Origin of the sequence: Paenibacillus albicereus (assembly GCF_012676905.1) — a bacterium.
GTDB classification, from domain to species: Bacteria; Bacillota; Bacilli; order Paenibacillales; family Paenibacillaceae; genus Paenibacillus_O; species Paenibacillus_O albicereus.
On sequence record NZ_CP051428.1, the window covers coordinates 460,171 to 655,000 of the forward strand.

147 protein-coding genes, 3 pseudogenes and 4 riboswitches (2 of these 154 running past the window's edge) are annotated in these 194,830 nt (G+C 65.4%); of the genes and pseudogenes, 74 read left to right on the top strand and 76 right to left on the bottom strand.

Annotated elements, in window-relative coordinates; all coding sequences use genetic code 11:
- Window positions 1-826, bottom strand: partial view of a family 43 glycosylhydrolase gene (locus HGI30_RS02055; protein ID WP_168906169.1) — the start only. Its footprint begins 1,652 nt before the window's first position; only the first 826 of its 2,478 coding nucleotides appear in the window; it begins with the start codon at window positions 824-826; the stop codon falls past the left edge of the window.
- Between the two features lie 470 nt (window positions 827-1,296).
- Between HGI30_RS02055 and HGI30_RS02060 the strand changes: the two genes are divergently transcribed.
- The 4 genes from HGI30_RS02060 (at window position 1,297) to HGI30_RS02075 (ending at window position 5,886) form a co-directional block, all read left to right on the top strand.
- Window positions 1,297-3,057 carry a glycoside hydrolase family 2 protein gene (locus HGI30_RS02060; protein ID WP_206110002.1) on the top strand — a complete coding sequence of 587 codons (1,761 nt, stop codon included), beginning with the start codon at window positions 1,297-1,299 and terminating at the stop codon, window positions 3,055-3,057.
- A 274-nt stretch (window positions 3,058-3,331) separates the two neighbouring features.
- Window positions 3,332-4,291, top strand: coding sequence for an ABC transporter ATP-binding protein (locus HGI30_RS02065; protein ID WP_235680288.1), 960 nt, complete (start codon window positions 3,332-3,334; stop codon window positions 4,289-4,291).
- A complete protein-coding gene (locus tag HGI30_RS02070; protein WP_168906170.1) occupies window positions 4,291-5,007 on the top strand; it encodes an ABC transporter permease in 717 nt (238 codons plus the stop codon). Before HGI30_RS02065 ends, HGI30_RS02070 begins: the two co-directional genes overlap by 1 nt.
- 150 nt (window positions 5,008-5,157) lie before the next feature.
- Window positions 5,158-5,886 carry an ABC transporter permease gene (locus tag HGI30_RS02075; protein WP_168906171.1) on the top strand — a complete coding sequence of 243 codons (729 nt, stop codon included), beginning with the start codon at window positions 5,158-5,160 and terminating at the stop codon, window positions 5,884-5,886.
- A gap of 233 nt (window positions 5,887-6,119) precedes the next feature.
- Here the strand turns inward: HGI30_RS02075 and HGI30_RS02080 are convergent, their stop codons facing one another.
- Complete coding sequence (locus HGI30_RS02080; protein ID WP_168906172.1) at window positions 6,120-6,863, bottom strand: class I SAM-dependent methyltransferase; 744 nt, start codon at window positions 6,861-6,863, stop codon at window positions 6,120-6,122.
- 461 nt (window positions 6,864-7,324) lie between these two features.
- A complete protein-coding gene (locus tag HGI30_RS02085) occupies window positions 7,325-8,692 on the bottom strand; it encodes a carbohydrate-binding protein (protein WP_168906173.1) in 1,368 nt (455 codons plus the stop codon).
- A gap of 184 nt (window positions 8,693-8,876) precedes the next feature.
- Between HGI30_RS02085 and HGI30_RS02090 the strand changes: the two genes are divergently transcribed.
- Window positions 8,877-9,806 carry an aromatic acid exporter family protein gene (locus tag HGI30_RS02090; protein ID WP_168906174.1) on the top strand — a complete coding sequence of 310 codons (930 nt, stop codon included), beginning with the start codon at window positions 8,877-8,879 and terminating at the stop codon, window positions 9,804-9,806.
- 131 nt (window positions 9,807-9,937) lie between these two features.
- On the top strand, window positions 9,938-12,967 hold the full coding sequence (locus HGI30_RS02095; RefSeq protein ID WP_168906175.1) for an S-layer homology domain-containing protein: 3,030 nt from the start codon (window positions 9,938-9,940) through the stop codon (window positions 12,965-12,967).
- Between the two features lie 592 nt (window positions 12,968-13,559).
- Here the strand turns inward: HGI30_RS02095 and HGI30_RS02100 are convergent.
- Window positions 13,560-14,474, bottom strand: coding sequence for a LysR family transcriptional regulator (locus HGI30_RS02100; protein WP_168906176.1), 915 nt, complete (start codon window positions 14,472-14,474; stop codon window positions 13,560-13,562).
- A 191-nt stretch (window positions 14,475-14,665) separates the two neighbouring features.
- Between HGI30_RS02100 and HGI30_RS02105 the strand changes: the two genes are divergently transcribed.
- The 5 genes and pseudogenes from HGI30_RS02105 to HGI30_RS23430 all read left to right on the top strand — a co-directional run bounded on the left by HGI30_RS02105 (window position 14,666) and on the right by HGI30_RS23430 (window position 24,592).
- Window positions 14,666-15,739: a branched-chain amino acid aminotransferase gene (locus tag HGI30_RS02105; RefSeq protein WP_168906177.1), complete on the top strand. Its 1,074-nt coding sequence runs from the start codon at window positions 14,666-14,668 to the stop codon at window positions 15,737-15,739.
- Window positions 15,740-16,641: 902 nt separating this feature from the next.
- A complete protein-coding gene (locus HGI30_RS02110) occupies window positions 16,642-21,825 on the top strand; it encodes a carbohydrate binding domain-containing protein (protein ID WP_168906178.1) in 5,184 nt (1,727 codons plus the stop codon).
- Between the two features lie 144 nt (window positions 21,826-21,969).
- A pseudogene (locus HGI30_RS23100) lies at window positions 21,970-22,515 on the top strand (cupin domain-containing protein); the annotation flags it as partial.
- Between the two features lie 857 nt (window positions 22,516-23,372).
- Window positions 23,373-23,849: a GNAT family N-acetyltransferase gene (locus HGI30_RS02120; protein ID WP_168906180.1), complete on the top strand. Its 477-nt coding sequence runs from the start codon at window positions 23,373-23,375 to the stop codon at window positions 23,847-23,849.
- A 611-nt stretch (window positions 23,850-24,460) separates the two neighbouring features.
- Window positions 24,461-24,592: a hypothetical protein gene (locus HGI30_RS23430; protein WP_268957824.1), complete on the top strand. Its 132-nt coding sequence runs from the start codon at window positions 24,461-24,463 to the stop codon at window positions 24,590-24,592.
- Window positions 24,593-24,789: 197 nt separating this feature from the next.
- Here the strand turns inward: HGI30_RS23430 and HGI30_RS02125 are convergent, their stop codons facing one another.
- Complete coding sequence (locus HGI30_RS02125) at window positions 24,790-28,764, bottom strand: glycosyl hydrolase 53 family protein (protein WP_168906181.1); 3,975 nt, start codon at window positions 28,762-28,764, stop codon at window positions 24,790-24,792.
- A gap of 285 nt (window positions 28,765-29,049) precedes the next feature.
- Here HGI30_RS02125 and HGI30_RS23525 point away from each other — a divergent pair, with 285 nt between their 5' ends.
- Window positions 29,050-29,133: a putative holin-like toxin gene (locus HGI30_RS23525; protein WP_328805272.1), complete on the top strand. Its 84-nt coding sequence runs from the start codon at window positions 29,050-29,052 to the stop codon at window positions 29,131-29,133.
- 227 nt (window positions 29,134-29,360) lie between these two features.
- Here the strand turns inward: HGI30_RS23525 and HGI30_RS02130 are convergent, their stop codons facing one another.
- Complete coding sequence (locus tag HGI30_RS02130; protein WP_168906182.1) at window positions 29,361-31,007, bottom strand: DNA-binding protein; 1,647 nt, start codon at window positions 31,005-31,007, stop codon at window positions 29,361-29,363.
- A 173-nt stretch (window positions 31,008-31,180) separates the two neighbouring features.
- Between HGI30_RS02130 and HGI30_RS02135 the strand changes: the two genes are divergently transcribed.
- The 3 genes from HGI30_RS02135 to hflX all read left to right on the top strand — a co-directional run bounded on the left by HGI30_RS02135 (window position 31,181) and on the right by hflX (window position 34,840).
- Window positions 31,181-31,735, top strand: coding sequence for an RNA polymerase sigma factor (locus HGI30_RS02135; protein WP_168906183.1), 555 nt, complete (start codon window positions 31,181-31,183; stop codon window positions 31,733-31,735).
- Window positions 31,725-32,933: a DUF4871 domain-containing protein gene (locus tag HGI30_RS02140; RefSeq protein WP_168906184.1), complete on the top strand. Its 1,209-nt coding sequence runs from the start codon at window positions 31,725-31,727 to the stop codon at window positions 32,931-32,933. The genes HGI30_RS02135 and HGI30_RS02140 overlap by 11 nt, the downstream gene beginning before the upstream one ends.
- A 602-nt stretch (window positions 32,934-33,535) precedes the next feature.
- Complete coding sequence (gene hflX / locus HGI30_RS02145) at window positions 33,536-34,840, top strand: GTPase HflX (protein ID WP_168906185.1); 1,305 nt, start codon at window positions 33,536-33,538, stop codon at window positions 34,838-34,840.
- Window positions 34,841-35,158: 318 nt separating this feature from the next.
- On the opposite strand, the gene HGI30_RS02150 is transcribed toward hflX, so the two are convergent.
- The 4 genes from HGI30_RS02150 to HGI30_RS02165 form a co-directional block, all read right to left on the bottom strand.
- On the bottom strand, window positions 35,159-36,028 hold the full coding sequence (locus HGI30_RS02150; RefSeq protein WP_168906186.1) for an IS3 family transposase: 870 nt from the start codon (window positions 36,026-36,028) through the stop codon (window positions 35,159-35,161).
- Window positions 36,025-36,327, bottom strand: a complete 303-nt coding sequence (locus tag HGI30_RS02155; protein WP_168906187.1) for a transposase — start codon at window positions 36,325-36,327, stop codon at window positions 36,025-36,027. The genes HGI30_RS02150 and HGI30_RS02155 overlap by 4 nt, the downstream gene beginning before the upstream one ends.
- A 280-nt stretch (window positions 36,328-36,607) precedes the next feature.
- On the bottom strand, window positions 36,608-36,922 hold the full coding sequence (locus tag HGI30_RS02160) for a DMT family transporter (RefSeq protein ID WP_168906188.1): 315 nt from the start codon (window positions 36,920-36,922) through the stop codon (window positions 36,608-36,610).
- Window position 36,923: 1 nt separating this feature from the next.
- Window positions 36,924-37,274: a DMT family transporter gene (locus HGI30_RS02165; RefSeq protein WP_168906189.1), complete on the bottom strand. Its 351-nt coding sequence runs from the start codon at window positions 37,272-37,274 to the stop codon at window positions 36,924-36,926.
- A gap of 140 nt (window positions 37,275-37,414) precedes the next feature.
- Window positions 37,415-37,524, bottom strand: a riboswitch (guanidine-I (ykkC/yxkD leader).
- A gap of 119 nt (window positions 37,525-37,643) precedes the next feature.
- On the opposite strand from HGI30_RS02165, the gene HGI30_RS02170 reads away from it, so the two are divergent.
- Genes HGI30_RS02170 through HGI30_RS02180 form a run of 3 tightly spaced genes read left to right on the top strand, consistent with a single transcriptional unit; the run spans window position 37,644 to window position 39,027 of the window.
- The gene (locus tag HGI30_RS02170) at window positions 37,644-38,060 is read left to right on the top strand and encodes a hypothetical protein (RefSeq protein ID WP_168906190.1); all 417 of its coding nucleotides are present in this window, start codon (window positions 37,644-37,646) and stop codon (window positions 38,058-38,060) included.
- Window positions 38,057-38,611: a hypothetical protein gene (locus HGI30_RS02175; protein WP_168906191.1), complete on the top strand. Its 555-nt coding sequence runs from the start codon at window positions 38,057-38,059 to the stop codon at window positions 38,609-38,611. Before HGI30_RS02170 ends, HGI30_RS02175 begins: the two co-directional genes overlap by 4 nt.
- A gap of 44 nt (window positions 38,612-38,655) precedes the next feature.
- Window positions 38,656-39,027, top strand: coding sequence for a hypothetical protein (locus tag HGI30_RS02180; RefSeq protein ID WP_168906192.1), 372 nt, complete (start codon window positions 38,656-38,658; stop codon window positions 39,025-39,027).
- 100 nt (window positions 39,028-39,127) lie between these two features.
- Here the strand turns inward: HGI30_RS02180 and HGI30_RS02185 are convergent, their stop codons facing one another.
- Together HGI30_RS02185 and clpP are read right to left on the bottom strand one after the other, a co-directional pair.
- Window positions 39,128-39,331, bottom strand: coding sequence for a hypothetical protein (locus HGI30_RS02185; RefSeq protein WP_168906193.1), 204 nt, complete (start codon window positions 39,329-39,331; stop codon window positions 39,128-39,130).
- A gap of 324 nt (window positions 39,332-39,655) precedes the next feature.
- Entirely contained in the window at window positions 39,656-40,231 is a 576-nt protein-coding gene (clpP, locus tag HGI30_RS02190) for an ATP-dependent Clp endopeptidase proteolytic subunit ClpP (RefSeq protein WP_168906194.1), read from the bottom strand.
- A gap of 195 nt (window positions 40,232-40,426) precedes the next feature.
- On the opposite strand from clpP, the gene HGI30_RS02195 reads away from it, so the two are divergent.
- Complete coding sequence (locus tag HGI30_RS02195; protein WP_168906195.1) at window positions 40,427-41,299, top strand: RNA polymerase sigma factor; 873 nt, start codon at window positions 40,427-40,429, stop codon at window positions 41,297-41,299.
- A gap of 218 nt (window positions 41,300-41,517) precedes the next feature.
- Here HGI30_RS02195 and HGI30_RS02200 read toward each other — a convergent pair whose 3' ends face one another.
- Window positions 41,518-42,303, bottom strand: coding sequence for an SDR family oxidoreductase (locus HGI30_RS02200; protein WP_168906196.1), 786 nt, complete (start codon window positions 42,301-42,303; stop codon window positions 41,518-41,520).
- 138 nt (window positions 42,304-42,441) lie between these two features.
- Window positions 42,442-42,541, top strand: a riboswitch (glycine riboswitch).
- A gap of 264 nt (window positions 42,542-42,805) precedes the next feature.
- Here HGI30_RS02200 and sdaAB point away from each other — a divergent pair.
- The 5 genes from sdaAB to HGI30_RS02225 all read left to right on the top strand — a co-directional run bounded on the left by sdaAB (window position 42,806) and on the right by HGI30_RS02225 (window position 47,702).
- Window positions 42,806-43,525, top strand: a complete 720-nt coding sequence (gene sdaAB, locus HGI30_RS02205; RefSeq protein ID WP_168906197.1) for an L-serine ammonia-lyase, iron-sulfur-dependent subunit beta — start codon at window positions 42,806-42,808, stop codon at window positions 43,523-43,525.
- Window positions 43,494-44,378, top strand: coding sequence for an L-serine ammonia-lyase, iron-sulfur-dependent, subunit alpha (gene sdaAA, locus HGI30_RS02210; RefSeq protein ID WP_168906198.1), 885 nt, complete (start codon window positions 43,494-43,496; stop codon window positions 44,376-44,378). The genes sdaAB and sdaAA overlap by 32 nt, the downstream gene beginning before the upstream one ends.
- A gap of 240 nt (window positions 44,379-44,618) precedes the next feature.
- Window positions 44,619-45,875 carry an ABC transporter substrate-binding protein gene (locus tag HGI30_RS02215; RefSeq protein WP_168906199.1) on the top strand — a complete coding sequence of 419 codons (1,257 nt, stop codon included), beginning with the start codon at window positions 44,619-44,621 and terminating at the stop codon, window positions 45,873-45,875.
- A gap of 44 nt (window positions 45,876-45,919) precedes the next feature.
- Window positions 45,920-46,882 carry a carbohydrate ABC transporter permease gene (locus HGI30_RS02220; RefSeq protein ID WP_168906200.1) on the top strand — a complete coding sequence of 321 codons (963 nt, stop codon included), beginning with the start codon at window positions 45,920-45,922 and terminating at the stop codon, window positions 46,880-46,882.
- A 1-nt stretch (window position 46,883) separates the two neighbouring features.
- The gene (locus HGI30_RS02225) at window positions 46,884-47,702 is read left to right on the top strand and encodes a carbohydrate ABC transporter permease (RefSeq protein WP_168906201.1); all 819 of its coding nucleotides are present in this window, start codon (window positions 46,884-46,886) and stop codon (window positions 47,700-47,702) included.
- A gap of 46 nt (window positions 47,703-47,748) precedes the next feature.
- Here HGI30_RS02225 and HGI30_RS02230 read toward each other — a convergent pair whose 3' ends face one another.
- The 5 genes from HGI30_RS02230 to HGI30_RS02250 form a co-directional block, all read right to left on the bottom strand.
- Entirely contained in the window at window positions 47,749-48,624 is an 876-nt protein-coding gene (locus tag HGI30_RS02230; RefSeq protein WP_168906202.1) for an ATP-binding cassette domain-containing protein, read from the bottom strand.
- Window positions 48,605-51,055: a hypothetical protein gene (locus tag HGI30_RS02235; RefSeq protein WP_168906203.1), complete on the bottom strand. Its 2,451-nt coding sequence runs from the start codon at window positions 51,053-51,055 to the stop codon at window positions 48,605-48,607. The genes HGI30_RS02230 and HGI30_RS02235 overlap by 20 nt, the downstream gene beginning before the upstream one ends.
- A 1-nt stretch (window position 51,056) precedes the next feature.
- A complete protein-coding gene (locus tag HGI30_RS02240; protein WP_168906204.1) occupies window positions 51,057-52,283 on the bottom strand; it encodes a hypothetical protein in 1,227 nt (408 codons plus the stop codon).
- Between the two features lie 64 nt (window positions 52,284-52,347).
- Window positions 52,348-52,743, bottom strand: a complete 396-nt coding sequence (locus HGI30_RS02245) for a hypothetical protein (RefSeq protein ID WP_168906205.1) — start codon at window positions 52,741-52,743, stop codon at window positions 52,348-52,350.
- A gap of 134 nt (window positions 52,744-52,877) precedes the next feature.
- Window positions 52,878-53,144, bottom strand: coding sequence for a hypothetical protein (locus HGI30_RS02250; protein ID WP_168906206.1), 267 nt, complete (start codon window positions 53,142-53,144; stop codon window positions 52,878-52,880).
- A 62-nt stretch (window positions 53,145-53,206) separates the two neighbouring features.
- On the opposite strand from HGI30_RS02250, the gene HGI30_RS02255 reads away from it, so the two are divergent.
- Window positions 53,207-55,009 (top strand): ABC transporter ATP-binding protein, encoded by a 1,803-nt coding sequence (locus HGI30_RS02255; protein WP_235680289.1) that lies wholly within the window; start codon window positions 53,207-53,209, stop codon window positions 55,007-55,009.
- A 119-nt stretch (window positions 55,010-55,128) separates the two neighbouring features.
- Here the strand turns inward: HGI30_RS02255 and HGI30_RS02260 are convergent, their stop codons facing one another.
- Both HGI30_RS02260 and HGI30_RS02265 read right to left on the bottom strand, forming a co-directional pair.
- Window positions 55,129-55,347, bottom strand: a complete 219-nt coding sequence (locus HGI30_RS02260) for a hypothetical protein (RefSeq protein WP_168906207.1) — start codon at window positions 55,345-55,347, stop codon at window positions 55,129-55,131.
- A gap of 68 nt (window positions 55,348-55,415) precedes the next feature.
- Window positions 55,416-55,811, bottom strand: a complete 396-nt coding sequence (locus HGI30_RS02265) for a VOC family protein (protein ID WP_168906208.1) — start codon at window positions 55,809-55,811, stop codon at window positions 55,416-55,418.
- A 149-nt stretch (window positions 55,812-55,960) separates the two neighbouring features.
- Between HGI30_RS02265 and HGI30_RS02270 the strand changes: the two genes are divergently transcribed.
- Window positions 55,961-56,185, top strand: coding sequence for a hypothetical protein (locus HGI30_RS02270; protein ID WP_168906209.1), 225 nt, complete (start codon window positions 55,961-55,963; stop codon window positions 56,183-56,185).
- A 59-nt stretch (window positions 56,186-56,244) separates the two neighbouring features.
- On the opposite strand, the gene HGI30_RS02275 is transcribed toward HGI30_RS02270, so the two are convergent.
- The 9 genes from HGI30_RS02275 to HGI30_RS02315 all read right to left on the bottom strand — a co-directional run bounded on the left by HGI30_RS02275 (window position 56,245) and on the right by HGI30_RS02315 (window position 66,800).
- On the bottom strand, window positions 56,245-58,164 hold the full coding sequence (locus HGI30_RS02275; protein WP_168906210.1) for an S-layer homology domain-containing protein: 1,920 nt from the start codon (window positions 58,162-58,164) through the stop codon (window positions 56,245-56,247).
- Between the two features lie 136 nt (window positions 58,165-58,300).
- Window positions 58,301-59,410 carry a cation diffusion facilitator family transporter gene (locus HGI30_RS02280; protein ID WP_168906211.1) on the bottom strand — a complete coding sequence of 370 codons (1,110 nt, stop codon included), beginning with the start codon at window positions 59,408-59,410 and terminating at the stop codon, window positions 58,301-58,303.
- Between the two features lie 866 nt (window positions 59,411-60,276).
- Complete coding sequence (locus HGI30_RS02285) at window positions 60,277-61,320, bottom strand: 1,4-dihydroxy-6-naphtoate synthase (RefSeq protein WP_168909674.1); 1,044 nt, start codon at window positions 61,318-61,320, stop codon at window positions 60,277-60,279.
- Window positions 61,321-61,322: 2 nt separating this feature from the next.
- Window positions 61,323-62,042, bottom strand: a complete 720-nt coding sequence (locus HGI30_RS02290; RefSeq protein ID WP_206110079.1) for a futalosine hydrolase — start codon at window positions 62,040-62,042, stop codon at window positions 61,323-61,325.
- A 421-nt stretch (window positions 62,043-62,463) separates the two neighbouring features.
- Window positions 62,464-63,375, bottom strand: a complete 912-nt coding sequence (locus HGI30_RS02295; protein WP_168906213.1) for a DUF4097 family beta strand repeat-containing protein — start codon at window positions 63,373-63,375, stop codon at window positions 62,464-62,466.
- Window positions 63,372-63,932: an HAAS signaling domain-containing protein gene (locus HGI30_RS02300; protein WP_168906214.1), complete on the bottom strand. Its 561-nt coding sequence runs from the start codon at window positions 63,930-63,932 to the stop codon at window positions 63,372-63,374. Before HGI30_RS02300 ends, HGI30_RS02295 begins: the two co-directional genes overlap by 4 nt.
- Window positions 63,929-64,249 carry a PadR family transcriptional regulator gene (locus HGI30_RS02305; RefSeq protein WP_168906215.1) on the bottom strand — a complete coding sequence of 107 codons (321 nt, stop codon included), beginning with the start codon at window positions 64,247-64,249 and terminating at the stop codon, window positions 63,929-63,931. The genes HGI30_RS02300 and HGI30_RS02305 overlap by 4 nt, the downstream gene beginning before the upstream one ends.
- Before the next feature lie 258 nt (window positions 64,250-64,507).
- A complete protein-coding gene (locus tag HGI30_RS02310; RefSeq protein ID WP_168906216.1) occupies window positions 64,508-65,434 on the bottom strand; it encodes a helix-turn-helix transcriptional regulator in 927 nt (308 codons plus the stop codon).
- A 193-nt stretch (window positions 65,435-65,627) separates the two neighbouring features.
- Window positions 65,628-66,800, bottom strand: coding sequence for an epoxide hydrolase family protein (locus HGI30_RS02315; RefSeq protein WP_168906217.1), 1,173 nt, complete (start codon window positions 66,798-66,800; stop codon window positions 65,628-65,630).
- Window positions 66,801-66,994: 194 nt separating this feature from the next.
- On the opposite strand from HGI30_RS02315, the gene HGI30_RS02320 reads away from it, so the two are divergent.
- The 10 genes from HGI30_RS02320 (at window position 66,995) to HGI30_RS02365 (ending at window position 79,983) form a co-directional block, all read left to right on the top strand.
- A complete protein-coding gene (locus HGI30_RS02320) occupies window positions 66,995-68,371 on the top strand; it encodes a sugar ABC transporter substrate-binding protein (RefSeq protein ID WP_168906218.1) in 1,377 nt (458 codons plus the stop codon).
- Window positions 68,372-68,515: 144 nt separating this feature from the next.
- On the top strand, window positions 68,516-69,409 hold the full coding sequence (locus HGI30_RS02325) for a carbohydrate ABC transporter permease (protein ID WP_168906219.1): 894 nt from the start codon (window positions 68,516-68,518) through the stop codon (window positions 69,407-69,409).
- Window positions 69,410-69,425: 16 nt separating this feature from the next.
- Complete coding sequence (locus HGI30_RS02330; RefSeq protein WP_168906220.1) at window positions 69,426-70,250, top strand: carbohydrate ABC transporter permease; 825 nt, start codon at window positions 69,426-69,428, stop codon at window positions 70,248-70,250.
- 174 nt (window positions 70,251-70,424) lie between these two features.
- Window positions 70,425-72,365, top strand: coding sequence for a cache domain-containing sensor histidine kinase (locus HGI30_RS02335; RefSeq protein WP_168906221.1), 1,941 nt, complete (start codon window positions 70,425-70,427; stop codon window positions 72,363-72,365).
- Window positions 72,362-73,579, top strand: coding sequence for a response regulator (locus HGI30_RS02340; RefSeq protein WP_168906222.1), 1,218 nt, complete (start codon window positions 72,362-72,364; stop codon window positions 73,577-73,579). Before HGI30_RS02335 ends, HGI30_RS02340 begins: the two co-directional genes overlap by 4 nt.
- 582 nt (window positions 73,580-74,161) lie before the next feature.
- On the top strand, window positions 74,162-75,868 hold the full coding sequence (locus HGI30_RS02345; RefSeq protein ID WP_235680290.1) for a peptide ABC transporter substrate-binding protein: 1,707 nt from the start codon (window positions 74,162-74,164) through the stop codon (window positions 75,866-75,868).
- A gap of 138 nt (window positions 75,869-76,006) precedes the next feature.
- A complete protein-coding gene (locus HGI30_RS02350; RefSeq protein WP_168906223.1) occupies window positions 76,007-76,933 on the top strand; it encodes an ABC transporter permease in 927 nt (308 codons plus the stop codon).
- A 6-nt stretch (window positions 76,934-76,939) separates the two neighbouring features.
- Window positions 76,940-77,881 carry an ABC transporter permease gene (locus HGI30_RS02355; protein WP_168906224.1) on the top strand — a complete coding sequence of 314 codons (942 nt, stop codon included), beginning with the start codon at window positions 76,940-76,942 and terminating at the stop codon, window positions 77,879-77,881.
- 140 nt (window positions 77,882-78,021) lie between these two features.
- On the top strand, window positions 78,022-78,999 hold the full coding sequence (locus HGI30_RS02360) for an ABC transporter ATP-binding protein (RefSeq protein WP_168906225.1): 978 nt from the start codon (window positions 78,022-78,024) through the stop codon (window positions 78,997-78,999).
- Window positions 79,000-79,011: 12 nt separating this feature from the next.
- On the top strand, window positions 79,012-79,983 hold the full coding sequence (locus HGI30_RS02365; RefSeq protein ID WP_168906226.1) for an ABC transporter ATP-binding protein: 972 nt from the start codon (window positions 79,012-79,014) through the stop codon (window positions 79,981-79,983).
- 69 nt (window positions 79,984-80,052) lie between these two features.
- Here HGI30_RS02365 and HGI30_RS02370 read toward each other — a convergent pair whose 3' ends face one another.
- Complete coding sequence (locus HGI30_RS02370) at window positions 80,053-80,271, bottom strand: hypothetical protein (RefSeq protein ID WP_168906227.1); 219 nt, start codon at window positions 80,269-80,271, stop codon at window positions 80,053-80,055.
- A gap of 250 nt (window positions 80,272-80,521) precedes the next feature.
- Here HGI30_RS02370 and HGI30_RS02375 point away from each other — a divergent pair, with 250 nt between their 5' ends.
- On the top strand, window positions 80,522-81,547 hold the full coding sequence (locus HGI30_RS02375; protein WP_235680291.1) for an acetylxylan esterase: 1,026 nt from the start codon (window positions 80,522-80,524) through the stop codon (window positions 81,545-81,547).
- 135 nt (window positions 81,548-81,682) lie between these two features.
- Here HGI30_RS02375 and HGI30_RS02380 read toward each other — a convergent pair whose 3' ends face one another.
- The 4 genes from HGI30_RS02380 to HGI30_RS02395 all read right to left on the bottom strand — a co-directional run bounded on the left by HGI30_RS02380 (window position 81,683) and on the right by HGI30_RS02395 (window position 83,538).
- On the bottom strand, window positions 81,683-81,943 hold the full coding sequence (locus HGI30_RS02380; RefSeq protein ID WP_168906228.1) for a hypothetical protein: 261 nt from the start codon (window positions 81,941-81,943) through the stop codon (window positions 81,683-81,685).
- Window positions 81,944-81,963: 20 nt separating this feature from the next.
- Window positions 81,964-82,281, bottom strand: coding sequence for a DUF5316 family protein (locus HGI30_RS02385; RefSeq protein WP_168906229.1), 318 nt, complete (start codon window positions 82,279-82,281; stop codon window positions 81,964-81,966).
- Between the two features lie 238 nt (window positions 82,282-82,519).
- Complete coding sequence (locus HGI30_RS02390; RefSeq protein ID WP_168906230.1) at window positions 82,520-83,233, bottom strand: PspA/IM30 family protein; 714 nt, start codon at window positions 83,231-83,233, stop codon at window positions 82,520-82,522.
- A gap of 80 nt (window positions 83,234-83,313) precedes the next feature.
- Window positions 83,314-83,538, bottom strand: coding sequence for a PspC domain-containing protein (locus HGI30_RS02395; protein ID WP_168906231.1), 225 nt, complete (start codon window positions 83,536-83,538; stop codon window positions 83,314-83,316).
- A 323-nt stretch (window positions 83,539-83,861) separates the two neighbouring features.
- Between HGI30_RS02395 and HGI30_RS02400 the strand changes: the two genes are divergently transcribed.
- Window positions 83,862-84,011 (top strand): hypothetical protein, encoded by a 150-nt coding sequence (locus HGI30_RS02400; RefSeq protein ID WP_168906232.1) that lies wholly within the window; start codon window positions 83,862-83,864, stop codon window positions 84,009-84,011.
- Window positions 84,012-84,665: 654 nt separating this feature from the next.
- On the opposite strand, the gene HGI30_RS02405 is transcribed toward HGI30_RS02400, so the two are convergent.
- Window positions 84,666-87,233 (bottom strand): ATP-dependent helicase, encoded by a 2,568-nt coding sequence (locus tag HGI30_RS02405; RefSeq protein ID WP_168906233.1) that lies wholly within the window; start codon window positions 87,231-87,233, stop codon window positions 84,666-84,668.
- A 216-nt stretch (window positions 87,234-87,449) separates the two neighbouring features.
- Between HGI30_RS02405 and HGI30_RS02410 the strand changes: the two genes are divergently transcribed.
- From HGI30_RS02410 to HGI30_RS02420, 3 genes are all read left to right on the top strand, one after another.
- Complete coding sequence (locus HGI30_RS02410) at window positions 87,450-87,935, top strand: MarR family winged helix-turn-helix transcriptional regulator (protein ID WP_235680292.1); 486 nt, start codon at window positions 87,450-87,452, stop codon at window positions 87,933-87,935.
- A 163-nt stretch (window positions 87,936-88,098) separates the two neighbouring features.
- The gene (locus HGI30_RS02415) at window positions 88,099-88,746 is read left to right on the top strand and encodes a nitroreductase family protein (RefSeq protein ID WP_168906235.1); all 648 of its coding nucleotides are present in this window, start codon (window positions 88,099-88,101) and stop codon (window positions 88,744-88,746) included.
- A 268-nt stretch (window positions 88,747-89,014) separates the two neighbouring features.
- Entirely contained in the window at window positions 89,015-89,554 is a 540-nt protein-coding gene (locus HGI30_RS02420) for a translation initiation factor IF-3 (protein WP_168906236.1), read from the top strand.
- A 180-nt stretch (window positions 89,555-89,734) separates the two neighbouring features.
- Here the strand turns inward: HGI30_RS02420 and HGI30_RS02425 are convergent, their stop codons facing one another.
- Window positions 89,735-90,658 (bottom strand): helix-turn-helix domain-containing protein, encoded by a 924-nt coding sequence (locus HGI30_RS02425; protein ID WP_168906237.1) that lies wholly within the window; start codon window positions 90,656-90,658, stop codon window positions 89,735-89,737.
- A gap of 226 nt (window positions 90,659-90,884) precedes the next feature.
- On the opposite strand from HGI30_RS02425, the gene HGI30_RS02430 reads away from it, so the two are divergent.
- Window positions 90,885-92,252 (top strand): MATE family efflux transporter, encoded by a 1,368-nt coding sequence (locus HGI30_RS02430; protein WP_168906238.1) that lies wholly within the window; start codon window positions 90,885-90,887, stop codon window positions 92,250-92,252.
- 559 nt (window positions 92,253-92,811) lie between these two features.
- Here the strand turns inward: HGI30_RS02430 and HGI30_RS02435 are convergent.
- The 8 genes from HGI30_RS02435 to HGI30_RS02470 all read right to left on the bottom strand — a co-directional run bounded on the left by HGI30_RS02435 (window position 92,812) and on the right by HGI30_RS02470 (window position 106,830).
- Complete coding sequence (locus HGI30_RS02435; RefSeq protein WP_168906239.1) at window positions 92,812-95,553, bottom strand: alpha-mannosidase; 2,742 nt, start codon at window positions 95,551-95,553, stop codon at window positions 92,812-92,814.
- A gap of 229 nt (window positions 95,554-95,782) precedes the next feature.
- Complete coding sequence (locus HGI30_RS02440) at window positions 95,783-97,111, bottom strand: glycoside hydrolase family 125 protein (RefSeq protein WP_168906240.1); 1,329 nt, start codon at window positions 97,109-97,111, stop codon at window positions 95,783-95,785.
- Between the two features lie 148 nt (window positions 97,112-97,259).
- Window positions 97,260-98,192 carry a carbohydrate ABC transporter permease gene (locus HGI30_RS02445; RefSeq protein ID WP_168906241.1) on the bottom strand — a complete coding sequence of 311 codons (933 nt, stop codon included), beginning with the start codon at window positions 98,190-98,192 and terminating at the stop codon, window positions 97,260-97,262.
- Between the two features lie 1,217 nt (window positions 98,193-99,409).
- Window positions 99,410-100,348, bottom strand: coding sequence for an ABC transporter permease (locus tag HGI30_RS02450; RefSeq protein WP_168906242.1), 939 nt, complete (start codon window positions 100,346-100,348; stop codon window positions 99,410-99,412).
- Window positions 100,349-100,442: 94 nt separating this feature from the next.
- Window positions 100,443-101,912, bottom strand: coding sequence for an ABC transporter substrate-binding protein (locus HGI30_RS02455; protein WP_168906243.1), 1,470 nt, complete (start codon window positions 101,910-101,912; stop codon window positions 100,443-100,445).
- A gap of 138 nt (window positions 101,913-102,050) precedes the next feature.
- Window positions 102,051-103,883 (bottom strand): response regulator, encoded by a 1,833-nt coding sequence (locus tag HGI30_RS02460; protein ID WP_168906244.1) that lies wholly within the window; start codon window positions 103,881-103,883, stop codon window positions 102,051-102,053.
- Between the two features lie 819 nt (window positions 103,884-104,702).
- Window positions 104,703-104,978, bottom strand: a complete 276-nt coding sequence (locus HGI30_RS02465; RefSeq protein ID WP_168906245.1) for a hypothetical protein — start codon at window positions 104,976-104,978, stop codon at window positions 104,703-104,705.
- 4 nt (window positions 104,979-104,982) lie between these two features.
- Window positions 104,983-106,830, bottom strand: a complete 1,848-nt coding sequence (locus tag HGI30_RS02470) for a sensor histidine kinase (protein ID WP_168906246.1) — start codon at window positions 106,828-106,830, stop codon at window positions 104,983-104,985.
- A gap of 229 nt (window positions 106,831-107,059) precedes the next feature.
- Window positions 107,060-107,103: riboswitch (PreQ1 riboswitch) on the top strand.
- A 168-nt stretch (window positions 107,104-107,271) separates the two neighbouring features.
- On the opposite strand from HGI30_RS02470, the gene queC reads away from it, so the two are divergent.
- From queC to queE, 3 genes and pseudogenes are all read left to right on the top strand, one after another.
- The gene (gene queC, locus HGI30_RS02475) at window positions 107,272-107,979 is read left to right on the top strand and encodes a 7-cyano-7-deazaguanine synthase QueC (protein WP_168909677.1); all 708 of its coding nucleotides are present in this window, start codon (window positions 107,272-107,274) and stop codon (window positions 107,977-107,979) included.
- Entirely contained in the window at window positions 107,976-108,587 is a 612-nt protein-coding gene (locus HGI30_RS02480; protein ID WP_168906247.1) for a 6-carboxytetrahydropterin synthase, read from the top strand. The genes queC and HGI30_RS02480 overlap by 4 nt, the downstream gene beginning before the upstream one ends.
- Window positions 108,580-109,086: pseudogene (gene queE / locus HGI30_RS23620) on the top strand (7-carboxy-7-deazaguanine synthase QueE); the annotation flags it as partial. The gene HGI30_RS02480 and the pseudogene queE, both read left to right, overlap by 8 nt.
- A 605-nt stretch (window positions 109,087-109,691) precedes the next feature.
- Here the strand turns inward: queE and HGI30_RS02490 are convergent.
- Window positions 109,692-111,182 carry a hypothetical protein gene (locus HGI30_RS02490; protein ID WP_168906249.1) on the bottom strand — a complete coding sequence of 497 codons (1,491 nt, stop codon included), beginning with the start codon at window positions 111,180-111,182 and terminating at the stop codon, window positions 109,692-109,694.
- 164 nt (window positions 111,183-111,346) lie between these two features.
- Here HGI30_RS02490 and queF point away from each other — a divergent pair, with 164 nt between their 5' ends.
- Window positions 111,347-111,856: a preQ(1) synthase gene (gene queF / locus HGI30_RS02495; RefSeq protein ID WP_168906250.1), complete on the top strand. Its 510-nt coding sequence runs from the start codon at window positions 111,347-111,349 to the stop codon at window positions 111,854-111,856.
- A 300-nt stretch (window positions 111,857-112,156) separates the two neighbouring features.
- Here queF and HGI30_RS02500 read toward each other — a convergent pair whose 3' ends face one another.
- From HGI30_RS02500 to HGI30_RS02515, 4 genes are all read right to left on the bottom strand, one after another.
- Window positions 112,157-113,548: an amino acid permease gene (locus HGI30_RS02500; protein ID WP_168906251.1), complete on the bottom strand. Its 1,392-nt coding sequence runs from the start codon at window positions 113,546-113,548 to the stop codon at window positions 112,157-112,159.
- A gap of 439 nt (window positions 113,549-113,987) precedes the next feature.
- Window positions 113,988-118,289, bottom strand: coding sequence for a S8 family serine peptidase (locus HGI30_RS02505; protein ID WP_168906252.1), 4,302 nt, complete (start codon window positions 118,287-118,289; stop codon window positions 113,988-113,990).
- A gap of 245 nt (window positions 118,290-118,534) precedes the next feature.
- Window positions 118,535-122,665 carry a S8 family serine peptidase gene (locus tag HGI30_RS23535; RefSeq protein WP_328805225.1) on the bottom strand — a complete coding sequence of 1,377 codons (4,131 nt, stop codon included), beginning with the start codon at window positions 122,663-122,665 and terminating at the stop codon, window positions 118,535-118,537.
- A gap of 993 nt (window positions 122,666-123,658) precedes the next feature.
- Window positions 123,659-124,576 (bottom strand): AraC family transcriptional regulator, encoded by a 918-nt coding sequence (locus HGI30_RS02515; protein WP_168906253.1) that lies wholly within the window; start codon window positions 124,574-124,576, stop codon window positions 123,659-123,661.
- A gap of 161 nt (window positions 124,577-124,737) precedes the next feature.
- Here HGI30_RS02515 and HGI30_RS02520 point away from each other — a divergent pair, with 161 nt between their 5' ends.
- Together HGI30_RS02520 and HGI30_RS02525 are read left to right on the top strand one after the other, a co-directional pair.
- A complete protein-coding gene (locus tag HGI30_RS02520; RefSeq protein WP_168906254.1) occupies window positions 124,738-125,742 on the top strand; it encodes a helix-turn-helix transcriptional regulator in 1,005 nt (334 codons plus the stop codon).
- 59 nt (window positions 125,743-125,801) lie between these two features.
- The gene (locus tag HGI30_RS02525) at window positions 125,802-126,302 is read left to right on the top strand and encodes a DinB family protein (protein WP_168906255.1); all 501 of its coding nucleotides are present in this window, start codon (window positions 125,802-125,804) and stop codon (window positions 126,300-126,302) included.
- A gap of 160 nt (window positions 126,303-126,462) precedes the next feature.
- Here the strand turns inward: HGI30_RS02525 and HGI30_RS02530 are convergent, their stop codons facing one another.
- The 3 genes from HGI30_RS02530 to HGI30_RS02540 all read right to left on the bottom strand — a co-directional run bounded on the left by HGI30_RS02530 (window position 126,463) and on the right by HGI30_RS02540 (window position 129,685).
- Window positions 126,463-127,326 carry a sugar phosphate isomerase/epimerase family protein gene (locus HGI30_RS02530; protein WP_168909679.1) on the bottom strand — a complete coding sequence of 288 codons (864 nt, stop codon included), beginning with the start codon at window positions 127,324-127,326 and terminating at the stop codon, window positions 126,463-126,465.
- Between the two features lie 2 nt (window positions 127,327-127,328).
- Window positions 127,329-128,432: a Gfo/Idh/MocA family protein gene (locus HGI30_RS02535; RefSeq protein ID WP_168906256.1), complete on the bottom strand. Its 1,104-nt coding sequence runs from the start codon at window positions 128,430-128,432 to the stop codon at window positions 127,329-127,331.
- A 77-nt stretch (window positions 128,433-128,509) separates the two neighbouring features.
- The gene (locus HGI30_RS02540; RefSeq protein WP_168906257.1) at window positions 128,510-129,685 is read right to left on the bottom strand and encodes a Gfo/Idh/MocA family protein; all 1,176 of its coding nucleotides are present in this window, start codon (window positions 129,683-129,685) and stop codon (window positions 128,510-128,512) included.
- 232 nt (window positions 129,686-129,917) lie between these two features.
- Between HGI30_RS02540 and HGI30_RS02545 the strand changes: the two genes are divergently transcribed.
- Together HGI30_RS02545 and HGI30_RS02550 are read left to right on the top strand one after the other, a co-directional pair.
- Window positions 129,918-131,504 carry a histidine kinase N-terminal 7TM domain-containing diguanylate cyclase gene (locus tag HGI30_RS02545; protein ID WP_168906258.1) on the top strand — a complete coding sequence of 529 codons (1,587 nt, stop codon included), beginning with the start codon at window positions 129,918-129,920 and terminating at the stop codon, window positions 131,502-131,504.
- A 126-nt stretch (window positions 131,505-131,630) separates the two neighbouring features.
- Window positions 131,631-132,629 (top strand): oxidoreductase, encoded by a 999-nt coding sequence (locus HGI30_RS02550; protein WP_168906259.1) that lies wholly within the window; start codon window positions 131,631-131,633, stop codon window positions 132,627-132,629.
- 124 nt (window positions 132,630-132,753) lie between these two features.
- Here the strand turns inward: HGI30_RS02550 and HGI30_RS02555 are convergent, their stop codons facing one another.
- Window positions 132,754-133,266: a GNAT family N-acetyltransferase gene (locus tag HGI30_RS02555; protein ID WP_235680293.1), complete on the bottom strand. Its 513-nt coding sequence runs from the start codon at window positions 133,264-133,266 to the stop codon at window positions 132,754-132,756.
- Between the two features lie 164 nt (window positions 133,267-133,430).
- Here HGI30_RS02555 and HGI30_RS02560 point away from each other — a divergent pair, with 164 nt between their 5' ends.
- Complete coding sequence (locus HGI30_RS02560; RefSeq protein WP_168906260.1) at window positions 133,431-134,465, top strand: CdaR family transcriptional regulator; 1,035 nt, start codon at window positions 133,431-133,433, stop codon at window positions 134,463-134,465.
- Between the two features lie 92 nt (window positions 134,466-134,557).
- Here HGI30_RS02560 and HGI30_RS02565 read toward each other — a convergent pair whose 3' ends face one another.
- The 5 genes from HGI30_RS02565 to HGI30_RS02585 form a co-directional block, all read right to left on the bottom strand.
- Window positions 134,558-135,697: a glycerate kinase family protein gene (locus HGI30_RS02565; RefSeq protein ID WP_168906261.1), complete on the bottom strand. Its 1,140-nt coding sequence runs from the start codon at window positions 135,695-135,697 to the stop codon at window positions 134,558-134,560.
- A 28-nt stretch (window positions 135,698-135,725) separates the two neighbouring features.
- Window positions 135,726-137,024 carry a GntP family permease gene (locus HGI30_RS02570; protein ID WP_168906262.1) on the bottom strand — a complete coding sequence of 433 codons (1,299 nt, stop codon included), beginning with the start codon at window positions 137,022-137,024 and terminating at the stop codon, window positions 135,726-135,728.
- A gap of 208 nt (window positions 137,025-137,232) precedes the next feature.
- The gene (locus HGI30_RS23540; RefSeq protein WP_168906263.1) at window positions 137,233-137,400 is read right to left on the bottom strand and encodes a DUF6254 family protein; all 168 of its coding nucleotides are present in this window, start codon (window positions 137,398-137,400) and stop codon (window positions 137,233-137,235) included.
- Window positions 137,401-137,529: 129 nt separating this feature from the next.
- Window positions 137,530-139,164 (bottom strand): methyl-accepting chemotaxis protein, encoded by a 1,635-nt coding sequence (locus HGI30_RS02580; protein WP_168906264.1) that lies wholly within the window; start codon window positions 139,162-139,164, stop codon window positions 137,530-137,532.
- Window positions 139,165-139,310: 146 nt separating this feature from the next.
- Window positions 139,311-140,147: a PPK2 family polyphosphate kinase gene (locus HGI30_RS02585; RefSeq protein WP_168906265.1), complete on the bottom strand. Its 837-nt coding sequence runs from the start codon at window positions 140,145-140,147 to the stop codon at window positions 139,311-139,313.
- A gap of 148 nt (window positions 140,148-140,295) precedes the next feature.
- Here HGI30_RS02585 and HGI30_RS02590 point away from each other — a divergent pair, with 148 nt between their 5' ends.
- Complete coding sequence (locus HGI30_RS02590) at window positions 140,296-141,048, top strand: GTP pyrophosphokinase (protein ID WP_168906266.1); 753 nt, start codon at window positions 140,296-140,298, stop codon at window positions 141,046-141,048.
- A 19-nt stretch (window positions 141,049-141,067) separates the two neighbouring features.
- On the opposite strand, the gene HGI30_RS02595 is transcribed toward HGI30_RS02590, so the two are convergent.
- Both HGI30_RS02595 and HGI30_RS02600 read right to left on the bottom strand, forming a co-directional pair.
- A complete protein-coding gene (locus tag HGI30_RS02595) occupies window positions 141,068-141,943 on the bottom strand; it encodes a glycine-rich domain-containing protein (protein WP_168906267.1) in 876 nt (291 codons plus the stop codon).
- A gap of 273 nt (window positions 141,944-142,216) precedes the next feature.
- Complete coding sequence (locus HGI30_RS02600; RefSeq protein ID WP_235680294.1) at window positions 142,217-144,121, bottom strand: LTA synthase family protein; 1,905 nt, start codon at window positions 144,119-144,121, stop codon at window positions 142,217-142,219.
- Window positions 144,122-144,404: 283 nt separating this feature from the next.
- Between HGI30_RS02600 and HGI30_RS02605 the strand changes: the two genes are divergently transcribed.
- The 5 genes from HGI30_RS02605 (at window position 144,405) to HGI30_RS02625 (ending at window position 148,865) form a co-directional block, all read left to right on the top strand.
- On the top strand, window positions 144,405-145,013 hold the full coding sequence (locus HGI30_RS02605) for a sigma-70 family RNA polymerase sigma factor (RefSeq protein ID WP_168906268.1): 609 nt from the start codon (window positions 144,405-144,407) through the stop codon (window positions 145,011-145,013).
- A gap of 30 nt (window positions 145,014-145,043) precedes the next feature.
- On the top strand, window positions 145,044-146,258 hold the full coding sequence (locus tag HGI30_RS02610; protein ID WP_168906269.1) for a hypothetical protein: 1,215 nt from the start codon (window positions 145,044-145,046) through the stop codon (window positions 146,256-146,258).
- Window positions 146,255-147,205, top strand: coding sequence for an ABC transporter ATP-binding protein (locus HGI30_RS02615; protein ID WP_168906270.1), 951 nt, complete (start codon window positions 146,255-146,257; stop codon window positions 147,203-147,205). Before HGI30_RS02610 ends, HGI30_RS02615 begins: the two co-directional genes overlap by 4 nt.
- Window positions 147,202-148,107, top strand: a complete 906-nt coding sequence (locus HGI30_RS02620) for an ABC transporter permease (RefSeq protein ID WP_168906271.1) — start codon at window positions 147,202-147,204, stop codon at window positions 148,105-148,107. Before HGI30_RS02615 ends, HGI30_RS02620 begins: the two co-directional genes overlap by 4 nt.
- Window positions 148,108-148,283: 176 nt before the next feature.
- Window positions 148,284-148,865: a hypothetical protein gene (locus HGI30_RS02625; protein ID WP_168906272.1), complete on the top strand. Its 582-nt coding sequence runs from the start codon at window positions 148,284-148,286 to the stop codon at window positions 148,863-148,865.
- A gap of 183 nt (window positions 148,866-149,048) precedes the next feature.
- Here the strand turns inward: HGI30_RS02625 and HGI30_RS02630 are convergent, their stop codons facing one another.
- The 5 genes from HGI30_RS02630 to argS form a co-directional block, all read right to left on the bottom strand.
- Window positions 149,049-151,235, bottom strand: coding sequence for an LTA synthase family protein (locus tag HGI30_RS02630; RefSeq protein ID WP_168906273.1), 2,187 nt, complete (start codon window positions 151,233-151,235; stop codon window positions 149,049-149,051).
- 142 nt (window positions 151,236-151,377) lie between these two features.
- A complete protein-coding gene (locus HGI30_RS02635; RefSeq protein WP_168906274.1) occupies window positions 151,378-153,453 on the bottom strand; it encodes an S-layer homology domain-containing protein in 2,076 nt (691 codons plus the stop codon).
- A 284-nt stretch (window positions 153,454-153,737) separates the two neighbouring features.
- Window positions 153,738-153,935: riboswitch (cobalamin riboswitch) on the bottom strand.
- Window positions 153,936-153,942: 7 nt separating this feature from the next.
- Entirely contained in the window at window positions 153,943-154,392 is a 450-nt protein-coding gene (locus HGI30_RS02640; RefSeq protein WP_168906275.1) for a type II toxin-antitoxin system death-on-curing family toxin, read from the bottom strand.
- Window positions 154,389-154,559: a hypothetical protein gene (locus HGI30_RS02645; protein WP_168906276.1), complete on the bottom strand. Its 171-nt coding sequence runs from the start codon at window positions 154,557-154,559 to the stop codon at window positions 154,389-154,391. Before HGI30_RS02645 ends, HGI30_RS02640 begins: the two co-directional genes overlap by 4 nt.
- A gap of 65 nt (window positions 154,560-154,624) precedes the next feature.
- The gene (argS, locus tag HGI30_RS23125) at window positions 154,625-156,961 is read right to left on the bottom strand and encodes an arginine--tRNA ligase (protein ID WP_235680295.1); all 2,337 of its coding nucleotides are present in this window, start codon (window positions 156,959-156,961) and stop codon (window positions 154,625-154,627) included.
- A 508-nt stretch (window positions 156,962-157,469) separates the two neighbouring features.
- Here argS and HGI30_RS02665 point away from each other — a divergent pair.
- On the top strand, window positions 157,470-158,726 hold the full coding sequence (locus HGI30_RS02665) for an FAD-binding protein (protein ID WP_168906277.1): 1,257 nt from the start codon (window positions 157,470-157,472) through the stop codon (window positions 158,724-158,726).
- A 16-nt stretch (window positions 158,727-158,742) separates the two neighbouring features.
- Complete coding sequence (locus HGI30_RS02670; protein ID WP_168906278.1) at window positions 158,743-159,411, top strand: Type 1 glutamine amidotransferase-like domain-containing protein; 669 nt, start codon at window positions 158,743-158,745, stop codon at window positions 159,409-159,411.
- 698 nt (window positions 159,412-160,109) lie between these two features.
- On the opposite strand, the gene HGI30_RS02675 is transcribed toward HGI30_RS02670, so the two are convergent.
- A complete protein-coding gene (locus HGI30_RS02675; RefSeq protein WP_168906279.1) occupies window positions 160,110-161,591 on the bottom strand; it encodes a carboxylesterase/lipase family protein in 1,482 nt (493 codons plus the stop codon).
- A 124-nt stretch (window positions 161,592-161,715) separates the two neighbouring features.
- Here HGI30_RS02675 and HGI30_RS02680 point away from each other — a divergent pair, with 124 nt between their 5' ends.
- From HGI30_RS02680 to HGI30_RS02695, 4 genes are all read left to right on the top strand, one after another.
- Window positions 161,716-162,426 carry a response regulator transcription factor gene (locus HGI30_RS02680; RefSeq protein WP_168906280.1) on the top strand — a complete coding sequence of 237 codons (711 nt, stop codon included), beginning with the start codon at window positions 161,716-161,718 and terminating at the stop codon, window positions 162,424-162,426.
- A complete protein-coding gene (locus tag HGI30_RS02685; protein ID WP_235680296.1) occupies window positions 162,423-163,361 on the top strand; it encodes a sensor histidine kinase in 939 nt (312 codons plus the stop codon). Before HGI30_RS02680 ends, HGI30_RS02685 begins: the two co-directional genes overlap by 4 nt.
- Window positions 163,362-163,464: 103 nt before the next feature.
- A complete protein-coding gene (locus tag HGI30_RS02690) occupies window positions 163,465-164,388 on the top strand; it encodes an ATP-binding cassette domain-containing protein (RefSeq protein ID WP_168906281.1) in 924 nt (307 codons plus the stop codon).
- Window positions 164,381-165,064 (top strand): ABC transporter permease, encoded by a 684-nt coding sequence (locus HGI30_RS02695; RefSeq protein ID WP_168906282.1) that lies wholly within the window; start codon window positions 164,381-164,383, stop codon window positions 165,062-165,064. The genes HGI30_RS02690 and HGI30_RS02695 overlap by 8 nt, the downstream gene beginning before the upstream one ends.
- An 86-nt stretch (window positions 165,065-165,150) precedes the next feature.
- Here HGI30_RS02695 and HGI30_RS02700 read toward each other — a convergent pair whose 3' ends face one another.
- Both HGI30_RS02700 and HGI30_RS02705 read right to left on the bottom strand, forming a co-directional pair.
- Window positions 165,151-165,948: an OmpA/MotB family protein gene (locus HGI30_RS02700; protein ID WP_168906283.1), complete on the bottom strand. Its 798-nt coding sequence runs from the start codon at window positions 165,946-165,948 to the stop codon at window positions 165,151-165,153.
- Window positions 165,932-166,753 carry a flagellar motor protein gene (locus tag HGI30_RS02705; RefSeq protein WP_168906284.1) on the bottom strand — a complete coding sequence of 274 codons (822 nt, stop codon included), beginning with the start codon at window positions 166,751-166,753 and terminating at the stop codon, window positions 165,932-165,934. Before HGI30_RS02705 ends, HGI30_RS02700 begins: the two co-directional genes overlap by 17 nt.
- 398 nt (window positions 166,754-167,151) lie before the next feature.
- Between HGI30_RS02705 and uvrB the strand changes: the two genes are divergently transcribed.
- Both uvrB and uvrA read left to right on the top strand, forming a co-directional pair.
- Window positions 167,152-169,155: an excinuclease ABC subunit UvrB gene (gene uvrB, locus HGI30_RS02710; protein WP_168909684.1), complete on the top strand. Its 2,004-nt coding sequence runs from the start codon at window positions 167,152-167,154 to the stop codon at window positions 169,153-169,155.
- Window positions 169,156-169,219: 64 nt separating this feature from the next.
- Window positions 169,220-172,096 (top strand): annotated as a pseudogene (uvrA, locus tag HGI30_RS02715) (excinuclease ABC subunit UvrA); the annotation flags it as partial.
- A gap of 1,458 nt (window positions 172,097-173,554) precedes the next feature.
- Here the strand turns inward: uvrA and HGI30_RS02720 are convergent.
- Window positions 173,555-175,174, bottom strand: coding sequence for a nitrite/sulfite reductase (locus tag HGI30_RS02720; protein WP_168906286.1), 1,620 nt, complete (start codon window positions 175,172-175,174; stop codon window positions 173,555-173,557).
- Window positions 175,175-175,568: 394 nt separating this feature from the next.
- On the opposite strand from HGI30_RS02720, the gene HGI30_RS02725 reads away from it, so the two are divergent.
- Window positions 175,569-175,784 (top strand): hypothetical protein, encoded by a 216-nt coding sequence (locus HGI30_RS02725; protein ID WP_168906287.1) that lies wholly within the window; start codon window positions 175,569-175,571, stop codon window positions 175,782-175,784.
- Window positions 175,785-175,903: 119 nt separating this feature from the next.
- Here HGI30_RS02725 and HGI30_RS02730 read toward each other — a convergent pair whose 3' ends face one another.
- On the bottom strand, window positions 175,904-176,872 hold the full coding sequence (locus tag HGI30_RS02730) for a sugar phosphate isomerase/epimerase family protein (RefSeq protein WP_168906288.1): 969 nt from the start codon (window positions 176,870-176,872) through the stop codon (window positions 175,904-175,906).
- A 147-nt stretch (window positions 176,873-177,019) separates the two neighbouring features.
- Here HGI30_RS02730 and HGI30_RS02735 point away from each other — a divergent pair, with 147 nt between their 5' ends.
- A complete protein-coding gene (locus HGI30_RS02735; protein ID WP_168906289.1) occupies window positions 177,020-177,748 on the top strand; it encodes a PIG-L family deacetylase in 729 nt (242 codons plus the stop codon).
- Window positions 177,749-177,866: 118 nt separating this feature from the next.
- Here the strand turns inward: HGI30_RS02735 and HGI30_RS02740 are convergent, their stop codons facing one another.
- Window positions 177,867-178,400, bottom strand: a complete 534-nt coding sequence (locus HGI30_RS02740; RefSeq protein ID WP_168906290.1) for an accessory gene regulator B family protein — start codon at window positions 178,398-178,400, stop codon at window positions 177,867-177,869.
- The gene (locus tag HGI30_RS02745) at window positions 178,363-179,079 is read right to left on the bottom strand and encodes a hypothetical protein (RefSeq protein ID WP_168906291.1); all 717 of its coding nucleotides are present in this window, start codon (window positions 179,077-179,079) and stop codon (window positions 178,363-178,365) included. Before HGI30_RS02745 ends, HGI30_RS02740 begins: the two co-directional genes overlap by 38 nt.
- Window positions 179,080-179,662: 583 nt before the next feature.
- Between HGI30_RS02745 and serS the strand changes: the two genes are divergently transcribed.
- Window positions 179,663-180,952: a serine--tRNA ligase gene (gene serS / locus HGI30_RS02750; RefSeq protein WP_168906292.1), complete on the top strand. Its 1,290-nt coding sequence runs from the start codon at window positions 179,663-179,665 to the stop codon at window positions 180,950-180,952.
- Window positions 180,953-181,022: 70 nt separating this feature from the next.
- Here serS and HGI30_RS02755 read toward each other — a convergent pair whose 3' ends face one another.
- The 3 genes from HGI30_RS02755 to HGI30_RS02765 all read right to left on the bottom strand — a co-directional run bounded on the left by HGI30_RS02755 (window position 181,023) and on the right by HGI30_RS02765 (window position 183,893).
- Entirely contained in the window at window positions 181,023-181,886 is an 864-nt protein-coding gene (locus HGI30_RS02755; protein WP_168906293.1) for an SDR family oxidoreductase, read from the bottom strand.
- Window positions 181,883-183,094, bottom strand: a complete 1,212-nt coding sequence (uxuA, locus tag HGI30_RS02760; RefSeq protein WP_168906294.1) for a mannonate dehydratase — start codon at window positions 183,092-183,094, stop codon at window positions 181,883-181,885. Before uxuA ends, HGI30_RS02755 begins: the two co-directional genes overlap by 4 nt.
- Window positions 183,095-183,200: 106 nt before the next feature.
- Entirely contained in the window at window positions 183,201-183,893 is a 693-nt protein-coding gene (locus tag HGI30_RS02765) for a GntR family transcriptional regulator (RefSeq protein WP_168906295.1), read from the bottom strand.
- A 253-nt stretch (window positions 183,894-184,146) separates the two neighbouring features.
- On the opposite strand from HGI30_RS02765, the gene HGI30_RS02770 reads away from it, so the two are divergent.
- The 3 genes from HGI30_RS02770 to HGI30_RS02780 all read left to right on the top strand — a co-directional run bounded on the left by HGI30_RS02770 (window position 184,147) and on the right by HGI30_RS02780 (window position 189,149).
- Window positions 184,147-186,717, top strand: a complete 2,571-nt coding sequence (locus tag HGI30_RS02770) for a U32 family peptidase (protein ID WP_168906296.1) — start codon at window positions 184,147-184,149, stop codon at window positions 186,715-186,717.
- A 180-nt stretch (window positions 186,718-186,897) separates the two neighbouring features.
- Window positions 186,898-187,881 carry a nucleoside hydrolase gene (locus HGI30_RS02775; RefSeq protein ID WP_235680298.1) on the top strand — a complete coding sequence of 328 codons (984 nt, stop codon included), beginning with the start codon at window positions 186,898-186,900 and terminating at the stop codon, window positions 187,879-187,881.
- Window positions 187,882-187,973: 92 nt separating this feature from the next.
- On the top strand, window positions 187,974-189,149 hold the full coding sequence (locus HGI30_RS02780) for a stalk domain-containing protein (RefSeq protein ID WP_168906297.1): 1,176 nt from the start codon (window positions 187,974-187,976) through the stop codon (window positions 189,147-189,149).
- Window positions 189,150-189,252: 103 nt separating this feature from the next.
- On the opposite strand, the gene HGI30_RS02785 is transcribed toward HGI30_RS02780, so the two are convergent.
- Entirely contained in the window at window positions 189,253-189,894 is a 642-nt protein-coding gene (locus HGI30_RS02785; protein ID WP_168906298.1) for a hypothetical protein, read from the bottom strand.
- Window positions 189,895-190,097: 203 nt separating this feature from the next.
- Between HGI30_RS02785 and HGI30_RS02790 the strand changes: the two genes are divergently transcribed.
- The 3 genes from HGI30_RS02790 to ligA all read left to right on the top strand — a co-directional run.
- On the top strand, window positions 190,098-190,802 hold the full coding sequence (locus HGI30_RS02790; protein ID WP_168906299.1) for a geranylgeranylglyceryl/heptaprenylglyceryl phosphate synthase: 705 nt from the start codon (window positions 190,098-190,100) through the stop codon (window positions 190,800-190,802).
- Between the two features lie 71 nt (window positions 190,803-190,873).
- Entirely contained in the window at window positions 190,874-193,222 is a 2,349-nt protein-coding gene (gene pcrA, locus HGI30_RS02795) for a DNA helicase PcrA (RefSeq protein ID WP_168909686.1), read from the top strand.
- A 184-nt stretch (window positions 193,223-193,406) separates the two neighbouring features.
- A protein-coding gene (gene ligA / locus HGI30_RS02800; protein ID WP_407945005.1) for an NAD-dependent DNA ligase LigA crosses the window boundary here: on the top strand, window positions 193,407-194,830 show its 5' portion. 649 nt of this gene lie beyond the right edge of the window; 1,424 of the gene's 2,073 nt are visible here — the first part of the coding sequence; the start codon lies at window positions 193,407-193,409; the stop codon falls past the right edge of the window.

Here is a 194,830-nt window from a genome sequence, read left to right on the forward strand (position 1 = left end):
ACGTGACGTTGCCCTGCGAGGCGTGGCTGTGGTAGACCATGTAGTCGGAGTCGAGGTCGGGTCCTTTCACCATGGAGTTGTGGCCGAGGCCGACGTTGCTTCCTTCCGTGCGGATAAGCACGGGATTCTGGCCCGCGGCAGGGACGAAGCCGGTCGTCGGGCTCGACCCGGTCGCGTAGTCGACGCGGTAGGCGGTGCTCCAGACGTGGTTGCCGGTATAGGTCATGTAGTAGGTTCCGTTCCGCTTGAACGTCGTCGGGCCTTCCGTCCAGCCGGCCATGGAGAACCCGGCGGACACCGGCGCGCCGAAGGAGACCGGCGAGCTCATCGGCCGGACGTCGATCCGCTCGGCTCCCGTCGAATAGAAGTACCAGCGGGCGTCGTCGTCGATGAAGACATGGCCGTCGATGCCCATGCCGAGATTGCCGGTCTGCACCGTGAACGGCCCGAGCGGGCTCGGACTCGACAGCACGTAGTGGCCGTTGCCGGCCGGGGACGTGTACATGTAGAACTGGCCGTTCCAGTAGACGACTTCCGGCGCGTAGGCGCCCTTGGTGACCGGATCGGTCGCGCACAGGCCGCGGTAGGTCCAGTCGACCAGGTTGGTCGAGGACCATACCTTTACGCCGGTCTGGTCGTCGACCGTGCTGACGTAAAGGTAATACACGCCGTTGAACTTCAAGATGTACGGGTCGCCCTCGCCGTAGAAATCTCCGTTGGCCCAATGCCAGGAGGAGGGCAGGGAGGAGGGATTGCTGTAGGCTCCCGCGGCGGAAGGGAGCAGCGCGAGGGCAGCGGCGGCGAGCAGCAGAGGCTTCCATTTCACGAACGATCATCTCCTTCGGATGGATGAAAATCAAACCTGGCCTTCAGGACGCGTCAGGCCTGTCGCCCGGCATCCCCTCCTTTCTGCGGAGTCCTATGATACCGTTTTCAATTCCGGAGTATAGCAAATCGGCTGGAAAATCGAAAGAACTATTTTCGATTTTATAGAATAAATGGTGAAAGCGGCGGTTTATTCCCGACTTGCTGGAGGTTAAACCCTTGAAGCCGCTATTTATAAGGAATAATAGAGGACGGGCAAGAAGAGGGGACATGCGTCTTCTTCCGCCTCGCACTCGCATCAGATGCTTTTTTCAGGAGGGAATGATACGAATTTAGGAAAAGAAAGCGTTGACATCAAGGAGGAATAGGGGCTATAGTCTCAATGAAAACAAATAAAATGGAATAAAACATAATAATGGTTATATTCCTCGATCCCGGCCTCGGGAGAGCAAAGGAGCGCGTGAAGCGATCATGACGACCAAAAGCTACATCAAGGACTATCCCCGACCTCAGCTGGTCCGGGACAGCTGGATCAGCCTGAACGGAGAATGGCGGTTCGGCTTCGACGACGCGGACGAGGGGGAGCGGCTCGGGTGGCCGCAGCGGTTCGGAGGGCGTCTCGCCATCGAGGTGCCGTTCACGTACGAGACCAAGGCGAGCGGCATCGGCAGCGAGGAGCATCACGACCGAGTGTGGTACAGCCGCTCCGTGGACATTCCCGCCGATGGGGAGGGCAAGCGCGCGCTGCTGCATTTCCAGGCGGTGGACTATCGGGCCAAGCTGTGGGTCAACGGCGTCTATGTCGGCCAGCATGAAGGAGGCTACGCGGCGTTCAAGTTCGACATCACGCAATATCTGGCTTTCGGCGCGGAGAACACGCTGACCGTCAAGGTCGAGGACAGCCTCGACGCGACGCAGCCGCGCGGCAAGCAGCGCTGGGTGAAGGACAGCTTCGAATGCTTCTACGTGCAGACGACGGGCATCTGGCAGACGGTATGGATGGAGTTCGTCGAGCCGTCCCATCTGGCAGCCGTCAAGACGACGCCCGACCTCGACGCCCGCACGGTCCGCTTCGAGTACGAGGTGGCGGGGCTGCATCCGGACCGCGAGCTGCGGCTGGAGACGGTCGTGTCGTTGAAAGGGCAGCCGGTCAAGCAGGCGAGCCTCGTCCTCGACCGGCCTTGGCTGCAGCTGGAGCTCGATCTCGTCCACGAGGCGAACGGCCCGTGGAAGCATAGCCACTGGTCGCCGGCGCATCCGAATCTGTACGACGTCGAGTTCGTCCTGTACGAGGACGGCCGCGAGGCCGACCGCACGCGGTCTTATTTCGGCATGCGCAAGATCTCGATCGAGAAGGGTCAGATCCTGCTCAACAACGCGCCGCTCTATCAGCGGCTCATTCTCGATCAGGGCTACTGGCCGGACACGCATCTGACGCCGCCGTCGGAGGAGGCGATCCTGGCGGATATCGACCGGGTGCTGGAGATGGGCTACAACGGCGTGCGCAAGCACATGAAGGTGGAGGATGCGCGCTTCCTCTATTGGTGCGACGTCAAGGGCGTGCTCGTCTGGTCGGAGATGGCGGCGACGTTCGAGTTCAACGACCGGGCGGTGGAGCGGTTCACGCGGGAGTGGATGGAGGTCGTGCGTCAGCAGTACCACCACCCTTCGATCATCGCCTGGGTGCCGTTCAACGAGTCGTGGGGAGTCATGAACATCCTCAAGGACGTGCGCCAGCAGAAATTCACCGAGGCGGTCTACCACTTGACCAAGGCGTTCGATCCGCATCGGCCGGTCGTGTCGAACGACGGCTGGGAGCACACCGTATCGGATATCCTGACGCTGCACGACTACGTCGAGCGCGGGGAGGAATTTCTCCGCCGCTATGCGGCCAAGGACGATATCGTCGGCAACGGGATCAGCTTCAACCGGTGGAAATACGCCTTTGCGGACGGGTACGCCTACCAGGGGCAGCCGGTCATCGTCAGCGAGTTCGGAGGCATCGCCTTCCGCTCCGAGAAGGGCTGGGGCTACGGCAGCCAGGCCGGCAGCGAGGATAGCTTCCTGGAGCGCTTCCGCAGTATCCACGAGGCGATCCGCGCGACGGATTATATCGTCGGCTACTGCTACACGCAGATCACCGACGTGCAGCAGGAGGTCAACGGGCTGCTGACCGAGGACCGCCGGCCCAAGGTGCCGCTGGAGAAGATCCGCGAGATCAATCTCGGCTAGAAGCTCGGTCAGCCCGGATTTGGCGAGGCCGACAGTCGGAGCCGAATTTGGCGAGGATGGATGCGGCGAGGCCCGATTCGGCAAGGACGCAGCCGATGCCGAGCGCGTGCCCAGGCCAGCATTCCCCCGCGATGGACGAGGCCGCGATGGCGAGGCCAGCTTCACCCCGCCTTACAACGGACGCAAGCGCGTCCGTTTTTCGCGTTTTAACCGTTTTTTAACCGGCGTCCTCCCCGGGATTTAACCTCGGTCCGTTAGGATGAAGGCAGAGGTGATGGACATGAATCATGGCAACGGCATGCCGCTCGGGCAAGAGGGGCGGCAGCCTTGGCTGCTCGAGACGAGCGGCCTGACGAAGAAGCTCGGCGGCAAGGCCGTCGTGCGGGACGTGGAGCTCCGGATCGGCGAAGGAGACATATACGGCTTTCTCGGACCGAACGGCGCGGGCAAGACGACGACGATCCGCATGCTGCTCGGCCTCGCCAAGCCGACGCGCGGCAGGGTGACGGTCTTCGGCAAGGAGTTGGCGAAGAACCGGCTCGACATCCTGAGGCAGGTCGGGTCGCTTGTCGAGTACCCGTCGTACTACGGCCACCTGACGGGGCGGGAAAATCTGGAGGTCGTGCGCCGTCTGCTGGACGCGCCGCCGGAGCGGATCGCGGAGGCGCTCGGCATCGTGCGGCTGGAAAAGGACGCGAACCGCCCCGTGAAGGGCTACTCGCTCGGCATGAAGCAAAGGCTCGGCATCGCCGCCGCCCTGCTCGGGCATCCGCGGCTGCTCGTGCTGGACGAGCCGACGAACGGCCTCGATCCTGCCGGCATCCAGGAAGTCCGCGAGCTCATCAAAAGCTTGCCGGAGCAGCGCGGCGTCACGATCCTGCTGTCGAGCCATCTGCTCTCCGAGGTCGAGCAGATGGCGACTCGGGTCGGCATCATCACGAGCGGCAGCCTGGTGTATCAGGACCGCATCGAGCAGCTGAAGCGGCGCACCGCCGGCCGCATCCGCCTCGCCGTCAGCGAGCCCGAGGCCGCTTGGAAGCGGCTGCTCGAGCAGGGCCGGGAGGCGCAGCGCGACGAGCGCGGCTTGACCGTGCCGGGAGGCGACGACCGCGATATCGCGGCGATCGTGGCCGAGCTCGTACGGGAGCGGCATGCCGTGTACCGCGTCGAGGAGGAGCGCTCGTCGCTGGAGAGCGTGTTCCTGGAGATGACGGGCACGGGGGGGAGCCTCTGATGCTCGGACGGGCGATGTCGGCCGAATGGCTCAAGCTCAAGCGGAAATGGATCCTCGCGCTGGCGGTCATCGGCCCGCTCGGCGTCGTCCTGCTGCAGGCCGTCAACTACGGGCTCCGCTACGACTATTTGATGAAGCGCCACGCGGACGACCCGTGGGGCGGGCTGCTGCAGGGCACGACCGGCCTCATGCTGCCGGCGCTGTTCATCGGGCTGGCGCTCGTCGCCTCGCTGTCCGCGGGCGTCGAGCATGCGGCGGGCGGCTGGAAGCAGCTGCTGGCGCTGCCGCTGACGCGGATGCAGGTGTTCGCGGCCAAGACGATCGTGCTGCTGCTGCTCCTGCTGCTGTCGTGCACGCTGCTGCTCGCGTTTACGCTGGCGTTCGGCTTTGCGCTCGGCTTCGGCTTGGAAGGGCTGCCTTGGCTTGATCTGCTGCGGCAGTCTTATGCTCCTTATGCGGCGGCGATGCCGTTCGTCGCGCTGCAGATCGGGTTGTCCCTGGCGATGAGCAACCAGGCGGCGCCGATGACGATCGGCGTGCTCGGCATGGTCGTCAGCATGTTCGGGGTGCTGCTGCCGGACTGGGTTCCGTACAACTGGCCGTGGCTCGCGCTGGAGTCGGCGACCGCGCTGCGTGCGGCGGCCGCCGGGCTGACCGGAGGCTTGCTGCTGCTCGCGGCGGGCTGCATTCATTTTACGCGGAAGGACGTGAGCTGACATGGGGGGCTGCTGTCGGCGGAGTGGCAACGAGAGGAGCGAGAGCGGACATGAGGAGACTGCTGTCGGTAGAATGGGCTCGAGAGGAGCGAGAGCGGACATGAGGGAACTGCTGTCGGTGAAATGGGCACGAGGGGAGCGAGAGCGGACATGAGGAGACTGCTGTCGGCTGAATGGCTCAAGCTGCGCCGCTCCATCGTCTGGCTGCTGCTGCCGGTCAGCCCGCTGATCGCTTTCGCCATCGCGTGGAAGGCTCCGCTGGAGGCGATCGGCGGAGCGGGCTGGATGGAGGCGTACATCATCAGCGCCAACGTGCATGGCCTGCTGTTCCTGCCGCTGCTCGTCGGCATCTTCGGAGCGCTGCTATGCCGCTTCGAGCATGCCTCAGGCGGCTGGAAGCAGCTGCTCGCGCTGCCGGTCCGTCCAGGCGCGGTCTATCTATCCAAGCTGGCGGCGCTGCTCGGCCTCATCGCCTTGCTGCAGCTGCTGCTCGGAGCGGCGCTGCTCGCCGGCGGGCTGCTGCGCGGCATGGACGGCGGCGTGCCGTGGACAGAGCTCGGCCTGGCGCTGCTCGGCGGGTGGGTCGCCTGCCTGCCGCTGGCGGCGCTGCAGCTATGGGCCTCGTTCGCGTGGTCCAGCTTCGCGGCTCCGCTCGTGCTCGGAGCGGTGTTCACGCTGCCTAACGTGCTCGTCATCAACTCCGAGCGATTCGCGCCTTGGTATCCATGGGCGCAGCCGCTGCTCGCGATGATGCCGCGATCGGAGGACGGCTTCTCGAGCTTCAACGTCCCGCTCGAGTCGCTGACGTTCGTCATCGGCGGCAGCTTCATGCTGTTCCTGGCCGGAGGATGGCTGCATTTCCGCCGGCGGGCGGTGTAGCGACGGGGGCTTGCGGCTTGAGGCTCCGGCTGCGTCATCATGAAAGTAAAGCGTCCGAACCGCCTTGAAGGGGGTTCGGACGCTTTTCGGGTTTCCGGCAAAGCTTGGTTGATTGTATCGCAGCCACCGGAACAAAGACGCCGTACACGAGCCCCGGCGCCCGGTGTAGCCGTCTGCGCCTGACTGCACGGCCCTGCCCCGGCAACCCGACGGCCGCGGTCGTGGCCGGTCGGCTAGGCGAGCTCCGGCTTGTCGGCCGCGATCAGGAAGAACATCGGCCTTCGAACTTCCTCCGCCCAGGCGGGATTGCGCTTCAGCATCTCCGCCGTCGGAGCGAGCTCCGACAGCTGGCGGATCGCGAAGCCGGCCGCAAGCAGCGCGTTCAGATAGGTCGAGACGGTGCGGTGGTATTTGATGACGTCGCTGCCGAGGAACCGGGCGGAGCGCAGGCCTTGGTCGTGATAGCGGTCGACGGGCCAGTGCAGCTTTTCGCCGTTCCTCCCATACTGCCAATCCTGCGCCGGCAAGGCGGTGAAGATCGGGTGCTCGACCGAGAACACGAAGCTGCCGCCGTCCGCGAGCGCCTTGTGCACGTTCGCCGCCGCTGCGGAGAAGTCGTCGACATAGTGGAACGCGAGCGAGCTGAGCACGACGTCGAACTGTCCCGGGTCAAAGGCGATGTCCTCGATGGCGCCGCGCCGATAGTCGATGGCCGGATCGTCCGTCAGCTCGCGCGCCCGTTCCAGCATCTTTTCCGACAAGTCGATGCCGAGCACCGATGCCGCCCCTTGCTCCCGAGCGTACCGGGCATGCCAGCCGTACCCGCAGCCGAGGTCGAGCACGCGCTTGCCGGCCAGCGGAGGCAGCATGGCGCGCAGCGCCGGCCATTCGCCGGCGGCGTCCAGCCCGCCCTCCGAGCGCGGCATTTGGCTGTAGCGGTCAAAAAAGTCCGGATCGTCATACTTGTTTTCTTTCATCGTGCAAGCCCCCTTCTCTCTTATTCTACCTCACCGCTCCTCAGCGCAACCGGCCTAGAACGGCTTCAGCCGATTTTTACGAAAGGGGCTGAAGCGCCGGATAGGCGAGGCGCGGCTGCAAAAAAAAGCAAAGCCCGGCCTCGCAAGGAGGCCGGGCAGATGGCGATCGGCTCGGCGAAGCGGGGGAGCCGGCCGTGGAAGGCTGAAGCGGGTCGGGTACATGCAGGCAGGCATCCCGGCCAGGCGGGAAGGCATTTCTAGGTCAGGCCTCTCCGTCCCCCGGGCGGGAAGGCGGGAGCAACTGCTGCACGGCCGCCGAATTTCGTGCCGTCCGCGGACCCGCGGCTTTTGACGTCCGCGTCTCGGCAGCTCCAGCCGTCCGCAGACCCGCAGCTTCGGCTGGTCCAAGTACAGTTCAGCCGTCGATCCATCGGTTCGAGATCAATCCGCAGCAACCCGGCTTAGCCGAAGTAGCCCTTCATGGCGTTGGACCAGACGTAGTTCGTCGTTTTGTCCCAGTTGATGGACCAGGTCATGACGCCGCGGAAGCCGGAGTAGCCGCCCGGAGTCTGCAGCGTGTACTGGCCGCCGAACGACTGGCCTTTGGTGAGGTAGTTGAGCGCCTTGACGATGTCGGCCGGCTGCGTGTAGCCGCCGCCCGCTGCGGCAGGCGATGAAGGCAGGCCGATCGCGACCTGGTCGGCGCGCAGCGCCGGGAAGACGTTCGAGGCATTGCCGGCGACCGGGAAGCCTTTCAGCAGCACCTCGGCCATGGCGACCTGGAAGTCGGCCGTGCCTTGGGCGTAGGACTTGCCGTCAAGTCCTTGCATGGAACCGCTGTTGTAATGCTGGACGTGGATGTAGTCGAGCTGGTCGCGCACGGCATGGATGACTGGCAGATACGCGCCCCACGGCCCGCCGTAGGCGATCTGTCCGCCCTGCACGTAGGCCGTCTCCGGCGCCATCGTCAGGTCGAAGCCGGAGCCGTACGTCGCCATGATCTCCTTGATGGCGCTGATGAGGTTGACCACCTTCGGCGTCGTCGGGTTCTTGAAGTCGGTGTCGCCGCCGTTCAGCGACAGCGAGCTGCCTTCGAGGTCGATGTCGATGCCGTCGAAGCCGTAGGTGTTGATGATGGTCTTGAGCGAGTTGACGAAATTGGTCTTGGCCGCCGCCGTGTTCAGCTCGACGGTCGCGTTGGCGCCGCCGATGGAGATGTGCACGCGGCGTCCCTGGCTTTGCAGGTAGGCGATGTCGGCCTTGAACTGGGCCGGCGTCGTCTGGAACGGCTCGAACGTCAGCGTCGCTTGATCGCTCAGCGTCTCGGCAAAGCTGACATTGATGACGTTGAAGTTCGACGACACGTCGCGCAGCGGAATGACGCCGGAGCCGTTGTCGAAGTTATGCCAGTAGCCGACGACGACCTTGCCGGTCGAAGGCGTGGCGGAAGGCTTCGGCGTGGCGGTCGGCACGACCGTCGGCGTCGGAGTGGCCGTCGGAGTCGGCGTCTTCGTCGGAGTCGGCGTGATCGTCGCGGTCGGAGTCGGCGTCACGGTCGGCTTGGGCGTCGGGGTCGGTGTCGGAGTGGCCGTCGGAGTCGGCGTCGTGCCGCCCGTCGGCGTCCACAGCGCAGGCACGTTCGGCGGCTCCCAGCCGGTCAGAGCCGTATGGGCCTGCACGCAGCGGTAATCCTTGCCGGCGTACGTCACGATGTCATTCGCCTTGTAGGCCGTGCCGGGCGTCCAGGCCGCGGCGCCGAATACCGTCGCCGGCACGATCGCCACCAGCAGCATGAGAATCAAGGTAAGGGCAAGACTTTTGCGTTTCATCAATCCATCCCCTTTCGGAATTTCCTTGCGGAATCTTCCTCTCTATTGGACCACTGAAATAGATTTCAGATAAGGGAGAATATTCCGAGAATCAGGGGCAGATTTTTTGCGAGCGCCGATTCGTGTCGGGCGTTCGCGAGTGCTATAATCGAGGGGACATTTTCGACCAGACAAGGAGCCACACATGAGGATCGGATTCCGCACGCTCAAAACCGCCGTCGGCGTCAGCCTGTCCGTGCTGACGGCCCAGCAGCTCGGCCTGCTGAACTTCGCCTCCGCCGGCATCCTCACGCTGCTCTGCATCCAGAAGACGAGGCGGCAGTCGTTCAACGCGATCTGGGAGCGGCTGCTCGCCTGCGTCGTCGGGATCGCGGTCTCGGGACTGGCCTTCGAGCTGGCCGGGTACTACGCGCTGCTGTTCGTGCCGATCTATCTGGTGCTGATCCCGCTATGCGTCGGGCTGCGCTGCACCGGCGGCATCGCCAGCAGCTCCGTCATCATGATGCATGTGTACGTCCACGGCGACCTGACGCTCTCGTTCATCGGCAATGAGCTGGCGCTGATCGCGATCGGCCTCGGCCTGTCGCTCGTCGTCAACCTGTACATGCCGGGCATCGAGCGCCAGGTGATGAGCCTCCGGCGGCGCATCGAGGCCAACATCGAGCGCATCCTGCGCGAGCTGGCGATCTACCTCAAGGACGGCAGCAGCCTGTGGGACGGACGCGAGCTGCTGGAGCTCGACAAGCTGCTGGAGCAGGCGCGGGCGCTCGGCGTGCAGGCGACGGAGAACGACTTCAGCGGCCGGCGCAGCCTGTTCTACACCTACTATGAGAGACGAAGGCGGCAAGCCGACATCTTGAAGACGATGATGCCGCTCGTCTCCCAGGTCGATGCGAAGCTGGAGCAGGGACGCCGGATCGGCGAGTTCCTGGACGACCTGGCCGACCACTGGAACACGATTCCCGGCGGCCGCGACTACCACGAGCGGCTGCGCTCGATCCGCGACTACCATAAGGAGCTCCCGCTGCCTGAGACGCGCGAGGAGTTCGAGACGAGGGCCAGCCTGTACGGCATGGCCAACGAGCTGGAACGGTTCATCCTGACGCTGGCGTAAGCCGGACGGAGGAGGGCCGTTTTTTCATTTCTTTACAAGAACGAAAAGAAACGTTGATTTTCCCCTGAACCGCGCTCGATACGCTTGTCCGGATGAAAGCAACCTGGATGGATAGGGGCGGGAGTGGACTCATGAACAAGTGGCTACGGAAGGGCGTCGGCGTCATGCTGAGCGCCGCGCTGGCGGTCGGCATCGCGCTGCCGGCAGCGCAGCAAGCGGAGGCGGCGGAGGAGACGCCGCTGAAGCTGGTCGAAGGAAACGAGGCGTGGAAGGTGCTGGTGACGCCGAACGATCCGGGCAGCGTCTGGAGAGCGGTCTATGACGACGCGGCCTGGGACAGCGGCGCCGCGCCGCTCGGCTACCCGGTTCGGGCGGAGACGGCGACGTCGCGGTTCGGCGGCATCGCGACGACGATCGGATACGGCGGCAGCAGCAGCAACAAGTACCTGACCACGTATTTCCGCAAGACGGTGCAGCTGAGCGGGGCCGCGGACTACAAGCGCTTCGTCGGCAGCTTCGGCGTCGATGACGGCATGGTGCTGTACGTGAACGGAACGGAGATCGCCCGCTACAACATGCCGGAGGGCCCGATCAGCTACTCGACGCTGTCGGTGGAGGGCAAGTCGGCTCCGCTGTCGTTCTACGACGTCGACCTGACGGACAAGCTGGCCGGCGTCGTGAAGGAAGGCGCCAACGAGATCGCCGTCGAGGTGCATCAGCAAAGCAGGAGCAGCTCCGACCTGTACTTCGACATGGAGCTGCTGGCGTACAAGACGGCCGCGCAGCCGCCGGTCGATCCGCCGAGGTCGCCGCTGCCGCAGTCGGTGGCGCTGACGTTCCACGGAGACCCGCGCACGGAGCTGGGCGTCGCCTGGTACACCTACGAGGACTACCCGGGCACGAAGCTGCAGGTCGCCGAGAAGAAGGACGCTCCGGCGGGAGGCGGCTTCCCGGCGGACAAGGCGCTGACGTTCGACGGCTCGGCGGAGCGCGTCGAGACGTACCAGACCAAGGCCGACAAGGCCGCAGGCAAAAAGACGGCCTACCAGAGCCACAAGGCGAAGGCTTCCGGACTGAAGCCGGGCACGGACTACGTGTACCGCGTCGGCGACGGGGCAGAAGGCCATTGGAGCCCCGCCGGCTCGTTCCGGACCGAAGCGGCGCAGCCGGAGGCGTTCACGTTCCTCTATACGACGGACTCGCAAGGCACGACCGACGCGGACTTCGTCACCTGGGCGCATACGCTGCAGGAAGGGATCGGCCAGTTCCCGCAGTCGGCGTTCATCGCCAACACGGGCGACCTGGTGGACAACGGCGACCTGGAGGAGCAGTGGTCCTGGTTCTTCGACAAGCCCAAGGAGCTGCTCATGAGCCGGCCGCTCGTACCGCTCGTCGGCAACCACGAGTCCAAGAGCTACGGCAACTTCACGCAGCACTTCAACCTGCCGAACCTGTCGCAGACGGGCGCCAAGCCGGACGGCTCGGTGTACTCGTTCGACTACGGACCGGCGCACTTCATGGTCATCAACACGGAATACTCGCTGGCGTCGAGCACGCCGGAGTATCAGCAGATCTACCGCAACCAGGTGGAATGGCTGCGCGCCGAGGCGGCCCGCACGGACAAGAAATGGAAGATCGTGCTGCTGCACAAGTCGATGTACTCCGTGGCGAGCCATGTGTCGGACAGCGACGTCGTGAGCTTCCGCTCGGAGCTGACCAAGGTGTTCGACGAGATGGGCGTCGACCTCGTGCTCGGCGGCCACGACCATACGTATACCCGCAGCTTCCAGATGCTCGGGGGCGAGCCGCAGAAGGACAAGCTGCCGGACGCCGGCGGACAAGTCGTCGATCCGAAGGGCACGCTGTACCTCATCACCAACGCCGCCGGCGACAAGCGCTACACCGTCAAGCCCGGGATGGAATTCCAGTACGCGGCCAAGTACGAGCAGCCGGGCAAGGAGATGTTCACCGGCGTGCAGGTGAGCGACGATGCGGTCGGCTTCCAGGCGTACACGACGACGGAAACGGGTACGACCGACGCGTACGACGCGTACCGCATCAAGCGCACGGACGCCGCTCCGTCCGCCGTGCAGGATGCCCGCTGGTCGGTCGATGCGGGCGGCAGGCTGCAGGTGGAGTGGACGGCTCCGGCCGGAGCCGAACCTGCCGCGTACCGGATTTATGAGCAGAACGATGCGCTCGGCGCGAACTGGACCGTCACCGTGACGCATGAGGCGGGCAAGACGAAGTACGCCTACGTGCTTGCAGGCGCCGATTCGAAAGGCAAGTACGACATCGTCATCCGCGCCACGGCCGGACGGGGAAATTCCGTGCCGGCCGTCGTGAAGACGAACGCCGAGACGGCGACGCCGACGCCGAGCGCGAGCCCGACGCCGACGCCAAGCACGAGCCCGACGGCGACGCCGAGCGCGAGCCCGACGCCGACGCCGAGCGCGAGCCCGACGGCGACGCCAAGTGCGAGCCCGACGGCGACGCCGAGCGCGAGCCCGACGGCAACGCCGAGCGCGAGTCCGACGGCGACGCCGAGCGCGAGCCCGGCGGCGACGCCGAGCGCGAGCCCGACGGCGACGCCGAGCGCGAGCCCGACGGCGACGCCTGCGCCAATCAAGGACGTGCCGGCGACGCACTGGGCGTCCGCAAGCATCCGTCAGGCGATCCAGCTCGGCATCGCCCAAGGCTATGAGGACGGCAGCTTCCGTCCGGACCGCTCGGTCAGCCGCGCGGAGCTGGCGGTGCTGCTGGCGCGGGCGCTGCAGCTGCCGCAAGGCGCGGGACAGGCGGCGTTCAAGGACGCCGCGCAGATCCCGGCCTGGGCGCGCGGCTCCATCGCCGGCGCAGCCGAAGCCGGCCTGATCGGCGGGTACGAGGACGGCAGCTTCCGTCCGGACCGCCTCATCACCCGCGCGGAGCTGGCCGTGCTCGTCGCCAAGGCGGCGGGCCTCAGCCCGGCCGCAGGCGCCAAGCCGGACTACGCCGACCTGGCGGGCATCCCGGCGTGGGCGCGGCCTTCCGCGGCCGCCCTGCAGCAGGCCGGCCTCATGGGCGGCATCGGCGGCGATCGCTTCGCGCCGAACGCTCCGGTGACGCGCGCGCAAGCCGCCGCGCTGCTGGTGCGGCTGAGCGGAGCGCAGGCGGCGTAGGCTGGATTCGAGCCGCTACGCCAGTCACGCGTCGTCCAAGAAAGCCTCTTTTAACCAGGGCTCTGCAACTTGAGGTCGTACCAGATCTTGTCCTACGGCGATCGCTCTCCGGTTTTTCACCGGAGAGCGATCGCCGATTTTATTTATCTGAACGCGTCTCGAATGCGAAGCTGCCTCGGCGGAGTTCTGGCAAATAACGAAACTCACAAGCGCTATTCGTTCGCAATGGAGCGAGTTGAAATTGTAACGAAACTCACAGGCGCTATTCGGCGATAAATCGCTCTAACCAACGGTTCAACGGCTGCATAACGCTTGTCCGTTTCGTTATAATCAGAAAACGCCTGCTTTTCGTAAAATAGCGTCGCTGAGTTTCGTAAGGAGGGCCATCAGCGGTTCGCCGCGCACAGTCCCCCTGCAGCACCGCGACGAAGGGGAAGCCGACTAACCAATCAGCGGCACCTCAAGCGACCGAGTGATGAAAGACCTCTCTCCGGTGGAATACCGAAACGCAGCCGCACATAAGCAACCCTTTTTTAATCAGCTTGAAGCGGCTAAGACCGCTCCTGTGGTAGGAGCGGTCTTGTTTTTTCATTCACTCTTGCCATGGGATTTCTTCCTGCCCTGAAAGCAGCGTCGAGATGAACCGCTCCGCGCTCTTGGACAGGTAGCGGTCCTTGCGCCAGACGATGCCGACCTCGGAGTGGAAGCTGTCGCCGCCGAGCTCGCGCAGCTCGATGCCGGACATCTGGAACGAGGCGAGCACGGAGCGCGGCAGCACGGTCGCCCCGATGCCCTCGGAGACGAGCGCGAGGATGACGGCGACGCTGGAGCATTCGCACAGGATATGCGGCTCGCAGCCGGCCAGCCGGAACTGCTGGAGCAGCTTCTCGTGCATGGCGGTCGTGCGCTCGGTCTTGAGCGTGAGGAAGGGATGCTCCGCCAGCTCCGCGAGCGAGATCGGTCCGCGCCGCTGAGGCCCCCAGCCGGACGGGAGAATGGCCGCGAACGGGTCCGACGGCAGCGGCGCGATTTCATAAGCCGAAGGCTCCGAGTCGAATTCGAACGGCAGCCGCGTCACGATCAGCTCGACCTCGCCCGCGTCCATCTCCTGGCCGAGCGAAAAATGGTCGCCTTCATGCACTTTGAACGTCACGTCGGGGTATTGGCGGTGAAACTTGCGGATCGGATCCGGCAGCAGCGAGATGCACGAGACGACCGCTCCGACGGACAGCACGCCGCGGATGCCTTCGCCTTGCTCCCGCACCTCCAGCAGCGTATCGGAAAAGTCTCGCATGAGCCGCTCCGCCCGCTCGAGCAGCAGCTTGCCGGCCGCGGTCAGCCGCAGGCTGCGCCCCGTGCGGTCGAACAGCACGACGCCGAGCTCCTCCTCCATCTGCCGCAGCTGGCGGCTGAGCGGCGGCTGCTCCATGTGCAGCGCGCGCGCCGCGCGCGTGATCTGGCCTTCGCGGGCGATCGTCACGAAGTAATTCAGCTGGCGCATATCCATATCGGAAGCCTCCTTTTAGGCAACAATGGAAAAGCTGGCCGTAGCGGACGGATGTCCGGCGTGCCATACCCTGAAGGTATGGAGAACTGGATGAAACCGATCCTTTCACTATAGAGGATCAAGTGGTAGGATGACTAGTAGAAGAATGCTCGAACGCCGCACGAGGCGGACGACGGAAGGAAGGATCGCAGATGGCTTACGAGTTCAAGATCGAGCGCAGCGCCGCTCCAAAGGTCAAGGAGTCGCTTCGCGGCTCCGTGTTCGGCACCCGCTTCACGGATCATATGTTCATCCTGGATTACGACAAGGGGCAGGGCTGGCATGACGGCCGCATCGTGCCCTACCAGCCGATCACGCTCGATCCGGCAGCCAAGGTGTTCCACTACGGTCAGACGATCTTTGAGGGGCTCAAGGCGTATCTGACTCAGGACGGCCGCGTGCTGCTGTTCCGTCCGCGCAGCAACATCAAGCGCATGAACCTGTCCAACGCCCGCATGAGCATCCCGTCGATCGACGAGGAGCTGTTTCTCGAGGCGCTGCGCCAGCTGCTCGTCGTCGAGCGCGACTGGGTGCCGTCCGAGGAAGGAACGTCGCTGTACGTCCGTCCGTTCGTCATCGCGACGGAGGCGGTGCTGGGCGTGGCGCCTTCCCATCAGTACAAGTTCATGATCATCCTCTCCCCGGTCGGAGCCTACTACTCCGAGGGCGTCAACCCGGTCTCCATCTACGTGGAATCCGGCTACGTGCGCGCCGTTCCGGGCGGCGTCGGCGAGGCCAAGACGGCGGGCAACTACGCGGCCGGCCTGCAGGCGCAGGAGGAAGCGACGGCCAAGGGCTACTCGCAGGTGTTGTGGCTCGACGGCGTGCAGCGCAAGTACATCGAAGAGGTCGGCAGCATGAACGTGTTCTTCGTGCTCGGCGGCAAGGTCGTCACGCCGGCGCTCAACGGAAGCATCCTGCACGGCATCACGCGCGACTCGGTCATCTCGATGCTCCGCCACTGGGGCTACGAGGTGGAGGAGCGCCAGCTCTCCATGCAGGAGGTCGCCGACGCGCACCGGAACGGCACGCTCGTCGAAGCGTTCGGCACGGGCACGGCGGCGGTCATCTCGCCGATCGGCGAGCTGTACTGGCAGGGCGAGGCGATGAAGGTGAACGAAGGCCGCACCGGCGACCTGTCGCAGCGGCTGTACGACGAGCTCACCGGCCTGCAGCGCGGCGAGAAGGAAGACCCGTTCGGCTGGACGGTCGAGCTGAAGGACTGACCTGGGCATGAAAGAGGAGGCGGCTTCCCGCGTAGGGGAAGCCGTCTTTTTGTTGTGTCTGGCGCGTTGCCGGCATGCGCACGGATGTCGCGGCTGCAACGGCCCTTGCGCCGAGGAGGCGAGGGGCGGCTTTTCGATGGATGAGGAAGTGGCGACGCCGCTGGCTTTCGCTTGGAAGAGGCGTGGCTTCCCGATGGGAAGGCCGAATTTTGCTGACGCGCAGCTGCGGGCTTCTACCGGAAAGACGGCATGGCTTCCCGACGGGGAGGCCGGATTTTTGCTGACGCGCAGCTGCGGGCGTGCGTTCGGATGACGGAACGGCTTCCCGGCCGGGAGGCCATCATTGGACTTTCGCGATGCCGAGGCGTGAATTAATCCCAGTGTGGCTTCCCGCTCGGGAGGCCGAATTTTTGTTTCGCGATGCCGTCGGCTTTGCTGCTCGTTGCCTGGGAAGGCTTTGTGTCCAAGGGGGCGCATGGGCAGGTGCCCGAAACCCGCAAACCCGCAAAAGGCTAACGAAACTGGGTGACGCTATTTGCTCATTTCGAGACCTTTTTTCCGTCTAACGAAACGGAAAAGCCTTATTCGGGCATCGAGCTGCGGTTTTGCCTTGATTTTAGACCGATAGCGCATCTCCGTTTCGTTAGAATTTCCTGAAGCTGAATTTTGATGAAATAGCGTCTCTCTTTTTCGTTAGCGCGCCGACGGCTTGTGGCTGGAAGGCTTTTGTCTCGGGCCAGCCGTGTCACACGGAGCATGCCCACGGCTGCAGCGACCGGGACCATGCCGATCCGAATTCCCGTCACTCTACCTGAAATATGGGGATATAATCCAACATTGGATTCCTCTATAGTTAAGGGCAATCCATGATGAAAGCGTTAACAAGAAAAGGGGGCTTCGGAATGAGGAAAGGGAAAGCGGTTGCGGCGGCGCTGTGCGCGCTCATTGTGGCGGCAGGCGCGATGCCGGCTTATGGAGCGCCGGCAGCAGGCGGACAAGCCCGGCCGAGCAGCGGCAGCGGGAAGAATTCGGAAGCGATCGGGACGACGGCAAGAGCAGCCTTGTCAGCTGCAGGAGCGGCGGACGGAGCAAGCGTAGCGGCAACTGGAGCGGCTCGGGAAGCAGGCGCGGCCGTATCGGCCTCGCCATCGGCAAGCTCGGGCGCGGCCTCAGCGGCCGAGCCATCGGCAAGCTCGGACGCGGCCGTATCGGCCTCGTCATCGACAAGCTCGGGCGCGACCGCAGCGGCCTCGCCATCGGCAGGTTCTGCAGCGGGCGGCCGCTGGTCCGACGAGGTGATGACGAAATGGGCGCAGCTCGGTCTGGCGGCAGGCGATCCGGACGGCTCGGCGCGTCCGCAGGCGGCAGTGACGCGAGCGGAGCTTGCCCAGCTGATGGTCCGCCTGTTCGGCTTGCCGGCGCCCGAGCGGGCGTCGGCGGAATTCGCCGACGTGAAGCCGGACGCCTGGCACGCGGGAGCGATCGAGGCGCTGCGCGCCGCAGGACTCGCGACAGGCTATCCGGACGGCAGCTTCCGCCCTTCGATGGCGGTCACGCGGCAGGAAGCCGCCGTGCTGGCGTCCAAGCTGTTCCGGCTGGCGGATGCCGGCATGACGGCGGACAAGCTCGCCGCCTACTCCGACGGAGCCAAGGCGGCGGCCTATGCGCGGCCGGCGCTGGAGGCGCTGCTGGCCGGCGGCTACCTGTCGGGCTACGGCGACGGGAGCCTGAAGCCGGGCGCGCCGGTGACGAGAGAGGAAGAGGTCGCTCTCTTGGACCGGCTGGCGGGAGACATCGTGGCGGCACCGGGTACGCATGTCAAGGCGAAGGCCGGCAATCTCGTCGTCAAGTCCGGCGGCGTCGTCGTGCAGGGCACGGAGGTGGCGGGCGATCTGTACCTGGCGCCGGGCATCGGCGAGGGTGACGTGACGCTGAAGGGCGTCCGCGTCAAAGGACGCATCCTCGTGCAGGGCGGCGGCGCGAACAGCATTCATCTGGAGGACAGCACGGCCGGCGAGGTCGTCGTAGACAAGGCGTCCGGACCGGTCCGGGTCGTGCTGGAAGGCTCCAGCGAGATCGGCCGGCTGCAGGCGCAGAGCCGCTCGACGATCGAGATCGGACCGGAGTCCGAAGCGGGCGAGGTGGAGATCGGCGCCGGCGGCGCGGGCTCCGAGCTGACGATTCGAGGCTCCGCTGGCCGCGTCACGGCAAACGGAGCAGGCGTGACGCTGAACAACGAGCCGGTGCCGGCGGGCGAGAGCCGCGCGGTCGCCTCCGGCGCCGTAAGCGGCGGCCAGGCGAGTCCTTCGACAAGCCCAAGCCTGTCGCCGAGCCCTTCGCCGAGCGCCGCGCCTCCGGTCGTCGGACCGACATCGGCACCGACGGCCACGCCGACCGTCGCACCGACCGTCGCACCGACCGCGACCCCGAGCGCGGCGCCGACGGCCACGCCGACGTCGACGCCGACCGTCACCCCGACGGCCACGCCGACCGTCACCCCGACGGCCACGCCGACCGTCACCCCGACGCCGACACCGACCGCAACCTCGTCGGCGACGCCGACCCCGACGTCGACCGCTTCCCCGACGCCGTCTCCGACCTCCACGCCGATCGAAAGCGACTGGACGCTGACGTGGTCGGACGAGTTCGACGGCGATGCGGCGCAGCCGGATGCGAACGGCGTCGACCTCAGCAAGTGGGGCTACCAGCTCGGCAACGGCGCGGAGTACGGCGTCGACGGGTGGGGCAACAACGAGCAGCAGTTCTACCGCAAGGAGAACATCCAGGTCGAGGACGGCAAGCTCGTCATCGAGGCGCGCAAGGAAAGCCACGGCGGCAAGCCGTACACGTCCGGCCGGCTGTGGACGTCGCCGACGTTCAGCCAGACGTACGGCAAGTTCGAGGCGCGCATGAAGCTGCCGGCGGGCGAAGGGCTGTGGCCGGCGTTCTGGATGATGCCTCAGGACAGCGTCTACGGCGTCTGGGCGTCCTCCGGCGAGATCGACATCATGGAGGCTCGCGGCCGGCTGCTGAACGAAGTCGGCGGCACGCTCCACCACGGCAAGACATGGCCGGACAACCGCTACACCGGCAAGGAATACCGTTTCCCCGATGGCGAGGACATCACCGGATTCCACACGTACGGCGTGGAGTGGGAGCCGGGCGAGATCCGCTGGTACGTCGACGGCAAGCTGTACCAGACGCAGAACGAATGGTCCAGCCAAGGCGTCGGCCAGCCGGACAAATACGCGTTCCCGGCGCCGTTCGACCAGCCGTTCCACCTTATCGTCAACCTGGCGGTCGGCGGCAACTACGACGGCGGACGGACGCCGAAGGACTCCGACCTGCCGGGCCGCGTCGAGGTCGACTACGTCCGGGCGTACGAGCTGACCGGCCGCGACTACCGCGCGCCGCAGGAGCCGAGCGCGGTCAAGGAGCCGATCCCGGCGGACGCCAAGCTGCCGGTGGACGGCAGCTGGATCCATGACCGGGAATACGCTCGCGGCCTGACGGACATCGCGGCGCCGGGGACGGAGCTCGACCCGCTGAACTGGAATTTCCTGCATACGAACGAGTTCGGAGGAGCCGGCACGGCCAAGGTCGAGACGGTCGGCACCGTGCCGATGGCCCGCATCACGGCGACGGACGGCGGGCTGCAGAGCTATTCGCTGCAGCTCATCCAGCACGCGACGCTCGTCAAGGGCCGCAAGTACAAGCTGACCTTCGACGCCAAAGCCTCCGCAGAACGCGCGATCGCAGTCAAGCTCGGCGGCGACGCCGACAACGGCTGGGCGGCCTACACGGACCAGTTCGCGCCGCAGCTCGGCACGGAGGTCAAGCCGTTCGAGTACCGCTTCGCGATGGGCAACGCGACCGACGCGGCGGCGCGGCTGGAATTCAACGTCGGCCTGGCGGCCGGCGACGTCTGGATCGGCAACGTCCGCCTGGAGGAGGTCGAGCGGCTGCGCGACCCGCAGGCGGCCAAGGAGCCGCTGGAGAGCGGCAACCATGTCTACAACGGCGACTTCGATCTCGGCACGATGGACCGGCTGTCGTACTGGACGCTGGAGGCGGAGACAGCCGCCGGCGCGACCGCATCCGTCGATCCGTCGGCCCGCGAGGTCCGGCTGGCGACAGCGGCCGCAGGCGCTCCGCAGGACGCGGCGCTGCGCCAGGACGGCTTGCAGCTGCTGCAGAGCGACGACTATGAGCTGACGTTCCGCGCCCGGGCTTCCTCCGCAGGACGGACGATCGGCGTGGAGCTCGGCAGCCAGGACGGCAGCCGCATGTACGCCTCCCAGCAGGTGGCGCTGGGCACGGAGATGGCGGAGCATAAGCTCGCCTTCACGATGCCTGCGGGCGAAAGCGATCCGCTGGGCCGCCTGTCCATCCTGTTCGGCGGGGCGGCAGGCGAGGTTCATCTCGATGCCGTGCGCCTGATCCGCACGTCCGATCGCAACGTGGACTACTCCGGCGTGGACCTGTTCCCGCTGCAGAACGGCGATTTCAGCGGCGGCCTGGCTTCGTGGGAGCCGTTCATTCAAGGGGCCGGAGCGGCCTTCGCGACGGACGGCGGAGCGGCGCGCATCGATATCTCCAATGCCGGGACCGAAGGCTGGAACGTCATGCTGAACCAAGGCAACCTGAATGTGAAGAAAGGCTTCGTCTACAAGCTCGAGTTCGACGCCAAGTCAAGCGAGGCGCGGCCGCTGCAGGCGACGCTGGAGAACGCCTCCTACGCCCGTCGCTTCGACTCGGGGGAGAAGGCGCTGACCGGCGATTGGCAGCACTTCGCCTACACGTTCAAGCCGAACGCCGACGAGTCGCTCGCGCTCAAGTTCCTGCTCGGCAAGCTGCCCGGCACGCCGGCCGGCAGCCACCAGGTCTGGATCGACAACGTCGTGCTGGAGGTCGCCGGCGCTCCGGTCAAGCGGCCGGTGCGGCTGAACGCCGATACGGCCGGCAATACGGCCGGCTCGGAGCTGCAGCTGACGTTCGCCGATGATGCCGAGTGGCGGGCGGCGGTCCGCTCGGTGGCGGTGAACGGGCGCACGCTGCAGCCCGACGGCTACGCTCTGGAGCCGGGCGTGCTGCGCCTGCTGCCGGAGGCTGGTCTGGAAGCCGGCTCGGCGACGGTCGCGGTGCGGGCGGAAGGCTATGCCGACGCCTCCGTCCAGCAGCCGGTCGTCGCGGCGGACGGCAATCTGCTGGCGAACGGCTCGTTCGCGGCCGGCGAAGCGGGCTGGACGTATTGGAAAGGCGAGGGCGGAGACTCCGCCTTCGCCGTGGAGGACGGCGCCGCCCAAGCCGACATCTACTACCATGGCGGGATGCATCCGCAGTGGAACGTGCCGGTGAGCTGGTCAAGCCAGCTCATCCAGGGCGGCATCAAGCTCAAAGGCGGCAGCAGCTACGAGCTGACGTTCCGCGCTTGGAGCGACGCCGACCGTCCGATCGAGGTCGAATGGACGAACGCCGCCGGCGTCGGCAAGTCGGCGGTCCGCTTGACCGCGGACAGCTCGCGCGTGCACCGCGTCGTCGTGACGCCTTTGAGTGACAGCACGGTCGACCTGAAGTTCCTGCTCGGCAACGTGATCGACGGCTCGGCCACGACGCCGGAAGCTCCGCACACGATCCGCATCGACGACGTCGCCTTGCGCGAGCTGCTGCCTTCGGTCCTGCCGAACGTCGCCTTGCATGCGGCCGCGACGGCTTCATCCGCCTCGCAGCCGGCCATCGCGGCGGTCGACGGCGACGCCGGCACGCGCTGGGAGTCGGCGTTCGGCGATCCGCAGTGGATCGCGCTTGATCTGGGCGGCCTGCACCGGCTGGAGGAGATCGCGTTGCATTGGGAGGGCGCCTTCGCCTCGCGCTACCGCGTCCAGCTGTCGAGCGCCGAGGCTCCGGGCGAGGGCGACTGGAGCGACGCCGAAGTCGTAGCCGGCGGCAACGGCGGCGTCGACCGCATTATCCTGCCGTCCGGCACGACGGCGCGGCAGGTGCGCATCCTCGGCGAAGCGAGGGGAACGGCGTACGGCTATTCGCTGTGGGAGGTCGAGGTCAAGGGCGAGCCGAGCCGGCCGTAGCGGAACGGCGGCCTGGCCTCGCGGCTCGCGAACCGGACCGAGCCGGCCGCAGCCTGGAGCCAATTGACGGCATGCCGGAATGGGACGAATTCGCGGGCTCATATCCTTTTCTGTATGCATCACGCATGGGGAAGGATGGGGAGCATGACCGTTTCGTACATGGACTACACGAGTCCCGATCTCAAGTTCTCGTTCGACATGAAGAAGAGCACGGCGTTCAGGACGAACGCGAGCAACTACATCAACATTCTCGGCTACAAGCAGCTGCCGACGCTCGGCTCGGCCTCGCTGTTGGACATCTTCCTGAGCCGGGGCCACTATGTGGAGCCCCACTACCATCAGAACGCCTCGGAGCTCGTCTACCTGATCTCGGGCTCGGCGATCGTCAGCATGATCAATCCGTTCACGAATCAGCTGCTCAGCATCCCGATTACGCCGCAGGAGGTCGTCATCGTGCCCCAGGGCTGGTGGCATTACGAGGAGGCGACTTCCGACGGCACGCATATCCTGGCGATCTTCGACGCGCCGACGCCGCAGGTCATCCTCGGCTCCGACATCCTGCGCCTGACGCCGGCCAAGGTGTTCGCCCAGACCTACTGCCTCGACGAGGCGAAATGGAAGGAAGCGATCTCGCCGATCAAGCAGACGGTCGCGATCGGGCCGCTCGACAGCTGCAAGCAATCGCGCGACGGCGGGACGGAGGAGCAGGGGGCGGAGGAGCTGAAGGATGCGCCGAACGTCGGCGCGATCTCCGCGTACCGGACCGCTCCCTCCTGGGCCGGCACCGGCGTGTCGGGACAGCCGGCCTATGTGTACGGCCAGTCGCCGTTCCAGGCGCAGCCGCCGTACGGCCAAGGCCCGGCTTATGCGCAGGCGGGCGCGGCGCAGCCGGCCGCGCCTGCGGCCGCTCGGCCGTATGCGCCGCAAGCGGCGGCCTACTATGCCGGCTACGGGCAGCCGCAGGGCTGGGCGTATGCGCCGCAAGGCTACGGCGCGCCTGCCGCGTACGCGCCGCAGAGCTACGGCTCGCCGCAGGCGTATCCGCCGCAGGCGCCCGGCAGCGGCTGGCGCTGAGCGGAGCGGCCCGGCAGGGCGCGCTGGCCGCGCCAGTCGCCGCTGCGCCAATCACTGCAGGGCCAATCACCGCCGGGCCAATCACTGTCGCGCCGATCACCGCCGGGCCGATCACCGCCGGGCCAATCACCGCCGGGCCAATCACCGCCGGGCCAATCACTGTCGCGCCAGACGACACCGCGACTGTCGCCGCAGCATGGGCATAGCCCGCCGCAGCGGCGGGCGGAGAAGAGAAGCCTCGCTGCAGCGCGTTCCGCGCGCAACGGCCTTGCTGCCAAGCCGGTCCCTCAGGGGACCGGCTTTTTTTTGACGTACGGAGCCGGCAAGCGGTTCGTCCCGACAGTCTCCTGCCCGGAAATTCCGATCGGATAGCTCTAGGCACGGCCGGATTCCTCGATATACTGGAAGATATGGGAACGGGAACCGATCTGCAAGATCGGACGCCCGCGATCGAACCAGGAGGAGGAACGCGGATGATCGAGCAAGCCAGACAGGAGGACCTGCCGGAAATCCTCACGCTGCAGAGGCTCGCCTACTTGAGCGAGGCCGCTCTCTATGACGGCATGGCGATCCCACCGCTGACGCAGACGCTGGAGGAGCTGGAGCGGGATCATCAGGAGGGCATCGTGCTGATCGCGGTGGAAGACGGCGGCATCGTCGGCTCGGTCCGTGCCGAGCGGGACGGGGACTGCGTGCGCATCGGCAAGCTGATCGTGCATCCGTCGGCGCAGAACCGCGGGATCGGCACTCGGCTGATGGAGGCGGCGGAGCGGCTGTGGCCCGATGCGGCGCGCGCGGAGCTGTTCACCGGCCATCGCAGCGAGAAGAACCTGGCGTTCCACCGCAAGCTCGGCTACGTGACGTTCGACGAGCGGCGCGTCGACGAGCGGCTGACGCTCATTTACATGGAGAAGCGGCTGTCCCAAGGGGATCGGCAGGATGCGGAGTAACGAGACGAGGGCGGCAGCTAAAAAGCGGGACATGGCAAACAAGACCGTCAGCGGCCGATGCCGCTGACGGTCTTGTTGATGGAGCGGGCCGACAGCCTCCAGACTGCTTCCGGCACGAGGAGTCTGTGATCTAACGACTCCCCAGACGCTTAGACGCCGGTTTTTCCGCTCTCAGACTCGCTTACGACTCCTCAACTTGTTAGAAGCCGCAAACAGCGGGATTTATGCGAGTACGCTGCCTTTTTTCAACGCTAAGCTTCCCGCAAGTCGTTAGAATTCGGCGATGGCTCATTCTGGCCGTCTAAGGAGCTGATTCGTCGTTAGCCTTTGTAGAGCCGGCCACCCTGTGCCTCTTCCGGCACCTTTGCGTTAACCCTACACGCTCGACGGCTGCAGGCCCTCTCCCATCCTGTCGTGAGGTTGCGCGCAACCGAGCGTGCGTGTTGGATCGGGAAGAGGACGGGATATGAACGGCGCTTGAACCGAGAAGTCGCCTGGATGTGAGCGCCGCCGGAACGGGGAGCGGCATGGAGGCAAGTGATAGCGGAACTGAGAAGCAGCTCGGAAGCCGACGACGCCGGAACCGGGGAGCGGCATGGAGGCAAGTGATAGTGGAACTGAGAAGCAGCCGGGAGCGGACGACGCCGGAATCGGGGAGCGGCCCGGTGGCGAGTGTTAGTGGAACCGAGAAGCAGCCTGGAGCGGACGACGCCGGAACCGGGGAGCGGCCTGAAGGCAAGTGATAGTGGAACCGAGAAGCAGCCTGGAGCGGACGACGCCGGAACCGGAAAGCAGCCGGGAGGAGAGCGGACGATGCCGGAACCGAGAAACAGCTCAGGACCGCGCCAACGTCTGCAGCGCGGCCGGAGCTTGCCGCCAAGCTTGCGGGGGAGGCGGTTTCGCGCTTGCTAGGCTTGCGGGCGAGGCGGACTCGCGCTTGCTAGGCTTGCAGCCGCTTCAGCAGCCGCTGCACCGCGACAGCGGCTTCGGCGCGGGTAAGCTCCGCCTGGGGCCGGAACGTGCCGGCCGCATCGCCTTGCAGCAGGCCGGCTTCGTAAGCGGCGGCGACGGACGGCGCGGCCCAGGCCGCGATCGCGGCGGCATCGGCCGCAGCCGGCCGGCTCCCGGCAGCCGCCTCGAGCGGCTTGCCCGCCGCAGCGGCGGCGCGGACGAGCATGGCCGCCAGCTGCTCGCGGCTCAGCGGCGCTGTCGGCGCGGCGCTGCCGTCCGCCTGGCCGCGGAGGATGCCTGCGTCCTTGGCGGACGCTACGGCATCGGCGTACCAGGCGCCCGGGGCGACGTCGGCAAAGCCGGTCGCGGCGCTGCCGGAGGCGCCAAGGCCAAGCGCCCGGACGAGCATGGCCGCCAGCTCCGCGCGGTTGACGGACTGGCCGGGCAGGAAGCCAGCCTCGCCGGCGCCTTGCACGATGCCTTTGGCCGACAGGCTGGCGATGTCCGCCTGGGCCCAGTGGCCAGCCGGCACGTCGGCGTAAGCGACGCTCAGCTCCAGTACGGCGTAGCGTCCGGCCGAGAGCGCTTCGGCGCTCCATTCGCCGCCCGCAAGCCGGGAGCCGAGCTGGTAGATGGGCGCGCCTTCCTCGCTCAAGCGGAAGATGCCGGAGCGCTCCGCGTCGGAGCCGCTCGCCGCGCTCAGCTTGAGCCGGATGGCAGCCTCCTCGAGCGGCAGCTCCCGGCCGTCCGCGGCGACATAGCCGACGGCGAGCTCGATCGCGCCGCCTGCGGCGGCATACGCTCGGCGGCCCGGCTGCTGCAGCCGCTGCAGCTGCTTCTCCACGCCGCCCGCTGCGCTGAGGCGGATCGACAGCGGGCCGTCGCCGGCTTGCCGCCACAGCTTGCGCAGCTCATCGCCGGACAGCTCGGCGCTCAGGCCGGGCAGCTCGATGCGGAGTCCGGCGGACAGCCGCTCCTTCAGCTCGGCGCCGAGGCGGACGGTCGCCGCTCCGTCCAGCTTGAGGACGGCAGCCTCGCCGGCATCGCCGACCAGCTGGCCCGGCGCCACGGCGACGATGCCGCTGCTGGCGCCCGGCGTCGGCGTGGCGGAGGCGCTCGGAGCCGGTGTAGCGCTCGGAGCCGGAGTCTTCTCCGGCGCCGGCGTCGGCGTGCCCGGAGGCTCGCTCGTAGCCGGAGGCTCGCCCGTGCCCGGAGGCACGCCCGTGGCCGGAGGCTGCCCCGTAGCCGGAGGCTCGCCCGTAGCCGGAGGCTCGCCCGTAGCCGGAGGCTGCCCCGTAGCCGGAGGCTGCCCCGTAGCCGGAGGCTCGCCCGTAGCTGGGGGCTCGCCCGTGGCCGGAGGCTCGCCCGTAGCCGGGGGCGAGCCCGTAGCCGGAGGCTCGCCTGTAGCCGGAGGCTCGCCTGTAGCCGGAGGCTCGCCTGTAGCCGGAGGCTCGCCCGTAGCCGGAGGCTCGCCCGTAGCCGGAGGCACGCTCGTGCCCGGAGGCTCGCCCGTAGCCGGGGGCTCGCCCGTAGCCGGAGGCTCGCCCGTGGCCGGAGGCTCGCCCGTGGCCGGAGGCTCGCCCGTAGCCGGAGGCTCGCCCGTGGCCGGAGGCTCGCCCGTGGCCGGAGGCTCGCCCGTGGCTGGAGGCTCGCCCGTAGCCGGAGGCTCGCCCGTGCCCGGCAGGTCGCCGGTCCGCGTCAGCCGGATGTCGTCGAAGTAGCCCCAGGCCGCGCCGGGCGCCTCGACGTCGAAGCCGATCGTCACCTGGCCGTTCCCGACTTCGATGCCGCTGACGTTGTATTCCTTCCACACGTTCCACCCGGCATTGGCCATGTCCGTGCTCCAGCGCGAGCCGATGCCCGTCTCGGCGTAGAGCTGCAGCTTCGTCTCGCCGCCTGCGCCGGATGCGGCGGCCGTGAGCTCGTACACGCCTTTCGGCAGCCCGCTCACGATCTGCGTCAGCGAGAAGCGGTACGGATCGCCATGCCAGTAGTTGAACGCATGCGTGCCGGCATGGGCATTGGCGGCATTGTTCTCCACCTTGCCCGCGCCGGCCGTGCCGCCGAGCGTCCAGCCGGTCAGGTCGCCGCTCTCGAAGCCGGGGTTCTGCACGGGGTTCGTCTCCGGCGCCTTCACCAGCTCGAAGTCGTCCAGATACCCCCACGTGCCGCCCGGAGCCTCGACGTCGAAGCCGACCGTCACTTGTCCGTTCGTCACCTCGATCTCCTCGACGGCGTACGGCTTCCAGACGTTCCAGCCCGTATTGACGGCATCCGCGCCGAGCGGATCGCCCCCGTGCCCTTCCGCGAACAGCCGCAGCTTCGCCTCGCCGCCGCCGCCCGACGCCCAGGCGCTGAGGCGGTACATGCCGTTTTCCAGCCCCGTCACCGTCTGGCTGATGCGGTAGCCGTAGTCCGAGCCATGATAATAGTTGACGGAATGCCCGCCGCCATGCGCGTTGCCCGCTTCATTCGACAGCTTGGCCGCGCCCTCGGTGCCGGTCAGCGTCCAGCCGGCCAGCCCCCCTTGCTCGAAGCCCGGATTCGTCAAAAGGTTCGGGTTGTCGACGACCTTCACCTGCACGACAGCCCGCATGGACGCGTCCACGCCCGCGACAGTGCCGCGCACCTCGTACGTCCCCGGCACCTCCCACTGGCCCGGATCCGCCGGCTCGTCCCAGACGACCGCCCGCTGCTCGATGCTGCCTTCGCTGAGCAGCACGTCGGCCTCGGCCGGCAGCTCCGGCGCGGAGCCGGCGCTTGCGGTCACGTCCAGAGAGCGGTACACGAGCAGCGGCTTGATGTCGTCCCCGTCGCCCGGCACGAACCGGAACGCATTCAGCGAATCCAGGGCATTGCCGTCGAAGTCGAACATCGCCTGGTTCTCCCACGCATTGCCCTCGCCGGCTTTCCAGCCGACACCCGCCAGCCAGGCCGGCTCCCAGTAGAAGACGCCGAGCCCTTTGCCGCCCTGCACATGGGCGACCGTGTTCAGGATGAGCTCGGTGACGAGCTTCTGGCTCGCGACGCTCGCCTCGAAGCCGGTCAGCGTCGCTTGCGCCTCGCCGGCGATGTTGCCGTGTCCGTCCGCATCCTCGAGCGTGTACGGGTAGGCCGTCTCCGCGATGACGACTTCCTTGCCGTAGCGGGCCGCCAGATCGTCCATATTGCTCTTGAGCTCTTGGAACGTGCCGTGCCAGTATGGATAATAGGACAGCCCGATGACGTCGTAGTCGATGCCCTGCAGCCGCGCCTGGTCGAAAAACGTCCGGAACTTCGCGTTGCTGCCGCCTTCGGCCAGATGCAGCATGATCTTCGTCTCGTGTCCGGCCGGCGTCGTCTCGCGCACCGCGCGCACGCCCTCGGACAGCAGCTGCGCGAGCTGCGCGAAGCGGCCGGTCGAGCCGTCCGGCAGCAGGATGCCGGAGTTGATCTCGTTGCCGATCTGCACCATGTCCGGGTAGGCGCCCTCGGCGAGCAGCTCGTCCATCACCTCGCGGGTGTAGCCGTAGACCGCCGTCTTGAGCTCCTCGAAGCCGAGCGAAGCCCAGGCGGCAGGCTTGACCTGCTGGCCGGGGTCCGCCCAGAAGTCGCTGTAATGGAAGTCGACGAGCAGGCCCATGCCGGCGGCCTTCACCCGCTTGGCCATCTCGATGAGATGGGCCTTGTCGTTGTAGCCGTCCGCTTGGACGGGATCGTTCCACAGGCGCAGGCGCACGTAGTTGACGCCATGCTCCTTGAGGATCGCGAGCAGGTCGCGCTCGGTCCCTCCGTCATAGAATCGGACGCCCTTGTCCTCGAGCGCTTGCAGCGTGGAGATGTCTACGCCTTTGATGAAGCCGTCCCGGTCGGACGAAGCGGCCGCCTCGACGGCCGATCCTCCTGCCGGCAGGCCGAGTCCGGCCAGTCCGACGACGAGCGCCAGCACGGCGGCGCCGAGTCGGCGCAGCAGCTTGGTATGCACGATGATTCCCCCTTGTTCCGTTCTCCCTTCTATTGTAGGGAAGAGATGAAAGCGCCCCCATTCAGCGGGCCAACAAAAAGGGATACACTTTCAACGATGCGGGGCGGAAGGCGCACGGCGATTCTCGCGGGCGATGCGGCTCCGCTGCCGGAAAGCAAAAAAAATCCAGCGGCGGCCGTTTTTTCGGCTCCGCTGAATCATAAATTTTGGTATAGTTGGAACAAGAAATGTGCATAGGCTTTAAGGGCGGTGGGCAGCTCTTCCGAAAGAAAGGAGGTGCTGCCCATGACAGTGTTCCAAGCAATATCCCTGATGATTATGTTCGGGATGTTCCTGCTGGCGCTGCTCACCTACTTGAAAAAGAAGTAGACCGCCCCACACCCCACAAAGGTTAGGCGGTCTAATTCGCTGCTCTGCCATTTGACGGGATGCAAGCCGCCGCTCTTCAAGCGGAAGCCATTTCCCGGAGGTCTCGGTGCTACAACACCGAGACCTCTTTCTTATTCATAAGCATAGCATACCCGAAATATACCATCAAGAAGCGAAAAGGAATGGACAAGCAAATCGAGTGTCATGCTTCTTCCCGGTATCCGCGCCTAGCTGCCGAGCGTGACGGACATCGTGCTCAGGTTGGTGCTGTTCTGCCGCAGGCGCAGGCTGGCCGCGCCGCTCGAGCCCGACTTGATGCGGACGGTGAGCGCCTTGGAGGCGTTGCCGCTGCTGTCGGCCGTCAGGCTGAACGACGAGCTGTAGCCGTAGGCGGTCGGCCAGCTGCCGTCGGCGTTCTGCACCTGGGCGATCTGCGTGCCGCCGGAGGTCAGATAGATGCCGACGTTGTAGCCGCTGGTCGTGCCGTTCGGCGTCAAGCCGCTCGCTTTGACCGTGATCTGGAACGACGTGCCGTTGCTCGGCAGCGTCGCCGGCGTCACGAAGCTGTAGCTGAGCACGCCCGGCGTCGGAGTCGGCGACGCCGTCGGCGAAGCGGTCGGCGTCGGGGTCGGAGTCGCGGTCGGAGCCGGTGTCGGCGACGAGGCGCCGTAGCCGTAGGAGCCGGTCTTGAACGTGGACGAGTCGTACCACTTGTAGCCGGCGTTCGGCGCGGCCCATGGCTCGGCCTGCGGTTCGGTCGAGGAGGCCGGATTTTCAAAGGCGAGCAGCGGCGTCGGGCTGTCGAGCGTCAGCCCGCTCACCTGCGACAGGCTCGTGTAGCTTTCCGGCACGGCCAGCCAGTTCACCAGGTTGACGAGCAGCGTGTCGTCGTCGACCTCCTTGAAGCCGTCGTACGTCGTTTTGGTCGCGCCGGTGTCCTCGCGCTTGTATTTCGGCGTCGCGTCCTCGACGGGGGAGGAGTCGCCGATGAATGCTGCCTTGCCCGCGCCTTTTTTGGCGACGGCGACATACGGCCCTTCGGCGACGCCGCCTCCGGCGTAGACGCCCTGATCGACGGCGTTGCCCCACTTGGCGGACGTCTGCGGCAGGTAGACGATGCCCTTGGCCTTGGCCGGGTCGATGATCGCGAGCGTGGACCCGGCGTGCATCGCCACGGAGGAGACGCCCTGCGTGATGCCGAAGGCTTGGCTCGGCGCGACGATCTGCGTCGCGTTCACGTCCCCAAGCGCGTTGTAGCGGAAGCGCACGCCGAAGTTCGTCGCGAGCCAGTCGGAGCTGACGACGCCCTGCATGGCGGGGGATGCGGCTTCCTCTGCGCTCATGCCCTTGGTTGGATTCGTCCAGGCTCCGCGGCGGTAGCCGTTGATGGACTCGCTGCCGTCCCAGCGGTTCTTGTTGCGGTCCGCGTTGTAATGGTCGCCGATGAAGAAGATGCTGCCGCCGTTCTGCACGTACTGCGCCATCGCCGCCTGCTCCGATGCCTTGAACGGCACGTTCGGCTCCGCCGTGATGAACACGTGGTACGGCGTCAGGTCGGAGAGGACGATCGGCGACGTCTTGCGCAGCTCCTTGACGTCGAAGCCGGCGGACGCGAGTCCATTGGCGAAGTCCGAGAAGCCGCCGTCGATGACCCAGTCCGCCGCGCCGGCCGTCTGGGCATGCGTGTTGTCGAACAGGATCTTCTTGCCGGCGTTGCCGTTGACGACCTTGGCGGCGATGGACGGCGCGGGGTCCGACGGCCCCTCCGCATAGGCGCGGGAGCCTCCGGGCTGCGCCAGCGGGGCAGGCAGCAGGAGGGCGGCCGCGACGGCCGCTCCGAGCAGGCGTTTCTTCCATGACGAAGCTGGTTTCATAACTCGTCCCCTTTCGATGGGCGCGGAATCTTCTTCCATTCCGGCTGAGACTACTATAAGGCGAGAGGAGGGAGTTCGGATAGAGGGATGTGAGGGGCATGTCCGTCTTATTTTTGTAAAGGCCGGAAGGGAACCTTTTCTGCTTTCTCCGGTCTTATAGGGGAGGTGAGGGGATGAGGGGAAAGCTGGATTATTTGCAGCATCTCGGGGAGGGCTATGACCGCGGGGCCGTGCTGGAGCAGCTGATGGAGCGGTTCGGCGGGGACGTGTGGCGCTTCGCCTTCTTTTTGACCGGAAGCCGGGAGGCGGCGGACGACGTGTCGCAGGAGACGTTCCTCGCGGCTTACCGGTCGCTCTACTCGTTCCGGGGCGGGGAGGCTTCGGCCAAAAGCTGGCTGCTGAAGATCACGCGCAACAAGGCGCTGCATCAGCTGCAGGGAGCGTTCCGCCGCCGGGTCCGGCTCACGGGACGGCCGCCGGCTTCCGGGGCGGAGCCGGCGGCGGAGCAGATCCATTTCGCCCGGGCCGAGCGGGCGGAGCTGTGGACGGCCGTGCTGGCGCTGCCGCTCAAGCTGAAGGAAGCGCTGCTGCTGGACTTTCACTATGGCATGAGCCTGCGCGAGATCGCGGAGCTGACCGGCGTGCCGGAGGGCACCGTCAAGTCGAGGATTCATCGGGCGAAAAAGAAGCTGCGGGCTCAGTTGGGGGGAATGGACGATGGACGATAGGCGGTTGAGAGAAGCGCTGCAGGAGCTGCCGCTGGCGGGACCCGAGTTCCGGCCGGAGCTGAAGGCGCTCGTGCGGAGGCGGGCGGCGGCGGAAGGCGGCCAGGTGGGGGGGCGAAGGCCGGACCCGGAACGGACGGATTTGGAAGGCGTTCGTCCGGCCAGAGGCGGCCCGGCGGACGCGGCCGGCGAGCATCATCCGGGACGGACCGTGCCGGATGCGGCCAGGAGCGGCTCCGCAGACCAGGGCGGCGCGCGGCCGGACAGGGGCTGCCCGGCCGATCGGGCGGGCTCGTCCGCGCTGGAGCCGGTCCCTCGGCGGGCCAGCCGACCGCTCCGCGGCCGGAGCCGCCTGCGCTGGCTCGTGGGCTCGGCGGTGGCGCTGGTCCTGCTGGCGGCGCTGCTGCCGCCGGACTTGTGGCGCGGGCAGTCGCCCGCTGCTTCCGTTGCCGTAGAGAGGCTGGCGTACGAGCGGGACGGCAAGGTCGTGCTGCAAGCTTTTCCCGAAGGGAACGGGCTGAAGGCTGGCCTGCGGCAGGGCCTCCTGCTCGTGTTCGACGAGCCGACGTCCGCTCATCGGGGCGAAGAGGTGACCGTGACGGCCGTGCACGAGGCGACGGGGGCGAGGGAGACGATCGCCGATGCGCTTGTCGGAGAAGCCGGGCCGGACAGCCAGCCGCTGGAGCGCTTCGGAGCGAGCTTCGTCCTTCCCTATGGCGGCATGTGGCGGGTGGAGGCGACGCTTGACGGGACCTTCTACGGCGACGTCGTGCTGGCTGCGGCCGAGCCTGAGCCGGCGGAGAGCCCGTTGTTCCTGTCCAGGACGTATTCGTCCGAGACGCAGTCGTACTCCACGCAGCCGATGCGGGGCGAGGAGGGGCGGGTCGGCATCCTGGACGTCGCGTTCACGGCAGGGAGGAGCCAGAAGGTCATGTGGCATTTCTGGGAAAGGAACTTCGGCGAGCTGGACGGCGAATTCGTCGTCCGGGCCGTTCGACCGGGAAGCGCCGAGCCCCTCGACGTTTATCCGCAGGTCGGTCCGCCGCCTCGACTCGGCGGCCCGCTGAGCGGCGCGGACCGCCATCTGCCGACCGGCATCGCGCTGCCGGAGCCGGGGCTGTGGCGGCTGCTTCCGTACGTGGACGGCCGGCTGATCGGCTCGATCGTCGTCCGCGCGCAGGAGGCGTCGGCTGCGGAGTGAGCGCCCCCGGCAGGGGACACTCGCGTCGGCTGCCCCGGCGGATAACTCCCCCGCTTGACGACCAGACTAGAGTGGTAAAGTTCTCCTATAGTCATGTGGAGCGCTTGCGGGACGGAAAGCGGCTGTGCTACACTCGTAGCAATCAAGCGCGAAAGCCGTCCGCGGGCCGTCAGGCCCCAGCCGGGCGGCTCGCGATCGAACGGAGGGTTACGTGTGATTCATTCGATTCGGATCCGCACGGTGCGTCGCTAATTGAATAGCGCCCATGTTCTGCCTTTGTGCAGGGATCTCGAATCGTGGATGAATCCACGGTCATAGCTTTGACGCGCCTCTTTCGCGCCTCCCCGTTTCTTCGTCGGCTTCGGCCTTCAGGAGCGGGGCGGCGACGAGGTCGCCTCTTCCGTCCGCGGAGGACTCCATCTGTCCGGCCGGAGAGCGGCGCGGCGGCATGCTGCCGTCCGCGCTCCCTCCGGGCGCCGCTGCCATGCGGCGGCGCGGACGGAAGACGAAGCCGATCCATTCTGCATAACTGCGAACACGGGCCGCTAGGTCCGTGTTTTTTCATACCTGAATTTCCCCAAGACAGAGAGGATGATCCCGATATGACACATTCCAACCAACACCCCCGCGAGCGCGCGATTCTCGTCGGCGTGCACGAGCAGAACAACCACCAGTTCGCCTACTCCATGCAGGAGCTGCAAGGGCTGGCCGAAGCCTGCAACATCGAGGTCGTGGCCGAGCTGACGCAAAAGGCGGAGCGCATCCACAGCACGCACTACCTCGGCTCCGGCAAGCTCGAGGAGCTGGCGGCGCTCATGGAGGCGTACGATTCTCCGACCGTCATCTGCAACGACGAGCTGTCGCCTTCGCAGATCCGCAACCTCGAGGCCGCGGTCAAGACGAAGGTCATCGACCGCACGATCGTCATCCTCGACATCTTCGCCGAGCGGGCGCAGACGAAGGAAGCTCAGCTGCAGGTCGAGGTCGCGCGCCTGAACTACATGCTGCCGCGCCTCGTCGGCTTGCGCGAGTCGCTCGGCCGCCAAGGCGGCGGAGGCGGAGCCGGCCTGCGCAACCGCGGCGCGGGCGAGACCAAGCTGGAGCTGGACCGCCGCCGCATCGAGGAGCGCATCCACCTGCTGGAGACGGAGCTCGAGAAGCTCGTCCACCAGCGGCAGGTGCAGCGCAAGCGCCGCAAGAAGAACGAGATTCCCGTGCTGGCGCTCGTCGGCTATACCAACGCCGGCAAGTCGACGCTGCTGAACGCGCTCGTCGATACGTTCCACCCCGACTCCGGCAAGAACGTGCTCGCCAAAGACATGCTGTTCGCCACGCTGGAGACGTCGGTGCGCAGCATCGAGCTGCCGGATCGCAAGTCATTCCTGCTGACCGATACGGTCGGCTTCGTCAGCGGGCTGCCCCATCATCTCATCAAGGCGTTCCGCTCGACGCTGGAGGAGGTCGCCGAGGCCGACCTGCTCGTGCATGTCGTCGACTCCTCCAACCCGGAGTTCAAGCAGCAGATCGAGGTCACCGAGCAGACGCTCAAGGAGCTCGGCGCGGACGGCATCCCGATGCTGTACGCCTTCAACAAGGCGGATCTCGCCGGCCAGAGCTACCCGCGCGTGGAGCAGGACCGGGTGTACCTGTCCGCCTACAAGCGCGAGGGCGTCGACGAGCTCGTCGCGCAGATCCGCAAGCAGATTTTCCGCGATTACATCGCCGCCGAGGTCGTCGTGCCCTTCGACCAGGGAGCTTGGGTGTCGTTCTTCAACGAGCATGCCCACGTGCAGGAGACGGAGTACGAGGAGGCCGGCACGCGCCTCAAGCTCGAGGTGCGCGAGGCGGATCTGAACCGCTTCTATCAGGAGACAGGCGCGGAGCGGCAGCCGGCGGCTCGGGAGTAAGGCGGGCATCCGGTCGAGAAGGCGCGGTTCGGGCGGAAGGCCGGAGCGATGGAACCAAGGCACAAACGTGCCTTGAATGGTCCCAAGTGCGGCCGTAGCGATGGATCCAAGGCACAAACGTGCCTTGGATGGTCCGGAGTGCGGCCGGAGCGATGAATCCAAGACACAAACGTGCCTTGGATGGTCCGGAGTGCGGCCGTAGCGATGGAACCAAGGCACAAACGTGCCTTGGTTGAGCCGGATTACGGCCGTAGCGATGGAACCAAGGCACAAATGGACCTCTGTCAAGAAAGTGGACACCTTAGTAACGGACGGAGTTCAGGCAGTCCCGTCGAATTCAGCCGCGAATCGCACGGGGGACAGATAACCAAGCGAGCCGTGGATTCGCTTGCGGTTGTAAAAGAATTCAATGTAGCGGTACATGTCTTGCGAGGCTTGCTTTCGGGTCAAGAATCGCGTGCAATAGACGAGTTCTTTTTTGAGAATGCTGTGGAACGATTCCATGCTCGCATTGTCATAGCAGTTGCCTCTGCGGCTCATGCTGGCGGTCATGCCGTACTGCTCCAGCTGGCTTCGGTAGGCTTCCGAGGCGTACTGACTGCCTCGGTCCGAATGGTGCACCAGACCAGCAGGCGGCCCCTTGCTCGCGTAGGCTTTCTCCAGCGCATCCAAAACAAGCTCAGCTTTCATATGGCCTGCAAGCGTCCAGCCGACAATCTCACGGGTGCACAAATCCATGACGCTCGCTAAATACAATCGCCCTTCCCGACAAGGAATGTAGGTGATATCTGCCACCCATACTTGGTTCGGCAGTTCGACGTCGAACTGCTGGTTCAGGAGATTCGGAGCGATGGGCTGGTCATGATTCGAGTCGGTCGTCGACACCCGGAAACGGCCAGAAACGCAAGCGCGAAGCTTCATTTCGGCCATGTAGAGACTGACGGTACGTTCGGAAATGGCGTATCCCTCTCGCCGGAGCAGCACGGTGAGCTTCGGGGCTCCATACCGCCGCTGGGCATCATGAAAGTGGAACCGAATCCGTTCTTGGATGTCCGCTTTAAGCCGTGCCCGGGCGCTGGGAAGCGCCTGGCTCCATTTGTAGAATCCGCTCCGCGACACTTGCATGACCTTGCACAACTTCTTCAACGGAAAATCGGAGCGGGAGTCCTCTATGAACTGAAATCTCATTTCCGTGGATTGCTGAAGATGTGCACCGCCTTTTTTACGATGGCCAGCTCTTCTTCCATCTCGCTGATCTGGCGTTCCTTCGCTTTGAGCTGTGCTTTCAGCTCCCGGATCAGCTCGGCGTTGTTCACCGGTTCATTCTCGAATTCCCGATACTGAGCCAGCCACTGATGCAACGTGCTCTTGGGAATGTTCAGTTCTTCGGCAATGTCTCCCAGCGACTTGGTCTGTTCTTGAATGAACTTTACGGTTTCTTTCTTGAACTCTTCGTTGTAATGCTGACGCCTACGTTCCTCTGTCATGAGAACACCTCCACATACGGTCATTATTGTCTGTCCGTTAGAGGGTGTCCACTTTTTATTCTAGTTGCAAAACGTGCCTTGGATGAGCGGATTTCGACTCGGTTCCAATTAAAGAAGCGTCCAGCTCCTTCTCGATGAAGGGGGCGGGACGCTTTTTTTAGGCTTAGAAAAACAGCTGGAAGTCGAAGTCGTATCCAAGCTCGCCGCAATGCTCGAGGCTATGCTTGAACGCTACACTCTCGCGCGTGTCATACGGTCCTTCTCTCCCTCGCGTACCCGCTTACCCGAGCGCCTTCAGGCCGACGGCCGCGCCGAGCACAAGCGTGATGCAGAGGATGCGCAGGACGCTGCGCGACTCGCCGAAGAACAGCATGCCGACGATCGCTCCGCCGGCCGCTCCGATGCCGGTCCAGACCGCATAGGCGGTGCCCATCGGCAGGTCGCGCATCGCCAGGCTGAGCAGCAGGAAGCTGAGCAGGAAGCCGGCGGCCAGCAAGGCGAAGTTCGCGAAGCTGCGGCGTTCGTTGAGCCGGTTCATCATCGTCACGCCGAACACCTCGCACAGCCCTGCGCCGATCAGATACACCCAGGCCATGTCAGACCGCCTCCTTTCCGGACTTGTCGGCCGCCGGCTCGTGGCCGAGCAGCTTGAGGCCGACGACCCCGATCAGCAGCACGCCGATCAGGGCGAGCTTGACCGGCTTGACCGGGTCGCCAAAAACAATCATTTCGGCCAGTACGGTGCCGGCCGTGCCGAGTCCGACGAAAACCGCATAGACGGTGCCCACGGGCAGGTGGCGGGCCGCGTTCAGCAGCACGTAGAAGCTGATGAGGATACAGACCGCGGTCAGCGCCCATTCGAGCGCCGTATCGGCATGCTTGAGGCCGATGACCCAGCCGACCTCGAACACGCATGCGCCGACGATTTGAAGCCAGTACCGATTCATGAAGAAGTCCCCTTTCGATCGCAGCTCTTTGCTGCGTGTTCTCTTGCCGCGCTTCGGACGGCCGCCGTTTCCAGTATGCCCCATCCTGCGCAGGAGATGCCCGCAAGAAAGCCCGGAAGACAGCCGCCAAAGCGGCGGTCATCTCCCGGGCTTTTGTCCCTCCGTGTCTGCGCGGCCATGTCGGCCGTGCCGTTCCCTCTCGGACCAGTCCGGCGCTCGCTGACGCCGCGGAACCCTAGGCAACTGATTCCCGCCATTATAGCAACCGGGGCGAGAGATGGCAAGGTCGGGGACTGGAACTTTCTTGCAGGAGCCGGCGTCTAATCGGGTAGCATCGAGCAGGGAGAGGAAGGGCGCGGATGAGTCGTGATGGCGATTCAAAAAAGGAGCGGCAGGAGCGGGACGAGAGGGGCGGCCGCAGTCAAGAGCGTGCCGGGCTCCGGCGCGTGGAAAAGGAACGCCAACCTCAGTGGAAGGATTTCCGCCGCTGGATGCCAGGGAGGCTCTTTCTCACGGCGTCCGGGGCGGCGGGCATGCCGCAGGGCGAAGCATGCGGTCAGCGGCGCCCTCGTAGGCGCGCTGCTGCTCGCGGCAGGCAGCCTCGGGCTGCTCCGATACGGGCTGACGCATGCCGACGCTGCGCCGTGGGACCATGACTCGCCGCTCGCTGCGGCGGGACTGGGGGGATTGCTGCTGTTCAGCGGAGGAGCGCTGGCTCTGGGGCTGGCAAGAGCTTGGATGGCGGTCGGGCCGCTATTCCATAGGAATGGGAGAGATGGGGAATGAACAAGGGCGGATGGACGTCGGAGGAAGAGGAAGCCGCAGGACGGTTCAGGGAACCGTCCGAAAGCTCACCGGCAAGCGGAAGGGTAAGCGGCAGCGCAATCGTCACGTATCTGCTGCTTTATCTTGTCTTTATAGCGCTGTTCATGGGCGCGGCGCTTGGCGTGGAGCGGATCGAGGGCTACAAGATCGCGACGACAGAATACTACGGCTTGATGAATTTGGGCGGCATCTTTGTGGCGATGGTGCTGCTTCTCGCGGTGGTTCTGTATCCGGTCGTGCTGCTGCCGATTACGCTCGCAGTCAACCGCTGGCTGCGCCATCCGCTGCTGCAGATCGCGCTGTTCCTCGGACTTTTCCTATGGGCGGGACAGCTGCACTATCGGGATTATCCGCTGTACTTCCGGGAGGGCTATGGGCTCAGCCCATGGACGTCGTGGTGGATGTTCGGGCTTGCGGGACTGCTCTATGCGGGAGCGAACCTGCTGCTGACGAGTCTGGGGAGAAGTGGTCGTCCGTCTTCCCATCGCTTGCCGCCGGACAGGCTGTCATGAAGCAGATTTGCCGGCCATCGGGAAGAATTTCGGGAACGACCGTGGTGAAGCCGCTTCTCCTCCTCTTTGTGTTCCTCATCCTGCTGGCGGCTGCCGCCATGACGGCGTATGGGCAAGTCTATGACGGAATGATTTTATTCGCAGTCGGCTTGCTCGGGCCGCCGGCGTTTGCGGTGCTTGCGCTGCCGCTCACTTTGGCGGCGGATCGCTGGCTTCGTCCGCGCTGGCTGCAGCTCCCTTTGTTCGGCTTCCTTGGCGGAGCGGCGGGGCGAGGGTTGCCGGTCAGCGAACCTGGCTCGCCTTGGACGGAGGAGCCGCTGCTTGTTTTTGAGCTATGGCCGTTCGCTCTCGCCGGCTTGCTCTATGCGGGAGCGAACCTGCTTCTGACGAGGCTGGGGAGAAGGAAGCAGACATGAATGTTGTAGAGCGGCTGGATCGGCATATTCTCGGCTGCAGGGGTTGCCGGCGATCGAAAAAGCCCCGGCATGCGCCGGGGCCGATCGAAGCAGCGTGGGGTCAGGCGAAGCCGACCTTGGGCTTTTCTCTCTCTTTCAAAGGCAGGCTGATCGTGCGGATGGACGTGATGGGAATGTAGAGCTCCTGATAGTCGGTGACGTATTTCACGAACTTGTCGTCTGCTTGCTCGAGGACGCCGTTTTCAGCCAGCGTGCCGTCGAGAAAGTGGATCAGAACCTTTTTTCCAATGAGCTTATCCAGCATGGGCGGTTCACCTCGCTTGAGCGGAATGGGTCTTGCTTCCATCATACCGGATGGGGAATACATTAGGATAGGAGTCGAGCGTGCAGCGAGAAAAAAACGACTATCCAGCTAGGCTATGGGAAACAAGGGAAGAGTTGCCCTTGTCATGTTCGGCCCGCATGAGTTCGGTTGCAGCCGCTGCCTTAGAATGCGGTCGATGATCGAGCTTGGAACAAGCGCGCTGCCGCTAGGTCTGGATGCGGTCGATGATCGAGCTTGGAACAAGCGCGCTGCCGCTAGGTCTGGATGCGGTCGATGATCGAGCTTGGAACAAGCGCGCTGCCGCTAAGTTTGGATGCGGTCTATGATTCCGTACTCCAGCGCCTCCTCCGCCGACATGAAATAGTCGCGGTCCATATCCCGCTCGATCCGCTCGAGCGGCTGGCCGGTCCGCTCCGCCGCGATGCGGTTGAGCGTCTCGCGCGTCTTCAGGATGCGGCGGGCGGAAATCGCGATGTCGCTCGCCTGCCCTTGCGCTCCGCCGTGCGGCTGGTGGATCATGACCTCGCTGTTGGGCAGGGCGCTGCGCTTGCCTTTCGCTCCTGCAAGCAGCAGGATCGCGCCGAACGAATACGCCGCGCCGGTGCAGATCGTCTGGACGTCCGGCTTCACGAGCTGCATCGCGTCGTAGATCGCGAGCCCGGCTGTCGTCGAGCCGCCGGGGCTGTTGATATACATGGTGATATCTCTCTCCGCGTCATCCGCCGCCAGGAACAGCAGCTGCGCGATGACCGAATTGGCGACGGCGTCGTCGATGGCGGATCCGACCAGGATGATGCGCTCCTTGAGCAGGCGGGAGTAGATGTCGTAGGAGCGCTCGCCCTTGGCGGTCTGCTCGACGACGTACGGCACGTGGTTCATCGGGGTTCCTCCTCGTCAGCCGGGCCGCAGCATGGCGGCCGGCCGTTGGTTTGCTTCATGCCCCCGGTAAACGAACCGGCGCAAGCCGAGGATACGAGGCGGAAAAAGAAATAAATTTCGCCGGTTCGCGTATCCTTTCGAGGCGGCTGTTCGTTTACCGAATACCGATATCCGCACGCAGAAAGGAGCTGCCGCATGGACGCAATTCGCATGGCCGCCGAGGAGGAGCGCAGCGCCCTTCGCCGCTATTGCCTCGCCTTGGCCGGTTCGCGCTGGGACGCCGAGGATCTGGAGCAGTCCGCCTGGTGCCGCGCGCTGGCCTACCCGGGCTGGGAGGGGCACGCCAACCGCGAGGCGCTGCTGCTGCGCATCGCGCGCAATCTGTGGACCGACCAGCAGAGGAAAAAGGCGCTGCATCAGCGCTCCTTGCCGGAGCTTGCCGCAGCCGAGCCGGACCGGGAAGCAAGCGGCGAAGCCGCCGGAGGGTGGGAGCTGGAGACGATGCTCCACTCCCTCGGCCGGCGGCTGACGCCGCTGCAGCTGGCGGTGTGGCTGCTGCGCGAGATGCACGGCAGCAGCATCGCGGAGACGGCGCTTCGCCTCGGCATGACCGAGGGCGCCGTCAAGGCGGCGATGCACCGCGCCCGCCGCGCGCTCGGCGCGGTCCGCCGCGACTTGGCCGCCGGCGGGCTGCGCGAGCCCGCGGACGAGGCGCTGCTCGCGCGCGTGCGCGGCCTGGCGGCGGCGCTGCGCGCGGGCGATGCCGCCGCGATCGCGGCGCTCGCCGAGCAGGAAGCGCTCGAGCCGGCCGTAGCCGCCGCCGCGCTGGCGGGGCGCGGCAGGGCGCAAGCCTCGGCCGGCGCAGCCGCCGTGCCGGCGGACGGCAGCGCCGGCGGCGATGGCGCGCGCAGCGACGCGGGCGCGCCGCAGGCTCGCGGCCCAGTCGACGTGCGCGCGCTGCCGGCGCAAGCCGCCTGGAGCGGGCGCGCTGCCTCCTGGCGCGGGGCTTCCGCCGCCGGTAGTCCCGCCGGTCTGGCCGGCGGCGCCATCTGGGGCTTGGCCGTATAAAAGGCAGTACCGTAAAGAAGCCTTCCCGAGCCTCGAAGCGAGGCGGGAAGGCTTTTTCGATCAGGGGGCCAGTTCTAGCCTGGAATCAGGGCCGGGCTGCCATTGGACGGCCCGCATGCTGCCTTCCGAGCGATCCGCCCCGCATCCGCCCCGCATCCGCCCGCATCCGCCCCGCATCCGCCCCGCATCCGCCCCCATGCCGCATCCGCCCGCTCCCCCTACCGCCCGAGGAACCCGCCCTCGGAGCGGATCGCCTGGCCGGTGATCCACTGGGCCTCGTCGCTCGCGAGGAAGGCGAGCGCGCGGGCCGCGTCCTCCGGCCGCCCGATGCGGCCCATCGGGAACAGCGGCAAGAGCTGCCGCTTGAGCTCGTCCGACATCCAGCCGGAGTCGGTCGGGCCCGGGTCAAGCCCGTTGACCGTGATGCCGAGCGGCGCGAGCCCGGCGGCCAGCGGCTCGATCAAGCCCGCCAGCAGCTGCTTGGTCGCCAAGTACGCGAGGTTGTCGGCGTCCTGCCCTTTGGACAGCAGGAACAGGATCCGTCCCGCCCCTCCGGCCGGATGCGCCTGCTCGAAGCGGCGCGCGAACTCCATGCTGAGCAGGGCCGGAGCCCGGTTGTTGACGATATAATGCCGATCCAGCGACTCCTGCGTCAGCGTCCGATAGCTGGTCGGAGCGCAGTAGCAGGCATTGTGGATGACGATCGAGGGCAGCCGTCCGAGCGCGCGCTCGGCCTCGTCCAGCACCTGCACGGGCGCGTCCGGGTCCATGAAGTCGGCCTCCATCTGGCCGGCCCGCACGCCCATGCCCTCCAGCTCCTGCTGCAGCCGGTCGGGCCATCCCATCTGCAGGCCGCAGCCCTCCTCCGCGTCATACGCGCGCCAATGCGTATAGAACAGATCGGCGCCTTGCTCCGCGAGCGCGCGGCAGATCGCCGTGCCGATGCCCGCCTCCCGGCTGACGCCGGTGACGAGCGCGGTCCTTCCTTTCAACGCCATGGTCATGAACGCATCGCCTCCTTCTTCAACCAGCATAAGCCCCGAGGGGGGACGGGGAGTAGGGGCAGGATCGGCTATAGCCGAACTTGCCCTCTCCGGGTTGAAGCCGGCTGTCCTCCTGCATATAATGAGAAGGCACAGCGGATGATGGCAGCGGGAGAGATTGCCTGCAGGACCGGGGCGACGCCGAAGGAGCAACCTGCACGCAGGGGAATCTCTCAGGCAAAAGGACCTTTGCCGGACGCAGCTCTGGAGAGCATTCCGCGCCGCCTTGCGGACGGCCGATCGGGCAACGAAAGCCCTCGGCTCGCCCGCAAGGCGGCGCGTCGGAATCACCCAAGGGGAAACTTCATGGCGCCGATATCGCGGCGCTGGCGGAGGCAACTCTCAGGTACAAGGGACAGAGCGGTGGAATACGGGGAAGCAGAGGGCTCGCGCGAGCCTTTGCTTTGACGCATTCCGCCGCCCTGTTCCTTTTCATTTCAGCGATACGCAAAGGAGGAAGCGCATGCGCTTCAAGGATGTCTTCTCGATCATCGGGCCGTCCATGGTCGGCCCTTCCAGCTCGCATACCGCCGGCGCGGCGCGCATCGGGCTGGCCGCCCGCAGGCTGCTCGGCGCGATGCCGGAGTCGGCTCGCGTCAGCTTCTTCGGCTCGTTCGCCGCGACTTACCAGGGCCACGGCACGGATACGGCCGTCGCCGGCGGGCTGCTCGGCATGCGCACCGACGATCCGCGCCTGCCGGATGCGGTCGAGCTCGCCGAGGAGGCGGGCCTGGACCTGACCTTCCGCGAGGGCAAGGGGCTGTTCCCCCATCCCAACACCGTGAGGCTCGACCTGCAGGCCGCGGACGGGCGCAAGCTGTCGCTGCTCGGCACGTCGATCGGCGGCGGCAACGTCGAGATCGTCGAGGTGAACGGCTTCGCCGTCAAGTTCGGCTGCTCCTGCCCGGCGCTGCTCGTGCGCCATCGCGACCAGCCGGGCGTCATCGCCGGGCTGACCGCCGCCTTGGAGGAGGCCGGGCTCAACATCGCCGGCTTGTCGCTCAGCCGGATGGAGCGGCAGGGCGAGGCGCTTGCGGTCGTCGAGCTGGACGGCGAGGCGCCCGGCAAGCTGCTGGAGCGGGTGCGGCGGCTGCCGCATGTGCTCGGCACCGATTATGTCGATCTGAACGGGGAAGAGGAGGAGATGGCGGATGAACTTTCGGACGCTGAAGGAGCTCAGTGAGCGCTGCCGCGAGGGCGGCCTGACGATCGGGCGCCTCATGCTGCAGCAGCAGGCCAAGGAGTCGGGACGCGAGGAAGCGGAAGAGTTCGCGACGATGAAAGCGTACTACGGCATCATGAAGGAAGCCGTCCACAATGGCCTGACCCGCGACACGACGTCGCGCAGCGGCCTCACCGGCCTGGACGCCCAGCGGGTCGCCGCCTACAACGAGAGCGCCGAGCCGAGCCTCGGCGGCGACGCCGGACGCGCGATGGCGTACGCGCTCGCCGTCTCCGAGGTGAACGCCTCGATGGGCCGCATCGTGGCGACGCCGACGGCGGGCTCCTGCGGCATCATCCCCGGCGTGTTCGTCAGCTCGCAGGAGCGGTTCGGCTGGGACGACGACGTCATGACCGAGGCGCTGTTCGCCGCAGGCGCGATCGGCTACGTCATCGCCAACAATTCCTTCGTCTCCGGCGCGGAGGGCGGCTGCCAGGCCGAGGTCGGCTCCGCCATCGGGATGGCGGCGGGCGCGCTCGCCGAGCTGCGCGGCGGCACGCCGGAGCAGGCGATGCATGCCGTCGGGCTCGCGCTCAAGAATACGCTCGGCCTTATCTGCGATCCCGTCGGCGGGCTCGTCGAGATCCCGTGCATCGTGCGCAACGGCTTCGGCGCGGTCACCGCGCTCGCCGCGGCCGACATGGCGCTGGCCGGCGTGCGCAGCGTCATCCCGAGCGACGAGGTCGTGCAGGTCATGCTCGAGGTCGGCGCGGCGATGCCGGAGAAGCATCGCGAGACGGCCGGCGGCGGGCTGGCCCAGACGCCGACCGGCAAAAAGCTGATGGAGGACCTGCGCAAGAAGAAGCGGCGCTAGAGCCGGCGGAAGCGTGGAGGGGCGGCTCCTCGGAGGCGAAGCAGCTCGGCGAGAAAAGCTCGCCGAGCTGCTTCGGTTTTTTTTAACATCGGATATGTCGCCTAAATTCGTTCCGCGCGGTCAAGTTCGGGCGAAGAGCGGAATAAACTGAAAGCGGATACAGGAAAGCGCTCGACCCGGGAGCGGCATAGGCCTGTCCTCGGGAGGGGCGAAGTCCAGCATGTCAGGAGGAATGACGGAGTGATTAAATTCCGAAGGGTCGCCTTGTCGTTGCTGCCGTTCGCCCTCGTCGCCGCCGGCTGCGGCGGTCCGGCTCCGGCCGATAACACGAAGACGCTTACGCTCTGGTACTGGAACCGAAGTCTGGACGACGGCCTCATCCGATCGGTCGAGCAGAAGTTTCCCGGCATCAAGATCAACGCCCAAAAGATCGGCGGCGACTTCAAGTCCAAGCTGAAGACGACGCTGGCCGCCGGCTCGGCCGGTCCGGACATCGTCGCCTTCAATGACTGGGTCTCGGAGCTGTTCGTCAGCTCGGATCGCTTTTATGACCTCTACGAGCTCGGCGCCAAGGACATCGAGCCGGACTTCCTCGATTGGAAATGGAACTTCGGCGTCACCCCCGCCGGAACGATGATCGCGCTGCCGATCGATACCGGACCGACCGCGCTGTTCTACCGGGCCGATCTGTTCGAGCAGGCGGGATTGCCGAGCGATCCGGCCGAGGTCCGCGAGCAGCTCGGCACCTGGGAAAGCTATCTGCAGGCGGGCAAGCAGCTGCAGGATCATTTCGGCGGCAAGGTGAAGATGCTTGACAACGCCAACAACATCTACACGCAGGTCAACGCCCAGTCGGACCGGATTTATTTTTCCAAGGAGGACCGGTTCATCGGCGACCAGCCGCAATCCTCGATGAGAAAGGCCTGGAATCTCGCCGTCCAAGCCGCCGAGATGAAGCTGGCTGCGAATGTAAACGCCTTCACGAGCGAGTGGAGCGCCGCCATGAACAACAGCGGCATCGCCTCCTTCGTCGGGGCCGTCTGGATGAAGCAGGTGCTGGAGGAGGCCGCTCCCGATACGGGCGGCAAGTGGAGGGTGGCGCGGGCTCCCGGGGGAGACGGCAACAACGGGGGCTCCTTCCTCGCTATCATGAAGACGAGCGCTTACCCGGAGGAAGCGTTCGACGTCATCCGCTACCTGCAGAGTCCCGACCATCAGATCCAGACCTACAAGAATCTGAATCTGTTCCCCTCGGCCGCCGAAGCGCTGGACGATCCGAGCATGAAGGAGAAGGAGCCCTTTTTCGGGCATCAGGCTACGGGCGAGATTTTCGCGGAATCCGCGCGGAACGTGAAGCCGGCGTACTTCGGAGGCAAGTATACGAACGTCAACGGCATCGCCCTGCGCGAGCTGACCTCCGTCGTCCTGCAGGGCAAGAATCCCGACAAAGCCTGGAACGACGCGCAGAACCGCATCCAAAAAGAGCTGCTGCGCTGACGGCCGCCGCCCCATAGACCAATGGCTGACAGGAGGTCACCCTTATGGGCAAACCCATGCTGAACGCAGAGTCTCCCCGCGCCCCGCGCTCCCCGCGGACCAAGGACGGCTTGAGCGCGCGCATCTGGAAGCACCGCAAGGAATACTTCGCCATCTCCCCGTTTTACCTTTTGTTCGCGGTGTTCGGCTTGTTCCCGATCGCCTTCTCCATGTACCTCTCCTTCCAAAAATGGGACGGAATCGGACGGATGAGCTACAACGGGCTGAACAACTACCGCTTCATGCTGACCGATCCGGACTTCTGGAAGGCCGTCGGCAATACGCTCCTGATCTGGATCTACTCGACGATCCCGATGCTGTTCCTGGCGCTTGTCGTCGCCTTCCTGCTCAACTCCGCGTTCGTACGGATGCGGACGCTGTACCGCGTCGGCTACTTCCTGCCCAACGTCACCTCGCTCGTCGCGGTGGCGATCATCTTCGGCACGATCTTTTCCAACAACTACGGCTTGCTGAACTACGTGCTGGACCTGCTCGGCCTGAACTCCATCGAGTGGCTGAACCGCACCTGGGGCATCCAGCTGGCGATCTCCGTCATGGTGATCTGGCGCTGGGCGGGCTACAACGCGATCATCTATCTGGCCGGTCTGCAGAGCATCCCGACCGTGCTCTACGAAGCGGCCAAGATCGACGGGGCTTCGGGCATGCAGGCGTTCTTCCGCATCACCATCCCGAACCTGCGGCCGATCATCCTGTTCACGCTCATCACCTCCACCATCGGCGGGATGCAGGTGTTCACCGAGCCCCAGGTGCTCGTCGGCAACGACGGCGGCGCGAGCGGCGGCGGCCTCACGATCGTCCTTTACCTGTACCGCGAAGCGTTCGTGCACAACTACTTCGGCTACGGGGCGGCCGTCGGGTGGGGGATGTTCCTCCTGATCGCCCTCTTCTCCATCGTCAACTGGCTGTTCGTCCAAGGCCGTCCGTCCCACGACCAGGGGGTGAAGTGAGATGAAAGCCCGATCGATCCTGCTGCATGTCGGCCTGACGGCCGGACTGCTGCTCTCCGTGTTCCCGTTCTACTGGCTGCTCGTCATGGCGACCCGCACGACGGCGGACATCTACAGCTTCCCGCCGAAGCTCTGGTTCGGCACGAGGCTCGGGGACAACGTCTCCCGCGTGTTCGAGAACATCGACTTCTTCGGCGCGTTCTGGAACACGCTGTTCGTCGCGTCGGCCTGCGCGGTGCTCGTGCTGTTCTTCGACTCGCTGGCGGGCTTTACGTTCGCCAAGTTCGATTTTCCCGGCAAAAAGCTCCTGTTCGTGCTGCTGCTCGCCACGATGATGGCGCCGGCCCAGCTGTCGCTCGTGCCGTCGTTCGTCATCATGGCCAAGTTCGGCTGGGTCGGCTCGTTCAAGGCGCTCATCATCCCCGGCATGGCCAACGCGTTCGGCATCTTCTGGATCCGGCAGTACGCCCAGGAGTCGGTGCCGAGCGAGCTGCTGGACGCGGGCCGCATCGACGGCTGCGGCTTCATGCGCCTTTACTGGAACGTGGCGCTGCCGATCCTGCGGCCGGCGCTGTCGTTCCTCGGCGCGTTCACGTTCATCGGCGCCTGGAACGACTACCTGTGGCCGCTCATCATCCTGACCGACGAGAGCAAGTTCACGCTGCAAGTGGCGCTTTCGTCGCTGAATGGCATTTACGTGACCGATTACTCCATGGTCATCGCCGGCACGCTGCTGGCCGTCATCCCGCTCATCGTCCTGTTCCTGTTCGTCAGCAAGCAGTTCATCTCCGATATCGCCGCCGGGGCGATCAAGAGCTGAGCGAGGGCTTGATTCAAAAGAAGCGCGGAGCAGGCCGCTCCGCGCTTCAAGTCGCATCCTGAAACAGATGCAGATAGACGTCCTCCAGGCTTGGCGCCGCCTCGCGCATGGGCAGGCCGGACAGCGGCTCATCCTGCACGACCCGGACCCAGATGCCGCCCGAATCGCGCTTGATCTGGCTGACGCGATGCGCCTCCTGGAACGCCTGCAGCTCCTCCTCGCGGATCCGATACTCGCGCACGCGGCCTTCCGCCATCGCGAGCACGGCTTGAGGAGGGGCTTGGGCGATCTTCTCGCCGCCCCGGATCAGGATGATTTCCTTGGCGATCGCTTCGATGTCCTCGACGACGTGGGTGGCGAGCAGCACGATCTTGTCGCCGGCAAGCGTCGCGATCATGTTGCGGATGCGGATGCGCTCCTTCGGATCGACCCCGGCCGTCGGCTCGTCCAGAATCAGCACCTTGGGGTCGTTCAGCAGCGACTGGGCGAGCAGCAGGCGCTGCTTCATTCCGCCGGAATAATCGCCCAGCTTGCGGTCCGCATCCTGCTCCAGGTTGACCCGCTGCAGCCATTCCTCGGTGCGTGCGGCCGTCGTCTTGCGGTCCAGCCCCTTGAGGGCGGCCATGTACCAGAGGAAGCGCCTCCCGGTAAAATCGGCGTACATGCCCTGCTGCTGAGGCATGTAGCCGAGCACATGGCGATACGACTTGCCGAGGGAGGCGATCGGACGCCCTTCATATCGGACCGCTCCGGCCGACGGCTTCAGCTGGTCGGTCATCATCTTCATGAGCGTCGACTTGCCTGCGCCGTTCGGCCCGAGCAGCCCGTATACGCCCGCTGTCAGCTCAGACGTGAACGAGCGGACGGCGGGCGTCTTGCGTCCGGGATAGAGCTTGGTCACTTCATCCAGCGTGAGCGTCATGCTGTCGCCCCTTTCTTTCGGATGGATCATGGACGTACCGGACCCAGGCCAGCCTCCAGCCAGCGGCGGCCAGTGCTGCGGTCAGGCCGCAAGCGAGAAGCACCGACGGCCAGTAGCTCCGACCGTCGAACGCTTGCGGAAAATGGAACAGGAAGGTGAAGCTGAACGAAGCTACCCATTCCAGACCTGCCGCATGGAGCGCCAGCGGAAGCAGGAAGATCAGGCTGCCCTGGATGAGAAAGCCGGTCTGGCTGCGGGCGAAGATCGCCAGCGCGGCGAGCAGCAGCACAAGACATTGGAGCATGACGGCTTGAAGCGCTCCAGTGACGAACATATACTCGCGGATGGAGAGGGAGCCGCCGATCCGGGCCAACGACTCGATGCTCTGCACGGCGAGCGAGCTGTCCCAGGACGGATCGCTCCGATAGCTGTTGACGTGCTTCACGGCGAGCAGCGGCAGCGCGATCGCCCAGCCGAGGATGGAGGCGGCGAGCAGCTTGCTCCGCAGCAGCTTCTCGCGGCCTCGCGGAGCGGCATGCAGGAGCGGCTCCATGTGCGCCTGCCGATCCAGCGCCGCCAGCGGGCTGATCCCGACGAGCAGCAGCGCTGCGATCCAGAGGCCGACTCCGAGGTCCTTCCTCTCGGAGTCGAACAGCGAATCGCTGGCAAAGCGATTCACGAAGCCGAGATGCTCCACGCCGCGGCTGCGCTGTTTCAGCAGCTCGTCGCGCTGCGCTTCGACCCGCTGGAACGCCTTTTCCTTTTGGCCGAGGGTCTCCAGCTCTCTCGTCTGCTCGAAGTAGCCTGCTGGGTCCAGCTTGCCGGAGCGAAGCTGCTCCAGCGCCTGCGCCAGCTGGCTCGGAATGCGGTCAAGCCGCTGGCGCTCCTCGTCCATCCAGCGCAGCTTGGATTCGGTAAGCTCGCCTCCGAGCTGGCTGAGGTACCCATTGTAGGCCGCGTCATCCGGCTCATACCATCGTCCCTCCAGCTGAAGCAGCTGCCCGCACAGGATGCAGGCGGCGAGGATCGCGAAGATGGCTTTGCCGGAGACAAGCAGCTTCCGCAGCTCATGGACCAGCAGGGAATTGCGCCGAGCGAGCCGGAAAGGCAGACGGTTCAGCCGCTCGATCCAGGAGGGAGGCAGCAGGCGGAGGCGGTACGGCTCGTGGCGGCAGAACAGCCAGCCGCTCCAGGCGGGCAGCGCGAGCGCAAGCAGGGATAAGGCGATCAGCCCGGCGGTCCGTTTGGATACGGGGTAGCCCAGCAGCGATAGATTTTCATAAGCGGCGAGCAGCTGCGAAGAGTCTGTCCATGCGGCCAGGTTGATCCATTTGATCCAATTCCACGCCGACGCCGGATGAATGGACTCATACAGGAAAAGCTGCAGGGCCGCCAGCAAGCCGGCGATGCCGAAAATGGCGGCAGATTGACGGAAGATCAGGAACAGGAGGCCGAGCAGCAGCGCCAGCACAAGCTGGACGAACAGCTTGCAGACAACATAGAGCGCCAGGAACTCGCCGACCGTCCACCGTTCTGCGGCGGCTTGAAAGGCCGGCATCGAGACGAGCGGACGGGTCGCGTCTCCGAACCCGTACAACAGCCCCATGTCGGCCAGCCGAAGTCCCGTCGAAGCCAGCGCCAGGAACGAGACGGCGAGCAGCAGCACCGTGAGCTTCGTCCCGAAGAGAGGCAATCGCCCATAGGGCGAAGCCAGCTGCAGCGAGCGCAGGCCGCTGGTCCGATCCGGCAGGAATACCGCCGATGCGATCAGGAACAGGATCAGCAGGTCGAGCAGATCCAGCGCCGATTGCTCCGTGCTAGCCACGACCCCTTCCTGCAGTCCGAGGCCATAGGGGGTTCCCTCCAGCTTGCGGAAATCCTCCACCGTCTGGCTCCGGTTGCGGGTGAGGAAGGGCGAGTCCTCGGCGAAGATGGCATACGAGCCGATCGTTTCCGAATAGCTCGCCATGCCAGTCAGAAAGTCGCGGTGCTGCTGAAAGTGTTCGTATTGCTCCAGTATCTTGGCTTGCAGGAACAGCTCTCGGGCGATGCGGTTCGGATCGTTGACGTAGATGCTGTCGCGGTAGGCTTCCAGAAGCTCCGGCTGCTTCGCTAGAGCTTCCTCCGCCATGCGGCTCCAGGGCGAATCGCCTTCGGCCGTCGCAGCGAGCGAGAACGCCTGAAAGGCTTTCAGCCGCTGGACGGCTTCCTCGGCCCGCTCGTGGCCCTCCTTCTCGCTCATCCCGGCGTAGGAAGCTTCGAGAGCTTCATAGTCCTCGCGTGCCGCGATGAGCTCGGGCTGCTCCCGCAGCTGCTGCTCGTGCCGGAGGAAGGCTCCAGCCGCAAGCAGGACGAGGATGAGCGCCATCGTCCGCTTCTGGCCGAGGAGCTTGCGGAGTTCCAGCGTCAGAAGCCTCCAGCGAAGCTCCATGTCAGAGATTCTCCATGAAGGAAGTGAAGGCGGCCTTGCCGGACGGGATGTCCGCTTTTTTGAGGGCGGTGTAAAGAGGATGTCCATCTTTACTCATGAACGTGGCAAAGAAGTAGCGGTCATCGCCTGGCAGAAGGCCGAAGTCTCGAGGAGCGAAGCTTGTATCCACGCTCATCGCTTTTGCGGAGTCTGACTTTTGAAAAATGTCGAGCCGGTTCGGCACGCCGGGAGCATCCTCAAGATAGGGGATGATCGGCATCTGGTACAAATAAGCCGAGTCCGCGGTCAAGAAGCTGAGCACCGCCGGATGCGGAGTCGCTACTTCTTGGATCTGGCTTCCGTCCAAATCGGATTGATAGCGGATATAGCTTCTGGGGTCGTTTGGATTGCCGTAAAATCGGGAGAAGTATAGCTTGTCGCCGGATAAGGCCTGCAGATTGGTCGAGCCGGAATCGCTGCTGTCCCACAGCTTGATCGTCTCTCGGCTAGACAGGTCATGCCGATAGGCATGATAGGGGCTCCCGAGCAAATGCCAGTAAATTTGGTTGCCGAAGGGCAGAACGTCCAGATATTGAGCCTTTTCATCCTTGGTTTCTCCAAGAACTTCCGCTTTGCCGGCAGGGTTCTCCATGGACACTCGATTGACGCTGCTCGTGTAGCGGCCGTCCTTGTCCGATCCTGTCATGGTGAAATAGAGATAGCCTCGGTGAAGAGCGATCGTCGTAGGGCGAAGCGGAAACGTCATGACGTTTTCCCGGCTTGTCCCATCAAGCTTCATGCGGACCAGAGTGTACTCCGTCTGAGGAACTCCTCCCTCGCCGTCGATCGTCTTGCTCTCAAGAGTATATAAGCGTTCATCGTAGACTTGGGTAAATCGAATGAAAATCTGTTCGTTCGAAACAAGCGCTCGGCAGGTCTCTACGGTCGGAGCGGACTTGCAGCCGTTGTTCGGACGCGCGTCCAGCACGATGGGCTGCAGGCGCTGCGCATCGATAAAGTACAATAAATTTTTATACGTAACGTAATACCCGTCCTCGGAAGGAGCGAAGTTCAGAGCGTAGCCTTGCCGATGGAAGGCGTAGGGATAGTCGAAATTGGGATCGTACTCATTGCTCTCCGAGAACGACTTCTTGTCGGAGCATCCTGAAGCACCAAAGGCCAGCAGGAGGAGAAGCGATGCAAGGAGCAAAAGGGATGTTTTAGTTGGTCTAGAGGCGTTTGAGTTCATAATGGAGTCCTCCGCAGATAGGTATAAAAGCCGTTGCTCTTGAAAGAGCAACGGCAAAGTCGCTTTAAGATGTTGTAAATGTCGTATCGGTCCAAGTGCCAGTCCCGACTTTCACATAATGCGTTCCTCTAGCATCGATGGATCTAACTGGTTGGTGAGCTGAATTCGCGGTCGCTGAAACTCCTGGCTGATAACCGGAAGCTGATTTGGTGACTGGATAAGGAGTAGTGGTAAGTCCGGCATAATATCGATACACGACCTCCACCGACACATAAGCGGAGCTGCTTCCGCTGGACGTGGAGGCGCTGCCGCTCGAGCTGCCGATGCTTACGCTGCCGGAAGTCCAGGCTCCGCCTGCGGAACCGGATACGGACGAGGCGGCAAAGGCAGGCTGGGCAGAGACGATCAGGGCAAGTGCCGCGGCGGAGACGGCAAAGGCTTTCAACTTGCTTTTTTTCAAGTGATTTTCCTCCTGGATATAAGAAATGGGTTCACTGGCCAGTGAAGAATTACAAGGAAATTATGCCATATAATATCCATATCTTGAGGGGGGGTTATCAATTTACAGGGGATAACATCCTCTTATTTCCAATTTTATGAACGATTCTCTTCGTTCTTCTCCCGCTCCCGACGGTCTCTTTCCATCGCCTCCTCCAGCTTGCGCTGCGAGTACGGCTTGTCCTTCGGCATGCGCTCCCAGATGAGGAGCAGCACGACGAGGATGGCGAGCAAGAGCATGTTCGTCATGGATTCTTCAACCCCCATTTCCTTCATCCCCTTCCATTTCACTTCCATTTCTAATTCGACTTCATTCCGTCCTTCCTTCTTTCCCACAAAGGCCATTGACACCGGGACGGCCATCTCTTATCCTTCCCATGACCTGTCGAACGGGTGTTAGCCTAACAGAACGAGGATGATCCTACATGATGAACCGCACCGCGCCGGCCCCGATTTCCAGCGCTTCCTTCGAGAGCGCCTTCCAGCAGGCGGCGACGACGGAGAACCGGACGGCGTTCCAGTATCTGATGGCGCTGTACAAGGGGAATTTCCTCAACCTGACGATCTCGATCGTCTTTTTCCTGGTCAAAAGCCTGCCCGTCTACGTGCTGCCGATCGTGACGGCCAACATGATCAACATCGTCGCGCAGCCCGGCCAGCATAGCCTGCGGGAGCTGTGGATCAACTTCGCCGTGCTGATCGCCGTCGTCCTGCAGAACATCCCGACCCACGCCGCCTATGTCAGCTTCCTCAGCCGCGCGATCCGCTCGGTCGAGGCGGGGCTGCGCGGCGCGATGGTGCGCAAGCTGCAGCAGCTGTCGATCAACTCGCATCGCGAGCTGGCCGCCGGCCGGCTGCAGTCCAAGGTGCTGCGCGACGTCGAGGCCGTCGAGGGCATGAGCAAGCAGCTCATGCTGGCGTTCATCCCGGCGATTTTCAACGTAGTCATCGCCTTCGGGCTCACGCTCTACTCCAACTGGCTCTTCTCGATCTTCTACGTGCTGACGGTACCGGCCGCGATCGGCGTCATGCAGATGTTCAAGCGGCGCATCCGGCAGAGCAACCGCGAGTTCCGCAAGGAGATCGAGACGATGAGCAGCCACGTCTCCGAGATGGTCGAGATGATCCCCGTCACCAAGGCGCACGGGCTCGAGCAGGTCGAGATCGACCGCATCGACACGACGCTGCGGCGCTTGCAGGGCAAGGGCTACCGCATGGACCTCGTCGAGGCGTACTTCGGCGCCTCCAGCTGGGTGACGTTCCAGATCGTGCAGGTCGTCTGCCTGCTGTTCACCGCCTATCTCGCCTACACGGGCAGCATCCCGGTCGGCAACATCGTCATGTACCAGGGCTACTTCGGCATGATCCTCGGCTCGATCACGGCGCTCATCAACGTCTATCCGATGATCGCCAAGGGCACGGAGTCGATCTCCTCGATCACCGAGATCCTGCGCTCGACCGACATCGAGGACAACGCCGGCAAGCTCAAGCTCACCCGCCTGAGCGGGGAGTACCGCTTCGAGGACGTGCAGCTGAAGTTCCCGGACGGCGACCAGCATGTGCTGGAGGAGGTGGCGCTGGACGTGCGCGCGGGCGAGTGCGTGGCGTTCGTCGGCGAGTCCGGGGCGGGCAAGTCGACGATCCTGAACCTCGTCATCGGATTCCTGAACCCGACCTCTGGGCGGGTGCTTGTCGACGGCGTGCCGCTGTCCGAGCTGGACCTGTCCGAGTACCGCCGCCATCTCGCCGTCGTGCCGCAGACGAACATCCTGTTCTCCGGCTCGATCCGCGACAACATCACCTACGGCCTGCAGGGCATCACCGAGGAGCAGGTGATGGAGGCGGTGGAGCGGGCGCATCTGAGCGAGATGGTCTCTCGCCTCCCGCGGGGCATCGACACGATGGTCGGCGAGCATGGCGGCAAGCTGTCCGGCGGCCAGCGCCAGCGGATCGCGATCGCCCGCGCGCTCGTGCGCGATCCGAGCGTCATCCTGCTCGACGAGGCGACGTCCGCGCTCGACAACGCCTCCGAGCATCATGTGCAGCAGGCGATGCAGCAGCTCATCCAGGGCCGCACGACGTTCATCGTGGCCCATCGCCTCTCCACGATCCGCCACGCGGACCGCATCGTCGTCATGAAGCGCGGACGCATCCTCGAGGTCGGCACGTTCGATGAGCTGATCGCATGCAAGGGCGAGTTCTACAACCTCAAGCAGCTTCAGATGTGAGTGTCGGCATTGTAGTTTAATGGATGCAAAAAAATCCTGCCGAGTCGGCAGGATTTTTTGCTTGATCTAAATGTGGATCGCGCATGCGGGAGTCCGCCGCGCGCGAGGGCTGCGCTCGCTCAGCTTCTCTTGCGCAGCTCGAAAAACTCGCACTGCGCCCGCGCATGATAGGCGAGGTCGGCGACGCCCGATTGCAGCACGACGGTGCGCTCGTCGAAGCGCACGATGCAGCTGCCGGACTCGACCATATGGTCGTCGCGGAAGACGCGGACCGGGATGCGTTCGTCGAGCGCTTCCTGGAAGTCGGCATCGGTATGGAGAGGGCGGATGTAGGCCATGTCGGCGGCGCTCCTTTGCAAAGGGGGATAGCCCGGATCGGGCTCGGCTCCGGCCATTATACCATAGCTCAGGGCAGCTCGGGCGGGGCGACGAGCTCGACCTTGATGCGGTCCGGGTCCTCGAAAAAGAGGATGTACGTCCCGGCCCCGCCCGCATGAGGATGACGGTCCTCGTACAGCAGCTTCATGCCCTTGGCTCGCACCTCCTCGGTCAGCCGATCCACCTGCTCCCGCGAGGCGGCATGGAACGCGAGATGGTTCAGTCCGACCCGGGAGCGGTGATACGGCACGTCCAGATGCTTTTCTTTCGCTTGCACGAACACGAGGTAGGTCGAGCCATGCTTCCAGCTGCGGCCTTCCGGCCATTCCTGGAAGGGCTCGTACCCGAGCTCGCCGAGGAACCAGCCCCAGAACGAGGCGGATCTTTCCAGGTTGGAGACGTACAATTCGATATGATGCAGCAACAGTTCTCTCTCCTTGACGGTAGAATCGGGCGCGCAGAGCGGCAAGCCCCGCTTTCCAATTCATTTAGACGTAAAAGGAAATCGAAAGTTTCTTTAACTTCCATAAATGGAACAAATCATGATAGGGTGGGACGAGGAGGGATGCAGCCATGAATCTGGAGCGGGAAGTGCAGGACTTGAAGCAGCGGGTCGAGGTGCTGGAGGCTAGGGAAAGGGAGCGGGCGAGAGAGTCGGTGGAGCAGAGGCATGTGCCGACTGCGTTGAAGGAGAGAGGGTTTGGCAAACCCTTTCTGACCGGCTTCGTCGTCATGGCGACCGTTCTCTTTTTCGTGCTGATTTCTGTCGGCGTCATTCAATTCATAAGCCAGGGATGAAACGAAAGCGAAAAGCCCATCCAGCGATAGCATCGCCGAGATGGGCTTTTGGCATGGGGCTAGGAAGAGGAAGGCGCAGCAGCTTCAGGTTGATAAGTAATGGTTATCGTCTTTTCCGACGAAAGGCCGAAGCGGTTGGAAGCGACGAACCGGAAGGTATTGGCGCCGCTCTGAAGCTTGACGTTCCAGCTGTTGCTGTAGGAAGAGGCAAGCTTGTCGTTCACATAGACCTTAGGCTGGCTGTCGTTGAGATCCGACACCGTCCAGGTCAGCGTGAATTCCTGGGCTGTCGTCGTCTCCGGCGCATACCCGATCGACAACGTCGGAGCGGCGGGCTGGAACTGCACCTCTCGCGTGAGCTCGGTCTTCTGGCCGAGCTTGTTCGTGGCGACGAGCCGGATGGAGTTGGAACCAGGGACGAGCGCGACCTGCGCGCTGCTCGAATAGCTGGACATTTCCTGCCCGTTCAGCGTGACGCGCGGACTGCTGTCGTTGAGGTCGGACACGCTCCAGCTGACCGTCAGCTTTTCCTTGTCGACAACCGCTGCCGTCTCTTCCAGGCGCAGGGACGGTCCGGCGCTTGTGAAGGTGATGACGCGTGTGACCGTCGTGGACTTGCCCTGCTTGTTCTCGGCGCGCACGACGATCGTATTGGGCCCTTGCTTCAGCTCGAGCGAGGCGCTCGACTGGAAGCTGGACTGCTCCTGTCCGTTGACGTACACCTTGGGCGAGGAGTCGTTCTTGTCGCTGACGGTCCAGCTGACGACGGCCCGGCTCTTGTCCGTCGTCTCGGGAAGGGAGACGTTCAGCGAAGGTCCGCCCAGCGACAGCACGGCCGTCTTCACGACCTCCGTCGACTTGCCGAAGCGGTTCTCGGCCCGTACGGTGATGACGTTGGCGCCTTCCGACAGCTTCACCGTGGCCGACTCGGAGAAGCTGGATTGCTTCTGTCCGTTGACATAGATGGTTGGACTGCTATCGTTTGGATCGGTCGCTTTCCAGGACACGGTGATGCTCTCCTTGTCGGTCTGCTCCGGGACGCCGCTGACGGTAAGCGTAGGCGCTCCTTTCTCGTAGTTGATTTCCTTGGTCACAATCTGGGATTTGCCTCCCGGCATGCGGGCCGTGACAGTGTACGTGTAGGTGCCTTCCTCATCCAGCTGCAGGGCGACGCGGAACTGTCCTTGCTCGACTTCAGCTTCCGTGCTGTTCAAGAACACCTTCGCTCCTTTGGTGACGGTGCCCGATACATAAAAGGTGGAAGTCGCGGTCGTAGCGGGCGCGTTGACCTGGAGGGACAGGGCTTGCTGGCTGTCGCCTGCGGCGCTTTTCATGACGCGGTACAGCAAGGCAGCCGCCTCGGCCCGGGTGACGGGGTCCGCCGGCTTGAGCGTGTAGTCGTTGTAGCCGGTAAGCAGCTTCTTCTCGACGGCGAGAGCCAGGTAGGTCTCGAGGCCGGGAGAGATTTCGTCGGAATCGTAGTAGCGGGTTAGAATCTGCTTGTTCTCCAGCTCGTCGGGCTGGTAGCCGAGCGTCTTGACCAGAGCGACGGCGACGTCCTCCCGGGTCGCCTTGCCCGTCGGATTGAAGAAGGCGCGCCCGCTCGGCGGGTAATAGCCGGTCAGGAATTCCTTGGCGGACTCGACGGCGGGGTACGACCAGCGGGAAGGGGAGACATCCGCGAACGACTGGCTAGGGTTTTCGGGAAGGTCAAGATAGAAGGACAACGTGACGAGCTGCGCGAACTGCTCGCGGGTGACCGGCGACTGGGGCTTGAAGGTCCGATCCTCGAAGCCGTTGACGACACCCAGCTGCACGAGGCTGTCGATCGCATCCTTGGCCCAGTACGTTCCAGGGAGGTCGGTGAAGGCGGGCGAAGGGGAGGTTGAAGCTGCAGATGCAGATGCAGATGCCAGCGAAGGCATGGCGACCGTCAAGGCGAGCAGGCCGAGAATAAGCTTGGATTTCGGTTTGAACATGAGTTCCGCTCCAATCGATGTCGAATGTGAATCTTTTATCCTAGTTAGGAATAGGAACATCGTACTAGATTCGACGTCGTTTGGCTATATGTGGAAAATAAAAAGGCCTGCGCGGGAAGGCGCAAGCCGCAAACGTTCAGCATCCGAGCTCGTCATGCCGGACGCTGGAGTCTTCGATCTGGATCGTGCAGTGGCTGATGCCGTGACGATCCTTCATCAGTTCAATGGCCTGCTTCAGAAGCAGGCGATGATCGGCCTGTTCATCCGCCAGCAGATGGCAGGTCATCGCGTCGAGGCCGGAGGTGATCGTCCAGATGTGGAGGTCATGCACGTCGATGACGCCGGGCAGAGCCTCCAGATCGTCCCGGACCTGCTGCGTGTCGACGGTTTCGGGAGCGCCTTCCATGAGGATGTGCACGGTGCTTCGGAGCATGCCCCAGGCGCTTTTCACGATCAGCAGCGACACGAACACGGAGATGGCGGGATCGGCCCAGTACCACCCGAACGCCCACATCAGCGCCCCGGCCGCGATCGCGCCGACCGAGCCGAGAGCGTCGCCGAGCACATGCAGGTAGGCGCTCTTCAGATTGACGTTGCCCTTCACGTCGCCTTGCCGCATGAGGAACCAGGCGCTGGCGAGGTTGGCGAGCAGTCCGACCGCGGCGATCAGCAGCATCGAGCGGCTGGCGACCGTCGGAGGCTCCCAGAATCGGCCCCAAGCCTCGACGAGGATGAAGATGGCGATGGCGATCAGCGTCGCGCCGTTGAACAAGGCCGCCAGAATCTCGAACCGGCGGAAGCCGAACGTGCGCTTCGGCGAGGCCGGCCGGGCGGCGACGCTGATGGCGACGAGGCTCAGCAGCAGCGCGCCGGCGTCGCTGAGCATATGGCCGCTGTCGGAGAGCAGCGCCAGGCTGCCCGTCACAAGCCCGCCGAAGAACTCCAGCACCATGATGCCGGTCGTGATGAGGAAGGCGATCAGCAGTCCGCGCTTGTTGCCGCTGCCGCCTCCGTGGACATGTCCGTGACCCGCGTGGGAGTGGCTGTGTCCGGAGTGGGAATGGTTATGCCGGGAGCGGGAATGGCCGTGCGCGCTGTGAGTGTGGCCGTGTCCAGCGTGAGAATGGCTGTGCTCGACGTGGGAATGGCTGTGACCCGCATGCCCTCGGCTGGGCGGGCTCTCGGAAGGAGGCGTCGCCTTCCGGTCGTCCGAGTTTCTGCGTCCTGGATCCGGTTCATGATTCATAAGGAATCCCCTTTTATTAATTAATATATGAGCAATTGTTCATATGTTGAGTGTAGCGGAGCCGATTCGTCGTGTCAAGCCTTGATCCAGGCCGGATGAGGGCGAAGGATGAGGATCCGACGGTAGCTTCTGCTGCATGGAGGTAAATCATGTATAGCCTGCCCTTTCATGCTGTCGGCCGAGTCTTCGGACGCCAGCGGTTGAAAAGTGCAGGCATGCTTTCACGAAGATCACGATGACCAATAAGCCGAAGGCGTCGGAGCGGGTTGCGCAGCATGAAGGGGTCGGGACTGCCTTCAGCGAAGCCGCTGGAGCAAGTAGCGCAGCATGAAGGAGTCGAGACTGCCGTCAGCGAAGCCGCTGGAGCAAGTAGCGCAGCATGAAGGGGTCGAGACTACCTTCAGCGAAGCCACCGGAGCGTGTTGCGCAGCATGAAGGGGTCGAGACTGCCGTCAGCGAAGCCATTGGAGCAAGTAGCGCAGTATAAAGGGGTCGAGACTGCTGTCAGCGAAGCCGCCGGAGCGTGTTGCGCAGCATGAAGGAGTCGAGACTGCCCTCAGCGAAGCCGCCGAAGCGTGTTGCGCAGCATGAAGGGGTCGAGACTGCCGTCAGCGAAGCCGCTGGAGCAAGTAGCGCAGCATGAAGGGGTCGAGACTGCCCTCAGCGAAGCCGACGAAGCGGATTGCGCAGCATGAAGGAGTCGAGACTGCCGTCATGCTCCGCTCCTTCACGCTAGGGACGAGTCGTCACCTAGATGTGCAAAAGCCCCGATCCAAGATGCAGATCGGGGCTGGTCGCAGCCGGCAGGGCGGGAATGGCGCACCCGCAACCGCCGAGGCTCTGAAGCGGCAGAGGCGCGAGAGCCCTTAGCTGCGCAGCAGCGCCGGGTCGAACTCGGGGACGAGGCCTTCGCGGGCCGCGCGGCCGAGCAGCGACTGTACGGCCGCAAGTCCGTCCTCGCCGAGCGAGCGGGTGAACTCGTTGACGTAGAGCGCGATGTGGGAGCGGGCGACGTCCGGCGACATCTCCTGGGCATGCTCGCGCACATATTCGGCCGATTCGTCGGGATGCGACCAGGCGTATTCGACCGAGGCGCGCGTCCAGCGGGCCAGCGACTCGACATCCAGGCCGCGGCGGGCGATGATCGCACCGAGCGGGATCGGCAGGCCGGTGTCGGCCTCCCACCAGGTGCCCATGTCGGCCATCAGCGTCAGGCCGTAGTCGGGATAGGTGAAGCGCGCCTCGTGGATGACGAGGCCCGCGTCGACACGGCCGTCCCGAACGGCGGGCATGATCTCGTGAAAAGGCAGGACGACGATGCGCGGCGGCTCGCCGCCGATCTGCTGCGCGGTCCATAGCCGGAACAGCAGGTACGCCGTGGAGCGGTCGCTCGGCACGGCGACCGTCCGTCCGCTCAGCCAGGACGGGTCCATGCCCGGCGCCGCCGCTCCTGCATGGGCATGGGCCGCGCCGGCAGCGCTTGCTCCAGCCGGAGGATCCAGCGGTTGAATCCGTTCGCCAGCGTTAGCGCATGCCAGCCGTTCCATTCGCTGCGCCGCGCTCGCTCCGGCATCGGAAACTGAGGCTGCTGCGTCTCCATCGGCCGTCGCCGTCGAATGGCCTGCCGCCTCCGCCTCGATCCGGCCGCCGCCGGCCGTCAGCACGAGCGGGCCGCAGCCGCGGCCGAGCGCGCCGCCGCACGGAATGAGGGCGTAGCGGTCCAGGACGTAGGGAAGCGCCGCGTAGGAGATTTTCATGACCTCGGGGCCCTCTCCGCGCGCGGCCCAGCCGTTGGTGACGTCGATGTCGGCGTACGTCACGTCCAGCACGGGCGCGCCGTCGATCCGGCCGTGCGCCCAGGCGTGGAAGACGAACGTGTCGTTGGGGCATGGGGAATAAGCGATCTTCATGCTCATCGGATGTTCAGCACCTCCGGCAAAATCGCGGCTGCGCGCTCCAGCGACGCCAGCGCGTCGCCGATCCGCCAGGCGTCGCGGTCCCGCGGGCCGACCGCGTTCGAGATGGCGCGGATCTCCATCGCCTCGATGCCCTGCATCGAGGCGGCGAGCGCCGCGCCGTAGCCTTCCATCGCCTCCGCCGCCGCGCCGGGAACCCGGCGCAGCAGCTCGGCGGCCGTCTCCGTGCTGCCCGTCACCGTGGACAGCGTCAGCACCGGCGCCGCCGACGCGATCACGCCGTCCTGCCGCAGCGCTGCCGCCAGCGCCTCGGCGCGTCCGCTGTCCGTCCGCACGCGCCACGAGCCGAATCCGAGCTCGTCCACGCAGGCGAAGCCCTGCGCGGTCTCCGCTCCGAGATCGGCGCTGACGATCTCGGTCGCGACGACGACGGAGCCGATCGGCGCGGCTCCGGGGAAGCCGCCGCCGATGCCGGCGCTGACGACATGGCGCAGCGCCGGCCCTCCGGCGATGGCCAGCGCCGTGCTGGCTGCCGCGGCGGCCGGTCCGACGCCTCCGGCGACGACGATATAGCGCCCGACGCGGCGCAGCGGTCCTTCCGCCTCGCCGCAGGTTTCCTTCGGGCATGCTTTCAGCAGCCCCCGCACGACGGCGTCGCGCTCGGCCTCGACGGCCGTCACGACGAGCACGTAGGAGGCGCCTTCGTTATGGAGCAGCCCTGAGGCCGCGAGCCTTCCTTCCTTCTTCTGCTTCACCCATCATCTCTCCTTATCCCCCTTACGATACTCCTCCCGGCGCGCCGCTTCAAGTTGGGGAGCTGGCATAAGGGGAGCTGACGGCGGGCGAGGGTGTCGAGAGTGCTTCATCGCGCCGCCAGCCCGGATTTCTTCTCCCGAGGGAGAAGAAAGTGCCTTTTTATAGAAGAAAGCCTGCCGCGACTCTTCGCCTGAACGATAAAAAGCCGCAGGCTGGCAGCATCATGCTGCCGGCCTGCGGACTTCGCGCGCCAAGCTGCCGCGCGCCGCTGCTTCCGTCCTGGCGCCTGCTTCTCGCAGCGAGATGCTGCCGCGCGCCTGTGGCACCGTCCCGCCTTCTCGCGCGCCAAGCTGCCGCGCGCCGCTGCTTCCGTCCTGGCGACTACTTCTCGCGCAGCGAGATGTTGCCCGAGCCGGCGCGCAGCTTCACGCGCACCTCGCCGTCGCCGTAGACGAGCGTCGCGGAGCTGTCCTCGCTGCCCTTGCCGGCGCTCCAGTCGGTGCGGAACCGTCCGGAGCCGGTGGAGTACTGCACGGTCGCGGACTCCGGAGCGAACTGCGTGGCGATCGTGACGTTGCCGCTGCCGCTGCTCGCCGTCACCGGCTGCTCCAGCCGGTCCATCTCGGCGCGGATGCTGCCGCTGCCCGTGTCCAGTACGAGCGCGCCTCCCACGTCCTCAAGGGAGATGTCGCCGCTGCTCGCCTTGGCGGTCAGCTCCTCGGCGCGAACCTGCTCGCCGTCGATGCTGCCGGAGCCGGTGCGCAGGCTGATCGTGCCGCCCTGGACGGAGCTGAGGTCGATATCGCCGGAGCCGGTCTTGAGCGTCAGCTTCCCGACCTCGATTCCGTCGGCGTCCAGATCGCCGCTGCCCAGATCCGCTTGAAGCTCTTCGAACTTCCGCTGCGGCAGCTCGATCCGCATCGTCACGTTGACGATGTTGAGGCCGAACGAGAAGCCGGTGTCCTCGCCGCCCTTGACGAGCAGCTCGTCGCCGTCCGGCTCCAGGTCGAGCTCGATCCGCTCCAGGAACTTCTTGCTGGCGCGACCCGTGATGGAGGCGACGATCTTGTCGCGGCTTGCCCCGGGCACGATCTCGATGTCCATGCTGCCGGCTTCGGCCCGCAGGCGGGACACGCCTTCTGCGGGCGCCTCCTTGCGCAGGCTCACTTCCTCCGTTCCGAATTTGAACAGGCTGTCGCGATCCCCCTGCCCGAACGTGACGCCCGCGCCGATCAGGCCGCCGAGCAGCAGGATCAGGCCGAGCAGGACGACGTTTCTCATGCTGCGGTTCATTTCGCCACGCTCCTCTTCATCATTCTTGTATTGGCCAGCAGATACTTCAGCGTCATCCGCATGATGCCGCCGGTCAGCTTGTAGGCGGCAGCGCCGAGCAGCAGGCCGAGGCCGGCCGCGACCATCGCGCCGTATACGCCGAGCGTCAGCGGCAGAGCGTCTCCGAACAGCCCCTCATAGAGGATCGGGAACGCCGCGAGGACGAACGAGCCGGCGACCGCCCACAGCGCGAGCAGCATGCCAAGCAGGGCGAGGTACGGACCGAGCACGAACACCAGGTTGAAAAAGCCGAGTCCGACCGCGGCGAATACCGCCCGCGACACGAGCCGCACGCCTCCGCCTCCCTGGCTGGCTTCCTGCACGCGGTAGCCGAGCAGCAGCTCCTTGGCGATCGCGCGCGGATCGCCGAGCTCCGCCGCCGTGGCGGCTTCCGGCTGTCCCTGCTCCGCCGCGAACCGGAAGTGCTCCTCGTAGTCGTACATCCATTCCCGCCGCTTCGCTTCGGGCACGGAGGAGAGCTGATGCCACAGCTCGTTCAGATACTGGTCCCTCGTCATCGTTCCACACCTTCCTTGATCAGTTCGTCGACGGCATGCGAGAAGGTCCGCCACTCGCGCACGAGCTCCATCAGATGCTGATGCCCAAACGGCGTCAGCTTGTAATACTTGCGGGGAGGTCCTTCCGGGGACTCGCGCAGGTAGGTCGTGAAGTACCCTTCCTGCGTCAGCCGGTTCAGCAGCGGGTACACGCTGCCGACCGCCACCTCGAACTTGGACGACATCGCGACGGCCAGCTCATAGCCGTATCGGTCTTCCCAGGCGGTCAGCGAGAGGACGCACAGGTCGAGCACGCCTTTCTTGAATTGCACGTTCATCCGCATAGCTCCTATCTTATGCTTGGTATTCAATATTGTGTAATAGCAGGCGATGAAGAATACCGCTCGATGAAGCTACGATACCACGAGCTATTCATCATGGCAAGATAGCGGCGCGAAAATCAGGCGAAAGCCCGGCGCTCCCTCCGTCTCGAGACGGAGGGAGCGCCGGGCTGCTAGGGGAGGAGCGGCTGGACGCGCAATCGGCTCTCGGCGGAGAGGGGGAGAAGCGCGCCGCATTCGGTCCGAGCTTCGGCGCTACTTCGTGCCGGCATAGAGCCGAGCCGCGTCGAGCAGCTCCGTCCGCACCCGCTCGACCAGCTCGGGAGGGCTTTTCGCTTCGACGCGGCTGCCGTAGCTGAGCACGGTCTGCAGCGCTTTTTCGAGCGAGGAGAATCCGGCTGCGACACGAGAGAAGCCTCCCTCGAGATCCTCGACCGGCTCGTAGCCGAACTCATCGCGGACGCGCGTCCGGACCTCCGGCCGGAAGATCAGCTCGGCTTCGATGCGGCGGAAGTCCGTCCGATCCATGAACTGCCGCTCGATGTCCTGAAGCGTGTAGGGACGGCGTGCGAAGCCGCGCTCCAGGCGTTCCAGGCGGAGCATCCGGGAGAGCCGGAATACCCGCAGTCCGGATCGCAGCAGGCAGTAGCCGTACAGATACCAGACGGCGTTTTTCATGAACAGGCCCATCGGCTCGGCGGTCCGCTCCGTCTCCTGCCCCTGGCTGTTCAGGTACGAGAAGGAGACGAGCCGCTGCTCGCGGATCGCCCCGTGCAGAGCGGCCATCCGCGGCCGGTCGCGGGGGAGGGGAGAGTGGTCGAGATCGAGCGGGCTCTCCGGCAGCGAGTCGGGCCGCCGACCGGCCAAGGCGGAGATGCGCTCCAGCAGCCGGTCGATCTCCTCGACGCCGGCCGCCGAGCGCATGCCGCGCAGCGCGGCGATGATCGAGCCGAACTCCTCCAGGGTGAGCATCTGCTTCTCGATCCGATAGCCGGGCATCAGCTCGTAGCCGCCGTCGGTGCCCGGGAACGAGACGATCGGCACGCCGGCCTGATTGATCGCCTCCATGTCGCGGTAGATCGTACGCAGCGACACCTCGAAGCGGCGCGACAGCTCGGAGGCGTTGACGCGGGATTGGCTGAGCAGCAGCATCGTAATGGCGAGCAGGCGGTCCAGCTTCATCGGCGGCTCCTCCTTCGGAAAAAGGTCTAAAGAGTTCTTCGCCGCTAGGCGGCCGAATCCCTTGCCGGAACCGGCTGCGGGGCGATTCGCCGCTAGGCGGCCGAATCCTGTCGCCGGGAGAGTCGGCGAGGTCATTCGCCGCTAGGCGACCGAATCCCTTGCTGGAACCGGCTGCGGGGCGATTCGTCCGCCTTCACCGGAACCGCCGGAAGAAGGCTCGGATGTCGGCCGCCAGCAGCCGGGGCTCGTCGAGCGCGGCGAAGTGGGTGCCGCCCGGCAGCTCGCTCCAGTGGACGATGGCGCCGTTGTCGCGCTCGGCGAACGGCCGGATCGTCTTGAAGTCATGCGCGCAGACCGCGACTCCGGTCGGAGCGTCGTTGCGCCTGAATCCGTCCTGGCTGGCCTGGCGCTGGTTGTCGTAATAGATGCGCGAGGTGGAGGCGGCGGTGCCGGTCAGCCAATAGAGCATGACGTTCGTCAGGAAGTCGTCGCGGCCGATGAAGCCGACATGGTCGCCGAAGCCGCAGAACAGATCGGCGATCCAGGCCATCTGTCCGACGGGCGAGTCGGCGAGGCCGTAGGCCAGCGTCAGCGGCCGCTTTTCCATGATGGCGCTGAAGCCGGCCCGCTCGACGAAGCGCGACAAGAAGGCGAGCCGCTCGAAGTCGTCCTGACCGAGCGGCTCCATCTCGCCCGGCTCGCCGGACGGGAAGCTGAACAGCTGCAGCACGTGGATGCCTTGCAGGCCCTGGGGCTGAAGCACGCCGAGCTCGCGCGACACCATCGCGCCGAGGTCGCTGCCGTGCGCGCCGTACTGCTCGTACCCGAGGCGCCCCATCAGCTCGTGCATGGCGGCAGCGATGCGGGACACCGGCCAAGGCTCCTCGGTCGGTCCGGAGAGGCCGAAGCCGGGCAGGGAGGGGATGACGAGATGGAATGCGTCGGTCCGACTTCCGCCATGGGCGGCGGGATCGGTCAGCGGGCCGATCAGATGGCGGAATTCCACGATCGAGCTGGGCCAGCCGTGCAGCAGCAGCAGCGGGGCGGCATCCGGCTCGGCGGAGCGGACGTGCAGGAAATGGACGTTCGCGCCGTCGATCTCGGTCGTGAACTGAGGCCGCGCATTCAACGAAGCCTCCTCGGCGCGCCAGTCGTAAGCGTCCTGCCAATAGGCGGCCAGCTCGCGCGCATAGGCGACGGAGACGCCGTGCTCCCAGCCGTCCGCGCCGCCGGCCTGCGGCCATCGCGTCAGCTCCAGGCGAAGCCTCAGCTCGGCGAGAGCGGATTCGGACACGTGCAGCTCGAAAGGGACGATCGGGGCTTGGGCAGCGGACGGGGACGCAGGTCGACGGGATTCATGCGGCATGGGCAAGGCCTCCTCAAGAAGGGGGTTGGGATGTCTTCATTTTAATCGGGCAACCCTGACAGCATCCTGTCAACGTGGCCAACACCTGAAAAAATCAAACCTCACCCCTGAAGTTCCTGCCTTGTTGCAAACGCTTTACGAGCGCATAATCCAACTATAACCTAGCAAGGGGGACGTAGAAGGTGGAAAACCAGATGAAAAAGTCCGATAAGAAAGCTCTGAAGAGATCCGCGCTGCTGCTGACGGCAGGCGCGCTGGCCGTCGGCCTCGCGGCATGCGGCAGCAACGGCAACAACGAGCCGGCGGCGAATACAGGCGGCGCGTCCAATGAGGCAGCGGCCAATACGGGAGCGTCCGGCGGCGACAGCGGCAAGAAAGTGACGATCACGTTCCAGAACATCTACCCGGACGAGACCTCCGTCACGAACAAGATCATGAAGGAGCTCGTCGCCGACTACGAGGCGGCCAACCCGAACATCAAGATCGAGCTCGACTCGCTCAACACCGACCAGCAGAAGCTGAAGCTCAAGACGCAGGCCGCTTCCAAGGAAGTGCCGGATATCACGATCGTGAATCCGGCCGCCCAGATGAAGCCTTTCGTCGACGCGGGCGTGCTCGCCCCGCTCAACGACATGCTCGACCAGAACGGCCTGAAGGATACGTTCCAAAAAGGGCTCCTCGACTACTACAGCTTCGACGGCAACGTGTACGCGCTGCCGGACGGCAACAACATCGAGGTCGTCTACTACAACAAGGACCTGTTCGCGCAAGCGGGCATCACCGACGTGCCGAAGACGTTCGACGAGATGCTTGAGGACGTCAAGGCGCTCAAGGCCAAGGGCATCACGCCGATCGCGATCGGCGAGAAGGATACGTGGACGGGCTCGTTCCTGTTCATGAACATCCTGCTCCGCACGAACGGCGGCCCGGGCTTCCTGCAGGACGTCATGGACGGCAAGAAGGACTTCAACGACCCGGCGTTCGTCGAAGCGGTCGACGCGTTCCAGGAGCTGGTGCAGGCCGGCGCGTTCCCGGAAGGCGCGACGAGCATCGACGCCAACGCAGGCGGCAACATCTTCAAGACGGGCAAAGCGGCCATGTTCATCATCGGCTCGTGGGAAACGGGCAACATCGACGCCTCCAGCGTAGCGGGCAAGGTCGGCGCGTTCTCCTTCCCGACGGTCAACGGCAAGGGCGACGTCAACCAATTCATGCTGGCGCCGGGCTCCGGCTTCGCGATCAGCGCGAACAGCAAGCATCCGCAAGAAACGAAGGACTTCCTGAACTACTTCATGTCGAACTTCCCGAAAAAGAAATTCGAGCTGAAGGACGCGGTCGGCCTCGGCCAGGTCGTCGAAGGAGACTTCGCGGCGGCAGGCTACTCCGAGCTCGCGGTCGGCATCCTCGACCTGTTCAAGAGCGTCAGCGGCGGCGACCTCGCCTTCGACAACACGATGAATCCGGCCGTCGCCCAGGCTCACCTGAGCAGCATCCAGAACCTGTTCGTGCAGAAGGTCGATTCCAAGCAAGTGGCCAAGGAGCATCAGGACGCGTTCGCAGCCAACAAGTAAGCGCGGCGAAAGGATGAATGCCGGCCCCCTGGCCGGAAGAAAGGCCGGGCGGCAAGGGCGGTTTCCTCGCAAGAGGAGCTGTCCTTGCCTTTTCGGCACAGCGGTCGGCTTCCGCCCGCTGCGGGAGAGGAGTAGAGAGAAACCATGAATGTGCTCAAAGTGCGCTGGTGGACGATCGGAATCTTCGTGCTTCCTTGTCTGCTGCTGTATCTGATGATGGTCTTCGTTCCGATCGTCATCTCAGGCTATACGAGCCTGGTGGAGTGGGACGGCATCGGGGTCAACAAGACGTTCGTCGGCCTCGACAATTACGTCGACATCCTGTTCAACGATCCTTATTTCTGGCCGGCGGTGCGCCGCACGCTGATGTACGCGGTGTTCTCCATGGCGGAGATTCCGATCTGCCTGCTGTTCGCGATCCTGATCAACCGCTACGTCAAGCGCGGCAACCGGCTCGTGTCGATCTACTTCATGCCGGTCATCCTGTCGGTCGTCATCATCGGCCAGTTGTGGAAGACGATCTACAATCCGCTCGACATGGGCGGCATGATCAACGGCATCCTCAATGCGTTCGGCATGCAGGATCAGATGCGCGCTTGGCTGAGCTCGCCGCAGTTCGCGATGTACTGCCTGTACTTCGTCTCGCTCTGGCAGTATTTCGGCTATCACCTCATCATCCAGTTCACCGGCGTGCAGAACATCCCGTCCGACATCTACGAGGCGGCCAAGATCGACGGCGCGGACGGCTTCAAGGCCGACCGCTACATCACGCTGCCGCTCATCGTGCCGGTGTTCAAGATTTCCATCGTGCTGGCGTTCATCGGCTCCCTGCAGGCGTTCGACCTCATCATGGTCATGACCGGCGGCGGACCGGCCCACGCGACGGACGTCATCTCGACGCTCATGTACAACAATACGTTCCTGACCTTCAAGTACGGGTACGGCAGCGCCTTGGCCATGACGCTGGTGTTCATCTGCCTGGCGTTCACCTTCGTCATCAACGGCGTCTTCAACCGCATCGAGAAAAAGGTCGGCTAAGGGGGAGATACGGTCTATGGCATCCATCAAAAAAGGAGTCGTGTATCTTCTCCTCGGCATCCTTGTCGTCACGCAGGTGTATCCGCTGCTCTGGCTCATCCTGTATTCCTTCAAGACCAATGAGGAAATCCTAGGCGGGAGCTTCTTCGCGCTCCCGGCGTCTCCGCGCTTCGCGAACTACACGGAGGCGTACGAGCAGGGCAACTACGTGCGCTATCTGTTCAACAGCATCTTCGTCACCGTCATCACCATGGTCGTCGTCATCGTGCTGGCGTCCATGGTCGCCTACGCGATCTCCCGCTTCCGCTGGAAGCTCGCGCCGGTCGCGCTGCTCGTCTTCATGCTCGGCCTGATGATTCCGATGCAGGCGACGCTGCTGCCGCTGATGGTCATGTTCAAGAACATCGGCATCCTCAACACGCACTGGTCGCTCATCCTGCCGTACATCGCGTTCCAGACGCCGGTCGCGGTGTTCATCCTGAGCGGGTTCATGAAAGGCATCCCGCATGAGATCGAGGAGTCGGCGTTCATGGACGGCGCGAGCGTGTACCGGATTTTCCGCAGCATCATCCTGCCGATCTCGGTGCCGCCGATCATGACGGTGTGCATCCTGACGTTCATCAACATCTGGAACGAGTACATCCTGGCCGCGACGTTCATCTCCTCGGAGAGGCTCAAGACGCTGCCGTTCGGCGTCAACAGCTTCGTCAGCCAGTACACGACCAACTACGGCAACATCGGCGCGTTCCTCGTCATGGGCGCGATTCCGGTCATCCTGATCTACTTCATCCTGTCCGAGCGCATCACCAAGGGCATGGTGGCCGGAGCCGTCAAGGGCTGACGGACTCGGCTGAACCGGACCAGACCGGGTCGGCCGGAGCGTCCGAAGCCGTTCGGATTCAACCGCTGCAACAGATTGATCCGCTTCAAAAGCGAACCCCGCCTCCCGCGCGAATTTTTTTCGCGCGGGAGCGCGGGGCTTTGCCGTCATTTTGCCGCCTAAGGGGGGATGCTCATGTGGCCGCGCAGCCAGACGCTCCAGCAACGGCTCTTTCTCGTGCTGCTCTGCTGCATGACCGGCATCGTCATCGTCGTCAGCCTGCTGTTCTACAACCGCACGACCGAGCAGCTGCAGCGCAAGATCAGCGACCTGTCCCAGCGCAACGTGTCGCAGACGATCGGCCTGTTCGACCTGCTGGACAAGGGCTTCGACAGCCTGTCCAAGTCGATCTCCAACAACTTCGACCTCGTGCGCCTGCTGCAGGCGAGCCCGACCGAGCCGCGCGAGCGCTTCGCGAACGAGCGGGCGATCACGAACATCATCGGCACCAACTACTTCTCCCGCGACGATATGATCGGGATCCACATCATCACCGATCGGGGGCAGGTGTACAACTACGGCAACTACGTCAACGAGATGGTGCCCGGATACCGCTCCAAGGCGTGGTACCGCTCCATCGTCGAGGAAGGCGGCAAAATCGTCTGGCTCGGCATCTATCCGTCGTCCATCGTGGATCAGAACGAGCATCGCCCGGTGCTCGCCTTCGGCCGGCAGCTGTTCGACCTCGACGTGCACCGGCCGATCGGCGTCGTGCTGTACGAGTCGAGTCCGGCGTCCATCGTCGCGGCGCTCGCCAACCTCAAGCTGAGCCCGAGCAGCGAGGTGTACCTGATCGACGAGGGCGGACGTCTCGTCAGCTCCACCGGAGGGGCGCAGCAGCTGCCGGCCATCGCCGAGGGGCCGCGTCCCGAGACGGCGGGCGAGTCGCTCGTCACGGAAAAGGACGGCAAGCTCGTCGTTTCCTCGCGCCTGCCGTTCGCGGAGTGGACGGCGATCACGGTGACGCCGGCGCGCGACCTCAAGGTGGAGCTCGTCGAGATGCAGCGCTATCTCATCATCGTCGGCGTCGTGCTCGTCCTGCTGTCGATCGTGGCGGCGACCGTGCTCTCCAACATGATCTCCTCCCCGATGCGCCGCCTCATCCGCGAGATGAAGCGCGTCGAGCTCGGCAACTTCCAAGGCGCGGTCGAGTCGCTCAGCTACCGCGAGATGGACGCGATGGCCTCTTCGTTCAACCGCATGGTGCGGCAGATCGGCCGGCTGGTCGATCGGGTGCGGCAGAGCGCGGCCGGGGAGAAGAACGCGGAGCTGCTCGCCCTGCAATCCCAGGTCAATCCGCATTTCCTCTACAACACGCTCGATATGATCTATTGGATGCTCGACGAGCGGGAGGAGGACGATCTCGGGGAGGTCGTGCTCGCGCTCTCGCGCATGTTCCGCTACAGCAGCCACTGGGAGCAGGGCGCTCCGGTGACGCTGCGCGAGGAGCTGGAGCAGATCCGCGACTACTTGACGATCATCACGATCCGCCTCGAAGGGCGGGTGTCGGTCGCGATCGACATCCCGAGCGAGCTGCTTGACGTGCCGATGCCCAAGATGACGCTGCAGCCGGTCATCGAGAACGCCGTCAAGCACGGCTTGGAGCCTCTGCAGGGAGACGGACGGCTGGAGCTCGTCGCCGAGGCTCAGGGCGGCCGGCTGCTGCTGACGGTGCGCGACAACGGCGTCGGCATGGCCGAGGAGACGCTGCGGAGGCTGCGCGCCTCGATCGCGGCCGTGCCGAGGGCAGGAGACGGGCCGCTGCAGGCGGGGCAGGACGCGGCTTCGGCTCCGCCGTCCGACGGCTCGGCGCCTCCCCCGGCGGACGTTGCGGCAGGACGCAAGGGAGGACAACCCGGAGACCGCAAGCAGGGCGGCATCGGGCTGGCCAACGTGCATCGACGGCTCGTGCATACGTTCGGGAAGGGGTACGGCCTGCAGGCGGACAGCGAGCCCGGAGGCGGCACCGTCATCCGCCTGGCGCTGCCGATTCCTCCTCTGACGGGCCGGACGCAAGCGCCCGCGGAGCTGCCGCAGGAGGCTCAATCGAGACAGGAGGCGAAGAAGACGCCATGAACATTTTGATCGCGGACGATGAAAGCATCATCCGCACCGGCATCCGTCGCACGCTGGAGCAATCGATGCCGGACTGCGGCATCCATCTGGCCGCGTCGGCCGACGAGGCGGCCCGCGTGCTGTCGGAGCATCCCATCGACATCGTGCTGACCGACATCCTCATGCCCGGCATGGACGGCCTCGAGTTCATGCGGCTGTCGCGGCGCAGCTATCCCGGCATCAAGTGGATCGTCATCTCCGCCCATTCGGAATTCGCCTACGCGCAAAAGGCCGTGCAGCTCGGGGCCAAGGACTACCTGCTCAAGCCGATCGGCAAGAAGCGGCTGCTGGAGCTCGTGCGGGAGCTGGCCGCCGAGCTTGCGGAGGAGCGCAGCGCGCTCAAGGAGGGCGAGATGCTGCGCAAGAGCCAGAAATACTTGCGCGAGGCGATGTTCCAGCGCCTCGCCTCCGGCCAGGACGTCGGCCAGCTGGACGTGGCCGCCCTCATGGACCGCTATCCGGCCTTCCACCTCGTCCTCGTGCGGCTGGAGGCCGGCTTGCGGGACGCGGGCCTGGAGCATTTTGTCGTAGACAACGTCCTGAGCGAGCTGCTGGAGCGGAGCGGGGACGGCTTCGTCGTCAGCTACGACCGCCACACGCTCATCGGCGTAGCCGCCGTAGAGACGGAGGAAGCCCTCTCCAGCCTGCTCGCCAACGTGCGGGGCTACCTCGGACGGTACCTGCGCCTGCCGTTCCAGGTCGCCAGCAGCGGCCGCATCCGGGAGATCCGGCAGGTGCCGGAGACGGTGCAGCGGCTGTACCGCTCCATGACCGCCGCGCCGGGCGAGCCGGGACAGGCGCCGCTGCGCATCAAGGGCGGCAGCGACAACAAGGCGATCGAGGTCGCGCTGCAATACATTTCCGCGCATTATCGGGAGGAGTCGCTGTCGCTGGAGCGGATCGCGGCGGTCGTCTATCTCAATCCGGTCTACTTCAGCCAGCTGTTCAAGCAGAAGACCGGGCAGGGCTTCAAGGACTACTTGATCGGCTTGCGCCTGGAGGACGCCCGGCAGCTGCTGCGGGAATCCGACTTGAAGCTGGGGGAGATCGCGGAGCGGATCGGCTACCAGGACATGCGGCATTTCACGCAAGTGTTCCGCAAGCGGTTCAATATGACTCCGACCGAATACCGGCAGGAGAAGAAGAACACGGCTCCAGGCATTTCGAATACCTGACATGGGAGTGGAATCTATCGCCGGCCTCCGGTTCCGAACGGGACAGGAGGCCTCGCTCCGTTCAAGGCGGGAGCAACCTCGTGTCCGGGAGCAAAACCCGTGGTGGAGGGACTTGGGACAGATACATAAAACCAAGGAAAACAGGTAAAAATACACAGGCGGTCGAGCTCGTCAAGGAGCCGGAGAAGGGGAGAGGCGAAGCGCGAAGCGTGCGGGAGGCGTGTGCGCCGCCGCTGCGGCAAGCGGAGAGGAAAGAAAATTTATGAGCAGGTCCGGATTAATATTCATCGAACCGAAATGGATTTATCGTTATTCGCGGGGGCGAGGAAGGAGCTGGAAGCAGAAAACGCTTCTCTTATGCAGGTTTTTACTTTAGCAAACATTTGCGTTAATCCATTGAAGCGACAACGTAGTAGCAAATAAAACTGCATAATTATCAGTAAATTTAAATGATTTACACGATGCTGTTGGAATGATAAATTTATTTGGCAAAAGAAAATAATGCAAGTTGTGATTCATCCGTTACAATAGTATAATTCAGTTATGCTATTCAACCATTAATGTGAGGGGCGTGTAAGGTTAGTGTACAAAAAGACAGGATTGACACTGGCAGCACTTATGATCGCGGGCGGCGTGCTTGCTGCATGCGGCGACAGCAATAATGGCAATGCAGGCAACACGGGCGCAGCCAACACGGGCAGCGAGAACACGGCAGCGAACAATGCAGGCGGGGAAGCGGCAGCTCCTTCCGGCGACCAAGTGTTCCGCATGAACCTCACGTCCGAGCCTCCTACGCTTGATCCGGCCCTCATGCAAGACAACGTGTCCGGCACGGTAGCCGACGGCATCTTCGAAGGCCTCGCCAAGAGCGACAAGAACGGCGAGATCGTTCCCGGCATGGCCGAGAGCTGGGAAGTTTCCGAAGACGGCAAGACGTACACGTTCAAGATCCGCACGGACTCCAAGTGGTCTTCCGGCAACCCGGTCACCGCGCATGACTTCGAGTTCGCTTGGAAGCGCACGCTCGACCCGAAAGCGGTCAAGCCGGCCCCTTACGCGTACCAGCTGTACTACGTCCAAGGCGCCGAAGCCTACAACACGGGCAAGGGCAGCGTCGACGAAGTCGGCGTGAAGGCGATCGACGACACGACGCTCGAAGTGAAGCTCGTCAACCCGACGACGTACTTCCTGAGCCTCCAAACCTTCTACACCTACTACCCGGTCGACAAGGTAGCGGTCGAGAAGGATCCGAACTGGGCCAACGAAGCGGCTACCTTCTCCAGCAACGGTCCATTCAAGCTGACGGCATGGGAGCATAACGCCAACCTGACGATCGAGCGCAACGAGAACTACTACGCGCAAGCCGACGTGAAGCTCGACAAGGTTCAATTCGCTATGATGGCGGACTCCAACACCGAGCTGAACAACTTCAACACGGACCAGCTCGACTGGGCCGGCAAGCCGACCGGCACGATCCCAGGCCCGCAAATCGACAAGCTGCGCAAAGAAAACGATCCGCAGCTGAAGATCACCGACGCCGCGAGCACGTACTACTACATCTTCAACCAGAGCAAGAAGCCGTTCAACAACGCCAAGGTGCGCAAAGCGCTGTCGCTGTCCATCGACCGTCAGCTGCTGATCGACCGCGTCGTGCTCGAAGGCCAGAAGCCGGCATTCGGCTTCGTGCCGGCCAGCATCACGGGCGCCGAGAAGAGCTTCCGCGAAGAGACGCAAGAAACGTACTTCTCCGAGAACGTCGAAGAAGCCAAGACGCTGCTGGCCGAAGGCCTCAAGGAAGAAGGCATGGCTTCCTTCCCGGCGACGACGCTCATCTACAACACGTCGGACAAGCATGCTAAGATCGCCACGGCCATCACCGAAATGTGGAAGCAGAACCTCGGCGTTGACGTGAAGACCGAAGTCCAGGAATGGAAAGTATTCCTCGACAACCGCACCAACCTCAAGTACGACATCGCTCGTGCCGGCTGGGGCGCGGACTACAACGATCCGATGACGTTCCTGGACCTCTACATCACGGGCAGCGGCAACAACGACATCGGCTACAAGAACGCCGACTACGACAAGCTGATCAAGGACGCTTACGCTTCTGCCGACAAGGCGGAGCGCGTGAAGCTGCTCGCTCAAGCGGAAAAAATCCTGATGGAAGACATGGCCGTCATGCCGGTTTACTATGACACCAGCTCCTCCCTCGTCAAGGATTACGTGAAGGATGCCTTCATGACGTACAACGGCAACATCAACTACAACTACGCTTATATCTCCAAATAAGCTTACCGCCTGAGCAACTGACAGAGAGAAGAAGGGACCGCGGCAGGAGCCGTCGTCCGGCGCTTTCCGGCGCCGGACCGTCTCCGGACGTCCCTTCTTTCTTTGCGGTTGGGCAAGGTAATGAAAAGAGGTGCTGGAATGATTCGATTCATTGGCCGGAGATTCCTCAATATTCTCCTGTCCCTGTTTGTCCTTGCGACCCTGACCTTCTTCCTCATGCAGGCGGTGCCGGGCAATCCGTTCCTGGATGAAAAGACGCCGAAGGCCGCGCAAGAAGCCCTCAAGGCCTTCTACGGCCTGGATAAGCCGCTCTGGCAGCAATATTTCGTCTACCTGGGCAATATCGTGCAGGGCGATCTCGGCATCTCCTACAAGACGCCGGGCCAGACCGTCACGCAGATCATCTCCCAGTCGTTCCTGTACTCCGCCAAGCTGGGCATCTTCGCGATCATCGTCTCGGTCATCGTCGGCGTCGCGCTCGGCATGATCTCCGCGATGTACAACCGCAAGCTGATCGACAAGCTCGCTGTCGTGATCTCCATCCTGGGCATCTCGATCCCGAACTTCGTCGTCGCGTCCGTCACGCAATACTACATCGGCGCGGAGTGGAGATGGCTGCCGGTATCCGGCCTCAACTCGCCGCTCGGCTACATCCTGCCGACGTTCGCGCTGTCGGCGCTGCCGATCGCGTTCATCGCGCGGCTGACCCGCTCCTCCATGCTGGAGGTGCTGACGGCGGACTACATCCGCACCGCCAAGGCCAAGGGCATGTCGCCGCTGCGCATCACGCTCCGGCACGGCCTGCGCAACGCGATCCTGCCGGTCGTCACCTACCTCGGACCGATGAGCGCCAACATCATCACCGGCGGCGTCGTCGTCGAGAAGATCTACAACGTCCCGGGACTCGGCCAGTTCTTCACGAACAGCGTCACGAACCGCGACTATCCGCTCATCATGGGCATCACCCTGTTCTATGCGGTCATCCTGATGTTCGCCCGCTTCCTTGCCGACATCGGCTACGCGATGGTGGATCCGCGGATGAAGAAGAGCAACAAGGGAGGCTGATCAACAATGGACCCAATCAAGGAAACGAAACGGCCTCTTCCCGATCCGAAGAAGTTCGTGCCGCTGAAGAAGCGTGATTTCGCGCAGCAGCAGATGGCGCCGAGCTACACGACCTGGAAGCTGGCCATGATGAAGCTGACGGCCAACAAGTTCGCCATGGCCTCCGGCATCGTGCTGCTGCTGATGATTATCATGGCGATCATCTATCCGCTGTTCACGCCGCATGACTTCCGCTCGCAGTCGCTGATGGATACGTTCCTCGCCCCCGGCGGCACGCACTACTTCGGCACGGACGAGCTCGGCCGCGACCTGTTCGCCCGCGCTTGGAAAGGCGCGCAAATCTCGCTGACGGTCGGCATTGTCGCCGCCATCGCCGACGTCATCCTCGGCATCATCATCGGCGGCATCATGGGCTACTTCGGCGGCAAGGTCGACGAAGTGCTCAACAAGATCAGCGAAATCCTGTACTCCATTCCTTACCTGCTCGTCGTCATCCTGCTCGGCGTCGTGCTCGGCCAAGGCATGTGGACGCTGATTATCGCCCTGACCGCGACGGGTTGGATCAACATGGCTTGGATCGTGCGCGGCCAGATCATGCAGCTCAAGAACCAGGAGTACGTCCTGGCAGCCCGCGCCATGGGCTCCGGCGGCTTCCGCATTCTGTTCAAGCATCTCATCCCGAACACGATGGGCCCGATCATCGTCACGATGACGCTGACCGTACCGAGCGCCATCTTCGCGGAGGCGTTCCTCAGCTTCCTCGGCCTCGGCGTTCAATCTCCGGCTGCATCCTGGGGCGTCATGATCAACGACTCGCTCACGAGCTGGACGATCTATCCGTGGACGCTGCTCTTCCCGGCCGGCATGCTCTGCTTGGCCATGCTCGCGTTCAACATCTTCGGCGACGGACTGCGCGACGCTTTCGATCCGAAGACACGGGTGGAATAAAGCCGGCCCCGACCATGAACGTTCTGCCGCCGCCGGCTGCCGGTGAAGGCAGGGCGGCAGGCATTCCGATAGGACTTTCCGCAGCGGGCCTTGCGCGGCCCCTGCGTCCAGCAACCGATAGATGAGGAAGGTGAAGCACCATGGAACCGATTCTTAAAGTCGACGATCTGCGCGTCTCGTTCCGCGTGCGCGGCGGGGAAGTCCAGGCCGTGCGCGGCGTGACCTTCGAGATGGCCAAGGGCGAGGCGCTCGCGATCGTCGGCGAATCCGGCTCGGGCAAAAGCGTCACGGCCCAGTCGGTCATGCGCCTCATCCCGACGCCTCCCGGCACGTACAAGGCCGGACAGATCGTCTTCGAGGGCAGCGACCTGCTCAAGAAGACGGAGAAGCAGATGGAGTCCGTGCGCGGGCGCGACATCGGCATGATCTTCCAAGACCCGATGACGTCGCTCAACCCGACGATGACGATCGGCTCCCAGATCGTCGAAGTGCTGACGCGCCACCAGAAGCTGAGCAAGGACGCCGCGAGCAAAAAAGCGATCGACATGCTCCGCCTCGTCGGCATTCCGAATCCGGAAGCCCGCGTGAAGCAGTATCCGTTTGAATTTTCCGGCGGCATGCGCCAGCGCGCGATGATCGCCATCGCGCTCAGCTGCGATCCGACGCTGCTGATCGCCGACGAGCCGACGACCGCGCTCGACGTGACGATCCAGGCGCAGATCCTGCAGGTCATGAAGGACATGCAGGAGAAGCTCGGCACGTCGATCATCCTGATTACGCACGATCTCGGCATCGTCGCGGACATGTGCGACAAAGTCATCGTCATGTACGCGGGCCAGGTCGTGGAGCGCGGCAACAAGTTCGAAATCTTCAAGTCGCCGCAGCATCCGTACACGCAGGGCCTGCTCAAATCGCTGCCGCGGCTGGACCAGCGCAAGGACGAGCCGCTCATTCCGATCGAGGGCACGCCTCCGGACATGGCCAGTCCTCCGCACGGCTGCGCGTTCGCCGCACGTTGCCCGTACGCGATGGAAGTGTGCCTGGAGCAGGATCCGTACATGTTCACGCACAGCGATACCCATGAATCCAAGTGCTGGCTCCACGCCAAGCCGGAGTAAGGAGGAGAACCGATGGCAAGCCAACCGAACGCGATGCTCGAGGTGGACAACCTCAGCAAGTTTTTTGAAGTCGGCAAGGGCAAGACGCTCAAGGCGGTCAACGGCCTGAACCTGTCCATCCGCAAGGGCGAGACGCTCGGCATGGTCGGCGAGTCCGGCTGCGGCAAGTCGACGGCCGGCCGCACGATCATGCGCCTGTACGAGCCGACTTCCGGCGAAGTGCGCTACAACGGCTCCAACATCTACGATCTCAAAGGCTCCAAGCTCAAGGCGTTCCGTCGCGAGATGCAGATGGTATTCCAGGACCCGTACGCTTCGCTGAACCCGCGCTGGACGGTCGAGAATATCATCGCCGAGCCGCTGGACATCCACAAGCTCGTGTCGAGCCCCAAGGAGCGCAAGGTCGCCGTCGAGCGCCTGCTCGAGAAGGTCGGCCTGAATCCGTCGCATCTGACGCGCTACCCGCATGAGTTCTCCGGCGGCCAGCGCCAGCGCATCGGCATCGCCCGCGCGCTCGCGGTCGATCCGAAGTTCATCGTCGCCGACGAGCCGATCTCCGCGCTCGACGTGTCGATCCAGGCGCAGGTCGTCAACCTGCTGCAGAACCTGCAGCGGACCGAGGGCCTGACCTACCTGTTCATCGCGCATGACCTGGCGATGGTCAAGCATATCAGCGACCGCATCGCCGTCATGTATCTCGGCAAGCTCGTCGAGATCGCCGACAGCGAGGACCTGTACGCCGATCCGCGCCACCCGTACACGCAGGCGCTGCTCTCGTCGATCCCGATCCCGGATCCGGAGGTCGAGGCCAACAAGGAGCGCATCGTGCTGCGCGGCGACCTGCCGAGCCCGATCAGCCCGCCGAGCGGCTGTCCGTTCCGCACGCGCTGCCCGGCTGCGACCGAGCGCTGCGCGGCCGAGGTGCCGGAGCTGCGCCAGGTCGGACCGAACCCGTCCCACTGGGCCGCTTGCCATTATGCCTGATCGTTTTCAGCCTCCGCTTTCCCGCTTGCCGGGAGGGCGGAGGCTTTTTTTTGGATGCGGACGGCCCGGCTAGCTGCGGAGCCAGGACAGGAGCGCGCGGCCGGCGCCGGGGCGCATCGAGGCTGTCCGTCCATCCCGCCTAAGCTCATAAGGATGCGGCTGCGCGGCGGCTCCCGGAAGCGGCGGCCCGGCCGCTGCCGCAAGCCACGGCTGCTCTGCCGGTCGGCCCGACTGCTTGTGGTGCCGCCTCAGCTCCATCTCGTATCGATATAGGTCCTCTGCCATCATAAAGGGGTTCCTCCTTCGGTCGCGGCCAAGCGGGGAAGCGTCATCCCTTCCCTTGCCTGCCGGCCTTTGATCTGCTTCCAGCTTAACCGGCCGCTGTGACAACAGGGTGGCAGCAATCGAAAAGGGCGGAACAAATGTTCTTGGCCGGAGAGATGTGGATGGGTAATGGATAAGGATGCGTTGACGAGAAGCAGGCGGAGCAGGTACCCTTTGCACAGAAGGAAGCCCGAGCGGGCGAGGAGGCGGGACGATGAATTCTTATGCGGGCATACCCGGCAACACCGAGCTGAACCATCTCCAGCGGCGCAAGATGGAGCTGCAGCTGTACATGCCGCCGCTGACGATGGAAAAGGAGAAGAGCGAGGCATTCTGGCAGCCGCGGCTGGAGCGGGCTTGGAGCAAGCCGCTGCATGAAGCGCGGACGCGAGTGGACGAAGAGCTGTTTCCCTGCGCGGATGTGTACCGAATTACGTATGAAGGCTACGACGATACGCCGGTAAGCGGGCTTTACCTGGTGCCCAAGGAAGAGGCGCGAGGAGGGCGGCCCGTTCCCTGCATCGTCGTCTACCCCGGCTACACGGCAGGGGCCGGCTATCCGGAGGATCACGCGGGCTGGCTGCTGGCGGGTTATGCCGTGCTGGCCGTCGATGCGAGAGGACAGGGAGGCGAGACGGGCAGCCTGCTGCCGTCCGCGCATGGCATGGCGAAGGGATGGATTACGCAAAATCTGCTCGACGGCCCGGATCGGACCTATTATATGGCGCTCTTCGTCGACAGCCTCAAGGCGCTGCAGGCAGCGGCCTCGCAGCCGGAGGTCGACGCGAGCCGGCTCGTTCCGTGCGGAGGCAGCCAAGGGGGCGGGCTGGCGCTGGCGGCAGCCGCGCTTTGCGGGCTGGGGGAGTTTCCGGAGATCGGCTTGGCGGCCGTGCTGGCCGATATTCCGAACCTGTGCCATGTCGACCACGCGATCTTCAGCTCGGCCGGCTCGCTGTCGGAGGCCGGCCAGCTGGCGAGCCGCAAGCCGGAGGAGCTGTCGCGGCTGCTGGAGCATCTCGCTTGCTTCGACAACATGAACCTGGCTTGCCGGATCGCGGCGCCGGTGCTCGTAAGCGTCGGCTGGAAGGACCCGATCTGTCCGCCGGAGACGGTCTATGCGGCGTTCAACCGCATCCATGCGCCCAAGGAGATCCGCGACTATCCGTTCCTCGGCCATGAAGTGAGCGGCGCGCATCGCCGGGACAAGCTGCGGTTCGTGCTGGAGCATGCGGGGCGTTGATGCGGCCGTACGGCCGCGCAGCTTGAGCGGAACGAAGGCTGGCGATGCCGTCATCCGATTGGAAGAGAAGCCCTCCGGCCGCGCGCAGCGGCAGGAGGGCTTCGGCATGTGCAGGCCGCTGTCCGGAGCAGGACGTCAAGACGCCAGCTTGACCAGGGCGAAGACGACCAGCAGCGCGAGCGAGAACAGCGAGTAGAGGCGCAGAGCCTTTTCGGCAGGCGGTCGGCGCACTTCTACGAGCAGCAGGACGAGCACCTGTCCAAGCGCGTAGCCGGTATCGACGGCGGCATTGAGCCAGGAGCGATCGGAAAACTCCTTGATGTCCAGGGCATAGGCGGCCAGAAAGATATTCGTGGCCGAAAAGACGAAGCTGGCCAGGAACCAACGCAGGGTCATCGGCGGACGCTCCTTCCGGATTAGAGAAAATAAACGGCGGCGCACAGCAGCAGGCTCGGCAGCGCCAGCAGCAGGCAGCGGGCCGACCAGTCGTTGCGGCGCCGCAGCGATTCGCCGTCGTCGGCGTAGGTGCCGACCCGCCGAGAGTCTCCGCCGATGAACGCTCCGGAGAACAGCATCGCGAGCACGAGCGGAACGCCTCCGCTCCAAGCCGATGCGCGGACCAGCGAGGCTTCTCCGCCCACGAGGCCGACGGCTCCGGCAGCGGCCGCGAGGCCGAGTCCGGCGCAGAGGAAGACGAGGGTGATGCGCTTTATGAAGCAGACCTCCTTTTCCAAGTTGTACGCGGCAGGGCGGCGGTTTGTTTCTTTTCCCTGAAATGGGGTCAACAGGGAAAAGCCATTCTGCTTTGGGCAGAATGGCTTTTGGCCGTAGGGGCGAAAGCGTGGGAGCCTGGGAGCCGGCTCTTGTCGGGGCACCACGCATGGGCGCGGGATGAGGCTCATGCGGGCCGACATCACGCCGATTCGAGTGTATGCGTCAGGTCATGGGTTTGCGAGAAGCGCAAGACTTGCTTTAGTCGCCTTTCATCTTGCGGCGCAGCTCGGCGAGCTGCTCGTCGATGGCGGCGGAGCGGCCGTTGTCCTGCGGAGCGGATGGAGTGGATGAAGCGGTCTCGTACCCGCTCCCATAGCTTGAGGAGCCGGCCGACGGGCCTTTGTAGTCCCGGCTCAGGCCGAGCTGGGCTTCCCACTGGAGCACCTTTTCCTCGATGCGGTCGAAGCCGCGGGAGGCGCGTCCCGGCTCGAAGCCGTGGCTGAAGCTCGGGGCGGTGCGCTCGGCGGCCGCCTCGGCTTTTTGAATGCGCTCGCTCAGATCGTTGCGCTTCTGGACGAGGCGCTGCAGCTCTTCCTTGGCGGAATCCAGGCGAATCTCCAGCTCGGCAGAGGCATGCTTCGCGTGCTCATGCAAGCGGCGGTATTCCTGCTCCTGCTCGGCATAGCGGAGCTTCGCCTCTAGCGCGGCGCGGGCTTCCGCCTCGCGTCCGTCCCGCAGCGCCTCCTCGGCCTTGGCCTGGTTGTGCTGGGCCAGCTGCGTCACTTCCTCCAGGCGGGAGCCGTACGAGCGGGCAGCCGCTTGCTGGCGCTGCAGCTCGGTTTTCATGCCGTCGATCTCTTCCTCCATGTTGCGGATATATTGGTTCATCATCAGCGTCGGGTTTTCCAGCTTGTTCAGCATTTCGTTGGCGGTTGCTTTGGTCAGGTTGAGAATTCGGTCGAATACGCTCATGGATACACGCTCCTTATCAGGTTGAAGGGAATGGGAAGTCTTCTAATGAAAGCTCGGCTGTGGGACGGAAAGGCGGGCGGTTAGTTGTAGAAAGGCTCCCGAGAAGGAGGGCCGTTCCACTCCGGCTCTTTTGGCAGGACGACGCTGGCTGCGGCGTAGAGCAGCAGGCCCGTGCCGCCGCTGAAGACGCCGACGGCGATGAAGCCGATCCGGACGAGTCCGGTATCGATGCCGTACGTGCGGCCGATTCCTCCGCACAGCCCCGCGATTTTGCGGTCAGTACGGGAGCGATACAAGGTTTTCATGACGGTGTCAGTCTCCTCTATATGCGGCACGCCGGCTGCCCGGCCGTGCGGCTTGATGTCCTTATTGTACCTCCATGCCCGGCTGCGCCGACACGGCCCCACGAATGGAATCCGACCTGGACCCGGGACCGGGATCGGCTCGGACGGAAGTTGTGCGCGGCGAGCAATGGAGGGGCAAAGCGCGTCAATGGAAGGAGATTGGGACTGGAGAGGCTTCGCTTCTGCGGCGGCCTGCTCCTAGCCGCTGGAACGCATGAAAAGCGGTCGCCGTGCGCAAGCTATCGGGGCAAGCCCATCATCCACGAAAGAGGTGCCGATCATTCATGGGTAAAAACAAGGCGAGCAAGGCAGACGTCCAAACGACGAAGCTGAACAGCTTCGCGGCCAACCAGGATACGGAGTTCGCTCAGGATCTGACGGCGGATGCCCAAGCGGCATTCAGCTCGGTCAATCAAAAGAAGAAGAAAAAATAACCGACTCCGCCTTCCGGTCCATCCGGAAGCCGGCCTGTCCTTCGGGCGGGCCGGTTTTTGCGTTGGATAGAGGCCGGTGACGGATGCCGGGCGAGCATGGCTGACGCTCGTCGCGGAAAGGGAGAAGCGGGCACGCGGGGACTTGCCGGGGGGCGTCTGGAATGAGGGGGCCGTCGCTGGGGCCGTTTTTTTGATGCGGCGGTGGTCGCATGGGCCGTTTTTTTGATGCGGCGGCTGTCGCATGGCCGTTTTTTTGATGCGGCGGCTGTCGCATGGGCCGTTTTTTTGATGCGGCCGCCGTTGCATGGGCCGTTTTTTTTGATGCGGCAGCCTCGCGAGAGCGACCCGTGGCGCTGAGCCTGCGCTCTGATCTAACGAAACGGAGAAGCGCTATTGTGCCTAAAGCTTCGCTTTTTTGAATCTAACGAAACGGAGAGGCGTTATTTAGTCAAAATGCCCCCCCAGTCGCCTCTTTTTCCGGCAATAGCATCGGTGAGTTTCGTTAGTTTTTCAAAACGCTCTTTTTCGGCTGAATAGCGTCGCTCTGTTTCGTTAGAGCTGCGGCCATGGCGGGCTGCGGCAACCGTTCGAGCAGAAATGGGACCGCGGTTCAAAGAAAAAGCCCCGTCGGCAATGGACGGAGCTTGGAAGGAGCTAGGGCTTCGGTCTCGCGCCCATCGATGCGGACTTGGACGCAGCAGATTTTAGTGAACCCGTGCGCGACGCCGCGCCGGGTTGAGCTGAGTCGGCCGAGCCGCTCCGGCCGCTTGCGGCCCGTCTAACGCCGGCTCTGGCTGCGCTGGCAGCTGGGCCGGCACCGGTCCGTCTTGCGCCGTCTGCGCCAGCAGCCTTGCTGACGGCCGATCCGGCGCTTGCGCGGCCAGCTATGCCAGCCATGCCTCTAGCTGCGCCAGCAGCTTTGCTGACGGCCGATCCGGTGCTGGTGCCGCCAGCCATGCCTCGAGCTGCGTCAGCCTTGCTGACGGCCGATCCGGTGCTGGCGCCGCCAGCCATGCCGCCAGCTGCGCCAGCCTTGCTTACGGCCGATCCCGTGCTCACGCTGCCAGGGCCGCCAGCCATGCCGGCCATGCCGCCAGCCGCGCCGGAGCCTGCGCTGCCGGCCGGGGTGCCCGCCGCCGGGCGGAACGCGTCGAGCAGGAAGCGCGACACGTCGGTCTTGCGGCCCCGCCACAGGCTCGGGGAGCTGACGAGCAGCTCGTCGCGCGCCCGCGTGACGGCGACGTAGGCGAGGCGGCGCTCCTCCTCCAGCGCGGCTTCCCGGAGCGAGGCGGGATCGCCCGCCGCAGCCGCCCCGTTGCCGTAGTCGGACAGCTTGTCCGCTTCGAGCGCGAGGCTGTGGGGCAGGATGCCCTCGGAGGCGCCGATGAGGACGACGGCCGGGAACTCCAGCCCCTTGCTCTTGTGGATGGTCATGAGCTTGACGGCATCCCGGGCCGCCTCCGGCGGCAGCGCCCGCATCTCGGCGTGGCGCTCGCCGATCCGTTTCACGAACGCAAGGAACGAAGGCACGTCGGCAAAACGGCCGGCGGAGGCCTCCAGCTCGTCGAGCGCCTCGCGCAGCGTCTCCTTGTAGACGGTGCCGGCGCTGCCCGCGCCTGCCGCAGCCTCGGCGTCGAGCCAGGCGTCGTAGAAGTCCTTGCGCATGCGGCGGATGGCGTCCGCCGGCTTCAGCGCCTTCAGCCCCTTGATGAACGTGATCCGGGCCTGGATCGAGTCGCGCTGGAAGTCCTTGAGCCCGTCCAGCGTGAGCAGATGGATGAGCGGGCCTTTTTTGGGACGGGGATCGTCCTTGGCTCGGATATGGGCCATGCCCTTGGCGCGGCCCACGTACATCGAGGGCAGCACGCCCTCCATCGCCGCGAAGTCGCGCCGCTTGACCGACAGGCGCAGGTAGTCCACGAGCGGACGCACCGCCGACTGGTCGTAGAACGGCTCGCCGCTGTCCTGCAGATGGAACGGGATGTCCGACAGCACGAGCTGCTCGAACATCGCCCGGCTGTTGCTGGCGGTGCGGTACAGGATGGCGAAGTCGCCCCAGCCGCGCGCCCCCTCCTCGACCCGCTCGCGAATATGGGCGGCGACGGCCGCCGCTTCCTGGTCGGTCGTGAACGGCCGGATGTAGAGCGGCACCTGGCGGCTCGTGCGCACCGCCTTGAGCGTCTTGGCGTAGCGGGCCTTGTTGTGCCGGATGATGTCGTTGCCGAGGCCGACGATGCTCGCGGAGGAGCGGTAGTTGGTGTCGAGCGTGACGACGCGGGCGCCGGGAAAGGCGTCCCGGAACCCGAGGATATACTCGCTCCGCGCGCCGCTGAAGCCGTAGATCGTCTGGTCGTCGTCCCCGACGGCCATCAGGTTGGCGCGCTTGCCCGCGAGCAGGCGGATCAGCTCGTACTGCAGCCGGCTCGTGTCCTGGAACTCGTCGATCATGATGAGGCGGAAGCGGTCCTGCAGCGTGCGCAGCAGCGCCGGCCGCTCCGTCAGCAGCCGATGCGACCAGAGCAGGATGTCGTCGAAGTCCATGCGGCCCTCGCGCTCCTTCCATTCCTCGAAGCGCAGGAGCAGCCGCTTGAGGTCGCGCTCCGCCTGGCTCGACTCCGGCAGCTCGGCGAGCGGGCGCAGGCTGAGCTTGGCCTCGGACAGCGCCGCCAGCGCCGTCTCGGGCTCGAGCCGATCGGCGATGCCGAGCTCGCGCAGCATGCCCTTGAGCACGATGACGGCCAGCGGTCCGCCCCCGAGAATTTCCTGGCGGAAGCCTTGGCTGCGCAGCAGCTGCAGGAAGAACGAGTGGAACGTGCGGGCGGTGACGGCTTTGGCGGCGGCGTGCGCGATGCCGGGCAGCGCGGCGATCCGGTCCTTCATTTCCTGGGCGGCCTTGACGGAAAAGGTGACGAGCAGGATCGCGCGCGGATCGGCTCCGCGCTCCGCGATCAGATAGCCGGTGCGGGCGGCGAGCACGCTCGTCTTGCCGGAGCCGGCTCCGGCGAGCGTCAGCAGCGGGCCGTCGCCATGGCGGACGGCCTCGATCTGGGGGCCGTTCAGGAACAGCCCGCGGCTCTCGAGCGCGCGGAAATAGCCGCTGTCGGCATCGCTGTCCGGCACGAGGCGGCTGCTGTTGTCCCCGGAGGCGAGAGTGGCGGCGGGCAAGCCGCGGCCGGCCGCTCCGAGCGGCTTTTTGAAAGGCAAAGGCAGATTGGCGTTCATGGGGCATGTCTCTCCTGTAGCAAAAGGCGCTCCCGCGAGGGGGAATGCCTGTTCGTCGTTCCTTTCAGCATACTGGATCGAGCTTCCGCTGGCAAACGCCAAATGACGGGAGGGGCTTGCGGGAAGGCGGCGTTCCGTGATAACATTGACCCATCAACTATTGAGGGATCAAGAACATGCCGCATCCGGGGGATTCGGCAGACAGGAGGACATGTCATGAGCTGCCGTACCGAGGATCTGCTCTATGTGCTGATTCATCTGAACAAGCAGCTGGCCTGCCGGTTCGAGGCGGATGTCGGGCTGAGCCCGAATCGGCTGGAGCTGCTGTGCCAGCTGCGCGGCGTGGAGGAGATCAGCCAGTCCGACCTGCAGAAGGCGGTCTCGATCGACCCTGCGGCCGTGACGCGGCACATGCAGCAGCTGGAGGCGGAGGGCAAGCTCGTCCGTACCCGCTGCGAGGACGACAACCGCGTGACCAAGGTGCGGCTGACCGACGAGGGCAGGAGCTGGATCGAGTCGTGCAACCGCCAGAAGGATCGGTTCATGGAGCGGCTGCAGGCGGGACTGGACGAGTCGGAGCGCAAGGAGCTGCTGCGGCTGCTGCTTGCGCTCGGCCGCTCGCTGGAGGAGCCGTCCGCTGCCGCCAGCGGCCCCTCCGCGGCGGTCCGGCGCGAGGCGGGCGCGAGGCTGATCGGGGATTGACGGAACGAGAGCCACGCTCGGGGAGGCGGACCGGGACGGACTTTCCGGAGAGCTGCTCCGACGCTAGATGAGGGAGACGGCTTTTGCTTAAAGCGGGATAGAAGAGGGATAGGACCAACCATAAAAAGCAGGCCGAAGAGCCTGCACAAGGAGAGAAACCGAAATGACGAATGCAGCTGCCGTTGTCCGCACGAACGATTACCGCGAGATCGTCGCCGGGCGCCGCTCGGTGCGCGAGTACGATCCGTCCGTCAAGATCAGCCGCGAGGAGATGACCGAGCTTCTGGAGGAAGCGACGCTCGCGCCGTCCTCCGTCAACCTGCAGCCGTGGCGCTTCGTCGTCGCCCAGAGCGACGAGGCGAAGGCCGCGCTGGCGGAGATCGCTCCGCGCAACCGCACGCAGGTGATGACTTCTTCGGCCGTCATCGCCGTGTTCGGCGACATGCAGGCGTTCGACTACGCCGGGGAGATCATGTCGAGCTCCGTGGCCAAGGGCTACATGACGCAGGAGGTCATGGACCAGATGATGGCCAATTACAGCGGGCTGTTCAGCAGCGTGCCGAAATCGGCTTTCCGCGACATGATCCTGCTCGACACCGGCCTGGTCAGCATGCAGATCATGCTGGCGGCGCGCGCCCGCGGCTACGACACGAACCCGATCGGCGGCTACGACAAGTCGCGCGTCGCCGAGACGTTCGGCCTGGAGGCGGACCGCTACGTGCCGTCCATGCTCATCTCGGTCGGCAAGGCCGCCAAGGACGCCCGCCTGACGACCCGGCTGCCGATCGATCGCGTCGCCGAGTGGAAGTAAGCTCGGCTGCTCGACAAAGCTAACGCCAGAGGCGTTCGAGAGGGGGCTGTCCCGGAACCGTGGAAACGGACCGGGGCAGTCCCCTTTGCCGTCGGAGCGCCGGGCCGAGGGCGGGGGCCGCGCGGCGGGTCTGGCGCATGCGTCTTCTAGGCGCCGCTTCGCTTCGCGGCTGCCGGCTCGGGAACCGGCGCAGCCGCCGTTTGAACCGAGCCTCGATCGCAGGTATGCTAAGAGCACGGAACTACTTATAGAAAGGTCGTGCGGGCAGATGACAGTGCTCATCAATGAGCAGATCAAGGCGTTCGAGGTGGATCTGACCGGCCTCGGCGGAGAACGGCTCGGGGTCGTGGAGCGGACGGAGGCGCTGGAGCTGGCGCGGGCGGCGGGAGCGGACCTCGTCTGCACGTCGCTCATGAGCAGCCCGCCTCCCTGCCGGCTGATGCCGAAGGGCAAGGGCAAGGCGGCGGCGCAGCAGGAAGCGGCGGCGGCGCGCCGCTCGGCCGGTCCGGCAGCAGCCGGGGGCAAGCCGGGCGCCGGCGGGAAGGGCGGAGCGGACAAGGCGAAGGAGCTGCGCTTCACCGCCCACATCGAGGAGCATGACTACGACACGAAGCTGCGCCAGGCGGACAAGCACTTGCGCTCGGGCAAGCCGGTGCAGCTGGTCGTCAAGGCGAGCGGGGCCAAGGAGGCGGCCGCCGCCAAAGCCGTGCTGGAGCGGCTGCTGGCCGATCTCAAGGAGGCCGGCGTCAAGGAAACCGGCATCCAGTCGAGCGGCAAGGGCGCGCAGGTGCGGGTGAATCCGAAGTAAGGGCGCGACGGGCGCGCAAGGGGACGGAGCTCCTTTGCGGTCCATGCGGATCAGGTTCGTTTCGGCTCAAGCCGGAACGGGCCTTTTTTTCATGCGCGGAAGAAGGGGAGGCAGGACAGGCGGACGGAAGGCCGAAGACGCCGCGCCCTCGGGGCTGACGTGGGGGAGGGGGCGGCCGCATCAGGCATGCGAGAAGCGCTGCCGGTAGCTGCGCGGCGACAGCCCCTCGTACTTGGCGAAGCAGGAGGCGAAGTACGCCGCCTGGTTGAAGCCGACCTCGCCGGCGATGCGCGAGACGGGATAGTCGGTGCGCAGCAGCAGCAGCTTGGACTGGCCGATGCGGTAGCGCAGCAGGTACTCCTTCGGCGAGCAGCCGAACTCCTTTTGCATGCAGCGGGCGATGTAGACGGAGTGGAAGTTCAGGCTGTCGCTCATCGCGCGGGCGCTGATGTCCTCGCGGTAGTGCCGGCGCAGGTAGGCGGCGGCCTGCGCGGCGCAGGCCGCCGAAGGCGAGGTCGAGCGCGCGTCGAGACCGGCCGACAGCTGCTGCAGCAGCTCCTGGAACAGGATCTGCTGGCGCCAGAGCGCGCCGCCGACCTGGCCGCTGCTCGTCAGCGCCGTGAGCTGGCCGAGCAGCTCGAACGTGCGCGCCGGCTCGACCAGGTCGGCGTACTGCGGCATCTGCACGGAGAACAGGGGCGCGTTCATTTTCCAATCGGCGTCATGGGCGCTGTCGAGCTCTTCGCCGGTGGAGGCGTCCCCGCCGTTCCAGGCTCCGCGCGGATCGCGGTAAAGCGGCAGCCGCTCGTCGGTGGCGGTCCAGTAGCCGTCGTGCTTGAAATGCAGCCAGTAGCAGCGCGTGCGCAGGCGCGTCGGAGCCGTGCCGTAGTGATGCGCGTCGGGCCGCAGGATGAGCGCCTGCCCCGGACCGACCTCGTAGCTCCGGCCGTCCTCGGTGACGAGCAGCTCGCCCTCCTCGACGGCCAGCAGGTCGAACAGGCCGATGTTGCAGCGGTCGACATGGACCATGCCGGGGCCGTGGTCCTCGTGTCCGCTGGCGATATAGTAAGGAAGCGGAGGCAAGGCGAATTGCAGCAGCTTCATGCGGGGGCTCCTTCAAGTTTCGTTTTTGAAAGTTCAGGTTGCATCCGTGATACCTCACAGCGAGTATAGCACTTATAATACGGATGGACCAACAAGCTCGGCACAAGGCTCAATCCCGCTCCATCCCTAGGAAAATTAGGTTGTTTGGCGGCAAGGTCGGCGAAAGGGCTTTCATGTCGGAGCGATGCTTCTTGTATGCCAGCAATCCAGGGTGGAGGTTTCATTCATGAAAAATCGCAACTACTCGTTATGGGCGCTGTCCTGGCCCATCTTCATCGAGCTGTTCCTGCAGTTCCTGCTCGGAGCGGCGGATACGTTCATGGTCAGCGAAATTTCCGACGACGCGGTCGCGGTCGTCGGGTTCTCGCACCAGCTGTTCAACGCGCTGACGGTGCTGTTCACGGTCATCGCCAGCGGCGCCGGCATCCTCATCGCGCAGAAGCTCGGAGCGCGCAAGGAGGAGGACGCCCGCTCGATCAGCATCATCGCGCTCAAGACGACGGTGCTCATCGGAGCCGCGGTCAGCGTGCTGCTCATCGCCCTGCCCGGGCCGATCGCGAGCCTGCTGCAGATGCCCGAGGAGCTGCTGCCGCTGGCGCGCACCTACATCTCCATCGTCGGCGGCAGCATGATCCTGGCGGCGATCATGAGCACGCTCAGCGCGGCGATCCGCAACACGGGCAACACGCGCGGACCGATGTATACGGCGATCGGCATGAACGTCGTGCATATCTTCCTCAACTACGGCTTCATCTACGGCGCGTTCGGCCTGCCCGAATGGGGCCTGGCGGGCGTCGCGGCCAGCACCGTCGTCAGCCGCCTGCTCGCCTCGGCGCTGCTGGTCTACATGTTCCTGTTCGCGTTCGAGCGCCGAATCTGGTGGGGCGACATCAAGCTGTGGAGCCGCAGCCTGTTCCGCGAGATCCTGCGCATCGGCTGGCCGCTCGGCGTCTACTCCGGCAACTGGGTGCTCTCGCAGCTCGTCATCTTCACGTTCATCGGCTCGCTCGGAGCGGCGCAGCTGGCGGCGCGCACGTACATGAACACGCTGGAGTCGTTCTGCTTCCTCATCGGCTTCTCGATTGCGCTGGCGACGCAGATCCGCGTGGCGCATCTGTTCGGCGCCGGCAACACCCGCGAAGCCTACAAGGACGCGTACAAAGGGCTCTGGATCGGCCAGCTCGTCGTCATCGCCAACTCGTTCATCATCTTCCTGTTCGGCAGCCAGGCGCTCGGCCTGTTCACGACCGATCCCCAGATCCTGGCGATCTGCGCCGGCCTGCTCGGTCTGAACCTGCTGCTGCAGCCGGGCAAGATGCTCAACATGACGATCGCAGACTCGCTGAACGCCGTCGGAGACACGCGCTTCACGATGTACGTCTCGACGCTCAGCATGTGGGGCGTGTCGGTGGCCGTCTCCTATTTCTTCAGCATCCATCTCGGCTACGGCCTGACGGCCATCTATATCTGCATGATCGCCGACGAATACTTGCGCGGCTTCGTCTGCTGGCTGCGCTGGCGCAGCTTCAAGTGGGCTTCCCGCGCGGGCTCGCCCGAGCTGCCGGCGCAGGGCGGAGCGGCTGCGGAGGCCTGAGGCTGGAAGGTCTGTCTCGAGCTTCGCGAGGATTCGAACGACGAATCGGCTCGTTAGCAGGGGCTTCGAGCTCCGCGAGGATTCGAACGACGAATCAGCTCGTTAGCAGGCATAAGTCGGTTTTCGCGAATATCTAACGACGAATCAAACGCTTGACGACGGGAAACGGGCTGGAATCGGGACGAAAACGACGTCTTGCAGCTTCGAAGCGTTTGATGCGTCGTTAGAGTTCCAAAACTCGGCAAAAGGGGCTTCTAAGCGCTTGACCAGTCGTTAGCGTTGAAGTGAGTCCTCGCGCTGGCGCATGCGGTTCTTTCCGCCCGCACGGCGAATCGCCAGGGGCAAGACGCAGCTAGCGAAGTGCTGCGGGTACGGACGCAAAAAGAACCGGCTCTCTAGGAATGGGAGCCGGTTCTTTGGTGTTTCGGCGTCGCGGCCGCGCCGCGCCGCCGAAGGGCGGGAACAAGGGAAGAGGCTCCCTTGTTCGAGGGCCTGCGCCGCCTGCGAGAGGGGACAAGGGAAGACCTTCCCTTGTTCAAGAGCCTGCGGCGCTTCACCGTCAGCGTAGGCCGATCGTCACGATCTCGGCCGGCCCGACGGCGAGCTCGGCGCGTCCATCGCGCAGCTCCAGCTCGTCCGCCGTATCCTGCTCGAGCACGCCGGTCCTGTAGGCGCCGGACGCGCCGGTAGGAGCTTGCAGCCGCAGGACTCCCGGCTCGCGCTTCAGGTTGTACAGGCGCACGATCAGGTCGCCGGTGACCGGGCTGGCCTTGAAGGCGGAGAGGGCGATCGACTCTCCCTCCCATGCGAGGGGCGCGCCGACGGCCGCGAGCCTGCCCGCATGCACGCCGGTCTGCACCGCCGTCCAAGGCGTCTGCAGCTGGTACGCCTCGGCGTACGCGCCGCTCGCCGCGCCGTCGCCGCCATGCGGCACGAGCGCGAGACGCGCTTCATGCGGCCCGATGCACTGGGCCTCCGGCGTCGGGAAGTAGCCCCAGTCGCCGAGCTCGCCGGTCGAGCGGAGCAGCGTGACGGCGATCGTATTCCGCCCGTCGCGCAGCACCTCGTACTCGCACAGACCGACGTTGGCGACCGTCAAGCCGGCGGCCGCGCCGTCCGCCGCCAGGCCGCTCACGTCGGCGAACGCTTGCTGGTGCTGGGCATTGCTCGGATTGTCCCACTCCGGAGCCGGCTCGGTCGGCCGCACGGCCGCCTCGAAGATCGAGTCGGCCGTATGCGTGTCCGCCGCCAGTCCGGTCGGGAACAGCAACCGCACCCGGTGGTCGCGGGCCTGGTTGTCGAACGAGCTGACGATGTCCAGCCTGCCGCTGCCTTGCTCCAGCGCGAGCACGGTGCGCAGGCGCAGCGGGACGAGCTCGGACGAGCGTCCGGCCTGCCGCTGCGGGTAGTACACGATCTCGCGCTGCTCGCGGTCCAGCGTCTCGTCGGCCGAGGCCGGCACGGCCCATTCGTGCACGATCTCGAGCGAGGCGCGGCCGGAGCCGTTCTCCACGATCGAGACCGTCGCCGGCACGCCGCGCGTCGTCAGCGGCTCCACGCCTTTCGGTCCCATGAACATGTACTCGTTGCCGATGTCGCCGCTGTCCTCGTACAGGCCGAGATCGCGGAACGTCCGCCCCGTGCGCCGATCGGTCAGCGCGAACGTGCCGTCCTCGGCGACCTCGACGCGGAGCACGCCGTTGTCGAGCGTGCGGGCATCGGCCGCGATGTCCGGGGCCGCCTCCGGCCGCGCGTCCGAGCGGACCCAGGCATAGGCCGCATGGCCGAGCGCCGGCACGGCGTCCGCCTGGAACGTCAGGCGCACGCGGCGGCATTGGTACGGCTGGCGGAACGCGTCGTCCGGCAAGTCATAGCCGAACTGCAGGCCGAGGTCCTCCACCGTGCAGGCCAGCGCCTGTCCTTGCGCATCGAGGAGCGCGCGTCCGCGCAGGTCGAGCTCCTTCATGCGGCGGTTCATCTCGTCGAAGCCGATGCCTTCGCGGAAGTAGATCCGCGCCGCGTCCAGCTCGACCGATACGGCGCCGCTGCGCTTCCAGCCCGACGGGTTGAAGACGACGAACGGAAGCGCGTCCGCGCCGTAGCTTCCGAACACGGAGGTGTCCACCGCCTCGGCGACGAACGCCGCCGAATCGGCCACGATCGTCTCGGCGACGTGGCGGCTCTTGTCGAAGCGCGTGACCATCTCGCGGTGCACCTCGTCGACGCTGCAGCCGCAGATGCTGTCATGCGGATGGTTTTGGAGCAGCAGCTTCCAGGCGTAGCCAAGCAGATGCTGCGGATACTCCTTGCCGAGCAGCCGGGCGTAGGCCGCGAGCGGCTCGGCCGAACGCTCGAGCACGGACTGGCCGGCGGCGTTCATCTGCTTCAGGTAGACGCGCGAGGAGGCGGTGTTCACGAGCGTGCCCCAGCCGTCGGTCAGCTGGCTGCGCAGCTCGCCGCGCACGACGGACAGCGCGGACTCGTCCGCGGCGGAGCGGACGGCGTCCAGATAGTCCGGGAAGTTGGAGTGGATGAACTCCACCTCGGGCTCGACGGCGCCTGCCATGCGGATCGCTTCGGCCAGGTCGGTCTGGATCGGCTGGTGGTCGCAGCCGTTCATGAACAGCAGATGCGGCGTCGAGGCGTAGCGACCGGCGTCGGCGAGCTTGCGCTCCCAGTAGGCGCGGGCGTCCTCGGCGCGCGTCGGCACCTCGTTGCCGTTGGAGTACCAGTTGGCGAACAGGATGCCGAGCACGCGCGAGCCGTCCGGGCCTTCCCAGACGAGCTCCGAGAAGGAGCTCTCGTAGGCGCTCGACTCGCCGACCTCGTTGTTGAAGCCGGTCGGCTTGACGCCCCGTCCGAACAGCGCGTTGTCGATGCCCGCTTGCCGCATGAGCTGCGGCGTCTGGCCGAACAGGCCGAACGTGTCGGGGAAGTAGCCGATCTTGGACACCTGTCCCCAGCGGGCCGCTTCCTCGTGGCCGATCTGCAGGTTGCGCACGTTGGCCTCGGCGCTCGTCAGGAAGGCATCCTGCAAGATGTACCAGGGACCGATGCCGATGCGTCCGTCCCGGATGAGCTTCTCGAGGCGGGAGCGGTTCTCCGGGCGCACCTCCAGGTAGTCGTCGAGGATGATCGTCTGGCCGTCGAGGAAGAAGCTGCGGTAGCCGGGATCGGTCTCCAGCGTGTCCAGCAGCGTGTCCATCAGCCGGACGAGGCGGACGTGATGCTTCTCGTAGGGGAGGTACCACTCTCGGTCCCAGTGGGTATGGGACAGGATGTGCGCGGTGCGCTTCGTCATGGGAATCGGTCCTTTCGGAAATGATGCTTCCAGCATACCCGCCGAGCGGGCCGGGAAGCTATCGAAGATGGCGACGGCCGCTCTGCGATCGGACGACAAGTCCGGGCGCGGGGCGGCCGTGCGGTAGAAGCGGCGCTGTGGATCCCTGGCGGCAGGGCGCGAAACAGGCGCAGCCTCCGGCACACCGGCTGCGGAGCGGCCGCTTGCGGCTGGATGCTCTTGCCGTCGGTCAGCTGCGGCCGATCAGGCCGTCCTGCATCGCTTTGTAGACGAGCTGGGCGAACAGGCTGTTCGACCAGGCGAACCATTTGCGCGTGAATACGGCCGGATCGTCGGAGTGGAAGCCCTCGTGCATGTAGCCGGTGTCGGCGTCGGTCGCCTCCAGAAGATCGATCATCGCGAGCTTCTCCTCGGCGGACGTCGCGGTCAGGCCCTGCATCGAGAGCGCCATGTGCCAGATGTAGCCGTCCGGCGTGTGCGGGCTGCCGATGCCTTTGGCCTGCCTGCCCTCGAAGTAGAACGGGTTCTCGCGGCTGAGCGCGAAGCGGCGCGTGTTCAGGTAGATCGGATCGTCCGCAGCGGCGTAGCCGAAGTACGGGATGGACATGAGGCCCGGCGTGCCGGCGTCGTCCATCAGGCAATGGTTGCCGTAGCCGTCCGTCTCGTAGGCGTAGATCGGGCCGAACTGCGGGTGGCGGACGATGCCGTACAGCCGGATGCCGTGCTCCACCTCGGCGGCGAGGTCGGCCAGCTCCTGGACGAGCGCCATGTCTCGGAACACCCACTTGGCGATCTCCTTCATCTGGCGCATCGTCACGACGGCGAACAGATTGGCCGGGATGTTGTAGTGGAAGTCGCAGGCGTCGTCGCTCGGGCGGAAGCCGGACCAGATCATGCCGGTGTAGTTGACCGGCATGCCGAGCCCTTTGTTCCGGAGGGAGTCCTCCGGAATGCCGTTGTCGCGCACGAAGCGGTACGGCGACTGCTCGAAGTGCCGCTGCTCCCTTTTCCACAGGTCGATCGCGGCGCGCATCGCGCGCTTGAAGTCCGTGTCGAAGATGGCCGTATGCTTCGTCTCCTGCCAATAGGCGTAGGCGAGGCGGAACGAGAAGCAGATCGAGTCGAGCTCGAACTTGCGCTCCCACACCCACGGCCCCATGTCGGTCTCGTCGGTCGTGTTCCAGTGCCAGTCGTTGGCCGATTCGTTGAACGCGTTGGCGTAAGGGTCGATGAGGATCATCGCCATGTGGCGGCGGATGAGCCCTTCGAGGATGCGCTGCAGGTCGGCGTCTTCCTTGGCGAGCGGCACGTAGTGGATCACCTGCTCGACGGAGTCGCGCAGCCACATGGCCGGGATGTCGCCGGTGATGACGAACGTCGTGCCGTCGGGCATCAGCTTGGTCGTCGTCTCCAGCGTGTTGGGGAAGCAGTTGCGGAAAAGACGCTGCAGCTTCGGCCGGTCGGCCAGCTTGGCTTCGGCCTCGGCCAGCGCCTGCCGCACGGCGGCAGGCAGCTCCAGCTGCGGCATCGGAATGGTCGGTAATCGGAATTGCTCCATGGTGAATTCGCTCCTTGGCAGGGGGATGGACGCCGCCGCTCGCGGCGGAGGCGTGGGGCCGGCAAGGATGGCCGCGGATGGCGGCGCTCCATGCCGACGACCGCCGTTAGGCTCGTTAGGCCGATCCGGCGAATGAGTCGCCGCTACCCTACTCTTTGACCGCCCCGATCGTCAAGCCCTGGACGAAGTAGCGTTGGAAGAACGGGTAGGCGAGCACGATCGGGCCGGTGGCGAGCACGACCATCGCCATGCGGGCCGTATCCTGCGGCATGTTCTGCAGTCCCTGGGCGAGCGAGGAGTTGCTGGACGCCTGCGACAGCAGGAACTGCATGTTCGTCTCGATGCGCATGAGCATCGACTGCAGCGGCACGAGGTTCGGGTTCTCGATGTAGAGCAGGGCGTTGAACCAGTCGTTCCAATAGCCGAGGGTGCTGAACAGCGCGATCGTCGCCAGGCCCGGCAGCGCGAGCGGAAGGACGAGCTTGTAGAAAATCTGCAGCTCGCTGGCGCCGTCGATCTTGCCGGACTCGATGATCGCCTCGGGCACCATCGTGAGGAAGAACGTGCGCATGATGAGGACGTAGAACGCGTTGACCATGAGCGGCAGGATGAGCGCCCAGATGCTGTCCTTCAGGCCGAGCATCTGCGTCACGACGATGTATGTCGGCACGAGGCCGCCGTTGAACAGCATCGTGAAGAAGGCGAAGAAGTTGAAGAACTTGCGGTACTGGAAGCTCTTGCGCGAGATGCCGTAGGCGTACAGCGTGACGACGAGCAGGCCGAGCGCCGTGCCCACGACGGTCACGAAGATCGTGACGCCGTAGGAGCGGAGCAGGGCGTCGCCGTTCTGCAGCACGTAGCGGTAGGCCTCGAGGCTCCATTCGGAAGGAACGAGCCGGTAGCCGTCCTCGGCAAGCGTCCGTTCGTTCGTGAACGAAATGATGAGGATGAACACGAACGGGAACACGCACAGCAGCGCGAACAGGCCGGCGATGACGTGGAAGGCCGCGTTCCAGGCCGGGCTCAGCTTATGGAAGTCGCGCGCCGCTTTGGGCGGCAGCGCGGCGGACGGTTTGGACATGGGCGGGACTCCTTTCGTGGGGGGAATGGGGTGGGAAAGACGAGCGCGATGGAGAAGCTGCGAAGAGTGACGGCTCGATCGGCGTCCGGTGCGGCGCTGCGCTGAGCTGCTCGATCGGCGTCCGGTAACGCCGCTGCGTGAGGCAAGGGCCGCTGCTCGATCGGCGTCCGGGAACGCCGCTGCGCTGATCTGCTCGATCGGCGTCCGGGAACGCCGCTGCGTGAGACAAGCCTTCCTCCGATCCCGCTGGAACGCGGATGCCTCGATCGCCCGACCCCCGATGGGGTGGGCATCCGCCTTCCAAGGGGACCGCTGCCGCTTCTCCGAAAGGCCCGTCTCCCTCCGCTCCGCCTCGTCCTGCCGATCTCCCGCCTTCCCCGCCCCCTGGTTGTGGGGGGCGGTGGGCGCCTCCCGCACATCGAGGAGGCGGCAGGCGCTTCTTGCTCTTGCGCCCGCAGGGCCAAGAGCAGGTAGCGCGAGCGGCCCCGCCGGCATCAGAGCGGACGGGAAGGCCGGCCTCGCCGGCGGTGGAGCCGTATGGGGCCAGCGAGGCCGAATCGGCGCCAACCGGCACCCGCAGCATCTGCAGGGAGCGGAGACGGACGGAATCTCCTGGAGAAGCGGGAGCGGTTCCCTTGGAGGCCGGATTCCACCCCTTCGGGGAGGGAATTCAGAGGAATCCGGGCTCCAGAGGAATCGGAGGGAGATTCGTCCGGCGAAGCGGACGCCCTGCGCGCGGTTTCGTCCGGCGGAGCGGACCCCTTGCGCGTCAGCGGACTTATCCGGCGGTGCCGGACCGCTCTTGCTTGGGTGCGACAGGCGCAGGGAGCGGAGACGGACGAAATCTCCTGGAGAAGCGGGAGCGGTTCCCTTGGAGGCCGGATTCCAACCCTTTCAGGGAGGGAATTCAGAGGAATCTGGGCTCCAGAGGAATCGGAGGGAGATTCGTCCGGCGGAGCGGACGCCCTGCGCGTCAGCGGTTTCGTCCGGCGAAGCGGACGCCTTGCGCGTCGGAGGGAGATTCGTCCGCCGAAGCGGACGTCCTGCGTGTCAGCGGTTTCGTCCGGCGAAGCGGACGCCCTGCGCGTCAGCGGTTTCGTCCGGCGAAGCGGACGTCCTGCGCGTCAGCCGATTCGTCCGGCGGAGCGGACGTCCTGCGCTTCTGCCAATTCGTCCGCCGAAGCGGACGTCCTGCGCGTCAGCGGTTTCGTCCTCGTTTAGAACAGCGTATTGTCCTTGTTCACCCGGCCGACGATCCAGTTGGACGTGATGACCAGGAGGAAGCCGACCAGAGACTGGTACAAGCCCGCCGCCGTCACCATGCCGAACTCGCCGGTCGTCTTGAGGCCGCGGTACACATAGGTGTCGATGACGTTCGTGACCGAATAGAGCGCGCCGGAGTCGCGAGGGACCTGGTAGAACAGGCCGAAGTCGGCGTAGAAGATCTTGCCGATCGCGAGCAGCGTCAGAATCGTCATGAGCGGCGTCAGCATCGGAATCGTGATATTGCGGATCTGCTGCCACTTGTTCGCGCCGTCGATCATCGCCGCCTCGTAGAGCGAGCGGTCGATGCCGAGGATGGAGGCGAGGTAGACGACGCTGTTGTAGCCGATCGCTTTCCACATGCTGATGAACACGAGGATGAACGGCCAGTACGTCGGGTCGGAATACCAATTGACCGGGTCGAGGCCGAGGCCGCGCAGCGCCTGGTTGAGCAGGCCCTTGTCCAGGCTGAGGAAGCTGAACGCGAAGTAGCCGACGATGACCCAGGACAGGAAGTACGGCATGAACATGCCCGTCTGGTACAGCTTGGACATGCGCTTGCTGGTGATCTCCGACAGCACGATGGCCATCGCCACCGCCGCGACGAGGCCGATGACGATGAACGCGACATTGTACAGCAGCGTGTTGCGCGTGATGACCCAGGCGTCGTTCGTGCTGAACAGGAACTTGAAGTTGTCGAGCCCGACCCATGCGCTGCTGATGACGCTGTCGATGAAGCCGTGGCGGCTGACGCGGTATTCCTTGAATGCGATGATGGCTCCGGCCATCGGGATGTACGAGAAGACGAGGAACCACAGCGCGCCCGGCAGGACCATGAGCAGGATCGCCTTGTTGCGGTTCAGGTTGCGGAAGAAGCCCGCCAGTCCGTTCATGATGGCATGCCTCCTTGGATGGGATGGATGAAGTCCGGACGTCAGCACGAAAAGGGGGCGAAGTCGCCTTCGCCCGCCGGTTCGAAACGTTCGTTTACTTCTGCGAGGCCTTCCAGGCGTCGTACTGGGTCTGCGCCTCGGCGATGATCCGGTCGAGGCCGGCGGCGTTGAGCTTCTCGATGGCGCGCGGCAGGTAGGTGGCCGGATCGACCGTGCCGGTCATGAGCGGCGCCCAGACTTCCGCCTTGACGTTCTGCAGGCTCGCCAGCTCCGTCGATACCTTGGAGGTGTCGAAGTTGAAGCCGAGCGCCGGGGAAGGACGGCCTTGCTCGTTGAACTGCTTGAACTGCTCCCACTTGTCGTCCGGATCGCCCGGGTTCAGGTAGGTCAGCATGACGTTGCCGAGCGAGAACGTCGGCATGTCGTAGTTTTTGGATTCTGGCAGGTTCTCCATGCGGTTGTCGCCGGTCAGCTTGTAGTGCGTTCCTTCGATGCCGGAGTCGATCAGGTTGCGCAGCTTGGCGTCGGTGTTGAGCAGGTTCAGGAACTCCATCGCCTTCTCCGGATACTCCGAGTTGGCCGAGATCGCCTGCATCGAGCCCATGACGGACCAGTTGTAGACGATCGACTCGCCGGCCGGCGTCGAGACGATCGGGTAGCCGAGGCTGGTGCTCCACGTATTGTCGGCGAGCGGCTGGGTGTCGGCTTTGTCGATCAGCCACTTGCCCGTCTTCTCGAGGTCGCCGGTCGATGTCGTCGTCGCCGCTTCCGGGGAGATGTAGCCGGCTTTGTAATACTTGTGCATCGTCTCCAGCGCCTGCTTCATCTCCGGCGTCTCCAGCACGTTGATGACCTTGCTGCTGTCGCCGTTCAGGGCGACGCCCATCGGCAGCCCCTGGATCAGGTAGTCATAAGGCACGACCGGATTGAAGTTGCTGTCCATCTTCAGGCCGAGCACGCCCGGCAGCTTCTCCTTGGCTGCCTTGAGGAACGGCTCCAGGCTCTCTAGCGTCGTCGCCTGCTTGTAGTCGAGGCCGAGCTGGTCGAGCTGCTGCTTGTTGAAGCGCCAGACGGATTGCGCCGGCAGCTCCTTGTTGGCCGGGATGCCGTAGTTGTGGCCGTCGACCTTCGAGCCTTCGAGGAAGGCCGGGTCGAGCGCGTCGACGATGCCTTGGCCGTGCGACTTCAGCAGGTCGTCGATTTCGAGGAAAGCGCCCTTGCGCGCGTTCTGCACGTAGTCGAACGCCCACGAGGCGGTGAACAGGAGGTCCATCGGCTCCCCGGAAGCGGCCATGACGCCCATCTTCTGGTTGTAGTCTCCGTAATCGATCTGCTTCATCGTGACGGTGGCGCCGATCTTCTCGGCGGTGTACTTGCTCACTTCGGCCATGACCTTGTCGGTGTCCTTCTGCGGAGCCCCGATCGTGTACCAGATCAGGTTGACCGGTTTCTCGGCGGTGCCTTCGTTGCCGGAGCCGCTCTCGCTGCCGCAGGCGGTGACCGCCAGCGCAGCCGTCAGGACGAGCGCGAGCGCGCCCGCCGTGCGTGTGGATCTCTTTTTCATGATGACTTCCTCCCTTGAAGCAAGCATGATGGCGGGCTTGAGCGCGCCTCTCTGGTTCAACCTTACTGAATGAAAGCATTTTCAAATAGGCGACAAATTATGAATCCGCTGTCCAAACTAAAGAAAGAGCCGCGCCGGTCAGCGCAGCTCCCGATATTCATTAGGCGACAGGCCCACGTATTTCTTGAATTGCTTGTAGAAGTAGCCGGTCTCCACATACCCGACCTCCTGCGAGATGTCGGCGACCTTGTCGTCCGTCGTCCGGAGCTTGTCCTTGGCCCGCTCGATGCGGTAGCGGTTGAGGTAGTCGGTGAAGCCGGCGCCGGTCTCCTTGGCGAACAGCTGCCCGAGGTAGGCGGGATGGATGTGGTACGTCGCACCGAGCGACTTGAGCGACAGCGGCTCGGCGTAGCGCTCGGCCACATGCTGCACGACCTGGCTGACGATCGGGACGCGGTCGCTCCGCTGCAGCAGCTCCATCGTGAAGTGGGCGGAAGCCTTGACGGCGTCGGTCAGCTCCTCCAGCGCCGAGGCGCGGCTGATCCGGTCGAGCGACTTCTTGAACTGAAACAGCACCTCCTGCGACTGCTCCCCGCCCTTCATGTCGCGCAGCTCCAGCCGGAAGGCGACGACGAGCTCGATCGCCGCGCTCTTGAGCAGCTCCGGCGTCGCCCCCTCGCGCCGCTGCAGCGCCAGGAAGTCGTCGTCGACGCGAGTGAAAAGAGCGTCCGTATCCCGCGCGAGCAGCCAGCGCGAGTAGGCGTCGCCGCCGATCTCGAGCGGCTCGTCGGTCGAGGAGGCAGACGGCCGCAGCTCGGCCGCGTCGAGGATCGGGCTGCCGGCATGGAGCAGGTGGTAGTCCTGCGCCTTTTTGGCGAAGGCGTAGCTGCGCTGCTCCAGCTCGCCGATGCGCTCGGCCGTGCCGAGCGAGAAGCGCACCGGCGCCGAGTCGAGGCCGGAGCCGGTGCCTGGCGAAGCGGCGGCAGAGCCGGGCGGGGCCGGGTCAGGGCCGGGCGCGGGAGGGGCGGAGGCAGAGCCGGGTGGGGCCGGGGCCGGGCCGGGCGCAGGCAGAGCCGCAGACGGGCCGGAGACGGAGCCGGGCCGGGCGGGGCCGGGCGCGGGCATAGCGGCGGCAGAGCCGGGCGGGGCCGGGGCAGGGCCGGACGCGGAGCCGGGTGGGGCCGCCGCTCCGGAGGAGGCGCCTGCGCCGCCAGCCTCCGGCCGCGAGCCGCCTGCGCGCCAGGAGGCATCGGCCTCCGCGAGCCGCTCCAGCGCGGCGCGGGCACGGGCGCGGGCCTCCTCGGGGCTTCCGCCGAGAAATAGCAGCACCTCGTCGCCGTCGAGATCGGAGAAGCGCAGCGGTGCTTCCCGCTCGCCGAGCGTCTCGTCCACGAGACGTCGAGCCTGCGCGCCGCCGCTCGCCGCATGGCGGGCGGTCGCGGCGCACAGCCACGGCTGCCCGAGCGGCAGGCGGAGCAGCTCGGCGCGCTGGCCGAGCTCGATCGGATCGATGTCGCCTCGCATCCAGCGGAACAGGATGCGGTCGCGCAGAATGCCCTTTTCCTCGGGAGAGAGGACCGGAGCGCCGGCCGGGGCGGCGCTCAGCTTGGCGACGGAGGCGGACAGCGTCGAGCGCAGCTCCTGAAAGCTGACCGGCTTGAGCAGGTAGTTCTCGATGCCGAGCGACATGCCTTCCTTGAGGTAGTCGAACTCGTTGTAGCCGCTCAGGATGATGACCTTGAGCTCCGGCAGCAGCTTGCGGGCCTCGCGGATCAGCTCCAGCCCGCTCATGCCCGGCATCGTGATGTCCGTGATGAGCAAGTCGACCGGGCGCCGCCGCAGCAGCTCCAGCGCGGCCCGGCCGCTGCCGGCCGTGCCCGCGATCTCCAGCTCGAACGAAGACCAGTCGAGCGCGTCCTGCAAGCCTTCGACGATGAACGGCTCGTCATCGACGAGCAGCACTCTGTACATAGGGAATCCTCCTTCGGCGAGAGATGATGGATACGAGGGGGCTGAGACGGCGCGCATTGCCTGAACAGGACCATCACAGCGGCAGATCGGCATTTGCCTATGGCATACATGCTTACGTGTGCTGGCGCACCTGCGTTTGCCGGAGGAGCTGAGCTGCTGTAGGATGCACGCGCGAGTGTTCCTGCGCATGACGTAGAACCTGAGTTGCTGGAGAAGCCGAGTTGCTGGATTTACCTGAGTTGCTGAATTACCTGTGCTTGCTGACGGAGGTGCGTGTGCTGAAGGGCAATTGTTTGCTGAAGTATGGTTGGCTGAAGTGTATGGTTGGCTGAAGTGCATGGTTGGCTGAAGTGCATGGTTGGCTGAAGTGCATGGTTGGCTGAAGTGCCATGGTTGGCTGAAGTGCATGGTTGGCTGAAGTGCCATGGTTGGCTGAAGTGCCAGCGTATACCGGAGTACCTGAGGTTTGCCTGTGTGCCTGCTTTGGCCTGTACGCTAACGAAACTGAGGCACGCTATTCGGCTCTAAAAGCAACATTCCAGCCGCTAACGAAACAGAGACGCGTTATTCAGCTCAAAGAGCCCCTTTTTCAGCAGAAATGATGCCAATAAGACGTCTCCGTTTCGTTATTTTTGCAAAAGGCCGATTTGGAGACGAATAAGGAACCTCAGTTTCGTTACAGCTGCGGCCTCGAGCTGCGGCCTCTCTGCGGCAGCTGCCCCGCGTGCCGATGCGCGCCGGGAACGGATCTGCTGCTGCACTCCGTCCCCCAGGGCTGCGCCGCTGCAGCGCTCGCGGCTCTGCTGCCACGGCTCGGTCCTACTCCGTCTCCGTCCCCCAGGGCTCTGTTCCGCTCGCGCATCCCCATCCCCTAGCGTCTCCGTCGCTGCCGCCCGCCGCTGCCGCCCGCTGCCGCCGCCCGCCGCTGCCGCCCGTCGCTGCGCCCGTCGCTGCCGCCCGCCGCTGCGCCCGTCGCTGCCGCCCGTCGCTGCACCCGCCGCTGCGCCCGCCGCTGCCGCCCGCTGCCGCCCGTCGCTGCCGCCCGCCGCTGCCGCCCGCCGCTGCCGCCCGTCGCTGCGCCCGTCGCTGCCGCAAGCCGCTACAGCCCGCCGGAGCGTTCCTCGCTCCCGACCGGGAACCAGATCGTCACCGTCGTGCCGGCTCCGGCCGCGCTGTCGACGTCCAGCCCGGCGGCATGCGAGCCGTAGACGAGCCGCAGGCGGTCGAGGATGCTCTGCAGGCCGAACGAGCCGCTCTCCTCCTGCGCCTGGGGCGGCCGCTGCAGCCGCTGTCGCAGCGCCTCCAGCGCCTGCGGCTCCATGCCGCGTCCGTTGTCGCGCAGCGTGACGACGATGCGGCCGCCCCCTCCGCGCACGGCGGAGATGTCGAAGCGATTGTCGTCGCGATCGGTGTCGAGGCCGTGCACGATGTAATTTTCCATGACCGGCTGCAAGGAGAGCTTCACGACGGGGGAGGTGGCGAGGCTGTCGTCCATGCGGATCGAGTAGGCGAACCGGTCCTTGTAGCGGATGCGGAACAGCTCCAGATAGCGCCGGCCGAGCTCCAGCTCCTCGCGCAGCGGCACGAGGCTGCGGCTGCCGACCATGCTGCGGAACAGCACGGACAGGCTGTAGATCATCTCCGCGACGTCGTCCGCTCCGCGCGATACGGCCCGCATGCGGATGACCTCGAGCGTGTTGGACAGGAAATGCGGGTTGATGCGCGCCTGGATGGCGGACAGCTCGGTGCTGCGCTGGCGCAGCTCGGCCTTGTATTCCTGCTCGATCTGGCGGTTCAGCCGGTCGAGCATGCGGTTGAAGCCCTGGCCGATCTGCCCGAGCTCGTCGCCGCGCTCGTCCTGGATGCGGCCGGCGAAGTCGCCGGTCTCGACGCGCCGCATGAGGCGCACGAGGCTGCCGGTGCGGCGCGCCACGCTCGCCACGGCGAAGCCCGGCAGCAGCACGGCGAGCAGGATGCCGAGCCCGCTCAGCAGCAGCACCGTGCGCCGCAGGCCGGCGGTCGCGGCATCCAGCTGCTCGTCCGGGACGACGCCGACGACGGAGTACCCGGCGAGGCTGTCGCTCAGCACGGCGACCCGGGAAGGCCGGTCGAGCGTGGCGGCGGCATCGAGCGAGCTGATGCGCGAGGCGTACGGATAGATGGAGCCGTAGTAGCGGCCGGACGAGTCGAACAGCACCTGGCCTTGCGGCGTCAGCACGAGCACGTAGCCTTTGAGCTCGTCCAGGTAGGGCCGGAGGGCCGAGAGGAGGCTGTCCGAGCTGAAATGGACGAGCAGCTGCCCGGTCTTCTGCAGCGTGCCGGGGTTGTTGACGGCGGCCCGCACCGCATACACCCGGTCGGCATCGAGGCCGAGCCCGCGCGCCACCCACGGGTTCGGCGCGGAGATGGACGGCAGCTCGAGCGCCATCGCGTCGGGGATGTAGGACAACGCCGAGTTCAGCTCGAGCAGCTGCGGGCTCCCGCCTGCTTTCCAGGCGTACAGGTACTGCTGGACGGAGCTGTACAGCATCATCTGGCGGATGGAGCTGTCGGCTGCGAGTTGGCGCTCGAAGTAGGTGATCGCGTTGCCGTAGCCGGCCCGAGGCTCGTCCGTGTAGCGGTCGATGCGGTAACGGAAATAGTCGGCGAACGGATGGGACAGCAGATAGGTGACGTTCTGGCTGAGCGCCTGATCCTGGTACAGGTCCGCGACGATGCGCTGCACGCTGTCGCTGCTCGCCTGCAGGCGGGCGGATACCGCTTCCATCGCGCGCCGCTGGTTGGCCAGGATGTCGCTCCGCGCGGAGTCCGCGATGAAGGCGTACAGCAGGTAGGCCAGCGTCACGATCGTCAGCACGGAGATGGCCGACAGCGTCGCGAGCAGCTTCGTGAACAGGTTGTTCTTGACGTAGGTGCGGTAGAAGCTGCGCGCCTTCATCGTCTTCATCGGCCGATCTCCCTTCCTTCGCGAAGCCTGAATGCCGACCATTATAGCATAAGGAGCGGGCATTCGTAGAACAGGCCGACGGCGGCGAACCGGCGCAGGAGCGGGGCGCGCGGAAGGCCGGCCGCATCTCTGCGAAGGCCTGCCGGTAGCCAGCGGCGGCGGGCTGTGCTATGCTGGTGGGGACAACCGAAGAGTAAAGTCCGGCGCGGCCCTAACGGGGTCGGAAGTGCCGGGAGAGGTTCGCGAACTCCCTCTATAAAAAACTACAAGCACACGATTCCTTCGGGGAATCCGTGTGTTTTGCGTTCGGCGGACAGCCGCTTCCCGTAGACGGGAAGCGGGCTGCCCGCCGTTTTCTTTGTCCGCGCGCGGACGAAGGATCGGAGAATCGCTTGGCTCTCTCTGCCGGTTCGGTCGGTCAGGAGAGGAGAAGATCAGATGATGGACAAGCTTGAGGGAGGTTCCCTCGATAAGCGGAAAGGCAAGGCGGTCGTCGTCTTCAGCGGCGGCCAGGACAGCACGACGTGCCTGTTCTGGGCGCTGCAGCGGTATGAGGAAGTGGAGGCGGTGACGTTCCGCTACGGGCAGCGCCACGCGCTGGAGCTGGAGTGCGCGGCGTCCATCGCCGCAGAGCTCGGCGTCCGGCACCATGTGCTGGACATGAGCCTGCTCGGGCAGCTCGCGCCGAGCTCGCTCACGCGCAGCGACGTCGCCGTAGCGGACGCCTCGGAGGAGGGCGGGCTGCCGAATACGTTCGTGCCGGGCCGCAACCTGCTGTTCCTGTCGTTCGCGGCGGTGCTCGCGCAAGGCGTCGGCGCCCGGACGATCGTCACGGGCGTCTGCGAGACGGACTTCAGCGGCTATCCCGACTGCCGCAACATCTTCATCCAGTCGCTGAACGTCTCGCTGAACCTGGCGATGGACGAGACGTTCGTCATCGAGACGCCGCTCATGTGGCTGGACAAGGAGCAGACCTGGGAGCTGGCGGACCGCCTCGGCGCGTTCGACTTCGTGCGGGAGCGCACGCTTACCTGCTACAACGGCATCCCGGCGGACGGCTGCGGCGAATGCCCGGCCTGCAAGCTGCGGCGCGCCGGACTGGACAAGTATCTGGCGCGGCGCGGAGCGCAGGTGGAGGCGCGAGCATGATGCATGCGATCTATCCGGCGCCCCCCCATCCGTACCGCTTCGAGCTGAACAAGGAGTTCCATTTCGCGGCGGCGCACTACATTCCGGCCGAGGCGGCCGGCCGCTGCAGCCGCGTGCACGGGCACACGTACCATTGCAACGTCGCTGTCGGCGGCGACCGGCTGGACGAGTGCGGCTTTCTCGTGAACTTCTCGGAGATCAAGAAGCTGGTGCAGGACCGGTTCGACCACCGGCTGCTCAACGACGACGAGCTGTTCGGCGGTCCGGCGCGGATGCCGAATGGAGGCAGGGCGGCGAAAGCGGCGGGTCAAGGCGCGGCGGAGAACGCGATGCAGCGAGCCGAAGCGGTCGCGGCGGCTGAGCAAGGAGCTTCGTCTGGCGCAGGCCAGCGCCGCTCGGCAGCGGACGAGGCGCAGGCCGGCGCTGAAAACGATGCAGAGCTCGACTCGGATCAATTCCCGACGACGGAGGTCGTCGCCCGGGCCGTCTGGCGGCTCGTGCAGGAGGAGCTCGACCGCCGCGGCCACGGCGCGCGCTGCCTGCAGGTGTTTCTGCGGGAGACGCCGTCGAGCTATGTGATCTATCGCCCGGAGGCCGCTCATGGGTGAGCGGCGGACCCGCATCCCCGTGCTGGAGACGTTCGGCCCGACCGTGCAGGGCGAGGGCATGGTCATCGGCGTCAAGACCTGCTTCGTCCGCACGGCCGGCTGCGACTACAGCTGCTCCTGGTGCGACTCGGCGTTCACCTGGGACGGCAGCGCCAAGGCCGACATCCGCTGGCTGGAGCCGGAGGACGTGCTGACAGAGCTGAAGGCGCTGTCCGGCGGCGAGTGGCCGGGGCATGTCACGCTCTCGGGCGGCAACCCGGCGCTGCTGCCGCAGCTCGGCGGGCTGATCGCGCTGCTGCAGGGCGGCGGCACGATCGTCGCGCTGGAGACGCAGGGCAGCCGCTGGCAGGACTGGTTTCCGGCCGTCGACGAGCTGACGCTGTCGCCGAAGCCGCCGAGCTCCGGCATGGCGACCGACTGGGCGCGGCTGGACGAGATCGTGGAGCGGCTCGCGGCGGCGGGCCGGACGCCGAGCCTGAAGGTCGTCGTCATGGAGGAGCCCTTCGATGGGCCTCAGGCGGCCGGCTCGTCCGGCATGGCAAGCGGAGCGGCTGGGGCGGGATCGGCCGGCGAGTCATGCGGGGCGAGATCAGCCGACGAGACAAGCGAGCTGAAATCGGCAGACGAGGCGACCCGGTCGAGATCGAGAGAAGGGGCAAGCAGGTCGACATCGGCAGACGGAACAAGCGAGGCAGCCCGTCCAGGAAGCGACCTCGCCTACGCCAAAGAGGTGCATCGCCGCTTTCCGGCGGTGCCGATGTTCCTGCAGGCGGGCAATGACCGGCTGGACGAGCCGGAGCCGGCGGCGCTGCGCGAGCATCTGGCCGCTCGCTATGAGCGCCTGGTCGATGCCGTCATGGCCGACCCGGATTGGCGTCGCGTGCGCGTCCTGCCCCAGCTGCATGCCTGGCTGTGGGGCAACAAGCGCGGCGTCTGAGGCGGCAGCGGCGCGCTGCGCGTGGAAGGAACCGCGCGTAGAACGAGGCTGGTAGCATCGGGGCGACGAGGGAGTCGGAGTGCCTGGAATGGAGGGGACCGGGCGGCACCGCGCGGGAAAATCCGCTCTGCCGCCCCGACGCCCGCGGAGCGAAAAAAAGCCCTCCGCTAAGCGGAAGGCGCTTTTTGGTCCGACACGCGGAACACGTAGCCGAAGTCGCCCGACTTCACGGGCGAGCCGTAGTCCTTGACCCAGGTGCGGTAGAACACGCTGGAGCCGTTCTTGCGGGTGACGATGAGGTAATCCGGATCGTTGGCCTTGGCCAGATCGGTCACGTAGACGGGGAAGCCGTGCATCGACTGCTCGAACGCGGTCCAGCCGAACACCGTCTTGGTGTCGTCCGTGATGAACGGGTCCTGCCGCCCGTCCGAGAGCACGTCGCCGCCGCGGAACATGACGTAGCCGGACGAGCCGTACAGCGTCATGACCTTCGGCCGGCCCGGACCTTCGAAGTCGGAGAGGATGTAGTCCATCTCCTTGACCGGGTACTTGAACGAATTGGGCTGCGGCGCATGCTGGAAGTTGTACGCGGCGTTCACCGCCAGCCCGACCGCGAGGCCGGCGGCCAGCGGAGCGATCCCGACGCGCATGCGGAAGCGGCGCAGGCCCGGCACGTCCTCGATGACGACGGCGGCGAAGTACAGGACGAACAGCCACAGGAACAGATGGTACTTGTAGTTCGACACGCCGAGGAAGAAGATGCCCAGCATGAACTCGAAGCGGAAGAACCGCCTTTTCACGCTGAACGGCAGCAGCGCGACGAACGAGAGCAGCATGAGCGTCGCGGTCAGATTGCCCATGCTGTTGAACTGGATCGCCTTCCACTCGTTGATGAGCAGGTTGAAGTTGTCCTGCGTGACGGTGAGGATGAACAGGATGCTCTTGGCTCCGCCGGGATTGAGGAAGCCGGCTCCGATCACGGTCAAGGCCACGACGAGCCAGCGCCAGCCGATGCGGCGGCTCAGCAGGCGGCGCGTGACGAGCGCCTCCAGCAGCGCCATCCCCAGGAACACGACGATGACCGGCCAGACGCCGGAGTGGAAGTTCGCGATCAGGAGCGACAGCAGCGGCAGCAGCGCCATGTAGCGGGCCGCGGGCCGCAGCTGGAACTCGCGCAGGAACACGAAGAACCAGACGATGAGGAACGCCGAGATCATCTGCGGCCTCGTCGTGAAATAGATGTCGTAGATGCCCCACAGCACCGGCAGCAGCAGCAGCGTCAGGATCGCCTCGCGGCCGCGCGAATCGAGGCCGAGCTCGCGCCGCGAGACGAGCATCATGCGGTAGAGGCCGAACGCCAGCAGCAGCAGGCAGGAGGCGGTCAGCAGATAGGTGCCGGCCCAGCCGAAGGCGCGGTACAGCCAGGCGATGATAACCTGGAAGCCGATCTCGTGCGGGACGTAGGGCAGCTTGTCGTCGCCCCAGAACGTATGGATGGCGGTATGCGGCACTTGGCCGGTATCCAGCACCTGGCTTCCGACCTCGATATGCCAGAACGTATCGGGGTCCTGGTAGGATTCGGCCGGCGGCATCGCGAACACGACGGCGCACAGCACGAGGATGGCAAGAGCCGCCGCGGCGGCGAATCGGATCTTCATAGGGCGCTCCTTGCGGACATAGTTCCCTTCATTATAGGGGCAAGTCCCGGCTTCCACAATCCGGCAGGCTGGAGGCCGGAGGACGGGAACGACAGGGCCTGAGCCTGGACTGCTGGCGGGCGCGGGGCGCACGATGATTTTCAACGACAAAGGAGAAGAGACGGATGAGCGAGATCGAGCAAGGAAGAAGCAAGGAGGAGCTGGGCGGCGTCACGCTGCTCGGCAACCAGGGCACGCAGTATCCGACGACGTATGCGCCGGAGGTGCTGGAGAGCTTCGTCAACAAGCATCCGGGGCGCGACTACCGCGTCAAGTTCAACTGTCCGGAATTCACGAGCCTGTGCCCGATGACGGGCCAGCCGGACTTCGCGACGATCTACATCGCCTACATCCCGGACGAGCTGATGGTCGAGAGCAAGTCGCTCAAGCTGTATCTGTTCAGCTTCCGCAACCACGGGGACTTCCACGAGGACTGCATGAACATCATCCTGAACGACCTGGTCGCGCTCATGCAGCCGAAGTTCATCGAGGTGTGGGGCAAGTTCACGCCGCGCGGCGGCATCTCCATCGACCCGTACTGCAACTGGGGCCGTCCGGGCACGAAGTACGAGCAGATGGCGGAGTACCGCATGATGAACCTGGACCTGTACCCGGAGAAGATCGACAACCGCTGAGGCGGGGAGCGGGCTTCAGCTTGAACATTCGACCATCCTGTCCGAAGGGGAGGAATATCTGTGGACTATACCGCTCTTAGAGCGACGCTGATCGGATTCGTATTGATGCTCGTGGCTATCTATTTGCAAGGAGTCAAGGATTCTTGGTACGATGGACCCGAATTTTATCTCATGATTCTTGGCGGAGTCATTTCGCTTCTAGGGATTATTAATTTAAAGGAAAACAAGCGATGAAAAAGCGTCCCGTCCACTGGCGAAGTGGTCGGGACGCTTTTTGGATTTCATCGAAATCGGAAGCGGCTATTCCTCCGGGTCCAGCCGGCACTCCTGCAGCGGCAGCAGCTTGGTGCGATGCTTCCACTTGTGGCCGAGCCAGATGGCGAGGAACAGCGGCAGGCCGAAGTAGGAGGCGACGATGTACGCCCAGTCGACCCGGCCGTCCGAGAGGCCGCCGACGAATTGGCCGCCGATGACGACGGCGCACAGCCCCATCGCGAGCAGCGGGCCGAGCGGGAACCACTTGGCGCGATAGGTCAGCTCGTCCAGCGAGCGGCCCTGCGCCGCCCAGGCGCGGCGGAACCGATAGTGGCTGATCGCGATGCCCATCCAGACGATGAAGCCGGTCATGCCGGACGCGTTGAGCAGCCAGACGTAGACGACGCCGTCGCCGAAGAACGAGGCGAGGAAGGCCAGCATGCCGAACGCGCCCGTCACGAGCAGCGCCGGCACCGGCACGCCGCGTCCGTTCACGCCGGCGAGCCAGCGCGGTGCCTTGCCTTCTTGGGCCAGCGTATAGAGCATGCGCGTGCTGGCGTAGAGGCCGGAGTTGCCCGCCGAGAGCACCGAGGTCAGGATGACGGCGTTCATGACGGACGCCGCGATGCTGAGGCCGGCTTTTTCGAAGACGATCGTGAACGGACTCTGCGAGATGTCGCTGCTCGCGAGCTCCTCCGTCGTGTAGGGGATGAGCAGGCCGATGACGAGGATCGCCAGCATGTAGAACAGCAGGATGCGCCAGAAGATCGTGCGGATGGCGCGCGGCACGCTGCGCTTCGGGTCCTCGCTCTCGCCGGCGGCGACGCCGACGAGCTCCGTACCCTGGAAGGAGAAGCCGGCAGCCATGAAGACGCCGAGCACGGCGAGCATGCCCATCGGGAACGGGTTGTCGGTCAGGTTGGCGAAGCCGGTGCCGCCTATGCCGTCGCCGCGCCAGATGCCGACGACCATGAGCAGGCCGACGGCGATGAAGACGATGACGGTCACGATCTTAATCATCGCGAACCAGAATTCGGACTCGCCGTAGGCCCGCACCGACAGCAGGTTCAGGCCGACGAGCAGCGCGAGGAACAGCGCCGACCAGAGCAGCGAGCTGCTGCCGGGGAGCCAGTACTTCAGGATGAGCGTCGCGGCGGCCAGCTCGGCAGCGAGCGTGATCGCCCAGTTGTACCAGTAGTTCCAGCCGATGGCGAAGCCGAAGCTCGGCTCGACGAAGCGGCTCGCATACGTGCTGAACGTGCCGGATACCGGCATATGCGTCGCCATTTCGCCCAGGCTCGTCATGAGGAAGTACACCATGAGGCCGATGAGGCCGTAGGCGAGCAGCGCTCCGCCGGGACCGGCGCTATGGATCGCGCCGCCGCTGGCGAGGAACAGCCCGGTGCCGATCGAGCCGCCGAGCGAGATCATCGTCATATGCCGCGCTTTAAGGCCTCGGCGGAGGCCGGGTTTAGCCGAGGGGGTGGGATGCGGTTGCTCCACTTGAGGTCATCTCTCCGTTTCATTTCCATGATCGCAGGCGGTCCGGGATGTCCGGATGGATCGACGGGCCGCCAACGTTTGCACAGGGCAACTTATCTATAGTAGGCGATGCAGAACCAGGGCTCAAGCGAAAATATTCCCATTTTAATGAAAAAGGTTGCATGCGGGAGGGAAGGCGGGGAGAAGGGGAACTTGCGCTCGACAGCCGCGCGGCAATCGCTGAACGAGGGCGGGAACGGACCTGAATGCGTCGGCCGCGCGAAGAAATCCGGGTTGCGCGGAAAAGCGCCCTGCCGACCCGGCAGGGCGCTTCCTTGGCAACGGTCCGTCCATGCGGCGCGAAGTGCCGCGCTGGAGGACGTTCCGCCCTCGGTCAGATCAGCTTCGCGGCGCTCAGCAGCTGCTCGATCAAGCCGGCGGCCGCCTCGCGGCTGATGACCGGCACGCTCGTGTACCACTTGCCGGCCAGCCCGCCAAGGGTGGAGCTCGCGGACGCCGCTCCGCCGCCGAGCAGGCCCGCGCCGGAGGCAATCGTCCGGGCGTCCGCGTTCAGCGGCGAGAACGCCGCTCCGGCGCCGCTTGCAGCGACGGAATCGGCGAACGTGCCGCCGTCCAGAGGCGGCAAGCCGAACGCGCGGCTGATCAGGTCGTCGAACTGGGCGAGCGTCAGGCGCGTCTTGGGCGAGAACTTCGTCTCCGACGTGCCGTCGATCAGCAGCTTGTCGGCCAGCCGCTGGATGCTGGACTTGTACGGCGAGGCCGCGATGTCGGTGAAGGCGGCCGTCCGCTTGGCGGCCGCATAGACGGCATAGCCGGGATGCGAGACGGTGACGGTCGTCGTCCCGTCCGCGTTCGCCGCGAACGTGGACGGCGCCGGCAGCGCCTGGCTGCCGTGCCGATACAGCGCGCCGGCCTTGGAGGCGTCGATGCCGGTATCGAGCACGAAAGCGTGCCGAGCGAACGCGCTCTCCGGAACCGGCAGCGGCTTCGGCGCCGAGCCGGGGCTGGCGACCGAGCCGAGCTCGAACGCCACCGGCGCGCCGAGCAGCGTCACGCCCGGGCGAGCGGCCGCGAATGCGGCGGCCTGGCCGGCTGCGTCGCGGATGGCGAGCTCGGCGCCGGCGCCCTTGGGCAGCGAGGCGAGCAGGTACAGCGGCAGCTCGGCGGCCGCCCGGCCCGCGTTCAGCGCGATCGAGCTGCCGAGCGGAGCTTTGGCGAGCGCCGCCGCCTGGGAGGCGCTGAGCGACAGGCGCACCGCTCCGCCGTCCTCCAGCCAGGAGCCGTTGACGACGAGCGCCAGAGGCTTTTTCGCGCCCTTGAGCGCGGCGGCGATATCGGCGTCCGTCACGGTGACGAGGCCGTCAGCGGAGACGGAGGCTTTCAGCTGCGCCTTCGTCTGCGCCGGGCGCAGCACGCCCTTGAGCGCCCGGTCGCCGAGCTCGGCCGGCACGCCCTTCAGCGCGACCGGCACCTGGACGGCGTCGCGGATCGTCGGCACTTTGGCCGAGGCGATCGTGACGGTCAGCGTCACGGTGTCGTCCGTCTTGGGACGGGCGGCCAGCACGCCGTCCGCCGAGATCAGCTCCGGCCGGTCGCTGCCCGTCACCGCGTACGAGACGCCTTGGCGGACCGGCAGCTCCAGCACCGGCTTGCCGACGGCCGTCGTGTTGACGACCTTGGCCTGGAACGCCTCCTTGGCGTTCGCGACGAGGCCGAGCTCCGTCTTGTTGTAGGCGACGGCCATCGACTTGGTCGTGGAGTATTGGTTCGCGAGCTGGCCGCTCGCGTTCACTTCGGTGGCGACGACGTAGAGGGTATAGGTTCCTTCCGGCAGCTTCTTGTAGATCGGCCGGCCGTCCTCGTCGTAGCTATCATAGTACATCTCGTCCAGGCCGCTCACCGTGTACCGGCCGGCGGGGAACGAGCTGCCGATGCCCGCATCGGCGAGGAACAGCAGGCCGACGAAATCGTCGTTCTCATCATAGACTTCCAGATCGATGATGTTGACGCGCTCCGCATGCAGCGTAAAGCTCGCGTCGATCGTGTCGTTCACGCCGTCGCCGTCCGGCGAGAGAATCGGGCTCGACAGCGTCAGGTCCTGGATGCCGAAGCCGTTGTCCGGCAGCGAGTCCCCGACATGCAGGGCGAACGGCAGGCGCAGCGTCGGCAGGCCGGGAGCCGTCAGCACGACGGAGCCTTCATAGGCGCCCTCGGCCGCATCGTCGGCGACGGAGGCGTTCAGCGAGAAGCTCGCCGTGCCTCCGGCCGGAGCGGTCACGCCCCCGCCGGCAAGTCCGGCCAGCGAGACGGCCAGCTTGGACACGTCCGGCGTCTCGACCGGGTTCGCCGGATCGGAGGTGACGGACGGATGCAGCTCGACCGAGGCGGCGTACGTCACCGCCGAGCCGGAGGTGTTCTTGACGCGCAGCTGGGCCGAAGGCGCGGCCGTGCCGGCCGGTACGACGCCGAAGCTGTAGCTGCTGCCGAAGTTCGTCACGTCGAGCGGATAGAGGCCGCCGTCCAGCAGCTGGAGCGGCTCGACCGTCTGCAGCACGGCCGGCGTCCGGATCGCCTGGGCGATGTCGGCGCGGCCTCCGCCCTGCGAGTAGACGTCGTAGCGCGTGCCCGTCTCGTCATAAATCGTGTCCGCCGTATTCGCGAGCGCGGCGCGGATGTCCATCGGCGTCCACTCGGGATGCTGCTGGCGGAGCAGCAGCGCCAAGCCCGCCGTATGCGGCGATGCCATGCTCGTGCCGCTGATGCGGTTGTACGCTTCGTCGTAGGAGGCGTCCGGATTCGTTTTGCCGTAGGCGGGCCAGGTGGACAGGATGTTCACGCCTGGCGCGATGACGTCCGGCTTGATGCCGAGCCTGCCGTCGGAGGCCGGACCGCGCGAGCTGAAGCCCGCCATGCGGTCTCCGGGCTCCACCGTGAGCGGATAGTCGGCGCCGAATTGCAGCGTGAACGCCGCTCCCGGATGCGCCAGCACGATGCGGGCGAGCTCGCGCCCCGGTGCGCCTTCCATGTCGAACGTCGGGAGGTAGCGGAAGCTGTCGCCGAAAAAGCCGACCGGCCCGATGAAGCCGTCCCGTCCGGGGATCGACTCGCTCAGGTTCGCCGCGGCGCCGGCGTTCAGCCCGTTGAAGATAATCAGCGCCCGGGCGCCTTGCGCCTTGGCGATCGCGGCCTTGTCGACGAAGGCGAGCGAGCCGCGCGAGACGAGCACGAGCTTGCCCTCGGCATCGAGCCCGTCGTAGTCGCTCTCCGCGCCGAGGCCCGCGTACACCGCCTCGACCGGTCCCGTGCCGATGATCGAGGCGAAGTCCTCCTCGCCGGTGCGCCAGCCCATCGCGCTCAGGCCGTAGTCGAGACCGCCGTAGGCGACGTCGGTGACGGTGCGGCTGTAGACGGTCGCGCTGACGGTCGCCTCGTAGTGGCGGCTCGGACTGTTCGCCGCGCCGACGGAGATGGCGAGCTGGCTGGAAGCCGGGGAGCCCATCGAGTAGTAGTAGCGGCCCTCGTCCGCGGCGTTGCCGTTCGCGACGACGGCGACGACGCCGGCGAGCACGGCGTTGTTGACCGCGATCGAGTCCGGGGAGAACGGGTCCTTGACTTCGTCGGCGCCGAGCGACAGGTTGATGACGTCCATGCCGTCCTTCACCGCGCGCTCGATGCCGTCGATGACTTGCGCCGAGGAGCCGGACGCGCGGCCGGTCTCGGCATTGAAGCCGAGCACCTTGTAGGCGTGCAGCTCGGCCTCGTAGGCGACGCCCTTTTGCACGACATCCGCGTCCGCTGCCGCGCGGCCGACGATCGTGCCGGAGACATGCGTGCCGTGGGTCGTTCCCGTGTTGCCGGTAGCGGCGTTCGGGATTTCCTCGTAGGGATCGTCGGTGTTGAAATACGAGTCGTGGCCGCCCTTGTACGCGCCGGCCAGATCCGGATGCAGGTAATCCACGCCGGTGTCGATGACGCCGACCTTGAGGCCTCGGCCCGTCAGCCCTGCGGCCCACGCGGCCGGAACCCCGAGCTGCTCCAGCGGATCGATGTCGCATTTGCACTCGGACGAAATCGCTGTCGGCGAGACGGTCTCCGCCGGGATGGCGGTGTACGTCAGGTTTTCATGGATCGACTTGACGCCCGGGAGCAGGGCGAGCAGCGGGATCTGATTCGCCGGCAGCTCGACCTCCATGCCGTTCAGCACCGTGTCGTAGCGGTAGCTGACCTTCAGCGACAGGCCGCGCTGGCGTGCGGCGGCGAGCAGCGCCTCCTGCTCGGCGTCGACCTCCTCCGGCGTCACCGCATCGGACGTCGCGGCCAGCCCTTGGCGGGCGGCGAACTCGGCTTCGGCGACCGCGGCTCCGTCGAGCTGCAGGATGACCTTGACGCGGGCCGAGGACTTCGTATCGAGATTCGGCGAGATGAGCGCCGGCGTCGTGCCGGCCGAGGCGAGTCCCCGCGCCAGCGACGGGGCGGGAGCGGCGCCGGACAGCGCCAGACCTTGCTGCAAGCGGCTCTGGAGCAGCGCCTGCGAGGCGGCCGAGGCGGATACGGATTCCGCCAGCCCGCTGCCTGACGAGGCGGCGGGGGAGGCGTATGCGCCGCCGGGCAGCAGCAGGGAGGCCGCCAGCGCGGCGGCGACGAAGTTGATTTTGTAACCTTTCTTGACCATCATTTCCCTTCTTTCCGAATGGATTTTGCGGTGGCTTGGAATTCGCCGCCGAACGGCCGCTTCCTGCCGCAGCGGGCAGAAACAGGCCTAAAAGATCAGAAAAATCAGATAAATGTCGAAACAGTGAGATTACAGGACTAAAACAGAGCTTGAAAGAGAAAGGCGCCAGGATCGATTGTCGAATCCTGGCGCCTGTCGGGCGATGCGGCCGGATCATCGGGGGAGCGAATCCCCGGCCTAGGTGAGCCTTAGATCAGCTTGGCGCCGCTCAGCAGCTTGTGCAGCACGGTCGCCGCCGCTTCGCGCGTCGTCGAGCCGAGCGGATCGAAGGCGCCGGCGGAGCCTTCCATCAGGCCGGCCGCGGACACGGCGGCGATGCTGTCCTTCGCGAACGCGCCGAATTTGCCGGCGTCGCTGTAGGTCGTGAATTTGCCGCTGTCCGGCTTGGCGCCGGCCAGGTCGGCCGCTTTGGCCAGCATGACGGCCAGCTCCTGGCGGCTGATGATGCCGTTCGGACGGAACGTGCCGTCGGCGTAGCCGTTGATGAGGCCGGCCGCGTAGGCCGCGCTGACGGCATCCGCGTACCAGGCGCCGGCAGCCAGATCGGAGAACGGAGCCTTGGCCGTCGCCGTGAGGCCGAGGCCGCGCGTCAGCATCGCCGCGAATTCGGCGCGGGTGACGCTGGCTTTCGGCGTGAAGGCTCCGGCTGCGGTGCCGTTCAGCAGCAGCTTGTCGGACAGCGACTGGATGCGGGACTGGGCCCACGAGCCGGCGATGTCGGCGAAGGCCGCGCTGCCTTTTGCGGCAGCATAGGTGGAGAAGCCTGGGCGGCTGACGACGACGGTCGTCGTGCCGTCCGCATGGGTGGCGAATACGGCTGGAGCCGGAGCTTGCTTGCCGCTCGCGAGGAACAGCACGCCCGCTTTTTCGGCGGAGACGCCTTTGTCCAGCGTGAAGCTGCGCTTCAGGAACGTCTTGGACGACACGCTCAGCGGAGCGGAGCCGCTCGCGCTCACGACGTTCGCTTCGAAGGCGACGGGCGTGCCGAGCACGGCCGCGCCGGAGAACTTGGCCGCTTCATCCGCAGCAGGGCGGATGACCAGCTCCAGTCCGCTGCCGGCCGGCACGGAGGCGAGCGCGGACAGAGGCAGCTCGAGCGATTCCTTGCCGGTGTTCAGGTAGAGCGCGCTGCCGGCCGGAGCCGTGCCGAGCAGCTTGACTTGATCGGCCGTCAGGCTCAGCTTGGACGCTTTGCCGGCTTCGGCCGCAGCGTTCACGACGAGCGCCAGCTTGACGCTGCCGGTGCCGATCGCCGCTTGCAGGTCGGCATAGGTGACCGTCGTGACGGTCGCTGCGCTTTCCGAGGCGGTCGTGCTCTTCACAGCCGTCAACGCCAGCCCTTGGGCGGCGATGGCTTTCAGAGCCTCGCCCGCTGCCGCAGGCGTCGGAGTCGGGGACGGAGCGACGATCGGGCCCGGGAAGAAGCCGCCGCCGTTGCCATTGCCTGTGCTGTAGTTGCTGTTGACGACGGAGAACGGAATGTAGCCGAGCGTCTGGGCCGCGACGTTGCCGTTCGCGATCTTGGCCGCCACGATCGTGAACGCGTAGGAGCCGTCCTTGAGCGCTCCTTTAACATCCTTGTAGTCCGCGTCGAGCGAGTAGATGCCGTTGAAGCTATGCTTGTACGTCTTCCTCTCCAGCGGCTTGGAAGAGCCGGTGGCGTCGGTGACGTTCAGGTAGCCGATCGTATCGTCATTGAGGTCGGAGATGGCCACCTCGTAATAGTTCATGCCTTCCGCGGCGAGGCGGAAGCTCAGCTCGATGCTGTCGTTCGTGCCGTCGCCGTTCGGAGACAGCTGGCGTGAGGTGAGCGCCACGTCCTGGATGCCGTAGCCCGTATCCGGCTTCTGGTCGCCGACGTGGACGACGAACGGAATGCGCAGGTCCGGCTGGCCGGCCGACTTCAGCACGACGGAGCCCTCGTAGACGCCCGTTTTCGCATCGTCAGCCGGCTTGACGCTCAGGCTGAACGGCTGCTTGCTGTAGGCGTCGGCCGTCACCGTGCTGCCCGTCAGCCCGCCGAACGATACGCTGATCTTGTCCGTATCCGGCGTGGCGATCGGCTTGGCCGGATCGGACGTCACGCTCTTGTGCAGCTCGTAGGAAGCCGTGTAGGTCAGCGCCTTGTCGGAGACGTTGTTCAGCTGAAGCGTGACCGACTTCTCGGCGCTGCCGGCAGCCATGACGCCGAAGCTGGCGTTGTCGCCGTAGTTGGTCGTCGGCACCGGATTCATGTTCACGTCGTACAGCGTCAGCTGCTCGACCGTCTGCAGCAGGGCTGGAGTCTCCAGCGCCTTGGCGACGTTGACGCGGCCTGCGCCTTGGGAATAGACGTCGTAGCGGATGCCGTCCTCGTCGAAGATCGGGTCGGCCGTATTGGCCAGCGCCGCGCGGATGTCGAACGGCGTCCACTCTGGATGCGCCTGCTGCAGCAGCGCCGCGAGGCCGGCTACGTGAGGCGTGGCCATGCTCGTGCCGCTGCTGCGGCTGTAGGCTTCGTCGTAGGACGCGCCTTGGATGCCCTTGCCGTAGGCCGGCCAGGTGGACATGACCGCGACGCCCGGAGCGACGACGTCCGGCTTGATGCCGAGGATGCCGTCGGCGTTCGGACCGCGCGAGCTGAAGCCGGCCATGCGGTCGCCCGGATCGAGCTCGGCCGTGTACTCCGCGAAGTCGAAGCGGACGCTGGAGTCCTTCGCAGACAGGGCGAAGCGCGCCAGCGCGCGGCCGGTCTTGCCGTCCAGGTCAAGCACCGGCACGGTGAAGCCGTCGCCGAAGAAGTTGCCGATAGGTCCATCGCGGTCTACGCCGTTGCTGTCTACGATGGACTCCGTCAGGATGGCCTTGCCCGAGGCGTCGGCGTTGCCGTTGAAGATGACGACCGCCTTGGCGCCGTGGTCGCGGGCCTGCTTGAACTTGTCGACGAACGTCGTCGAGCCGCGGGAGAGAAGCACGATCTTGCCCTCCACATCCTTGCCGACGTAATCTTTCTCTGCGCCGATGTTGACGTAGATGGCTTCTTGCTGTCCGGTGCCGATCTCGGATGCGAAGTCGTTGTGCTTGATCATCCAGGAGACGATCGGCAGGTCCAGGTCGTAGACGGAGCCGGTCACCGTCTCCAGGCTGTCCTTGCGGTAGACGGATGCGGTGACCTCCGCGCCGTACGTCTCGCTCGGGCTCGTGGCCGCGCCTACCGAGATGGACAGCTGGCTGGAAGCCGGGGAGCCCATGGAGTAGAAGTGCTGCTCCGAGTCCTCCGCGTTGTTGCCGTTCGCCACGACGGCGACGACGCCGGCGAGCACGGCGTTGTTGAGCGCGATCGCGTCCGGCGTGAACGCGTCCTTGGCGTCGTCGGAGCCGAGCGACAGGTTGATGACGTCCATGCCGTCCTCGACCGCATGCTCGATGCCGTCGATGACCTGCGCCGAGGAGCCGGAGGAGCGGCCGGTCTCATAGTTGAAGCCGAGCACCTTGTACACATGCAGCTCGGACTCGTAGGCGACGCCTTTTTGCGAGTACTCGGTCTGGTTCGCTTCACGCGCCGCGATCGTGCCGGACACATGCGTGCCGTGCGACGTGCCGGTGTTTTTCGTCGCCGCGTCCGGAATTTCCTCATAAGGGTCATCATCGTTGAAATAGGAGTCGTAGCCGCCTTTATAGGCGTCCTTCAGATCGGGATGGAGGTAGTCGACGCCGGTGTCGATGACGCCGACCTTGATGCCTTTGCCGGTGATGCCCTTGGCCCAGGCGTCCGTCGCTCCGATCTGCTTCAGCGGACTGATGTCGCACTTGCAGTCGGCCGGGTCGGCGCCAAGCGCAGTCGGGCTCGTATCCGGGATGGAATAGAAGGTCCGGTTCTCATAGACCGATTTGACTCCGGAGAGGGAAGCGAGCTTCGGAATCTGGTTGGCCGGCAGCTCGATCTCCATGCCGTTGAGCACGGTATCGAACTGGTACGATACGTCCAGGGCGATGCCGCTGGCCTTGGCTTGGGAGAGGAAGCGCGATTGCTGCGAGCTGATCTTCGCCTCGGTCGCCTCGGCGCTCAGGGACTTGACGCCCATTTTCGCGGCGTACTTGCCCTCGGAGATGGAAGCTCCGTCGAGCTGGACGATGACCTTGATCTTTTCGGAGGAGGTCGTATCCAGGCGCGGGGAGATGAGAGGCTGCAGGCCTTTGGACAGGCTTCCGGCCAGAATGCCCGGCGTGACGGCCGGCTCGGCCGCCGCAGCCGTCGAGGCGAACGGCGTCAGCACGAGCGCTGCGGTCAGCGTGGCGGACAGCGCTTTGGAGATGGCTTTGCGAGTAGAGTTCGGCAAGCAGGAACCTTCTTTCTGTAGGAGGATAAGAGCGTTGTTGAAATGACAGCTAAAATAACATCGGCGGTCGATAATTCTGTCATCTTTCAACAAAGTAATCTAAGAATACTCTGACAAATTAGGCTTGTCTAGCAGAAATTAGGCGATTTATTTCCTTGAAATTCGCGTCTACGCGCTGAAACTTTGCTGAATAATTGCGGTAATGCTTTACTATAATGATTTAAATCAGCGAATCCTATAGAATAAAAGAGGACATGGACCTGCTGAACGGCCTGTGCATGAGCGAGGAGTCATGTTTTCCATATGGGTCTATGTAACTATAACTAACACGGATCGACAGGGGGCGCGCGAAGGAGCCGAACAAGCGGGAAAGGAGCCGAAGGATAGATCGAGGAGAATAAGGCAGCTCGGTGGAGGCGGGTCGGCATTGCGCTGGACGAACACCGTGGAAGCCGCGACTCCGGGTCCGTTCAAGGCAGCGGCTGTTGGAACTTGGCACGGCCGTGCCCGGCTAACGAAACGGAGGAGCGCTATTCGGCTTTTTTGAGGCTCGTTTGGAATCTAGCGAAACTCAGAAGCGTTATTTGCTTTGAAAGCGGGGTTTGGCTTGGGAATCGGGTCTGGTAAAGGTTCTGTGTTTCGTTAGAGAAATCAGGACCCTGTTTTGGAACGAATAGCGCTCTGGAGTTTCGTTAGAAAGGAAGGGGGCGGTCAAGCGAAACGTCCGTCCGCAGCAAAGGGGGCGGTCAAGCGAAACGTCCGTCCGCAGCAAAGGGGGCGGTCAAGCGAATCGTCCGTCCGCAGCAAAGGGGGCGATACGTCGGACGCCGGCTCCGCAAACGCGAGCCAACCGGCGAGACGCCAGCCCGACCCGCACCGACCGTTGCTGTCACAATCCCCGCCGGTACCGGTCGGGCGACACGCCGGACGCCGGCTCCGCAAACGCCAGCTAACCGGCGATACGCCAGCCCGACCCGCAGCGACCCGCTGCTGTCACAATCCCCGCCGGTACCGGTCGGGCGACACGCCCATGAGCCGCTTGAACAGGCGGCTGAAGTGGGCGGGATGCTTGAAGCCGACCGCATAGCCGACGTCGGTGACGGAGGCGTCCGGCTCCAGCAGGAAGCGGATGCGCGCCTGGTTGATGCGCTGGCGGTAGATGTACTCGAACAGCGGCACGCCGGTCACCTCCTTGAACGAGCGCGACAGGTAGGAGCGGCTCACGTGCAGCTCGCCGGCGATGCGGCCGAGCTCCAGCTCCTCGCCCAGATGCAGCTCGACGTAGTCCATCGTCTCCTGGGCGATCGCTTCCTTGTCGCGGGAGCCGCGCGCGCCTCCGCCCGCTCCCAGGAGCAAAGGCTCGCGGCAGCGCTCGTAGACGAAGCAGAGCAGGTCCTCGAACGCGAGCCGCAGCCGCCTCGCGGCGGCCGGGCTGTCCTCCTGCTGATGCCGGTGCATGCGCAGGAGCAGCTCCTCCGCCTCGGCCCGCAGCGGGCCGCGCAGCTGCAGCCGGTAGTTGCGCAGCTCCTCGAACGGCTGCAGCAGCGGCACGGAGCCGGGCAGGCCGGTGCGGGGAGACGGCGGCCCGCTCGGCCGGTCCCGCTGCGTGCCCTCGTCGGCGGAGGGCATCCCCCCGAGCGCGCGCAGCGGCTCCGGGTCGAAGTGGACGATGCTGCGCACGTAGGGCGCTTGCCCGGACACCTTCGGCCGGTGCAGCGTCATGCCGTACATCAGCAGCAGGTCGCCCGGCTCCAGCCGGTAGATCCGGTTGCCGATCAGGTAGGTGCAGTCGCCTTCATGAAAATAGTAGATTTCGTAGAACGAATGGGAATGGAATTCCTGGTGGATGGGATGGTCCGAACGGTAAGAGAATTCAAGCATTCCTTGGCGGTCGCTGCTGGCCGGAAGCATATCGTTCGCCTCCTCGTGGACGGATAGTGCCAGCATAGCATCCCCGCCCCCTGGGAGGCTACCCTGGGGATGAACGGCGCTGCGGCCCTCTTGATGCCGGGAGCCGGCCGGGGTACGATAGCCGCAAGGAACCGAGCTGGACGGAAAAGGAGGATGGGCCGATGAAGCTGGATCGCCTGCTCGCGATCACGATGCTCATGCTGGGACGCAAGCGCGTCGGAGCCAAGGAGCTGTCCGAGCGCTTCGAGGTGTCGCTGCGCACCGTCTATCGCGATATGGAGACGCTGAGCCTGGCCGGCATCCCGATCATCTCGTACGCGGGAGAAGGCGGCGGCTACGAGATCATGGAGAGCTACCGCCTGGAACGGCAATTCCTGACGCTGGAGGAGCTGCAGGCGCTCGTCGTCGCGCTCAAGGGCATCTCGTCGACGCTGGACGACCGGGACGTCTCCCGGCTGCTGGACAAGGTCGGGGCGATGCTCTCCTCCGCGGATCGGGAGCGGATCGGCGGCGCTGCGGAGGAGATGGTCATCGACATCAATCCTTGGGGCGGCGGCGCGCAGGAAAAGGCGAAGGTCGCCTCGCTCCGGCAAGCGATTCGGGACAGGCGGGTCGTCCGCTTCGGCTATACGGACGCCGGGGGGCAGCGGACGGAGCGACGCTGCGAGCCCGTCCGCCTCGTGCTCAAGGGCTATATCTGGTACATGTACGGCTTCTGCCGGACGCGGCAGGACTGGAGGCTGTTCCGCCTCTCCCGGGTGCGCGGACTGGAGGCCGGCGCGGAGGCGTTCGAACGCCGGGAGGAGCCCGGCGGGACGGAGCCGCTGCTCTGGAGCGGCCTCGGCAAGGACGAGACGCAGCGCTTGAAGGTCATCACGCTTCGCTTCGAGCGAGGAACGCGCGTGTGGGCCGAGGACTACTTCGGCACGAACGACAGCGTGCTCCGGACGGAGGAGCAGCCGGACGGCGCGCTGCTCGTGGAGACGCGGCAGCCCGACGAGCCTTGGCTCGTCCACTGGCTGCTCCGCTTCGGCACCGGGGCGCGCGTGCTGTCGCCGCCGGAGCTGGCGGCGGCCGTACGGACCGAGGCGGAAGCGGTCGCGCGGATGTACGCCTCTGCTGACAGGCCGTTGTCAGCAGAGGCGGGTTATGCTCGGAGAGAGTGACGGCCGGCTTTTCGCGGACGAGGAGAGCGGCCGCAATCGATCTCTGGGAGGATGAGAGCATGTTCAAGACGATTGACGAATTCGTAGAGGAATGGACCTTGGAGTCGAAAGGGACGCTGCGGACGCTGCAAGCTCTGACCGAGCAATCGCTGAAGCAGCCCGTATGGGAAGGCGGCCGCGATCTGGGCCGGCTGGCCTGGCATGTCGCGTTCAGCCCGTACGAGATGCTGAGCCGCACCGGGCTGAGTCTGGAAAAGCCGGGCGACGGCGATGCCGTGCCGACGGCGGCCCGCATCGAGGCCGCTTACGAGCGCTCGGCGAGGAACATCGCCGAGGCGGTGCGCGAGCAGTGGCGGGACGGCGATCTCGCGGTCCAGCATGACATGTACGGGGAGATGTGGTCCAATTCGCTCACGCTGAGAATCCTGCTGCAGCACGAGGTGCATCATCGCGGCCAGCTGACCGTGCTGATGCGCCAAGCCGGCCTGCGTCCGGCCGATCTGTACGGTCCGGTGCTGGAGGACTGGGACGCCTTCGGCATGCAGCCGCCGAAGGTGTAGGTGTAGCTCCGCCGGCCGCAAGCCGCTCGGCTCGCGGCCTCTCCAGGATGGCGCACGCCAAAACAAACGGGACGTTGCCGCAAGTGCGGCTTCGTCCCTTTTTTTGCATGTCCGCCCGCGGCATGACGGCCGGCCATCCGGCCTCGTCCGCGCGCGGCCGCTACCGAGCGGCGCCCTCCTGCAGCAGCTCGCGCATATAGGCGGCGAACTGCCGCAGCATCTCCGGCGAGCGGTGCTCGCCGCTGAAGTCCTCGACGCCGACCCAGCCGGCGTAGCCGACCGCGGCCAGGTCGGCCGCGACCTGGGCCCAGTCCACGACGCCCCGGCGCATGCCGGTCCAGCCGCTCGTCCACTTCACGCTGCCGTCCTCGCGCTCGGAGGAAGTCCAGGCGGCGTTTTTCATATGGACATGCGCCAGATAGGGACCGAGCAGCTCCATGCCCATCCGGTAGTTCTCGAAGCCCTCGTGCACCATGTTGCCCGGATCCAGCAGCACGCCGACGGTGTCGGGATCGAGCCCCTCCAGCAGGCGCGCGGCCGCCGAGGCGCTGGGCGCGATCGTGCCGTGATGGGTCTCGACGAGCCCCTTGACGCCGTAGCGGCGGCACAGCGCGGCCGCCTCGGCCAAGTAGCGGCGCTGCTCCTCGTACAGCTCGCCGAACGGCCGCGTGCGGTCGTAGCCGTGCACGCCGAGCCGGATCATCGACGCGCCGAGCTTGCGCGCGGCGGCGAGCACGTCCTCGGCCGCGTCGAGGTCGCCGCAGCGCAGGTAGGGCGTGACGCTGATGCTGCGCAGCCCGGCGGACGAGGCGGCCTGCCCGTAGCGCGCCAGCTCCTCGTCCGAGGCGCCGACGGGGATGGTCGCCAGGTTGTTGCCCCAATAGGACGGGGCCTGCCGCCGCGCCTCGTCGGAGGTGCGGGCGTAGCGCCACTCGATGCCCTGCAGCCCGGCGGATGCCGCTTCGGCGGCGAGCTCCTCCGGCTGCAGGTCCGGGGTGGCGACGGTGAAGACGGATAGTTGGATGCTCATGAACGATTCATCCTTTCCATGGGGGAGGCAGTAGGGATGCGGACAGCCTGAGCCTGCGCGCGCAGGCAGAGCTCCGCCGCCTTGAACGCGTGCTCCTGCGTCATCGCGTGCTCGGTGCGGTTCAGCACGTCGAGGATGAGCTGGCCGAAGTACGGGAAGCCGACCTTGCCGCCCAGCTCCATCCGGTGCTCGCCCCGGCCGTCGACGAGGTAGAGCTGGTCGCCGCCGGAGCCGCGGGCGATGTCGACGTATTTCCTCAGCTCGATGTATCCTTCGGTGCCGAGCAGGATCGTGCGGCCGTCGCCCCAGGCCGACAGGCCGGCCGGCGTCAGCCAGTCGACGCGGAAGTAATGGCTGGCCCCGTTGTCGCCGAGCAGCGTCGCGTCGCCGAAGTCCTCCAGCTCCGGATGGTCCGGATTGGCGAAGTTGCCGACCTTGCTGCTGAGCACCTGGGCATCGCGGCAGCCGGCGTAGTGCAGGAACTGCTCGATCTGGTGGCTGCCGATGTCGCACAGGATGCCGCCGTAGCGCTCCCGCTCGAAAAACCATCCTGGCCGGGACGGGGCGTTCAGCCGATGCGGCCCGGTGCCGATCACCTGCACGACGCGGCCGATCGCGCCTTCCTCGATGAGCCGGCCGGCGAAGACGGCGCTCTCGACGTGAAGCCGCTCGCTGTAGTAGACGGCGTACTTCTGTCCGGTGCGTGCCGCCGTCGCCCGCGCCAGCTCGAGCTGCGCCAGCTCCGTGAACGGCGTCTTGTCCGTGAAATAGTCCTTGCCGTGCTCCATGACGCGCACGCCGAGCGGACCGCGCTCGCTCGGCACCGCCGCCGCCGCGACAAGCCGGATGTCCGGATCCTGGAGAATCTCCTCCAGCGAGCCGGCCACCGCGGCGCCGGGATAGCGGGCGGCGAGCGCGGCCGCTCGCTCCGGCTGCGGGTCGTAGACCGAGGCAAGCGTGCCGCCGGCCTCGGTCAAGCCGTTGCACATGCCGTAGATATGGCCGTGATCGAGATGCGCCGCCGCGAAGCGGAACTCGCCGCTGGACACGACCGGCCGGGGCTTGCCCTCCGGCGCGTAGTTCATGCCGTCCTTGCCCATCTGCTTGCCGCCTCCTTCTCTAGTCGGGGGAATTCGTCCGCGCCCGGCCGCCTTTCGCTGGCCGGGCGCGCCTGGTCCTAGGGCGTGCCCTTCCCCTCGAGCGGGACGCCGGCCGCCTCAGGGTCCTTGCGGCTGGAGGATGCGGCGATGCGCTCCTGCAGCGCCTTGACGTAGCGCTCCTCGTCGACCGGCAGCTCCACCCAGCCGTCGGTCCAGGCCGACAGCAGCATGGCGTTGCACAGCTCGAGCCCGCGGATGCCTTCTTCGCCCGGCGCGGCGAGCGGAGCGCCGGTGCGGATCGCGTCGACCCAGCCCCGCGTGACGGCGCGATGATGCTGCGGATCGCCGGCGGCCAGCGGGATGTCGATGCGCCATGCCTCCGGAGCGCCGAAGCCGCCTTGATACGTGCGGTTGAACTCCGGCTCGGACTCGCGCAGCCGCCAGAACGTCAGCTTGCCGTCCTCGGCGACGAGCTTGCCCCGCTCGCCGCTGATCTCCAGCCGGTTCGTGCCGGGCGCGTCGCAGGTCGAGGCGATGAACACGCCGGTCGCTCCGTTCTCATATTCCGCATAGGCCGTCACGTCGTTCTCGACCTCGATGCTCCGGTGCTTGCCGAAGCCGCAGAAGGCGCGGATTCGCGACGGCATCAGCCCGGTGATCCATTGGAACAGGTCAAGGTTGTGCGGCGACTGGTTCATGAGCACGCCGCCGCCCTCGCCGGCCCAGGTCGCCCGCCAGCCGCCGCTGTCGTAATAGCTCTGCGAGCGGTACCAGTCGGTGATGATCCAGTTGATGCGGCGCAGCTCGCCGAGCTCGCCGTCCGCGATCAGCTCCCGCATCTTGCGGTAGAGCGGGTTCATGCGCTGATTGTACATGATGGCGAAGACGAGCCCGCTCGCCGCGGCCGCCTCGTTCATTTGCCGCACCTGCTTCGTGTAGACGCCGGCCGGCTTCTCGATCAGCACGTGCAGTCCCGCGCGAAACGCCGCCTGCGCCTCGTCCGGATGCGCGTAATGGGGCGTGGCGATGAGCACCGCGTCGACCTCGCCCGAATCGAACAGCTCCTGCGCGCTCCCGTACGTCCGCACCCCTTCGCCGAGCTGCTCCCTGGCCCAGCCGAGCCTGGCCTCCGCGCAATCGGCGACGGCGGCCAGCACCGCTCCCGGCACTTCGCCCCGCGCCAGGTAGCCGGCATGCGCGGAGCCCATATTGCCCAATCCGATGACCCCGATGCGGGTCCGATCTCGTTCCATCTTTCCGTTCTCCTCCTTGAAGGCCGGCTTGGACGCCGCTTCGGTCGTGTGGTTCCGCTTTCAGGCAACAGTCTATCATGCCGCCGCTTCGTTCACTTGATCGACGCATGCCGATCGGAGCCCGGAATTAACTCTCGTTGCCTGATTTACCGAAGATAGAGATATCCCGAAGACCGTGCCGCCGTCCGCGCGCCGAATCGACGGGGATCAATCGATTGGTGGAGGACTGCTCATGCTGATGACCGCATCCTGCCTTGTGGCCGCTTGCGTTCCGCTTGCGTTATCGCTGCTTATTTTCCGTTACCGGCAGGTGCCGGGAACGAATTTCTATATGCTGATGGCGCTGCTGTCCGCCTTTTTCAGCTTTTCCGTGCTCATGCAGTATTCCTTGCCCGAGTACGACGCCAAGCTGTTGTGGCGGAACGCGGCGCAAATCTCCATCTTCCTGTTCCCGATCGCCAGCCTGTTCCTCTCGATGATCCACGCCGGGCTCGAGCGCTGGATCCGCCCGGGGCTCATCGTCGCGCTGTCGGTCGTCTCCTGCACGGCGCTCATCCTCTTCTTCACGGACACCTCGCATCATCTCATGCGGGTAGAGGTCCAGGTGAGCGTGTCGGGACTGACGGTCGTGCAGCGCACGACGCTGGCTACGCTGTTCATCGGCTATACGCAGCTCGTCCAGCTGGTCGGAGCATCCTTGCTGCTGAGAGCGGCGTGGGAAGAGAGCGGCCGGCGCCGCAGGCAGCTGGCGCTGATGGCCGGGGGCTCGCTGCTGCCGGTGCTGGGCATCAGCATGAATCTGATCCACCCGCAGCTGGCCGGGACTCCGGCAGGCGTCATCCTGTTCTCGCTGCTGCCCGCCTGCATCGTGATCTTCTACGGCCTGTACCGCTACCAGCTGCTGCATATCGTGCCGTTCGCCCGCGACAAGCTGATCGAGAGCATGAAAGAAGGCGTCGTCGTGCTCGATGCCGACCTTCGGCTGATGGATTACAACCCTTCCGCCTATCGGCTGCTGGTCAAGGCCGGAGCGGAGCAGCGCAGCAGCTGGACGGCGCTGCCGCTGCCGCGGCTGCTTCCCGGCGCGGAAGCCTGGGTGCAGGCGCATGAAGCCCGCGCCGAGGCGGAGATCGAGCTTGCATTTGCCGACGAGCATGGCGTGGGGCAGGTGTGGCTCAACCTGACGGTGACGCCGCTCGAGTCGGGACGGGGCGTCTATTACGGCAGCCTGTCCGTCATCGCGGACATCACCGAGACGAAGCGGCTGGAGCAGGATCTGCGCCGGCGGGCGGCGACCGACGGCCTGACCGGCATCTACAACCGGGCCGGCTTCATGGAGCGGGCGCAGCGCCATCTGGCGCTCAGCCTGGAGGAGGGGGAGCCGTTCAGCCTGCTCGTGCTCGATCTGGACCACTTCAAGCGGATCAACGACGAGCACGGGCATCAATGCGGCGACATGGCGCTCAAGCGGTTCGTCCGCTCCGTGCAGCAGGTCGTCGAGCGACGGGCGCTGTTCGGGCGTGTCGGCGGCGAGGAGTTCGCGGTCGCACTGCCGGGCAGCCGCGCGGAGCAGGCGCGGGAGCTGGCGGAGCGGATCCGCCGGGCGGTCATGGACGGCGGCGCGGGGCTGGAGGAGACGGGCCTGCTGGCGGAGGAAGCGGGCGCGCACGCGGGGCTGACCGTCAGCATCGGCGGCTCGACCGCCGGACCTGCCGCCGGAGCCGACTTCCAGCTGATGTTCGCCGCGGCCGACCGGGCGCTGTACCGCGCCAAGCGGGGCGGCCGCAACCAGGTCCGCTGGGCGGAGGATTCGGATTGAACGAGCGGGTCTTTGCGCTCCCCCAATCAGGAAGACGCTGGTTTCGCCTCGGCGCTCCGATAGATTTCAACGTGGAGATTCGATAAGATAGAAGAGAAGATCAAGCTGCCGATAGGAGGAATCCCCATGCATTTCAGAGCGCTGGTGGCGGACCGTCGGGAGGAGCAGGCCGAGGTGTCCGTCCAGACCGTGGAGGAGGCGCGCCTGCCGGAGGGCGACCTGCTGCTGCGGGTCGCTTATTCCAGCATCAACTATAAGGATGCGCTGGCGATGGAGCCGGACGGGCGCGTCGTCAGCCGCTACCCGCATATCCCGGGCATCGACGCGGCGGGAGAGGTTGTCAAGAGCTCGGACAAGCGGTACAAGCCGGGGAGCAAGGCGATCGTGACGGGCTGCGGCTTCGGCGTCAGCCAGCACGGAGGCTACTCCGAATTCGCCCGGATTCCCGCCGAGTGGGCGGTTCCGCTGCCCAAGGGGCTGACCGAGCGCGAGGCGATGGCGCTCGGCACGGCGGGGCTGACCGCCGCGATGTCGGTGCAGCGGCTGCAGGACAGCGGCGTCTCGCCGTCGGCGGGGCCGGTCGTCGTCACCGGCGCGAGCGGCGGCGTCGGCACGCTCGCCGTCTCGATGCTGGCCCGCCTCGGGTACGAGGTGGAGGCGGTGTCCGGCAAGGAGGAGGCGCATGAGCGGCTGCGGGAGCTGGGGGCGGCGCGCATCCTGCCGCGCGAGGAGCTGCTCCCGCAGGAGGCGCGGCCGCTCGACAAGCAGCGCTGGGCGGGAGCCGTCGACTGCGTCGGCGGCGAGATGCTGGCCTGCCTGCTCAGCCGCATGAAGTACGGCGGGGCGGTCACGGCCTGCGGCTTGACCGGCGGAGGCGAGCTGCCGACGAGCGTGTACCCGTTCATCCTGCGCGGCGTCAGTTTGCACGGCATCGACTCGGTGTGGGCGCCGCGTGAGCTGCGGACCCGGCTCTGGAAGCGGATGGCCGGCGACCTGAAGCCGCGCCGGCTCGAGGAGCTGATCGCCGAGGTCGAGCTGACCGAGGTGCCCGCCGCCGCCAAGGAGCTGCTGCGCGGCGCGTCGACCGGACGCAAGGTCGTGGCCGTGAGCTCCTCCGCCCGCTAAACCAAGAGCTGCCCCTGCGGTCCATGAGACGGACGGCAGGGGCAGCTCTTTGATTCATGCGCATGGACCTCCGCGATCGAGCCGCGTTCCGGCGCGCGGCGAGCCCGGGAGCCTTGCGATCGTCTTAGACCCTCCGCCCGACGTAGACGAGATCGCGCTCGATGCCGTCCAGGACGGCGACGCGGGGCAGGCGGCCCCAGACGGCGAAGCCGTGCTTCTCGAACAGCCGCAGGCTCGGCTCGTTGTGGCCGAAGACGAGGCCGACGAGCGAATGGATGCCGAGGCCGGGGCAGGCGTCGACCGCGCGCTGCAGCAGCAGGCCTCCGATCCCTTGGCCGCGCAGGGCAGGGGAGAGATAGATGCTGATCTCTGCCGTGCCGTTGTAGGCGGCGCGCGGATGGAACGACTGATAGCTCAGCCAGGCGACGACGGCGCCTCGGCTGTCCTTCAGCACCCAGAGCGGGCGGAAGTGCGGCGAGTGCTCGTCATACCAGGCTTGACGCTGGGCGGGCGTCACCGGCTCCAGATCGGCGGTCACCATGCGGCCTGCGATCGTCGTATTGTAGATGTCTACGATCGCCGGCAGGTCCTCCGGACGCGCATCGGCAAGGGTATAGGTCAGCAGGGATTCGTTCACGGGGCAGCTTCCTCTCGGCGGGATGGAGTTGATCCTCCTATCGTAGCATGGACGGCTGGAGAGCGGCTACCGCTCGCCGAGGCCCTTCCCCTGCGCCCGCGAGCTTATCGTCGGCCGCGAACCCGGCTACACTAGCCTATAGACCCTTTCGGAAAGGAATCGACATGTATCCTCTATCCCATGAGCTGGCCCAGGACATCGTGGACCGGATGATGAAAGACATCCCCTACAACATCAATATCATGAACGAGCGCGGCGTCATCATCGGCAGCGGCGACCGCGCGCGGATCGGCTCCGAGCATCGGGGAGCGCTGCAGGCGCTGGCTACCGGCAGGATGGTCGAGGTGCGGGAAGACGGCCTCGCGGAGAAAAAAGGAACGAACGAGCCGATCGTCATCGGTCAGGCGCGGATCGGCGTCATCGGCATCTCCGGCAGCCCCGAGGAGGTGCGCCCGTTCTGCAGCATCGTCCGCACGACGGTATCGCTGCTGATCGAGCAGGGCATGGCGCTGCAGTCGATGCAGAACGAGGCGAACCGCAAGAAAGCTTTTCTCGAATCGCTCCTGCTCCATCCGGGCCTGTACAGCCAAAAGCTGCGCAAGGAAGCTCTCGCCTACCGGATCGACCTGCTGCTGCCGACCGCGCTGCTGCATGCGAAGGGGCTGAGCCCGGCCACGCTCGGACCCGGCATGCTGCTGCAGCATCCGTTCCTTCCGGTGGAAGACGACGGCGTGTTCTTCTTCATGCAGGACGCCGCGGAGGCCCGCCTGCTGGCCGAGCAGCTGCGGCGCAGCCATTCCGGAGCCCGCTTCAGCCTGTCCCGGGCCGAGCCGAGCATCGCCGAGGCGCATCGCCAGGCAAAAGGCGCGATGGCCGTCAGCCTCGCGCTGAAGGCGCCCGATCCCGTCGTGTCCTACGACGAGGTCGAGTTTCTCGTGCAGCTGGCCGAGGCGGACATTCCCGGCACGGAGCAGCTGGCCGCCAAGCTGGAGGACAAGGAATCCGCCGATCTGCTCGACACGCTGCGAACCTATCTCCACCGGGACGGCAGCATATCCGCCGTCTCGGCCGAGCTGAACATCCACCGCAATACGCTGCAATACCGGCTCAAGCGCATCCGCGACCTGACCGGCAAGGACCCTCGGCATCTGTTCGACCTGTTCGAGCTGGCGCATGGCCTGCTGGCGCTCTACCGATGACAAAACCCCGCAGGCGTCTTCGCCTGCGGGGTTTCGCGCCAATCGGACGACGGCCGCCGGGGCGGCATCCGCTCCGACGGCCGTCGTCCGGTTTATTTCAGCTTGAGCAGCCTGCCGATGCTCTCGCAGGTCCGCTCCACGTTTTTCGGCCCGTCCGCGAGCAGCCGCTCCAGCTCGGCCGCTCCCGGCACGATGCCGAAGATGGCGTCGATGCCCTCCTCATAGAGCGCCTCCGCGCCGTCGCCGATATAGCCGGCGAGCGCGATGACGGGCTTGCCCGCTTCCTTGGCCGCTCGGGCGACGCCGAACGGCGTCTTGCCGAACTTCGTCTGGAAGTCCATGCCGCCCTCGCCCGTGAAGCAGTAGTCGGCTTCGGCCAGCTTCGCGCGCAGTCCGGTGGAGTCGATCACGATGTCGATGCCCCGTTGCAGCGTCGCTTGCGTGAAGACGAGCAAGCCCGCTCCCAGTCCGCCGGCCGCTCCCGCCCCGGGGAAGTCGCGGACCTGCTTGCCGAGCTGCTCCGCCAGGATGGACGCATAATGGGCCAGGCTGGCGTCCAGCGCGAGCGCCATCTCCGGCGTCGCTCCTTTTTGCGGTCCGAACACATGCGAGGCGCCGTTCGGGCCGCAGAGCGGATTGGTGACGTCGCAGGCGACGATCATCTCGACCTCCGCCAGCCTCGGGTCCAGACCGGATGCGTCGACCCGCGCCAGCCGGCCGAGGCTGCCGCCGCCTCGGGGCAGCTCGGCGCCGTCCGCATCGAGGAACCGGACTCCGAGCGCTTCCGCCATGCCGGCTCCGCCGTCATTTGTCGCGCTGCCGCCGATGCCGATGATGATTTTGCGGATGCCCTGATCCAGGCATTCGCGGATGAGCTCGCCGGTTCCGTACGTGGTAGTGACAAGCGGATTGCGCTGCTCCTTGGGCACGAGCTGGATGCCGCTGGCGGACGCCATCTCGATGGCGGCGGTGACGCCGTCTCCCATGATGCCGTAGCGGGCCAGGACGCGCTGGCCGAGCGGGCCCGTCACTTCCTTGGCGACGAGCTGGCCGCCGCTCGCGTCGACGAGCGACTGGACGGTGCCTTCGCCTCCGTCGGCCATCGGGACATGGATGAAGCGGGCGTCCGGGAACGCCTTGCGCAGGCCGGCTTCCATCGCGACGCAGGCCTCCTTGGCCGTCATGCTTTCTTTGAACGAATCGGGGGCGAGCAGAAACGTCGGTCGTGTCATGCGATCACCTCATGGTTAGTATGGTAGGTCAGAGCAGGAATCCGTACAGCACCGTGGAGACGACCGTCATCGTGCCGCCGACGAGCACCTCGTAGGGGACGAGTCCCATCCGCTGCTTGATCGTCATGTACATGCTGCCGGCCGTCACGTGGAAGTAGTTTCCTTGCGGCAGCGCGTCGATGACCGTCGCGCCGGCATGCACCATCGCCGCCGCCGCGAGCGGAGCCGTGCCCATGTCGAGGATCGCTTCGCCGAACGAGCCCGTCGCCAGGATGACGCCGGTGGACGTCGAAGCGGTGGCTGCGCCCATCAGGATGCCGGCGATCGGGGCGAGCAGCGTGCCGGATACGCCGGACGCTTCGATGATGCCGACGATCTGCGTCGACAGGTCGGACTTCGAGATGAGGCCGGCGATGCCGCCCGCGCCGAGCAACAGCAGCACGGTCGCGGTCATCTTGTTGAGGCCGGAGGCGGAGTAGTCGAGAATCTTGCTCGCCTTGCCCATCGCCAGCATGCCGACGATGCCGGCGATCGGCAGGATGAACATCGCGTCGACCTTGAAGCTCTCCAGCAGCTCGATGCCGAGGATGGCGCCGACCGGATTGAGCATCAGCAGCACGACCGCGACGAGCGGAGCGACGATGGCCGTCTTGAGCGGCGGGTAGTTCGACTCGTCCGCTTCGTTCTGGTTCGCGGCCTCCGCCTCGGACACGAGGACGCCCTTGCGCTTGATGAGCGAGGCGACGAGCACCGTGACGGCGAGTCCGAAGACAGCGGGCACGAACCCGGCCATCATCACCTGGCTCAGATCGAGGTTGAAGCCGTTGGCTGCCGCGATCGTGTTCGGGTTGGGGGAGATGAGGTTGCCGGCCTTGCCGCCGCCCGACAGCGCGAGCAGCAGCGCGATCTTGGAAAGGCCCATCTTGTGGCCGACCGACAAGGCGATCGGCGCGACGATGAGGACCGCGACGGGGATGAAGACGCCGACGGCGGTAATAATCATGGTCGCGAGGGCGAGGGCGAGGATCGCCTTGCCTCCGCCGAATTTCTTGACGATCGCCTTGGCGATCGTCTCCGCCGCGCCCGATTCCATCATGACGCCGGCCAGCACCCCGGCGGCGAGGACGCGGAGCACCGTGCCCATCACGCTCTGGGTGCCGCTCGTCAGCACTTGAATCGTCTCGTTCAGGGTCGCGCCGCCGAGCAGCGCGCCTGCAATCGCTCCCAAAAAGAGCGCGTAGACCGGATTCAGCTTGCGCAAAATCAGAATGATCGCAAGCGCAAGACCGGCTAGCGCTCCGATCCAGCTGATCGTCAATCCGTCCATGATATGTGACCTCCTCGAGCTCGAAAGCAGCTTGTTTTCTTGAATACGCTTTCAGTATAGACGGATTCGCAAGGAATCGATATTGATTAACGGACGATATTCCTTGTGCAGATGCACGACTCCGAACGATGAAAAAAGCTTCCCGTATCGCTTCAGGAGCGGCACGGGAAGCTTCTTGCGGGGATAGCCCCGAGGAACAAAGGGGACCTTATTCGGCAGATGGCGGATTCGAGCTCGACCGGATGGCTTCGTCCGATGACGGTACGGCCCCGATTTCGTCGGCGTATTCTTCCAAAGACTTGATCCGTCCATGCGGATTCGGATGCTGCTTGCGCTGTTTCCAGCTGCTTTCGCGGCGCCGCTTGGCAGTGCTCATGAGGTCCCCTCCCTTCCTGACGCTTAGCGTGGGCGATCGGGCCCCATCCTATTCGCCCGGCGTTCCGAATCCTCCTTGGCTGCGCGAGCAAGAAGGCAGGCTCGGCCGAGGCGATGCGAAGCGGCTAGCTCAGGCCGGATGACGCAGGCCCGGTCCGGCGGCTTCGCCTGTGCTGTCGCGCCGGTCGAGGCCAGGCTCGGGCTCCGAGGCGCCGGCCGCGGCTCCGCCGCCCTGGGACCCGGCCAGCAGATCGGAGGCCAGGACGGCGATGCGCCGGACTTCTCCGTCCGTCTGCGCGGAGGCCGCGCGCTGCTGCTCCGACAGCAGCGCGAGCCGCTGCGCGGAGCGGCTGGTCTGGTCCGCTCCGGCGGCGATGTCCGCCATGCGCGAGGAGGCGGCCTCGCAGCCGGCGTCCATCTCGCGGATGCTGTCGGTCAGGGCGTGGATGCCGCCGGACATGTCGAGCAGCTCCTGCTGCAAGGAGCGGAACTGTCCGAGCGACTGCTCGGCCCGGACGGCCGCCGTCTCCGAGGCGCGCAGCCCCTCTTCGATGCGGGAGGCGGCGCGTTCGTTCTCCAGCCGCATGGAGCGGACGATCTCGCGCATCTGCTCGGCGGTGCCGCCGCTGCGGGCGGCGAGCTTGCGGACCTCTTGGGCTACGACGGCGAAGCCGCGGCCGGCCTCTCCGGCGCGGGCTGCTTCGATGGACGCGTTGAGCGCCAGCAGGCTTGTCTGCTCCGCCATCTCGCGCACGGAATCGACCATCGCCTCGGCGGCCTCGGAAGCCTTCACCATGCCGGAAGCGGAAGCGGCCGTATCGCGCAGGATCACGCCTGCGTCCTCCATCTGGCGCAGCAGGCTCTCCATGCCGAGCCGATGCTCCTCCAGGCCGGCGTCGGCGGCGAGCGCCTTGTGCTGCGTCCCGCCCGTAACCTCGGCCGCCCGCCGCGCCTTGGCGGCGATGTCGGCCAAGCCGGCCTGCGCCTGCTCGACCGCGCTCTGCTGGCGCTGCTGCAGCCGTACCGCTTCCGCGAGGCCGCTGCCGACCTCGGCGCTCTGGGCCGCGCTTTCGCGGGACAGTCCGGCGACCGAGCTGGCGGAGGCGTCGAGCGTCCGGCTGAGCTCTTGCACGCGCCCCAGCAGCCCTTCGAGCTGCTCCTGCTTGTGCCGCCGTTCCGCTTCCAGGCGGGAAACCTCGCGGGCCTTGCTGCGGATCTGCAGGCAGGTGAACAGCGCCGTCAGCAGCAGGAACAGCGCGTGGATCAGCACCATCGAGAACGGATATCGGCTCGCGCCGAACACCAGCTCCGGCGCGAGCAGGTAGCCTCCGACATGCTGCGCGGCGAATACCGCCGTCATGAGGGCGATCAGGCGCATGCTTTCGTAGTAGGCGGCGATCGCCAGCACCATGAAGATCGAAAAGTGGAATTCCACGCTCCCGCCGGAACCGGCGATGATGGAGATGCTGGAAAACGTCAGCGACAGCGTCGCCAGCGCCGGGGCGATCCAGGCGGCAGCACCGGTGCGGCCGCGGCCGAACGGGATGGCGGCGAGCAGCAGCAGGAAAGGAACCGCCAGCAACAGGTTGAGCGAAAGGGCGCTGCCTTCGGCGGCCATGCCCGAGGGAGCGGCAGAGCCGGGCATGACATGGCCCATGCCGGTCTGGAACCAGCCGAGCGCGCGGTGAAGGAAGTGGACGGCGGCGCTGAGCATCGCCAGAGCGGCGGCCGAGCGGAGCATGAAGCGGTTGCGGTAGTCGAGCATAAGGGGTCGGATTCTCCTTGATGAGGGATGAGGCATAGGCAGGGCGGCCGCGGGGGGGGGGAGCGGACCGCCTCCGATGCAGGTTCTACAGGATGTAACGTCGCCCGAAGACAGCTGGATCAATGCGGAGAGCGTGCGGGCGGAGGTCAGCTTTTCTCGGAGCTGCCGCCTTCCTTCAGCTCCTCCATGCGGACGGCGACGTCCCGGCGCGGCTGCGGATACGATAGCTCGAGCTTCTCCAGCTCCTCGACGAGCGTGCGCAGCACGGCGTAATTGCGGAACCAGCGGTTGTCGGCCGGCACGACATGCCAAGGCGAGGCGTCCGTGGCCGTGCGTCGGATCGCGTCCTCGTAGGCGTCCTGATAGGCCTTCCAGTGCTTGCGCTCCTCCAGGTCGCTTGGATCGAACTTCCACCACTTCTCCGGATTTTCCATGCGATCGCGGATTTTCTCCAGTTGGAACTCGGGCGAGATATGGAGGAAGAACTTCAGGACGCGGATCCGCTGCGATTCGAGCATGTCCTCGAAGTGGCGGATCGACTTGAGCCGCCGGCGGGCTTCCTTGTCGTCGATCGTCCCGTGCACGCGGGTAATGAGCGCCTCCTCGTAGTAGGAACGGTTGAAGGCGGCCATCTGCCCTCTTGCCGGCACGCTGCGGTGGGTGCGCCAGAGGAAGTCGTGCTGCGCCTCCTCCTCGGTCGGCTTCTTGAAGCTGTGCGCCCGGAAGCCTCCGGGGTCGATGCCGCGGAACACTTTTTTGATGACGCCGTCCTTGCCGCTGCAGTCCATGCCCTGGAACACGATGAGCATGCCGTGGGAGCGGGAGGCGAAAAGCCGCTCCTGCTGCTCTTCGAGCCGTTCGAGCAGCTCCTTCTGCTCGTCCTCGATCTGCTTCTTGTCCTCGATGCCGTTCGTATCCGCCGGGTCGAACGCCTTCAGCTTCAGCTTGGCGCCCGCGCCGATGCGGTAGCGGTTCAGGTTCATCGGATGTCTCCTCCTTGGATGGCCGGAAATCGGATAAGGGATTGCTTCGTCACCGGTAGAATGCCCGTTTTTTGAAATCGAGCCGCCGGATGTGAGATGATAAGGGTAGATTACAGCGGCCGGACAAGGCCGGGCAAGGAGCAATCCGATGAATTCTCCGCAGCTTGCGCAGCTCAAGAGGCTCAAGAACGAAATCACCCGATTCATGATGATGTATAAATTCGCCCTGGACGAGATGGAGACGAAAATCGAGATCCTCAAGGAGGAATTTCAGCTCCTCCACGACTACAATCCGATCGAGCATACGAAATCGCGCGTGAAGTCGCCCGAAAGCATCATCAACAAGGTGTCTCGCAAAGGCAGCGAGCTGTCGCTGGCCTCCATCAAGGAGTCGATCCAGGACATCGCCGGCTTGCGCATCACCTGCTCGTTCGTCTCCGACATCTACCGCATCCGCGACATGCTCAAGGTGCAGCAGGACCTCAAGATCGTGCAGGTCAAAGACTATATCGCCCAGCCCAAGCCGAACGGCTATCAGAGCCTGCATCTGCTCGTCGAGGTGCCGGTCTACATGTCGGACCGCCAGGAAAAGGTGCTCGTCGAGGTGCAGATCCGCACGATCGCGATGGACTTCTGGGCGAGCCTGGAGCACAAGCTGTATTACAAATACAACAAAGCCGTGCCGGACCATCTGCTCCGCGAGCTGAAGGAGGCGGCCGACTCGGCGCGCGCGCTCGACCTCAAGATGGAGCGTCTCCACCGCGAGGTGGAATCGCTGCAGGCGGAAGAGGAGGAGCACGAGGACTTCCTGCCCGCGCTGCTCGAGAACCCGAGGGGGCAGCAGCCTGACGGGCCTTCGCAGCTGCTGCGCTTGCTGGGGGGCGACTTCAGCGGGGGATGATCTCGCCCGCCGAGGCTTGTCAGCTCGGCTGGACGGCGCCCTGGATCATGGATCCGGTCCGGCTCGCCTCGAACGCCTCCGCCGGCTCGGTCCGAGCGGCCGGCGCGAGCGGATCGTACGGCGACTGCTCCGTCTCCAGGCTGTAGGCCAGCAGCACCCAGGCCGGATCGCTTTCGTCGCGGCAGCGGTCGCGGTCCTCGCCGCTCTCCGCCTCGTGGTACTGCCTGGCGAGAGCGCACCGCTCGCGCAGCCGCTGCCGGAGCGCCTCGATCGCCGCGGCCTTATCCTCCTGCGAGGTTTCCAGCAGCCCGAGCGACGCGCATGGCGCCGCGGCCACGGCCTGCAGCTCCTCCAGCGTCTCGGCGTTCAGCTTGCAGCGGTGAAACGGTCCGAGCAGCAGCTGCGACTCCGGCTGGAGCCGGAACACGCAGCCGTACAGCAGCTCGTACGCGCCTCGCGTCTCCCGTGCGGACGCTCCGGACGGGGAAGGCGGGGCGGCTTGCTGCGGCTGGATATAGTAGCCGGCGAACCGTTCGCAGAACTGCTCGTAGTCGCGGGTGAACGCCTCCATCTCCTTCCAGACCCGCTGGAGGTCAGCGCTGTACAGCGGAGGCTTCCGAAGCAGCGCGAGCAGAAAAAAATGCCGTTTGAGCTCTCGTTCCATCCACGTGTACTTCACCTCGCTCAGCTGGGGATCGCCGCTGCAAATGCGCTCGCGCACCTGCAGCAGCCACTCCTCCGGCAGCGCCTCGTGGAGCCTCGTCTCCAGCTCGGCCATATAGGCCGGCAGGCCATCCCGCAGCTCCAGGCCGGGCGCCGCCAGCGGCCGGTACAGCTGATCCGCCTCCTCCGTGCCTCCTGAGCCGCCCAGCCACTCCTTCAACCGGTTCATCATCCGCCGCCTCTCTCCCTCCGTGTTTTCGTCCCTGTCGTATTCCAAGCGATCTATTACCCGCTATTACCCGGCCGCGGCCGATTTCCATCAGTGCGGGCAGGGAAAGTTTCGCGCATGGAAGAACGGGCGAGGCCGTGTCGGCCTGACGTCTCACGAAATGCGCCCGCCGCTCGAACCAAGGCCCGGCAGCGCCGCCGCCTGCTTGGTCTTGGCGGCCGCGGACAGCAAAAAGAACAAGCCCGGAGCCGAGTAGGCTCCGGGCTTGTTTCGGTGTCATTCGCCGCCGGAGGCGGCAGGCTCCGCTCCGCCATGCTCCGGCAGCGCGGTCATGTAGCTGTCGGACAGGCGCAGCAGCTCGAGCGCGCGGTCGTAGTCGTCCTGGCTGGCGCCGTCGGCGGGCTGGCCGGACTTGAGCGCGTAGCGCGTGCCGTCCTCGTAGCCGACGCCGGGGATGTACAGCGAGCCGGAGTTGAGGAAGGAGCCCGATGGCAGGTAATACCGCTGCGGAATCAGGTTGGCCTGCTCGTTCAGCAAGTCCTGTCCGAAGTGGATCTGACCGTCCAGCGAAGCGCCGGCCAGATTGGCGATCGTCGGCAGCAGGTCGACCTGGCCTCCGAGCGTATCGAAGCGGCGCGGCTCGGTCACGCCCGGGGAGGCGATCATCAGCGGAATGTGGATCATTTCCGGATAGCCGTATTCATGGCCGTAGATTTCCGCCATGAGCTCCTTGTCCTTGCGGTCGAGCGAGAAGATCGGCAAGCCCTGATGGTCGCCGTAGACGACGAGCAGCGTGTCCTCCCACAGGCCGGACTGCTTGAGCCCCTCCACCAGCTGTCCGAAGGCGTAGTCGGCGTAATGCTGGGAGCGGATGTAGTCTCCGACGAGCGTATCCTCGTAGCGCTCCGGCAGGACGAGCTCCTGGCCGGCCGGCAGCTCCGGCGTCAGCGTGAACGGATGATGCGCCGTCATGGCGATGAGCTGGGCATAGAACGGCTTGCCGGATGCGTCCATCTCCTTCAGCTTGTCGAGCGTCTTGGCATAGAGCACCTCGTCGTCCGCGCCGAAGTAGACGGATTCTTCGTTGCCGAAAAACGGCTTGTCGTAGAACCGGTCGAAGCCGACGGCCTTGTACAGCTCGCGGCGGTTCCAGAAATCCACGACGTTCGTGTGGAACGTCGCGCTGTCGTAGCCCTGCGCCTTGAGCAGCTTGGGCAGGCTCGGCACGTCCTTGTAGGCGTAGTCCATCGTGGCGGCGCCGCTCTCCGGAATGTAGAACGACGTATTGACGACGAACTCGGCGTCGGAGGTGTTGCCTTGGCCGACCATCTGGTAGAAGCGTTCGAAGTAGAAGCTCTCCTGCGCGAGCTTGTTCAAGTTCGGCGTCGCTTCCTGCCCGTCCAGCTTCAGGCCGATCAGGAAATTCTGGAACGACTCCAGCTGCACGACGATGACGTTCTTGCCCTTGGCGGCTCCGAAGTAGGCCGGCTGCGCCGGCTGCTGCAAGCCCTTGAGCTCGTCGATGCGGGCTTGAGTCACTTCCTCGGGCTTGAGCAGCTCCTCCTCGCTGCCGTTGTCGAGCAGGGCATAGGCCTCGTAGTTGAGGATGCCCATGTCCTCGGCTTTGGTATGCTCGTTCATGCTGGCGCGGTTGGGCAGAATATTGAACAGGCAGAGCGCGACGGAGGCGACGACGACGCCGGCGAATGCCATCCTCCGGCGGCTGCGGACGGAGGATGGCGCGCGCTCCGTCCGGAACAGCTCCTTGCGGCCGCGAATGAGCATCCAGGTCAGGATGACGATGTCGAGGAAGATCAGCGTATAATACGGATCCATGAGCGAGAACACGCTGTTGCTCACGGCAGTCACCTGATTGACCTGCTGCAGCGCGTGCCAGGTGGCGATGACGCCGTAATATTTATGATACATGAAGACGGAGAAAAGAATGCCGGTCAGCGCGGCGTCCGCGATGACGTAATAGAGCAGCTTGCGCTTGCTCGCGAACATCTCGATCAGCCCGAAGATGAGCCAGGCGAACGGCAGCTCGGTAATCAGGATCGCCCAGGACGGGCCGTCGGCGAAGATGACGAACCAGGTCAGCATGCTTTTCAGCAGCAGGATGACGGAAAAAAATAGAAAAGGCCGGCTCGTCAGCAGCCGGGTCGCACCATTTTGCCTCACGATGGCAGACTTCCTTTCGGGTCGGACTGGTATGCGCTTGCTCCATCAATACGGCCGGCGGATCAGGCCGATCCGGGCCAAAAAGCTCTACAGGCTAGTGTACATTATGAAGCGGCCTCTCTGCCTTGTCAAAAAGCAGGAAACCATGCCAGAGCGCGTGAGAGTCAGGAAATATAAGGAAATTGAGGCGATTCAAGCTTTTTTTCCGCCAGACGGATACAACTCGGGGCTCTCCTCCGTCTATCGGATAGCTGCAGCAAGGAAGGAGGAGCGGAAAAACGAGATGGGGATTCCGGAATCCAAGCGATACAAGCAAATCTTCTACGACTATTACCCGGGCGTGCTCCGCAAGCTGGCCGCGCTGCTGCGCGACGAGAGGCTGGCGGAGGACCTGGCTCAGGAAACGTTCCTGAAGCTGTACCGACAGCCGCCCGACAATCTGGACGCCCCCGGCGCCTGGCTGCATCGGGTCGCGACCCGGCTCGCCTATGACCATATGGACAAAGCGGCGCGCGACCGCCGGCTGACGGAAAAGCAGGAGCGGGAGCTGGCCGCGAGCGTCGGCGCTTCTCCGTCGGGAGAGGCCGAGCTGATGCGCCGGCTCGATCAGGAGGAGGTGCGGCAGTGGCTGGACGGCCTGCCGGAACGCGACCGCAAGGCGCTGCTGCTCCGCTACTCCGGGTACAGCTACGCGGAGATCGCCGAGGAGCTGAGCATGCGCCCGCCGCTCGTCGGCACGATGCTCGCGAGAGCGACCGACAAGCTCCGGCGCTGCGCGGAGCAGGCCGGGGCGGATGGCGGAAAGTCGGCCGGACCGGCTCCCGGCAGCCGAGAGAGACGCGTGGATGCGTCGCCGGAGGCCGGCTATCGAAGCCGGCTGGAGCTTCATTAAGAGAACAGGAGACAAAGGGAGGACGAGCGCATGAAGGAGCAGGATCGCCGTCTCCGACAGCCGCAAGCGGACGGAGAAGGCAGCGGAGCGGACCAGCCCATAGCGTCCGCCCGCACGGACCGGGCCTGGGAACGGCTCATGCAGGCGATGGAGCAGGAGCCGATATCGCCGGCCTGGGCGGAGCTGGAGCGGCAGGCGGAAGCACAGGAAGAGGCGCTGCGCGCCGAGAAGAGGGAGCAGGCGGCAAGCCTGGCTCGAATCGAGGAGGAAACGAACATGAATGAACCGATGCTCGAAACGAAGAAATCTGCCGGAGCGGAAGGCGCCGCGCCGAGAGCGCGCCGCATGGGCGGCCGCGCGCGCCGCTGGATGGCCGGAGTTGCGGCGGCGGCCGTCGTCGTGACGGCGGTCGCGACGCCGATGGGCAACAAGGCGCTGGCCGCGCTGCTCGGGCAGTTCCGCATGGAGCAGGTGACCGAGGTGAACGAGGCGGACCTGCAGCAGCTGTTCAACAGCGTCTTCCAGGAAGGCGTATCGGAGGAAGCCGTCAACCGCTACGGCGAGTTCAAGGTCGAGACGGGAAGCAGCAGGGGCGAGATGGGACGCCAGGAAGCGGAGCAGGCGGCAGGCTTCGCGCTGCTGCCGGAGTCGCTGACCGGCAAGCAGGACAAAATCTACCTGAGCGCCTCCCAGAACCTGAGCCTCAAGCTTGACGTGGAGGAGATCAACGCGACGATGAAGCAGCTCGGCGCGACGAAGCTGTTCCCCGCCAGCGTGGACGGCAAGAAGCTGACGCTCGCGATCGGACCGTCGGTCAGCTATTCGATCGGCACGGACAGCATGAGCATGAACGTGCAGCAGCTGAAGACGCCGGTCGTCGACGTGGAGGCGGGCGTGGACCTCGAGGACGCGGTCGAGACGGTGCTGAAGTTCCCGCTGATGCCGGAGCAGCTCAAGCAGAGCCTGTCGAGCTCGCAGCTGCTTACGAACGGAGAGCTTCCGCTGCCGGTGTTCACGGACGAGGACAGCAAGGCGGAGCGGCTGCAGATCGGCGGCGTGCCGGTCATCGTCACGGAGCGCCATTACGGCGAGGACAGCTTCAACAAGGAAGCGACCTTCGTCAAGGACGGCGTCATGACCGTCGCCTCGATGTATCAGAGCGTCGGGGACCAAGGTTCTCCGACGACGCGCGAGCAGGCGGACGCCTGGTTCTCCAAGCAGCTTGAGGAGCTGGTCGGAGCGTGAGCGCCTTCGCGATCCAGACCGAGTCGCTGACCAAGCAGTACCCGAACGGGCGCGGCTGCAGCGACGTCACGATTACGGTGCGGGAAGGGGAAGCCTTCGGCTTCCTCGGCCCGAACGGCGCGGGCAAGAGCACCTGCGTCAAGATGCTGGTCGGCCTGATCTTCCCTACGGAAGGTCGGGCTTCGCTGTTTGGACAGGAGGCGGGCACGGTCGAGGCGAGGCGGCTCATCGGCTACCTGCCGGAGCTGTACCGCTATCAGGAATGGCTCACCGGCGACGAGGTCGTGCGGCTGCATGCCAAGCTGGCCGGACTGACCCGAGCCGAGGCGGACCGGCGCGTGCCGGAGCTGCTGGAGCGGGTCGGGATCGGCCTGCGCTCCCGCGACCGGGTCAAAGGGTACTCCAAAGGCATGCAGCAGCGGCTCGGCCTCGCCTGCGCGCTCGTATCGGACCCCCGTATCCTGTTCCTGGACGAGCCGTCCTCGGCGATGGACCCGATCGGACGCAGCGAGGTGCGGCAGCTGCTGCATGAGCTCAAGGGGCAGGGCAAGACGATCTTCCTCAACTCGCATCTGATGGAGGACGTCGAGGCGCTGTGCGACCGGGTGGCGCTGCTGAACAACGGCCGCATCCTGCAGCAGGGGCTCGTCGAGGACGTGCTGCAGCAGCGGCCGCTGTGGCGGCTGCGGCTCGGCGGCTACGCGCCGCCGCTGCTCGACTGGCTGCGCGCGGAGACAGGGATCTCCGTGCGGGAGGCGGAGGCGGCTGCCGACGGCACGGCCGTGCTGGAGGCGGAGCTGGCGGACGAGGAGCAGGCGGGCTGGCTGCACGCAGTGCTGATCGGCCAAGGCGCGACGCTGTACGAGAGCGCGCGGGTGCGCACCAAGCTGGAGGAATGGTTCGTCACCGAGCTGTCCGGCAAGAGCCATAGGGGGGAGAAGGCATGAGCATCATCTGGAGCATGACCTGGAAGGAGCTCTTCCGCAAGCGCGTCGTCCTGCTGACCGGGCTGATGACGGCCGTCTTCCTGATCGCCTACTGGTTCATCGCGTCGACGATCGGCGGCGAGGTCCGCCAGTTCGGCCTGAACGAGAGCGACCCGATGTACGTCATCGAACGCTTCACCCGCGGGATACTGATCCTCAGCCTCGGCTTTTTCTTCAGCACGTTCGTCGTGGCCTTCCTGGCGATCTTCAGCAGCTCGTCCGTCATCTCGGGCGAGGCCGAGCTCGGCGTGCTGCAGGCGCTCATGCCTCGCCCGCTGCCGCGCTGGAAATGGTACGCCGGCCGCTGGCTCGGCTACGTCAGCTTCGGCATGCTGTACGCGCTCGCGCTGTTCTCGGCGATCCTCGGCATCGCCGCGGTGCATGCGGGAGTGCCGCGAGACTTCGGCTCGCTGCTGATCGCCTACCTGCTGTTCGCCTCGCTCGTGCCGCTGCTCGTGACCGTATCGATGCTCGGCTCGACATTCCTGTCCGGCATCGGCAACGGCGTGCTCATGACGATGCTGTACGGCGGAGGCTGGCTGGGCGGCATGATCGACAAGGTCGCGTCGCAGTTCGCCTCCCTTCAGCCGGGCGGGCCGGGCACGGGGTTAGGCGACTCGCTCAGCACGATCTCGGGGCTGCTGTCGCTGGCGATGCCGACCGACGGGCTGCAGCGCATGATGCTGGACCGGCTGTTCAACCTGTCCGGCATCTCGGATCTGATCGGCCTGAGGGTCGACGACATGTTCGTCATGCTGGGCGTCGGCTCGGCGCCGACGCCGGCTTTCCTCGGCTACGCGGCGCTGTACACCGCAGCCGCGTTCGCGATTGGCGTCCTTCGGTTTCGGCGCAAGGATCTGTAGGGTAGTAGAGGAAAGGAAAGCGGACCGGACCGAAATGATGCCGTGTTCCCATTCGATTCCAACGAAGGGCCTGCAACCCTGCCCGGCCGGAATCCGTTTAAGAGGGCAAGGCGGAGCGGCAGCGGCAAGAGGACGGAAACGGCATCCAGGACACGCGGAAAAGGGGGCGGCGGCGCATGCGGACGGGAGCGGCGAGATGGATCGGCTTGGGCGTCATGGCGGCGGGCCTGCTGCTAGGCGCGGCGGGCTGGTATTTCAACCAGGACGAGCCCGGCAACGTGGCCGACGCGGCCGCAGGCCAGCCGAGCGCGCAGCATGTCGTCTCGACCGGCGACGAGGAAGAGCTGCTGCAGCGGCTCGGCATCCGGCTGGAACGGCCGGATGCCGAAGCGCTGCCGCCCGGACCGCAGGGGCTGAGCCAGGTGGGCGAGAATGTCGCCCGGCGCAACGCGGAGCGGTCTTATCCGTGGCTCGCCCGCAGCGCCGACTCTGTCAGCAGCGCCTTGCGCCTCATGACGAGCCGCGACTTCCGCAGCTTCTCCCCGGAGGCGCTCGCCGCCAACCCGCAGCTGCGCGAGGCGGGACGGCTGAGCCGCACGCCCGTCTACATCGTCACGTTCCGCGGCGTGCAGGCGCCGGTCGGCATCCAGGGACCGCCTGGGGGCGGTCCGGACGGCAGCGGCGGCTCGCTCCGCGAGGCCAACGTCGTCGTCGACGCCTTTACCGGCGTGCCGCTGCTGAGCTACAGCTACAGATGAACAGAGGGCTGTGCCCTCCTGCCGATTGGATCGGCGGGAGGGCACAGCCCTCTTGAGTTTTTAGACCCCGTCAGCGTGTGTTTGCGAGCAGCGCAAGTGGCGTGAAGGTAGTGGAATCCCGTGAGCGGACGTCTGGGCTGCGCAAGAGAAAGCGAAAGCATTTCATCTGCTCGCCCGGGCGTTCTACTCGTTGGCGGAGGCTCTTGCTCCATTGACGGGAGCGGGGTCGCCCTCCGTCGAGGGCAGCGAGCGCACGTAGCTGTCCGACATGCGCAGCAGCTTGAGGGCGCGGTCGAACTGCTCCTGCGTGGCGGACGCCGGTCCGCCGTCGCTGCGGTCGTCGGCGCTGCCACCCAGGCCGCCCTCGCCTCCGGCAGCGCCGGAAGGCTCGCCCGGGCCGCCGGGCGCCGCGCTCGGGGCAGGAGCAGGGCTCGAGCTGCTGCTCGGCTCGCCCGGTCCGTCGCTCGTCGCCGCTCCGGCGCCGCCCGACCCCGTCCCGGCTGCCGGTTCGCCGCTTTCGGCTCCGCTCGCCGAACCGCCTCGGGCTCGGGAGCTTCCCTCCGCCTCGCCGCCGGCCAGCCATCTCGCGGCCGCGTCGGCGGCCGGCAGCTCGATGCGGCGGCCATCGCCGAAGCCGGTGCCCGGGATGAAGATTTCCCGGTCGTTGATGAACGAGCCGGACGGCAGGTAGTACCGCTCCGGCAGCAGGTTGGCCCGCTCGTTCAGCAGGTCCTGCCCGAAATGCAGCTGGCCGCCCAGGGAAAGACCGGCCAGGTTGGCGATCGTCGGCATGATGTCGCTCTGCCCGCCGATGCCCGTCTCGACCGCAGGCTCGAGCGCGCCTGGCGCGCTGACGATGAGCGGGATGTTCAGCATCTGCGAGGAGTCGTACTTCCTTCCGTCCAGCTGCTCGAGCAGCCGCAGGTCCTCGTCCTTCAGCGAGTAGATCGGCAGGCCCATGTGGTCGCCGTACAGGACGATCAGGCTGTTGTCCCACAGGCCCGCGTCCTTGAGCTCCTGGAACAGCTGTCCGAGCGCGTAGTCGGTATAGTTCTGCGCCCGCAGGTAGTCGCCGACGAAGCTGTCGTCGTACTGCGCCGGCAGGTCGAGCTTCACCTTGCGCGCAGGAATGTTGTACGGATGATGCGATGACATGGAGATGAGCATGGAGTAGGACGGCTTGCCGGTTTCTTTCTTCACCCGGGCCAGCTCCTGCACGGTCTTGCGATACAGCACCTCGTCCGAGGCGCCGAACGCGACGATGTCCTCGTCGCCGAAAAACTCCGTGTCGTAGTACCGGTCGAAGCCGAGCGCCCGATACAGCTCGCTGCGGTTCCAGAACGCGACGTCGTTCGTGTGGAACGTCATCGTCTCGTAGCCTTCGCGCTTCAGCAGCTTGGGCAGCGAGGGCAGCGAGCGGCCGGAGTACGCCTCCGTCGCAGGCACGCGCAGCGGCACGTACAGCGACGTGTTCGTCAGGAACTCGGCGTCCGACGTATTGCCGGAGCCCGCCTGCTGATAGAAGCGCGGGAAGTAGACGCTCTCGCGGATGAGCGCGTTCAGGTTCGGCGTGATCTCCTTGCCGTCCACGCTTTTTCCGATGACAAAATTCTGCAGCGCCTCCAGCTGCACGACGATGACGTCGCGGCCCTTGGCCGCTCCGAACGAAGCCGGCTCCGCAGCCGGCTGCGGCAGTCCCTTGAGCCGGTCGATCTCCGCCTGCGTGACGGTGGAGACGGGCACGAAGCTTTCGTTGCCGCCGCTCGCGATCAGGAACAGCTCGTAGTTGACGATGCCCATGCGCTCGGTCTGCACGAGCTCGTTGGCGATGCCGCGATTCGGCCAGATGAGCGCGAAGCAGGCTGCGGCCGCCAGCACGAAGCCGGGCAGCGCGATGCGCCAGCCGAGGAAGCGGCGGTTCGCCGCCCGCTGCCAGCCGCGCCGCAGCCGCTTGCTGAAGCCGAGCAGCAGCCACGCGAGCACGATGTCGACGAAGATGAGCATGAAGTACGGATGCAGCAGCTGGAAGACGCTTCCTTTCACCTCCGTGACCTGTCCCGCCTGGCTGAGCGCATGGTAGGTGACGATGATGCCGAAGTACTTGTAGTACATGATGACGGCGAAATAAATCGCAGTGAACGCCAGGTTCACGATCAGATAGGCCATGAGCTTGCGCTTGCGCGCGAGCAGCTCGATCAGGAAAAAGGCGGCCCATACGGTCGGAAGACCTGTCACCAGCGGCAGCCACGGATGCTCGAGGCCATAGATGACATAGGCGGCGAGGTACAGCTTGAAGACGAGGGCAACGGTGAACAGCACGAACGGACTGAGCCAGAAGCGCTTGGCGCGGCTCGGTTGCTCTTCGAACACGGGTACGGATACTCTCCTTCCGGAACGGCCGAGAACTGAAGCGGGATCAAGGGCCGATCGATAAAAAAAAGCTCCCTTCATTGTAATGCCCGCCAAGGGCATTTACAAACGAAGGGAGCTGCGGCGCAGCCTCGGCTTCCGCTTACTTCAGCGACTCGTACACGTTGACGATGGCGACGGCAGCCATCTCGCGGCTGACCTGCGCCTTGGGCCGGAAGCTGCCGGCGGAGTCGCCGACCATCAGCTCGCTGCCGTGCACGGCGACGATGGAGCCGCGGGCGTAGGCGGATGCCGTGCCGAGGTCGCGGATCGAGCCGTCGCCGGCGGCGGCCGTATCCAGCTTGAGGACGCGGGCGAGGATGACCGCCATGTCCTGGCGGGTCACCGGCGCGTTCGGCTGGAATTTGCCGTCGCCGGTGCCGGAGACGATGCCTTGGGCGGCGGCGGCGCGGACGGCGCTTTCGTACCAGCTGCCGGCCTTCACGTCGGAGAAGGCCGGAGCCGTGGCGGAGGAGCCGGCATCCAGGCCGAGCAGGCGCACGGCCAGCGCCGCGAACTGGGCGCGGGTGAGGGTGTCCTTGGGCGAGAACGTCAGGGCTTCGCCCGTTCCGGTGCCGCTGAGCAGCCCGGAGGCGTAGCCGTTCTTGACGGACGGCAGCGCCCAGGCCGCGATGTTCTTCTCGTCGGCGAACTTGACGGCGGTAGAGCCGACCGTCAGGCGGACGGAGTGCTTGAGCACGGAAGGAGCCTTGGACGGGCTGTAGCCGGTGACCGTCAGGTCGTAGCTGCCCGCAGGCAGCGCCGGGAACGAAGCCTTGCCGTAGGCATCGGCCGTCACGGTGACGGAGCCGGCCGTGACGCTCACGCCGGCCGCCGGCGTCACGTTGAACGCGCCAGCCGTGTAATCCCACTCCTGCTGGCTCACCTGCACGGCGAACGGCTCGTTGTCGCGCGGCTGGCGCGGCTCGGCGGCGATGCAGGAGATCAGCTTGGTGCCGTCGCCGTAGAACACGACGAGGCGGTCGCCGGCGCGGAGCTTGAAGTCGCCCATGCCGACGGACGGGTTGATCCAGGCGCCCTTGCGCTCGACGGCGTACATCCAGCCGTCATAGCCGCCGAACTTGCCGCCGGCGACGCCGCCGATGGCGTCGACATACTTGCCGAACGACATCTCCTTGACGACGACGCCGAGCTTCTTGGCCGTGCCGACCTGGGTCAGCGCGTCCAGCGCGTAGACGGCGCGCGTCACGCCGGAGCCGAGCGTCGAGCTCGGGCCTTCCACGCTGACGGAGACGGAAGCGGCCGGCATGCCGTACAGGCGGCCGGAGCCGGCTTTGAATTTCTCATAGGCGGCCAGAGCCTGCACGGACTGGTAGGCGCCGTACGCGTTCGGAGCGAGCGGCAGCGCATGGGAGAAGCTGCCGTCGGCGTTGCGGAACGAGAGCAGCTTGTCGATCAGGCTTGCGCCGTCCCGGGCAAAGTCAGCCCCGGCCGGATCGTAGCCGGCGGAAGCGAGGCCGATGACGATCTGCGCGACGCTCTCGCTGCTCGACTCGCCGTAGCTCGTGAAGCCGCCGTCCTTGTCCTGCCGGGATTGGATCCAGGCGACGGCGCGCTCGCCGGCCTGCTTGACCTCCGGCTCGCCGAAGTACGGAGCGAGCGCCGTCAGCGCGGCGCCGGTCAGGTCGGGGTTGCCGGCCTTCTCTCCGGAGAAGGCGTAGCTGCCGTCGGCCAGCTGGGCCTTCAGCACTTCGGCGACGAGCTTGCCGCGCGTCCATTTGGCGGATGCCGGCACGTCATACTCGCCGTAGTCGAGCGCGAGCAGGGCGTAGATCGGGCCGTTGACGCCCTGGTTCAGCATGCGGTCGTGGTTGTAGATGCGCTCGATCAGGTCGATGCCGCCATAGGCGGACGCATCCTGGCCGGCGGCGGTGACGGCGAGCGCGGTGCGCTCGAAGTCGGTGACGTTGCGGAACGCAGGGGCTTCCTTGCGGACCGCGTCGGCCAGCTTGGCCAGATAGGCGGCCGGCAGCGCGTAGCCGGCTTGCGACGCGGCGATGGCGTCCCAGTCGGAGCGGATGCCGCTTGCGAGCAGCGCGTCTCCGGCTTGGCGGAGAGAGGCGGACGTGTCGGCAGCCGCCGAAGCGGCGCCGGCGGGCACGATCAGGGCGACGGCGAGCAGCACGGCCAGAACGGCGCGGTTGAAGATGGCTTTCACCAGCAGGACCTTCTTTCTACCTATAAAATGAAATGCGGCTGCAGGGCAGGGGCGGGGAGGCTGCGCAGCGACAGCGGACCCGTAGACATGAAAAAAGCCGCCCTAGGGCGGCGAAAAGAAAAGCTTCCGAGCTCCTGTCGCAGAAGCCAGTCGGCTCGCGGCAAGGCCGAACGGTCCCGCTTGTCGATGCCGGCGAAAGCCGGACCGAGCAGGAACGCAGGCGACAGCCCGAGACCGGTCTGCGCGCAGGAGCGCTGCAGAAGTCTTCCACCCCCCGAGAGGACTTCTGCGAGGTCGTGCGGGCAGGTCTCCTGGCTGGAGCGCCGTCGCTCCCCCGCGCCTTCCCGTCCGGAAGGACAGTGGCGTCATGCGGGGCAGCGGCGCTCGTACAGTGGCGGGACCGCGCCGGATTGGAACCGGACTTCCCTATTAAGCCCGAGCGGATGAACACCGCCCGAGGCACCCGAACAACCGTATTCGATTTGAATCCTATCTATCATAAGTCGGGGGGGAGGCTTTGTCCATAGCGGGAATCGGGGCGCCGTCTGAAGGAGCGCCGGCCAGCCGGCAGGCGATCCACGCCTCGCAGTCCTCGAGATCCATCTTCCATTCGCTGCACAGCAGCGCCGCCTCCACAAGGTCGTCCTCGTCGATGCTCAGGCGCTGGCCGTTGAGCTGCAGGAACGTCATCATCGCGTGGACCGCCAGCGCGGCGTTGCCCTCGCGGAACGCCATCGCCCGCGCCAGGCCGTGCCAGTAGAGCGCGGCCTGGCGGATGAGCGAGGAGCGGTCCCCGCCTCCCTCGAACCCCTCCAGCAGAGGGCGGTCGACGAGCTGGAGCAGGAAGCCCGGGTTGCGGAAGCCGGGACTGACGTCGAAGCGGTCCTGGTGCATCATGTGGATCGCCAGCAGCTGGGGCACGCTGAGCTGCTCCGTCATGACCGCTCCGAGAGGCGGCGGAACGCGCGCCGGTGCAGCAGCAGCAGCTGTCGGGCCAGCAGCAGGGCCGGATCCTCCTTGTGCTCGGGGGTCGGGGTGACGCTGGCGATCGGGGGATGCTTGGGCTCGCTCATCGGAATCAGCCTTTCTTCGGGAGATAGGTACACTTGTTCGTGAATCCAAGTTTACCATCTTCACCCATATGATTCAAGGGTTAAATTGAACTTATTTGTCAAATTCTTGTCGGGGCCGATAGGCCGAGCAAGCCAAGCCCGTGGCTCAGCACGGCGGCGCAGGCCGCCGTCAGCCGAAGCTTCGCCGCCGTCTCCCCCGCGCTGCCCGCGCCAACGATGCGGCCGCTGTTGTAGAAGCGGTTGAACGCCTTGGCGAGCTCCAGCAGGTAGCGGGCGAGGACGGAAGGCTCGTGCTCGCGCAGCGCGCCGCGGATCGCCTCGCCGTAGGCGTCGAGCTTGAGCAGGCACGCGCGCGCGGCGGGCGAGCCGAGCGCGCCATGCAGCTCGGATGCGGCTCCGCTTGCCGCGCTTGCGGACGAATCCGGCCCGGTGGCAGTCAAGGCGCTCACGGTCCGATCGGGAGTCGAGGCGCTCTCGGTCCGATCGGGAGCCGAGGCGCTCTCGGTCCGATCGGGAGTCGAGGCGCTCTCGGTCCGATCGGGAGCCGAGGCAGCTCCGCCGCTTGCGATCGGGACCGCTCCAGCCTCGGCCTCTTCCGCCGTCGGCGCCGGCTCCGCGCCATCCTCCGCGCCAGCGCCAGCGCCGGCCGTCTCGCGGCCTGCTCCGGCTCCGGCCTCCGCCGCGCGGCGCAGCAGGCTGCAGGCGCGGGCATGGGCGTACTGCACGTACGGCCCGGTCTCGCCGTCGAGGCTGACCATCTCCTCCAGGCTGAAGTCGATCTCCAGCATGCGGCGGCTGCGCAGGTCGCCGAACACGATCGCGCCGACGCCGACCGCTTCGGCGACCGCATCCTTGTCCGGCAGGTCCGGCGTCTTGGCCTCGATGACGGCGAGCGCCCGGCGCACGGCCTCGTCCAGCACCTCGTCCAGGAACACGACCTTGCCGCGGCGGGTCGACATCTTGCGGCCTTCCATGCGCATCAGCCCGAACGGCACATGGACCTTCTCCACCTGCGCCCAGGTCGGGTCGAGCTTCTCCAGCACGGCGAACACCTGGCGGAAATGAAGCGTCTGCTCCGCGCCGACGACATAGAGCAGCTTGCTGCCGCCCATCTGCTCGCGGCGGTACAGCGCCGTCGCCAGATCGCGCGTGCCGTAGATCGTCGAGCCGTCCGACTTGTATACGAGGCACGGCGGCATCCCTTCCTCGTCGAGGCGCACGACGATCGCGCCGTCGCTCTCCTCCAGCAGCCCCGCCTCGCCCAGCCGCTGGACCGCCGCCTCCATCTTGTCGTTGTAGAAGCTCTCCCCGAGCAGATGGTCGAACTCCACCCCGAGGCGGCCGTAGATGCGCTGGAACTCCTTGAGGCTCTCGCGGATGAAGAACGCCCACAGCTCCCGCGCCTCTTCGTCGCCCTGCTCCAGCCTCAGGAACCAGGCGCGGCCTTCGTCCACGAGCGCCGGCTCGCGCTCGGCCTCCTCGTGGAAGCGCACGTACAGGCGCAGGCTCTCGCCGATCGGATCGGCCTCGATCGCCTCGCGCGAGCCCCAGCGCTTCGTCGCGGCGATCAGCTTGCCGAACTGCGTCCCCCAGTCGCCGAGGTGGTTGACCGTCTGCACGTCCCAGCCGGCCGTGCGGTGCAGGTTGGCCAGCGCGCGCCCGATGACGGTCGAGCGCAGATGGCCGACGCTCATCGGCTTGGCGATGTTGGGCGAGGAATAGTCGATGACGACGCGCTTGCCCGCGCCGTCGTCCAGCCGTCCGAGCGAGGGCGACTCGGCCTGGCGCAGCAGCGCCTCGATCCAGCCGCTGCCGGCGGCGTGCAGATTGAGGAAGCCTCCCGCCGCCTCGGCGTGCCACTGGATGGACGGCAGGGGCTCGGAGGGACGGCTGGCTGTTTTGCCGGCTGCAGTCGAATCGGCCGCAGGCGGCACGTGGACGGCTGCTCCGCGGGCTGCTTCTGCCGATTCGGCCGCAGCTGGATCGGTCGAAGCCGCATCGGTCGAATGCGGCATGAGGACGGCTGTTTCGCCGGCTTTGTCTGCCGAATCGGCCGCAGCTGGATCGGCCGCAGGCGCATCAGTCGAAGGCGGCATGAGGACGGCTGTTCCGCCGGCTTTGTCGGCCGATTCGGCCGCAGCTGGATCGGCCGCAGGCGACATAGGGACAGCGGCAGCGCTCGCCGCCTCTGTCGTCTTATCCGCAGCCGGAAGCGGCGCAGAGCCGTTCACCTGCGCGGCCAGCTCGGCGGCGATCGCCTGCGGCGCTCGGCGGAGCGTCTTGGCCAAGGCGAAGCAGGGAAGCGACAGGTCGCCGAGCGCCTCGTCGGGCGGGCTTTCCAGGCGGACGGCGAGCTCGGCCTCGCCGATTCCGGTCAGCGGGGCGAGCAGGGCGGCGGCGGATTGCTTGAGCAGGGTCGTAGCGGGCATAGACATGGGCATGGGTTCCTCCTTCAGGGATGGGGCGACGAGACGGGCCTAGCGGGAGCGGAAACGGCAAAAAGCCCCCGTCTCAAAAAGAGACGGAGGCTTGGTCCGCGGTGCCACTCTTGTCGCCGGGCGCGCAGCGGCCGCTTCCGCGTGGACGCGGGACGGAGCTGCAGCGCGCGGCTGCTCGTCAGGGTATCGGCCAGTCCGGGCGCGCCTACGCATCCGCGCGGGGCGGACTTCGGGCGCCAGCTCGCGGGTCCGCTTCCGCCGGCCTGCCGCCGCCGGTTCCCACCTGTCCCGGCTCTCTGAGTGCGGCTGCGGCCGGGTACTTGCCCGTTCATCGCATGCGTGTTTTGAATTTTCACGAGTATAGCCGATCGGCGGCGGAGCGGTCAAGAGGCGCTCCGCTTTTCGCCTCCCGATCGGCCCATCCGGTAGGATTCCGGCGCCGGATCTCGAAGGGTATGGAGAGAGCATCGAGATCCCTAAGGCCGAGAGGACGTGGCAGGACAACATGGAGAACCAACGCAACTGGGCAGGAAACTATACGTACGGAGCGGCGGAGCTGCTCGTGCCGGAGAGCGTGGAGGAGGCGCGGGAGCAGGTCGCCCGCAGCTCGCGGATCAAGGCGCTGGGCTCCCGGCATTCGTTCAACGGCATCGCCGATACGGCCGGCAGCCTGATCTCGCTGGAAAAGCTGAACCGCATCCTCCGGCTCGATGCGGAGCGCCGGACGGTGACGGTCGAGGGCGGCATCCGCTACGGCGACCTGGCCCGGAAGCTCCACGAAGCGGGCTTCGCGCTGCATAACTTGGCTTCGCTGCCGCATATCTCCGTGGCCGGCGCGGTCGCCACGGCGACGCACGGCTCGGGCGAGCGCCACGGCAATCTGGCGACGGCGGTGCGGGAGCTGGAGCTCATCGCCGCCGATGGCTCGCTGCAGCGGCTGTCGCGGGAGGATGCGGAATTCGAGGGCGCGGTCGTCGGCCTCGGCGGCCTCGGCGTGATCGCGAGCCTCACGCTCGACATCGTGCCTGCGTTCGAGATGAGCCAGCGCGTGTACGAGGGCTTGCCGCCCGAGCGGCTGGAGGCGGACTTCGACAAGATTGCGTCGGCGGCGTACAGCGTCAGCCTGTTCACCGACTGGACGTCCTCCGCGATCAACCAGGTGTGGGTCAAGCATCGCGTCGGCGATCCCGAGACGCGTGATCCTGCGGAGCCGTTCCACGGCGCGCAGCCGGCGGCGGAGCCGCGCCATCCGGTGCCGGGCCTCTCCGGCGAGATGTGCAGCGGACAGCTCGGCGCCGTCGGTCCTTGGCATGAGCGGCTGCCGCATTTCCGCATGGACTTCACTCCGAGCGCGGGCGAGGAGCTGCAGACGGAGTACTTCGTGCCTCGGGAGCGGGCGCTGGAGGCGCTGCAGGCGCTGGGCGGCCTGCGCGAGCGGATCGCGCCGCTGCTGTTCGTCTCGGAGATTCGCACGATCGCGGCCGACGAGCTGTGGATGAGCCCTTGCCATGGGCGCGATTCCGTCGGCATCCACTTCACCTGGAAGCCGCTCGGCGAGCCGGTCGCCCGGCTGCTGCCGGACATCGAGGCGGCGCTGCGCCCGTTCGGCGCTCGGCCGCATTGGGCCAAGCTGTTCGCCATGGCTCCGGAAGAGCTGCGGGGGCACTACGAGCGGCTGGCCGACTTCCAGCAGCTGCTGCAGCGGCTCGATCCGGAGCGCAAGTTCGCCAATGCGCTGCTGGAGCGGTATGTGTATGGATAGGGGAGGGGAGAGGCGCATGGACAAGCATCTGTTCCTGTTCGGAGGCGGACCTCCGTTCACGCCCGGCCTGGCGCGACGGTTCGTTGACCTGGCCGGAGGAGCGGAGGCCGAGATCGGCATCCTCTGCCTCGATCGGCCGGGCTGGCGCGACTACATGCCTCGTTACATCGAAGAGCTGGAGGCCTGCGGCGTGACGCGCTTCCGCTATCTCCCGCTGCCGACCGTTTCTGTAGAAGAGGCCGTCAAGTCGCTGCGCACCAGCACGGGCATCGTCATCGGCGGCGGGGATACGAGCCGATATGCGGGCTGCATCGTCGATACGGCGATCGGGCAGGCGGTACGCGAGCGGGCGGAGAGCGGCGTGCCGGTCTCCGGCTTTTCCGCAGGCGCGCTCATCTGCCCCGAGCGCTGCCTGATCTCGCCCAAGGACAACGAAGAAGCCGTCCTGCAGGACCGGTCCGGGCTCGGACTGATCGGCGGCGTCGCGATCGCGGTCCACTTCTCGCAGTGGAGGGAGGAGGCTCATCTGCGCGCCGTGTCGGAGCGCTATCCGTCCGGATGCGAGCATTACGGCATCGACGAGCAGTGCGGCCTTTACTTTCGGAACGGCCGCCTGGAGCGGACGGAAGGGGAAGGGCTGTTCCGGCTGGAGGGCGGCGAGCTGCGGCGGATTTCGGTAGAGTAGACGGGGGGCGGAGCGGCGGGGTCCTATCGGGAGCATGCGGAAAGGCGCGTCGGCGCGGTCCCATGTTCACCGTCGGCCCCAATGATTGTCCGGCCGCCCCGGCCCCGGTCCCGGTCCTTCTAACGAACCTGAGACACCTTATTCGCGATAAAATGGAGCTGTTTTCAATCTAACGAACCTGAGACGCCTTATTGCAACAGAATGTATTGGTATATTGATACAAATTGCGAAATAAAGCGTCTCAGTTTCGTTAGCGCCTTTTGTTCCGCAAAAGGGTTGAAATAGCGTGCGTGAGTTTCGTTCGCGTACCGAAATCGGGGTTGGGTGAGTTGGGGTGGAGGGAGACCGGCGCGAAGCGTTGCAAATCAATCGTTCGGCTCATGAAAAAAGGAGCGCTATCGCGCCCCTTCTCGTCTCCCATCTATCTTGACCAGCCAAGCCCCGCTTGTCCGAGCCCTGCCCGGCAAGCCCGGCTTCGCCTGGCAAGATCGGTCCTCCAGTTCGGCCAAGTCCCGCTCTTCCGTTCTCCGCCCGGCAAGCCCGGCTCCGCCTGCTCAGCCCCGTCCCGTCAGCCGCGCCCGCTTGTCCGGCTCCGGGTCGAGCTCGACGCGGCTGTCGGCATCGAGCAGCATGACGGCGCGGCGCTCCGCCTCATACGCCGTCCGCCAGCCCTGCCCGGCAAGCCCGGCTCCGCCTGCTCAGCCCCGTCCCGTCAGCCGCGCCCGCTTGTCCGGCTCCGGATCGAGCTCGACGCGGCTGTCGGCGTCGAGCAGCATGACGGCGCGGCGCTCGGTGTCATACGCCGGCCAGTCCAGCTCCGCCGTCGCGGGGCTGCCGCTGCGGGCAAAGGCGAGCCAGGCGTCCATGGCGGCCGCCGACACGCGCTCCATGCGCTCGTCGATTGTCCAGCCGTGCTCGCGCAGCAGCTCCAGGTTGCCGAGCACGAAGGGAATTTCCGCCGCATGGAACGCCGCCTGCAGCACGGGATGGCCCGGCGAGACGAAGTCGTAGCGGTAGAACCAGACGCGCCCGTAGCCGAGCTGGGCTTCCGCCAGCTGAAGCGCCGAGCGGAGGAAGAACAGGTCGGTCATCGCCTGCTGCTGGCCCTCCGTCGTGCGCGGATAGTCGAGCACCCAGCCGGCCGCCTCCGGCGCGCCGGTGACGGCGACGTAGGCGCGGGCGTTCTGCTCGTCCGAGAGCAGCTTCATGCCCGGCCGCACGAACAGCGCGCCTTCGTGCCGGTTGATGCCGACGACGACGTCGACGCCGGCCGCCGAGCCGGCCGCGACCGCCTCCAGCGGCGGGGCCGGCAGCGTCCTGCCGTCGACGACCGGCTGGAACAGCATGATCGTGCTCTCGCCCGCCGCGCGCTTGAGCCGGTCGGCCGCCTGCTGCAGCTCTTCCGCCGTCAGGCCGGCGAGCTGATCCGGCGATTCGGCGCCCAGCATGTTCAAGTACGCCTGGGCCAGCACGCGGCCCTGCTTGTCCGGCAGCGCCTGGGAAGCGCCGCTCTGCAGGATGGCGCGGGCGAACAGCCCTTTGGCGGCGGGCATCGCCAGCAGTGCGGCGATGCTCATCGCGCCGGCGGACTCGCCGAACACGGTGACGCGGGACGGATCGCCGCCGAACGCGCCGATGTTGCCCTGCACCCACTCCAGCGCGGCGATCTGGTCGAGCAGGCCGGCATTGCTGACGTAGCCGTCGGAGTCGGACGCGTCCGCGTACGGGCCCAGATGAAGGAATCCGAGCGCGCCGAGCCGATAGCTGATGCTGACCACGATCAGCCCGCCGCGGCGGGCCAGGCTCGCGCCGTCGTAGATCGGCAGCCCGCCGCCGCCGGTGACGAACGAGCCGCCATGAATCCACACCATGACGGGAAGAGGCTCCGCGGAAGGCTGCTCCGGCGCCCAGACGTTCAGGTAGAGGCAGTCCTCCGACTGCGGGATGGCTGTACGCACGAGGCCGAACGAGCCGCCGGACGGATCGACCGGCTGCGGAGCGAGCGGCCCCGGCTGCGAGGCGTCGCGCACGCCTTCCCAGGGCAGCGGCGGGAGCGGACGGCGGAAGCGCCGCTCGCCGACGGGCGGTTGGGCGAACGGGATGCCTTTCCAGGCGCGCGCGCCTTGCTGCCGGATGCCTTGAAGCGTGCCGCTGCGGGAGCGGATAAGCAGGGAGTCCATTCGGGTCGATCATCCTTTCGCTTGCCGAATCTTTTATTTGTTAAGGAGTATACCACGCGCGGACGGCAGGGGGGAAATCGGCCCGCTGGACGCAGGAAGCGCAACTTGGAAAGGGGAGACGGTCATGTCGATGCGGATTCTGCTCGTCGAGGATGACGTGGAGATCAGCGCTCTGGTCACGGAGCATCTGGAGCGGGAAGGCTGCGAGGTGCAGGCCGCGCTGGACGGGGAGGAGGCGCTCGCCGAGCTGGCGAGCCGCGAGTTCGATCTCGTGCTGCTCGATCTGATGCTGCCGAAGCGGAGCGGCATGGAGGTGCTGCGGCTGCTGCGGGAGACGAGCCTCGTGCCGGTGCTGATCCTGTCGGCCAAAGGCAGCGATCTCGACAAGGCGCTCGGCCTCGGCCTCGGCGCCGACGATTACTTGAGCAAGCCGTTCTCCATGATCGAGCTGACCGCGAGGGTGCAGGCCGCGATCCGCCGGGCGACCCGCTATGCCGGCGCGCCGGCGGCCGCTCCCGCGCCCGCGCCGAGGTCGCTCCGTCATGGAGAGCTGGAGCTCGATCTGGACACCTATTCGGTCCGAGCGCGGGGGCAGGAGGCGCAGCTGACGGCCAAGGAGTTCCAGCTGCTGAAGCTGTTCCTGACCTATCCGAGCCGCGTGTTCACCAAAGAGCAGATCTACCAGTCCATCTGGGAAGAGGACTACTACGGCAACGAGAACGTCATCAACGTCCATATAAGGCGCCTCCGCGAGAAGATCGAAGCCGATCCGTCCAGCCCGATCTTCATCCGCACGGTGTGGGGCATCGGCTACAAGCTGGGAGAGAGGCCGTGACGGCGGTCGCGCTCGGCTTCGCCTGCGCGGCGCTGGCCGCGGCATGCGCCTATCTGTACGCATCGCGCCGGCGGGAGCGCCGCGATGCGGACGAGATCGGCTGCAAGCTGGAGGCGATCCTGAGGAGCGGCAGCGCCGAAAAAGCGCTGCTGCGCACCGAGCGCGCCGAGCTGCGCCGGCTGCTGCTGCAGATCAACCGCTTGCTGGACCGCGGCCAGCGGACGGCGGCGGACTTTTCGCGCGCCAAGGAAAGCTCCCGCAAGATGATCTCCAACATGTCGCACGACCTGAAGACGCCGCTGGCGGTGCTGCTCGGCTATGCGGAGAAGCTTCAGCGAGGGGAGGAGCTGGACGCCCCCGAGCGGGAGCGGACGGTGTCGGCCCTGCACGCGAAAATCCTCTCCCTCATCGACCTGATGAACCGCTTTTTTGACCTTGCCAAGATGGATTCCGACGATTACGCGATGCCGAAGGCCAAGCTGGCGCTGAACGAAATCTGCCGGCGGAACGTGCTGGAGTTCTACGAGTTGCTCGAGTCCGGCGGGTTCGAGGTGGAGCTCGACCTTCCGGACGAGCCTCTCCATATGCTGGGCAACGAGGAGGCGCTGGGGCGCATCCTCCGCAACCTCATCTCCAACGCGATCCGCTACGGCGGCGAGGGCAAGAAGCTCGGCCTGACGCTCCGCGACGGGGGCGAGACGGTGGAAATCGAAGTGTGGGACCGTGGACGGGGCATCGACGAAATCCACCACGACCGCGTGTTCGAGCGGCTGTACACGCTGGACGATTCCCGGAATCCCCGCTTCCAGGGCAGCGGGCTCGGACTCAGCATCACCAAGCGGCTGACCGAGGCGATGGGCGGCTCCATCTCGCTGCGCAGCGTTCCCTATGAACGGACCTCGTTCGTCGTCTCGTTTCCGAAGCTGAGCTTCTGATCCGCAAACGTAAGAAACTCGTCAGGATCCAGACAGGAATAAGACATCTCTCCTGACTAAGATGAGATCAGAAGCAAGGAAGCACGCGAGGAGGCGAGTCAAGATGAAAGACATCGTCCATACGACAGGCTTGAGCCGGACGGTCAAGGGCAGGAAGCTGGTCGAGGGCGTGGAGCTGCGCATCCGCCAAGGCGAGGTGTACGGCCTGCTCGGGCAGAACGGCGCCGGCAAGACGACGATCATGAAGATGCTGGCGGGGCATGTCGCTCCGACCGCAGGCGAAATCTCGCTGTTCGGCCAGCGGCTGACGCCAAGCTCCAAGTCGGCGCTGAGCCGCGTCGGCAGCATCATCGAATACCCGGTCTTTTTCGAGCATATGAGCGCGATCGCCAACCTGCGGCTGCATGCCGAATATCTCGGGTACTATGACGAGCAGGCGATCGCGCAGGCGATGGAGCTCGTGCGGCTGAAGGACGTCGGGGCGAGGCCGGTGAAGGAGTTCTCGCTCGGCATGAAGCAGCGCCTGGGCATCGCCCGCGCGGTCATCGCGAAGCCGGAGCTGATCATCCTCGACGAGCCGACGAACGGCCTCGACCCGGTCGGCATCAAGGACATGCGCGATCTGGTGCGGATGCTCAACCAGGAGTACGGCATCACCTTCCTCGTGTCCAGCCACATCCTGAGCGAGATCGAGCAGGTCGCGCACCGGATCGGCGTCGTCGCGGAGGGACGGCTGACGACGGAGATGAGCCTGGAGGACGTCGCCAAGCAGCGGACCGATTATATCGAGATCGCGACGCCGCAGGCGGAGCGGGCCGCCTATCTGCTGGAGCATGAGCTCGGCATCGCGAGCCTGAAGCTGCTGGACGGGGGCAAGCTGCGCGTCTACGACCTGAGCCGCTCCCAGAGCGAGATCTCGCGGATGCTCGTCCTGCATGACGTCGAGATCGAGGGCATCCAGAAGCATGCCGGCACGCTGGAAGACTACTTCTATCATCAGATCACGGGAGGCGATCGCGTTGGCTGACTTGATGAAGCTCGAATGGAGGAAGCTCAAGCGGCTGAACATCATCGGCGAGTACGTCGTCTATCTGGCGGTGCTGCTGTTCCTGCCGATGCTGTTCGCCCGGTCGGTCAGCGCGGACTTCGGCCGGGACTACGGCGCGATCACGGAGCTGATCGTCGCGATGCACCTGGCGTACGTGCTGTTCGGAGCGTCGCTCATCAACCAGGTCGTCATCGACGAGTTCCGCAACCGGACGATCGCCTTGTCCTACGGTTACCCGATCCCCCGCCGCCGGCTGTTCCTGGCCAAGACGCTGCTCATCTCGCTGCTCGTGTTCGCCGGCACGCTGCTGTCGTTCGTGCTGGTCGGCCTCTCGACGCTCGCGCTCGACGCCGGCTTCGGCTTCATCGACGAGGCGCTCACCGCCCAGGCCACGGCCGGCTATGTGGCGAGGGCCGTCGTCTACTCCGCCGCCGTCGCCGTCATCAGCCACGTCCCGCTGTTCCTGTTCGGCGTCTGGAAAAGAGCGACGATTCCCGCCGTGCTCATCGCCATCTTCCTGGCGCAGTTCCAGAACTTCGCCCCGCTCCTCGGCATCGCCCTCGATCGCGATCTGACGACAGCCGCGCTATGCCTGCTCGGCTTGCTGAGCGCCATCGCGGCGGTCGCCACGATCGACCGTTTCGGCGATGCCTGACCGCTGCTCCCCGTTTCTGCCCTCGGCCGAAAAAAGCCCCGTAAAGCGATTCGACTCGCTTCACGGGGCTTGATTTTGCGTTCGGGTCAGCTGCCGCCCGCATCCGTGCTCGTACGCAGCACGGTAATCTCGACGCGGCGGTTTTTGGACCGTCCCGCCTCGGTGGCGTTGGAGGTGACCGGACGCGTATCGGCGTAGCCGGCGATCTCGAACTTGTTCGGGTCGAGCTTGCTCTTTTCGATGAAATAATGCAGCACCGACAGCGAACGGGCGGCCGACAGCTCCCAGTTGTCGCCGTACTGGCCGCCGGGGGCGATCGGGAGGTTGTCCGTATGGCCCTCGACGCTGACCGTGTTGCCGAGCGAGCGGAACAGGGTCGACAGCCGTTCCAGCACCGGCGTCGCTTCCGGCTTCAGCTTCGCATGGCCGAGGTCGAACAGGAACAGGTCGTTCAGCCGGATGGCGATGCCCTTGGGCGTGTCGACGACCGTCACCTTGTCCTGCAGCTTGTGCTCCCGGATGTACGTCTGGATGATCTGGAGCAGATTCTGCAGCTCCTGCTCCTGCAGCCGCTTCAGCTGCTGCTGCGGCGTCTCGGAGGCGCGGGGCTTGGCGCCGACCGTCGGCACGGGCGTCGACCCGCTCGCCAGCAGCTCGCCCGTCAGCCCTTTGCCGCCCTCGATGACGGAGTCGGACTTGGCGAACTGCAGCTGCAGCGACTGCGCCAGCACCTCGTACTTCTTCACGTCCAGCTGGCTCATCGCGTACAGCACGACGAAAAAGATGAGCAGCAGCGTAATCAGGTCGGAGTAGGTGATGAGCCAGCGCTCGTGATTTTCGGGCTCCGCGCCCGGGACGCCCCTGCGGTTACGCCTGCGCCGCATTGTCCCCCGCCTTTCCGTCCGGCTTTTCGTCCGCCGGCTTCGCCGCCCTGCGCGGCGGCTCGTCCACGATGACGAACGACTGCAGCTTTTTGCGGATCAGCTGCGGGTTGTCCCCGGCCTGCAGGCCGAGGATGCCTTCCATCATCATCTCCATGCGCAGGACATGCTCCTGGCTGCGGGTCTTGATCTTGGAGGCGAGAGGCAGATAGATCACGTTCGCCGAGGCGACGCCGTACAGCGTGGCCGAGAAGGCGACCGCGATCGAGGACCCGAGCGAGCCCGGGTCATGCAGGTCGCCGAGCACGTTGATGAGCCCCATGACGGTACCGATGATGCCCATCGTGGGCGCGTAGCCGCCGGCGCTCTCGAAGATTTTGGCCTGCTGCTCGCAGCTCCGCTCCTGCGCCGCGATCTCGAGCTCGAGAATCTCGCGGGTCAGGTCGGGATCGGTGCCGTCCACGACCATGAGCACGCCGTCGCGCAGGAAGCGCTCGTCCTCCTTGGCGGCATGCGTCTCCAGCGCCAGCACGCCGCCGCGGCGCGCGATCGTCGCCATGTCGACGAGGCGCTCGATGATTTCCCGGTCCGTATTGCGGTCCTTGCGGAACGCGAGCCGCAGCGCCGCCGGGATCGTGCGCAGCCGGGCAGCCGGGAAGCTCACGGCGACGGCCGCGAACGTGCCGCCGAAGACGATCAGGATCGCCGTCTTCTCCACGAGGCCGTGGGCTTCTCCTCCTTCCCACAGATATCCCCCGAGCAGGGCGGCGATACCGGCGATGATGCCGATGACGGTCGTCAAGTCCATGCGATGGTTCACGCTCCCGCTTTTGTCGTTATAAAAAAGGATGCGCTCTCCCGCTTGGAGGGAGAGCTGCCGGCTTGTTCTCCAAAGAGAAACAGGAAGCGCGATGCTGCTTCCTGCTTCTCTTTCTCGGAACGAAACCTGATTTGCCGCCAGATGATGGAAAAGCGGTTTCGCCTTGTTGCCAGCCGGTTTTCGACCCGGTATAATGAAGGACGGGAACAGACATTCTTATCGTGGTCCCGCCCGCAAATTCGAGACGATTCCTCTTATTTATCGGCCGTTTTGGGCATACAGATAAATAGGGATTTACTCATATAATAATAGATTCCGTTCGCGAAACCGGGACTTTCGTACCGGGCCTTTCGCGTCATTCATCGAGGAAGAGGTGAGCCATGCCTATGGCCGAGAAGGCTCAGCAGACCAAGCTTTTCCAGCTGAAGTCCGACTATACGCCGCAGGGCGACCAGCCGGGCGCGATCAGCCGGCTCGTCGAGGGCGTCCGCGAGGGACGCAAGCATCAGATCCTGCTCGGAGCGACCGGCACGGGCAAGACCTATACGATCGCCAACACGATCGCCCAGCTCAATCGGCCGACGCTCGTCATCGCCCACAACAAGACGCTCGCCGCGCAGCTCTGCAGCGAGTTCCAGGAGTTCTTCCCCGACAACGCCGTCTCCTACTTCGTCAGCTACTACGACTACTACCAGCCCGAAGCCTACCTCCCGTCGACCGACACCTACATCGAGAAGGACTCCAGCATCAACGACGAGATCGACAAGCTGCGCCACTCCGCGACCAGCTCGCTGTTCGAGCGCCGCGACGTCATCATCGTCGCCAGCGTGTCGTGCATCTACGGCCTGGGATCGCCGTCGGAGTACGGCAGCCTCGTGATGTCGCTGCGCAAGGGCATGGAGAAGGGACGCGACCAGATCCTGCACAAGCTCGTCGACATCCAGTATCAGCGCAACGACATCAACTTCGTGCGCGGCACGTTCCGCGTGCGCGGCGACATCGTCGAGATCTTCCCCGTGGCGAGCAACGAGCGCGCGATCCGCGTCGAGCTGTTCGGCGACGAGATCGAGCGCATCACGGAGATCGACGTCCTGACCGGCGAGATCGTCGGCGAGCGCGACCATGTCGCGATCTTCCCGGCTTCCCACTTCGTCACCCACGAGGACAAGATGAAGATCGCGCTCGTCAACATCGAGCGGGAGCTGGAGGAGCGGCTCGCCGAGCTGCGGGAGAACGGCAAGCTGCTGGAGGCGCAGCGGCTGGAGCAGCGCACGCGCTACGACATCGAGATGATGCAGGAGATGGGCTTCTGCTCCGGCATCGAGAACTACTCCGGTCCGCTCACGTTCCGCGAGCGCGGCGCCACGCCGTTTACGCTCATGGACTATTTCCCGGACGACATGCTCATCGTCATCGACGAGTCCCATGTGACGCTGCCGCAGGTGCGCGCCATGTACAACGGCGACCGCGCGCGCAAGGAGGTGCTCGTCGAGCACGGCTTCCGGCTGCCGTCGGCGATGGACAACCGGCCGCTCAAGTTCGAGGAGTTCGAGGCCAAGGACAAGCAGACGATCTACGTCTCGGCGACGCCGGGGCCGTACGAGCTGGAGACGTCGCCGCATGAGCCGGTGCAGCAGATCATCCGTCCGACCGGCCTGCTCGATCCGATCATCGAGGTGCGTCCGACCAAGGGCCAGATCGACGACCTGCTCGGCGAGATCCGCGACCGCATCGCCAAGGACGAGCGCGTGCTCGTCACGACCCTCACCAAGAAGATGTCCGAGGACCTGACCGACTATCTGAAGGAAGTCGGCATCAAGGTGCGCTACCTCCACTCCGACATCAAGACGCTGGAGCGGATGGCGATCCTGCGCGACCTGCGCGTAGGCACGTTCCATGTGCTCGTCGGCATCAACCTGCTGCGGGAGGGCCTCGACCTGCCGGAGGTGTCGCTCGTCTCGATCCTCGACGCCGACAAGGAAGGCTTCCTGCGCTCGGAGCGCTCGCTCATCCAGACGATCGGACGCGCGGCGCGCAACTCCGAGGGACGGGTCATCATGTACGGCGACAAGATCACCGACTCCATGGACCGGGCGATCTCCGAGACGCAGCGCCGCCGCACCATCCAGGAGGCGTACAACGAGAAGCACGGCATCACGCCGCAGACGATCCGCAAGCGGATCCACGAGGTCATCGAGGCGACCAAGTCCGCGGAGTCCAAGTCGGGCGTGCTCGACGGCCTGTCCGGCGGCAAGCTGACCAAGAAGGAGCGGCAGCAGGTCATCAACCGCCTCGAGGCGGAGATGAAGGAAGCGGCCAAGAGCCTGCAGTTCGAGCGGGCGGCCGAGCTGCGCGACGCGCTGCTCGAGCTGCGGGCCGAAGAGGGCTGAGGCACGCTCTCCCGACGTTCGGGACGGGCGCCAGGCAAGGCATAGATACAGGAAAGGTCCGGTCATGCCGGACCTTCCATTTTCGATAGGGAGGAACCACACTGTGGCAAGCGATCGGATCGAGATCAAGGGCGCCAGGGCCCATAACCTGAAAAACATCGACGTCACCATCCCGCGCGACAAGTTCGTCGTGCTCACCGGCCTGAGCGGCTCCGGCAAGTCGTCGCTCGCGTTCGACACGATCTATGCCGAAGGCCAGCGCCGCTACGTCGAGTCGCTGTCGGCATATGCCCGGCAGTTCCTCGGCCAGATGGAGAAGCCCGACGTCGATTCCATCGAGGGGCTCAGCCCCGCCATCTCCATCGACCAGAAGACGACGAGCCGCAACCCGCGCTCGACCGTCGGCACGGTCACGGAAATTTACGACTATCTCCGCCTGCTGTACGCGCGCATCGGCAAGCCGCACTGCCCGGAGCACGGCATCGAGATCACGTCGCAGACCGTCGAGCAGATGGTCGACCGCATCCTGGAGTATCCGGAGCGGACCCGCCTGCAGATTCTCGCGCCGATCGTCAGCGGGCGCAAGGGCGAGCACAGCAAGCTGCTCCAGGACATCCAGAAGCAGGGCTTCGTGCGGGTCCGCGTGGACGGCGAGCTGCGCGACCTGGGCGAGAGCATCGAGCTGGAGAAGAACAAGAAGCACAGCATCGAGGTCGTCGTCGACCGGATCGTCGTCAAGGACGACGTGCGCGTCCGCCTCGCGGACTCCTTGGAGACGGCGCTCAAGCTGTCGGAGGGACAGGTCATCGTCGACGTCATCGACCAGGAGGAGCTGCTGTTCAGCTCCAATCTGGCCTGTCCGGTGTGCGGCTTCAGCATCGACGAGCTGTCTCCGCGCATGTTCTCCTTCAACAGCCCGTTCGGCGCCTGCCCGGACTGCGACGGTCTCGGCGCCAAGATGATCGTCGACCCGGACCTGCTCATCCATGACAGCTCCAAGACGATCGCCGGCGGCGCCTTCGAGGCATGGGCGGGCAGCACGTCCAACTATTACCCGCAGTTCATGGCGTCCGTGTGCAAGCACTACGGCATTCCGATGGACATTGCCGTCAGCGAGCTGACGGACGAGCAGATGAAGAAGCTGCTGTACGGCACCGGCGGGGAGAAGGTCCGCTTCCAGTACGAGAACGACTTCGGCTTCCGCAAGGACGCGTACGTGCCGTTCGAGGGCGTCGTCAACAACCTCGCCCGCCGCTACCGCGACACGGCGTCCGACTCCATGCGGGAGTACATCGAGGAGTACATGAGCGCCAAGCCGTGCGGCACCTGCAAAGGCCATCGCCTCAAGAAGGAAAGCCTCGCCGTCACCGTCGGCAGCCGGAACATCGCCTATGCGACCTCGCTGTCGATCGGCGACGCCAAGGACTTCTTCGAGGGTCTCGACCTGAGCGAGAAGGACCGCATGATCTCGAACCTGATCCTCAAGGAGATCAACAGCCGGCTCGGCTTCCTCGTCAACGTCGGCCTCAACTACCTGACGATGTCCCGCGCGGCCGGCACGCTGTCCGGCGGGGAGGCGCAGCGCATCCGGCTCGCCACGCAGATCGGCTCCAGCCTGATGGGCGTCCTCTACATCCTGGACGAGCCCAGCATCGGCCTGCACCAGCGCGACAACGACCGCCTGATCGGCACGCTGGAGCATATGCGCAACCTCGGCAATACGCTCATCGTCGTCGAGCATGACGAGGATACGATGCTGGCCGCCGACTACATCATCGACATCGGGCCGGGAGCCGGCATTCATGGCGGCCACGTCATCGCGCAGGGCACGCCGCAGGAGGTCATGGCCCACGAGAACTCGCTCACGGGGCAATATCTGAGCGGGCGCAAGTTCATCGCCGTGCCGGAGAAGCGCCGTCCTACAGGGGACAAGTGGCTGGAAATCCGCGGCGCGCGCGAGAACAACCTGAAGGGCGTCAACGTCAGGATCCCGATCGGCGTGTTCACCGCCGTCACCGGCGTCTCGGGCTCCGGCAAGTCGACGCTCGTCAACGAGATCCTCTACAAGACGCTGGCCCGCGACCTCAACCGGGCCAAGGTGCGTCCCGGCGAGCACAAGGAGATCCGCGGCCTCGAGCAGGTGGACAAGGTCATCGACATCGACCAGTCGCCGATCGGCCGCACGCCGCGCTCCAACCCGGCGACGTACACCGGCGTCTTCGACGACATCCGCGACGTCTACGCCTCGACCAACGAGGCCAAGGTGCGCGGCTACAAGAAGGGCCGCTTCAGCTTCAACATCAAGGGCGGCCGCTGCGAGGCCTGCCGCGGGGACGGCATCATCAAGATCGAGATGCACTTCCTGCCGGACGTCTACGTCCCGTGCGAAATCTGCAAGGGCAAGCGGTACAACCGCGAGACGCTGGAGGTCAAGTACAAGGGCAAGAGCATCTCGGACGTGCTCGACATGACGATCGAGGACGCGACGGACTTCTTCCGCAACCTGCCGAAGATCCACCGCAAGCTGCAGACGCTGCTCGACGTCGGCCTCGGCTACATGAACATGGGCCAGCCGGCGACGACGCTGTCCGGCGGCGAGGCGCAGCGCGTCAAGCTCGCCTCCGAGCTGTACCGCCGCAGCACCGGCCGCACGTTCTACATCCTCGACGAGCCGACGACCGGCCTGCATATGGACGACGTCGACCGTCTGCTGCATGTGCTGCACCGCCTCGTCGACTCCGGCGAGTCCGTGCTCGTCATCGAGCATAGCCTCGACGTCATCAAGACCGCCGACTACCTGATCGACCTCGGTCCCGAGGGCGGCAGCGGCGGCGGCATGATCGTCGGCACCGGGACGCCGGAGCAGCTCGTGCAGGTGCAGGGCTCGTACACCGGCAAGTACCTTGCGCCGGTGCTGGAGCGCGACAGCGCCCGCACTCGCGAAGCGCGCGTCCGGGCGGAGGCGCTCCAAGCCGCCGCCGAGGTCGGCGCGGCGGCCGAGCCGGCTGCGGCGTCGGCGGAGCCAGCCGCCGCAGTCCCTGCGGCTGGCGGCGCCAAGCGCGGCCGGCCGCGCAGATCCGCCGGCGCCGCGTCCGCGCCAGGCGGAGCTTCCTTGGCGGCGGAGGACAGCGCCGCCTACGCCGCGGCCGCCGCGCCCAAGAAGCGCGGCCGCAAGCCCAAAGGCTCCGGCGGCGCCTGACGCCTGCCGCCGGTCCGTACAGGCGCTAGCCCGTCGGCGCCTGCCGCCGGTCCGCACAGGCGCAAGCCCGTCGGCGCCTGCCTCTGGTCCGCACAGGCGCAAGCCCGTCGGCGCCTGCTGCCGGACAGCTCAGCGCTAGCCTCCGTCGGCGCCTGCCGCCGGTCCGCACAGGCGCTAGCCCGTCGGCGCCTGCCGCCTGCGAGCTCGGCCTCCAGCCCGCTAGGGGCTTTCCACCGGCCACCTTTCAAAGCCCCTGTATTCCGCCTATGCGGATATGGGGGCTTTGACTTTTTGGACAATCCTGGCGTTGACCATGGTTTGAGTGGGCCTCTTGATTCCGGCGATGGCGCTCTTCCCGGACGGGGAGGACTAACGACTCCTGATGGGCTTAGAAGCAGAAAACCCCGCCCTCTTGCAAGCTAACGACTCCTCAGGCGCTTAGCAGGTAAAATGGGGCAGAATTGCTCCCAAAACGGGTTGTTTTCCTAAGCTAAGCCTCTGGAAAATCGTTAGCCTAGCGGAAAGGGGCTGAATGGCCCTCTAAGCACCTGACGAGTCGTTAGCTTAGGCAACCCTGACCATAGGCAAGTTTAGCATAAGGTGGCATGTCTGCAGAGGCAGATAGGAGTAGAAAGAGGTTGGCAGGAAGCGCATTGCGGAGGTGGCAGGTGATAGGAGCGTAGGCAGTCTCGGCAAGTCTACAGAGACAGGCAGAGGCGGGAGACGTAGGCAGTCGTCAGGAAGGAGGGAGCATACGGCCGCACAACTTGGAAGGAGGGAGGGGGTGAGACGTGGCTGAAAGCGTGAGAAGATGGAGAGAGGCGGGGAGCGGAGGGGATGGAAGGCTCCTGAAGAAGCGGCAGCGGTTCCCTTGAAGGCCGGATTCCTTCCGTATCGGAAAGGAAAATCAGAGGAATCCGGGCTTCAGCGGAATCGGAAGGAGTCTCCATCCACGGAGCGGCTTCTGCAAAAGCCGAACCCTCCTCGGAGCGGCTTCTGCAAAAGCCGAGCCCGTCCACGGAGCGGCTTCTGCAAAAGCCGAGCCCGTCCTCGGAGGTTTCGCAAAAGCCGAGCCCGCCCCTCCCTGGAGCAGCTCCCAGCATACGACATCCCTCCTCGAAGCACATTCATTCGGCGACGAAGCCATCCGCACGAAAAAAAGCCCGGCCAAGGGCCGAGCTTCATTTCCATACGATCCGATCAGCCAGCCGCCTTCGCCGCCAGCAGCTCGGTCAGCTTCTCCTGGAACGCCGGCACGCCGACGCGCAGGACGTACGCATGGAACGTTTCGCCGCTTTCGCGGCCTTGCTTGTAGAACTCGATCAGCTGAGCGAGCACGGCCGGCACGTCGTCGCCTTTGACGCGGCCCTTGAGCGGCTTGTTCAGCACGGCGCCCGGGCCGAGAATGCCGCCGACGGCGATGTCGAACGCATCCACCATGCCGTCCGGCGTCTTGACGAGCGAGCCCTGCAGGCCGATGTCCGCGATATGCTTCTGGCCGCAGCCGTTCGGGCAGCCGATGAAGTGGATGCGGATCTTCTCGTCGAGCTGCACGTTCTCGTCGAGGTATTCGGCGACGCGGCGAGCGCGCTCCTTGGTCTCGACGATGGCGAGGTTGCAGAACTCGTTGCCCGTGCAGCTGACCGTGCGGCTCATGAACGGCTTCGGATCCGGCGTCAGCCGCCGGAACACCGGAGCGGCCAGCGCGGCTTCCAGGTCTTCGTCCTTGACGCCTGTGATGATGATGTTCTGGGACATCGTCGTGCGGATCTTGCCCTCGCCGTATTGCTCGGCGATGTCGCACAGCTGCTCCAGCTCATCCGAGTTCGTGCGGCCGACCGGCACGTTGAGGCCGATGTAGTTGCGGCCGTCCTTCTGCTTGTGCACGCCGTCGAAGTAGGCGGCCTGCCAGCCGACCGTCTTGCTCGTTCCCTTGGACGGCATGTCGCCGATCAGCTTGAGCAGCTCTTCCTGGAACTTCTCCGGTCCCCAGTCGGCCACGAGGAACTTGAGGCGGGCATGATGGCGCTTCTCGCGGTAGCCGTGGTCGCGGAACAGCGTCGTGACGCCGACGGCGACCTTGAGCGCTTCCTCGGGACGGACGAAGATGTCGAGCTCCTGAGCCAAATAAGGCTTGGCGCTCAGACCGCCGCCGACCCAGGCGTGGAAGCCGATGACTTCCTCGCCGTCGATCTCCTTGACCGCCGGCGTGTACGCCAGGTCGTTGATTTCCGCGTGCGCATTGTTGTAAATGTTGGCGGAGATGGACATCTTGTACTTGCGGGGCAAGTTGGAGAAGTCACGGTTCATCAGGAAGAAATCGTTCACTTCCTCCACGAGCGCCGTCGTGTCCATGAGCTCGTCCTTGTCGATGCCCTGCAGAGGGTTGCCGACGATCGTGCGCGGGCAATCGCCGCACGACTCGTAGCTGTACAAGCCGACCTCCTCGAGGCGCTTGAAGATGTCCGGCATATGCTCGATGCGCAGCCAGTGATACTGGATGGCCTGGCGCGTCGTCACGTCGATCAGGCCTCGCCCGTAGTCCCGGCCGATCGAAGCGAGCGCGCGCGCCTGCGTCGACGTCAGCACGCCGGAGTTGATGCGGATGCGCATCATGAAGTAGCCGTCGCGCGGCTTCTGCTCATACACGCCGGCCCATTTGAAGCGGTTCATATCGTCCTCGGGGATGGAATCATAGCCCTCCAGCGCGTATTTCTCGATGATCGTGCGGATGACGTCGAGGCCGTCCTTCTCGATCTTCCACAGCTCCATTTTATTCAGCTTGGATGGGTCGCTCATCCAGGGCGTTTCGTAAGCCATGATCTTGAACCTCCCGGTCTAAATGGTGCCTGCATCAATTCCGATAAAAAAGGTGTGATTATGCTATTCCGATCGTACCATACCGGCGTAGAAATGGGAACAACGCCAGTCGCGTCGGCTATAACGATTGCTGATACAGCCCATCGGCTTTTTTTATAATCCGGGGAATAGGAATATCCGCCATGTCGCACCCTATATGGTGACAAAATTGTGGCAAAGCGGTTACAGAGCGAAAACATCTTGCATCCTGTCCGCCTAAAAGATACCATAGGCTTATATGTAGCCATAGAGGAACACCCCCTTCGAGGCGAAGCGTTCGACCCTCGAAGTCTCGCGCCGCGTCAAGTTGGAAGCGGTCTTAGGCCAGCACTTTAATTCGGGAGGTCAGCACCCCATGTTCCTTGCAACAGCAGAAGTAGAGGCAACGAGCAGCACCTTCAACACCTTCGATATTTTCATGATTCTCTTCACCATTCTCATCGCTCTCGGCCTGGCGCGTCTCGTCACGCAAAAGAAGAAGAACATCTTCGCCATCGGCTGGACGGCTGCTTGCCTGCTTGTATTCCTGATCGTGGACTTCTTCATGGTCAAAGTTTGGCTGGGCATGTAGCCTCGCAGACGTACATATCGGCTCCAGCGGCAGGACAGCATGTCCGGCCGTGAATCCGAAGCAGCAAAAAAGCTTCCCCGGCTCGCAGGAGTCGGGGAAGCTTTTTTTCATCCTATTCCTTACACCCACCACATCTCGCCGAGCGGCTCGCGGATGAGCACTTGCTGCAGGTTGGCGACCGCTTTGCTGAAGCCTTCCTCGACGCTCATGAGGCCGTCCTCATGCTCGATGCTGACGACATAGTCGTAGCCGACCAGGCGCAGCGCGCTGATGATGTCGGCCCACACCTTGAGGTCGTGGCCGAAGCCGACGGAGCGGAACTGCCAGGCGCGGTCGAGCATCATCGTGTAGGACTGCATATCCGTCACGCCGTGCTTGTTGACGTTGATCGGATCGATCGTCGTATCCTTGGCGTGGAAGTGATGGATCGCGCCTTCGCGGCCGAGAATATGGATCGCCTGCACCGGATCAATGCCTTGCCACCACATGTGGCTCGGGTCGAGGTTGGCGCCGATCGCTTTGCCCGTCGCTTCGCGCAGGCGGAGCATCGTCGCCGGCGTATGGACGGAGAAGCCGCCGTGCAGCTCGAGGCCGATCTTGACGCCGGCTGCTTCGGAGATGCCGTTGATCTCGCTCCAGTACGGGATGACCTTCTGCTCCCACTGCCACTTGAGCACATCCTGGAAGTCGTTCGGCCAAGGCGCGACCGGCCAGTTCGGATACTTCGCGTCCTCGTGATCGCCCGGCAGGCCGGAGAACGTGTTGACGACCGGCACTTCGAGGCGGTTCGCGAGCTCGATCGTTTTGCGGATGATCGTGTCATGCTCCGTCGAAATGGCTTTTTGCGGATGCAGCGGGTTGCCGTGGCAGCTCAGCGCGCTGATGATGAGGCCGCGCGACTCGACCGCTTGCTTGAAGGCGCGGCGCTTGCCGTCGTCGGCGAGCAGCTCGTCCAGATCCAGATGCGGGCTGCCGGGATAGTTGCCGGTGCCGATTTCAAGTGCGTCCAGCCCTTTGGCCGCGATGTAGTCGAGCGATTCCTCGAATGATTTCTGAGCGAAAAGAACCGAAAATACGCCAAGCTTCATAGGGTAAAAACCTCCCGATCGGGTGATGGTAGCGCTATCGTCTCAAACAAGCCCATTATATCATGCCCGCATCGGTGCATTCATCCGCCGAAGCGGGTTCCGGCAAAATCGCATAAGAAGTGGACAAAGAACACGGAGGGATTCGAGATGGAGGGAATCGAGATGGAGGGAATCAAGACCCCGGTCGCGCTGCTGCTGGCGCATCCGGATGACGAGTCATTCCTGGCCGCGGCGTTATGCCGACGGCTGGCCGAGCTGGGTGAGCCTGCCGTCCTGCTGACGGCGACAAGGGGCGACGCCGGCGGAAGAGGGAGCGAGCTGGCGGCTTCCCTCGGCCGGAGGCTGGGCGAGATTCGAGAGCAGGAGCTGGAGGACGCGGCGGCCATCCTCGGCATCCGCGAAGTCGGGCATCTAGGCTACCCGGACGGCAAGCTGGGCGAAGCGGACGAAGAGGAGGCGGTCGAGCGGGCGGCGCTATGGCTGGCGATGCGACGGCCGGCGACGCTTGTCACCTTTCCGCCGGACGGAGGCAACGGGCATCCGGACCATAGGGCGATCTCGCGGATCGGAACGCGGCTCGTCCAGGAGCGGCGCGTGGCGGGGCTGGAGCGCCTCGTCTACATCGGGTCCGAGACGCTGGCACGGGAGGGGAGGAAGGAGGCGCTGGCGCTCGATACGGCGGCCGTCTGGCCGGCCAAGGCGGCAGCGCTGGCGGCGCATCGCTCGCAGATCGACACGATTGCGACCTATTTCGGCGACCTGTCGGAAGCTCCGGAGGCCTGGCGGTTCGAGCGCTTCTACTTGGCTTGGGAGGATGGCAAGGCCTGGCCTGGAGCGGAAGAGCCTGGATCGGTGTCCGATACGGAGGAGGGCTGATCCCTTTGCAGCTCGGGAGGCAGCGGCTGGGCGCCGACGTTTAATTTTTCCATGAGCGAAAAGAGAAGAGCGCTTGAGCTTAGAAAAGAAATGATCCAAGCCAGTGCGGTTCGTTTGTTCATCTGTCCACACCTCCCTTTCGCACAGGAAGAAGAGTAAAGGCTTGCGCGGCAAGAATAACGGCGAACAGCTCGGAATGGATAAAGAGGTTTGAACATACAAGAAGCAAGGAAACGGCTTTGTACCAAGGGAGCAGGCGATGGGGCAGACGGGTCGTTTTGTGGTCGAATGCCGGAGCTTTAAGCACGAAAATGGCGAGCGCTAACAGCGTGAGCGCCGTTGTTCCAAACCCGGAGAGCTTGAGGTGGGGAAGAGCGGCGTAGAGCGCTGCCGATAGGATTGCACACACTCCTAGCGATTGGAAGTGGAAGCCGCCGGAAAAAAAGCGAGTCAAATTGAACAACAGCATGGCCTTCAGCGTCAGCCCCAATTTTCCGGATAGGAGACCGAATGCCAACGCTAGAGCAGCCGTGGCTGCAATATTCAAATAAACGCCGATAGCATAGGCGATGACCTCGATTTTAATCCGGCCTTCCGGAGAATACCTCAATAATTTAGCGGCGATCGAGATCGACCATTTTTCCAGCAACATGGCTTCCCCTTGTGGAGCTCTTATTGTCCGTTTGGCGGAATAGAATCAGCATGGTAATAAGGACAACCATAGAAATGGCGTAGGAGAAATAAATCCATCCGTTTAAAGTCAAGAAGAGCGAGAAGAGAAGATTGATCAGATTCGCAGCTAGAGCAAGCGTCAATTTTTCGTACTGAGGAGAAAAATAAGGAATCTTCTCCTTGAAATCATGGGGAGTCTGCGGCATGAAGCGGTAGCCTCCCTTGCTCAGACGGATGATCCAAGCGATCAGCAAACAGGTCGCATCGGTTAAAAGCTGAAGAACGAAGACAAATCCCGTATTGGCCCCCGAAATCGCTGCGGGCAAGAAGTCGAATCGGGTGAGCAAAACGTAGATGGTAAACTGTAGCGGAAGAAAGACAATCATGCCGGATGATACGACAATCATGGACCAGAACAGCCTGAACTTGAAGAGAATGACAAAGAAAAGCACGGAAAGAACGAATTGCGATAATAAATCGAAGACGGACCAGTTCATTACCATCCGATTTAAATAAGAAAGCAGTGATGCGAGCGTGGAAATGAAGGCTATGACCGGAACCTTTTTTAAAATTGGAATTCGGAACAGGGCCAGCGCGACAACCAAGAGGGCGAAGACATCCATAAAGCCGAACAGAAGATACAGAACATGATCCAACATAAACGTACGGCACCTGCGCTTCCGGTAGAGAATAGGCGGACGAATCCGGCCGAGAGTGGTTTTAGTATAACAAGGGAATACCGGGATGACTATTGAATTGTTTCGAATAGATTTACACAAAAACCCTTGTATTTCATGGGTTCAAAAAGAAGATCATGCCTCCCGTGCAGCAGATCCTTCTTAATTACTTTTGTTGTAAAGTTTATTTTCGTTTAATGTATCATGAAGTAACGGATTTAACGCGGCACATGAACAAAGCAAGCGTTTATAATTCCTTCCAAAAGAATCCGGAGGGCGATGACGGGCCTTGTAGGCCGCAATCCCCTATGCTATAGTGGTTCAAACTCCATTCGCCATCATGCCGATGAAGGGATTCCAACCCGGAGGCGCACTCGTCAAGAGAGCGACAGCTTTCCTAAGCTTGCCGGCACCGCCCGTTACCGCGGAACCAAAGGGGATGGAATGCGCCGCATTCCGTCAAATTGGGTGGCACCGCGAGTCGTAAAAGCGCTCCTCGTCCCATGCGGACAGGGCGCTTTTTGTGTTTTCACCACTACGGCAAGCGGAAAGGAAGCGAGAGACGATGCTGGATCTGGCTTGGATCAGAGAGCATGAAGAGGAAGTTCGCGAGACGGCGCGCCGCAAGCGCATGGCGTTCCGGGTCGAGGAGCTGCTGGAGGCGGACCGGAGGCGGCGAGCGCTCGTCGCCCAGGTCGAGGAGCGCAGGCGTGCCCGGAACTTGCGGTCGGAGGGCGTAGCCCGCTGCATGAGGGAAGGCCGAGCGGAGGAAGCGGAAGCGCTGCGGGAGGCCGCGCGTCGGGAAGGAGCGGAGCTTGCCGCGCTGGAGCCGCTGCTGGCCGAGGCGGAGGCGGCGCTTCGACAGCGGCTGCTGGAGGTGCCGAACGTCGTCTCGCCCGATACGCCGCTTGGCGCCTCGGAGGCGGACAACGTCGAGCTGGAGCGCCGGGGAGCACCGCCGGAATTCGGCTTCCAGCCGCTGGATCACGTGGAGCTGGCCGAGCGGCACGGCCTGGCCGATTTCGCACGCGGGGCGAAGACCGCCGGTACGAGAAGCTGCTACCTGACCGGCATGGGAGCGCTGCTGCACCGGGCGGTGCAGCAGCTGGCCGTCGACCGTCTGCTCGAGGCCGGCTTCGAGCTGCTGGAGGTGCCGGTCATGCTGCGGAGCGGAGCGTTCGTGCAGACCGGATTCTTCCCGGCGGGCGAGGATCAGGTGTATGCGCTCGAGGGAGAAGACCTGCGGCTGGCGGGCACGTCGGAGGTGCCGCTCGTCGCCTATCATGCGGGAGAAGTGCTGGAGCTGGAGCGGCCGATCCGGCTCGCGGCCGCATCCGCCTGCTTCCGCAGCGAGGCCGGCTCGGCCGGACGCGACACGCGCGGGCTGTACCGCGTCCATCAGTTCGCCAAGGTCGAGCAGGTCGTCATCTGCCGGGCGGACCTGGCCGAGGCGGAGGCGCTGCTGCAGGAAATAACCGGCCACGCCGCCTCGCTGCTCGACGCGCTGGAGCTGCCGTATCGCATCATGGCCGTCTGCGCCGGAGACATGTCGGCCAAGACGTATAAGCAATACGACATCGAGACCTGGATGCCCGGACGGGGAGCCTACGGCGAGACCCATTCGTCGTCGCTGCTGCTCGACTACCAGGCGCGGCGCGCCGGCATCCGCTACCGGACAGAGGACGGCAGCCTCAAGCATGCCTATACGCTGAACAACACCGCCGTCGCGTCGCCCCGCATCCTCATCCCGCTGCTGGAGAACCACCAGCAGGAGGACGGCTCGATCGCCATCCCGGCGGCGCTGCGTCCCTATATGGGCGGCCGCGCGAGGCTGGAGCCCCCGGCCCCGCGCTAAGAGAGGCACGACCCACAAAAGCCCGTTTCGGACCTCCATCCGAAACGGGCTTTTTTTTCATCCGCGCACGTTAAACCCCGGAGTAGGCGGAAAATCCGCCGTCCACCGGCACCGTAATGCCGGTGACGAACGCCGCGGCATCGTCGTCGAGCAGCCAGAGCAGCGTCCCGAGCAGATCGTCGGGCTTGCCGAAGCGGCGCATCGGCGTGTGGGAGAGGATCTTTTGCGACCGCTCGGTGAGCGAGCCGTCCTCGGCGCGCAGCAGCCGGGCATTTTGCGCCGTCTCGAAAAAGCCGGGCGCGATCGCATTGACGCGGATGCCGGTCTCGGCGAAATGCACGGCCAGCCACTTCGTGAAGTTCTCGATGGCCGCCTTGGCCGCGCTGTACGCGGGAACCTTGGTCATCGGGGAGGGGGCGCTCATGGAGCTGACATTGAGGATGCTTCCGCCCCTCTGAAGCATGCCGCGGGCGAATACCTGCGTCGGCAGCAGCGAGCCCATGAAGTTGAGGTCGAGCACATGGCGGAACCCCGACGGCTCCAGCGAAAAGAAGCTCTGGAAGCCATCCCGCTCGAGATCGCCCGGCTGGAACGTCTCCGTGCCGGTAATCGCGCTCGGATGATTGCCGCCGGCGCCGTTGACGAGAATGTCGGGCCGGCCGAGCTCCCTTTCGATCCGGTCGGCTGCCGCCTCCACGCTCGCACGGTCGGTCACGTCGCAGCGGACGGCGAGCGCTTGGCCGCCGGCCTCGCGGATCTCGCGGGCGACGTCCTCGCAGCGCTCCAGCGTGCGCCCGAGCACGGCGACGGCCGTGCCCTGGCGGCCGAGCTCCAGCGCCATCGCCCGGCACAGCACGCCGGAGCCGCCGGTGACGACGGCGACCTTGCCGCTCAGGGACGGCCGCAGCAACTGCTCGCGGATGCCTGCGCTCATGAACGCGCCTCCTTTCGGCCGGCTTGCGGCGCATCGCCTGCTGCCGCCGCCTCGCTCGCGGCCGCAGCTGCCGTCGGTTCGCGGCGCTCCGGCCTCCGAGGCGGCTCGGGATGGCCCGCCGCTCCGGCCAAGCCGCGGGCGAGCGGTCCCCGCTGGCGCTCCAGCGCGTCCCATAGCCCCCACAGGTACATGATGCCCATCGCGCGGTCGTACAGCCCGTAGCCCGGGCGGACCTGCTCCGCCCACAGATGGCGGCCGTGGTCCGGACGGGCATAGCCTGTGAAGCCGACGTCATGGTACGCCTGCACGATGCCGGCGATGTCGACCGTTCCGTCCTGCGTCCGATGCGACGTCTCGATGAAGTCGCCGTTGTCGTACACCCGCACGTTGCGGATATGGCAGAACGGGATGCGGTCCGCGAACTCGCGCACCATCGCCGGGATGTCGTTCGCCGGGTTGGCGCCGAACGAGCCGCTGCACAGCGTCACGCCGTTCGCCGGGCTGTCATGCAGCGCCAGGAAGCGGCGCAGGTTGTCCTGCGACGTGATGATCCGGGGCAGGCCGAAGATCGGCCACGGCGGATCGTCCGGGTGGATCGCCATGCGGATGCCGTGCTGCTCCGCGACCGGGATGATTTCGTCCAGGAAGTACTTCGCGTGGTCGAACAGATCGTCCTCCGTCACGCCGCGATAGGCTTCGAACAGCGAGGACAGCGCTTTCAGCCGCTCCGGCTCCCAGCCGGGCATCGTCAGCGTCGAGTCGGACTCGATCTCGCGCGCCAGATCGGCGGGACTGATGTCCCGCACGCGCGCGGCCTCGTAGAACAGCGCCGTCGAGCCGTCGTCCATGGGCCGGCCGAGGTCGGTGCGCAGCCAGTCGAACACCGGCATGAAGTTGTAGCAGATGACCTCGACGCCGACTTGCGCGAGCTTCTCGATCGTGCGCTTGTAGTTCTCGATCCAGCGGTCGCGCGACGGCAGGCCGAGCTTGATGTCCTCGTGAATGTTGACGCTTTCGACCACCTTGACGTGCAGCCCCGCCGCGTCGGCGGCGCGCTTCACCTTCAGAATCTTGTCCATCGGCCACTCGTCTCCGGCCGGCACGTCGTGCAGCGCCCAGACGATGCCTTCGACGCCGGGGATCTGCCGGATCTGCTCCAGCGACACCGTATCGTTGCCTGCTCCGAACCAGCGGAATACCATTCTCACAGCATTCGTCGCCCCTCTCCCGTGGAATCGGCAGGATCGGCTCCTGCCGGATGCTTCTTGCGGTCAGCGATGGCGGCCGTCCGGCGACAGAGCCGGATGCGGCGAGTCAATCGATGCGGAAATAATCCGGGTACAGCTCCGCGAGCCGCGCCCGGTCGAGCCGGACGAGCTGCAGATGCTCCCGCATGACCCGCTCCGCTCGTTCCGGCTCCCGCCGGCGGATCGCCTGCAGGATGGCGCGGTGCTGCTCCAGCAGATGCCGCCAGTCCGGATCGGCCGCCAGCCGCAGCCGGCGGCTGCGGTTCAGATGCACGCCGGCCGAGCCGATGACGGACCACGTATGGCTCTTGCCGCAGGCGGCGAACAGCCGGGCGTGGAACTCCTCGTCGAGCCGGTACATGCGGCTGCCGTCCTGCCCGTCGTCGAGGCAGCTCTGCTGCAGCAGCAGGTTGGCCTCGAGCTCGGCCAGGCTGACCGGATCGAGCCCGTCCGCCGCCGCCAGCCGCACGACCGCCGCCTCCAGCTGCTCGCGCATGAAGCGGGCTTCCTCGACGAGATGGACGTCGATGCGGCTGACGTACGTGCCGCGCTGCGGGTAGATGTCGAGCAGCCCTTCCTGCGCCAGCCGGACGAAGCATTCGCGCACCGGCGTGCGGCTGACGCCGAATCGCGCCGACACGTCCTTTTCGCTGATGGCCGTCCCGGGAGGCAGCTCCAGCGACAGGATTTCCGCGCGCAGCCGGCGGTACGCCGCCTCGCGGGCGGAAGCGGGGCCGGTGGATGGCGTTGCTCCGTTCATGGCCGTCACCTCCTTGATCGTATGCTCCATGATGGAGCCGTCGCGCTCGCCGCCATTCTACCATACTTGTATGGTAGTTGAGAAGCATCGCTCCCAAGGCCTGAAGTTGCCAGCCGGCGAATCCTCGCGAAGGGTTGGTCAACCGGCGCCACTCTGCTACACTAGCAGTATGCGGGCCGCACCCGGCGGCCATGCTGGAACCAAGCGCTATTATAGTAGAAGCAAGCACAAGATATGGAGGCTTATCAGAGGCATGACCTTACCTATACAAGTACAAGCGGAGTCGTCCGCATCGTCCCTTCGGGGCGTACGACGGCAAGACATCGAGCTGCTCGCTCCTGCGGGCGATTGGGACTGCATGCGGGCCGCCGTCGCCAACGGCGCGGACGCGATCTTTTTCGGCGTCGAGAAGTTCAACGCGCGGGCGCGGGCCAACAACTTCCGCATGGACGAGCTGCCGGAGATCATGGGCTTCCTGCACCGCTACGGCGTCAAGGGCTTCCTGACGTTCAACATCCTCGTGTTCGAGGACGAGCTGCGGGACGCCAAGGCGCTTATCGACGCCTGCATCGACGCGGGCGTGGACGCCGTCATCGTGCAGGATCTCGGCCTCGTGAAGCTGATTCGCGAGATTTCGCCCGACTTTCCGATCCACGGCTCCACCCAGATGACGATCACCTCGCCCGAGGCGGTCGAGTTCACCAAGCCGTTCGACCTCGAGCGCGTCGTGCTCGGACGGGAGAACAACCTGAAGCAGATCCGCAAGATCGGCGAGCAGGCCAAGCTGCCGATGGAGGTGTTCGTGCATGGCGCGCTATGCGTCAGCTACTCCGGGCAGTGCCTCACGTCGGAAATGTGGGGCGGGCGCTCCGCCAACCGCGGCGAATGCGCGCAGGCGTGCCGTCTGCCGTACGACCTGATGGTCGACGGCGAGCAGAAGCCGATGGGCGACATCGCCTACCTGCTCTCGCCCAAGGACCTCGCGGCGATCGACCTCGTGCCGGAGCTGATCGAGGCGGGCGTCACCTCCTTCAAGATCGAAGGCCGCCTCAAGACGCCGGAGTACGTCGCCAACGTCGTCTCCAAGTACCGCAAGGCGATCGACGCCTACTTCGACGGCGACCGCAGCGGCCCGACGCGGGAGGAGATCCGCGAGCTGGAGCAGAGCTTCTCGCGCGGCTTCACGCACGGGTTCCTGGACGGCACCAACAACAAGAAGCTCGTCGACGGCTCCTTCCCCAAAAGCCGCGGCGTCTACCTCGGCCGCGTGGAGCGCGTGCTGCGCGACGGCGTCGTCTGCCGCATCGAGGCGCCGCTCAAGCGCGGAGACGGCATCGTGTTCGACGCCGGCGATCCGACGCAGAAGGAAGAGGGCGGCCGCGTCTATGACATCCGCCGCCAGGGCGTCAAGATCGAGGGCGAGGCCGCCGAAGGCGTCGTCATCGACATCGTGCCGGGCCGGCATGACGTCGACCTGCAGCGCGTGAAGGCCGGCGACCGCATCTGGAAGACGAGCGATCCGGCGCTGGATCGGCGCCTGCGCGCGACGTTCGAGACGGACAAGCCATACCGCGTCTTCCCGCTCGCGCTGCGCGTCGAGGGCCGCGAGGGCGAGCCGCTGCGGACGTGGTGGACCGACGTGCAAAAGGGCACGACCGTGCAGGTCGACAGCGAGCTGCCGCTCGAGAAGGCGCTCAAGCGGCCGATGGACCGCCAGCTGCTGGAGGATCAGCTCGGCCGTCTCGGCGGCACGCTGTTCCAGCTCGACCGGCTGGAGGTGGAGCTGGAGGGCGAGCTGATCGTGCCGGTGCGCGAGCTGAACCGGCTGCGCCGCGAGGCGGTCGAGCAGCTCGACGGCGAGCGGCCCAAGCCGCCCGTCTACGTCAAGCGCGAAGCCGACCCGCTGGCCGGGTCCCGGGCGCCGGAGCAGGCGGCGGCCGCAGCTCAGGCCGTTCCGGGCGAGGCGCGCCTGACGGCGCTCTGCCGCACGCTCGAGCAGGTGCGCGCCGCCTGCGAGACCGACGTCGAGATGATCTATGCCGACTTCGAGTTCATCAAGCAGTTCCCGGCGGCGATCGAGGCGGCCCGCGCGGCGGGCAAGCCGATCGCGCTGGCGACGCCGCGCATCCACATGCCGGGCGAGAACGGCTACCACGCCAACATCCTAAAGCTGAAGCCGGACGCGGTGCTCGTGCGCAACACCGGCGCGCTCTATTATTATCTGAAGGCGCGGATGGAGCGTCCGGGCGAGCCGTTCCCGCGGCTGATCGGCGACTTCTCGCTGAACATCGCCAACCACAAGGCGGTCGAGCTGTTCCGCGAGGCGGGCTGCGACGTCCTGACGCCTTCGTATGACCTCAACATCCAGCAGATGGTCGACCTGCTCGGCCGCACGGCGGAGCCCGAGGCGCTGGAGATCGTCATCCATCAGCATCTGCCGATGTTCCATACCGAGCACTGCGTCTACTGCACGTTCATCAGCGAAGGCACCGACTTCACCAACTGCGGCCGTCCGTGCGAGGAGCACAGCATCAGCCTGCAGGACCGGATCGGCATGAGCCATCCGGTGCGCGTGGACGAGGGCTGCCGCAACACCGTGTACAACGCCATCGAGCAGTCCGGCGCGGAGTATGTGCGCAACTTCCTCGAGCTCGGCGTGCGCTCGTACCGCGTCGAATTCCTGGAGGAGCCGGCCGAAAAGGTCGGCGAGGTGCTGCGACTGTACCGCGACGCCATCGACGGCCGCATCAGCGGCACGCAGGTATGGCGCAGCCTCAAGGCGACCAACCAGCTCGGCGTGACGCGCGGCCAGCTGGCGAAGTAATTCCAGCCGTCTCCCGACCGCCTGCAGACAGCGGAGGGACGGCTTCGTTCCCCGGTTCCTCCATGGGAGGCCGGGGAGCTTTTTTTGCGCTTGCGGGCCGTCCGCCAGCCGCCGCCAACACCGACGCATGACCGACAAGACCGACCATTCCCACCTTAGCCGAGAACAGGAGCTGCTACCATGAACCTTTCCCACCCTACTACCGATACGGCCAACCCCCGCCCGCTGCCGATGATTATCGACGCCGATACCGGCATCGACGACGCGCTGGCGATCCTCTATGCGGTCAAGTCGCCGCTCATCCAGCTGGAGGCGATCGGCACCTGCTTCGGCAACATCGGCGTGGAGCAGGCGACCGACAACACGCTGCGGCTGCTGAAGCTTGCCGGCGCGGAGGGAGTCGTGCCGGTCTACGCCGGCGCGGACAAGGCGATCGCGCGCGAGTTCCCCGGCGCCAAGAGCGACGTGCACGGCGAGAACGGCATCGGCGGAGCCGTGCTGCCGCCTTCCTCGCAGCAAGCGGAGGCGGAGCATGCCGCGGACTATTACGCGCGCGTCGCCAACGAGCGCCCGGGCGAGCTGACGCTCGTGCTGACCGGCCGCATGACCAACCTCGCGCTCGCACTGCAAAAGGACCCCGGCATCGCCTCCAAGTTCAAGAGCGTCGTCGTCATGGGCGGAGCCGTGCTCGTGCCGGGCAACATCACGCCGGCCGCCGAGGCGAACTTCTGGGGCGATCCCGAGGCGGCGCAGGTGCTGTTCGCGGCGGGCCTGCCGCTGACCGTCGTCGGCCTCGACGTGACGCTGCAGACGCTGCTCACCCGCGCCGACCTGGACCGGCTGGAGCGGCAAGGGGGCGAGGAGGGCTTTCCGGTCGCCCGCTTCCTGCAGGACTGCTTCGGCATCTACTTCGACTTCTACGGCCGCGTCAACGATTTCCAGGACAGCTGTCCGCTGCATGACCCGCTCGCCGTCATCGCGGCGGTCCGTCCCGAGCTCGTGACGAGCCGCACGCTGCTCGCCTCGATCGCTTGCGGCGATCCGCTGACCGCCGGCATGATCGTCACCGATCGGCGGGTCAAGCCGAGCGTCGGGCATCCGGTCGCGTTCGCGCTCGAAGTGGACGCGCCTGCCGTCGTCGAGGAGCTGTTCTCTGTATTTTAGTTCTTTAGACCTAGTTCTACCGTATGGTTACAGATCGTGTCGCATGGTATTATCTTCCTATGTGTCGATAGAATCATAGGGGGATGGATCAAATGAAACGACTGACATGGCTGGCTGCCGCCGCCGTGGCCTTGCTGCTGGCGCTTGCGGTGCCGGGTCAAGCGAAGGCCGAGCAAGCGGGCGGCGCGCTGCGCTTTACAATCGAAAAGACCGAGCTGGTCGTCGGCGAGAAGACGCCGGTGCAGGTCCAGGCTCCGGACGGCTACGGCCAGATCCGGAAGGTGCCGCTGGCCGAAGCGGACGTCGTCATCGAGAAGCCATATCTGCTTCAGAAGCTTCCTGACGGCACGATGAAGGCGCTGGCGGTCGGGGAGACGGACGTGACCGCGAGCTGGGGCGAGGAGAAGCTGACGCTGCGGGTGTCGATCTCGGCGGATTATTACATCGGCGGGGGCGTCCAGCTCAAGGGCGTCATGTACTTGCCGATCCAGGCGTTCTTCGCGGAGCTCGGGGCGCAGGTGACCTACCTCGAGGCCTCCAAGACGTTCCAGGTCAAGCTCGGCAACGATTCCATCCAGCTGCAGAAGGGCAGCGCGGCCGCGGTCGTGAACGGCGTGAAGACCGTGATGGCCGGACCCGTGCAGACCGCCGGCGGCTCGGCCGTATTCCCGGCTTCCCTGCTGCGCACGGCGATCGGGGCGACTCTCGAATGGAACGCCGACTACCAGTTCATGACGGTCTGGCAGGGCAAGGCCGAGCTGCAGATCGCCACGGAGCGGACGCAGGAGATCCTCAAGAACGAGAAGCTCGGCAGCCTGACCAAGCTGATCGGAAAAAGCTACTGGGTCAACAACTTCGACAGCAAGTACCGGTTCAAAAAGGTGACGATCCATGACATCGAGCCGGATGACGACGGCGGCTTCACGGTCGTGTTCAAGCTCGCCTCCACCGGCGAGCTCCTGCATACCGCCTTCACGAATGCCGAAGCGATTCGCTCCAACCTGGCCAGCAGCGACCAGTTCCTGACGGCCGATCCCCGCAAGACGTACAAATGGTCCAATGCCGTCTGGGACAAGATCGCAAACGAGAAGATCAGCGTCGGCATGACGAAGGACCAGGTGCGGATGAGCTGGGGCAAGCCGTCCGATACGAGCTATTCGGTCGTCGGCAGCATCTCCGTGGAGACGTGGAGATACGGCTCCTACACCAGCAGCTGGCTTCAATATGTCGTCTTTACGAACGGCAAGGTGAGCCAGATTTATTCCTAAGTCTAGAAGCGAGGGAAGCCGGCTCCCGCCTCCTCCTGCGCATCAAAAAAGCTTCCGCATCCGTTCGCGAAGAACGGATGCGGAAGCTTTTTGCATGTCCGGCTTAAATTTTCGGCTCCTTGTCGTAGCCGGGCAGATCGAAGTCGGTGTTGTTCAGCTCGCGGAACAGGTTCGTATCCTCGATGAACGCCCGCGTCTCGGGCGTGCCGAGCTTGTGGATCGTCAGGTAGAGGTCGTTGACCGAATTCTGGAAGCGCTTTTGCGTCGGGCTGCGGTCGTTGGACTTGTAAGGAATCATCGCCACCAGATGGCTCGCGCCGTCGTTCGCCTCCATCTCGTTAAGCAGGATCTCCAGCTTCTCCAGCTCCTCCGGCGTAGCGAGGATTTCCAGCTGATCGGTGTTGGAGCGCTCATGCTCGATCGTCTTGGACGTGATGGAGATGAAATACGGGCGCTTCGTCTCGTCCGGAGCCAGCTCCTCCGCGCTCGGCACGCGTCGTCTGTCCGGGTCTTCTTCCTCGTCGGCAGGAGCGTCCTGATGGACCGGACCGTCGCCGCCCTTGACCGCCGGAGGGTGGACCGCGCCTTCTGCTTCCACGACGCCTTGCGGCTCATGGCCGGTATGAGGCGTGCCGTCCGTCGTCACGTTCCGAGTTTCTTCGCGGCTGATTTCCTGCCGTGCCCGCTGCTCGTCCAGAATCGCACCGGATTCCGTCTCTACGCCTCTTGCGTTCGGTTCATGCATGGTCATTTCCTCCCTGTCGGCCAGAGCGGCCGGTTCGTGTGATTGTCGTATCCACCCTTACCAACGAGACGCCTCCTTTGAAACAAGCCTCGCTTCCGCATGAAGCCCTTCCCCGGCGAAGGCGGACCCTTTCGTTGACACCGTCCGAGGCCTTGACTAGACTGGAAAAACAGACATCGAGACAGACGGGAGAGAAGGCGACGATGACGGAACCGATGGAGGGCTGGCGGCATGTGTTCAAGCTCGATCCGGACCGGGAGCTCGGGCGCCGGGAGCTGGACGCCGTGCTCGGCTCCGGCACGGACGCGATCCTGGTCGGGGGATCGAGCGGCCTGACCTATGACAACACGGCGGCGCTGCTGGAGCAGCTGGCTTCCGCCCCGATGCCGGTGGCGCTGGAGGTGACGCGTCCGGAGCTGGCGATGCCGGGCTTCGACGCCTATCTGGTCCCGATCGTGCTGAACACGCCGGACGGAGGCTGGATCACCGGCCGTCAGGCGCGCGCGCTGGAGGAGTGGGGCGGCCTCGTTCCGTGGGACAAGACATGGGCCGAAGGCTACCTGATCCTTAATCCGGATTGCGAGGCGGCCAAGGTGAGCGGGGCGGAGGCTTCCCTGACCGAGCTGCAGGCGGCCGCCTACGCGAGGCTCGCCGACCGGCTGCTGCGGCTGCCGCTGCTTTACGTGGAGTACAGCGGCCGCTTCGGCGACATGGCGCTGCTGCGGCGGGTCAAGCGGGCGCTGTCCGGCGCCCGGCTCGTCTACGGCGGCGGCATCGACGGTCCGGAGCGCGCGGCGGAGGCCGCGCGGATCGCGACGACCGTCGTGGTCGGCAACGTGCTGTATGTCGATCCGGCAGCGGCTTTGGCGACGGTGGCGGCCGTGAGGGAAACCGTGCCAGCCGATTGACACGGCCGGCTTCGTTGCCCTAGACTGAAAGAAGCGAACACAAGGCGAACAAGGAGATCAATTTACCTATGATGATGAATCCGATAGGCATCGAAGAAGCGGTGGCCAAGCTCAACCCGCCCCAGCGCGAGGCCGTGCAGGCGACCGACGGGCCGCTCCTGATTATGGCCGGAGCCGGCTCGGGCAAGACGCGCGTGCTGACGCACCGGATCGCCTGGCTGATCGAGAAGCGGCGCGTGGCGCCGTGGAGCATCCTGGCGATCACGTTCACCAACAAGGCCGCCCGCGAGATGCGCGACCGCGTGTCCAAGCTCGTCGGCCCTTCCGGCAGCGATATCTGGGTGTCGACCTTCCACTCCATGTGCGTGCGCATCCTGCGCAAGGACATCGACCGGATCGGCTTCACGTCCAACTTCTCCATCCTCGACTCCGGCGACCAGCTGTCGGTCATCCGAGGCTGCATGAAGGACCTCAACCTCGACACCAAGAAGTTCGAGCCCAAGGCCGTGCAGTCCGTCATCAGCAGCGCCAAGAACGAGCTGATCGACCCGGCGCGCTTCGAGCAGCAGGCGGGCGCGGACTATTTCAACAAAGTCGTCTCCGACGTCTACAAGATGTACCAGAAGCGGCTGCGCAGCAACAACTCGCTCGACTTCGACGACCTCATCATGAGCACGATCCAGCTGTTCAAGGACGTGCCCGAGGTGCTCGACTTCTACCAAAACAAGTTCCGCTACCTGCACGTGGACGAGTATCAGGATACGAACCGCGCCCAGTACATGCTCTGCCGCATGCTGGCCGACAAGCACCACAACATCTGCGTCGTCGGCGACAGCGACCAGTCGATCTACCGCTGGCGCGGAGCGGACATCACCAACATCCTCAATTTCGAAGAGGACTACCCGGAGGCGCGCACGATCCTGCTGGAGCAGAACTACCGCTCCACCTCCAACATCCTGAACGCGGCCAACGCGGTCATCGGCCAGAACAGCGGCCGCAAGGACAAGCGGCTCTGGACCGAGCGCGGCGCCGGCGACAGCATCACGCTGTACCAAGCCGAGTCCGAGCATGACGAGGGCTACTTCGTGACAGGCGAGATCCGCTCGGGCCGGAACGGCGGCCGCAATTACGCGGACCACGCGATCCTTTACCGGACGAACGCCCAGTCCCGCGTCATCGAGGAGATCCTCATCAAGTCGGACATCCCGTACCAGATCGTCGGCGGCATCAAGTTCTACGACCGCAAGGAGATCAAGGACCTGCTCGGCTACCTGCGGCTCGTCTCCAACCCCAACGACGACATCAGCCTCGAGCGCATCATCAACGTTCCCAAGCGCGGCATCGGCGACACGACCGTCGCCAAGCTTTCCGAGGAGGCCGGACGGCGCGGGACGTCCATCTACCAGGTGCTCGGCGACCTGACCGGCGTCGAGATCAACGGCCGCACCCGCTCGCTGCTGGAGTCGTTCCGCTCGATGATCTCCAATCTCGAGGCGATGCGAGACTACCTGTCCGTCACCGAGCTTACGGAGAAGGTGCTGGAGCTGTCGGAGTACACGATGGAGCTGCATCGGGAGAACACGCTCGAGTCCAAGGCCCGCATCGAGAACATCGAGGAGTTCCTGTCCGTCACGCAGGAGTTCGAGCAGCGCAACGACGACAAGTCGCTCGTCTCGTTCCTGACCGACCTCGCGCTCATCGCCGACATCGACACGGTCGACAAGGACGACGCGCCGGCGGACGCGGTCATCCTCATGACGATGCACAGCGCCAAGGGACTGGAGTTCCCGGTCGTGTTCGTCATCGGCTGCGAGGAGGGCGTCTTCCCTCATAGCCGGGCCTTCACCGACAACGAGGAGCTCGAGGAGGAAAGGCGCCTCGCCTACGTCGGCATCACGCGCGCCGAGCAGCGGCTGTTCATGACATGCGCCCGCAGCCGCACGCTGTTCGGCCGCACGAGCAGCAACCCTCCGTCCCGATTCCTCAAGGAGATTCCGGACGAGGTCAAGGAGCTCGCCTCGCCCGGCCGCACGATCGGCGGTGGCGGGCGGTACGGCGGCGCTGCGGGCGGAGCCGGAGGCTTCGGCTACCGCGGCGGCGCCGCAGGCGCCTCCTCGCCGGCCTACGGCTCCGGCGCGGCGCGCTACGGCCGCCCGACCGGGTCACCCGCGGCCGGAGCCGCCGCAGGAGGCAGCAGCGTGCGCGTCAGCACGCCGGGCGCTCCTGCGGCCGGCATCGGCGACGCAGCACGCAGCTTCGTCGCCGGCGACAAGGTCTCCCACAAAAAGTGGGGCATCGGGACCGTCGTCTCGGTCAAGGGCGCCGGCAACGACACGGAGATCCAAATCGCCTTCCCGGCGCCGACCGGCCTCAAGAAGCTGCTTGCGAGCTTCGCGCCGGTCGAAAAGCTCGAAGGCTGATCCTGTCCTCTTTCATGCAGCTAGGCCTGACCTCATCCATAGACGGCATCGCAACCGTGCCCGGGTTCTGAACGCTTCAGCGCCCGGGCACGGTTGCATCCGCAGCGGTTGGTACAGACTGGTAGGGAGCCTGCTTCAACAAGCGATATCATGATTTATTTTTCGACGAAGGACGGGATGACGAGTGGACAACCGCACGGAGCAGCAGGAGGAGCTCAAGGCAGGAGCAGCCCCTGAGGCCATCGAGCGCATGAGGGAGCTCGCCGGCGAGCTCGCCGTACATAACTACAACTACTACACGCTCGACAAGCCGGTCATCAGCGACGCGGAGTACGACCGGCTCTACGACGAGCTGATCCGGCTGGAGCAGGAGAGCGGCGTCGTGCTGCCGGAGTCGCCCTCGCTGCGCGTCGGAGGCGACGTGCTCAAGGGCTTCGATCCGCATCGCCACCGCGCGCGCCTGTGGAGCCTCGACAAAGCCAAGGACGAGGATGGGGTCAGAGCCTGGAACCAACGGCTGCTGAGGGCGATCGGCGACTACAACGCCAAGCATCCCGACGAGGAGCCGCTGCCGGATCCTTCCTACGTCGTCGAGCTCAAGTTCGACGGCCTGACGCTCAACCTGACCTACGAGAACGGCCGGCTGGTGCAGGCGGCGACCCGCGGCAACGGGACGGTCGGCGAGAGCATCATGGCGCAGGTCAAGACGATCCGCTCGATTCCGCTGACGATTCCTTATCGGGAAGGGCTGTTCGAAGTCCAGGGCGAGGGGCTGATGTTCTTGTCCGTGCTGGAGGCGTACAACAAAACGGCGGCCGAGCCGCTCAAGAACGCCCGCAACGGGGCGGCCGGAGCGCTTCGCAACCTCAATCCCAAGGTGACGGCCGAGCGGCGGCTGGACGCGTTCTTCTATAATATCGGCTACGCCGACGAGCTGGAATTCTCCACGCATGAGGAGATGATCGGCTTCCTCCGCGACAACCGCTTCAAGGTCAATCCGTACCTCGCTTACTTCAGCGGCATCGAGGACGTCATAACGGAGCTGCATCAGATCGCCGTCAGGCGGCCGGAGTTCGACTACCTGATCGACGGCGCGGTCGTCAAGGTCACCGACATGCGCACGCGCGCGGCGATCGGCTATACCGACAAGTTCCCCCGATGGGCGGTCGCGTTCAAATTCGAGGCGGAAGAGAGCACGACCGTGCTGGAGTCCGTTTCCTGGAACGTCGGCCGCACCGGCAAGGTGACGCCGCTCGCGCGCGTCGAGCCGGTGGAGCTCGCCGGGGTCACGGTGCAGAACTGCACGCTCAACAACACCGGCGACATCGAGCGCAAGGGGCTGAAGCACGCGCTCGGCACGCGCGTCTTCATCCGCCGCTCCAACGACGTCATCCCCGAGATCCTCGGCAAGGCGGACGAAGAGGAGCAAGGCGAGGAGATCGTCTATCCGGAAGCCTGTCCGGCTTGCGGAACTCCGCTCGTCCAGCGCGGCGCGCATTTGTTCTGCGACAACCGGCTCGGCTGCAAGCCGCAGATCATCGCGCGTATCACGCATTTCGCCTCGCGCGACGCGATGGACATCGAGACGTTCAGCGTCATGACGGCCGA

Bases quoted from the DNA above. Each gene is read 5' to 3' on its own strand.
- HGI30_RS02350 (WP_168906223.1), top strand. From the start codon at position 76,007: ATGATTCGATTCATTGGCCGGAGATTCCTCAATATTCTCCTGTCCCTG.
- HGI30_RS02590 (WP_168906266.1), top strand. From the start codon at position 140,296: ATGAATTCTCCGCAGCTTGCGCAGCTCAAGAGGCTCAAGAACGAAATC.
- HGI30_RS02120 (WP_168906180.1), top strand. From the start codon at position 23,373: ATGATCGAGCAAGCCAGACAGGAGGACCTGCCGGAAATCCTCACGCTG.
- HGI30_RS02165 (WP_168906189.1), bottom strand. From the start codon at position 37,274: ATGAATCGGTACTGGCTTCAAATCGTCGGCGCATGCGTGTTCGAGGTC.
- HGI30_RS02550 (WP_168906259.1), top strand. From the start codon at position 131,631: ATGCATTTCAGAGCGCTGGTGGCGGACCGTCGGGAGGAGCAGGCCGAG.
- HGI30_RS02105 (WP_168906177.1), top strand. From the start codon at position 14,666: ATGGCTTACGAGTTCAAGATCGAGCGCAGCGCCGCTCCAAAGGTCAAG.
- HGI30_RS02230 (WP_168906202.1), bottom strand. From the start codon at position 48,624: ATGACGCTCACGCTGGATGAAGTGACCAAGCTCTATCCCGGACGCAAG.
- HGI30_RS02560 (WP_168906260.1), top strand. From the start codon at position 133,431: ATGTATCCTCTATCCCATGAGCTGGCCCAGGACATCGTGGACCGGATG.
- queF (WP_168906250.1), top strand. From the start codon at position 111,347: ATGAGCGAGATCGAGCAAGGAAGAAGCAAGGAGGAGCTGGGCGGCGTC.
- clpP (WP_168906194.1), bottom strand. From the start codon at position 40,231: ATGAACCACGTGCCGTACGTCGTCGAGCAGACCGCCAAGGGCGAGCGC.
- HGI30_RS02280 (WP_168906211.1), bottom strand. From the start codon at position 59,410: ATGAATCATGAACCGGATCCAGGACGCAGAAACTCGGACGACCGGAAG.
- serS (WP_168906292.1), top strand. From the start codon at position 179,663: ATGCTGGATCTGGCTTGGATCAGAGAGCATGAAGAGGAAGTTCGCGAG.
- HGI30_RS02155 (WP_168906187.1), bottom strand. From the start codon at position 36,327: ATGACAGAGGAACGTAGGCGTCAGCATTACAACGAAGAGTTCAAGAAA.
- HGI30_RS02320 (WP_168906218.1), top strand. From the start codon at position 66,995: ATGAAAAAGTCCGATAAGAAAGCTCTGAAGAGATCCGCGCTGCTGCTG.
- HGI30_RS02110 (WP_168906178.1), top strand. From the start codon at position 16,642: ATGAGGAAAGGGAAAGCGGTTGCGGCGGCGCTGTGCGCGCTCATTGTG.
- HGI30_RS02380 (WP_168906228.1), bottom strand. From the start codon at position 81,943: ATGACCCTGCGTTGGTTCCTGGCCAGCTTCGTCTTTTCGGCCACGAAT.
- HGI30_RS02515 (WP_168906253.1), bottom strand. From the start codon at position 124,576: ATGCTTCCGGCCAGCAGCGACCGCCAAGGAATGCTTGAATTCTCTTAC.
- HGI30_RS02585 (WP_168906265.1), bottom strand. From the start codon at position 140,147: ATGAACCTGAACCGCTACCGCATCGGCGCGGGCGCCAAGCTGAAGCTG.
- HGI30_RS02135 (WP_168906183.1), top strand. From the start codon at position 31,181: ATGAGGGGAAAGCTGGATTATTTGCAGCATCTCGGGGAGGGCTATGAC.
- HGI30_RS02175 (WP_168906191.1), top strand. From the start codon at position 38,057: ATGAACAAGGGCGGATGGACGTCGGAGGAAGAGGAAGCCGCAGGACGG.
- HGI30_RS02780 (WP_168906297.1), top strand. From the start codon at position 187,974: ATGAAACGACTGACATGGCTGGCTGCCGCCGCCGTGGCCTTGCTGCTG.
- HGI30_RS02330 (WP_168906220.1), top strand. From the start codon at position 69,426: ATGGCATCCATCAAAAAAGGAGTCGTGTATCTTCTCCTCGGCATCCTT.
- HGI30_RS02755 (WP_168906293.1), bottom strand. From the start codon at position 181,886: ATGAGCGCAGGCATCCGCGAGCAGTTGCTGCGGCCGTCCCTGAGCGGC.
- HGI30_RS02370 (WP_168906227.1), bottom strand. From the start codon at position 80,271: ATGATGGCAGAGGACCTATATCGATACGAGATGGAGCTGAGGCGGCAC.
- HGI30_RS02220 (WP_168906200.1), top strand. From the start codon at position 45,920: ATGGGCAAACCCATGCTGAACGCAGAGTCTCCCCGCGCCCCGCGCTCC.
- HGI30_RS02430 (WP_168906238.1), top strand. From the start codon at position 90,885: ATGAAAAATCGCAACTACTCGTTATGGGCGCTGTCCTGGCCCATCTTC.
- HGI30_RS02705 (WP_168906284.1), bottom strand. From the start codon at position 166,753: ATGGACTTGACGACCGTCATCGGCATCATCGCCGGTATCGCCGCCCTG.
- sdaAA (WP_168906198.1), top strand. From the start codon at position 43,494: ATGAACTTTCGGACGCTGAAGGAGCTCAGTGAGCGCTGCCGCGAGGGC.
- HGI30_RS02195 (WP_168906195.1), top strand. From the start codon at position 40,427: ATGGACGCAATTCGCATGGCCGCCGAGGAGGAGCGCAGCGCCCTTCGC.
- HGI30_RS02580 (WP_168906264.1), bottom strand. From the start codon at position 139,164: ATGCTCGACTACCGCAACCGCTTCATGCTCCGCTCGGCCGCCGCTCTG.
- HGI30_RS02365 (WP_168906226.1), top strand. From the start codon at position 79,012: ATGGCAAGCCAACCGAACGCGATGCTCGAGGTGGACAACCTCAGCAAG.
- HGI30_RS02675 (WP_168906279.1), bottom strand. From the start codon at position 161,591: ATGGACTCCCTGCTTATCCGCTCCCGCAGCGGCACGCTTCAAGGCATC.
- HGI30_RS02735 (WP_168906289.1), top strand. From the start codon at position 177,020: ATGGAGGGAATCGAGATGGAGGGAATCAAGACCCCGGTCGCGCTGCTG.
- HGI30_RS02745 (WP_168906291.1), bottom strand. From the start codon at position 179,079: ATGTTGGATCATGTTCTGTATCTTCTGTTCGGCTTTATGGATGTCTTC.
- HGI30_RS02610 (WP_168906269.1), top strand. From the start codon at position 145,044: ATGAAGGAGCAGGATCGCCGTCTCCGACAGCCGCAAGCGGACGGAGAA.
- argS (WP_235680295.1), bottom strand. From the start codon at position 156,961: ATGTCTATGCCCGCTACGACCCTGCTCAAGCAATCCGCCGCCGCCCTG.
- HGI30_RS02720 (WP_168906286.1), bottom strand. From the start codon at position 175,174: ATGGCTTACGAAACGCCCTGGATGAGCGACCCATCCAAGCTGAATAAA.
- HGI30_RS02160 (WP_168906188.1), bottom strand. From the start codon at position 36,922: ATGGCCTGGGTGTATCTGATCGGCGCAGGGCTGTGCGAGGTGTTCGGC.
- HGI30_RS02725 (WP_168906287.1), top strand. From the start codon at position 175,569: ATGTTCCTTGCAACAGCAGAAGTAGAGGCAACGAGCAGCACCTTCAAC.
- HGI30_RS02315 (WP_168906217.1), bottom strand. From the start codon at position 66,800: ATGCCGCATGAATCCCGTCGACCTGCGTCCCCGTCCGCTGCCCAAGCC.
- HGI30_RS02060 (WP_206110002.1), top strand. From the start codon at position 1,297: ATGACGACCAAAAGCTACATCAAGGACTATCCCCGACCTCAGCTGGTC.
- HGI30_RS02620 (WP_168906271.1), top strand. From the start codon at position 147,202: ATGAGCATCATCTGGAGCATGACCTGGAAGGAGCTCTTCCGCAAGCGC.
- HGI30_RS02270 (WP_168906209.1), top strand. From the start codon at position 55,961: ATGAATCTGGAGCGGGAAGTGCAGGACTTGAAGCAGCGGGTCGAGGTG.
- HGI30_RS02670 (WP_168906278.1), top strand. From the start codon at position 158,743: ATGGACAAGCATCTGTTCCTGTTCGGAGGCGGACCTCCGTTCACGCCC.
- HGI30_RS02625 (WP_168906272.1), top strand. From the start codon at position 148,284: ATGCGGACGGGAGCGGCGAGATGGATCGGCTTGGGCGTCATGGCGGCG.
- HGI30_RS02690 (WP_168906281.1), top strand. From the start codon at position 163,465: ATGAAAGACATCGTCCATACGACAGGCTTGAGCCGGACGGTCAAGGGC.
- HGI30_RS02500 (WP_168906251.1), bottom strand. From the start codon at position 113,548: ATGACGATGATCTCGCTCGGCGGCTCGATCGGCACCGGGCTGTTCCTC.
- HGI30_RS02520 (WP_168906254.1), top strand. From the start codon at position 124,738: ATGAAGCTGGATCGCCTGCTCGCGATCACGATGCTCATGCTGGGACGC.
- HGI30_RS02790 (WP_168906299.1), top strand. From the start codon at position 190,098: ATGACGGAACCGATGGAGGGCTGGCGGCATGTGTTCAAGCTCGATCCG.
- HGI30_RS02440 (WP_168906240.1), bottom strand. From the start codon at position 97,111: ATGGAGCAATTCCGATTACCGACCATTCCGATGCCGCAGCTGGAGCTG.
- uvrB (WP_168909684.1), top strand. From the start codon at position 167,152: ATGGCCGAGAAGGCTCAGCAGACCAAGCTTTTCCAGCTGAAGTCCGAC.
- HGI30_RS02085 (WP_168906173.1), bottom strand. From the start codon at position 8,692: ATGAAACGCAAAAGTCTTGCCCTTACCTTGATTCTCATGCTGCTGGTG.
- HGI30_RS02240 (WP_168906204.1), bottom strand. From the start codon at position 52,283: ATGAACTCAAACGCCTCTAGACCAACTAAAACATCCCTTTTGCTCCTT.
- HGI30_RS23540 (WP_168906263.1), bottom strand. From the start codon at position 137,400: ATGAGCACTGCCAAGCGGCGCCGCGAAAGCAGCTGGAAACAGCGCAAG.
- HGI30_RS02360 (WP_168906225.1), top strand. From the start codon at position 78,022: ATGGAACCGATTCTTAAAGTCGACGATCTGCGCGTCTCGTTCCGCGTG.
- HGI30_RS02395 (WP_168906231.1), bottom strand. From the start codon at position 83,538: ATGAAAACCTTGTATCGCTCCCGTACTGACCGCAAAATCGCGGGGCTG.
- HGI30_RS02130 (WP_168906182.1), bottom strand. From the start codon at position 31,007: ATGAAACCAGCTTCGTCATGGAAGAAACGCCTGCTCGGAGCGGCCGTC.
- HGI30_RS02460 (WP_168906244.1), bottom strand. From the start codon at position 103,883: ATGTACAGAGTGCTGCTCGTCGATGACGAGCCGTTCATCGTCGAAGGC.
- HGI30_RS02445 (WP_168906241.1), bottom strand. From the start codon at position 98,192: ATGTCCAAACCGTCCGCCGCGCTGCCGCCCAAAGCGGCGCGCGACTTC.
- HGI30_RS02665 (WP_168906277.1), top strand. From the start codon at position 157,470: ATGGAGAACCAACGCAACTGGGCAGGAAACTATACGTACGGAGCGGCG.
- HGI30_RS02740 (WP_168906290.1), bottom strand. From the start codon at position 178,400: ATGTTGCTGGAAAAATGGTCGATCTCGATCGCCGCTAAATTATTGAGG.
- HGI30_RS23525 (WP_328805272.1), top strand. From the start codon at position 29,050: ATGACAGTGTTCCAAGCAATATCCCTGATGATTATGTTCGGGATGTTC.
- HGI30_RS02375 (WP_235680291.1), top strand. From the start codon at position 80,522: ATGAATTCTTATGCGGGCATACCCGGCAACACCGAGCTGAACCATCTC.
- HGI30_RS02730 (WP_168906288.1), bottom strand. From the start codon at position 176,872: ATGAAGCTTGGCGTATTTTCGGTTCTTTTCGCTCAGAAATCATTCGAG.
- HGI30_RS02295 (WP_168906213.1), bottom strand. From the start codon at position 63,375: ATGAACCGCAGCATGAGAAACGTCGTCCTGCTCGGCCTGATCCTGCTG.
- HGI30_RS02770 (WP_168906296.1), top strand. From the start codon at position 184,147: ATGACCTTACCTATACAAGTACAAGCGGAGTCGTCCGCATCGTCCCTT.
- HGI30_RS02605 (WP_168906268.1), top strand. From the start codon at position 144,405: ATGGGGATTCCGGAATCCAAGCGATACAAGCAAATCTTCTACGACTAT.
- HGI30_RS02785 (WP_168906298.1), bottom strand. From the start codon at position 189,894: ATGCATGAACCGAACGCAAGAGGCGTAGAGACGGAATCCGGTGCGATT.
- HGI30_RS02090 (WP_168906174.1), top strand. From the start codon at position 8,877: ATGAGGATCGGATTCCGCACGCTCAAAACCGCCGTCGGCGTCAGCCTG.
- HGI30_RS02405 (WP_168906233.1), bottom strand. From the start codon at position 87,233: ATGAACGCCAATCTGCCTTTGCCTTTCAAAAAGCCGCTCGGAGCGGCC.
- HGI30_RS02335 (WP_168906221.1), top strand. From the start codon at position 70,425: ATGTGGCCGCGCAGCCAGACGCTCCAGCAACGGCTCTTTCTCGTGCTG.
- HGI30_RS02200 (WP_168906196.1), bottom strand. From the start codon at position 42,303: ATGACCATGGCGTTGAAAGGAAGGACCGCGCTCGTCACCGGCGTCAGC.
- HGI30_RS02420 (WP_168906236.1), top strand. From the start codon at position 89,015: ATGACAGTGCTCATCAATGAGCAGATCAAGGCGTTCGAGGTGGATCTG.
- HGI30_RS02275 (WP_168906210.1), bottom strand. From the start codon at position 58,164: ATGTTCAAACCGAAATCCAAGCTTATTCTCGGCCTGCTCGCCTTGACG.
- HGI30_RS02535 (WP_168906256.1), bottom strand. From the start codon at position 128,432: ATGGGCAAGGACGGCATGAACTACGCGCCGGAGGGCAAGCCCCGGCCG.
- HGI30_RS02640 (WP_168906275.1), bottom strand. From the start codon at position 154,392: ATGACGGAGCAGCTCAGCGTGCCCCAGCTGCTGGCGATCCACATGATG.
- sdaAB (WP_168906197.1), top strand. From the start codon at position 42,806: ATGCGCTTCAAGGATGTCTTCTCGATCATCGGGCCGTCCATGGTCGGC.
- HGI30_RS02525 (WP_168906255.1), top strand. From the start codon at position 125,802: ATGTTCAAGACGATTGACGAATTCGTAGAGGAATGGACCTTGGAGTCG.
- HGI30_RS02140 (WP_168906184.1), top strand. From the start codon at position 31,725: ATGGACGATAGGCGGTTGAGAGAAGCGCTGCAGGAGCTGCCGCTGGCG.
- queC (WP_168909677.1), top strand. From the start codon at position 107,272: ATGGACAAGCTTGAGGGAGGTTCCCTCGATAAGCGGAAAGGCAAGGCG.
- HGI30_RS02505 (WP_168906252.1), bottom strand. From the start codon at position 118,289: ATGATGGTCAAGAAAGGTTACAAAATCAACTTCGTCGCCGCCGCGCTG.
- HGI30_RS02255 (WP_235680289.1), top strand. From the start codon at position 53,207: ATGATGAACCGCACCGCGCCGGCCCCGATTTCCAGCGCTTCCTTCGAG.
- HGI30_RS02425 (WP_168906237.1), bottom strand. From the start codon at position 90,658: ATGAAGCTGCTGCAATTCGCCTTGCCTCCGCTTCCTTACTATATCGCC.
- HGI30_RS02765 (WP_168906295.1), bottom strand. From the start codon at position 183,893: ATGAACGGAGCAACGCCATCCACCGGCCCCGCTTCCGCCCGCGAGGCG.
- hflX (WP_168906185.1), top strand. From the start codon at position 33,536: ATGACACATTCCAACCAACACCCCCGCGAGCGCGCGATTCTCGTCGGC.
- HGI30_RS02310 (WP_168906216.1), bottom strand. From the start codon at position 65,434: ATGAAGCTGGACCGCCTGCTCGCCATTACGATGCTGCTGCTCAGCCAA.
- HGI30_RS02260 (WP_168906207.1), bottom strand. From the start codon at position 55,347: ATGGCCTACATCCGCCCTCTCCATACCGATGCCGACTTCCAGGAAGCG.
- HGI30_RS02470 (WP_168906246.1), bottom strand. From the start codon at position 106,830: ATGAAGACGATGAAGGCGCGCAGCTTCTACCGCACCTACGTCAAGAAC.
- HGI30_RS02300 (WP_168906214.1), bottom strand. From the start codon at position 63,932: ATGACGAGGGACCAGTATCTGAACGAGCTGTGGCATCAGCTCTCCTCC.
- HGI30_RS02225 (WP_168906201.1), top strand. From the start codon at position 46,884: ATGAAAGCCCGATCGATCCTGCTGCATGTCGGCCTGACGGCCGGACTG.
- HGI30_RS02540 (WP_168906257.1), bottom strand. From the start codon at position 129,685: ATGGAACGAGATCGGACCCGCATCGGGGTCATCGGATTGGGCAATATG.
- HGI30_RS02565 (WP_168906261.1), bottom strand. From the start codon at position 135,697: ATGACACGACCGACGTTTCTGCTCGCCCCCGATTCGTTCAAAGAAAGC.
- HGI30_RS02415 (WP_168906235.1), top strand. From the start codon at position 88,099: ATGACGAATGCAGCTGCCGTTGTCCGCACGAACGATTACCGCGAGATC.
- HGI30_RS02150 (WP_168906186.1), bottom strand. From the start codon at position 36,028: ATGAGATTTCAGTTCATAGAGGACTCCCGCTCCGATTTTCCGTTGAAG.
- HGI30_RS02570 (WP_168906262.1), bottom strand. From the start codon at position 137,024: ATGGACGGATTGACGATCAGCTGGATCGGAGCGCTAGCCGGTCTTGCG.
- HGI30_RS02455 (WP_168906243.1), bottom strand. From the start codon at position 101,912: ATGAAAAAGAGATCCACACGCACGGCGGGCGCGCTCGCGCTCGTCCTG.
- HGI30_RS02595 (WP_168906267.1), bottom strand. From the start codon at position 141,943: ATGATGAACCGGTTGAAGGAGTGGCTGGGCGGCTCAGGAGGCACGGAG.
- HGI30_RS02235 (WP_168906203.1), bottom strand. From the start codon at position 51,055: ATGGAGCTTCGCTGGAGGCTTCTGACGCTGGAACTCCGCAAGCTCCTC.
- HGI30_RS02355 (WP_168906224.1), top strand. From the start codon at position 76,940: ATGGACCCAATCAAGGAAACGAAACGGCCTCTTCCCGATCCGAAGAAG.
- HGI30_RS02340 (WP_168906222.1), top strand. From the start codon at position 72,362: ATGAACATTTTGATCGCGGACGATGAAAGCATCATCCGCACCGGCATC.
- HGI30_RS02400 (WP_168906232.1), top strand. From the start codon at position 83,862: ATGGGTAAAAACAAGGCGAGCAAGGCAGACGTCCAAACGACGAAGCTG.
- HGI30_RS02305 (WP_168906215.1), bottom strand. From the start codon at position 64,249: ATGAACGTGCAATTCAAGAAAGGCGTGCTCGACCTGTGCGTCCTCTCG.
- HGI30_RS02170 (WP_168906190.1), top strand. From the start codon at position 37,644: ATGGCGATTCAAAAAAGGAGCGGCAGGAGCGGGACGAGAGGGGCGGCC.
- HGI30_RS02065 (WP_235680288.1), top strand. From the start codon at position 3,332: ATGGACATGAATCATGGCAACGGCATGCCGCTCGGGCAAGAGGGGCGG.
- HGI30_RS02775 (WP_235680298.1), top strand. From the start codon at position 186,898: ATGAACCTTTCCCACCCTACTACCGATACGGCCAACCCCCGCCCGCTG.
- HGI30_RS02450 (WP_168906242.1), bottom strand. From the start codon at position 100,348: ATGAACGGACTGGCGGGCTTCTTCCGCAACCTGAACCGCAACAAGGCG.
- HGI30_RS02080 (WP_168906172.1), bottom strand. From the start codon at position 6,863: ATGAAAGAAAACAAGTATGACGATCCGGACTTTTTTGACCGCTACAGC.
- pcrA (WP_168909686.1), top strand. From the start codon at position 190,874: ATGATGAATCCGATAGGCATCGAAGAAGCGGTGGCCAAGCTCAACCCG.
- HGI30_RS02435 (WP_168906239.1), bottom strand. From the start codon at position 95,553: ATGACGAAGCGCACCGCGCACATCCTGTCCCATACCCACTGGGACCGA.
- HGI30_RS02075 (WP_168906171.1), top strand. From the start codon at position 5,158: ATGAGGAGACTGCTGTCGGCTGAATGGCTCAAGCTGCGCCGCTCCATC.
- HGI30_RS02410 (WP_235680292.1), top strand. From the start codon at position 87,450: ATGAGCTGCCGTACCGAGGATCTGCTCTATGTGCTGATTCATCTGAAC.
- HGI30_RS02250 (WP_168906206.1), bottom strand. From the start codon at position 53,144: ATGGCCGTCCCGGTGTCAATGGCCTTTGTGGGAAAGAAGGAAGGACGG.
- HGI30_RS02680 (WP_168906280.1), top strand. From the start codon at position 161,716: ATGTCGATGCGGATTCTGCTCGTCGAGGATGACGTGGAGATCAGCGCT.
- HGI30_RS02545 (WP_168906258.1), top strand. From the start codon at position 129,918: ATGCTGATGACCGCATCCTGCCTTGTGGCCGCTTGCGTTCCGCTTGCG.
- HGI30_RS02070 (WP_168906170.1), top strand. From the start codon at position 4,291: ATGCTCGGACGGGCGATGTCGGCCGAATGGCTCAAGCTCAAGCGGAAA.
- HGI30_RS02700 (WP_168906283.1), bottom strand. From the start codon at position 165,948: ATGCGGCGCAGGCGTAACCGCAGGGGCGTCCCGGGCGCGGAGCCCGAA.
- HGI30_RS02185 (WP_168906193.1), bottom strand. From the start codon at position 39,331: ATGCTGGATAAGCTCATTGGAAAAAAGGTTCTGATCCACTTTCTCGAC.
- HGI30_RS02390 (WP_168906230.1), bottom strand. From the start codon at position 83,233: ATGAGCGTATTCGACCGAATTCTCAACCTGACCAAAGCAACCGCCAAC.
- HGI30_RS02480 (WP_168906247.1), top strand. From the start codon at position 107,976: ATGATGCATGCGATCTATCCGGCGCCCCCCCATCCGTACCGCTTCGAG.
- HGI30_RS02490 (WP_168906249.1), bottom strand. From the start codon at position 111,182: ATGAAGATCCGATTCGCCGCCGCGGCGGCTCTTGCCATCCTCGTGCTG.
- HGI30_RS02095 (WP_168906175.1), top strand. From the start codon at position 9,938: ATGAACAAGTGGCTACGGAAGGGCGTCGGCGTCATGCTGAGCGCCGCG.
- HGI30_RS02285 (WP_168909674.1), bottom strand. From the start codon at position 61,320: ATGAAGATCGCTTATTCCCCATGCCCCAACGACACGTTCGTCTTCCAC.
- HGI30_RS02100 (WP_168906176.1), bottom strand. From the start codon at position 14,474: ATGGATATGCGCCAGCTGAATTACTTCGTGACGATCGCCCGCGAAGGC.
- HGI30_RS02325 (WP_168906219.1), top strand. From the start codon at position 68,516: ATGAATGTGCTCAAAGTGCGCTGGTGGACGATCGGAATCTTCGTGCTT.